The sequence below is a fragment of the Propionivibrio dicarboxylicus genome (genome assembly GCF_900099695.1).
GTDB lineage: Bacteria > Pseudomonadota > Gammaproteobacteria > Burkholderiales > Rhodocyclaceae > Propionivibrio > Propionivibrio dicarboxylicus.
This window is the reverse complement of sequence record NZ_FNCY01000003.1, coordinates 115,344-291,021: the sequence shown is the minus strand read 5'-3', so window position 1 is coordinate 291,021 and position 175,678 is coordinate 115,344. Positions and strand designations below refer to the sequence as shown.

Below are 175,678 nucleotides of genomic sequence, written 5' to 3'. Positions count from 1 at the left end.
CATGAGCAAGGAAGTATTTGCATTGAGCGCCGTCCGGTCGCCGGTCGGCAGTTTTGGCGGATCGTTGGGCGGACTGGCGCCGGAAGAACTGGGCAGCCTGGTGGCGAAGGAAGCCTTCGCGCGGGCCGGTGTCGATCCGAAACAGGCGAGCTACGCCGTTGTCGGCAACGTCATCCCGTGTGGCTTCAGCTTCCCGTACGTGCCGCGTCGGGTGACGATCGGCGCCGGCATGGCGATGGAATCGACGGTGATGGCCTGTAACCGGCTGTGCGGCTCGGCGATGCAGGCGATCATCAACGTGTCGCAGAACATCCTGCTCGGCGACGCCGAGATCGGGCTGGGCGGCGGCGTCGAAGTGATGTCGGCCGGCGGCTACCTGTCGACGGCGATGCGCAGCGGCGCACGCATGGGCGACACGACGATGGTCGACATGATGGTGGCGGTGCTGACCGACCCGTTCGGGGCCGGCCACATGGGTATGACAGCCGAGAATCAGGCGGCCAAGTGGGGCATCAGCCGCGAGGAGCAGGATGCCTTCGCGCTGGAATCGCAGGTACGCGCGGCCAAGGCGATTGCCGAAGGGCGTTTCAAGTCGCAGATCGTGCCGGTGACGCTGAAGACGCGCAAGGGCGAAGTGGTGTTCGACACCGACGAGCATCCGCGGGCGACGACGCTGGAAGCGCTGGCGAAAATGAAGCCGGCATTCAAGAAGGACGGCTCGGTGACGGCGGGCAATGCTTCCGGGATCAACGACGGGGCGGCATTTCTGGTGTTGGCGGGCGACGCGGCTGCAGGCCGGAGCGGGCAGAAGCCGTTGGCGCGACTGGTGTCGTACGCGGTGTCGGGGGTTGAAGCGAGTCTCATGGGCGACGGGCCGATTCCGTCGACGCAGGCGGCGTTGAAGCGTGCCGGTCTGACGCTCGACCAGATCGACGTGATCGAAGCGAACGAAGCGTTTGCGGCGCAGGCGATCGCGGTGGGCAAGGGTCTGGGCCTCGATCCGGTGAAGACGAACCCGAACGGCGGCGCGATTGCGCTGGGCCACCCGGTCGGCGCGACCGGCGCGGTGATCGTCACCAAGCTTCTGCACGAGATGCAGCGCGTCAATGCGCGCTACGGCCTGGCCACCATGTGCATTGGCGGCGGCCAGGGCATCACCACGATTTGGGAACGTTGCTGAGAGAAGATGGGCTGGCAATAATTATTTCGGAATACTGCGTTGAATCGCCCGCTTTTGCGGGCGATTTTTTTTGCCCGGACAGTACCGATGAGTCTATTTTTTACAATTGTTATATTTGTACAAAAAATGTAAAAAATGCACGTCATAAACCATGCATGTGCGCATAAACCAGGATTGGATGGATTGTGTTGTACGGTTTGTGTGCTCTTATTTCCTGTCTGAAATAACGACGTTTGTCGAAATGTGTGAAATTTTTAGAAGAAAAATGAGTAATAAATCACACTGACTTTTGTGCCTTTGTCGTAGTGTCCTCGCGTGAAACGACGGAGGTGACTGTGAAACGTCGAAAAGCCGCATTGCCAATTCTCCTTCGCGTAATGATAAGCGCTCTGCGTTGCGCCGCGATGGTTGTGTCGCTGACGCGCAAACCTTGGTCCGCGAAGGCGGCCGCATGGGGCATGGGCGTAATGTTGGCTGCCACCTGTGCTCAGGCGACAGATGTGACGGTGCTGAATCTGGCGCATATCTATCCCCCCAGTCATCCAACGGCAAAAGCCTTGTCGCTTTTCTCGGATCTGGTCGGTTCGCGAAGCCAGGGTCGCCTGCGGGTGAAAGTGTATGAGGATGCCGAGGCAGGTAACCAGTCCGCCATCTTCCAGAGTCTGCGCAACGGAACTTTGGACCTTTCAGTGCTGAGCCAGGGGGTTATCACAGAGGTCGTGCCCGAAGCGGCAGCTTTTGGTTTGCCATTCCTGTTTGGTTCGAAAGAAAAGGCTTGGCGCGTTCTCGAAGGTGAGAGCGGTCGCCGGTTCGTGGATAAACTTGCGAATCAGGGATTTGTTGCGCTGAGTTACTGGGACATCGAGGTGCGTCATTTGACCAATTCCGTGCGCCCGGTACGCAAGCCTGCTGATGTCGCTGGCTTGCGTATACGCATCCCCCCTGATCCGCTTGCCATTGACGTATTTACTGCGCTCGATGCTGAAGTTCGGATACTGAATTTTTCGGATCTCTACGAGGCTTTGCGGCTCCGAGTCGTCGATGGACAGGAGAATCCGGTGCTCAATGTAGCAGCGATGAAGTTCTACGAAGTGCAAAAATACTTGTCTCTGATCGGTCAGAAATATTCCATTTTTGTATTTCTGATGACGAAGTCGGCACGCGATCGTTTATCGGTAACAGGTCGGGGCATCGTTGAGCAGGCAGCACAAGAGGCGGCGCGATATCACCGGACATTGGTTGCCAGTGAGGAAGTCAATGCCTTGAAGACGATCGTTGCCCATGGCGTGAAGGTCGACCGGGTTGATCATGCCTCGTTTGTCGCGGCGACGTCGAAAATATATGAAAAATGGCTTGAAAGCGGGATCGGAGATTTCGTTCGTCTTCTGATCAACGAGGCAAGGAGTTCTCCATGAAGATCAGAAATGTGCTCGTGAACGGCTTTGGTGCGGCCCTTGTCGCCGTGATTGCGGTGGTGGTGCTGTCGTTTGCGATGCTGTCTCAATTGACCGCGCAGTGGCGTGATGCATCGACCGTTGCCAACAAACGCTATGAAATTATGTTGAAGGCCTCGCTGCAGTTGGGGTATGCGGCCCTGTATTTCAACAATTACGTTCTTGAAGGCGGCAATGACGCGCGTCGGTTTAACAGTGAAATGCTTGAGTTGTCGGCGTTGCTGGACGCCTATGCCGAGAGCGGTGTCATCGACGAATTCGAACAAGGTTTGCTGGCAAACGCCCGAGACTGCATCGCACAGTACAGAAATGATATTCGCAAGATCATTCAGCTGCGCGAATCGGGGGTTCCCAGTGCGGGGCTTAAACTGGCGGTACAGGGGGAGGCCGACAAGCGGTTGGCACTCATCATCCGGAGACTAACGGATATCAATGGTCAGCGGACAGGCATTGCCGCTGAAAAAATCGATCGTCAGTTTGACTTGAGTCGCCTGGGCTTGCTGCTGGCCGCACTTGTTGCCGCAGGATCTATCCTTGCTGTCGGCATTCTCACTTCGCGGATGATCGTGCGAAACGACAAGGAACGCATGCTCGCGATTGGTTCCCTGCAAGTGGAGGTCGGCGAACGGCGAAAGGCCGAAGCTGAACTCGACGGGTACCGGGAACATCTGGAACAACTGGTTCAGGATCGCACTGCCGAACTCGAAGAAGCGCGTGTGGTTGCCGATGCCGCCAATATGGCCAAATCCGATTTTCTCGCCAATATGAGTCATGAAATCCGGACGCCGATGAATGGCATCATCGGACTCACGCAATTGGCGCTGGATACGCACCTGAACGGGCAGCAGCGCGATTATCTTGACAAAGTGCTGACGTCGTCGCGCGCGCTCTTGAGCCTGCTCAACGATATCCTCGACTATTCAAAGATTGAGGCCAGTCGTATAGAACTTGAAGCGACGGATTTTATGCTCGAGGAAGTTTTGTTGGCGACGAGCGATCTGTTTTCCTTCCGAGCCGACGAAAAAGGGCTGGAGCTCTTCATTGACATGGATCCGGATGCTCCCCGCTGGGTCGTTGGGGATCCGTTGAGACTCAGTCAAGTGATCAACAATCTGGTCGGAAATGCCGTCAAGTTTACGCAACGTGGCGAGGTTCACCTTAAGGTCGATATCGCCGAGAGAACGCGGGAAACGGTTTTTCTACGCTTCTCAGTTCGGGATACTGGGATAGGGATCGCCGCGGAAGACGCCAAGAAGCTATTCCAGCCGTTTGTTCAGGCCGATACGACAGTTACCCGGAAATTTGGAGGAACCGGCCTGGGTTTGGCAATCAGCAAGCGTCTTGTGGAATTGATGGGAGGGCAGATTGCAGTCTCCAGCGCCCCCGGCGTTGGCAGCACTTTTTCCTTTACGGTTCGCTTGGGGGTGTTGTCGTCGATTGAGACCGAGCGACAGTCGGAGAGACGTCTTCAAGATTTGATGCCGAAACGGACGCTGGTCGTTGACGATCAGGAAACGTCGCTGATCATCATGCGAACCTTGCTGGAAAAGTGGAATTTCCCTGTGACGACGGCACCGTCTGGCGAAGAGGGGTTCCGGCTATTTTGTGAAGCACGGGAGCGAGGCGTCCCATTTGATCTCGTTCTGCTTGATTGGCGGATGCCCGGTATGGATGGCATCGAGCTTGCCAACTCGATCGATACGACTTCCAGCAGGGATCAAGGAGGGAGGCCGCCTACGGTGATCATGGTGACGGCCTACAGTCGTGACGAGTGGAAAGCGGAAAGTGGCGAACTGAATGTGGATGCCGTTCTGAATAAGCCAGTGACACCTTCAGTGTTGTTTGACGCCCTGCTCAGCATGCAGCACGAGGATAGTCTGCCGCGTATTCAGGTAGAGGAGTCTGCTGGACTCAAGGGGTTTGGTCTTGATGCCGTTCGTGGCGCGTCGATTCTTCTCGTTGAGGACAATGAAATCAACCAGCAGGTCGCACGAGAATTTCTCGAGAAAAACGGTTTGCAAGTCACCGTTGCAAGTGACGGACAGCAGGCCGTTGACCGGGTTGCACACGGGTCTTTCGATCTGGTCCTAATGGATTTGCATATGCCGGTCATGGATGGCTTTGAGGCGACACAGCGAATCCGCACCTTGCCCCAAGGTGTGAAATTGCCTGTTATTGCGATGACGGCTGCAGCAATGGCTCAAGATCGCAGGGATAGCCTGAATGCGGGAATGAATGATCACATCGCGAAACCCGTAGAGCCCAAGAATCTTGCAGAAACCCTGCTGAAGTGGCTCTCAACGATGAGTCAAGTACATGGGGGGGCGGCCAAAATAGCGCTGGATGAGCCGTCAAATCAGGGGGATGAGGCGGAAATCGAAGCTATCGAACATCACTTGCCAGGTATCTCGGTCAGATTCGGATTGGCCAGGATCATGGGGAATCTCGCTTTGTACAAGCGTCTCCTGCAGTCTTTCTCCGAGCGGCATTCTGGCACATCAGCCAAACTGAGAGCACTACATGTCGCCAATGACATCGAGGCGATATTTCTGGAAGCTCATAACCTGAAGGGTGAAGCCGCGAATCTCGGGATTGATGCGGTTCGTGCGGCGGCAGACCATCTTGGGTGTCGGATCAAGGCGGGTGATTCCGTTTTGGCACTTCATCGATTATTGGACGATCTTGCACAGCAAGTGGAGAAAATCGTCGAATTGCTGGGGGCTGGGGTGTTCGCGGCAGAAGATGCTGGTCAAGACGATGACGAGAAGGCGAAGATTATTCCTCTTAGCATCGCCCAGGCTGAGGCACAACTCGAAATATTGCGTGACTTGCTGCGATCACGAAATCTTGCCGCGCGGCGGGTTGTGAGCGAACTGGAAACCTCCTTCCGAGGCAATCCTGGTCTGCAGGAGATACGTGAAATTGCCGATGCCATACGGGAGTTGCATTATGAAACGGCGTTGTCGCTGCTGGATGAGCTGTTTTTAATACCGCCGTGGGGGTCGGGAGCATGAAGGACAATAGTCGTTCGCGTATCCTGATTATCGATGACTCACCCGGCGTCATAGAGTTTTTGGACGGGGTTCTGAGTCCAGATTACGATCTGAGCTTTGCAACGAGCGGCATCGAGGGCGTAGCGCTGGCGCAGAGCTATCCGGCGGATATCATCCTGCTGGACGTCATGATGCCTGAGCTTGATGGCTACGACGTTTGTCGTCAACTGCGTGAACTGCGGATGACGCGTGATACGCCGATTGTGTTTCTTACCAGTTTGGCGAGTCCGCACGATGAAGAGTTCGGGTTGTCTTTGGGCGCCGACGATTTCATCGCCAAGCCGATCTCACCACCGGTGTTGCGTGCGCGTGTCAAGAATCATCTCCTGTTTGCGCAATCGCAGCGTGCCCTGAAACGTCAAAACGAAGAATTGGAGATCCTCGTATTCGAGCGAACCAAAGAGGTGATGCGGCGGGATCACAAGCTCATCGCGGCCCAGACTTCTATCATCACGGCATTTTGTGCGCTTGCCGAGGCGCGTGATCACGAAACCGGAAACCATATTCAGAGAACGCAGAATTACGTCAAGATTCTAGCCGAGAGGTTGCGTTGGAATCGCAGGTTCAGCGCCGTTCTCAATGACGATTACATCAATGTTCTGTACAAATCGGCACCGCTTCATGATGTTGGGAAGGTGTCTGTTCCGGACGCGATTCTACTCAAGCCGGGCGGTTTGCTACCGGCCGAGTGGGAAATCATGCAACGTCATTGCGCCGCGGGAAGTCGGGCGATCGCGAGGGCGGCTCAGGATTATGGCGAGGCCGAAGATAGTTTTTTCGAGGTCGCTGCAGAAATCGCGATGTTCCACCACGAACGCTGGGATGGAAGCGGGTATCCGCAAGGGCTGGCAGGTGATGAAATTCCGGTCAGCGCACGATTAATGGCGGTTGCCGATGTTTACGATGCGTTGATTTCTCCTCGTATTTACAAGAGGGCGTTTTCCCAGGACAAGGCTATCGAGTTGATGGTCGAACAACGGGGACGACATTTTGATCCGGATATTCTCGACGCGATGCTGGAAATCTCAGATCGGTTCAGTGATATCGCGCGGCATTTCTCAGATCCATTGGAACGAGAGCATTCGCCTCATCAGGAGCGTGTCGCAATTTAGGCCTGTTCAATGCTAAAGGCATTGTCAAATTTAAGTCGAGGCGCTTAACAACGAGTTTCTTTTTAGATAATTGACGCATGCATCCTATCAATTTACTGGATATGCGTACCCTGCTGATGGGGAACGTCGTCAGTTCATTCGTTTGTTTCGGCGTACTGCTGATGCTATGGCAATACAACCGAGCGCGCTTTCCGGAAACAGTCTATTGGCTCAGGACAATGTATCTGGAGAGTATCGCGTTGGCTTCGATCGTTGCGCGCGGAGTTGTCCCGGACGTCATATCCTATATGGGTAGTAGTGTGTTACTGATTTTAGGGGCCCTTCAGTTTTATGAAGGATTGAGTCGGTACGTGGGGAGGGTTATATCGCAGCTCTATCACTTGAGTGCACTAACTATTTTTCTGGCGATCCAGAGTTATGTGACGTATGGATATGAAGAGCCAAATATTATGCTCCGGAATATTAACGTTTCCGCCTTTTTCGCACTCATATGTGCGCAGTGCGCTTGGGTCATGTTGTACCGGGTCCCCGCTGATCGTTATCCCGGAACGGCTCCGGTCGGGTGGCTGATGAGTCTTTATTGCTTGCTCAACTGCGGCAAGATTATTTCCTATGCATTTTTGCCGGTACCTAACGACTATTTCAAAGCGGGGTATTACGACGCATTTTCACTGCTTGTCTATCAATTTCTATTGTTCGCACTGACCTCCAGCTTGGTGCTAATGGTTAATCGCCGCCTGCACACGGCGCTGGAGGCTGATATAGAACGAACCCGTTGTTCGGAGGCGGCGGCTCGGGTCAGTGAAGCCCGTCTGGTTCGTGCTGAATTGGCGTCACGTGCGGGGAATTGGGAGTTGCACCTCGACACGAATAGGGTGCTTGGCTCCGAGGGTGCCGCGCGCATCTATGGCATTGCCGTCGCACAGATGGATTATGACGGTCTCAAGAAATTTCCGCTTCCCGAGTATCGCGAAATGCTTGATCGGGCAATGATCCGGTTGATAAGGCAGCAAGTGCCGTTTGACATGGAATTCAAAATCCGCGCAGTCGATAGCGGGCAAGTCAAGGACGTGCGTTCCCTGGCGACTTTTGACGCGGCACATCGCGTCGTTTTCGGTACTGTCCAGGATATCAGCGATCGAAAAGCGATCGAGAATCAGCTGGAGCGATTGGCTCAGATTGATACGTTGACCGGCACTTACACGCGTCGCCAGTTCATGGCACTGGCCGAGCGGGAACTGGCGCGCGCCATCCGCTACTCCAGTATGACATCGGTCATGATGGTTGATGTTGATAAGTTCAAGGGGGTCAATGACTCGTTTGGTCACCAGATGGGCGACCGTGTTCTTCGTGAACTAGGCCAGTTGTTCGCTACCGCACTGCGCGAAACCGATTTCGTCGGTCGCCTTGGCGGGGAGGAGTTCGCCGTATTCTTGCCGGAAACTGATTTGCCCTTGGCGGTTGAGGTGGCTGAGCGGTTGCGGAAAGCAGTGGAGCAACTTGTCTTGCCATTGGAGGGAGGGGAAGTGTTGAATGTTACGGTGTCGATCGGTGTGGCGCCATTTTCAGGTGTCGTGGCGAATATCGATTCGCCGCTCGCAGATGCCGATAAGGCTTTATATGAGGCGAAGCGGAGCGGTCGCAATCGCATTTGCCAGTTTGGAGACAGGACGCTGGCAGTTGCCTGAGTGTGGCTTAGCGTCGGATTGAAACGGTCGCAACAGCGGACAAGATGAGTGCCGCAGCAATGAGTTCCTGCGCTCCGATGGGCTCGCCGAGGATGAGCATACCGCTGATGACGCCGATCAGCGGTGTCGCTAGCGATGATAATGAAGAGACGGACACCGGGACCATCAGCACGATCTTGTTCCATGCCCAGTAACAGAACATGAAGGCGATGATCGTGTTGTAAGCGACGCCCGCGGCCGGCCAGAAACTCGGAACAGAAAGACGGGCTGTCTCAAGCGGCAGGGCGGCAATGAGCAGAGGAATCCCGCCGAGAAGCATTGTCCAGCCGGTTAGGGCCGTTGTTGGCATAGGGACCTGCCGGCGTTTGAACAGCACGATGCCGAAGGCCCAACTCCAGGCTGCCGCCAACATGCAGGCGATACCTGCCGGTGCTTCGAGAAATCCGGAAATACTTCCGCCCATCAGAGCGACGATGCCGGAAAGTCCGAGGATAAGTGCTGCCACGCGTCGGAAGTTCAGCCGCTCGCCGAGGATCAGTACCGAGAGGATGGCGCCCCACACCGGCATGGTGAATCCGAGCAGGGCGGCGCGGCCCGAAGGGAGCAGGGATACGCCATAGATGGCGAAGACGTTCCAGCCGACGATATTGAACAGGGACAACTGCGCGACGGCTTTGAATTGTCCGGGGGGAATGGCGATCGAGTATCCGCTTGCTCGGGCTATGCCAATCAAGCCGCCGCCGCCCAGGATCAGGCTGATGGCACGAAAGTAAAGCGGCGGCACTTCCGACAGAACAATTTTCATGATCGGCCAGTTGAGCCCCCATCCAAGCGCAAGCGCTGCAAGCAGCATGAATCCGGCCGGCGGAAGTCTGTCGTGATGCGAGGGGGCGTTCATCGGGAACCTGGGCGGGTAATCTGTAATCAATGTAAGGCGGGAAGACATTGCCTTTTTCGTATGGTTCCGGCAATGTCGGCGGTGAGAGAGTGATCTTGCTTCGGTAGGGAAATCGAGGAGATAATCCGCGACCATGACACAGGATTCGATCATCAAACAAGGCGAGTCTTCCGAAGATATTCCTCCGGAAGGAACGCGTCGCATTATTGAGGGTCAGGAGCGCGTCTTCTACGACGGCTACTGGATCAAGACCTATCCGGTTCCCGCCAATACGCTGGAGGCGCGCAAGCGCCTGATTGAAGCCTTGACGCGGCGGCTCTTCAATCATACCGAACATGGATTGAATGTGCCTGGCTCGCGGCTCGCAGAAGCGCGCAAGAGCTTCGAAGAAGAAAACGACCCCGCGCGCCGTAGAGTGAAATCGGCGATGTTGGCGGGAGCGCTGTTTAACCGGGCAACCGATATTTTCCGCAAACTGGTCGAGTTGCAAGCAGACGGGATCGAGATCCAGAGCAGCAATCCATTGATGCGCGAATGCGGCAAGTGTTTGATGGAGGCGATGGAGCTCGGGCATTCGGTGCTGCACCGAAGTGGAGAAGAGGGCATCGACGAACTCTGGGGGGAACCCTTCCGTGCCTTCTCGATCCCGATCGAGGAGTTCTACGAAAGTCGCTACATCAAGATCGGTCAGAGCATGCGCGATATCGATCGCATCGGGCAGGCGATGGTGGAGACTTTTACCAGAATTGATGCGTTTGAAGGAATCGCGGGCCCCATCGTTGATTTGGTGGACGCCGCCAAAATCAAAGCCGAGATTTTGCGGACCGATCCGAATATCTTCGACGTTTGGGCTCGGCTCGTTACTGCGTCGGAGCGTCTGGCCAACTTTGCGCCGCGTCATCCCGAACCGGATGAACCGCCGCATAAGCACAATATTTCTGATGGGTTGCAGTTGATCCGTAATGGCCGCGATCTGATTTTTTATATCGCAAGAGCGCGTACCCCGATGCCGAAAAGCATGCGCGAATATGTGGATCGCTGCGAAAACTATCTTTACTCCGGACGTTCGCCGTTGGCCCCGGCGCCTTTGCCGGCCTAGGAGGCTGGCGGGCGGTTCTGGCGGTGGTCGTCCTCTGCCTGTTCGTCGAGAGGCAGGTGCAATTGGCGGCGACGCGACAGGAAGTCGCGCAGTGCGTTTTCCATGACCGTCGAAACTCCTGAGCCAAGTTCTTTTCCTGTTTGCAGCAAGGCTGCTTCGATCAGCGTGGGCAGGGACTTGGCGAGCTGTTCTCCGAAGGCGTGTGCGATTTCCGAAGCGAGAAGCGTGACTTGAGTTTCGTCGAGGCGTTCGCTTCGAGGTTCTGAAATGGCGGCCTCTGGCGAAACGACATCGGTCAGCGTTGGAATGTCTTCGTCTTCGGGTATCGGTGATGCGGTCTGAGGTGTGCTCGGCGTTGCCGCCGGCTTTGCGGCGATGAAGGTGCGACGCCTTCTGATCAATGAGTTGGTTCGATCAAGCACGTCGAGGGTGTCGCTCATCGCTGTTTCTCCTCGAGGTCGATGAACTGGATTTCATAGCCGCGATCCTTGTAGAACTTCACGCGTTCGCGCCCCGCCAGGCGATCTTCGTCATCCTGGCCGACAACTTCGATGAGACTGGCAAATCGGGAAAATCCTGGCGGAATCTCGCGGGAAAGATTGAACAGCCGCTGACTTTGAGATGCGTGTTCAAGCGTGTCGGCAATGACGACAAGGGTTTCGGAAGCGAGAGGGGACTGAGCGCGGACGTGTGGAACGAAACCGGTCGGGTGCTGAACCCAGAGTTGCCGGTCGATCGCGTCGGCAATTTGCGGGTCGGGCGCGTACACCAGCAGCGCTTTTTTTTGCTGTGCCGCTTTACCGATCAGGGCGGCGACGGCGTTGAGCCGATCCGTGGCGTTGTGATAAAAAAAGACTTGGGTCAATCGAGTTTCCCCGCGCGGCCGAGCAGATAGTGAACCAGAAGCGGGACTGGGCGTCCGGTCGCGCCTTTGTCGGCGCCCGATTTCCACGCAGTTCCGGCGATGTCGAGATGCGCCCAGTCGAATTTTTCGGCAAAGCGCGAGAGAAAACACGCCGCGGTGATGCTGCCACCCGGACGGCCGCCGATGTTGGCCATGTCGGCAAAATTGCTCTTCAGTTGTTCCTGATAATCCTCCCAGAGCGGCAACTGCCACACCCGATCAAGGGCATGGTCACCGGCCTTGCGCAGGTCGTCCGCCAAATCATCGTCGTTGGCGAAAAGACCGCTGGCCACATGGCCTAATGCGATGACGCAGGCACCGGTGAGCGTAGCGACGTCGATGACGGCATCCGGCTTGAAACGTTCGGCGTAACTCAGCGCGTCGCAAAGAATGAGTCGGCCTTCTGCGTCGGTGTTGAGGATCTCGATGGTTTGTCCCGACATCGATGTGACGATGTCCCCCGGTTTGCTGGCGTTGCCGCCCGGCATGTTTTCGGTGGTCGGAACAATGATGACGAGTCGCAGCGGGAGTTTCATCTGCGCCACTGCCTTGAGCGCGCCAAGCACGCTGGCCGCGCCGCACATGTCGTACTTCATTTCGTCCATGCCCTCGCCGGGCTTGAGCGAAATGCCGCCCGAATCGAAGGTGATGCCCTTGCCGATAAACACCACCGGCTTTCGATTTTTGGCGCTGTCGGTACCGTTGTACTCCAGAACGATGAATTTTGACGGCTGGTGCGATCCGCGTGCGACCGACAGGAATGCGTTCATGCCGAGTTTTTCAATCTCGGCACGTTCAAGTATGTCGCAGCCGAGCGAGTGTTCGAGCGCCAATTGGCGGGCGGTCTCGGCCAGGTGGTCGGGGGTGCATACGTTTCCCGGCGTGTTGCCAAGGTCACGTGCGAGGCTGACGCCGGCGCCGATCGCGAGTCCTTGGGCCAACGCCGATTCTGCCGCGGGAATTTCCTTGCGGCTGTCTACCAGCAGGACCACGCTGTTTAGCGTGGGGACTTTGTCGTTTTTCTTGCTCTTGAATCGGTCGAAACGATAGGCGATTTCTTGCGAAATCATCGCTGCCTGTCGGATTTTCCAGGCGGCACTGCGCTTGCGTAATGGAAGCGCGGTGAGTGTCAGGGCAGCATCGGCAGCGCCACTTTCACGTAGCGCCTTGAAGGCGGTACGGATCGCCGCACAGTAGTCTTTGTCGCGAAATGTCTTGGCTTTGCCGAGTCCGATCAACAAAATCCGCTCGCTCGGACAGGAGGGGACGTGGTGCAGCATCAGGCTGGTGCCGGACCGCCCCTCGAAATCGCCGCCTTCGACGAGCTTGCTTAGTGCGTTGCCGCAGATTGTGTCGAGTTCCTTCGCGATTCCTGCCAGAAGGCCCGATTCGAACACGCCTACAACAGTGCAGGCGCTCGGTTGTATGTCCAGGGAGGCGCTTTTTATGCTAAATTCCACCGCTTCGCTCCTTCGATGGCTCGGATTGTCGTCAGGGGTCGATTATCCCCGTTGTTTTTCGCTAAAGTCAAAACATGATCTTCCAGCGCGCCACGCGGCGCGAATTCACCCAAGCGGCGGCCGGTGTCTTCGTGGCGCTCTTTGCTATCCTCGTGACGACCCAGTTGATTCGCTTACTTGGCGAGGCTGCGCAAGGCTCGATCATCCCTGAAGCGGTTGCCGCCCTGCTCGGTTTTTCAGCCATTAACTATATTCCGACCCTGCTGTCGCTGTCTTCGTTTGTCGCGATATTGCTGACTTTGTCGCGCTGCTACCGCGACTCGGAAATGGTTGTCTGGTTTTCGTCTGGATTGTCATTGCGTGCGTGGATCCGGCCGGTACTGGTTTTCATGTTCCCGTTGGTGATCGCTATCGGTGCTTTGGCCTTGTTCGTTTCTCCCTGGGCGCTGTCGAAGAGTGCCGAATATCGCGGGGCGTTGAATACACGCAAGGATGCCGGGCAGGCAACGCCGGGCGCTTTCCAGGAATCGTCCTCGGGGGATCGGGTTATTTTTGTCGAGGCCGTAGCCGATGATGAAAGCTACGTCAAGAACGTTTTCGTCAGTTCCGTGCAAAACCGGCGCGTCGGTGTGACCATGGCGGCGACCGGTCATCAGGAGTTTTCGGCTAACGGCGATCGTTTTGTCGTGCTCGAGAACGGTCGGCGCTATGAAATCGAGCCGGGCGATCGCGAGTTCCGGATTCTCGAGTACGGGAAATATGCGGTTCGTATCGAGACGAAGGAATCGCGGGGCGTCGAGGTCAGTCCAGGAAATATGCCGACGCTGGATCTGATGCGAAGCGGCCAGCCGGGGCATCTGGCGGAACTGCTCTGGCGGCTCGGCGCTCCCATTTCTGCCGTTGTTCTGGCGTTGCTCGCAATTCCGTTGTCGTTTGTCAATCCAAGAGCCGGGCGTTCGGCCAACATGCTGCTCGCCCTGTTTGCCTATCTGCTCTACAACAATCTCCTGACGATCAGCCAGGCTTGGGTTGCCAGTGGCAGGATTTCCTTTGCCGTCGGGGTGGTGGGCGTTCATCTCTTAATGCTCGGTTTGTTGCCCTTGCTCTTTTTCCGGCGGATCGCCGTGTTGTCCGTATTACGGTTTTTGCGATGAAAATCTACCGTCGTTATCTGGCGCGGGAGGTTTCCGCCGCAATCATTCTGGTTCTTGCCGGATTCCTGGCCCTGTTCAGTTTTTTCGACATGGTCGGGGAGGTGAAAAATGTCGGCCAGGGTAATTATCAGTGGCACCACGCGCTGATCTATGTTGGTTTGCGGTTGCCTGGGCGTGTCTATGAATTGATGCCAATCGCCGTGCTGATTGGCGCGCTTTACTCGCTGTCGGCGCTCGCGCGTCATTCCGAAATTACCGTTTTGCGCGCATCAGGGTTGTCGACCGGGCGGTTGCTGGTGGTGTTGTTCCAAGTGGCGCTGGTTTTCGCCGTGGCGATATTCGTGATCGGCGAAGCCGTGGTGCCATCAAGTGAGAGAGCGGCGCAGCAACTTCGCTTAAGAGAGCGCGGGCAGACGGTTGGGCAAGAGTTGCGCAGCGGCCTGTGGCTTAAGGATGAGCGTAGTTTTGTCAATGTGCGTTCCGTCTTGCCGGACAATCAGTTGGAAGGGATTCGCATCTACGATTTTGACAAGAATGCGCGCCTGAAGTCGGTTACCGAAGCTCGCGGTGGGCGTTTGCAGGCGTCGAAAGGTTGGGAACTGACCGACGTGGTCCAAACTGTCCTCTATGGCGAGCGTTCGGAAGTGCTTCGCAAACCGGCGATGGCTTGGCCGTCGACACTCAATCCGGATATCTTGTCTGTGTTGATGATCGCACCGGAGCGCATGTCCTTGCTGCACTTGACGGCCTATGTCCGGCATCTGTCCGAGAACGCTCAGAAAACGCAGCGGTACGAAATTGCCTTGTGGAAGAAAATCATCTATCCCTTGGCTGCGTTGGTCATGGTGGCGCTGGCCTTGCCCTTTGGGTATACCCACAACCGTGTGAGCGGCGTCAGCCTGAAAATCTTCTCCGGCGTGATGATTGGCGTGCTGTTCCACATGCTGAACGGCTTGTTCTCGAATCTTGGCGCCATCAATAGTTGGTCGCCGCTACTCAGCGCACTTGCCCCGTCGGCGCTGTTCATGTTGGCGGCCTCCGGGATGATCTGGTGGATGGAGCGTCGCTGATCAGCGTTCGCCAATTAGCCGTGTTCCGGCGAGTCTGTCATGCAGGAATTGACGGTCGCGGTCGATGAATCCCCATAGAATGCCGATGCCGCCGAGCAGGAACGATGGCCAGCACAGCAGGTAGCGCAGTAGCGCTTGTGCCGGCCGAAGGTCGGAACCGTCGCTGGCGACGATGCGGATTTTCCAGGTTTTCATCGCCAGCGTGCGCCTTCCCGCGCTCCAGAACCAGACGAAATAGACGAGTAGTGTTGCAAACACCTGAATCCACAGGGTAAATGGTGCGGCGACACGGTGCAGAAAAGCGCCGACAAGCAAATGGGGTAATAGAAGCGTCGCCGCCAACAAGGCGAGAACCAAGAGCGCTTCGTAGCACATTCCGGCGAGTCGTCTGGCGATCCCAGGTGGGCGAGGAAAACCAGGCAGCAACATTATTGTTTGCTGCCGGCTTCCGCTATCGCGTTGTCAGTCGACACAGGTATCGAAGAGGTGGGGGGCGTCGGGGTTGCTGCAGGCAACTGAGCCGGTCTGGCTGGCTTGGCTGTTATCTGGCCTTCTGCCATCTGCTTCAATTTTTCTTTTTCAGCGTCGGGAAGACTGGAGTACTCTTCCCACATCTGCTTCAGTTGCTGTTTTTTCTCGGTGGGAAGCTTGCTGGCGGTCTTGAAGTTCTCCCGAGCCGTTCTACGCTCTTCCGGAGAGAGTTTGTCCCAGGACTGCATTTGAACCTGAATGCGGCGCTTTTCCTCCGGCGCCATCTCAGAAAAGCGTGCCGCGATGCTCAGCCATTTTTTCTGACGGTAGTTCTCCATGGCGTCCCAGTCATCACTGAGCGGGGCCAGCACTATCTTTTGCGTAACCGCCAGTTCGCTCCATTTTGGTTGCGGAGGGGTGGCCATCAACGCCGGATTGGACGGTGCCGCCCCTGCCGGAATTGAAATGAGGATGCCGATGAGTACTACTGCGGCGAAACCTGCTTGAGCCATTCAGAAAAGCCCTTGTCAATAAAGGCGCCAACCGGAAGATCATCGGATAGCAGCGCGCTGTCGATCTCGCTGAGTTCGTTGACGCGTTGATCCGCGATCCAGAACGAGGCGGTGACGACGCAGGCTGCCAGCGTGAGTGCGGCGACGAACTGCCTGATCCGCATGCCTTCAAGCTGCATCTGGAAGTAGCCTCCCGCCGCAGCCAGCACGGATTTGGAAGCGCTTTGCCTTTGATGAGCAAGCGCCATTTTTCTGGCCATGGCGAGACGATCCGAAGTCTCGGGGCGCATTTCGTACAGTCCCCGGTTCAGGTGCTGCCTGACTTTGAAAATGAAATGTAGCTCGTTCATAGGGTGATTCCTCTTGCTTTCAGTGCATTTGCCAGCGCGTGTGTGGCGCGCGAACAATGGGTTTTTACGCTGCCTTCTGAGCAGCCCATCGCCGAAGCCGTTTCAGCAACGTCCATATCTTCCCAGTAACGCATTAGGAAGGCTTCGCGTTGACGTGTTGGCAATGATTTTATTTCTTCTTCAATAATTCCCAGGACTTGCGATTGCTCAAGCTGTCCGTCGGGCGAGTTTGGCGTGAAAGACTCCGATTCGACCTCAATCGTTTCCAGTGGATCGCGCTCTTCGTCGTCGTCGGAGGTGAACGACGAGAGCAACGTTGTCCAGAGCGAGCGTACCTTGCTGCGACGAAAATAATCGCGGATCGCATTCTGCATGATACGCTGGAAGAGCATCGGCAGTTCTTCCGCCGGTCGGTCACCATATTTTTCCGCAAGGCGCATCATTGCGTCCTGAACGATATCAAGCGCAGCGTCGTCGTCACGAAGGGCAAACGCCGCCTGTTTGAAGGCTCTGCGTTCAGTCGCGGCGAGAAAATCGGAGAGTTCGCGTGGGCTGGCCAGGATGAAAGTCCTTGCGGGAAGTACCAGAATTGCCTGTCGGCTCCCGTAATGCGAAATCGGGGAGTCTTGACCAATCGGTGTCTAGCAGATAACGTTATAGAATTTTTCGAGTTTTTCGCATGGTGGGGCGACAGCAATGACATTAATGACCGGTGCAGAGATTGTAATCAGGTGCCTGCAGGAAGAAAAGGTCGACTATGTGTTCGGCTATCCGGGTGGTGCCGTTTTGCACCTGTATGACGAGTTGTTCAAACAGGATCAAGTCAAGCATGTGCTGGTCAGACACGAGCAGGCCGCTGTCCATGCGGCTGACGGTTTGGCGCGGTCGACCGGGCAGGTTGGCGTAGCCTTGGTAACGTCCGGTCCGGGAGCGACAAACGCCGTGACCGGTATCGCCACGGCCTACATGGATTCAATACCTCTGGTCGTGATTACCGGCCAGGTACCCACCTTTTACATCGGCCAGGACGCGTTTCAGGAGGTCGATTCGGTCGGTATTACCCGCCATTGCGTGAAGCATAACTTCCTGATCAAGGATGTGCGGGACATCGCCACGACGTTGAAAAAGGCCTTTTATATTGCTCGGACTGGACGGCCCGGGCCGGTCGTCGTCGATATTCCCAAGGATGTGACGGCGGCGAAATGCAAATTCGATTATCCGGCGGAAATCCGGATGCGTTCGTACAATCCGGTCGTCAAGGGTCACCTCGGCCAGATCAAGAAGGCCGTCGGCCTGCTGCTCAATGCCAAGCGACCGGTGCTCTATACGGGCGGCGGCGTCGTTTTGGCCAATGCGGCCGAACAACTCACGGCGCTGACGCGGCGCCTGGGCTTCCCAATTACCAATACGTTGATGGGATTGGGGGGCTATCCGGCGTCGGATCCGCAGTATCTCGGCATGCTCGGTATGCACGGTACGCTGGAGGCCAATCTGGCGATGCAGCACAGCGACGTGGTACTGGCGATCGGGACGCGCTTCGATGACCGGGTGATCGGCAATCCTGACCACTTCACAGGGATGCCACGCAAGATCATCCATATCGATATCGATCCCTCGTCAATTTCGAAGCGCGTTCGCGTCGATGTGCCGATTGTCGGCAACGTGGCCGAGGTTCTCGAAGAGATGCTGAAGCTTGTCGAAGCAGAATCGGATAAGCCCGATGTCAGTGAATGGTGGTCCGAAATTGAAGGGTGGCGTGAGCGTCAGTGCCTGAAATACAAGATGGACCAGGAAATCATGCCGCAGTACGTCATCGAGAAGTTGTGGGAGGTGACGGGGGGCAAGGCGATCGTGGCCTCGGATGTGGGGCAGCACCAGATGTGGGCCGCGCAGTATTACCGCTTCGACGAGCCGCGTCGCTGGCTTAATTCGGGCGGGCTCGGAACGATGGGGGTCGGCCTGCCCTATGCGATGGGCGCCGCGATCGGCAATCCAGACAAGCAAGTGGCTTGTATTACCGGCGACGGTTCGATTCAGATGTGCATTCAGGAACTGTCGACGGCCAAGCAGTATGGCTTGCCGATAAAGATCCTTTGCCTCAATAACCGATTCCTCGGGATGGTGCGCCAGTGGCAGGAAATGTTCTACGATGGACGCTATTCGCATACCTACATGGATTCCCTGCCTGATTTCGTCAAGCTGGCCGAAGCGTATGGGCATATCGGGATTCGCATTGATCGGCCGGAGGAGGTCGAGCCAGCACTGAGAAAAGCGTTTGTCGAACACAAGAATGAAACGGTTTTCCTGGATATTCGTACCTCGCGCGAAGCCAACGTCTTTCCAATGGTGGCCGCAGGCAAGGGGCTTTCCGAAATCATTCTGGCTGAAGATCTCTGAGGAACAGGTTTATGCGACACATCATTTCTTTGTTGCTTGAGAACGAAGCCGGCGCCTTGTCGCGTGTGGCGGGTTTGTTTTCGGCGCGCGCCTACAACATCGAGTCGTTGACGGTGGCGCCCACCGAAGACGCGTCCTTGTCACGGCTGACCATCGTTACGACTGGCAGTGACGAGATCATCGAACAAATTACCAAACAACTGAACAAGCTGATCGACGTCGTCAAGGTCGTCGATCTGTCCGAAGCCGCGCACATCGAGCGCGAGCTGATGCTGATCAAGGTCCGCGCCTCTGGCAAGGACCGCGAGGAGATGAAGCGCATGGCCGACATATTCCGCGGGCGCATCATTGACGTTACCGAGTCGACCTACGTGATCGAACTTACCGGTAGCGGGTCCAAGCTCGATTCCTTTATCCAGGCGATCGATGCAGATCTTATCCTCGAAACTGTCCGTACCGGCGTCAGCGGCATTGGCCGGGGCGACCGCATTCTCAAGGTCTAGGACGGGCGCGGAACGACGTTGTTTGGCCCCGTCGCTATTTTCTGTTTGCACTACGAAAGGTAAATCATGAAAGTCTATTACGACAAGGACGCCGACCTCTCCCTGATCAAGGGCAAGAAGGTCACGATTGTTGGCTATGGCTCGCAAGGCCATGCGCACGCTCAAAACCTGACCGATTCGGGCGTCAAGGTAACGGTTGGGTTGCGCAAGGGCGGCGCCTCCTGGAGCAAGGTCGAGAAGGCCGGGCTCAAGGTCGAGGAAGTCGCCAAGGCCGTCAAGGGCGCGGATGTCGTGATGATGTTGCTGCCGGATGAAAATATCCCGGCCGTGTATTACAACGAAGTCGAGCCGAATATCAAGAAGGGCGCTGTGCTCGCCTTCGCTCACGGTTTCAACGTGCATTACAACCAGGTCGTTCCCCGCGCCGATCTTGATGTCGTCATGATTGCGCCGAAGGGACCCGGTCATACGGTTCGTTCCGAATATCTCAAGGGCGGTGGTGTTCCTTCGCTGATCGCCGTGCATCAGGATAAGTCCGGCAAGGCCAAGGATATCGCTCTGTCGTATGCGGCTGCCAACGGCGGCACCAAGGGCGGTGTCATCGAGACGAACTTCCGCGAAGAAACCGAAACCGATCTGTTTGGTGAGCAGTGCGTGTTGTGCGGCGGTGCCGTTGAACTGGTGAAGATGGGCTTTGAAACGCTGGTTGAAGCCGGTTATGCGCCCGAAATGGCCTATTTCGAGTGCTTGCACGAACTCAAGCTGATCGTTGATCTGATGTACGAAGGCGGTATCGCCGACATGAACTATTCGGTGTCGAACAACGCTGAGTATGGTGAGTATGTTACCGGCAAGGAAGTCATCAACGAAGAATCGCGTTACGCCATGCGCAATGCTCTGAAGCGCATTCAGAATGGCGAGTATGCCAAGATGTTCATCCTTGAAGGCAAGACCAACTATCCTTCAATGACGGCCAATCGTCGTTTGACGGCAGAGCATCAGATCGAGAAGGTCGGTGCCAAGCTGCGTGATATGATGCCGTGGATCAAGAAGAACAAACTGGTTGATCAGTCGAAAAACTGATTTTGGGTCTCAACCGGTGACGAGGCGTTGATGCCGAAGTCGCCGCGGTTTTGGGCGGTGTCATTATTGACCCGCCCAAAACTTTAATTGGTGTCTACATGAATTATCCGCATCCGATTATCGCCCGGGAGGGCTGGCCGTTTATTGGCGTTGCGCTGGCGTTGGCTGTGTTGTCATCTGCTCTTGGGTGGTTGTCCCTGCCGTTCTGGCTGATATTTGTTTTCTGCGTGCAGTTTTTTCGCGACCCCGCTCGGGTGATTGCCGGTAGTGCAAAAAGCATCGTGGCGCCGGCCGATGGCCGGATTGTCGTTGTCGAAGAGGCGGAGGATCCGTATCTGCAACGGCGCGCGCTGAAGGTCAGCGTTTTTATGAACGTTTTCAATGTTCATTCCAACCGCATGCCGATTGCGGCGAGCGTGCTGGGGAAATGGTATAAGCCGGGTAGTTTTCTGAATGCCGCGCTGGACAAGGCATCCCTTGAGAACGAGCGTTGTGCGCTGCATTTGAAGACAGCGGACGGCAGCGACGTGACCTGCGTGCAGATCGCCGGATTGGTCGCCCGACGTATTCTGAATTATGCCGAGGTCGGCATGAGCTTTACTGCCGGACAGCGGTATGGCTTCATTCGTTTCGGTTCACGCGTCGATCTGTATTTGCCGCTCGATGCGAAGGTGAAAGTCGTCATCGGCGAGAAAGTTTCCGCCTCGAGTACTGTGCTGGCTGAACTTGTCTAGGAGCGAGGGGAATATTCCAAATGAAGCGCGGCCTTTCAACCGTTCGCCGATTTTCGGCCAGGGTTTTTAGCCGCTTCATTGAGGAGAACTTCGACCAGTTGAGCGCCAGTCTGGCGTTTACGACGCTGATGTCACTGGTCCCGTTGGTGGCGGTTGTGCTCGGCATCATGTCGCTGTTTCCGGTGTTCTACGAAATGGTCGAGGAACTCGACCATTTCGTCGTGCGCAGTCTCCTGCCGGAGCGCAGCGCGGAAATGATCATCGGGCATATTCTCGAGTTCTCGCGCAAGGCGACGAACTTCACGTTGGCCGGCTTGGCCGCGCTGGTCGCTACCATCTTGTTTCTACTGCTTAGCGTCGAAAGGGCGTTCAATCACGTCTGGTGTGCTCAGGATGATCGTTCCTGGTGGCGGCGTCTGCGTTTGTCTATTGTCGTTGTCGTGCTTTGGCCGATTGTTGTCACCTGCGTGATCCTGGCGATTTATCGTGCAGTGACGACTTCGTTGGGGATGATCGACAACAATCCAGAGTGGTTGCATGACGGCTTGTTAAAGATGGCCGGAATGTTCGTCGCAGCGATCTTTTTTGCCGGCTTGTATTACGCCGTGCCAAATGCCCGTGTGCGTTGGCGCGATGCGATTTGGGCCGGCGTGTTCTCGGCGGTTGGCTTCGCGCTGATGCAAAAGGGTTTTGAGTTCTATCTTGCCTATTTTCCTTCGATGACGCTTGTCTACGGCGCCTTTGCGACAGTGCCGATCTTTCTCATGTGGATGTATATGTCCTGGGCAGTCGTCTTGCTCGGGGCGCTTGTCGCGGCAACGTTACCCGAGTTCGATTCTCGCCTGGAGGATTGATCGGCATCCGTCGTCGGCACTTCGGGCCTGACGCTGTCAGCGTATTTCCTCTTGCGGTTGATCGGGATGTATGTTTTCTGTCGGTAAGACGTTCTCTGTCGTGACCTGTTGTGATGCGCTTGGCTGTGTGTGTCGCTTGGGAAGTAATAGATGGCTGAGTGCCAGGGCCGCTTTGCCCGAGCACTGTGTGGCTATTTCCTCGCAGAGGTCGTAGAGTTTGACGCCCCACATGAGGTTGGCGGTTCCGACAAGTGCGACAACGAGGAATAACCAAGTCTTGGGATCGCTCAGCATGTCAATGGAGAAAGACTCCGGAGCAGTGACGAATAAACCTGCCACGATAAGCGTAATCCAGATGACCAAAGCTCCTCCGCAGGTTACGAGCGCGATTGCCCTAGCGATGGTGGCGATGAGTCGGTTGATCTGGTCGCGATGGGCCTTTGTTTCGATTTCCAGCGTCGTCAGTTTCTCATTGATCTCTTCCGTGTAGTTTGCGCGAGCGAGTTCCAGTACTTCCTTGACAGAACCATGCACGAACTCGCCTTGTTCGATGATCGAGTCCATCAAGTGGTGGCGAGCTTCCAGGCTGTGAATGAGCACGGCATAGTCGTTTTCGCTGATTTCCTTTCTTTCCTTGAGTGTTGTGGCTTCGGCGAGGTAACGGTTCCACAGACGGTCGCTCGGTTGCATGGCGGCGATGCAGTTCGCAACCAGGCGGTGTTTCGGCAGGTCAGGAATCTTATTGACCGATTTTAGCCATACCAACGTCGTAAATACCTGATCCGCCATGCATATCGGTGCATTTGAAATTTCCTCGTGCATGTTGAAATAGCGTGCTGAAGCGCGAGCTAATTCGACGTTGGTTGTGACGAAAATGGCGATGCATGACTCGAGGTACTGCTGAGCCCTTCCTGAACGAAGCCGGTAGATCGAGGTGAGACAGTCGATGTCGTGTTGCCTGGCCTCCAGTGTTTGTCCAGGGAGCGCATCTTGTATGTATTGTCCGAGCAATGTCTCGTTGACGGTGAGCGAAGCAATATGCGGAGGTCTGTCTTCAATGCGAATGCCAATCTTGTTGAGCGACTGCTCCAGCATGGCGATGTCGAGTTCGACATCCGATTGGCTGGCGCCGATGCTGTTGTAATAATCGAAGATATCGCCGGGGACACGGGTGACGAGGCGACGTCCGCCTCTAAGTTGGCTTGAGGCGGCATGCAGGATTCGGTGAAGTTCATTGAAAGTGTCGCGAAAGCACCGCATCTTTACCGACATGCCGCGCAGGATTTGCGCCAGTTCCTTGCACGGCTCGGCCAGTCCGGCCTCGCACAGGCCGAGTGAGCGGACGAGAAAACCTGTGTCGAAGACGACGACGACATCGCGCATTTTTTGCGACAGGGTATCTGGGGCGCTGTAGTAAAAGGTTTCGGTCAGCATGGCGCCACGGACGAACGATTCGATCGATGCCGACGAGATGGGGTCGCGTTCATAGCAATGGGCGACGAATCGAGCGATCAATGCACGGGTCGACTCGGGTTCGCGCGCGGCTCCGCCCGGATTGTCCGGCAATCCTGCGGTGCTGCCGATCAAGGAAGGTGCAACGTCATACAGAACATCGAAGAAGTAGGCGTCGATCTCTCCGGGCGTAGGCGGCGCGATATGGTGATATTCACAAAATTCGACGAAGGCCTGCTTCAGTGCCTGGTACTTCCGTAATTCGGTATCGCGCAGCGAAAGATATTGCCGGTCGGGCAGCTTGTCCCGGCATATCTGATAGGTGCCATCGTGGTCGCGCGTCAGAAATCCATGACGTTTCGCCGCACGCTTGACCAGTGTTCCGAGTGCTGCTGTGGGGACTTCAAACTCTGCAACTTGGCGGAAATGCGTTCGGATTTCGCTGAGCGAGGCAGTTGTTGCGGTGCATTCGGAGAGTGCGTAGGCGAGTAAGGGGATGTGGTTTTCGAGAAGGTCGGCGCCAGAGCGATCCCAGTTGACTTTGACGATGGCCATATTGATCAACAGGCGTTCCATGGGTGTCCTTTCGTTTGGGAGGCGGGCGGGGAAGATTCTGTGGGCGGGCTTACTTGCAAAGGAGGTGTTCGCAATATTCGGCACAACATTGCTCGATGCACTTCGTAGTTCGCCCTGTGCCAGTGTCGCTGGATCGACAGCAGGTGACTGGGCAGCAATAGGATTCGAATGTGCAGGTGCCGCCCACTTCCGGCAGCGCTGAGGTACGTTTTTCAGCGGCGTCAATTGCTGGAGAGGGACCGGGTGTCGCCGATATGCGATCGTCCGGGAGTGAGGCTTTTTTTTCTTGTGAAAGTGCCATGTTGCCGACAAGGCTGAGAGAGAGTGCAACCAAGCATGCGATGAGGACAGGAAGTCGTTTCATTTTGAAAGTCGCTCAGGCGATGGATGTTGGCTTATCTGTTGGAAGGGATGGCAACTTGCGCAGTGCGTGGCTCCTTTTGTCGTTCCTGCTTCATGCGACTGTGTGGCGTTTCTCTTAGGGCGCTGGAGGGAGCGAGGTGTGGCACGTTCTCCTGCAGGCGACTGCTCCTTAAGGCCGCGGGTGTAATGAGAGTGATACCCCCCCACGCCACGTGAGCGTCTGGCTGAGGCATTACGGCGTTGCGATATCCCCGGGGAATCGGAATAAAACAGGGAAAAAGAATCGATAAATTCGATATTTTGTGTACAGTTATGTTTCAACTATCTCTGTTTATGTGCACTTTTTGTGCCGACTACAATCTGATTTCAGTCTGGATTCTAAGTGATATGTTCATATTTTTATGCGAAAAAGTTCTCACTATTTGTCGCGGTGTCGACGTGTTTTTGTTTGCCGATGCGTTTGAGTATCCGTCGATACGAGGAGGTTGGCATTGAAAGCCAGTGCGTCGGATAAGATTGTTTGTCAGAAAGGTCTCGGCTTTGCCGAGCAGACTGAAAATGAGAGCGCTTGTTGCGTGAGACAGGAGCGCTTGAGGTGGTGTGCCTGATAATCGCGCCGGCTTCGTTGAGCCGTGTCGTGGCACGAGAATGTGTCAGGAGACAAGCGTTTGACGCGAGTCAGGATCCGCAGGCGCTGACCGAGTCACGTTTGTAGAATTCGCTGCTTGCCGTGACCACGCGCGGGTTGCGGCGACGGGTCAGACTCCTGGCGTAACTTTCCGCCGAAGCGCGGGTGCTGAAGTAGCCATGCGTGGCGAATATCAACAAGCCATCCTCGTCTTCGCAAATGACAAAGTAACGTTCGTTCATCGGTTTCGTCCGGTAGAAATGGCTGAAGATAACCCAAAGCGCGTGGGTGGGCTGTGTTGCTGGGCACGGTTGTCTGACTACGACCGCCGGTGTTGTTTTTCCCGTGGTCAGAAAAAGGAGGGGGCCTGCATGAGGGCGATCTGCTCTTTCAGTTCGAGTATGCGGTCCTGCCAGTAACGGACGCTGCCAAACCAAGGGAACGCGGCCGGAAAAGCCGGGTCGTGCCAGCGTCGAGCGATCCAGGCGCTGTAGTGGAGCAGGCGCAGGGTGCGCAGGGGTTCGATCAGGAATAGCTCTCTGTCATCAAAATCGCGGAAGGTTTCGTAGCCTGTCAGAAGGGCTGTCAATTGTTGGCGCATTTCCTGTTCTTCGCCGGAAAGCAACATCCACAGATCCTGTATGGACGGACCGGTGCGGCTGTCATCGAAGTCGACGAAATGCGGACCATCATCGGTCCAGAGCAGGTTTCCCGGGTGACAGTCGCCGTGCAGTCGCAGTGTTTTGATGTTGCCGGCGCGCTGGTACGTCTCGGCGACGCAATCCAGCGCGAGATCGACGGCGCTTGTCCAGGACGCCTGAAGTTCTGCCGGGAGCCAGCGCCCCGCGAGCAGAAAGTCGCGCGATTCAGTCCCGAAACTGTCAAGGTCGATCGACGGGCGCGCGCGGAACGCTTCTCGTTCGCCAATACAATGAATTCTGCCAAGAAAGCGGCCGAGCCATTCCAGCGTCTCGCTTTGTTCGAGTTCCGGTGGCCGGCCCCCTTGCTTGGCGAACAGGGCGAAGCGATGCCCGTTGGCATGGTGTAATGTGTGCCCGGCGAAAATCAGGGGGGAGACAACCGGAATTTCGTCCTGGGCGAGTTCCCGGGTAAAAGCGTGTTCCTCAAGAATGGCGGCGTCGCTCCAGCGTTTGGGGCGGTAGAACTTGGCGATTCGATAGCTGCCATCGTCGAATCCGACCTGATAGACGCGATTCTCGAAGCTGTTGAGTTGTAGCAAGCGCCCATCGCAGCAAAGTCCCTGTCCGTCAATCGCGTCAAGCAGGGTGTTCGGCGTCAGATTGGCGTAGGGCGTGTCGTTGTTCACTGGCGGCTTTCGCGTTGATGGTGACTGAATGGGTTCTAGTCTGGGTGTATCCAGCGCCCATTGTAGCCGCCGCGTTGATTGAATTCTCCGGATTCGCTATTGGAGATTGCCTGTCGCGGTGAGCGTAAACCCGAAGGATCCCTCATAAGGTCGGTCGGGATAAATGATTTTCTGCCGACCTCGGATGATTGCACGCGTCATTAGTGGTGCTGTTTGTGGATTCTTTTGGTATGTCCTCAACGATGTGAAAAATTCGATGGAAATCCGCATGGCGACGGCGCTTAGGCGTATTTGCAAGAGATGCTACTGTCAATTCTGTCAGTTGCGTGAACGCCTGATTTCATGCCATAACATATGACCGAATCAGTTGAGCGATCGCGACGGCGAGCCGGGCGCTTTCGGATATTCCCGACTGGGAGCGGTGAGGGCTACACCGAGGTATCGAGCGCTTCATTTCAACCCGGAGGGGTGCCATGACTCGCGACGAATTCAGGGATTTGCTGGCAGTTGCCATGCATGTTGGGCGCATTCTTCATTTCATCGGGAAGAATCGTCGAAAGCGCTGGATCCCAGTGTTTGAGCCTTATCCGACGGTTTGTACGAAGGCCGGAAGCGGAGGCGTCGGCATCATCCCGGTCAAACTGAAGCAAGCTTCGTCGCATCGCTCGGGACGGAGCCATGGATGTCCTGTCAAACCTCGCGCGTAAGGTGGCGTCCTTCCTCCGCTTGCGGTGTGTCAATGGAATCCATCGCCGGTTTTCTAGTCGGCGTAGCGCTTAACAGGGGGCTCAATTAGCCGCAACCAACGCTTGATTGTGACCTCCCCTTAAACGTCGCTACCCGGGGTTTCTGGGCGATCGGTTCGGGAGAGGGTGGGGCTTGAAGCAGATGCGAAAAGCGGAATTCCGGCGCTATTTTTGAACGGTGTTGGAGGTCGGTGTGGGGCTTCAATCGACGGCTCTGCGGGCGCTCAGTCGGGCGTCAGCACAGTCGGCGTGCTTGTCCCGGCGGTCGCCGTGGCGAGCGTCCCGGCTGTCGCGATCGGAAATAGCCTATTGATTGGACGCGATTTGTTGTTATAATCTCGCTCTTTTTCTCAGTCTGGAAATAATCCTATGGTCGTTATTCGTCTCGCCCGCGGTGGTGCCAAGAAGCGCCCCTTCTACAGTGTGGTCGTTGCTGATTCGCGTGCGCGTCGCGATGGTCGCTTCATCGAACGTATCGGTTTCTACAATCCGATCGCCTCGGAAAAGGAAGAGGGCCTGCGCATTGCTGCGGATCGCCTGAACCATTGGTGTCAGCAAGGCGCTCAGTTGTCGCCGACGGTCGTTCGTCTCGTCAAGCAAGCCGGCGTCAAGGCCGCTGCCTAATCGGCAGTCGGTGACGCACATGTCCGCCGCGGCTGGAGATGAGTCGCCGGGCGACATGGTGGTGCTCGGCAAGATTGTTGCGCCGTACGGTTTGGTGGGGGCGGTAAAGGTTCATCCTTTTGCCGATGATCCTCTCAGTTGGGCCAAGTTGCCGCAGTGGTGGCTGGGCCGGGAAGAGGACGATCCTAGTCTCTGGCGGCCGGAGAAGTTGCGGCGATGCCGGTCTGGCGGTGATGTGCTGATCGTGCAGTTCGGGTCCTTTTCGGATCGCAATGCTTCCGAGGCGGCCAAGGGTCTATTGGTCGGCGTGCCGCGCAGCATGCTGCCGCCGACGGCTGAAAACGAGTATTACTGGGCCGATTTGATCGGCCTCGACGTGCTTAACACGCACGGCCAGTCGCTCGGACAGGTGCTCGGTCTGATCGAGACGCCGGGTAACGACGTGTTGCGGGTTGGCGACGGCGAAGGAAACGAGCGCTTGTTGCCCTTTGTCGCAGCGGTGGTGTTGGATGTCGATCTGCCAGGGCGCTGTGTCCGGGTGGATTGGGAAGCAGATTGGTGAGCAGGGTTGTACAGCAGGCCTCGGGCGCCGCGTTGGTGGCCGATGTCGTGACCTTGTTTCCCGAAATGTTCGTTGCGCTGACGCATTCGGGTGTCACGCGGCGGGCGCTGGAAGAGGCGCGCTGGAGTCTGGATTTCTGGAATCCGCGCGACTTTACGCAGGATGTGCATCGGACGGTGGATGATCGCCCTTATGGCGGTGGCCCCGGGATGGTGATGATGCCACAACCGCTCGAGCAGGCGATTGACGCTGCGCGGGCGCGCCAGGAAGGCGCTGGCGTGCGTAGCCGGGTGGTGTATCTGTCGCCGCAGGGGGCGTTGCTGACGCACCGGCGGGTGATGCAGTTTGTTGATGCGGTTGCCGATGAAGGACTGATCCTTCTCTGTGGTCGCTACGAAGGAGTCGATGAGCGCCTGATCGAGCGTTGCGTCGATGAGGAAATTTCGATTGGGGATTTCGTGCTTTCGGGTGGCGAGATTCCAGCGATGGCGCTGTTGGATGCCATCGTCAGGCAGTTGCCGGGCGTGTTGAACGACGCGGCGTCGGCAACAGAGGATTCGTTTGTGTCGGGCTTGCTGGATTGCCCGCACTATACGCGGCCCGAGGTGTATTTCGGGCAGCAGGTGCCGGAGGTGTTGTTGTCCGGTCACCACGAGCAGATTCGTCGTTGGCGCCTCAAGCAGGCGCTGGGACGGACATGGCGACGGCGTCCCGACCTGCTGGCAGGACGGAAGCTGTCGAAAGAGGAAACGCAACTCCTGGTGCAGTTTCAGGAGCAATGCGGTCAGACAATGATAAAGGAGTATGACAATGAATCTGATAGCGCAACTTGAGCAAGAAGAAATCGCCCGTCTGGGCAAGACCATTCCTGAATTCGCTCCGGGCGACACGGTCGTCGTCCAGGTCAAGGTCAAGGAAGGTTCGCGTGAGCGTCTGCAGGCCTATGAAGGCGTCGTGATCGCTAAGCGCAACCGCGGTCTCAACTCGAGTTTCATCGTTCGCAAGATTTCTTCCGGCGAAGGCGTCGAGCGGACGTTCCAGACCTATTCTCCGCTGGTTGCCGCGATCGAAGTCAAGCGTCGCGGCGATGTGCGTCGTGCGAAGCTGTACTATCTGCGTGAGCGTTCCGGAAAGTCGGCGCGTATCAAGGAGAAGCTGTCGCACAAGCAGAAGCCGGTCAAGCAGGACTGATCCCGGTTCTGTCTGCAAGGCATCATCAGGCCGCGTCGAAAGACGCGGTTTTTTTTCGCCTGTTATCCGGAAAAGGTGGGCCGAATAGAGCTTGTTTTGTAACTAAAATAGAAAATAATTTTATATTGTGCTAAATTGGTGGTGTATAAATTCTATTTATAGCCATTATGTTGCATGATCATTTGCGTAATGAGTTCGTCAAGGCCCTGCGCCACGAGTTGAAGCCGGCCTTGGGCTGCACCGAGCCGATTTCTCTTGCCCTGTGTTCGGCGATCGCATCGCGCTATCTCGGCGCGTCGCCGGAACGGATCGAGGCCAAGGTGTCGCCGAATCTGATGAAGAACGGCATGGGCGTAACCGTACCGGGAACCGGCATGGTCGGCTTGCCGATCGCCGCCGCGGTCGGTGCCCTGGGGGGTGATCCGGATGCCGGTCTTGAGGTCTTGCGCGCGGTCAGCGCCGAGCAGGTCCGGGCGGCCAAGGCGATGCTCGACGAGAAGCGCGTGACGGTTGGGCTGGCGGAGACGTCGCTGGCGCTCTATGCCGAGTCCTGCGTCTCGCATGGTGCGGACAAGGTACGCGTCTGCATCGCTGACTCGCATACGCGGGTCGTGTGCATTGAGAAGAACGGCGAGACAGTCTTTCAGATCGATGCCGAGGCCGGGGCGGCGGATGCATTGCCGTATTCCCTGGCCGACGCGACGGCTGCCGACGTCTTCGAGTTTGCGATGACGGTGCCCCTGGCGAGCGTCGACTTCGTGCTCCAGGCGGCCAGTCTGAATTCGGCGCTGGCCGACGCCGGAATGAGCGGCGACTTCGGCTTGCATATCGCCGCGACCATGCAGCGAAACGTCGATCATGGCCTCTTGTCCGACGACTTGCTGACGCGCATCGTCAAGCGCTCGGCGGCGGCGTCCGATGCCCGTATGGGCGGCGCGGTGCTGCCGGCAATGAGCAATTCGGGGTCCGGGAACCAGGGCATCATGGCGACCATCCCGGTGGTGGTGGTCGCCGAGCATCTGCGCGCCGATCAGGCGACGCTGACGCGGGCGCTGACGCTATCGCATCTGATGGCGGTTTACATTCACGATCATTTGCCGAAACTGTCGGCGCTGTGTGCGGTAACGACTGCGGCGATGGGCGCGGCGGCGGGGATGGCCTGGCTGCTTGGGGGCGATCAGCGCACCGTCAGCATGGCGATCTGCAGCATGATCGGCGATCTCGCCGGAATGATCTGCGACGGCGCTTCCAACAGTTGCGCGATGAAGGTGTCGACCTCGGCGAGTTCAGCGTACAAGGCCGTGCTGATGGCGCTCGACAATTCGCGCGTGGCGCATTACGAGGGCATCGTTGCCGAAAGCGTCGATGAGTCGATCGCCAATCTGTGTGCGTTGGCCTCGCGTGGCATGGTGCAGACCGACCGCCAGATCATCGAGATCATCCTGAACAAGTGCTGAGCCGAGGCGGGCGGCGACGCGTGCCGCCGGCGCTCAATCGTCGATGGCGGCGTAATTGAGCGGCAAGGCGCTGGTGTGCTTGAGCTCTTCCATCGCGAAGCTTGAGCTGACCTCGAAGATCTCGATGCGGCTTGTCAGCTTCTTGTAGACGGCGTCATAGGCCGCGATGTCGGGGACGATGACGCGCAAGAGATAGTCGATATTGCCGCTCATGCGGTAGAAATCGACGACCTCGGGAATATCGTTCACGATTTCGCGCAGGCTTTCGAACCAGTCCTGATTGTGCCGGTTCGTGCGCAGGAGCACGAAGACGGTAACGCCGACATTGAGTTTTTCCGCATCGAGGATGGCTACCCGGCGCTGGATGTAGCCCTGCTCCTCAAGCCGCTGGATACGCCGCCAGCAGGGCGTCGAGGACAGCTTGACCCGCGCCGCGATCTCGGTCAGCGGCAGGTCGGCGTTTTCCTGCAGCAGCGCCAGGATTTCCTTGTCGATGCGATCCATCAGTAGCGGATGTTGGGATGGGCAGGCGCCTTCTTGGTATTCTCAATCAAGGCGTAGGCCGAGTGGTTGTGGATCGACTCGAAGTTCTCGGATTCGATGACGTAAGAATAGATGCGGTCCTCGGCGTTGAGTCGGGCGGCGACGTCGCGCACCATGTCTTCGACGAACTTGGGGTTGTCGTAGGCGCGCTCGGTGACGTACTTCTCGTCCGGGCGCTTGAGCAGGCCATAGAGTTCGCACGAGGCTTCGCCCTCGACCAGTTGCACGATTTCCTCGATCCAGACGTGGTCGAGAATGCGTGCCGTGACGGTGACGTGCGAGCGCTGGTTGTGGGCGCCGCGCTCCGAAATCTTCTTCGAGCAGGGGCAGAGGCTGGTGACCGGCACGACGACCTTGATGGTCGAGGCGATGTCGCCGTGGCAGATTTCGCCGATCAGCGTGACGTCATAGTCGATCAGGCTTTGCACGCCGGATACCGGTGCCGACTTGTTGATGAAGTACGGGAAATTCATCTCGATGTGACCGGTTTCGGCTTCGAGCTTCTTCACCATTTCACGCAACATGCTGGGGAAATTCTCGACCGAGATCTCGCGCTCGTGGCTGTTCAGGATTTCGACGAAACGCGACATGTGCGTGCCTTTGAAGTTGTGCGGCAGGCTGACGTACATGTTGAAGACGGCGATGGTGTGCTGGACGCCGCCGGAGCGGTCGAGCACGCGGATCGGGTGACGGATCGACTTGATGCCGACGCGGTTGATGGCGATCTGGCGCGTGTCGGCGAGATTCTGCACGTCGGCGATGGGGTTGTCCTTGGCTTTCTGCGCTGCGTTCATGGCGTTTCCTGTGAATGCTGATGATTAAGTACCGAGCGGACGATGCCGTCCTTGTCGAGGCCGAGTTCGGATAGCAGGCGGCTCTGGTCGCCGTGCTCGATGAAGCGGTCGGGTAGTCCGATGCGGACGAGGCGCGCCGTGCTGCCCGCCTCTTCGAGCACACGGGCGACTTCCGAACCGGCGCCGCCGATGACCACGTTCTCTTCGATGCTGACGAGCAGTGAATGTTCCCGAGCCAGCGCGAGAATCAGTTCGCGGTCGATCGGTTTGACGAAGCGCATATTGGCGACCGTGGCATCGAGGACTTCAGCCGCGTCGAGTGCGGGTGCCAGCGTCGTGCCGAAAGCGAGCAGGGCGGTTCCGGTGCCTTGCCGGCGAATTTCGCCCTTGCCGATCGGCAGTTCGCGCAGTGTCGGGTCGATCGCGGCACCGATGCCTGCGCCGCGCGGATAGCGGACGACGCAGGGTGCGTTGCTGCGGCAGGCGGTCGTCAGCATCTGTCGGCATTCGTTTTCGTCCGACGGCGTCATGACGACCATATTGGGAATGCAAGTTACATAGCTGAGGTCGAAACAGCCGTGGTGCGTCGGGCCGTCGGCGCCAACCACGCCGCCGCGGTCGAGCGCGAAGACGACCGGCAGTTTCTGCAGGGCGACGTCGTGCAGAAGTTGGTCGAAGCCGCGTTGCAGGAAGGTCGAGTAGATCGCCACGACCGGTCGCATGCCTTCGCAGGCCAGTCCCGCGCCGAAGGTGACGGCATGCTGTTCGGCGATGCCGACGTCAAAATAGCGCGCAGGGAAAAGTTCGGCGAAGCGCGTCATGCCGGAACCTTCCCCCATTGCCGGGGTAATGGCGACGAGCTTCGGCTCGATTTCAGCCATGTCGCAGAGCCAGTCGCCGAAAATCTGGGTGAAGGTCGGCTTTGCGGTCGTGCGGGATTCGTCGATGCCGATGTCCGGCTGGAATTTCGAGACGCCGTGATACAGGATCGGATCGGCCTCGGCGAGTTTGTAGCCCTGTCCCTTGCGGGTAATGACATGCAGGAACTGCGGGCCGCGCAGCTTTTGCAGGTTTTGCAGCGTCGGCACGAGCGAGTCGAGGTCGTGCCCGTCGATCGGGCCGATGTAATTGAATCCGAGCTCTTCGAACAGCGTTCCCGGTGTCAGCAGGCCTTTGACGTGCTCTTCGACGCGGTTGGCGAATTCGAGCAGCGAGGGCGAAACCGACAGGACCTTCTCGCCGGCCTTGCGCGCGGCGTTGAAGGTGCTGCCCGAGAGGACGCGGGCGAGGTATTTGTTGAGGGCGCCGACCGGGCGCGAAATCGACATGTCGTTGTCGTTGAGTATGACGAGCATGTTGGCGTCGGCGACACCGGCGTTGTTGAGCGCTTCGAACGCCTGTCCCGCCGACATCGCCCCATCGCCGATGATGGCAACCGTGCGCCGTTCCTCGCCCTTGAGTTTCGCGGCGAGCGCCATGCCCAATGCGGCCGAGATCGAGGTCGACGAATGGCCGACGCCGAACGTGTCATAGGCGCTTTCGCAGCGCTTCGGGAATCCGGAAACGCCGTCCTTCATGCGCAGGCGTGCCATGCCCTCGCGCCGCCCGGTAAGGATCTTGTGGGCGTAGGTCTGATGGCCGACGTCCCACACAAGACGGTCTTCCGGCGTGTTGTAGACGTAGTGCAGCGCAATCGTCAGTTCGATCGTGCCGAGGTTCGACGACAGGTGTCCGCCGGTGCGGGAAACCGATTCGACGAGGAAGTTGCGCAGTTCGTCTGCCAGTTGCGGTAGCTGCTTGCGCTCCAGTTCGCGCAGTTGCGCGGGCGACTGGATGGTGTCGAGCAAAGGATAGGAACTCATGACGGATGGGCAGGCGCCGGTCTAGAAAAACGCGGGTCAGAACTTGCGGTAGGTGATGAAGTCGGTCAGCGCCGCGAGCCGCGATGCACCGGCGCCGAAGACGGAGAGCGCGTCCATGGCCTGGGTGCGCAACTCGTTGGCGAACTCGCGCGCGCCGTCGAGTCCGAGCAGGCTGACGTAGGTCGGCTTGTCGGCGGCGGCGTCCTTGCCGGCCGTCTTGCCGAGCGTTGCCGTACTGGCGGTACAGTCAAGGATGTCGTCGACGACCTGGAAGAGCAGGCCCAAGCGTTTGGCGAAGCGGTCGAGACGTGCCAGCGCAGCCTCGTCAATGTCGTCGCCGCAGAGGGCGCCGAGGAGTACCGCCGCGCGGATCAGTGCGCCGGTCTTGAGCGCGTGCATCAGTTCGAGTTCCGGTTGCGTCAGCGCCTTGCCGACCGATTCGAGGTCGATCGCCTGACCACCAGCCATGCCGCAGGAGCCGCTTGCGTGCGCCAGCAGCCGGACCATTTCGAGTTGTTGCTTCGGCGCGCCCAGCGTTTCCCGCGTCAACAGTTCGAATGCCAGCGATTGTAGACTGTCGCCAACCAGCAGGGCGGTCGGTTCGTCATATTCGACGTGACAGGTCGGTCGGCCGCGGCGCAGGACGTCGTCATCCATGCAGGGGAGGTCGTCGTGGACGAGCGAATAGGCGTGAATCAGTTCGACGGCGGCCGAGACGATTTCGAGTTTCTCCGGGGTCGCGCCGGAAATCTCGCCGGCGGCGAAGGCCAGCAGGGGGCGCACGCGTTTGCCGCCGCCGAGGCTGGCGTAACGCATTGCCTGATGCAGTCGGGCAGGAATCGCTTCGTCGGGAGGCAGGAGGCGCGCCAGCGCGGCTTCCATGCGCTGCTGGACGCTCTGCATCCAGTCCGGGAAAGCCGGGGTCGGCGCGGTGAACGGTGAGGACATCTGGGTCATCGGGTTTCTCCGTGTGGGGCGTCGAGGTCGCGCAGGATCCCGTTCTCCAGGGCTTGCACCTTGTGCTCTGCTTCCTTGAGCAACTGCTGGCAATGGCCGAGCAGTTCGCTGCCGCGGCGGTAGGCGGCGATGGCGGTTTCCAGCGGGAGTTGCTCCTCTTCCATGGTGCGGACCAGGCGTTCGAGTTCGGAGAGGGCAACTTCGAAGCTCAGGTCGGCGACGGGGATGTCGGCGTCAGCCGGCGTCGTTTCGGGAGTGGAGGATGTGGGTTTCGCCATGGGAGAAATCGGAAAACTGGTAAAAATAGCGTATGGCACGATGTCGGGTCAATCGAAAGCCATTACAATCGAAGTTTACACCCTTGCCGTTGTCGTGTGTCTGCCGAGCCCCCGGCAGTTGGATAAATAGCCATGCAATCCCTGTGGATGATCGTCGCCAGCTTCTGCTTTGCCTGCATGGGCATGTGCGTCAAGCTGGCGTCGGAAACGTTTTCGGCGACCGAGGTGGTGTTCTACCGCGCCGTCATTTCCTTCGCTTTCATGCTCGCCGTCGTATGCTTTCGCGGTATTCCGCTGAAGACGCCGCATTGGCGTTTCCAGATGACGCGTTCGATTTGCGGCTTTCTCGGGTTGGTATCGTTCTTCAATGCCATTTCGCTGTTGCCGCTGGCGACGGCCGTCACGCTCAACTATACGTCGCCGCTGTTCCTCGCCGTGCTACTCGCCTGTACCGGTCGCATCCTGCTGCGCCTCTCGCTGCTTGCCGCACTGGCGCTCGGTTTTGTTGGCGTTGCCTGGCTGCTGCGCCCGACTTTTCATGCCGATCAATTGGTCGGCGGGTTGTGGGGGCTGGGATCGGGCGTGCTTTCGGCATTCGCTTATTACAACGTGCGGGAACTCGGCGAACTCGGTGAAACGGAGGAACGCACGGTGTTTTATTTCTCCTTGTTCTCGACCGTTGGCGCGGCTTTATGGATGCTGCTTTACGAGTTCCATCCGGTCGATCTGCGCGGCGGCTTGCTGCTGCTCGGTGTCGGCGGCTTTGCCACGGTGGCGCAACTGGCAATGACGCGGGCGTACAAGCGCGGCAATACGCTGGTCTCGGCGAGTCTCGCTTACACCACGGTTGCCTTCGCCAGTCTGCTCGGCATGGTCTTCTGGCACGAGGCGCTGACACCGAACGCCTGGCTGGCGATTGGCCTGATCGTCTCGAGCGGCCTCATCTCAAGCTGGTTCTCGCGCGCCAATCCTGCCGATCAGGACTGATGCTACACTGCAGTCATCTCATAAGGAGACTGCCATGATCGTTATCCAACATCAGCCGGGCCGGGTTCAGGTCAATGTTTACGGCGAGTTTACGCTCGGCGATTTCAAGGAATTCGAGCAGATGGTCGGGTATACCGCCCAGTTCGAAGGGCCGGTCGATCTGCTCTTCGATCTGCGCGAAATGGCCGATTTCACGCTCGACGTGGCTTGGGAAGACATCGCCTTCGCGCGAGCACACCCCAACGATTTCAACCGAATCGCGGTGCTGACGCAGAGCCAGTGGGTGACCTGGAGCGCGTGGCTGACGCGGTTGTTCGTGCGGGCCGACATGCGCGTCTTCTCCGACGAGGGCGAGGCTTTGGCCTGGCTCGACATGGCCGAGGAGGGCGCGGCGCCATGATGTCTCCGCTGATTTCCTGCGAGCAGCTGGCAGCGCGTCTCGACGACCGCGACCTGTGCATCGTCGATTGCCGCCACCAGCTTTCCGATACCAGCCACGGCGAGCGCGTTTATGCGGAAGGGCATATCCCCGGCGCATTCTTCATGCATCTCGATCGCGACCTGTCGGGACCGATGACCGGGCGTAACGGTCGTCATCCGCTGCCCGATCCGCAAACGCTGGCCCGGCGGCTCGGTGCCATTGGCATATCGCGGCAGACGACGGTAGTGGTTTATGACGATGCCGAAGGCATGGTTGCCGGTCGCTTGTGGTGGATGCTGCGCTGGTTGGGGCACGAGCGCGTCGTGGTGCTCGATGGCGGTTTTCCGCGCTGGGTGGCCTTGGCGCTGCCGTTGACGAAAGCGCTGCCGAATCCCGTGCCGACGGATTTCGTGGCCGATCCGCCGCGCGACTGGGTGGTCGGTACCGACGCCGTGTTCGCCAATCTGGATCGGCAGGCGTTCATCGTCGTCGATGCTCGTGGCGCCGATCGTTTCCGCGGCGAGAACGAAACTATCGATCCGGTCGGCGGGCATATTCCGGGGGCATTGAGCCGTCCGTTCCGCGACAATCTCAAGGCCGACGGGACCTTCCGTTCGGCCGACGAACTGCGCCAGGCATATCTCGATCTTTTCGGCGGCGTGCCACCCGAACGGGTCGTCATGCAGTGCGGTTCGGGGGTGTCGGCGTGCCACAACCTGATCGCCATGGAACTCGCCGGCTTGCCGGGCGCTCGTCTCTATGCCGGTTCCTGGAGTGAATGGTGCAGCGATCCGGCGCGGCCGGTGGCGCGCTGACAATTTGCCTGGCGGACGCGTTTATACCGTTGTGATCGGGCGGTCGTAGCGGTTGAGCGCCCAGGCGACGTGTTCGCGCACGAGCGCCGAGGGATCGTCGCGGCGCGACTGAAGTGCCAGGCGGTGTGCGTCCGTCGGTGCCGCATTGCCGAGCGCCACGGCGATATTGCGCAGCCAGCGTTCGTGGCCGATACGGCGAATCGGACTGCCGGCCAGGCGCCGCTCGAATTCGTCCGCCGGCCAGGCGAACAGCGCGGTCAGCGGACTGTGGTCCAGATGATTGCGCACGGCGAAGTCCGGGTCGCCGGCTTGCGCGAAGCGGTTCCAGGGGCAGCAGGTCTGGCAGTCGTCGCAGCCGTAGATGCGCTGACCGATCAAGGGACGCAGTTCCTCCGGGATGGCGCCGTCCAGCTCGATCGTCAGGTAGGAGATGCAGCGGCGCGCATCCACTTCGTAGGGGGCGACGATGGCGCCGGTCGGGCAGGTGTCGAGACAACGCCGGCAATTGCCGCAGTGCGCTTCGGCGGACGCATCCGCCGGCAGCGGCAGGTTGGTGAACAATTCACCGAGAAAATGCCAGGAACCTTGGCGCGACAGTGTCAGCGTGTGTTTGCCCCGCCAGCCGATGCCGGCGCGTTGGGCGAATTCGGTTTCCATCACTGGCGCCGAATCGGAAAAGGCCCGGAATATGAAAAAGTCATCATTTCCGAGGCGTGTGCGCACGTGCGCCTGAATATGCTCGGCCAATTTTTGCAGGCGTTGCCGCACGGTCTTGTGATAGTCGCGGCCGCGTGCGTAGCGCGAGACCTCGGCGATGGCATCGTCGTGCTGTTCGGGTTCCGAGGACGCTTGTGGCCAGTAGGGCAGTCGCACCGAGATGACGCTGAGGACGCCGGGCAGGAGCGCCGACGGGTCGGTGCGCAGGGCGGCGTGTTTGGCCATATAATCCATCCCGCCGTGCCGACCGGCGGCCAGCCAGCGCCGGAGGCGTTCAGCGGCATCCGGGGTGACGTCGGCCCGGGCGATGCCGCAGGCCGAGAAGCCGAGCGCCCGCGCTTGCTGCCGGATGTCGGCGGCCAATGCCGCGAGCATCGCCTCGTCGGCGCGTGATTCGATGCTGTTTTCTCTTTGGGAGCCATGATCTTGCATAGCCTGCATGATAGCCCGGATGTGCGTCCGGACACCGGGGACGCGCACTGCTGCCTCTGTCTGCCGGACGAGGCGGCGACGATCGCGGTCGGGCAAGCGCTCGCGCCCTTGCTGGCGCCTGGCCTGATTCTCTGGCTCGACGGCGATCTTGGCGCCGGCAAGACGACGTTGGTGCGTTCACTGCTGCGCGCGCTCGGTCACGCCGGACCGGTCAAGAGTCCGACCTATACGCTGGTTGAAGTTTACGCAGTTTCGAGCTTATACTTGTATCACTTTGATTTTTATCGTTTCAATGATCCAGAAGAGTTTGTCGATGCCGGCTTGGGTGAATACTTCCGCACGGATGCTGTCTGCCTGGTCGAATGGCCGGCCAAGGCGTGTGGCTACGTGCCGCCCGCCGATGTGGAATTGGTCTTCCGCTTTCCCGATGCGCCGGCCGACGGCCGCATCCTCGAACTTCGCGCCCGTAGCGAGGCCGGGCGGCAATGTCTGAGCCGTTTCCGATCCAGTTCCGGCGTCGCCAGCTTGTTCGTTCCCTCGGTGCCGCCCTTCTCCTCTCGGTAACGCCGGTCGGTCGCGCCGCTTTGTCGCGCGGCAACGGCATTCTGGCCGTGCGGGTGTGGCCGGCGGCGGATTACACACGTGTCGCGATCGAGCACAGCGATCCGCTGAAGTTCACGCATTTCACGATCAAGAATCCGGATCGACTGGTCGTCGATCTCGAGGGCGTCGAGTTCAACGGTGTACTCGATGGCATGGCCGGCAAGATCGCGCCGGACGATCCGAACATCAAGTTGCTGCGTGCCGGACGTTTCAAGCCCGGTGTCGTGCGCCTGGTCATGGAACTCAAGAACGAGGTGCGACCGCAGGTCTTCGTGTTGCCGCCGGTCGGTGAATACGGTTATCGCCTGGTGCTCGACGTCTATCCGCTCGATCCGCCCGATCCGCTGTTGCAACTGATCCAGCGGAGCGAATCGCTTTATGGCGGCACGACCGCCGAGCAGAAGCCGGAAACGATCGTCGAGCGGCCGCGGCAGGGCAAACCGGTGGTCGACCGTCTGGTGACGATCACGCTCGATCCCGGGCATGGCGGCGAGGATCCGGGCGCGGTCGGACGCGGCGGCAGCTACGAAAAGCACGTCACGCTGGCCGTGGCGCATCGCTTGCGCGCGAAGATCGACGCCGAGCCGAATATGCGCGCGGTATTGACGCGAGATACCGACTATTTCGTGCCGCTGCAGATGCGGGTGCAGAAGGCGCGCCGCATCCAGTCCGATCTCTTCGTCTCGATTCATGCCGATGCGTTTACGCGTCCCGATGCCAATGGTTCTTCGGTGTTTGCCCTGTCGGAGAGCGGCGCGTCGAGTTCGGCGGCGCGTTATCTGGCGCAGCGAGAGAATGCCGCCGATCTGATCGGCGGCGTCAATCTTGGTGCCAAAGACCCGATCCTGGCGAAGACGCTGCTCGATCTGTCGCAAACGGCGACGATCAACGACAGTCTCAAACTCGGCCGTGCGGTGCTCAACGAAATCGGCGGCATCAACCGTCTGCACAAGGATAGCGTCGAGCAGGCGGGCTTCGCCGTGCTGAAGGCGCCGGACATCCCGTCGATCCTGATCGAAACGGCCTTCATCTCGAATCCGGAGGAAGAGCGTCGGCTCAACGACGAGGCTTACCAGGACCGTATGGCCGAAGCGATCATTTCCGGGATTCGCAAGTATTTCATCAAGAATCCGCCGCTGGCCAAGTCGAGGCTGGCCCGGCTCGACTGAGGCGTCGCGCGGCCGGCGGGTTTATCGTCCTGTATCGGCGGCGTGCAGCAGGTCGAGGGTGGTCTGCATGATCGGACTCACCGGGCGGTCGGCGAAGATCAGGCTACCCCAGGGCGACAGACTGTTGGTGAAGGTGTAAGGCAGGCTGCGCAGCAGTCCGTGGCGCGTGAAGACGGCAGCGACCGATTTCGGGATGGCGGCGATCATCTCGCTCTGTGCGACGAGGCCAGTAATTGTCATGAACGACGAGGTCTCGATCAGGCCCTGTGGCAGGGGAACGTGGTGGCTCTGGAATTCCTGCTCGATGACCTCGCGCAGCGGGCTGCCATGCAAAGGGAATATCCAGGGATAGTCTTGCAGCGCCTCGAACCGGATTTTCTTCTTCTGGATTTCACGCATTGCCGGATGGGTGCAGGCGCAGACGAGCGCCAGCGCCTCTTCGCCGATCGGCCGGAAGACGCAGTCGCGGCTGGCCCGGCTGCCCGGTTCGGGCATGCGGCCAATGACGAGGTCAAGTTTCCCGGCGCGCAGCAGTTCGACCAGACGGTCGCTGGTATCGACATGGATCTCGACCGAGAGCAACGGGTAGCGCTGCTTCAACCGGATGATCGCGTCGCTGAGCGGCGACGACGAGGTGGCGCTGATGCTGCCGATCAACAGCCGGCCGGAGCCACCGAGCGGGAGTTCGTGCAGTTCCCGGCTCAGGCCGGCGACGCCGTTGCGCAGTCCTCGGAATGCGGTCAGCACGGCTTCGCCGGTCGCCGTGAACTTGAGGCCGCGCCCGATACGCTCGAACAGCGGTTCGCCGAAGGCATCCTCAAGTTCGCGCAGCATCTTGCTCGCCGCCGGTTGTGTCATGCCCAATCTGGACGCGGCATTCCTCAAGGTCTTGAATTCGCTGATCGCCAGCAGCAGCGCCACCTGCCGCAGCCGGAGGCGGTTAAGGAGTTGCTCGGTGCTCGGTGTCGACATGGGATGGTCATAAAAGTTGATAACTTATTGGCATCAATATATCAAAACAATTCACTCTTTCGAGAACTTTAGCGCTGCTAGCATGAGCGTTCGACAAGCAACCCTTTTGCTGCCGACGGACGTCAAGGCGCCGACGGCGGCAAACCAGGAACAGGCGATATGCTGAGTGGAATCAGGGCGGATCTCGCCCAGGCGCGACAGGATTTTCTCGTTTCCGGCGATGATCGGTTGCTGCCGATCGTCGATGCACATCATCACTATTGGGAAATGCGCAATCCGCATCCGTGGCTGACCGAATTGCCGCGCATTCCGTTTCGCTATGGCGACTACGAGGCGATCTGTCGTGACTTCATGCCGGAAGACTATGCGCGGGCCTGTGCCGGGCACCGCGTGATGCGCCACGTCGTCATGGAGGGTGAATGGACGCCCGACGATCCGGTCGGCGAGGCGCGCTGGATGCGTGCGTTGGCCGATGCGAGTGGCGAACCGCAGGCGATGGCGGCGCAGATCTGGCTCGATCGCGACGATGTCGACACCGTGCTGCAGTTTTATGCCGAGGCGCCCTTGCGCGGTTTCGTCCGCAGCGTTCGTCATAAGCCCCGGACGACATCGCGCGAGGCGTTTCGCGCCGACTGGAGCGTGCCCGGTTCGATGCGCTGCCCGCGCTGGCGGCGCGGCTACGCGCTCCTGGCGCCGGCATCGCTGATGTTCGAATTGCAGGCGCCATGGTGGCATGTTGCCGAGATGGTTGAATTGGCGAACGATTTTCCTGAGACGACGATCGTCGTCAATCACGCCGGCATGCCGGGAACACGCGATGAAGACACCTTGCGGCAATGGCGCGCGGCGATGGCGCAACTGGCCCGGTGCGACAACGTGCGGATGAAGATTTCCGGCATCGGCGTACGCGGCGAAGCATGGACGCCGGCGCACCAGGCGTTCGTCGTACGCGCGCTGATCGAGGATTTCGGCGTCGCCCGTTGCCTGTTCGCGAGCAATTTTCCGGTCGATGGACTGGTTGTCGATCTCGCCACTTTATGGGCAGGTTTCAAGACGCTGACGCGGGCGATGACGCCCGAGCAGCGCCTAGCGTTGTTCTGCGACAACGCCGTCGGGCTTTATGGCTTGTGTTGACGTCGTTCGTCGTTACTCACCATCACCAGGAGGAATGCATGATGAAACACCCGAAAATTTCGACGCTCTTCAGCGTCGTGGCGATTGCGCTGGCCTGTCTTTGCCTTGGCGCTCCGTCTGCCGGCGCTCAGGAAATCAAGGCGCGCTTCGGCACCTCGCTGCCCGACAGCCACCCGCAAACGCTGGGGGCGCGCAAGTTCGCCGAGATCGTCGAGCAGAAAAGCGGCGGGCGCATCAAGGTGACGGTCTATTCCGGCGCGCAACTCGGCAGCGACCAGCAGATGCAGGCGGCATTGCGTGGCGGCACCCAGGAATTCACGGCGCCGTCGACGGCGACGCTGGCCAATCTGCTCAAGGAATTCGGCGTCTTCGGCTTGCCCTTCGCATTCGCCAATGAAAAACAGGCCGACGCCGTTTTCGACGGTCCCTATGGCCAGGGCATGCTGGCCAAGCTTGCGGAACGTGACCTGATCGGCCTCGCCTTCTGGGAAAACGGCTTCCGCAATTTCACCAACAGCCGCCGCCCGATCGTCAAGGCCGAGGACCTGGCCGGTCTCAAGGTGCGCACGATGCAGAACAATCTCTACATCGACATGTTCAACGGTCTTGGCGCCAATGCCGTGCCGATGCCGGTGAACGAGCTTTATACGGCGCTCGAGACGAAGGCTGTCGATGCGCAGGAGAATCCCTTCACCGTGGTGCAGGCGCAGAAGTTCTATGACGTGCAGAAGTATCTGTCGACGACCGGGCACGCCTATGACGCACAGGTATTGATCGCGTCGAAGAAATTCTGGGACAAGCTGAGCGCGGCCGACCGCACGCTGTTGCAGGACGCGGCGCGCGAGGCGACGCTTTACCAGCGCCAGGTGAGTCGCGAGCTGAACGCCAAGGCGCGTGCCGATCTCGTCAAGGAAGGCATGCTGGTCAATGATGTTTCCGATGCCGAGCGCAAGCGCATGCGCGAGAAGCTGCTGCCGGTCATCGCCAAACATCAGGCGGTTGTCGGCGAGGAGACGGCGAAGGAGTTTTTCGCGGCGATCGCCAAGGTGCCGAACTGAACCATGGAAATCGTTATGTAGCGCCCGCGGCAGCGCGGGCGGTTTTTCCGGTCGCAGTCATTCGATAGGGGATCTCGTGATGAAAAGCAAATTGGCAGGGCTGGTCGGTATCATGCTTTTGGGATTGTCCGGAACGCTGGCCTGGGGACAGGCACAGCCCGTCAAGCTACGCTTCGGCCATGCGCACCCGACCAGCGATTCGCAGCACATCGCCGCCGTTGAATTCGCCCGCAAGGTCAAGGAGCGGACGCAGGGCATGGTCGACATCCAGGTGTTCCCGAACAACCAGCTCGGCAATGACGCCACCATGATCGCCGGCGTACGCGGCGGCACCATCGATATCGAGACCTCGGGCAACCCGTTCTTCACTGGCATCGTCGCCAAGCTCAACGTGCTCGATCTGCCCTATCTGTTCGAGAACAACACCCACGTGGCCAAGGTGCTCGACGGGCCGATCGGTCGCTCGCTGCTCAACGAACTTGAACCTTTCCAGATGAAGGGGCTGGCGTTCTGGGAAGTTGGATATCGCAGTCTCGCTAACAGCCGCCGGCCCGTTAATAATGCTGAGGACATCAAGGGGCTGAAGCTGCGCACGACGCCGAACCAGGCGCACATCAAGGCCTTCCAGTTGCTTGGCGCGGCGCCGCAACCGATGCCTTTCGCCGAGGTCTATGCCGCGCTCGAATCGAAGGCGCTCGACGGTCACGAGAATCCCCCGAACGTCATGCTGTCGACCAAGATGTACGAGGTGCAGAAATATCTGTCGTTGACCAAGCATGCTTATACCGGCTTGATTGTCGTCATGAACAAGAAGCGCTTCGACACGCTGGCGCCCGAATACCAGCAGGTGATCTTGCAGGAAGCGGCGAGTGCCGCCGTCCTGCAGCGCGATCTCAACGCCAAGGGCGAGGCAGCGGCGCTTGCCGAGTTGCGTTCGCATGGCATGCAGATCAATGAAAAACCCGATGTGAATAGCATCAGAACGGTGGTACGTGACGAGACGCGCAAGATGTTCATCGAGAAGAACGGCGACGAGTTGATCAAGTCGATCGACGCGGCACGCTGAACGGAACCGATGTCATGACTCTCCGCTTGCCGCGCGCGATCGTCGATTCGCACCATCACATCTGGGACCTCTCGCAGATCCACTATCCCTGGCTGGCCGAAGCGTATGACGCGTCGACCTTCATTCTCGGCGACTATCGTCCGCTGTGCCGCAACTTCATGCCGGACGATTTGCGCGCGGCCTGGGGCGGTATGCCGGTCGTTGCGACCGTGCATATCGAAGCCGAATGCGAACGTCGTCTCGCCCTCGAGGAGACGCGCTGGGTGCACGCGCAGGCGGCGGCGTCGGGCCTGCCCAATGCAGTTGTCGCGCACGTCGATCTGCTCGCTGACGATGCCGACGAGCAACTCGACGCGCACTGTCGGTATCCGCTGGTGCGGTCGATCCGTTTCAAGCCGGTGACATCGCGTCGTCCCGATGACAGCGTGCGCGACAGGCCGGGCTCACTCTTCGATGCGCGCTGGCCAGCCGCGCTGGCACGTTTGCAGGCGCACGGTCTCGCCTGGGATTTGCGCGTTCCGTTCTGGCATCTCGAAGAGGCGGCCGCGGTGCTGCGCGATTTTCCGGCCTTGCCGGTCGTCCTGCAGCACACCGGTTTGCCGTGGGATCGCAGTGCGGCCGGGCTGAACGCCTGGCGGCGCGGCATGGAGGCGCTGGCGGCTTTACCGAATGTCCATGTGCGGCTGTCGGAGTTGGGGCTGCGCGACCGTCCCTGGCGGCTGGAAGACAATCTGCCGGTGGTGCGCGATGCGGTGGCGATCTTCGGCTGGCAGCGCAGCATGTTCGGCAGCAATTTCCCCGTCGCCGGGCTGCGCATCGACTATCCGACGCTGGTGCTGGCGATGGCCGAGGCGCTGGCGCCGCTCGACGAGGTGGCAAGCGCCGCCGTGTGGCATGACAATGCCTTGCGCTTCTACGGGATGGAGCTTGCCGCCGTCGCGACGGCGGTCGGGGGCTGAATTCGGGTTCGGCGCGCATTTGCAGGAGCCAGGATGCGGCGGAAGAAAAATGCTTTGCATCCCGCGGTCTCGTTGCTATAATGCGCGCCTCGCAGTCACAGGGTTACTTGTGTCGCCGCTGTAGCTCAGTCGGTAGAGCAGCGCATTCGTAATGCGAAGGTCGGCAGTTCGATTCCGCCCAGCGGCACCAACAAACTCAAGCACTTAGGCCAATCCATCGGATTGGCCTTTTTGCTTTCCGGGAGGCGTGAAACCTGCATGCCGACCGGCTAATCAGCGAGCATCGACCTGCCGGAAGGCCGAACGAGTCCTGCCTTGTTTTTACGCAAGATTTGCTATCTTTCGCGATATCGCGCATAGTCACGCCTTGCGTTCTTCAAGTAGTGTCAGAGTCGTTTGTCGGTTTTACATCCCGCCGTGTTGCGGAGCAATTCCCCTGATTACCTCGCCGTCTTGATTTTCGCTTCATTCCGGGTGACTTAACCCCTTATTTTTTTGGAGATTCAAGACATGGCAACAGGTACCGTCAAGTGGTTCAACGATTCCAAGGGCTTCGGCTTCATCACCCCCGACCAGGGCGGTGACGATCTGTTCGTTCACTTTTCCGCGATTCAGGGCAAGGGTTTCAAGACCCTCAAGGAAGGCGACAAGGTGACCTTCGACATCACCCAGGGACAGAAAGGCGCTCAAGCCAGCAACGTGCTTCCCGCCTGATTTCGCATCACTCCGGCCGGGTGATTGAAAACCGGCTGTCGATCAAGGCCTGGTGTCATCCAGGCCTTTTTTCTTCGCATGAAAATGGAATAGTCATGGCAAAGGAAGAACTGCTCGAGATGCAGGGCGTCGTCGCCGAGGTGATGCCGGATTCGCGTTTTCTGGTGACGCTGGAGAACGGGCATACCCTGATTGCCTATACTGCCGGTAAGATGCGCAAGCACAGCATCCGCATCATCGCCGGAGACAAGGTTTCGGTCGAGATTTCCCCGTATGATCTCAGCAAGGGACGAATCAACTTCAGGCACCTTGAGTCGAGACCTCAGGCTTCAAGGCCTCAGCGGCGCCGATTTTAGGAGCGTGACCGGGAGAAACTGACGATGTACTACGGCGAACGGTTCAACGGCTACAGCCATCTGGCGGGTGCCATGCTGGCCCTGTTGGGGAGCATTGTGCTGGTGGTGCTCGGATCGCTGACCGGCAATGTCTGGAAAATCGTCAGTTTCGCAATCTATGGTTCGACGCTGGTTCTGCTCTACAGCTTTTCGACGCTGTACCACAGCACGCGTGGCCGCCTCAAGCAGATATTCCGCAAGCTCGATCACCAATCGATCTACCTGCTGATCGCCGGAACCTACACGCCCTTCACGCTCGTCAGCCTGCAGGGGTCGTGGGGCTGGTCGCTCTTCGCCGCGGTCTGGATCCTGGCGATCATCGGTATCGCCCAGGAGTTCTGGTTGGGCAAGGGCGCGCGCAAGCTTTCGCTGGTCATTTATCTGCTGATGGGTTGGCTTGCCGTCATTGCCACCGTTCCCCTGATCGAGGCGCTTTCCCTCAGCGGCTTCGCCTGGGTCGCCGCCGGTGGCGTGGTCTATACCGCCGGGGTTGTCTTCTATCTTTACGACGAGAGATTCGCCCATTGGCACGGCATCTGGCATCTGTTTGTCATTGGCGGCAGCGCGCTGCACTATCTTGCCATCGCGCGCTATGTCCTTTGAATTTTTCGGTGACGGCGGTGCGCCTGTTCGTTTTCGGGACGCCATGAATTCCCTCGGAGACGAGCGTCCATGAAAATCTGGGTCGATGCCGATGCGTGTCCGGTCGTCATCAAGGAAATCCTCTTTCGCGCAGCCAATCGCGCCCAGGTGCCGACCACCCTGGTGGCCAACCAGATGCTGCGGGTGCCGCCTTCTCCATGGATCAGGGCCGTACAAGTGCCGGGCGGGTTCGATGTCGCGGATCAGCGCATCGTTCAGGAGGCCGCTGCGGGAGACATCGTCATCACCGCCGATATTCCGCTGGCTGCCCAGGTCATCGCCCAGGGCGCGGTGGTCATCGATCCGCGCGGTGAGTTGCTCGATGCCGGCAACATTCAGGAACGCCTGACGCTGCGCAATTTCCTCGACGGTCTTCGCAGCAGCGGCGTCGAGACCGGAGGGCCATCGGCGCTCTCGAATGCGGATCGACAGGCGTTTGCCAACCAATTGGACCGGCTTCTGGCAAAGCGCCAGAAGTGACTTGCTGTGTTTTCAGGTCATGCCGCCAGAGCGTCTGGTGGCGTCCTGAAGCGAATCAGGATGCTGTCCGTATGATGCCAAACGCGTAGGCGGCCAAGGAGAATGGCGGTGTGCAAGGGAGCGTTTTGACGGGGGGCGGTCTGGTCGTAGAATAGCGAGGACGTCGGTCTTGGCCTTTGCTCCTGCCACTACTGACGGCCGTCGGTGCTTGTCCTGAACATCGTCTTCTTTGGCTTTCCCGTGTATTCCCACGCATGACGCTTTCCCAACTGCTCGATCTAAGAACCCTGCTGACGACCAATGTGATCAGCATGATGCTCTGTGTGCTGGTCATGGCCATCGTCTGGTGGAATAACCGGGAGCGTTTTGCGGCGATAGGGCAGTGGTTCCTCAGCCTGATTTTCCAGTTGCTGGCATTTCCCTTGATCCTGGCGCGCGGCATCCTGCCCGACACCGTGTCGATCCTGATCCCCGCCTGGCTGATCACTTCCGGGTTCGTGCTGCTGTTGCGGGGGGTGGCGCGGCATCTCGATCGCCCGCAATCGTTCCGGCACGACCTCGCCCTGCAGGCGGTCTTTCTCCTGATCCACGCCTATTTCACCTATGCCGTACCGAGCCTGCTCTGGCGTAGCGTCAATTATTCGGTGTTCCTCAGCTGGTTGAGCATCGAGTGCGTGTGGCTGGTATTCCGGACGCCGGCAGATCGACGTTTCGGCGCGCAGACACTGGCGTTTGTCATGGCGTGTTATGCGCTGCTGTTTTCCGGGCGGCTCGTCTTCTATTTTTTCAATCCGCCGGGGCCGAATTTCTTTCTGGCGAGCGCTTACGACCTTTTCATGTACGTCGGCACGCAAACATTGCTGATCGCGCTGACCTTCAGCTTCATCTTGCTGGTCAACCGGCGCCTGCTCCATGATCTCCTGGTCGATGTGCGGCGGCGTCAGGAGACCGAGATGGCGATGCGGGATAATGTCGAACGCCTGGCGCGCGCCGAATTGGCATCGAAAACAGGCAACTGGGAGTTCAATCCCGATACGCGCGTCATGACGCATTCGGTCGGCGCCGCGAGGATTTTCGGACTGCCGCCGGAGGAAATTGACGAAGCTGCGTTCAGGCGGATGTTGCTTCCGGGATACGAGGCGCCGATCGAAACGGCGATGGCGGCGCTCGTCCAGCACGGCCATCCTTTCAATGTCGAATTCAGGATACGCGCCGTCGATACCGGCGAAATCAAGGAAATCCAGTCAAACGCCGAATTCGATCCTGGTCGGCGCACGGTGTTCGGCGTTATCCATGACGTCACCGAACAGAAGCGGATTGAACACGAGCTCGAGCACCTGGTGCAGGTCGATCCCTTGACCGGGGTGTTCTCGCGTCGCCATTTCATGGCCCTGACCGAACGCGAGTTGGCGAATGCCGCGCGCTATGACACGCAGCTGTCGGTGCTGATGCTCGATATCGATTACTTCAAGCAGGTGAACGACACCTATGGTCACCAGGTCGGCGATCAGGCCCTGCAACAACTCGGCAGCATTCTCCGCGGGCTGCTCCGCGAAGTGGATATCGCCGGGCGTTACGGCGGCGAGGAATTCGCCATTGTGCTGCCCAGAACCGGGCTGGTTCAGGCCTTCGAGGTGGCCGAGCGTCTGCGGCGGACGATCGAGTTCGGAGAAATCCCGCTCGACCACGGCGTGCCGCTGAAAATCACGGTGTCGATCGGCGTCACCGCCTTCAAGGACGCGGCGGAGAATATCGACGCCTTGCTGGCGCGGGCCGACAAGGCCTTGTACGACGCCAAGCACCAGGGGCGCAATCAGGTGTGCACCTACGAAACGAGTTTCGATCTGCGCTACTGATCGCGGGCGCCTTGCAATCGGACGTTCGGCCGTTAAGATAAACGAGTAGTTCCCCCTGGATTGCCGGAGGTGGTGCGGTGTGTCCGGTTCGGGGGGCATGGATTGTTTCCGGCACTGAACATTTTCCCTCTGGAACGATCCAATACCGGCGAACGTATATCCGGAACATACAACCTAAGGCTCGTCATCATGAAAACCATCACCATCTCGAAGCGTATCGTGTTCCTGATCATCTGTTCGGTGATTGCCCTGCTGATCGTCGGGGCGGTGGGCCTGTCGGCGGCCTTGCACGGACAGCGTGGCGTGACGCAGGTGCGCGACGACAGTCTTGCCAGCATCAAGACGCTTGGCAACGCGCGCAATTCCTTTCAGCAGATACGTGTCAACGCCTATGCGCATGTATTGACGACCGACGACGCCGGCATGGCTGCGGTCGAGAAAAGCATCGAACAGCTGGTCGCCAGCGTGAATGGTGATCTGAAAAAGTACGAGTCGATGCTCTCGAACGACGAGGACAAGAAGTTGCTGGAGGCTGACCGGCAGGCAGTCTCACGTTATCTGACGGCGTTCCATGAGAAATTGCTGCCGCTGTCGCGCAAGAACGAAACGAATGCGGCGCTGGCCGTGCTCAGAAACGAGATGCGCCCGATGGCGATCGAGGCCGCCGAAGCACTCGACAAGCATGTCGCCTTTAACGAGAACATGGCGGGTAGCTATGCCAACGAAGTCGTCGATTCCGTGTCATCGGCGATCAAGTGGTCGATTGCCTCGATCGTTGCGGCCGTGGCGGCCATCGTCGTCATGGGCTATTTCATGCTCGTCAATATCCGCGGTTCGCTCAGCCTGATTCGCGACAGCGTGACGCAGGTGGAAGCCAATCTCGATTTCACGCAGCGGGTCAGGATTCTGCGGGAAGATGAAATCGGCGTGACGGCGCAGGCGCTCAATCGGCTGCTCGACAAGCTCCAGGGCAACCTCAAGACGATCCTGACGCATTCGCAGACGGTGGCCCAGTCCGCCAGCCAGATGTCGACGACATCGGGGCAGGTGGCGGTCGCCTCGCACCAGCAGAGCGAATCGGCGTCGAATATGGCGGCGACGGTCGAGGAGATGACGGTGAGCATCAATCACGTCGGTGACCGGGCGCACGAGGCCGACCGCATTTCGACCGAGTCCGGCCAACTGGCGTCGTCGGGCGAGACGATCATCGGCAAGACCGTTCATGATATCAACAATATCTCGGAGACCGTCAATCAGGCGGCCGAGCGGATTCGCGAACTTGTCGATAGCAGCCAGCAGATTTCGAATGTCGTCGCCGTGATCAAGGAAGTCGCCGATCAGACCAATCTCCTGGCGCTCAATGCGGCGATCGAGGCGGCGCGTGCCGGCGAGCAGGGCCGCGGCTTCGCCGTGGTCGCCGATGAGGTGCGCAAGCTGGCCGAGCGCACGGCGGCGTCGACGCAGGAAATTTCGGCGACGATCGCGTCGATGCGCTCGGGCGCCAGCGACGCGGCGGTGAGCATGGAAAGCGTGGTCACTGAGGTGAGCCTCGGCGTCGAGTCGGCCCAGAAGGCGAGCGAGGCGATCAATCAGATCGGCCAGGGCAGCCGCAGCGCGGTCGAAATGGTCGAGGAAATTACCTCGGCGATCCGGGAACAGGCGTCGGCGATGACGACGATCGCGCAGCAGGTCGAGCGGATTGCGCAGATGTCGGAGGAAAGCAGCGCCGCAGCCGATCACAGCGCCCAGGTGGCGACCGATCTCGATCACCTCGCCAACGAGATGCAACGCATCGTCAGCGCCTATCGGTTGTAGCCTCCGGCGCTCTTGCCCGGTATTGCGGCCCGGTCGCCCGGTGAGGCGGCCGGGCCGCGTCGTTTCCGCTTGAGGACGAAAATCGACCGCCGATCGTCCGGGGCTGGTCAAATGACGCGCCCTGCGCTTGAATGCAAGCTGTCAAGGAGGGTCTATGGAACGCAATCGGGGGTTTTCACTGATCGAGCTGATGGTGGTCGTCGTTATCATCGGGATTCTGGCGGCGATCGTCTATCCGAACTATTCGGACTACGTGTTGCGCGGCAAGCTGTCGGAGCCGCGGGCGAAACTGGCCGAAGTGCGCACGCGCCTTGAGCAGTACTATCAGGACCAGCGCACGTATCTCGGCGCTTGCGCCGCCGGCACGGTCGCGCCCTTGCCGAACGACGCGCAGTACTTCACCTATTCGTGTCCGACCTTGCTCGCCGACAGCTACGTCGTGCGCGCGGACGGCGTCACAGCCCAGGGTACCGGGGGGTTCCGCTTCGAGATCGACCAGGCCAATACCCGGTCGACGCCGACCGTACCGTCCGGTTGGACGAGCAGCGCCAGTTGCTGGGTGCGCGATAAAGGCGGGTCATGCTGATTCGCAGCGTGCGCGGGAGCGGCGGATTTACGCTCGTCGAATTGATGATCACCGTGGCGGTGATCGCGATTCTGGTCAGTGTCGGCATGCCGAGCTACAACGACTGGATTCTCAAGCTCGAAGTACGCAATGCCGCCGAGGCGGCGCTGCATGGCCTGCAACTGGCGCGATCGGAGGCGATCAAGCGCAACGCGACGGTGACGCTGACGCTGAACGGCGGCAACGGTTGGGCAATCACCGACGCGCTGGGTGCTGCGATCCAGTCGCGACCTAGCGGCGAGGGCTCGCGTTCGGCGTCGATTACGGTGACCCAGCCGGCATCGGCACTGCCGTATTCGATCGCCTTCAACGGGCTCGGGCGCATGGCGGCCGGGGCGCCGGGCGTTCCCGTCGTGCTCTCGGCGGTCGATAGCGTCGGCGTCGATTGCACCGGCAGCGGGCCGCGCAATTGTTTCCGTGTCGAGATCAGCGTCGGCGGCCTCATTCGGATGTGCGATCCGGCGCCGTCGATGTCAGGCACGCCGCAGGGGTGCTAGGAGCCTACGCATGTGGCAAAAAAAGAGCGAATCCGGATTCCTGCTGATCGAGGCGCTGATCGCCATCCTGATCTTCTCGCTGGGCATCCTCGGCCTGGTCGCGCTGCAGGCGGTGGTGATCAAGGAGACGACCGATGCGCAGTATCGCGTCGAGGCGTCGATGTTCACCAATCAGCTGATCGCCCAGATGTGGGCCGAGGACAAGACGAACCTGGCGACCAATTTTGCGTCGCCGAACGGTCCGCGTTACCTCGCCTGGCAGGCAGACGTCATCACCGCGGCCAACGGCGGCCTGCCGAATGCGGCCGCGCAACCGCCGACGGTGGTGTTTGGCGCCAACAACCAGGTGACGATCACGATCTTCTGGCAACTGCCCGGCGCCGCTGCCGGGACGCCATTCCACCAGCATGCGACGATCACTCAGTTGCAATAGCCCAGGGAGAATTCAGGTGAGGCGTCGTTTCCGCTTTGCACAACAGGGTGTTTCGCTCGTCGAGTTGATGGTCGGCGTCACCATCGGCCTGATCACGGCGCTGCTGATGGCCCAGTTCGCGCTGTTCTACGACGCCCAGAAGAAGGGCAATTCCGGCAGCGCCGAGGCGCAGAGCAGTGGCGCCATCGCCATGTATTCGCTCGAGACCGACATCCGCCTCGGCGGCTACGGTCTTGCCGCACTCGACGCCTTCTACTGCACCTTGCAGTCGAGCCGTTCCTTCAACGGCCGGCGTTATATGCCGGTGATGATCATTCCCGACGGCACGGCGGCGGGCGCCGCGACGAATCCGCTGGGCATTCCGCCGGGTGACGCTGGTTCCGACATCATCGCCGTGATGTACGGCAATACGATCGCCACGCCCGAGGGCGTGCCGATCAGTGGGGTCAGCGGGACGACCACGTATTCCTTTGGCAAGAACGTCACCGGCTTCAATCTCGGCGATTTCGTCCTTGTCGCCCAGGCCGGACAAAACTGCACCGTCGGGCAGATCACGGCCGTAGCAAATCCGTCGATCACAGTCGATCAGGCCTCGACCGGCGCGACCTATGCCGCCAATACGACGAATGTCTTCAACCTCGGCGCTGGTGGCATGGTCATGCGCGTCTATGCGATCCGTTCCGGCAACCTGACGGTCTGCGATTTCTGGACGACAAACTGTGCCGACGCCTCGCGCGTCAGCGACACCACCGTCTGGGTGCCGATCGCCAGCAACATCGTCGGCCTGCGCGCCCAGTACGGCTGGGATACGACGGCGACGCCCGACATGCATGTCGATGCCTACTGTCGCTCGCACCTGACCGTCGCCGCGCCGACCTGTCCGTCGCCCGATGCCGGTGCCACAGTGCCGTCGATCGCCTGCGACTGGACGCGGATCGCGACGCTGCGCGTGGCGCTCGTCTCGCGCAGCGCCGAGATCGCTCGCGACGGCGCCAATGTCAGTCCGGCAACGATCACCTTGTGGCCGTCGGTCGTTGCCAATGTCTCGGGCGTGCCGCTGACCGCCGGGCCGGTGTTCACGGTGCCGAGCCAGCGCTACCGCTACAAGGTGTTCGAGACCATCGTGCCGGTGCGCAACGTCGTCTGGCTGGGAGGGCAATCGGGATGCTGATCCGGTCCAATTCGCCGCGCCAGCGCGGCATGGCGCTGATCGTGACGCTGGTCATGCTGGTCATCATGACGCTTGGCGCGATCGCGATGATCCGCTCGCTCGACACGACGACGCTGGTTGCCGGCAATCTCAGTTTCCGCCAGAGCGCCACCTATTCGGGCGATGTCGGCGTTGAAACGGCGCTCAACTGGTTATCGACGGCGAACGTCCTGACCCTGACCTGCGGCGCGACCGGCAACGCGGTATCGACCTGTCCGGCCGGTTACAAGTCGAACGGTGGCAATGCCACCGACCAACCGGCTGCCGGGCAGACCTGGGAGCAGTTCTGGGCGGCGAGCCTCGCGGCCAACGCAGTGACGCTTGCCGAGGATGCGAGCGGTAACACGGTGTCGTATTTCATTCATCGCCTGTGTGCCGGCACGGCGGCGATGACCGGTGTCGGCGCCAACTGCATCGAGACACCGTCGGTGGCGAGTTCCGGCGGTTATGCCAAGCGAGCCGGCGCGACCCGCTTCCAGGCTTCGTCGCAGGTCTATTACCGAATCACCGTGCGCATTCAAGGCAAGAAGAACACGGTGAGTTTCGTGCAGGCGATCATCGCGCTCTAGCGTGGGTTGAGAGGAACGGAAATGCGTGAGAGCTGGATTTTTTCATGGGGACGCCGGCTGGCGGCGATCATCGTCACCCTGGCCGGCGTGGCGGCCTATGGCGCGTCCACCGATATCGCCACCTCGCCGATGGTGACCTCGGAAAACAACGCGACGGCAGTCAAGCCGAACCTGATGTTCATCCTCGACGATTCGGGCAGTATGAACTGGGACTTCCTGCCCGACTGGGCCAACGACTATTACTGCAAGAAGTCGGATGGCACGGTCAGTACCTCGAACTCCGGCTCTGCCTGCTGCCGCAACCGTTCCGGGTCGAGCGATGCCTGCATGTGGATGTCGGGATCGGCGACGACCTTCGGCACCATGCGCGGCGATGTGCCGTTCATGACGAGCGACTTCAACCGGATCTATTACAACCCGGCCATCCGCTATGTCCCGCCGGTCAATGCCGATGGCACCAGCAAGGATAGCCAGACCTCGGCCAATACCTCGGCCTGGACGTCCGTCAAGCTCGATGCTTATGGCATTCAGCACGCATCGACCAAGGTCGTCGATCTTGTTGCCGGCTATCCCGACGGCGAGTGGTGTACCGATACCAATTACACCAGCTGTTTCAGGAATACCTCGAACTACCTGCTGCCGAATTCGAGCTACGCGAGCTTCCATGCGATTTCAGGCAATGCCTATTACTACGTCATCGTTCCCGGCGAGTACTGCGATTCGGACAAGCAGACCAACTGCACGGTGGCCTCGGCGGCGACCGGTTCCTACACGGTGCCGGCCAAGCTGCGTTGGTGCAGCGACACGGCGCTGACGACCTGTCAGGCGCTGAAGAACGATACCTTTCAGTATCCGCGCTATCCGATGATCTTCAAGTCGGGCGATACGAGCAATTTCATCAGCTTTTCAGTCAGCGGCAGTTCGACGGCATCGAGCAACAAGGCGGCAACGGTAACCGGCATTACCGTTGCTACGGGGGCGGCGCTCCTGAGTACGGCGACGACCGCGTCGAACGACGTCGATACCGTGGCGCAGGCGATCATCAACAATCTCGCCAACGGTTATATGGCGACGGCGAAACGCTGTGCGACGAGCAGCGGCACGCGCACCTGCACCTTCCTGATCTATGCACCGTATGCGGCGACGGCGGCGAACGGGTCGGTGACGCCGGTCCAGAGCAACGGGTCCGGGACGACGACGATGACGATCGCCGGCAGCGGCAGTTTCAACGGCAAGAAGCCGGTGCCGGGCAGCTTCCAGCGTGTCGACATCGTATCGACGAACAACAGTTATCCGTATCCGGGTTCGTCGACGAAGGCCAGCGCGCGCTCCGACTGTGCCGGTTCGACCTGTACCTATGCCGAGGAAATGACCAATTTCGCCAACTGGTACACCTACTACCGGACGCGGATGCAGATGATGAAGTCGGCGACGAGCCTCGCGTTTCAGGGCGTTTCCGACAATTTCCGCGTCGGTTACCTGTCGATTGACGCGAATGCCAGCAATTCCTTCCTCAACGTCGCCACCTTCGACAGCGGCCAGAAGAGTTCCTGGTACGCCAAGCTGTTCGCCGCCGATCCGAGCAACGGCACGCCGCTGCGTTCGGCTTTGTCGACGGCGGGCCTGATCTATGGTGGCAGCCTGAACGGCGTCTCGCTCAATGGCTCGACGGTTGTCGATCCGGTCCAGTATTCATGCCAGAAGAATTTCACCATCCTGTCGACCGACGGTTACTGGAATACCGGCAACGACAGCGGTTGTTCGGGCCGGAACGGCCAGGGCTGCCGGCTCGACCGGACGACGGCGATCGGCAACAGCGACGGCGGCGCCGGGCGGCCGTATTCGGACGGCGCGACGGCGACGGTGACGGCGGTGACACCCTATACGACGGTCGTCCGGCAGCAGTCGGTGCAGAGCGCGACGCAGACGTCCACCTGGACGCGGACCGTCGTCACGCAGGGTGCCAGCTGTGCGATTTCGGTGCCGGCGGCGGCCGGCAGTTGCGCTCAGGACAACAGCAAGAACTCGGCTAACGCCACGCGCACCTGGTGCATGGAGGCGAATACCAGCAAGGGCACCAACTGTACGAGTGGCGCCGGCACCAGTCCGAAGGCCTATGCCTGTCGCGGCACCAGCAACTCGACCGCCACGCCGGGGGGGGTCGATCTCGGCTGTGTCACCGACGGCGCCGGCGTCGAATGGTGTCTCTATCCGAATAATTCGACGGCCGGGACGAGTTCGTGTAATGCGGTGTATTCGGGCAACTCGCTCTACGTCTGCCGGCGCGGGACGACGTCCAGCAACACCGGCACGACGGTGACGACGGCGACGCAGACCTATAACCAGGTCGCGGTCGGTTCGCTGGTGATCGTCACCGACCAGACCTCGACCTACAACAATACCGTGGTGACGATCAATGGTGTCGTCACCTCGAATACCAACAGCACGGCCGCGACCTCGACGGCGACGGTCAGCAACACCCTGTCGACGACGAGCGATACCGGCGCGCCGGGCGCTGGAACCAGCTGGACGACGGCCTCGTCGACCTCGACCTGCATGGCGACGCCGACCGCTGCCGGAACGTCATCGGCAGCGATCACGGCGACAAATACGACGACGAGCGGCACAGCGACGGTGACGACGCTGTCGACAACCGGACCGACCGCCGGGACGACGGCGACGACGGTGGCGACCTCGGGTGGCGTGTCCGACACGCTGGCCGACGTCGCGCACTACTACTACAACACCGACCTGCGCGTTGCCGGTTCGATGAACAACGGCGTCGACGTCGGTACCGGCGATTACGATTCGGCCAACGGCACTTATACCAACAACATTCAGCGCATGACGACCTACACGCTCGGACTCGGGATCGACGGCTACATGAAATTCCAGTCGAATTATTCGAGCGCGAGCAGCGGCGACTACCAGGACGTTGCCGCCGGTGCGACAGCCTCGTCGACGAGCTGCACCTGGCAGTCGTCGGGGACGACCTGCAACTGGCCGACACCGTCCAGCGATTCCCAGGCCAACGTCGATGACCTCTGGCATGCTGCGGTCAACGGGCGCGGCCAGTACTTCAGCGCCGGCGACCCGGCGGCGCTCGCGGCCGGACTGTCCGGCGCGCTGGCCAGCATTTCGGCCAAGCTTGGCGATGCCGCTGCCGCGACGACCAGCAACCCGAACATCACGACCGGCGACAATTTCCTGTTCAGCTCGGACTTCAAGACGAGCGAATGGACGAGCGAGTTGCAGCGCCTGCAGATCGACGTGGCAACCGGCAACATCATCACCTCGGGCACGCCGCCGACGCCGGTGATCGACTGGAACGCGCAGCCGCTGCTCGATACGAAGGTGACGGCGACGACCGACACGCGCACGATCTATACCTTCTCGACCGAGACGAGTACCTACCCGAGCCAGTTGAAACCCTTCGTCTGGGGCAACCTGACGACCGCCGAGCAGGCGTATTTCTCGTCGACGGCGATGGCCTCGCTGCCGCAGTTCTGCGCGACGACGACCTACACCATCGTCGGCGATCCGACCATTCGTAATTGTCTGTCATCGAGCGAGCAGGCCGACGCGGCCGGCGACAAGCTGATCCGCTTCCTGCGCGGGCAGACCGGCTACGAGGACCGCACCGACAATACCGCCGCCGCCCGGCCGATCTACTACCGTCTGCGCACGCACGCCTTGGGCGACATCGTGTCGTCCGAAGCGGTGTATGTGAAGCAGCCGCTGGCCAATTATTCCGACAGCGGTTTCAGTACCTTCAAGGCGTCACAGGCCAGCAATCCGGGCATGGTGTATGTCGCCGCCAATGACGGCATGCTGCACGCCGTCAACGCGACGACCGGGCAGGAGAGCTGGGCCTACCTGCCGAGCATGGTGCTGCCGAATCTCTACAAACTTGCGTCGATGAATTACAAGAACGATCACCGCTTCCTCCTCGACGGCACGCCGGTGGTCGACTATGCCTATTTCGGCGGCAGCTGGAAGACCTTGCTGATCGGCGGGCTCGCCGCCGGCGGCGCCGGCTTCTATGCGCTCGACATCACCGATCCGACGCAGCCGAAAGCGCTCTGGGAGTTCAAGCGGCGGACGACGTCCTGCGCCGCGACGCTCGCGGCGGCGGTCGGCGCCAGCGACGATTGCGACCTGGGTTACAGCTACGGCAACCCGGTCGTCACCAAGCTCGCCGATGGCACCTGGGCGGTACTCGTGACGTCGGGCTACAACAACACGACGCCGGGCGACGGCGGCGGTTATTTGTATGTCCTCAACCCGCAGACCGGCGCGATCATCCGCAAGATCGCCACGGGGGTCGGCAGCAATTCGGCGATTTCCGGTGTGTGTACGACGGCGCCGTGTCCGAGCGGGCTCGCCAAGATCGCTGCCTGGGTCGATTCGCCCGATACCGACAATACCGTCCGGCGCGTCTACGGCGGCGATCTCTTCGGCAATCTCTGGCGTTTCGACGTCAACGACACGATCAGTCCGTCGGGCTACGAAGCCTTGCGCCTGGCAGTGTTCTCCGGGCCGGCCGGGACGCTGCAGCCGGTGACCGAGCGTCCGGAGCTTGGCGACAGCAACGGCGTCGCGTTGGTGCTGGTCGGGACCGGTCGCTTCCTCGGCGACAGCGATCGCTCGGATGCGGCGCAGCAGAGTTCGCCGACCAACAACAAGCAGTCCTTCTATGCCGTCAAGGACCCGCTGACGGCGACCGGCTGGGGCGCGGTGCGCGGCGGTACGGCGACCTTCATCGCCCAGACGGTGACGATCGATAGCAACCAGAACCGTCTGGTCAGCCAGAACTCGGTGAACCTCGCCAGCGCCGCCGGTTGGTATCTCGACTTCCCCGACAACGGTGAACGCTCTTATACCGATCCGGCGCTGGTGCTCGGGACGCTGGTGTTTACGACCAACCAGCCGACCGGCACGGCCTGTTCCTCGGCCGGCCAGAGCTTCATCTATAACCTCGACTACCGTTCCGGGGCGCCGATTTCCGGGTTTGGCGGCGTCAAGATCGCCAACGCGCTGGCGACGCGGCCGGTCATCGTCCAGCTCGACGGCGGCGCCGTACGCAGTATTACCCGGCTCGGCGACACGACGACCGATGTGCGCGACGTCGGCATCGGCAGCGCGGCGACGGTGCCGCGACGCGTGTCCTGGCGACAGTTGATCGAATAGGCGGGCGGTCGTGCGTCAGAGCGAGCGTCAACCGCTGAGCGTGGCAGTGCTGGCGTCGCTGCTCGTGCATGCGCTCGCCCTGCTCGTCTGGCAGGGCTTGCCGCGCGGTGACGCTTTCGCCGGTTTCAGCCGTGCGGCGCCGCTGCCACTGGATGCGACGATTGCCATGGCGATGGCGAAAAACATGGGCTCGCCAGTCCGGAAGACGCCGCCTGCGCAAATCTCGACATCGACATCGCCGGTGCCGCTGACGGCGTCCGTGCCGTCGTCCGACGATGCCGATGCGCCCGCACCGGGAAGTGCTCTGCCGCCGGCAATGCGCGACGTGCCGGCCGGCGTCGTCGCGATCGATCCGACCTATTACCTGCACGCCGAAGTCGATGTGCCGCCGTATCCGCTGACCGAACTGTCGACGCTGGCTGCTTCGGCGTCGGGGGGGCAGGAAGCGCTGACGCCGGGGCGTCTCGTCGTCGAATTGTGGATTGACGACGTCGGCCGCGTCGGCCGCGTCGATGTGCTCGATACCGATCTGCCGGCGGTGCTGGTCGCCAGTCTTGAGGAAGCACTGTTGCGGCAGCCCTTCACGCCGGCAATCCGTCATGGGGCGAGCGTGCATGCGCGGCTCAAGGGCGAGTTGCAATACGCGCCGCCGCCACCGCGCGCACGGCTCAGGCGTTAGCCGCCAGCGGGGCGGGCGTCTTACCCGGCGTCGCCCTGCAGTTCTTTCGGCAAGGCGAAGGTGACGTTTTCCTCGGCGCCGATCAGCTGCTCGACGCCTGTGCTACCTTCGGCCGCGAGCGTCGTGATGACCTGCTGGACGAGCACTTCGGGGGCCGATGCCCCGGCCGTCACACCGATGCGTTTGACATCGGCCAGCCAGGCGCGGTCGATCTGTCTGGCATCGTCGATGAGGTGCGCATCGGTGCCGTTCAGCCGGGCGACTTCGCGCAGGCGGTTGGAGTTCGAACTGTTGCGCGAGCCGACGACGAGCACGAGGTCGGTGGTCTGGGCGAGCGCCTTGACGGCGTCCTGGCGATTCTGCGTCGCGTAGCAGATGTCGTCGCGCTTGGGGCCGACGATGGAAGGGAAACGGGTCTTGAGGGCGGCGATGACGCGCTCGGCGTCGTCGACGGAGAGCGTCGTCTGCGTCACGTAGGCCAGGCGGTCGGGCGTGGTGACGCTCAGCGCGGCGACCTCCTCGGCCGTTTCGACCAGATGCATGCGGCCGGTACTTTGCCCCATCGTGCCTTCGACCTCGGGGTGGCCCTTGTGGCCGATCATGACAATTTCGTAGTCGTCGCGGTGCAGGCGGGCGACCTGGTTGTGGACCTTGGTAACCAGCGGGCAGGTGGCGTCGAAAACGCGCAGGCCGCGCCGTTCGGCATCCTCGCGCACGCTCTTGGGCACACCGTGGGCGCTGAAAATGACGGTCTGGCCGGCCGGCACTTCGTCGAGTTCCTCGACGAAGATCGCACCCTTGGCGCGCAGGTTGTCGCAGACGAAACGGTTGTGCACGACTTCGTGGCGCACGTAGATCGGTGCGCCGAACTTCTCGATGGCGCGCTCGACGATGGCGATGGCGCGTTCGACGCCGGCGCAGAAGCCGCGGGGATTGGCAAGGATGACGTGCATGGGAAATCCGTGGGGAAGGTCGGGACGAGGCCTATTGGACCGCGTCGGCGTCGTCCGGTTTCCGGCGCCACTGATCCCAGACGAGCAGCACCGCGCCGAGCGTGATGGCCGAGTCGGCGACGTTGAAGGCCGGCCAGTAGTAGCCGGCGGCATGCCACTGGATGAAGTCGACGACGGCGCCGAAGCGGATGCGGTCGATGACGTTACCGATCGCGCCGCCGAGGACCAGCGCCAGCGCCAGCGACAGGCCCGTCTCACGGTGGTGACGGCGGAGCATGACGACGATCCAGGCCGAGACACCGAACGACAGGGCGGTGAAGAACCAGCGCTGCCAGCCGCCAGCATCGGAAAGGAAGCTGAAGGCGGCGCCGGGATTGAAGGTCAGCACCCAGTTCCAGAACGGCGCGACATAGCGCGTCTCGCCGAAATGCAGGGCGCCGAGGACGACCCATTTGCTCAACTGGTCGAGGGCGATGACGCCCCCGGCCAGGGCCAGCCAGGGACGGGCGTTACGCGCAGGCACGCGCTTCGCCCTCACCGTGCAGGTTGCTGACGCAGCGGCCGCAGAGATCCGGGTGTGCCGGGTTGGCGCCGACGTCCTCGCGCACATGCCAGCAGCGTTCGCACTTGGCGTGAGTGAGCGGCGCGCAGTCGACCTTTTCTTCGGCGCCGCGGACGAGCGTCGTCTTCGAGCAGATGAAGACGAAGCGCAGGTCGTCGCCGAGCGAGGCGAGTTGCGCATATTTCTCGCCGTCGGCCTGGAGCGTGACTTCAGCCTGCAGCGAGGAACCGATCTTCCCGGCGATGCGCAGTTCCTCAAGCGCGCGGGTGACCTCGGCGCGGGTGGCGCGGATCGCGTTCCATTTCTCGATCAGTGCCGCTTCGCCGTCGAGCGCCGGCAGCGCCTGCCAGGTGTGCAGCATGATCGAGTCGTCGGTCTTGCCGCTCATCGTCGCCCAGGCCTCTTCGGCGGTGAAGGAGAGGATCGGCGCCATCAGTTTGACGAGCGTCTGGGCGATGTGCCACAGCGCGCTCTGCGCCGAGCGGCGGGCGGCCGAGCCGGCGGCGGTGGTGTACAGCCGGTCCTTGAGGATATCGAGGTAGAAACCGCCGAGGTCTTCGGAGCAATAGGTCTGCAGCGCCTGGACGACGCGGTGGAATTCGTACTTGCCGTACTCGGTCTCGCATTGCGCCTGCAATTCACGCGTCATGGCCAGCGCGTAGCGGTCGATTTCGAGCCATTGCGCCGGCGGCAGCAGATCCTTCGTGGCATCGAAGTCGGAGGTGTTGGCGAGCAGGAAGCGCAGCGTGTTACGGATGCGGCGATAGGCCTCGACGACGCGCTTCAGGATTTCGTCGGAGATCGACAGTTCGCCCGAGTAGTCGGTGGCCGCCGTCCACAGGCGCAGGATGTCGGCGCCGAGCGTGTCCGAGACCTTCTGCGGGGCGATGACGTTGCCCATCGACTTCGACATCTTGCGGCCCTTGCCGTCGACGACGAAGCCGTGCGTTAGCAGCGCCTTGTAGGGGGCGCGGCCGTCAATGGCGCAGCCGGTCAGCAGCGAACTCTGGAACCAGCCGCGGTGCTGGTCGGAGCCTTCGAGGTAGAGGTCGGCGGGATAGGCGCAGGCGTCGACGTGCGAGCCGCGCATGACCGAGAGGTGGGTGACGCCGGAGTCGAACCAGACGTCGAGCGTGTCCTTCATCTTGCGGTACTGGTCGGCTTCGTCGCCGAGCAATTCCTTGGCGTCGAGCGAGAACCAGGCCTCGATGCCGGCCTGTTCGACGCGCAGCGCGACCTGTTCGATCAGCTCCGGCGTGCGCGGATGCAGCGCGCCGGTCTCCTTGTGCAGGAAGAAGGGAATCGGAACGCCCCAGTTGCGTTGGCGCGAGACGCACCAGTCGGGGCGCGTCTTCATCATCGCTTCGAGGCGGGCGCGGCCCCAGGCCGGGAAGAACTGCGTCTCGTCGACGGCGCGTTCGGCGATCCAGCGCAGCGTCGCGGCGTCTTCCTTGTCCTTGTGGTCCATGCCGATGAACCACTGCGTCGTGGCACGGAAGATGATCGGCGTCTTGTGCCGCCAGCAGTGCGGGTAGCTGTGCGTGATCTTCTCGGATTTGAGCAGCAGGCCACGGGCGTCGAGTTCCTGCAGCACCAGCGGGTTGGCTTCCCAGACGGTCTTGCCGGCGAGCGGTGAGACCGAGAGCGCCGGCGTGCTGGCGACGAAGCGGCCGTCGTTGTCGACCGGGTTGCTGACCGGCAGGCCATAGACCTTGCCGATCTGGTAGTCGTCGGCACCGTGGGCCGGCGCCGTATGGACGAGGCCCGTACCGGCTTCGAGCGTGACGTGCGTGCCGCAGATGATGCCGACATCGCGGTCCTGGAACGGGTGCTTGAGCAGCACGTGTTCGAGCGCGCGGCCGTTGGCCGAGCCGACGACCTGGCCTTCGAAGCCGTAGCGCTTGAGGCAGGCCTCGGCGAGTTCGCGCACGAGGATCAGCGCGCCCTTCGGCGTTTCGATCAGGTCGTAGATGAATTCGGGATGGGCGCTGACCGCCTCGTTGGCCGGCAGCGTCCAGGGCGTCGTCGTCCAGATGACGGCGAAGGCCGGGCCGCGCAGGTGCGTCAGGCCGAAGATCTTGGCGACTTTTTCGGCGTGGTTCGGATGCACTTCGAAGGCGACGTCGATGGCGTGCGAGCTCTTGTCCTCGTATTCGACCTCGGCCTCGGCCAGCGCCGAGCCGCAGTCGAGACACCAGTTGACCGGCTTCAGGCCCTGGTAGAGGTAACCCTTCTCAAGGATCTTGCCGAGCGCGCGGATTTCGTCGGCTTCGGTCTTGAAGGCCAGCGTCAGGTAGGGATTGTCCCATTCGCCGAGCACGCCGAGGCGGATGAAGTCCTTCTTCTGGCGATTGACCTGCTCGCCCGCGAAGGCGCGGCAGAGTTCGCGCACCTTGTCGCCAGGGATGTGCTTGCCATGCAGCTTCTCGATCTGGTGCTCGATCGGCAAGCCGTGGCAGTCCCAGCCGGGGACATAGGGCGCGTCGTAGCCGGCCAGCGTCTTCGAGCGGACGATGATGTCCTTGAGGATCTTGTTCACCGCGTGGCCGATGTGGATGTCGCCGTTGGCATAGGGCGGGCCGTCGTGCAGGACGAAGCGCGGACGGCCCTGAGCCGCTTTGCGGATCTTCTCGTAGAGCTGCTTGTCCTGCCAGTCCTTGACCCATTGCGGCTCGCGCTTGGCGAGGTCGCCGCGCATCGGGAACGACGTGTCGGTCAGATTCAGGGTGTTCTTGTAGTCAGCCATGGCGGTGTCTCGGTATCAGTGCGTGAAATACTGTCGTGCGGAAAGGAGGTCTTCGGAAATCTGGTGCTTCAGCGCATCGAGATCGGCGAATTTGCGCTCGTCGCGGATCTTGTGCAGGAAGCGGACGGAAAGATGGGCGCCATAGAGGTCGCGGTCGAGGTCGAAAAGATGGACTTCGAGCAGCGCCCGTGTCGTGTTGTCGACGCTCGGCCGGTAGCCGATGTTGGCGATGCCCCGGTGCGGGCCGTCGGGCAGGCCATCGACGCTGACGGCATAGACGCCGCCGAGCGCCGGCCGGCGGTGCTTGACGCGGATGTTGGCGGTCGGCACGCCGAGATGACGGCCAAGTTGCTGGCCGCGCACGACGCGTCCGTCGATGACATAAGGGCGGCCGAGAAAGCGGGCGGCGTCTTCCATGCGGCCGTCCGCCAGTGCGTGGCGCACGGCAGAACTCGACAGGCGCAGACCGTCCTGCTGGACGCCGCCAAGCGCTTCGACGGTGAATCCGTGACGGCGACCGAGCGTTTCGAGCAGCGCGAAGTCGCCGCGGCGACCGGCGCCGTAGCGGAAGTCGTCGCCGACGATCAGGTGGCCGACGCGCAGCGCGTCAACCAGCAGGCGCTCGACGAAGGCTTCGGCGTCCATACTTGCCAGCGCAGCGTTGAAACGGCCGATGCAGGCGAAGTCGATGCCTTCGGCGGCGATCAGTTCGAGCTTCTCGCGCAGGCTCGACAGGCGTGTCGGTGCCTTGTCGGGGGCGAAGAACTCGCGCGGGTGCGGTTCGAAGGTCAGCACCGCCGGCATCAGGCCGGTGGCAGCCGCGTGGTCCTTCAGTTTCCGCAGCAACGCGCGGTGGCCGAGGTGGACGCCATCGAAGTTGCCGATGGTGAGGACCGTCGGTGCCGGAGCCGGTCGGGAAAAGCCGCGGAAAACGAGCATCGGAGGGTTGTGGAAAAACGGAAAAAGCCTGAATTATAACGGGTTTGACGGGGCTTGGGCGGGCGCCCGGCGCACTGCCAGGGCGTGATGACAGACGGAACTGACTTATACTCCGGGCGGTCGATGGGCGGGGCCGGCGGTGGTTCAGCCGGATTTCCGGCGCTTTGTGCGCCGCCTTCATGGATTGGGTGAGGATGGGTCAGGCGAGTTGTTATCACTGCGGATTGCCGATTCCGGCCGGCGTCGACCTGTCGGTGACGATCGACGGCGAGGCACGGGCAGTCTGCTGCATCGGCTGTCAGGCGGTGGCGCAAGCGATCGTCGCCAACGGACTGGCCGACTATTATCGCCAACGTGACGCGCTGCCTGAATCGCCGCGCGAGGCGATGCCGCGGGTGCTCGACGACCTCAAGCTCTACGATCACGCCGATTTCCAGAAGAGTTTCGTGCGAGCCCTCGGCGAACACGAGCGCGAGGCGGCGCTGATCATCGAAGGCATCACCTGCGCCGCCTGCATCTGGCTCAACGAACGCCATCTGGCGGCGCTGCCCGGCGTCACCGGCGTCGACATCAACTACAGCACGCGGCGCGCCCGCGTGCGCTGGGACGAAACGCGCCTCCAGTTGTCCGATATCCTGGCCGCGATTGTCGCCATCGGCTATCGCGCCCATCCCTACGACGTTGCGCGGCAGGAGGCACTCGCCCACCGCGAGCGGCGTTCGGCCTTGTGGCGCCTGTTCGTCGCTGGCTTCGGCATGATGCAGGTGATGATGTACGCGGTACCGGCCTATCTCGCCGGCGAGGGCGAGATGAGTGCCGATATCGAAGCGCTGTTGCGCTGGGCGAGCCTGGTGCTGACGCTGCCGGTAATCCTCTATTCGGCGGCGCCCTTCTTCCGCGGCGCGCTGCGCGACCTGCGCCTGCGTCGCGTCGGCATGGACGTGCCGGTGGCACTCGGCGTCGGCGCCGCCTTCGCCGCCAGTCTGTGGGCGACGCTGTCGGGCAGCGGCGAGGTCTATTTCGACTCGGTGACGATGTTCATCTTTTTCCTGCTTGGCGGGCGGTATCTCGAAATGACCGCACGCCAGCGCGCGGTCAGCGTTACCGAAGCGCTGGCCCGCTTGCGCCCGGCTTTCGCCGCGCGCGTGCCGGGTTTTCCGGCGGTGCGCACGGTCGAGCGCGTCGTCGTCGATGACCTGGCGCCGCAGGACGTCGTACTGGTGCGCCCGGGCGAGACGATTCCCGCCGACGGTTGCGTGCTCGAAGGGACGAGCGGCGTCGATGAGTCGCTGCTGTCGGGCGAGAGCGCACCGGTGACCAAGGCGCCCGGCGATGCGCTGACCGGCGGCGCCGTCAATGTCGATAGTCCCTTGTATTTCCGTGTCGAACAGATCGGCGAGGCGACGCGGCTGTCGGCGATCCTGCGCCTGATGGAACGCGCGGCGATGGAAAAGCCGCAGCTCGTCGCGCTTGCCGACCGCATCGCCGGGCGTTTTCTTGAAGTGCTGCTCCTGTTGGCAGCGGCCGTTGCCGTGGCGTGGAGCTTTGTCGATCCGGCGCGCATGCTGTGGGTGACTGTCTCGGTGCTGGTCGTCACCTGCCCGTGCGCGCTCTCGCTGGCGACGCCAGTGGCGCTGACCATCGCCAGCGGCGCGCTGGCGCGCCTGGGGGTGCTGGCAACGCGTGGGCACGCGATCGAGACGCTGGCGCGGGCGACACATTTCGTTTTCGACAAGACCGGCACGCTGACCACTGGCGAGATGCGCCTGCTCGACACCTTGCCGCTCGGCGAACGCGATCGCGATGCGTGCATGGCGCTGGCGGCGAGCATCGAACAGGCGTCGGAACATCCGCTCGGGCGGGCGCTGCGCCAGGCGGCCGCCGGCATGCCGCTGGCGGACGTCAGCGAGGTCGCCGGCGTGCCGGGGGCCGGCATGTCGGCACGGATGGACGGGCGCGCCGTACGGATCGGGCGGCTTGCCTATGTCGGCGAAATCCACGGGCAAGCCTTGCCCGAGGCAGCGGCAGCGTTTGCACAGAGCGACGACACGGTGATCGCGCTTGGCGACGATACCGGCTGGCTGGCGCTTTTCCGGCTCGGCGACGCGGTGCGTCCCGAAGCGGCGGCGATGTTGGCCGCCTTGCGCGCCGATGGGCGCGAGCTCGTGCTTCTGAGTGGCGATTCGGCGCGCGTGGCTCGCCGCGTTGCCGATGCTCTTGGCATTGCGACCGTGATTGCCGAGGCTTCGCCGCAGGACAAGCACGCCTATGTAAGTGGCCTGCAAGCCGACGGGGCGGTCGTGGCGATGGTCGGCGATGGTGTCAACGATGCGCCGGTGCTGGCGCTGGCCCAGGTGTCGGTGGCCATGGGCAGCGGCTCGCAGCTGGCGCGGACGCAGGCCGACCTCGTCCTGCTCTCGGACCGGCTGACGGCGGTGGCGCAGGCCTACCGGCTGGCACGCCGCGGTCTCGCGATCATCCGCCAAAATCTTGTCTGGGCCTTCGTCTATAACATCGTCGCGTTGCCGCTGGCGATGGCTGGTTGGGTGACGCCGTGGCTGGCCGGAATCGGCATGTCCGGCAGTTCTTTGCTCGTCGTATTGAACTCATTGCGCTTGCAGCGGTCGGAGCGTCACGAAAAGCCATGGAAATCCTCTATCTCCTGATTCCGCTCTCGGTCGTCCTCGTCTTCATCATCGGGGCGGCCTTCTGGTGGTCGCTGCGCAGCGGTCAGTACGACGACCTCGAAGGGCCCGGTTACCGCGTCCTGCGCGATGACGATGGCGTCAGGAAGTGAGGTCGGGGCCGGCCGCGTGAATCTCCGCGTTCGCGAAAGCCTTTGGGCTGACGTGGGTATTTCAATGGCAGGTTTGAAATTGACATAGATCAATTGCTAGGGAAGCGTGAGTGTTCCAGGCGTTTTGTTGCGCTATTGGCACATCTAAGGGGTTACAGGATTTGTGTGATGCAGGTTTTGAATTGATGCATGTCAATCCTTGTGGTCAAATACCACTTGTGCGCGAAGGGTTGTTCGTCGGCCTGCGGGCCACGAAAGTCCTTGTGAATTGCTTGACGATGCAGGGTCGGGACTATAGTGTGCATCTGAACATGCCATGCACGCGTGTTAAAGTGAATGGCATAAACCGTTTCATTTGAAAGCGAGGTGGGTCCATGTCGGAAATCCAGTCTGCCTATAACTACAAGGTGGTTCGGCAATTCACCGTGATGTCCGTGATCTGGGGCATCGTCGGCATGCTGGTCGGGGTGATCATCGCCGCCCAGCTGGTCTGGCCGGAACTGAATATCGGCTTCCTGCATTTCGGGCGATTGCGGCCGCTGCATACCAATGCGGTGATCTTCGCCTTCGGCGGCTGCGCCCTGATGGGTAGTTCCTTCTACGTCGTCCAGCGCACCTGTCATACCCGGCTGTTCTGCGACAAGCTGGCGTCCTTCGTCTTCTGGGGCTGGCAGGTCGTGATCCTGCTGGCGGCGATCACGCTGCCGCTCGGCATGACGTCCGGCAAGGAATACGCCGAACTCGAATGGCCGATCGACATCCTCATCGCCGTCGTCTGGGTGGCCTATGCCGTCGTCTTCTTCGGCACGATCTGGAAGCGGACGGTCACGCACATCTACGTCGCCAACTGGTTCTACGGTGGCTTCATCCTCGCCGTGGCGCTGCTGCATATCGTCAATAGCGCGGCGATCCCGGTGTCGCTGACCAAGTCCTACTCGGCTTATGCCGGTGTGCAGGACGCGATGATCCAGTGGTGGTACGGTCACAATGCCGTCGGCTTCTTCCTGACCGCCGGCTTCCTCGGCATGATGTACTACTTCGTGCCGAAACAGGCCGACCGCCCGATTTATTCGTACCGCCTGTCGGTGGTGCACTTCTGGGCGCTGATCTTCACCTACATGTGGGCGGGTCCGCACCATCTGCACTACACGGCGCTGCCGGACTGGACCCAGTCGGTTGGCATGATCTTCTCGCTGATCCTGCTGGCGCCGTCCTGGGGCGGCATGATCAACGGCATCATGACCTTGTCGGGCGCCTGGCACAAACTGCGCGACGACCCGGTGCTCAAGTTCCTGATTACCTCGCTGTCGTTCTACGGCATGTCGACCTTCGAAGGCCCGATGATGTCGATCAAGACGGTCAATGCGCTCTCGCACTACACCGACTGGACCATCGGTCACGTGCACTCCGGCGCGCTCGGCTGGGTCGCCATGGTGTCGATCGGCACGATCTACTATTTGCTGCCGCGTCTGTTCGGCAAACCCGAAATGCATAGCGTCAAGTTGATCACGGTGCATTTCTGGGTGTCGACGGTCGGTATCGTGCTCTACATCGCTTCGATGTGGATTGCCGGCGTCATGCAGGGAATGATGTGGCGCGAGGTCAATGCCGACGGCACGCTCGCCTACAGCTTCGTGGAATCGGTCAAGGTCTCGTATCCGTTCTGGGGCATCCGCCTGATGGGCGGCGTGCTGTTCCTGACCGGTATGCTGATCATGGCCTACAACATGTTCAAGACGATGGCGGGCGGCCTGACCGAAGATGCGCCGGTGCTTTTGCCGGCCGGTCATCACGCCTAACGGGGAGGACAGGACAAAATGAAATTGACGCATGATTCGATCGAACGCAACATCGGCCTCCTGATCGTGCTGACCGTGCTGGTGGTCAGCGTCGGCGGGCTGCTGGAAATCGTTCCGCTGTTCTTCCAGAAATCGACGACGACGCCGGTCGACGGCCTCAAGCCGTATGACGCGGTGCGCCTCACCGGTCGCGACGTCTATATCCGCGAAGGCTGCTACCTCTGCCATTCGCAGATGGTGCGTCCGTTCCGCGCCGAGACCGAGCGCTACGGCCATTATTCGGTCGCCGGCGAATTCGTCTATGACCATCCCTTCCAGTGGGGTTCGAAGCGTACCGGTCCGGATCTCGCCCGCGTCGGCGGACGTTACTCGGATGAATGGCATCGTGCCCACCTGATCAATCCGCGCGACGTCGTGCCGGAGTCGAACATGCCCTCGTTCAGTTGGCTCGCCAAGACGCCGGCCGACGCGGCCAGCGCACCCGACAAGATGCGCGCGCTGCGCAAGGTCGGCGTGCCTTATACCGACGAACAGATCGCCGGCGCCGCCAAGGAAGTCGAGGGCAAGACCGAACTCGACGCGCTCGTGGCGTACCTGCAGGGGCTGGGGGTCGAACTCAAGGGTGTGAAGTGATCGCCATGGATATCAACGAACTGCGATCCATCGTCACGGTCGTTTCCTTCGCGACCTTTCTGGGCATCGTGTGGTGGGCGTACGGGGTACGCAAGAACCGGCAGCGCTTCGAGGAAGCGGCCCAACTCCCCTTCGCCGACATCGAAGCTGAAATGGCCGAGCGCGGCCTGGCTTCGCGCAACGAACAAAGGAAAACATCATGAGCGATTTTGTCAATGAGTTCTGGAACTGGTATGTCATTCTGATCGTGCTGGTCAGCGTCGTTGCCTGCGGTGTCTTCCTCTGGTTCCAGAGCATCCACCACAGCAGCAGCGAGCAGACCACCGACACGACCGGGCATGTCTGGGACGAGACGCTGCAGGAATACAACAACCCGCTGCCGCGCTGGTGGATGTGGCTGTTCTACCTGACCGTCTTCTTCGCGCTGGCGTATGTTTCACTCTATCCGGCGCTTGGGCGCTTCCCCGGCATCTGGGGCTGGACCTCGACCGGCGCGCACAAGATGGAAGTCGAGAAAGCCGAAGCGCAGCTCAAGCCGCTCTTCGACAAGTATCTGAAGCTCGACCTTGCCTCCGTGGCCGCCGACAAGGAAGCCATGGAAATGGGCGGGCGCCTGTTCCAGACCTACTGCATCCAGTGCCACGGCGCGACCGGTCAGGGCTCCCGCGACAAGGGTTTCCCGAACCTCACCGACAAGGACTGGCAGTGGGGCGGCGCGCCCGAACAGATCGTCGAGACGATCAGCAATGGCCGCACCGGCATGATGCCGCCCTACGGCGGCAACCCCGACGCGGTCGGCGGCGAGGCCGGCGCCAAGGAGCTTGCCAATTACGTGCGCTCGCTGTCGGGGCTCAAGCACGATGCGGATCTCGCGACCAAGGGCGAGACGCGCTTCAAGGCCGTCTGCTTCGCCTGTCACGGCATGGACGGCAAGGGCCAGCAAGCGCTCGGCGCGCCCAACCTGACCGACAAGACCTGGCTCTACGGCAGTTCCGAAGCCAAGATCATCGAAACGATCACGGCGGGTCGGACCAACCAGATGCCGGCGTGGAAGGAATTTCTTGGCGAAGGCAAGGTCCACCTGTTGGCCGCCTATGTGTTCAACCTGAGTTCGGGCGGCGAGAAACGCTGAACGGTCGCGACAATGGCATATACGGGGCAGCGAATGCCCCGTTTTTTCTCCTGCAAGCCTCAATTGCGCCAAATAGTAGCGTAAAGTGATATTCCAACTTTGGCGGACTGCATCGACATGAATACGGACGGAAAACCCTCCGGTCAGGCCACAGGGGCCGGGGGGCTCTACGAAAAGCGCAGGACCATCTACATGCGCAGCGTTTCGGGCACCTTCAACAACGCCCGCTGGATCATGGTCTTCCTCACCCAGTTCTTCTTCTACGGCGCTTGCTGGCTCGACTGGGGCGGGCGGCAGGCCGTACTGTTCCATCTCGCCGAACGCAAGTTCTATGTCTTCGGCATGGTGTTCTGGCCGCAGGACGCGATCTATCTCGCCGTCCTCCTGGTGATCTCGGCGTATCTGCTGTTCCTCGCGACGGCGATCGGCGGGCGGCTGTTCTGCGGCTATGCTTGTCCGCAGACGGTTTACACCGAGATCTTCATGTGGATCGAGCGCAAGATCGAAGGCGACCGCTCGGCGCGGATGAAGCTCGATCGGCAGCCGATGTCGGCGCGCAAGCTCGGCCTCAAGGTCGCCAAGCACGCGGCATGGCTGGTCGTGGCCGCGTGGACGGGCTTCACCTTCGTCGGCTATTTCACGCCGATCCGCGAACTGGCGAGCGCCGTCGGATCCTTCGGCGTTAGCGGCTGGGAAGTCTTCTGGCTGTTCTTCTATTCTGGCTTCCTGTATTTCATGGCCGGCTTCATGCGCGAGCAGATGTGCAAGTATCTCTGCCCGTATGCGCGCTTCCAGGGTGTGATGTTCGATCCGGACACGCTGGTCATCACCTACGACGCCGAACGCGGCGAGCCGCGCGGGCAGCGTCGCAAGGGGGGTGATGCCGGTGGAAAAGCCCTCGGCGACTGCGTCGATTGCGGCGTCTGCGTGCAGGTCTGCCCGACCGGCATCGACATCCGCAACGGTCTCCAGTACGAATGTATCGCCTGCGCCGCGTGTATCGACGGTTGCGACTCGGTGATGGACAAGATCGGCCTGCCGCGCGGCCTGATCCGTTACTCGACCGAGAACGCGATGGCCAAGCATTACGGCGCACGCGACATCCTGCAGCATCTGATGCGGCCAAGGACGCTGGTCTATTCGGCCATCCTCGTGCTGATCGTCGTGGCGGCCGGCTGGAGTCTGGCGACGCGCGTTCCGCTCAAGGTCGACGTGTTGCGCGACCGCTCGACGCTGTACCGCGAAGGCGATGACGAACGCATCGAGAACGTCTTCACCCTGCGCGTCATGAATACCGACGAAGCGCCGCATCGCTACCAGATCGAGGTGTCTGGCATCGACGGCATCCGGCTGGAAAGCGGCGCCACGATCGAGGTTCCGGGCGCATCGAACAAGACGGTGGCGGCGGTGGCGAGCGTTGAGGAAGGCAAGGGCAAGAAGGGCTCCAACCCGGTCGTCTTCGAACTCCGTGCGGAGGGCGCGCCCAAGATCGCCGTCCATGAGAAAACCACTTTCTATCTGCCATGAACGAAAACACGTCATCCCCGTCGCTTCCCTGGTACCGCCACCGCTGGCCGTGGCTACTGATGGCCGGTCCGGCGATTGTCGTCGTCGCCGGCTTCGTCACGCTGGTGCTGGCCTTGCGCAGCAACGACGGACTGGTGTCCGACGACTATTACAAGCAGGGTCTCGGCATCAATCAGACGACGGCGCGCGATCAGGCGGCGGCGCGGCTCGGATTGCAGGCGCAAGTGATGCTGGGCGGCCACGAATTGCGGGTGATGTTACGCGCGGGGCAGGCCGGAACGACGCTGCCCGAGACCTTGTCGCTGCGCCTGATGCATCCGACGCGTTCGGGTGAGGATCAGGTGCTGACCCTGCAGCGCCAGGCCGGCGATCTCTATTCCGGTCGTCTGGAGCGGCCGCTGTCGGGGCGTTGGCGGCTCTCGATCGAAGATGACGGGCGCATGTGGCGCCTGACCGGCGACTGGCTGGTCGATAAGGCGCCGGTCCTGGTCTTGCCGAAATAAGCGCTTATTCCGCGCAGCGCGCGGCGTTCGACCAGAGCGTCCGGTAATTCAGCTGGTCGGCGATCCAGTCTTCGTCGAGTTCGAAGAAATCCCCGCAGCAGCGCGACAGGCAGGCGCGTAGCAGTGCGGCCCGCTCGGTCTGTCCGGTGAAACTGCGCGTCGGTGCGGCGATCGCGACGGTCCAGGTTGCGCGCTCCTCGTCTTGCTGCAGGACAGGGTAATGTGTTGCCAATTTCGCCAGCAGCGCGTCGTCCGATGCGGCGCAAGCACCCAGGTGTCGCGCCGCCAGATGCTCAAGGACGCCCGGCGAGGCCTCGTCGATGTGAATTCGCACGGACCTTTGCGTTGGGCGGGGTAGGCCGAATCCCGGTCAGGACGAGCGAGGCTTGCCGAATTTCTCGACGAGCTGATTCAGCTTTTGCGTGCGCTGGCGTTCCTGTTCTTCGGCGAGGCGCTGCGCCTTGCGTCGCTCGGCATCCTTGCGGAAGCGTTCGCGCAGGGTTTCGGCGGCATGCTGCCGGTGTTCCTCGGTCACCTCGGCAACGACCTGGCCGTCGAGGTCGACGCGCTGCGTCGCCTTTTCCATGGTCTTGAGATAGCGCAGCGAGTTGGTGTGCATGCCGAGCGCAATGCGCAAGGCTTTGCGTTCGATGTCGGATTGACGGGCCAGCAGCTGTTTGTCGATGCCGATCGCCAGCGGCGCGTGGTCGCGGAAGGCCGGATAGGTTTCGTGGAGTTTCTTGAGCAGGGCGCGCGGGTCCTGAGCCGGCTTGGCTGCGGGCGTACTGTCGGTCGTCATGGTCGGGAAGAGGGAATCGGTCAGCAATGTCAATGATGGCCGGAGCTTACCACGACCGCTCTCGTTTCGGCTTGGGCTTGTTGCTGCCGCTGGTGCGGTGGGGTGGCTACACTGTGTCTTTTTTCACATTCTTCGGCGCTTTTGACAGGCATACCATAGGGTGTGTTCTCAATTAAGCGTTGGTTGCGCACGGATCTGGCGAGGCGCATCGCTAGGCGGCGGATACGCCGCATGGCCATCCACGCAAGCCTCCGGTAACAACGCGATGCGCCTCTTGCGAAGGGAACGACCCTTCGCTGCGACCCGCGCCTTGCAGCCGCTCTAGCGTAGGGTGCAACGCAATCCGGCAGTTAATTGAGAACACACCCTAAAGCCTTGGTCGAATTGGGCGTTATCTCGTCAAGCGGCCGATGCGCGCCGCATTATCAGGGAGTAAGGCGATGGCGGCTGAAGAGAACGGCACAACGGAAGACGATTCGCCGGGACTGCGCGGTTTGATAGCGAGGTTTGCCCCAATGATTGGCGCCGGCGTTGCCGGCTTGTTCGTGTTGATACTGATCGGCGGAGAAATCTATTTCGCCGTGAAGACGCGCACGCTGCAGTCGGAACTGACGACGGTGCGCAAGGAATTGAAGGAACGCGGGCGCGTGGCCGGCGAGCAGCAGGCGCAACTGGCGGCGCTTGCCCAGCAGGTCGAGGCCATGAAGACGGCGCTGGCGGCAAAGTCGGAGAGCGACGCCAAGGAGGAGGCTGCCAAAGCGCCGACCGAGGCCAAACCGGCAGAGGCGGCGGCGAAACCGGTTGCCGAGCCTGCCAAACCCGTCGCACCGGCAGCTGCGCACAAGGCACCCGTCGCCGCCGAAAAGCAGCCGGTCGCTGCGAAGAACGAAGCGCCCAAGGCGGAAGCCCCGAAGGCGGAGGCGCCAAAACCCGCACCCGCGAAAGCCAAGGCGTCGGATGCCTTCAGTTGCGATCTGGCGGGCAAGTCGCCCGAGGAACAGGCGGTGATCCTGAAACGCTGCGTCAGCGTCATGGACATGCCGCCGCCGGCCGGCAAGCGCTAAGACGCCCGGTCCAGGTTCGTGCCTTCAGGCGGTTTCGGCGCGTAACCGGAGGAAGGCGGCGTAGCGGCGTGGGTCGATCTCGCCGCGTTCCAGGGCGGCGAGAATGGCGCAATCCGGCTCGCGCTCGTGCCGGCAGTTGCGGAAGCGGCACTGGCCGAGGTGCGGGCGGAATTCGGGGAAGCCCTGCTCGATGCCTTCGGCGCTCAGGTGGTGAAGGCCGAATTCCTGGAGTCCCGGCGAATCGATCAGTGCCGTTTCGGCATTCAGGCGATACAGTGTCGCGTGGGTCGTCGTGTGCTTGCCCGAATCGAGGGCTTCGGAGATTTCGCGGGTCGCTGCCTGCGCATGGGGAACGAGCGCGTTGGTCAGCGTCGATTTGCCCATGCCGGATTGACCGACCAGTACGCTGGTATGGCCTTCGAGCAGTGGGCGCAGAGTGTCGACGCTTTGACGTGCCGACAAGGGCAAGATCGGGGTGCCGAGTTGCGCGAAGGGCGCGAGCTGGGCCTGTGCGCTGGCGAGCGGCGCTTCCAGGTCGCACTTGTTGAGCAGGATGCGAACGGCCAGGTCCTGGCTTTCCGCCGCCACCAGGCAGCGGGTGATGAGTTCGTCCGAGAAAGAAGGTTCGGTCGCGACGACGATCAGGATCTGCGTGACATTGGCGGCGATCAGCTTCTGGCGGAAGGCGTTCGAGCGATAGAGCAGCGACTGGCGCGGGGCGATGGCGTCGATGACGCCCTGGCCGTCGCCGCTGCGTGCGATCTCGACACGGTCGCCACAGGCGACGTCGCTTTTCTTGCCGCGCGTAAAACAGTTGAGCAGTTCGCCGGACGCGAGTTCGACGCGGTATTGCCGCCCGTGGGCGGCGACGATCGTTCCGCTCTCTTTCACGCGCCGCTCACCGTGCATGGCGGGCGAGTTGCGCAATGCGCAGCGCCGCCGGTGGGTGGGAGTCGTAGAACAACGAGTGCAACGGGTCGGGCGTCAGCGTCGCTGCGTTGTCCTCGTAGAGCGTCACCAGCGCGCGGATGAGTTCGTCGGCCGAGGCGTGCTCTGCGGCATAGCGGTCGGCCTCGAACTCGTGCCGGCGCGACAGTCCGCTCATGACCGGGGTGAGGAAAAAGGTAAAGATCGGTACCGTCATGAAGAACAGGATCAGTGCCAGCGCCGTGCCCTGGGCGTCGACGCCGAGTCCCTGATAGAACCAGGTCTCGCGCATCAGATCGCCGAGCAGGGCGAGAAAACCGAGCGACAGTCCGAACAGCAGGACGATGCGCTTGATGACATGGCGATGGCGGAAGTGGCCGAGTTCGTGCGCCAGCACGGCTTCGATCTCGGCGGGTTGCAGGCGATTGAGCAAGGTGTCGAAGAAAACGATGCGCTTGTTCTTGCCGAAACCGGTGAAGTAGGCGTTACCGTGCGCCGAGCGCTTCGATCCGTCCATGACGAAGAGTCCCGACGAGGCGAAGCCGCAACGCGTCAGCAGGGCTTCGATACGCGTGCGCAAGGCAGCGTCGTCAAGTGGTGCGAACTTGTTGAAGAGCGGAGCGATCCAGGTCGGGTAGACGAACAGGATCAGCAGGTTGAAGCCGCACCAGAACAGCCAGACATAAAGCCACCAGCGTGGTCCCATCTGCGCCATCAGCCAGAGCACGGCGAGCAGCACTGGCGTGCCGATGACGAGACCGAGCGCCGTCTGCTTGATGAGATCGAGGAAAAACAGCCGGGCGGTCATGCGGTTGAAGCCGAAGCGTTCCTCGATGACGAACTGGGCATAGAGTGAAAAGGGCAGATCGACGACCGCCGAGATCGCCATGACGCTGAAGATCAGCGCGACGCCGTAGGGCAGTCCGTCGAGGCGGGGCGACCAGAAGTCATGCAGGGCCTGCAGACCGCCGCCGAAGGTATAGGCGAGCAGCACGAGCGTCTCGACGCCGAGCGAGACAAGACCAAAGCGGGTGCGCGCGCAACTGTAGTCGGCGGCCTTCTGGTGCGCGTCGAGCGCGATGCGGCCGACGAACTGTTCGGGTACCGCCGCGCGGTGGGCTTTGACATGCGCCATCTGGCGCAGTGCCAGCCAGACGCGGATGGCGATCATCAGTGCCAGCGCGGCGGAGAATATGAGGGAGAACGCGAGGGAGGATGGACTGAGCAAGGGATTGGCCATGCGGTGTGAGAAAATACGGACTGAATATTTCTAGGAAGCGGAGATTATATGGCACAGGACGCGAATCATCTTGTTTGGCTGGACATGGAAATGACCGGCCTCGACCCCGAGCGCGAGCGCATCATCGAAATGGCGATGATCGTCACCGACAGCAATCTGGAGACCGTCGCCGAATCGCCGGTGTGGGTGGTGCACCAGTCGGACGAACAGCTCGACGCAATGGACGACTGGAACAAGAAGACGCACGGCAAGTCGGGGTTGATCGAGCGCGTGCGTGCCTCGACGCTCGATGAGGCCGCGGTCGAGGCCGAAGCGCTGGCGTTCATGCAGCAGTACGTGCCGCAGCGGGCGACGCCGATGTGCGGCAACTCGATCGGTCAGGACCGTCGCTTCATGGTCCGCTACCTGCCGAAGCTCGAGGACTGGTTCCACTATCGCAACCTTGACGTCAGCACGCTCAAGGAATTGTGCAAGCGCTGGAAGCCCGAGGTGGCGGCCGGCTTCGTCAAGAAGGCCGATCACACGGCGCTTGCCGATATCCGCGAGTCGATCGAGGAACTCAAGTACTACCGCGACAACTTCCTCAAGCTCTAAGACTGGCGGGCGGGCAATGGCGCCGCCCTCGCCTCAGCGGCGGGCGGCGTTGTCCTGGCTGTCGCTGATGGCGATGTCGCCGAGCGCGTCGGCCGAGGTCGCGCGCGACTGGCGCCGGTAGAGGTGGAGCTTGTCGCTGGCATGGCGGTCGCTCGGACGGTGTCCGAGCCAGATCGGGTGCCAACCGGCCGTCTGCAGCGCACGGGCGTCTTTCGGATCGCCCTGCATCAGGAGCAGGTGGCAATGCCGGCTGGCATCGCTGTCCTGCGGCACCGTGGTGATGCCATCGAAATAATTGAGGATGGCCAACGTCGCGTTCGGGAGGTTGACGTTGGCAATGCAATCGACATTTTTCGGCAGCGCTTTGGCGAGTGAGGCGGACACCGGACGATAGGTCTTGCCGTAATCGATCCACGGCATCCAGAGCGCGGCGAGCAGCATCCAGAACAGGCTGACGCCGCACATCCAGTGCATCGTGCCGCGCATCGGCGAGCGCGGGGTGGTGACGATCAGCCAGAGCCAGGCGAGCGTGATCAGCGCGGCGAAGGCGGCAGCGACGAGGCCGAAGTGTCCGACGAATCCGGGTTCGATGCGCACGACCTGCCGCGCCAGGCGTTCCGGCCAGCCGAAGACCATCGCGCACCAGGCGACCCAGACGACCGCGGCGAAGAAGGTGAAGGTCACCATGCCGAACCAGTCGAAGGCGTTGGCGGCGCCGCGCCGGAGCGTGCCGACGCCGGGTACGGCGAGCAGCACGAGCGGCGGCAGCAGGAGCAATGCCGGTGCGCTGCTGGTTTCGACGAACGCGGCGAGCAGTCCGAGTGTGGCGATGAAGGCCAGTGCCGGCAGGGCGATCGGGCGTTGCCCGAGTTGGCGGCGGCGTGCCCACAGCGCCCAGGCGGCGAGCGGCATCGCCGGCCAGGCGTACCACAGCAGCAGGTTGAGATAGCGCGCCAGGTTGTGCAGCGCCGCCAGCGGCTTGGCGAGGCCCGAGAGTTCGTTCAGCCAGAAATCGGCGAGATAGTCCGGCGCGGCGAGGTGGGCCGGCAGCAGCCAGAGCGCGCACAGCGCCAGCGCCAGCGCGAGGCTGCTGGCGAGTCTCAGTGCGTCGGTCAGGCGCTGTTCGGACAGCAGCAGCGTCAGCAGGATCGCCGGGATCAGCGCCAGCACCGGCAGCAGGCCATTGGCGAGAAAGGCGATGCCAAGTGCGGCACCGAGGACCGGTGTGGCTAACCGTGGCTGGCGCGGCAGCAGGATCAGCGCCCAGTAGGCGGCGGTGTGCGCGGTGAGTGCCGCGAGCATCGGCTGCGCTTCGTGCGCGTGGAACAGGAAGCCGAGGCTGCCGGCCAGGACCAGCGGCCCGGTGGCGGCGAATTCCTTGCCGTGCAGTTCGCGTGCCGCCAGCAGGATGAATTCGAGCGCGAGCAGCGTGAACAGGCCGCTGGCCAGGCGGATCGCATCGTGCGCCGGCAGCAACCAGGAAAACAGCTTGGCGAAACCGGCGGCGATCCAGTAGTAGAACGGCGCGTCGGGATAGGGCTGGCCGGCGAGTTGCGGCAGCAGCCAGTGGCCTTGGCTGGCCATGTCGAAGGCGACGCCGATGGTGATGGCGTCGTCATGCTTCCAGGGGTCGTGGCCGATCAGGCCGGTAAAGATGTAGAGCGATAGCAGGATGGCCAGCGCCCAGCCGCTCGGCGGCAGGGAGATTCCCTTGAAACGCGGATTGTTCTGGAGAAAGGGCATGGCCGTTGTCGTTGAGGGCTATCGATAATGAAAAAGGCAGCCCTGCGGCTGCCTTTTTGCTGAGTCCGCGTGAACTCGCGTGGCGGGAAAGACCTTAGATGGCCTTGGCGCGCGCGCCATACTTCTTGTTGAACTTCTCGACGCGGCCGGCCGTATCGATGATCTTCTGCTTGCCGGTGTAGAACGGGTGGCAGGCAGCGCAAACTTCGATGTGCAGCGCCTTCTTCATCGTCGACTGGGTCTTGAAGACGTTGCCGCACGAGCAGGTGACTTCGATTTCTTTGTATTCGGGATGGATGTCGGATTTCATCTTGGGGACTTCCTGTAGGTCATGTCTGGCCGGCTCGAAAAACCTGGTTTCTCGGTGACCGGCCCCGGAAAACGGCGAATTATCCTTGATTTTTCTGCAAGTTGCAATCAAAGGCTGTTTAGCGACGCATCGAATCGAAGAACTCGGCGTTGGTCTTGGTCGCCTTGATCTTGTCGAGCAGGAATTCCATCGCCTCGAGATCGTCCATGTTGTAGAGCAGTTTGCGCAGAATCCACATCTTCTGCAGCACGTCCGGCGCCAGCAACAGTTCCTCGCGACGCGTGCCCGAGCGGTTGACGTTGATGGCGGGGTAGACGCGCTTCTCGGCCATGCGGCGGTCGAGGTGGATTTCCATGTTGCCGGTACCCTTGAACTCCTCGTAGATGACGTCGTCCATGCGGCTGCCGGTGTCGATCAGCGCCGTGGCGATGATCGTCAGCGAACCGCCTTCCTCGATGTTGCGCGCGGCGCCGAAGAAGCGCTTCGGTTTCTGCAGTGCATTGGCATCGACACCGCCGGTCAGCACCTTGCCCGAGGCCGGCTGCACCGTGTTGTAGGCGCGGGCAAGACGGGTGATCGAGTCGAGCAGGATGACAACGTCCTTCTTGTGCTCAACCAGGCGCTTGGCCTTCTCGATGACCATTTCGGCGACCTGCACGTGCCGTGTCGCCGGTTCGTCGAAGGTCGAGGCGACGACTTCGCCGCGCACCGAGCGCGTCATTTCGGTGACTTCCTCGGGACGCTCGTCGATGAGCAGGACGATCAGGTTGATGTCGGGGTGGTTGGCGGTGATGGCATGGGCGATATGCTGCATCATCACCGTCTTGCCGCTCTTCGGGCTGGACACCAGCAGGCCGCGCTGGCCTTTGCCGATCGGCGAGATGATGTCGACGATGCGGCTGGTGATGTTTTCCTCGCCGCGGATGTCGCGTTCGAGCTTGATCGGCTGCTCCGGGTGGAGCGGCGTCAGGTTCTCGAACATGATCTTGTTCTTGGAGGCTTCCGGCGATTCGCCGTTGACCTTATCGACCTTGACCAGAGCGAAGTAACGTTCGCCGTCCTTGGGCGTGCGGATTTCACCTTCGATGGTGTCGCCGCTGTGCAGGTTGAAGCGGCGGATCTGGCTGGGGCTGACGTAGATGTCGTCGGTGCTGGCCAGATAGGACGTGTCGGGCGAGCGCAGGAAACCAAAACCGTCGGGCAGCGTCTCGAGCGTGCCGTCGCCGAAGATGGTCTCACCCTTGCGGGCCTGATTCTTGAGCAGGGCGAAAATCAACTCGTGCTTGCGCAGGCGGTTGGCGCCTTCGATCTCGTTGGCGACGGCCATGTCGAGAAGTTGGCTTACATGAAGGGCTTTGAGTTCGGATAGATGCATGTGCGTGCGAAGGGACGGTAAGAGGGATGCACGATGCGCCGGCAGTCATGCCTGAAAACGCACTGGAGGGGGTGTCGGGGAGAACCGGGACGCTTGCTTGGAAGCGTGGGGTGAAACCGGGGATCCCTGAAAGCTGCGTGCGCTTTTTTTAACCCGGGAGGGTGTCGCAACGAGCTTTCAGGCGGAGGGTATCGAGTTTACAGGTTGCTGTCAATGAAGGACGCGAGTTGCGACTTGGACAGCGCGCCGACTTTCGTCGCCTCGACATTGCCATTCTTGAAAATCATCAGCGTCGGGATGCCGCGCACGCCGAAGCTCGCCGGCGTGTTCTGGTTATCGTCGATGTTGAGCTTGGCGACCTTCAGGCGACCGGCATAATCGCTGGCGATTTCGTCGAGAATCGGTGCCAGCATTTTGCACGGGCCACACCATTCGGCCCAGAAGTCGAGCAACACGGGTTGCTGCGCTTCGAGCACCTCTGCAGCAAACGTATCGTCGGTGACGTAATGAATCAGATCGCTCATGGGGAATACCTCTGTCTTGTTGTGCAATTGAACGGGAACGTTGGGGGGCTCGGGCTCTGAGTAGGTTTTCTTGGAGAAATGGCCCCGACGCCGAATTGACCCTATCGTAGCGAAAAAATTCCCTGAATGGAAGGAAGAATTGGCGCGGCACGGCACTTGGGTGGCTATGACGATGGTAAGTTCCCGTGCGGTCAGGATATCTGGCCGGCCCCGGCGATCGCCGATTAAATGCGCTATAGTCGGCGTTCCATGAACTGACGAGTGAGTGATTATGGCCTACGTCGTCACCGAGAACTGCATCAAGTGCAAATATACCGATTGCGTCGATGTCTGCCCCGTTGACTGTTTCCATGAAGGACCGAATTTCCTGGTGATCGATCCGGACGAGTGCATCGACTGCACGCTCTGCGCCGCCGAGTGTCCGGCCGAGGCGATCCTTGCCGAGGACGATGTGCCGGGCGACCAGCAGTCGTTTATCGCGCTCAATGCCGAAATGTCGAAGGTCTGGCCGATCATCAGCGAGCGCCGCGAACCGCCGCCCGACGCCGACGACTGGAACGGTACCCCCGGCAAGCGCAACCGGCTCGAGCGATGATCGTTTCGACGCTGCCCCCCGGCGCGTCCTTCTTTGACGATCTCGCCGACGCGTTGTTGGCGGCTTTCCCGTCGCAACTGGCGGCAGGGGATCTGTCCGGCCTACGTGTACTGGTGCCGGCGATGCCGATGGCTGCCGAGTTCCGCGCCGCGCTGGTGCGGGCAACGCAGCGTTGCGAGGGGTCGCCGGCCTTGCTGCTGCCGCGTTTCGATACGCTGCGTGCGTGGGCGCAGTCGCAGCCCTTGCCCGATCTTGCCGAGCCCCTGCCGGCGAGTCGCCGTCTCGTCCTGCTGCAGGAGGCGCTGCGCGCGCGCGCCTGGTTCGACGAGCGGGCCTTGTGGGGCATCGCGGCGGAAATGGCGGCCTTGTTCGACGAACTGACGGCGGCTTCGGTCGGTCTGCCGGAAGATGCGGAAGCGCTGGTGACGCAACTCGAACAGGCGTATGCCTTGCGCGCGTCGGCGCCCCTGGCGTTCGAAGCACGCGTGGTGCACGAGTTGTGGCGCGCGTTGGCGGCGTCGGGCGCGATCGACGCAACGGCCCGCTATCGCCTGCAACTCGCCGAGCTGGCGCGGGTGCCGGCGCAGCCCCTGTGGGTGCTGCTCGATGCGCCCGTCGAGGAGTCGCTGGACGCGGCCGAGCGCGCGTTTCTTGCCCGCTACGGCGAAGGCCAGACTGTCCGGATCTGTCACCCGTCGCCGCGCGAGACGGCGGCGACGCCCGTGCTGGACGTGCTCGATGCGGCCTGGCCGGCGCAGCTCGACACGCCGCTGGTTGAACGCGCCGAGGCGCTGGCGCAACGTTTGCCTGAGAGTCCGTTGGCCGGTCGTCTGGCGCTCGTTGCCGCCGCCGGGCGCGAGCATGAAGCGCAGAGCGCCGTGGCTCAGGTCGCCGAGTGGCTGCTTTCCGGCAAGAAACGGATTGCGCTGATCGCCCAGGACCGGCTGACGGCGCGGCGCGTGCGCGCCCTGCTCGAACGCGAGGGCGTGCTCGTCAGCGATGAAACCGGCTGGTTGTTATCGACCTCGCGCGCGGCCGCCGCGGTCGATGCGCTGATCGAAGTGGTGGCGGGCAATGCCTATCATCGCGACGTGCTCGATCTGTGCAAGTCGCCCTTCCTGTTCGGCGATTTCGATGCGAGCGCGCGTGCGGATGCGGTGGCGACGATCGAGACGGCCATTCGCAAGGGCTCGGTGGCGTCCGGATTGACGCGCCTGCGGCGGGTCTTGCTGGAGCTTGGGAACGATGCCGCCGCGCCGGCGCAGGTTCTGCTAGACCGGATCGAGGCGGCGCGGGCCCTGCTTGACAGTCGGCCGGCGACGCTGGTGCGCTGGATCGGCCGTCTGCTCAAGGCGCTCGAGGCGCTGGGGGCGCTCGACGCCCTGCGTGCCGATACCGCCGGGCAGGCGCTGCTCGATCTGCTCGACGCGCGCTTGCTCGAACTCGAAGGTACCGACGCCGTATTCGCGCTGAGCGCCTGGCGCGACTGGCTCAACCGCGAGTTCGAGGGGGCGAGCTTTCGCGACGGGTCGCTGGCGAGTCCGGTTGTCGTGACGCCGCTCAATGCCGTCTGTTTGCGCCGTTTCGAGGCGGCCTTGATGATCGGCGGCGACCAGCGCCATCTGGCGCCGGCTGCGACCGGTGCCTTCTTCAACCAGTCGGTCCGTCGTGAATTGGGTCTGCGCACGCTGGCCGACAGCGAGCGTGAACTGCGCCGCGACCTCGAGTTGCTGCTGGCGACGGTACCGCAGGTGACGGTTACCTGGCAGTCGGTGCAGGACGGCGAGGCCAATCTGCTGGCGCGCGAGTTTCTCGTGCTGGCCGCCTTGCATGCCGAGGCCTGGAAAGTCCCGCTCGAACGCCCGGCTTTGCCGGCGCGGCCGGATGCGCCCGCCGATTCGGCGACGGCGCCGCTGCCGAGCTGCCAGGCAGCGCCGGCAGTCGCGGCCGGCCTCGTGCCGGCGCGCGTCTCGGTCAGCGCCTATGGCAGCCTGGTCGCCTGTCCGTACCGCTTTTTCGCGCGTCATGTGCTGCGTCTCGGCGAACTCGACGAAGTCAGCGAGGAGATGGAGAAAAGCGATTATGGCGCGCTCGTACATCGTTCGCTCGAACTGTTTCATGGTCGCTACCCGCGTGTTTCGGCGTTGACCGGGGCGGATGCCCTGAAGGCGCTGCAGGCCTGTGTCGACGCCGTTTTCGCGCCGGCGGTCGGTGAGAATCTGCTGGCGATCGCTTGGCGTCAGCGCTGGGGGCAGCGACTCGGCGCCTATCTCGACTGGCAGCGCGCGCGCGAAGCAGCCGGCTGGCATTGGGCGCAGGCAGAAACACCCGTGACCCGCACACTGGCGCTCGACGGCGGCGGCAGCATCGAATTCTACGGCCGCATCGACCGCATCGACCGCCGCGACGATGGTGAGGCGGCACTGCTCGATTACAAGACGCAGACCGTCAAGGCGATCCGCGACCGTCTCGACGACGATGTGCAATTGCCGGCCTATGCCCTGCTGCACGGCGATGCCGGCGAGGCGGCGTATGTGGCGCTCGACGACCAGACCGTCGCGGCCGTGCGTTCCTGCGAGGATCGCGCCGCGCTGCAGGCGAGCGCCATGGCGCAGGCGGCGCGTCTGACCCGCAGCATGACGGCGATGCGTGCCGGTGCCGGTCTGCCGGCGCATGGGGTCGATACCGTCTGCCGCTGGTGCGAGGCGGCCGGACTTTGTCGCAAGGCCTATATCGCTTGATGCCGGCGGGAATTTAGAGCCTATTTCGGCGCGGCCCACGATCCCTGCCGAAATAGGCTCTTGGCCGGACGGGCGGCGGCCGACAGGCAAAAAAAACGCCGGGAGGGTCGCATGACCGTCCCGGCGCTCTGTCGGTGCTGTTGGCTTACTGGACCTTGGCCTTGGCGCGCAGGTCTTCGACCATCTTGCTGATCTGTTGCGACTGGGCTTGCTGCAGCAGGCGCGGCTTGAGTTCGTCGAACGGCGGGACGGCGAGCGGACGCGTCTCGTCGAGCAGGATGACGTGGAAGCCGAATTCCGACTTGACCGGGGTTTCGGTGTACTTGCCGTTGCTCAGGCTGGTCAGCGCGTCGGCGAACGGCTTGACGAAGTTGTTGGCACTCGACCAGCCGAGGTCGCCGCCGCTGTCCTTCGAACCCGGATCGATCGATTGCTTGGCCAGTTCGTCGAACTTGGCGCCCTTCTTGAGGTTGTCGATGATCGTCTTGGCTTCGGCCTCTTCCTTGACGAGGATGTGGCGCGCCTTGTATTCCGTGCTGCCGAGCTGCGCCTTGATGGCGTCATACTGCGACTTGAGTTGGGCGTCGCCGATCGGATTCTTGCGCGCATATTCCTGCACGTAGGCGCGGATGATGATCGACTGGCGCACGGCCTCGGCCTGGGCGACGATGTCGGCCTTCTTGTCGAGGCCGGCTTTCTTGGCTTCCTGCATCAGGAGTTCGCGGCGGATCAGTTCCTCGCGTACGGCATCCTTGACTTCGGGCGAGTCGGGGGCGCCTTGCGCCTTCTGCTCGGCAATGAAGACATTGGCCATGGTTTGCGAAACGGGGGAACCGTTGACGGTGACGAAGGTGTTGCCTGCCGCCAGCAGGGGGGCCGACATCATCGCGCCGACGAGCAGGGCGGCCGCATGTTTCGTGAATTTTTGCATGTGAGATCCTTGGGTCTGACCGAGCGGGTGAAAAACGTCTAGGATAGGAGTTCTTCGCGTCGGAGTAAATGGGATAAACAGAGGGGTCAGGCTTCTTCCGGCGATTTCGCGTCGATGACGAGCGCATGGATGCGGGCGTGCATCAGGTCGCCGAGCGCGTCGAAGACGAGGCGGTGCCGCGCCAGTCTCGGTTTGCCGGCGAATGCCTCGGAAACGATGCGCAGGCGGTAATGCCCGCCCTTGCCGGCACTGCCGTGACCGGCGTGCGCGGCCGAATCGTCGGCGATCTCGATCGACCGTGGCGCCAGCGCCGCCAGCCGTTCGCGCAGCAGCGCTTCGGTATCCGGCGCCTGGGTCATGCCGGCAGGACCTTCTTGAACGGCTTGACGGTGACGCGTTCGTAGACGCCGGCGGCAACGTAGGGATCGGCATCGGCCCAGCGCTGAGCGGCTTCCAGCGACGGAAATTCGGCGACGATCAGGCTGCCGGTGAAGCCGGCGGGGCCGGGATCGAGCGCGTCGATCGCCGGACACGGGCCGGCCAGCAGCATCCGGCCTTCGGCCACCAGCGCCTGCAACCGCTCGATGTGCGCCGGACGGGCGGCCAGACGGGCGTCGAGCGAACCGGGGCGATCTTCTCCGATGATCATGTAAAACATTATTTTTTCTCCTCGTCGATATATTTCGAGAGCATGAGACCCTGCGCCAGCGCGAAGACGAGCATCAGGCCCATGCCGCCGAACAGTTTGAAGTTGACCCAGGCATCGGTCGAGAGCCCGAGCGCAAAGGCGACCGTCAGGTTGGCGATGCCCATGAAAACGAAAAAGCCGATCCAGGCGGCGTTGAGCTTCTCCCAGACCGGGTCGGGGAGGGTGATCTGTTCGCCGAGGACTGTGCGGATCAGGTTCTTGCGGAAGAACAGGCGGCTGCCGGCGAGGCCGAGCGCGAGCGTCCAGTAGAGCACCGTCGGCTTCCATTTGATGAAGGTTTCGTCGTGCAGCAGCAGCGTCGCGCTGCCGAAGACGGTGATGATCGCAAGGCTGGCCCAGAGCATGCCGTCGACGCGGCGGTGGCGGAACCAGGTCCAGCCGATCTGGGCGACCGTCGCGGCCATGGCAACGCCGGTAGCGACGAAGATGTCACCGAACTTGAATGCGGCGAAAAACAGGAGAACCGGGAAAAGGTCGAAGAGGAATTTCATCGGGAAGCCGGGTGGTGCGAACGGTGAGCGGATTATGGCGGCAAAGGCCGGGTGTGTCCAATCGCCGCTTTGATATACTCGTCATAAAGGAGATCGGCATCGGCATGAATCGGATTGCGATCATCGATGACAGCGAAATCAACCGGGTCTTGTTCGGCGCTCTCGTCGGCAAGCTGGGCCTGTGTCATGCCGAACTGTTTCGCGATCCTGTCGACGGGCTGGCCTGGTGTCTCGCCCATGCGCCGGATCTGATCGTCGTCGATTACATGATGCCGGACATGGATGGCATCGAATTCATTTCCCGCCTGCGCGCCTCGCCGGGCATGGAAGACGTGCCGGTGCTGATGATCACCGCCAGCGACGATCGCGGCGTGCGCCATGAGGCCCTGCGCCGCGGCGCCTCGGATTTCCTGACCAAGCCGGTCGATCATGTCGAGTTCTCGACGCGCGTGCGCAACATGCTGGCGCTGTCGAACGGGCGCAGGAAACTCGCCGACCGCGCCGCCTGGCTGGCCGAGGAAGTGGCCAAGGCGACCGAAGCCGTGCATGCGCGCGAGCAGGAGTTGCTGATCCGCATGTCGCGCGCGGCCGAATTCCGCGATCCCGAAACCGGTGCGCACATCCTGCGCATGGCGCATTATTCGCGCCTGATCGCCGAAGAACTCGGTCTTCCGGACGACGATTGCCGGCAGATCTTCCAAGCCTCGCCGATGCATGACATCGGCAAGATCGGGATTCCCGATCACATCCTGCTCAAGCCGGGGCGACTGACGCTAGAGGAATTCGAGGTGATGAAGCGGCATGCGCAGATTGGCCACGAATTGCTCAAGGGCAGTGCGTCGATGATCCTGCAGGCGGCAGCGACGATTGCCGTGTCGCATCACGAGCGTTTTGACGGCGTCGGTTATCCTTGTGGGGTCGTTGGCGAGGCGATTCCGTTGTATGGGCGGGTCGTCGCGGTGGCGGATGTTTTCGATGCGCTGACCTCGACACGTCCGTACAAGCCGGCCTGGTCGCTCGATGAGGCGGCGGCCTATCTCCGCGATCAGTCGGCGGCACATTTCGATCCGGCCTGCGTCGATGCGTTTTTCTCGCGCTGGGACGCGGTGCAGCAGATTCATGCACAATATCGTGATGAAGTGGGCAAAGGCGGTTGATGCCTGGGCCTGGTGATAATTGACAGGAGAATAACGGGATGGCGGGGGGAGATAAAATTTACGACCGGGCGGAAGCACTGACCCGGCTCGACGGTGACGAGGCGCTGTTCAAAGAGATGGCGGAAATGTTCGTCGGTGAATGCGAGTCCTACTGTCAGGCGCTTGCCGGCGCGCTGGCGTCGCGTGAGGCGGCGCAACTGCGGCGGGAAGCGCACACGGTCAAGAGCCTGCTGGCGACCTTCTCGTTCGAAGCCGGGCGCCAATTGGCCGCGCGGCTGGAGCAACTGGCGGCGGGCGGCACGATCGAAGGCGCCGAGTCGCTGACGCAGGATCTGATCGTTGCCGTGCGGCAGCTCGCCGCTGCTTTGGCTGCGGACGCCTGAACGGACGGGCGTCCGGTCGTTTTCAGTCGGGCAGGCGCAGGTGCGCGGCGGCGGCCGCCGGTGTGCTGTTGGCCGGGATGACGCCGAGCAGCGGCGCCTTCAGCCGCGATACGAGCGCCGCGAGATTCTCGTCGAAGCGTGACATGGCCGGATCGATGCGGTTGGCGATCCAGCCGGTCAGGCGCAGGCCGCGTGCGGCGATCGCTTCCTGGGTGAGCAGCGCATGGTTGATGCAGCCGAGTCGCATGCCGACGACGAGGATCACCGGCAGGCCGAGGCGCTGGGCGAGATCGGCGGCGTCGCAGTCGCTGCCGAGCGGCACGCAGAACCCGCCGACGCCCTCGACGAGTACGACGTCGGCGAATTGCGCGAGTTGGCTGAAGGCGGCGAGGATGGTGTCGAAGTCGATCGTGCGGCCACTTTCCTGTGCCGCGATGTGCGGCGCGATCGGCGGTTCGAACAGGTAGGGATTGATCAGGTCGAGCGGCGCCGTGACGCCCGCGGCGGCGATCAGTGCGTCGACATCGTCGTTGCTGCCGGCGGCGTTGGTGCCGGCCGCGACCGGTTTCATGCCGAGGGCGCGCACGCCGTTATTTTTCAGCACATGCAGCAGCGCGCTCGTCGAAAAGGTCTTGCCGACTTCGGTGTCGGTGCCGGCGATGAACCAGGCGTGGTCTTTCGGTGCGTTCATGCGTCGATTCGTTTATTTCGTGGCGGTGGCGAGGATGACGTCGTAGCTGGCCGGCAGTCCGTCGGCGCTGCGGAAGCGTTCATAGGCGGCTTCGACGCGCTGCCAGGCGGCGCGTCCCATCATGCCGCTGCGGCCGCCCTCGCCGACGTTGTGGGCGCCGATGTCCTTGACCGCGCGCAACAGGCGTTTGAGGTCCGGGTAATGCACGGCGTGCCGCTCGCGGCGCAGCGAGATGCCGCCGAAACCGGCCTGTTCGAGGGCGGTGAGGATGGCTTCGGGCGTGTCGAAGGCGAGCGTGTGGCGATGCGCGTCGACGCCAGTGAAGGCCGTGCGCAGTTCGTGGAAGGTTTCCGGGCCGAGCGTGCTGACGGCGAGCGTGCCGCCGGGCTTGAGAACGCGGAGGGCATCGGCGAAGACGGTGGCGGCGTCGCACCACTGGATGCTCAGGCTCGACCACCAGAGGTCGACGTATTCGTTGGAGAACGGCAACTTCTCGATGTCGGCGGCGAAGCCGAGGTCGATCGCGTCACGCGCGACGTCGAGCATCGCCGGGGCGAAGTCGACGCCGATGATCGGTACGTTCGGCCAGCGCTGGCGCAGGATGCGGGCGCCGTAACCGGTGCCGCAGCCGGCATCGAGGATGCGGGTCGGCGTGGTCGGCGGTGTCAGGTGCGCGAGCAGGCGATCGCAGACGCGGCGCTGCAGGATGGCGGCGCCGTCGTAGGTACTTGCGGCCCGGTCGAAGGATTCACGAACGCGTTGCTTGATAGGGGCGGAGAGCATGACAGGTATCGATCAGCAATTCGGCGAAGCGCTCGGGCGCGCTCAGGAACGGAGCGTGCGCGGCACCGCGGAAAATTTCGAGCTGAGCGTCGGGCAGGTGATCGGCGAGCCACTGCGCAGCCGGCAGGGGCATCAGCGGATCGTTCTCACCGTGGATCAGCAGCGTCGGAATGCTAATCGTTGCGACCAGCGTGCGCAAATCGGATTTCCACAACCACTCAAGCCCTTGCAGCAGGCTGGCGGTGTCGGCGAAACGATCCGCCGGCAGGGCGCGCTGTTGCGTGCGGGTGTTGGCGCGTGCCTGCGCGTCACCCTGGTTGAGCAGCGCGATGAAGCGTTGCAGCGTGTCGGCCGGCGCGGCTTTTACCGCCGTCATGAACATCTTCAGCAGTGTCGGCGATTGTCCGTGCGACCAGCCGCGTTGCTGTGTGAAGCAGGCGGTGGCGCCAACGAGGTAGAGCGCGCGGAAGCGTTCCGGGCGGTTGTGTGCCATCTGCAGCGCCAGCATCGCGCCGAGCGACCAGCCGCAGAGGATCGTGCCGGACGGCACGGCGTCGGCAAGACGGTCGGCGGTGGCGCAAAAATCGGCGGGGTCGGCGGGGGCGTCGCCATAGCCGGGCAGATCGATGCAACGGACGTCATAGTGGGCCGAGAGTGCGTCAGTGACCGGCGCCCAGGCCTCGCGCCCGAGTCCCCAGCCGTGGATCAGCGCCAGGCCGGGTTTTTCGGCGGCAGTGCTCATGACAATCCCCTGAGTGCTTCGACGAGTTGCCCCACCTGTGCCGGCGTGTGCACGGCCGAAAGCGACACGCGCAGACGGGCAGTGCCCTTGGGGACCGTCGGCGGACGGATCGCCGGGACCCAGAGTCCGCGTTCGTACAGTGCGTTGGCGACGCGCAGCGCTTCGTGGTTGTCGCCGAGGATGATCGGCTGGATCGCGGTCGGCGAAGGCAGGAGTTGCCAGCGCGTGCCGGCCAGCCCCTCGCGCAGTTGGGCGATCAGCGCCTGCAGATGCGCGCGGCGGGCATCGCCGTGTTCGATCAGGTCGAGGCTGGCGAGCAGCGCACCGGCCATGATCGGGCTGGAACCGGTGGTGAAGATGTAGGTGCGGGCGCGGCTGATCAGCCATTCGACGACGTCGGCGGACGCAGCGACGAAGGCGCCGGCCGCGCCGGCCGCCTTGCCGAGCGTACCCATGTAAATGACGCGCGGGCTTTCGGGCACGCCGCAATACGACAGGCTGCCGCGGCCTTTTTCGCCAAGCACGCCGAAGCCGTGGGCGTCATCGACGACGAGCCAGGCGTCGAAGCGCTCGGCCAGGGCGAACAGTTCGGCGAGCGGCGCGACATCGCCGTCCATGCTGAAGACCGCGTCGGTGAGGATCAGTTTGCGCCGGGCCGGGCTGGCGGCGAGCTGGCGCTCGAGCGCGGCGATGTCGCCGTGCGCGTAGCGGAGGCTGGTGACGCCCTGTGCCTTGGCCAGCTGTGCTGCGTCGATCAGCGAGGCGTGGTTGAGCTTGTCGGCGAAGACGGCGTCGCCGCGGTCGAGCAGCGCGCCGACGATGCCGAGGTTGGCCATGTAGCCGGTCGAGAAGAGCAGCGCCCGGTCAAAGCCGCTGAAGGCGGCGAGCCGCTGTTCGAGCTGTTCGTGGACGTCGAAGTGGCCGCTGACGAGATGCGAGGCACCGCTGCCGACGCCCCACTGGCGGGCCGTTGCCGCGGCCGCCTCGATCAGCGCCGGATCGTTGGCGAGGCCGAGGTAGTCGTTGCTGCAGAAGCTGAGTAGTCGGCGTCCGTCGACGATCGCTTCCGGGCCGCAGGGCGAGGCGAGCTGGCGCCGGCGCCGACGCAGGCCGTCGCGGTCGAGCCCGGCGAGCCCTTCGCTGAGTTCGTCCCAGATCATGCCGCGAGCGTCGTGTCGAGGGCGCCAGCAAGGGCCTGGCCGAGGTGCGCGATCTCGTCGTCGCTGACGATGTACGGCGGCATGACGTAGACGGTGGTACCGATCGGCCGCACGAGCGCTTCACGCGCCAGCGCGGCGCGATAGAACTTGCGTGAGAAGGCCGGATCGTCAGTGCGCACGTCGAAGGCGGCGATCATGCCTTTCTGACGCAGATGGACGACGTCGGTACGGGCGCCGAGCGGCGCCAGCGCGGCGGCGAGCTTTTCGGCGCGCAGCTTGTTTCCGGCAATGACCTTGTCTTCGGCGAAGATGTCGAGCGTCGCCAGCGCGGCGCGGCAGGCCAGCGCATTGCCGGTGTAGGAGTGCGAGTGCAGGAAGCCGCGCGCCGTGGCGTCGTCGTAGAAGGCCTGGTAGACCTTGTCGGTGGTGAGCACGATCGAGAGCGGCAGGTAGCCGCCCGAGATGCCCTTCGACAGGCAGAGGAAATCGGGCCGGATGCCGGCCTGTTCGTGCGCGAAGAAGGTGCCGGTGCGGCCGCAGCCGACGGCGATTTCGTCGCAGATCAGGTGCACGTTGTAGCGGCTGCAGAGTTCGCGGGCGAGACGCAGGTATTCGGGGTCGTACATCGCCATGCCGCTGGCACACTGGATCAGCGGTTCGACGATCAGCGCGGCGATCGTTTCGTGGTGGCGGTCGAGATGCTGTTCGAGCGCGCTTGCCGCACGCCGGGCGACGTCGACGGCCGTCTCGCCGTCTCGCGCCAGTCGCGCGTCGGGCGTCGGCACCGTCGCGGCGCTGCGCACCAGCGGCGCGTAGGCGTCCTTGAAAATGGCGACGTCGGTCACCGCCAGCGCGCCGACGGTCTCGCCGTGGTAGCTGCCTTCGAGACAGAGGAACTGCTGCTTCGTCTCGAAGCCGCGGTTGCGCCAGCTGTGGAAGGACATCTTCAGCGCGATCTCGGTGGCCGAGGCGCCGTCGGAGGCGAAGAAACAGTGGCCGAGTGCGTGTCCGGTCAACGCCGACAGACGTTCGGAGAGTTCGACGACCGGCCGGTGCGTGAAACCGGCGAGGATGACATGCTCGAGTTCGTCGAGCTGCGCGCGCAGCGCCGCGTTGATGCGCGGGTTGGCGTGGCCGAAGAGGTTGACCCACCACGAGCTGATTGCATCGAGGTAGCGATTGCCGTCGAAATCGTAAAGCCAGGCACCCTCGCCGCGCGCGATCGGGATCAGCGGCAGCGCCGCCGCGTCCTGATTGACGTGCTGTTTCATCTGGGTGCACGGATGCCAGACGGCGGCCAGGCTGCGTTGCAGCAGTTCCGTATTGTTCATGGCAGAGGCGCTCTAGTGCAGGGTTTGCGAGGGAGCGTTGTTCTGCTCCGGCAGTTCGGCGTGTACCGGTTCGCCATCGACATTCGGATAGAGCGGCGCACCGCAGTCGTCGCAGAACTCGAACGGGAACTGCTGGTTGTGCACGACGATTTCCTTGACGCCGGACTCGCGCAGCAGCACCTCGATGTCGCTGATGACATCGGTGTTCTCGTCCTCACTGCCGAGCAGCGGCCAGATGACGCCGTGATAGATGACATCGTCGTCGCGCGGGCCGAAGGCGATGCGGTATTCTTCCAGGCGTTTGTCATAGAAGGCGCCGATGACGGCACGCAGCGATTCGGCCGGTTTGCCGAGCGTCGTTTGCAGGAAGTCGACGGAAGCGCGCAACGAATACGGGCGCGAGGCCATGTCGGCGTTGCGGCAGGCGGCGTGGTAGGCGTCGGCGAGCAGCGGCTGGAAGGCGCAGCCGGTAAGCAGCGGTTCGAGGCAGGGAGTGCCTTGCTTCGTCCATTCCTTGAGTGCCGTTTCGCGCGTCGCGTGGTCGTTCTCATTCCAGCGGAAGAGCGGCCGTCCGTGCGGCACGGCGATGGCGCCGATCAGGTAGCGCGTGTCGGAGAGGAACTGGTTCGTTTCCGGCAAGCTCGTCACGTCGAGCGCCAGCGCTTCGTTGCGGATCGCCGCGGCGCCGAGTTCGCGCATCAGGAGCCAGGTGTCGACGAAGCTGCGCGGCAGCTGGTCGGGGCTGAACAGATAGTTGGTCAGCGCGATGCGCGCGTCGGCCGAGAAGACGTGGGCGCCGAGCTGGACGCCAAGCGTCTGCAGGGTGCTGGTCGGGATCGTTCCCGAGGGGATCGAGAAGCGCGACCAGGCGAGCAGCGGCACGTTGAAGAGCAGCACGTCGTAGTCTTCGCCGTCGACGCTCAGGATGCACGATTCGGCGGCGGCCTCGACGGCGTCGGCGAGGCAGTCGTGGGCGCTGGCGTTCGAGTCGAAGAGACGGTCGAGCGCGGCGTTGAGGTCGTCCTCGGCGCCGCTTTCGAGCAGCTTGCAGATGAGGTCGGAGAGTTTTTTCTCCCAGAAGATGTCCTCGAGCTTGCCGCCGGAGTCGGCGAGGCTGGTGGCGATCCGGCCGAGTTCGGAGGCATCGGCGGAGATGCGCTTGCGGGTAGGAAGACGATTGCGTTTCATCGGACGGGGAACCTGTGCAGCGATTAATCCTCTATTGTACCAGTCGCCTCGCTACAATCTGCGCCCGCCCTCTTGTCCGGACTCCGCCATGCTGATCCTGCTTTCGCCTGCCAAAACGCTCGATTTCGAATCACCTTTGCCGCCGCTACCGCCGGCGGCGTCATCTGCGCCGCAGCCGCCGGATTTTCTCGATGCCTCGGAAACCCTGATCGGGGTCCTGCGCCAATTGTCGCCGGCCGAGATCGGGCGGCTGATGGGCATCAGCGATGCGCTGGCAGTGCTCAATGCCGGCCGCTTCTCGGCCTGGTCGCGTCCGTTCACGCCGGCCAATGCGCGTCCGGCGGCGCTGGCCTTCAACGGCGATGTTTACGAAGGACTCGCGGCGGCGACGCTGTCGCCCGAGGATCTGGCCTTCGCCCAGACGCAGTTGCGCATCCTCTCCGGCTTGTACGGCGTGCTGCGGCCACTCGACCTGATCCAGCCTTACCGGCTCGAAATGGGGGCGAAGCTGGCCAACCCGGGCGGCAAGGATCTGTACGCCTTCTGGGGCGACCGCCCGGCGGCGGCGCTGAATCGCGCGCTGGCCGAGACCGGCAGCAGCGAGATCGTCAATCTGGCGTCCGAGGAATATTTCAAGGTCGTCGCCCGGCAGTCGCTGGCGGCGCCGGTCATCCAGCCGGTTTTCGAGGACTGGAGCAGCGGTCGCTACAAGGTCGTGAGTTTCTATGCCAAGCGCGCCCGCGGTCTGATGGCGCGCTTTGCCGTTCAGGGCCGGCTGAGGTCGGCCGGCGCGCTCAAGGATTTTGCCGTCGAGGGCTATCGTTTTGCCGCCGAGGCCTCAGACGCGCAGCGCTGGGTCTTCCGGCGCCAGGCCGAGTAGCGGCAGCGCGGCTTCGGCCGTGACGATGCGAAAGGGGGGCGGCAGGCGGCGGTGTCCGGCCAGTCGCAGCAGCAGCTTGTCGCGGGTGATCAGCAGGTCGGCGCCGCAGCGCGCGGCGAGGACCAGAAATTTCTGGTCGTCGGGGTCGCGACAGCGCGGCAGCGCGATGCCCGGCGCGTCTTCGTCGGCGCCGTCGGCGTCATTGACGACGACGAATCCGGTGTAGCGGGCGATTAACGCCGCTTGTGCCGCCGGGTCGAGGGCGAAGGCGGGATAGGTGCAGACGCGTGCGAGTTCGGCCAGGCAGTCGCGGTCGGTGAAGGCGGTGCAGCGTCCGGCCGTCAGCGCGGCGAGCAGCGGCGCCGTGTGCGGGTTGGCGAAATGGAGCATGTCCATGACGATGTTGGTATCGAGGACGAGGCGCATCGGCGGCTGAACGAAATGGGTGTGCGGAAAGACGCGCGGTGGCGCGAGAGCGCGCATGATACGCGGGGATACCGGTCGCTGCGTTAAAATTCTGCCCCGCCCGGCGTTTCCGGGTTCCCGGCCAAGCCTGTTTGACGAAAGATTCCCGATGGCGTTCCTCTGTTTGAAACTCCCGGTACGGTGCCGCTTCAACGTGGGCGGGTGGCGATGAGCCGGATTCTGCTGGCGCCGATGGAGGGCCTGGCCGACTGGGTGTTGCGCGACGTGCTGACCCGGGTCGGCGGTTATGACGCGGCCGTGTCGGAGTTCGTCCGTGTCTCGGGCTCGGTGCTGCCACCGCGCGCCTTCTTCCGCATCTGCCCGGAACTCCTCAATGGTTGCCGCACGCCGGCCGGTGTGCCGATGGCGGTGCAACTGCTCGGCAGCGATCCCGGCTTCATGGCCGCCAACGCCGCGCAACTCGCCGAACTCGGTCCGCCCGGCATCGACCTCAATTTTGGCTGTCCGGCGCCGACCGTCAACCGCCACGGCGGCGGCGCCTCGCTGCTCGACGATCCGGCGCTGATCGGCCGCATCGCCCGGGCGGTGCGCGAGGCGGTGCCGGCGCATATTCCGGTCACCGCGAAGATGCGGCTCGGCCTGCACGACACCGCGCCGGCGCTGATCTGCGCGCGCGCCATCGAGGACGGCGGCGCCGCCGAACTGGTCGTGCATGCGCGTACCCGCGACGAATTCTACCGGCCGCCGGCGCACTGGGAATGGGTGGCACGCATCCGTGAAGCGCTGCGCATTCCGGTGGTCGCCAACGGCGAGGTGTGGACGCTCGACGATTATCATCGCTGCCGGGAAGTGACCGGTTGCGCCGACGTGATGATCGGGCGCGGCGTTGTCGCCGACCCGTTTTTGGCGCGTCGCATCCAGGCTTCGCTGGCCGGTGAGGCGCCGGTCGACGGCGACGACTGGCCGGAATTACGCGGCTTGCTGGCGCTCTTCTGGCAGCGCCTGCCTGAGCGCGTGCTGCCGGTGCATGCGCCAGGGCGCCTGAAACTGTGGCTCAAGTCGTTGCGCACACGCTTTCCGCAGGCCGATGCGCTCTATCTGGAGGTGCGCAGCTTAAGTCGCGTCGACGAGATCGACGCGGTCTTGCGCCGGCACAGCATCGTTGGCGAGGAGAACACGCATGCAGGCTAATTCGCGTCTGCCAAGCAGCGCCCAGACCGGCATCCACGAGCAACTCGCCGGCCTGCTCGAGCGGCACCGGCACGCACTCTTCCAGAAGCCCTTTGCCGATTACAACCGGGCGGCCTACGCGGCGAGCATGGAACGGCGCGCCCGTCAGGCGTCGCAGGCGCCGCTGATCCTCGACGCCTGCTGCGGCGTCGGCGCCAGCAGCATCGCGCTGGCGCGCGCCTTTCCCGAGCATTATGTGATCGGCGTCGACCAGTCGGCATCGCGGCTGCAGCGGCAGATCGAAGGCAAACGCGAGGGCTGGCCGGAGAATCTCGATCTTGTCCGTGCCGATCTCGTCGATTATTGGCGGCTGCTGCATGCCGACGGCGTCCGGCTCGACCGGCATTACCTGCTCTACCCGAATCCCTGGCCGAAGATCGGTCATCTGTCGCGGCGCTGGCATGGGCATCCGGTCTTTCCGGAGATGCTCGCGCTCGGCGGCGTGCTCGAATGCCGCAGCAACTGGCGGATTTACGTCGAGGAGTTCTGCTTTGCCGTCGGCGCCCTGACCGGTGCGCTGCCGGCATGCGAGGCCTATGTGGCCGAGGCGCCGCTGACGCCCTTCGAACGCAAGTACCGCGATTCGGGGCATGCGCTCTGGCGGACGGTGGTGACGCTGTGATGCCTGGCGTTCCCCCGGATTTTGAAGGTGTTTTGAAAGGAAGGGCCGTCTACAGTGGTGACAGTGCCGGTACGGCCGTGCGTCGTGCTGCTACAGTGTCCGCCTGTTGTCGTTTGTCCTCCGGGGAACCATGGCCGAGATCGCCTGTTTGACCTGCGGTGCCTGCTGCGCCGCCTTTCGCGTCGACTTCCATCGCGCCGACCTGGCGACGGCGGGGACGGACGGCGTGCCTCCGGCGCTGGCCGTGCCGGTGACCGGCAACCTGTGGCGCATGCGCGGCACCGACGATGCGCCGCCGCGCTGCGTGGCGCTGTCGGGCGAGGTCGGGCAGCAGGTCTCGTGTACCATTTATGCTTCACGCCCCGGTCCGTGCCGCGATTTCGCGCCGTACGCGCCGCTGGGCATCGGTGACGACGCCTGCGACCGGGCGCGCCGGCGTGTTGGCCTGGCGCCCTTGCAGGCGTCCTGAACAAGGAATGAGATGAGTATCGTGATCGAGGTCCGTGGCGACCATATCCAGCTGGACCAGGCGCTCAAGACGACCGGCTTGTGCCATTCGGGCGGTTTTGCCCACGCCGAGATCGAGGCGGGCAGGGTCGAGGTCGATGGCAGCGTCGAGTTGCGCAAGCGCGCCAAGCTGCGCCCCGGGCAGCGTATCGCGTACGGTGGTGAAACAATTGAACTTGTGGCGCCAAAAGCGTCATAAGTCCTTGGAGAGGTTTTCGTTCGATCGCGGTTGAACGGAAACGCGTCGCCGGCATGCCGGCGTGACGGTCGTGGTTTGAACAGGCGGACGGGAGTGTCCCGCTCGCCGCAATTCGCAGAAAGGATGGCTTTTTCATGCTGGAATCGTATCGTGCCCATGTCGCCGAGCGCGCCGCGCTTGGCATTCCGCCGCTGCCGCTGACGGCAAAACAGGTGACGGATCTCGTCGAATTGCTCAAGAACCCGCCGGCCGGCGAAGGCGAGGCGCTGGTCGAGTTGATTTCGCAGCGGGTGCCGGGCGGGGTCGACGATGCCGCCAAGGTCAAGGCCGCTTTCCTCGACGCACTGGCCAAGGGTACGGCAAAAAGCCCGCTGATCGGCCGCGCCAAGGCGACCGAACTGCTCGGCACGATGCTCGGCGGCTATAACGTCAAACCGCTGATCGATCTCTTGACCGATGCCGAGGTTGGCGCCGTCGCCGCCGAAGGGCTCAAGAAGACGCTGCTCGTCTTCGACTATTTCAACGACGTCAAGGAGCTTGCGGATAAGGGTAACGCCAACGCCAAGGCGGTGCTGTTGTCCTGGGCCGAGGGCGAGTGGTTTACCTCGCGCCCGGAAGTGCCTGCGGTACAGAAGGTCACGGTCTTCAAGGTCACCGGCGAAACCAACACCGACGACCTCTCGCCGGCGCCCGACGCGACGACGCGTCCGGACATCCCGATGCACGCGCTGGCGATGCTGAAGAATCCGCGTCCCGGCATCGACGCCGACGAACCCGGTGTGCGCGGCCCGATCAAGCAACTCGAGGCGCTGGCCAAGAAGGGCAACCTGATCGCCTACGTCGGCGACGTCGTCGGCACCGGTTCCTCGCGCAAGTCGGCGACCAACTCGGTGCTGTGGTGGACCGGCGAAGACATTCCTTTTATCCCGAACAAGCGTTTCGGTGGTGTCTGCCTCGGCAGCAAGATCGCGCCGATCTTCTTCAATACGATGGAAGACGCCGGTGCTCTGCCGGTTGAGATCGACGTCAGCCAGATGAATATGGGCGACGAGATCGAGTTGCGCGTCGATGGCGTCAAGGCGCAGGTCACCGCCTTCAAGAACGGCCAGCAGATTGCCGAAGCGTCGATCAAAACGCCGGTGATCCTCGACGAAGTGCGCGCCGGCGGACGTATCCCGCTGATCATCGGACGCGGCCTGACGGCCAAGGCGCGCGAGTCGCTCGGCCTGCCGCCCTCGACGCTGTTCCGCCTGCCGCAGGACCCGGCCGATTCCGGCCGCGGCTTCACGCTGGCGCAGAAGATGGTCGGCCGCGCCTGCGGTCTCGCTGAAGGCAAGGGCATCCGTCCGGGCACCTATTGCGAGCCGCGCATGGCGACGGTCGGATCGCAGGACACCACCGGCCCGATGACGCGCGACGAACTCAAGGACCTCGCCTGCCTCGGCTTCTCGGCCGACCTCGTCATGCAGTCGTTCTGCCACACGGCGGCCTATCCGAAACTGGTCGACATCAAGACGCATCGCACGCTCCCGTCGTTCATCACGACGCGCGGCGGCGTCTCGCTGCGTCCCGGCGACGGCGTCATCCACAGCTGGCTCAACCGTCTCTGCCTGCCGGATACGGTCGGCACCGGCGGCGATTCGCATACGCGCTTCCCGATCGGTATCTCCTTCCCGGCCGGTTCCGGCCTCGTCGCCTTCGCCGCGGCGACCGGCGTGATGCCGCTCGACATGCCCGAATCGGTGCTGGTGCGCTTCAAGGGCCAGATGAATCCCGGCATCACGCTGCGCGATCTCGTCAATGCGATTCCCTACTACGCCATCCAGCAGGGCCTGCTGACGGTCGCCAAGCAGGGCAAGAAGAACATCTTCTCGGGCCGCATCCTCGAAATCGAAGGTTTGCCGGATCTCAAGGTCGAACAGGCCTTCGAGCTGACCGACGCCTCGGCCGAGCGCTCGGCCGCCGCCTGCACGGTGCATCTCAACAAGGAACCGATCACCGAGTACCTACGCTCGAACATCACGCTGATGAAGTGGCTGATTGCCAACGGCTACGAGGACGCCCGCACGCTACGTCGCCGCATCCAGGCGATGGAAGCGTGGATCGCCGATCCGAAGCTGCTCAAGGCCGACGCCGATGCCGAATACGCCGCGGTCATCGAGATCGACCTGGCCGAGGTCAAGGAGCCGATCCTCGCCTGCCCGAACGATCCGGACGACGTCAAGCTGCTTTCCGAGGTTGCCGGGACGAAGATCGACGAGGTCTTCATCGGTTCGTGCATGACCAACATCGGTCATTTCCGCGCGGCCGGCAAGGTGCTGGACGGCAAGAGCGACATCCCGACCCGTCTGTGGATCGCGCCGCCGACCAAGATGGACGCAATGGTCCTGGCCGAGGAAGGTTATTACGCCGTGCTCGGCAAGAGCGGTGCGCGCATGGAGATGCCGGGCTGTTCACTGTGCATGGGCAACCAGGCGCAGATCCGCAAGGGCAGCACGGCGATCTCGACCTCGACGCGCAACTTCCCGAACCGGCTCGGCATCGACACCCAGGTCTTCCTGGGCTCGGCCGAGCTGTCGGCAATGTGCGCGCTGATGGGCCGGATCCCCAACGTCGAGGAGTACATGACGCAGATCCAGGCAGTCAATGCCAAGGCCGCCGACGTCTATCGCTACATGAACTTCGACCAGATTCCGGAATTCGTCGAAGCCGCCGAGCAAGTCACCGTCTGAGGTGGCGCCCGTTTCGGGGCGTGCGTTTCGAATCAACCCGCTGCCTGAGCGCAGCGGGTTTTTTTTTGCCCTCCCTTGCGTGTTTGTAACACATGCAAAATCGGGTAAAACGCCGCCCGGCGGAGGGGTGAATGGCTAGAATTCGTGCGTCGACGCAGCGAATGAGATGTCGGCACCTGTGCCGCGGCGCAGGTATATCTGGCGACCGCGTGTCGCGATTGATGGAGCATGAAGATGAAGTCTGGAAGTTGGTTGTTGGCATTAGCCTGTCTCGGGATGACGCTGTCGGCGCCGTCGTGGGCCGGCCCGCACGCGCATGTCGGCGTGGTGATCGGCCCCGGGGCGTTCTGGGGACCGCCTCCGCCGTATTACGCCCCGTATCCGTATCCGTACTATGTGCCGGCCCCGGTGGTGGTACAGACGACTCCGCCGGTTTACGTGCAGCAACCCGAGCCGGTTGCACCGGCCGCCGCCGCTGCGCCTGCCGCCTCCGGCTACTGGTATTACTGCGCGGCGAGCAAGAGCTATTACCCGTATGTGAAGGAGTGCCCGGTCGGTTGGCAGCGCGTGTCGCCGCAACCTCCCGCGCCGCAATGAAGCGAGGAATGATGATGTCTGCAAATCGTAAACGAATGGGGCTCGCGGCTGCCGTCGCCGCGCTTCTGCTGGCCGGTTGCGCGACCGTCCCGACCGGGCCGAGCATCATGGCACTGCCCGGCTCCGGCAAGACTTTCGATCAATTCCGCGGCGACGACGCCGAGTGCCGGCAGTACGCCCAGCTGCAAATTGGCGGCAATACCGGCACGGAGGTCGATCCGGGCGTGCGCAATGCGGCGATCGGTACCCTTGTCGGCGCGCTCGCCGGTGCCGCTTTCGGCGGGCATCAGGGGGCCGGAGCGGGCGCAGGAGCCGGTCTTCTTGTCGGCAGCATGAGCGGCGCCGATGCGGCACAGCAGTCGAATCAGACCGCGCAGCGCCGTTATGACAATGCCTATGTCCAGTGCATGTACGCGAAAGGACAGCAGGTGCCGGTGTCGGGCAATATGGCGCGCATGCAGATGCAGGCGCCGTCGTTGTCGGTTCCCGCGAGCGTGACGCCGGCCGCACCGATGGCAGCGCCCTATCCGCCGCCGCCACCACCTCCCGGGAGTTGACGCGCATCGCCATCGCGTCGGTGCTGGTCGAGGCCGTCGGGCAAGCGAGCAGACCCTGGCCTGGCATCGATCGGCCCGCTGGTCGGCGCGTTCATGCCGGTGTCGCCAGGCACTCGGGGGTTTCCGCCCCGATGGCATTGGCCGCCTCGATCAAGTCGGGACGCTGCGGTATGGCGACGGATGATCTTGGCGCTTCGGCGCGGATCAATGCGCATCGGCATGATCCCTGCGAATCTGTCGCCGGCAACTCGGTCAGTGTCACCGACACCGGCATTACGCTGCCATTTTTGTGTGAGCCGGACATGATCGCGCGCTGGCCGAAAACGGCCGCCGATTGCCAGTAGCCCAGCAGGCGCCTAAGCTGTTCTCCCTTCATCTCGCCTGGTGCATATCCGAACAGGGTTTCGAGCGCCGTGTTCGCCTCAATGATGATTCCGTCATCAGAGGTGATGGCGATGCCATCGGGAATCGATGCCATTATCTTGTCGTGCCAGGCGCGGATGTTCTTCTCGGTTTCTTCGTGCGCGGCGAGGCGTAGCGCCGTCTGTTCGATTCGGGTGGCCTGTGCTTCGAGCTCACGTGACTGCGACTGTGTTTCGTCGAGCAGTTGCTGTGTCTTGGCATTGCGCAGGTGAATCTCCAGATTGAGCGAGAGCAGCATGGTCAATTCATCGAGCATCTCGTTTGCACGGCTGTCGAGGGGCAATAACTGTGCGATCTCGACGATGCCGAGGAGGCGCTCGTGGCGCATGACCGGGATCAGGACGATTTCCCTTGGCAAGGTTTCCGACAGGACGGACGTAATCTTCCAGTACTCGGGTTTTACGCCGTCAATAATCAGCTTTTTCTTTTCCAGCGCGCATTGCCCAAGTAGCCCTTCCCCGACCGCGAAGGATGCGGGGATGTCGCGCGTACAGCCGAAGCTGGCGAGTAATTGCAGTGTGTCGAGTTTTTCGCCGGTGATGCGATAGACGGCGCCCTGCAGGACATTGAGCAGAACGTGTGTCGTGTCGAGATATGCCTGTCCGAGTTCCTCGGCCGATCCCGTCTGCTGGAAGTGCAACGAGGCTTGGGATAGGTGAGTCTTGTTGATTGCCTGCGCTTCTTGGCGTGCCAGAATTGCTTGCATCTCCTGCGTGGCTGTATCGCGATCGTGCTTGCGGCGCAGGAGAATGAGGATGATCGCTCCGGTCAAGAATGTGGCGAACGCGGCAGACAGGATAGGTCGCCATTCATGCGACAGCGGTAGCGAACGCGACAGGTCTTCGGCCAGAATTAGCCGCCATTTCTCACGGTTGTCGTTCCAGTAGACGCTGGCGTTGGCGACGGCATAACGTACGCCGGCGAAGGTCGTGATCTGGTTCCAATTTGGCAGCGGTAGCGCCTCCGTGTTTGACGGTTCGATGAGGGCGCCGATCGGCGAATTCATTTGCAGATCGAAGACCCCACTTCTTGGAAGCGCCACCGTAAGACGACCAATCCAGTCTTCGCGACTACTCGCAAAAACGATGCCATCCGGCGAAACGAAGAGGGCGATGTCGGTTTGTTTGGCCAATAGATTCTGTAGACGGTCGATATCGGTGCGAACCACCAGCGCGCTGATTGGATTGCCGCTCGATCCGCGCAGCGGCGTCGAGAAATAGAGGCTGCGCTCGCCGGCAAAGGGGCTGACCGCGACATGGACGCTGCTGCGATTGCCCATGGCTTCGTGGTAGTACGGCCGGTCGCTGACGTTCATGCCGACTGATTGCTTCCCGTTCATGTTCCAGGCGGCGTCGACGATGCCGCCGCGATTGAAGACAAAAACGCCGTCGGCATTAAGAGCCTTGCCGATCTTGTTGAGCAGTCCGTTATCCTTGCCCTCGTGCCAAAGTCCTATTTCAAGGATGCCGGTGGCGCCAATTGAGGCGACCAGTTGGCCGTTCATGATGTACTCCGTGATTTCCCTACTGGCGTTGCGCGCGGTGCCCTGGAGTAACTCGAGACGATCGTTTTCTTTGGCCATGCGCGCCATCTGCCCGGCGGCCACGCCGATGACAGCCGCACCGAGGAGGACTAACCCCCAGGCAATATGCCAATGCTGTTGAAGCATGCGCTCGAAACGATTCATGGTCGGCCCCCGGACTACTTGTTTTCGTTCTTGATGTTTGCGACCCCGACCCGACGCGAAGCTCAGCCCGTCGCTGTGCGCAGGTAGGCGCCGAGCTTCATGTCGGTATTGAGAATGTGATTGATCAGCCAGCTCTTCAGGAATGCGACGAGATCGGCTTTTGAAATGCGCTGGCCGCTGCCGAGTTCTTGCTTGATTTGAGTCACCCGGTCGGCGAACGCGTGGTGTTGGGCAAGGTGCGCGGACGCCTCCTCGGGCTGCTTGTCGAAGTAGCCGCTGTCGGCGGCGAAGCGCTCCTCGGTGCCGAAATGGTAGCCGGCGTAGTTGAGCAGCCCCTGCACGATCAGATCGAGCTCCGATGACGGGCTGTGATCATTGATCTTCATGTTGGCTTCGTTAAGCATGGCGATCAAAACGCGGTGTTGATCGTCGATGACCTGAATACCGGTAGCAAATTCAGGTTGCCAGAAAACTTGCCCGTCGAGTTTCTGTTCCATTGTCTGAATCTCCGAAAAGTCGCTATGCATCATGATGTTCATCATATTGCCTTGTCCAGTGCTTCGAGTGCCGCATCAAAATCGTAATTGTCGAGATGTTTCTGGACGACGAGGAATCCGGCTGGCCGTGAACTTTCCGGTAAGCGGATAATGATGCGGTCGAGCAGGTCGCCGGCCGCCGCATCGCTTTCCTTCAGCAGTTCGCGAAGTTTGGCGAGATCGGCTTCGATGTCGCTGTCGTCGTCGGCGCCTTCGCTCGCGGGCGATGCCTCCGGCTCGTATTCGGCGAGGAGTCGTCCGATGTCCTGAGTGACCGGCGTGAGCAGGGCCTCGACCCTGTCCAGCGCCGACTCGATGCGGCTCGGCTCGGGATTTTCCCGGCACGCCGTTTCGAGCGCGGCCGCCGCTTCCTGTACCTCATGTGCGCCGATGTTGCCGGCGGTTCCCTTGAGCGTGTGGGCGAGTCGTGCCGGCTCGGTCGCATCGTCACTGGTGAGTGCAGCGCGGAAATTGTCCCCGAACGCCATCTGGCCGTCATGGAATTTCCTCAGCAGGCGCAGGTAAAGCGCTTCGTTGTTCAGCGTCGTTGCCATTCCCGCGCCCACGTCGATGCCGATCAATTCAAAATGACACGGGGCAGGCGTCGTCTCGGTGTCATGTTCGGGTAGCGTCGACGAGGCGTTCGCATTATTGGGCGTTATCCATTTTGCTATCGTGGTGAACATGTCATGGGTGTTGATCGGTTTGGCGATGTGGTCGTTCATGCCGGCTGCGAGGACTTTTTCCCGGTCGCCTGTCATGGCGTTTGCCGTCATCGCGATGATCGGCATGTCGGCATGGCGCGGATCCTTGCGGATTTCCCGTGTCGCGGTGTAGCCATCCATGACCGGCATCTGGCAATCCATCAGAATGCCGTCGAACGCGGCGTCGACGGCAAGCTGGTCGAGTGCGGCCTGACCGTTCCCGGCGACGACGACCTCAATACCCACCTGGTTGAGAAGTTCGGTCGCCAATTCCTGGTTCATTTCGTTGTCTTCGACGAGGAGCAGCCTCGCGCCACCCAGTCGAGCGATCGTCTGGTGATTGCAGCCTTCCTTTTGGTGCGCGCGCGTCTCGACCAGCGAGTCCCGGCCGAGCGCGGCGCCGATCGCCTCGAGCAGGGCCGACGGTGCGACCGGCTTGGTCAGGATGGCCTGGGGCCGGACGCCGCCGCCTTCGATCGAGTCCAGAGCCTCTTCCCGTCCGTGTGCGGTGATCATGACGACGGCCGGCCGGCGCGAAAGCGGCAGCTTGAGAAGCTCCTGCTGGACTTCGATGCCATCCATGAATGGCATTTTCCAGTCGAGAAGGATCAGATCGAAAGCCTGATTCGCTGCGTCGGCCTCGATGATTTTTTCGAGCGCTTGCTGGCCGTCGAGAGCGGTATCTGTATCCAGCGAGAACCGCTGCGCAAGGTTGGTCAGGATTTCGCAGGCACTCGCGTTGTCGTCGACGATGAGCGCGCGCAATCCGGAAAACTCTTCGGCGCAAAGCATGCGCCGGGGCGACGTTTCCGACTGTAATCCGAATTTGGCGAGGAAATGGAAGGTCGCCCCTTTGCCGGGGGCGCTATCGGCCCAAATGCTTCCATGCATGAGTTCGACGAGATTCTTGGAAATGGCGAGCCCGAGTCCCGTGCCCCCGTACTTGCGTGTCGTCGAACTGTCCGCCTGGCTGAATGATTGGAATATTCTGGCGCACTGTTTCGTTGTCATTCCAATGCCTGTGTCATGAACAGAAAAATGCAGATCGATGCTTTCCGCGGTGATTTCATGGCACCGGATAGCGATGACGATTTCGCCGGTTTCGGTGAATTTGACGGCGTTATTACCGAGATTGATCAGTATCTGTCCGAGGCGCAAGGGGTCGCCGATGAGCAGGGACGGAACATCCGGCGCGATGTCGAACAATAGTTCGATGCCTTTGTCGACCGCCTTGATACCGAGCAGATTGGCGAGATTGTCGAGGACGTCCTCAAGGTGGAAACTGATACTCTCCATGCTCAAGCGCCCGGCTTCGATCTTGGAGAAATCGAGGATGTCGTTGACGATGCCGAGCAGGTTTTTGCCGGCGCGATGCACCTTGTCGATATAGTTGCGTTGGCGCTTGTCGAGTCCCGTTTGCAGCGCCAGTTGCGACATGCCGATGATCGCATTCATCGGTGTGCGGATCTCATGGCTCATGTTGGCGAGGAAGTCGCTCTTGGCCTTGGTCGCGTCTTCGGCGATGCGCTTTGCCTCGCGCATCGCGTCTTCGGCCCGCTTTCTCTCGGTAATGTCCCGATACGCGATGACCGTGCCGATCAGCTGATCGTCCTTGCGAATCGGCGTCGTCGAGTATTCGACGGGAAGCGCGGTCCCATCCTTGCACCAGAGCACCTCGTCATCGATGGTCCTGGACCGTCCATCGATCAAGGTGTGGTACATCGAGCACTCGGCAGCCGGGAAAGGGCTTCCGTCTGCACGGGAGTGGTGCACAAGCGAGTGCAGGTCGGCGGCGGTGAATTCTTCTTCGGAATAGCCCAGCATGCTTGAAGCCGCCGGGTTTGCAAAGGTGATGCTTCCAGAGGTGTCGAGGCCGACGATGCCGTTGTCGACCGAGCTCAGGATCAGGCGGCTGCGCTCCTCGAGTGCCGCCAGTTTCGCTTCAGCCGCCTTGCGCTCGCTGATGTCGCGTATCGATGCGCAGTATGACAAGCACTTGCTATCGGCATAGGGAAGTTGCGATATGCCGAGCTCTATCGGAAAAACTAGGCCGCTTCGTTGAATGCCATGCGTATTCCATGAATGCTCGCCTCCGTTGCGATGGGTTTTCGTGTCGCTGCTGGCAGCATGCCAGGCAGATCGTGGAATTGCACCGATATCCGGAACGATCGTTTCGATTGCGCGGCCGATCAGTTCGCCTTTTGCATAAGCGAACATCGCTTCCAGTTCGGTATTGACGAGCGTGATTCGCCCGTCGGCGTCGGCGACCAGCATGCCGTCCGGCGCCGATTCGACGATGCCGCGGTACCATGCTTCGGTGGCGCGGATGGCGTCCTGCTGTGCCTCAAGCTCTATCGTCTGCTCTTCAAGCAAGGCCGCCTGCCGCTTCATGTCCTCGGCCTGGCGGCGCGTTTCGGCGAGCAATTGTTGCGTGTGGGTGTTTCTCTCGAATATTTCCACGCTCATCGCAAGTATCGGCATGATGCTTTCGAGCAAGGCTTGCTCGCGATCGCCAAAGGTGCCTAAGGTGGCCAGTTCAATGACGGCGAGAAGGCGCTCGTTGCGAACCACGGGAAGCACGGCAATGCGCCGTGGCCTTGCCTCTCCGAGCGAGGAACCGATGCACACGTAGTCTGCGGGCGGTTGCGTCAGGATAATCGGTGTGCGCTCCATCGCGCATTGTCCGATCAGTCCTTGCCCGAGCCGGAAATACTGGTCGAAATTCTTGCGTTGCCGATAGGCGTAACTGCCGAGCATTCTCAGAAGCTTCTGTTCTTCTTCGAAGACGTAGAAGACGCCTTGGCCGAGATGGATCAGTGGTGCGAGCGTGGAGAGGAATTTTTGCGACAGATCGGTGAAGCTCGTTGCGGCTTGCAACTCGGCCGACAGGGTCGCCTGATGGCTCTTGATCCAGCGCTGTGTTTCCATTTCACGCGCGCCTTGTTGCAGGATGACGATCGAACGCGCGAGTTCACCGATTTCATTGTCGAAATCCGTGTGAGGAATTGTCTCGTCAAGCTTTCCGTCGGCCAGAAGCCGGACGGCACTGCCGATGTTCTCGAACGGGCCGCGAATGGCTCTTGTGAAAAGAAAACCGAGTAATCCGAATACGGCGAGATTGGCGGCGAGCAGCGCCAGCATGACTCGACGGTTCTGCTCCAGACGTTGAGCGATGGCATCCATGCTCGTGCGCGACTCGTCTTCCTGCAGCGCGCGAAGCGCTCGCACGCTCGCCTCTGCTCTTCGGGCAGAGTCCAGGAATTCCCGGCGATTGGCGTAGTCCGTCGCTTCCTGTGGCCTTTCGCTGCTTCTCTCAACGAGCAGGAGCGCCATGGCGATTTCGTTCCGATAGGCGTCGAAGTGTCTTTCGAAGTCGGAAATCTGCTTTTCGATCATTTCGGTGGAGACTGTTCGCTTGGCATTCTGGATTTCATTGATGAAAACAGTTTCGGCTTCAAGCACGCTTTTTCGTAATGATTCGCGCAGGGCGTTCGGGTGAGGCGATAGCATCCGTCGTAGTTTGCGTTCGATGTCGGTGAGCGCGACGATCGCTTCATTGAGATGAGTAATGGCCTCATAATCACGGTCGTGGATGCGCTGGTTCGTCTCCCTAATGTCATCAAGATGGTAATGGTGCTGGAACCCGATCAGCAGCGTGATGACGAGTACGATGCCGAAGCCGAACAGCAGTTTCGCCGCCAGCGAACTGCGATTGAATGCGGAGAGGATGTCCGTGTTCATGCGGAATCTTCCGTGAGGTGCGGTTCATTTTGCTTCGAGACGTAAGCGGCCTCGTGACGAATCTTGATTTCAAGATTCATCGCGAGCATTGGCAGCATGGTCTCGATGCATATTTCCTGATCATCGCTCGGGCGTTCGGGCAAGGCCATTTCGAGGACGCCGACGAGGTTTTTGTTCAGTTCTATGGGGCAGATGACAACGCAGGACGGTGGCGCTTCGCCAAGTCCAGAATGGATCTGCCAGTGCACGTCGTCAGTGGCCTCGAGCATGATGCGTGATTGTTGCAGCGCGCACTGGCCGACGAGTCCCTCGCCGATGTCGAGACGCGCCGGCGGTTGCGTTTCGCAGGCATAGCTCGCGACCAGTTGCAGTTTTCCGCCTGCATCCTTGGCGTACAGAACTCCTTGCAATATGCCGAGCAGTGTGTGCGCTCCGCTTAGGAATGTTCGGGCGAGCGCCTCGGTGTTGTCGCTCTGTTGCAACTGCAGCGAGAGCGTTGCGATCACCTCTTTCTGCCGGGCATGGGCTTCCTGAATCTGCGCGTAGTTGCGGATTTTTTCGCTTGCCTCGCGTTGGCGATAGTGACTGCGCAGGAGCGTGATGAGTAATAGGGCGATGGTTGCGGTGATGGCCCCTGACAGCAGCGCCGCCGTCAGGATGCTCTGCTTGGAGACCGTTTCTTCCAGGGATTCCATGAAAACCAGGGACCAGTCACCGAGAGGGTCGTTCCAGTGAATCGGAGTGCTGGCGACGGCATACTCCTTTCCCTCGAAGGAATGGATGCCATGCGTCGTTGGAAGCATCAGCGGTGTGGGTTCGCTGATTTCGAACAACTTGCCGAATTGCTTGAAATTGCGGATTGCTTTGAGCCGTTCTGGCGATAGCGTGCCGATGATCTGCCCGAACCATCCCTGCCGATTTGCCGCGAAGATGACGCCTTGTGGGGAAATCAGGACCGCAATATGCGGAATGCCGGCGAGAATCCGGTCAATTCGGTTGAGCGAGGTGCGAGCGATGATGACGCCGATAGGCGGGGTGGTTTTTGTCGGTTGGGCAAATACGGGGGCAGCGAAATAGAGTGTCCGTTGGTTCATCGTGGTGCCCACCGCCGCATAGACATTTTCTGTGCCTTGCATTGCTACGTGGAAATAGGGGCGATATGTGAAATTTACTCCGGTTACTGGGGCATCGTTCCTGTTCCATGAAGCACGGATGATGGCGTCGGCATCGCCGACGAAGACACCTTCGGCATCGAATGCAGCGCAAATCGTCTCGAACAGTCGGTTGATCTTCGGCGTGTTTGGCATCGTACGGCTCATGCCGTCCGACTTGATTTCGTCATTGGTCAACCCGGTCAGCGAGATCGCGCCCATCAGCGTGCCGGAGATCGTCTGTGACATGATGGTGTTGCCCACGCGTTCGACGCTGGTCTCGAGTTGCGACAAGCGGTTGTTCTGCCAATAATCGCGTCCAATCAACGCCGCCAGGCCGGTGGCCATGATGATACTGGCGACGGCACAGGACCAGGTCAAACCCGGTCGCCATGTGACGAAATGATCGATCCGTTCCATACGATCCTCGTCCTAGGCCGGTTGATCCGCGAGATGTTTGAGCTGCTCGGCCTTTCTGCTCAGGTCGTCGGCACTGTCGGCAAACCTCTCCGCAATGGTCTTGAATTCGTCAGTCAATACAGCGAAGGCATCGACCATGTCGGGGTCGAAATGCGTTCCGCGACCTTCGAGAATGATGCCGACAGCTTGTGCATGTGGCATGCCATCCTTGTAGATGCGACGGCTGATCAGCGCATCATAGACGTCGGCGACGGCCATCAGGCGCGCGCTGGTCGGGATGGCGTCGCCGGCGGCCCCCGTCGGATAGCCGCTGCCATCCCATTTTTCCTGATGATAATAGGCAATGTCCTTTGCATAGGTGAGGAATTCGACCTCCATGCCGAGACGCTTTTCGGCATGCTCGATCGCATCCTTGCCCAGTGTCGTGTGCGTTTTCATGATTTCGAACTCTTCGGGTTCGAAACGTCCCGGCTTGAGCAGGATTCGGTCCGGAATGCCGACCTTGCCGATGTCGTGGAGCGGCGCTGATTTGAACAGCATGTTGATGACCGGCGGCGTCAACGCGGCACGGAAGCGAGGGTGGTCCCGGAGATGTTCAGCCAGTGCCTTGACGTAGAACTGGGTACGGCGGATGTGGTTGCCGGTGTCGTTGTCGCGCGTTTCAGCCAGCGACGCCATGGCCAGGATGGTGACGTCCTGAATGGCGGAAACTTCTCGCGTGCGTTTGGCGACCTCGTTTTCGAGGAAGGCGCTCTTGTCGCGCAGGAAATCGGCGGTTGCCTTGATGTGCAGGTGGGTCTTGACCCGAGCCTCGAGAATCGGCGGGCTTATCGGTTTGGTGATGTAGTCGATTGCGCCGAGATCGAGGCCGTGCCTTTCATCCTCGGCGGCGCTCATTGCCGTCAGGAATATGACCGGTATGTCACGCGTCGCCGGGTCGGCCTTCAATGTCTTGCAGACATCATGGCCGCTCATGCCAGGCATGACGATGTCGAGCAGTATGAGATCCGGCGGTGCGTCGCCGTGGATGATTTTCAGCGCCTTCTCGCCGCTGTTGGCGATTTTGACGCGGTAATCTGCCTTGAGCAGTCCGGCGATCAGCGCCAGATTGTCAGCGGTGTCATCGACCGCCAATACCGTCGCTTTCTCGCATAAATCGAGCGTATCGACCATGGAGCCCCCCCCAGTTCGCATTCTTTTGTCTTATTGCCGCTGATCGTCTTTGCGTCGGCGGCTTTTATGTACTATTGACGATGCTATGGAGACTATAGTGCAAAAAATCCAGGTTGCCAGGAAAAGCGAACAAATTCCTGGAAAAGCGATTGTCCGTATGTCGCAAGACGATGGTCTTTTTGCGGAATGCCGGGGTCAGAAGGCGGGCGGGAAGTGGAAGACAAGCGGCTTGTTCGTCCGCGGATGGGCGAAGGCGAGCGATTCGGCATGCAGCAGCAGACGGTCGGCCTTGGCCCGGCCGACCGCGTCGGCATAGAGGGGGTCGCCCAGGATCGCGTGGCCGAGCGCCTGCATATGAACGCGCAACTGGTGGGTGCGGCCGGTTTCCGGAATCAGTTCGACGCGGCTGCTGTCGGTCTCGGCGTCATAGGCGAGGAGGCGATAGCGGGTGAGCGAGGGTTTGCCGTTCACCGGGTCGACGATGTGCAGCGGACGATTCGGCCAGTCGACGATGAGCGGCAGGTCGACGATGCCGGCGTCTTCGGCCGGTCGCCCGGAAACGACGGCGATATAGCGCTTGTCGACCAGGCGTTCCTGGAAAAGGATACTGAGCCGACGGTGCATGTCGGCGCCGCGCGCGAGGACGAGCAGGCCCGAGGTGTCGTAGTCGAGTCGATGGACGATCAAGGCGTCCGGGAATTCCGCCTGGACCCGCCGGATCAGGCAGTCCTGCTTGTCTTCACCCCGTCCCGGCACGGAGAGGACGCGGTGCGGCTTGGCCACGACGAGCAGCGCGCGGTCGGCGTGGATCAGGGTGAAGCCGGACGAGTCGGCGGAGAGCGGGGCGACGGACATGGCAAGTGCGGGGGCTTGAAAAACGCGTATTGTCGCGCGATTTTGCCGGGATTTCATGACGGACAGCGGAGATTTGGCTGATACACTACGATTTTCCCGAGCGCGGGGTTGTCCGTTCTTGCCTTGCTCCGCCGCGATTCTCCGGTTATTTCAATGAATATGCTGTTGCACCACGTGGCTTTGGCCGCGCCGTTGTTTGCCCTCGTTCTCGTCGGTTACGTCGTCATGCGCCTGACGCGTTGGCGCGCCGAGGTGGCGGAAAGCCTGACTTCCTTCGTCTTCGTCGTCGCCCTGCCAGCGATGATGTTCCGCCTGATGTGCGGCTTGTCGAAACTGCCGCCGGTCGATGCGCGTCTGCTGATCGCCTTCTTCGGCAGTTGCGTCATCGTTTTTGGCATCGGCCGCTTGGTCGGCTGGAAACTGTTCGGCCTCGACGGCGTGTCGCAGTCGGTGTTCGCGCTCGGCGGCGTCTTCTCCAACAACCTGATGCTTGGCTTGCCTTTGGCCAAGATCGTGCTCGGCGACGCCGCCGTGCCGTCGGTGGCGATGGTGCTGGTCTTCAATTCGCTGACGATGTGGACGATGGTCACCGTTTCGGTCGAATGGGCGCGCCACGGCAGCCTGTCGGTCCATGGCTTTGCGCGGACCGCGCGCAGCGTGCTGACCAATCCGCTGATCCTGGCGATCATTTTCGGCACCGGCATCGGTCTGACCGGCATTGAATTGCCCGAGGTCGTCGATATTCCGCTCGGCATGATCGCCCAGATCGCCACACCGCTGTCGCTGATCGCCCTCGGTATGGGGCTCGTGCAGTATGGCGTGCGCGGCGGCTGGAAACTCAGCGGCGCAATCACATTCATGAAGCTCATCGTGCAACCGCTGGTGGTCTGGGCGCTTGCCCGCCTGCTCGGCCTGCCGCCGATGGAAACGCGGGTGGTCGTGCTGCTCGGCTCGATCGCCCTCGGCGTCAATGTCTATCTCGTTGCCAAACAGTTCAAGGCCCTGGAAGGGCCGGTGGCGAGCAGCCTCGTCCTGTCGACGGTGATGGCAGCGCTGACGACGCCGCTGGTCCTGACCCTGAGCGGCTGATCAGCCGCAGGCGCGCAGGAATTCGTTGCGCCATTGCGGATCGCTCTCGAATTCGCCGGCAAAGGCCTGCGTCACGACGCGCTCGTCGCCGCGGCGGTCTTCGCCCAGCAGCAGGCAGAGCTGTTCCGCCTCGATCAGGCAGGCGGCGCCGCGCGCCTTGCCGTGCCGCATCAGCGCGTCGGCGATGTCGCGCGTCAGCCATTCCTGGTAGGTGAAGCGGTGTCCGATCGCGTCGACCATGCGGGCGATACGGCCGAAGCCGTGCAGGCGTCCGCCGGGCAGGTAGGCGACATGGGCGACGCCGCGGAACGGCACGAGGTGGTGCGGGCAGACGCCGTGGATGGCGATGCCGCGTACGACGACCATGTCGCGCCGCGGGTCTTCGAAGCCGTCGCCGAGTGCCTGCGCCGGATCGAGGTCGTAGCCGCCGAGCAGGCGCTTCTGCCAGAGCTCCCTGACGCGCACGGCGGTCCGGCCCATGTGTTCGGCATCGGGGGCGATGCCGCAGGCGGCGAGCAGGTCGCCGACCGCCCGTTCGAACGCGATCGCGTTGAAGGCCTGCTGGCGCGGTATGCCAAGCGTGGCTTCGTCGCCGCTTGTACGGGTTGGCGCGGTGTCGTGGTCGGTGCAGTCGGGCATGGTGGTTTCTCCGGGAAGCGTGCGCTGACTTCGACGATGATACACGCCGTCGGCATGGGGTCGCCAGCGTCGCCGAACGGCGGTCGGCGCCGTGCCGGCAGCCGGATTTTGATTGACGGATCAATGCGTTCCGATTATTGCGAACGGATTGTGGTTTGCCGTTGTCGAAAGCGATATTTTTCCGGCGGGTTCGCGAATGAGCGATAATATCGCCCCTGGCGGCCCCGCTGACGCAATCGCGTTGGGCGGGGGTTATGGTTTTTGAGGATATGAATAATGCGTGTTGATGATTTTCGGTTGATGTTCGGCAAGCAGGAGCTGGTTCCCATTGTCATAGGTGGGATGGGCGTCGATATCTCGACGGCTTCGCTTGCACTTGAAGCGGCGCGGCTTGGCGGCATCGGCCATCTTTCTGACGCGATGATCAAGACGGTGACCGACCGCCGTTTCAACACCAAGTATGTGCGTGACAAGATCTTGAAGTACAAGGCACAAGCGGCCAGTATGGACAAGTCGGAGGTCAAGTTCGACCTCGGTTACCTGACCGAGGCGACCAAGCTGCATGTCAGCAAGGCGATGGAAGCCAAGCGCGGTGCCGGGATGATCTTCGTCAACTGCATGGAAAAGCTGACGATGAACGCGCCGAAGGAAACCCTGCGTGTGCGCCTGCGCGCCGCGCTCGACGCCGGCATCGACGGCATCACGCTGGCGGCCGGCCTGCATCTCGGCTCCTTCCAGCTGATCGAGGATCACCCGCGTTTTCGTCATGCCTTCCTTGGCGTTATCGTTTCGTCGCTGCGCGCGCTGCAACTTTTCCTGCGCAAGACGGCAAGCTGCAACCGTCTGCCTGACTACGTCGTCGTCGAAGGACCGCTCGCCGGCGGCCACCTCGGCTTCGGCATGGATTGGGCGAAATACGACCTGGCGACGATCGTTGCCGAGATCAAGGCGTGGATGACGGCCCAGAAGATCAATATCCCGCTGATCCCGGCCGGCGGCATTTTCACCGGCAGCGATGCGGTCAATTTCCTCCAGAACGGCGCCTCGGCCGTGCAGGTGGCGACGCGCTTCACGATCTCGAAGGAATGCGGGCTGCCCGAGGACGTCAAGCAGGAATACTTCCGCGCCAACGAGGGTGACATCGAGGTCAACCAGATTTCGCCGACCGGTTATCCGATGCGCATGCTCAAGAGCAGCCCGGCGATCGGCAGTGGCTTGCGTCCCAACTGCGAGGCCTACGGCTATCTGCTCGACGGCAACGGCCGCTGTGCCTACATCGATGCCTACAACCGCGAGGCAGCGGCCAATCCCGGTGTCGCGCGCGTGACCGTCACCGACAAGACCTGTCTGTGCACGCAGATGCGCAATTTTGATCTGTGGACCTGCGGGCATTACACCTATCGCCTCAAGGACACCACGCGCCAGCTCGAAGATGGTACCTACCTGCTGCCTTCGGCCGAACATATCTTCAAGGACTATCAGTTCAGCACCGACAACAAGATTGTCGTGCCAGCCTGATCGTATGTGACACGGCGCCAGGTGGGCGGTTGCGGCCGTTGCCTGGCGCCTTTCATTTCCGGCGTCGCCGCCCTTCATCTCTTCCGGTCCTTCGTCCATGCTCAGCTATCGCCACGCCTTCCATGCCGGCAATCATGCCGATGTGCTCAAGCATCTCGTTCTCGTCCAGTTGACGCAGTACCTCGGTCAGAAGGAAAAACCGTTCTGGGTGGTCGACACCCACGCCGGCGCTGGCGCTTATGCACTCGATTCGGCCCAGGCCGGGAAATTGCAGGAATATCGCGACGGTGTCGCCCGGCTTTGGGAACGCAAGGATCTGCCGCCGGCGCTTGCCGAGTACCTGGCTTTCGTGCGGAGGATGAATCCGACCGGCGGGCTCAAGGCGTATCCCGGCTCGCCGTTCTTCGCCTTATGGACGTTGCGAGAACAGGATCGCCTGCGCCTGTTCGAACTGCATAGCAAGGACGCGCGCCTGCTCGCCGGCAATTTCGAGTCGGCGGGAAAACAGGTGATCGTCGCGCCCGCCGACGGTTTTGCCGGGCTCAAGGCCGTGCTGCCGCCACCGACGCGGCGCGGGCTGGTCCTGATCGATCCGTCCTACGAGGAAAAGCAGGATTATGATCGCGTCATCCGTGCGCTCAAGGATGCGCTCGAACGTTTTTCCGGTGGCGTCTATGCGCTGTGGTATCCGCAACTGACACGCATTGAGTCGCATGAATTGCCGGCGCGCCTGAAGCGCGTCTCGGACAAGTGGCTGCACGTCGCGCTGCGCGTGCGCACGCCGGCCAAGGATGGCTTTGGCATGCACGGCAGCGGCATGTTCGTCATCAATCCGCCGTGGACGCTGCACGAGACGCTGGCCGAGGTGATGCCTTATCTCGTCTCGGTGCTTGGCACCGACGCAGGTGCCGGCTATGTGCTCGAGCGCTCGGAAGACGCCGGCAAGTGAGCGTTTTGCGGGGCTGATCAGGCGCGGTTAGGTGTGTCCGGATCGCTGAGTTCGGTATATTTGCGGCTGCTCCCCCAGGCTTTGTCGACCGGGTATTTTTCCGCGTTCTTCCCGAGTTTTTCGCGTGCCGCCGTGGCGAGATCGATGCCGGCGGTATCGGCGATCAGCAGCAGGTAAAGCAGCACGTCGGCGCATTCGTCGGCGAGCGCTTCGCGCCGCGCCGGTTCGTCGAGCAGGGCGAGCATTTCGGCATCGTTCTTCCACTGCGTCAGTTCCAGCATTTCAGACGCTTCGAGGTTGAGCGAGACGATCAGGTTGCGCAGCGTGTGGAACTGCGCCCAGTTCCGCTCGTCGCGGAACCGGCGCAGGGCCTCGGTCAGTTCGGCGAGCGGCATCTAGGCGAAGAAACGCTGTTTCGCTTCGGCCGGCAGGGTCATGCCGGTCGCATCGGCGCGAGCGAGCAGTTCCCAGTAATAGCGGTACGAGGCGCGGTCGTGCAGCAGGCCTTCGTGCGAGATCGGGCCCCAGTCGCTGTCCTGTGCCTTGAGCAGGATCGCCGTCCCCAATTCGACCTCGGAGAAGTCCGGGCGCATCGCCTCGACGATCGGCATGATCTGGTTCGGGTGGATGCTCCACATGCGCAGGAAGCCGAATTCGTTGCGCGCGCGGCGGGCGTCGTGGCGGATGACGTCGAGATCCTTGAGTTCGGTGGTGACGTTGTGGGTCGGTACGACGCCGTTGGCCAATGCCGCCGTGCTGATTTCGCACTTGGCGCGGGTGACGAGCGGGTGTTCGAACTGACCGGGGCTCTTCATCGCCGAGCCGGGAATGGCGCCGTGGTGGCCGGAAACGAAGTCCATCAGGCCGAAGTCGAGCGATTCGACGCCAGGCAGTGCGGCGATCTCCCAGACGTCATGGAGCGCGCCGAAGGTCTCGATGAGTACATGCACCGGGATTTCGCGCTGCAGACCGGCTTTCTTCTCGACGTCGCGCAGGTAGGCGATCTGCGTGCGGATGTCCTCGACGCCGCGCGGTTTCGGCACGGTGACGAAGGGCAGTCGGCTGCCGGCGGCCGGGATCAGGATGTCGAGGTCTTCGCGCCAGTGATCATGCGTGAAATCGTGAATGCGTGCGGCGACGCGCCCGAAGCGGTTGTCGGTACTCATGATGATGCCGGCGCACATCTCGGCGTGTTCGCGTTCGGCACCGGCGCGGGCGCCGTCCTCGCAATCGCAGGTGATGTCGAAGACCGGGCCGAGTTCATTCTGCAACTGCAGCGCCTTTTTCATCAGCTTTTCCGAGCCGGCGTAATGATCGACGGCGGGCAGGATCGGGAAGGGCTTTTCGCCGGGGAAAAGGACGGTGCTGGGATGGCGCATGGCAGGTCTCCGTAATACGAAATAAGTCTTGGGGTGTTTTTTAATTGATCAAGTATGGCCGAAAAAAAGCCGCAGCGGGGCTGCGGCTTTCCGAAAAACAAGGCTAATTCCAGTCGCTGTCGCCGCTGCTGCCGCCGTCGTCCCAGGAGGCGGTGTCGCTGATGCCAAAATCATCGCCGCCCATGTCGAAGGCGCTGGAGTCTGTGTTGACGCGATCGTCGCCGAATCCGCTCGGGCCGAGGTCGGAGAAGCCGGAGGACGAATTCCGGTGACCGTCGAGTACGCGATGCATCAGCGCTTCGCCGGCGGCAACGCCGGCACCGACGGCGACGCCGGTGGCGAGGCCGCCGAGCATCTGCGATCCGAACCCGGGCGCGCTGGCGGCCGGCGCGGCGTTGCCGTAGGCGGGGGTGCCCGCGGTGCCATAGGGGGCCGGCGTCGGGGCGGGGTAGACGGTGCCGGTGCGGGCGCTGGCGCCGTAGTCGTTCGGTGCGGTCGCGTTACGGCGGGTCATGAAGCGTGCCGCCCAGGCGATGAAGGCGACGAGACCAAGGCCGCCGGCGAGCAGACCCCAGGGGATTCCCGCCGCCGCCGACGGAGCGCCGGCCAGCGGTGAGGCGGCGTGGGCGGTGGGCGTACGGTGCACGGCATTTTTCAGTCCGGAGACCGACTCGGGGCTGGCGAAAGGCAAGCCCGGCGCGAGTTTTTCGGCGGTCGCGAGTTCATCCGCGGCCTGCTTCAGTTCGCCCTGGCGGGCCAGCAGTTCGGCATTGACGTAGTGGGCCTTGCCGCTGTTGGGGTGAGCGGCAAGCACCTCGCGCATCATGGCGCGGGCGTCGTCGACGCGCCCGTTGTTGGCCGTCTGATAGACCTCGTGCAGCGTCGGTTCGGCAGCGAATGCCGGCAGGCCCAGGCTGACGGTGGCGAGCAGCAGCAGGGCAAGCATGAATCTTTTCATCGGATCCTCCTGATGTTGGGTGGACGCGCCCGACGGGCGATTCCTGACAGGCAAGATAGGGAGGCTGCCCGTCGGCTTCAAGTGTGGTTGTGCAATGCTTGGTAACAGTCTGTGCCGGCTCGCGCACAGCGTGGACAAAAAAAGCCGCAGGCGGACCTGCGGCTTTTGCGCGTGAGCCGGTCGATCAGAGCATCGACTTGACGGCGTCGGCTTCTTCCTGAAGTTCCTTCAGCGTCTTGGCGATCTTCTCTTGCGAGTAGGCATCGATTTCAAGACCCTGGATGATCTTGTACGAGCCGTTCTTGCACTCGCACGGGAAGCCGAAGATGATGCCTTCAGGAACGCCGTAGGAACCGTCGCTGGGAACGCCCATCGTGACCCAGTCTTCCGTGCCGAGCACCCAGTCGCGCACGTGGCAGATCGCCGCGTTGGCGGCAGAGGCTGCCGAGGACAGGCCGCGCGCTTCGATGATCGCGGCGCCGCGCTTGGCGACAGTCGGCAGGAAGACGTCGTTGTTCCAGGCGGCGTCGTTGATCAGCGCCTTGACGCTGTCGCCGTTCGACGTGGCGTTGCGATAGTCGGTGTACATCGTCGGGCTGTGGTTGCCCCAGACGGCCATCTTGCGCAGGCTGGAGACCGGACGGCCGATCTTGGCGGCAGCCATCGACAGGGCACGGTTGTGGTCGAGGCGCAGCATGCCGTGGTAGTTGGCCGGGTTGGTGCGGCCGACCTTCATCGCCGACTTGCGGGCAATGTAGGCGTTGGTGTTGGCCGGGTTGCCGACGACCAGCACCTTGACGTCTTCCTTGGCGTTTTCAGCGATCGACTTGCCTTGCACGGTGAAGATGGCGCCGTTGGCCGAGAGCAGTTCGGCACGTTCCATGCCCGGGCCGCGCGGACGCGCACCGACGAGCATGCAGATGTCGGCGTCCTTGAAGGCGACGTCGGGGTTATCGGTGGCGAATACGCCGGCGAGCAGCGGGAAGGCGCAGTCGTCGAGTTCCATGATGACGCCCTGGCAGGCCTTCTGGGCTTGCGGCAGATCGAGCAGCTGAAGAATGACCGGCTGGTCTTTGCCGAGCATTTCGCCCGAGGCAATGCGGAACAGCAGCGCGTAACCGATTTGGCCGGCGGCGCCGGTGACAGCAACACGTACAGGTGCTTTTGACATCTTACGACTCCTCTCACATTGAAAAAACAAGACAATTCGATTCGATCAATTTAAATTTGTTTGCGCGCTATTCTAACCTCATGCCGTCGAAAATCGGCAGGGTTCCGTCAAAAATGACAGGTCTTGCGGGTTTAATGCCGGCGCGCCTTGTCAGGCGCCCGGCGGATAAATTGTGGAGAACCGTTGACTCGTTTTTCGGAACGTTCTGGTAATGTCGACCCCCGGCAACACACCCCTTTGGGCTCGGGCTTGAACTTTCACAATCGGTCCGAGTCGAAACTGGCGTCTGCGGATGCCGGAATACTCAGCAAGGAGACGGCTTTGACGACGGATGAAACGGCCTACAACCGGTTGCGCTGGATCTGCAACCAGCGTTCGATGCGGGAAATGGATGTTGTGCTTGGCGGCTTTCTCGAGCGGCGGTTTCACGAACTGTCGCCCGAACAGGCAGAGGCATTCACCCGGCTCGCCGAGATGGAGGACATCGATTTGTGGCCGCTCGTCTCCGGGCGCAAGAACTGCGACGATCCGGCGCTGGCGGCGATGCTGGTCATGCTGCGCGATGTCCGGGTCAAGTGAGTCGAGACGGCAGGTGATGGGCGAATTTCTAGGGATAACAGGTTTTTCACTGGGAGCGAATGATGACAGAAGGGCGTAAGGTGTTGCTGACGATCGACGGCAAGGAGCCGGTCGAATTTCCGATCATGAGTCCGGTACACGGCAACGACTGTGTCGATGTGCGGTCTTTGACGGCCAAAACCGGTCTGTTCACCTATGACGCCGGATTCCTATCGACGGCGTCGTGCAAATCGAAGATCACGTTCATCGACGGCGACAAGGGCGAACTTCTGTATCGCGGCTATCCGATCGAGGAACTCGCCGAACACTGCAACTTCCTGGATGTCGCCTACCTGCTCAAGCATGGCGATCTGCCGACCTCCGAACAGAAGATCGATTTCGTCAAGATCATCAAGCGGCATACGATGATCCACGAGCAGATGGCCAAGTTCTATCAGGGTTTCCGCCGTGACGCGCACCCGATGGCGGTCATGGTCGGTGTCGTCGGCGCCCTGTCGGCGTTCTATCACGAAGCCGAGGAAGGCTTCCTGGATCCGAAGGCGCGCAACGTCAACTTCAACCGCATCGTCGCCAAGATGCCGACGATCGTCGCGCTCGCCTACCGCTACTCGCGCGGCAAGCCCTTCATGTATCCGCGCAACGACCTCGGCTATACCGCCAACTTCATGCATATGATGTTCGGCACGCCCTGTGAGGAATACGTACCGAATCCGGTGATCGTGCATGCGCTCGACACGATTTTCACGCTGCATGCCGATCACGAGCAGAACGCCTCGACCTCGACGGTGCGGCTGGCCGGCTCGTCCGGCGCCAATCCGTATGCCTGTATTTCCGCCGGTATCGGCTGTCTGTGGGGGCCGGCGCACGGCGGTGCCAACGAGGCCTGCCTGAAGATGCTGGCCGAGATCGGCGACGTGTCGCGCGTGCCCGAGTACATCAAGCGCGCCAAGGACAAGAACGATTCGTTCAAGCTCATGGGCTTCGGCCACCGGGTCTACAAGAACTTCGACCCGCGCGCCAAGATCATGCGCAAGATCTGCGACGACGTCCTGCGCGAACTCGGCCTCGAAAACGATCCGCTCTTCAAGCTGGCCAAGGAACTCGAACGGATCGCGCTCGAGGACGACTACTTTGTCGAGAAGAAACTGTATCCGAACGTCGATTTCTACTCGGGTATCGTGCAGAAGGCGATCGGCATCCCGACCGAGATGTTCACCTGTATCTTCGCGCTGGCCCGGACGGTCGGCTGGATGGTGCAGTGGGAAGAAATGGTGATGGACCCCGAATACAAGATCGGACGTCCTCGCCAGGTTTATGTCGGCGAGCCCCGGCGCGGCGTGCCGCCGACCCGCCGTCCCGAGGCCGACTGACGCGCATGACCGCCGTCGGGCAATGCGCCCGGCGGGATAGGGAACGAAGAAGGAGCGTTGGGTTTGGCCCGCGCTCCTTTCTTATTGACAATATATTAGAATACGGTAATATTGTGGTGTATTGATTTTCTGGAGTGTTCCATGCTGCGTTTTGATATTGCCCCGGTCGATTCGAATGCCTATCGCGGCGTCGCCACGCTGAGTTTTATCGTTGCCGCGCTGTATCTGTTTTCGCCCTATCCGTGGGTGGCGCTGGTGCTGGCGTTGGGCGGTTTTCTCCGCGGCTTCGTGTCGCCGCACCGTTGCCCGTCGTACAAGCTGTTCGAGCGGATCAGCGCGCGCCTCGGCAAGACCAAGAAAGTGAATGCCGGCTCCAAGATGTTCGCCGACAAGATCGCCGCGATTGCCGGAACCGCGATGGTCGTGACCGCCGCGATGGGATCGGATGTCGGCGCCATTCCGGCGACCGCAATCCTGATTTTTGCCTTCCTCGACGCAACGACCGGCTTCTGCGCCGCCTGCTGGGCGTATGCAGCCTGGTATCGGCTGCGCGCCGCGCGCGCCTGACCCCCTTTCATTGGCAGTTTCGCCGGATGCGGGATGACGCCGCGCCGGCGATTTTTTTTGCGCGGGCGATCGGCGGCGGCGCGTCGTGCAGCATGATGACCCGAGCATGCGTAGAATCGAGGTTTCAGCCTCATTTTCCGATCTGAAGACCAAGGAGCGAAACATGCAGAATTTCGATTTCTTCAATCCGACGCGCATCGTGTTCGGCGCCGGCCGTACCGGCGAGCTGGATGGCCTGATCCCGGCCGAGGCGCGGGTGCTGGTGCTGTTCGGCGGCGGCAGCGTCCGCCAGAACGGGACGCTCGACGAGGTCAAGGCGGCGCTGGGCGCCCGCCATGTCGTCGAGTTTGGCGGCATCGAGCCGAATCCGACCTTCGAGACGCTGATGCGCGCCGTTGCCGTCATCGCCGTCGAGAAGCTCGATTTCCTGCTCGCCGTCGGCGGCGGTTCGGTGCTCGACGGCACCAAGTTCGTTGCCGCGGCGGCCTGCTTCGACGGCAATCCGCGCGACATCCTCGCCAAGTTTGGCCGCAACGTGGAGCAGGCGCTGCCGATCGGCACCGTGCTGACGCTGCCGGCGACCGGCTCCGAGATGAACAATGGCGGCGTCATCACGATCAAGGCCGAGGGCGCCAAGCTGCCGTTCTCGAGTCCGGCGGTATTCCCGCGCTTCTCGCTGCTCGATCCGACGCGGACCAATTCGCTACCCGAGCGCCAGCTCGCCAACGGCGTCGTCGATGCCTATGTGCACGTCATGGAGCAGTACCTGACCACCTGTGCCGGCGCGCACGTCCAGGATCGCTTTTCCGAGGGACTGTTGCTGACGCTGATCGAGCACGGGCCGGCGGCGGTGAAGAGCAGCGATTACCAGGCGCGCGCCAACCTGATGTGGACGGCGACGCTGGCGCTCAACGGCCTGATCGGCGCCGGGGTTGCGCAGGACTGGTCGACGCACATGATCGGTCACGAGTTGACCGTCAAGTTCGACATCGATCACGCGCGCACGCTGGCCGTCGTCCTGCCGGCGATGATGCAGGTGCGGCGCGAGGCCAAGCGCGACAAGCTGCTGCAATATGCGGATCGCGTGTGGGGAGTGACGGCCGGGAGCGATGACGAGCGCATCGACGCGGCAATCGCCCGGACGCGCGCCTTCTTCGAGAGTCTCGGCCTGCCGACGCGCCTGTCGGCCTACGGGATCGGCGCCGACGCGATTCCGGCGATCGTCGCCCAACTCGAAGCGCATGGCATGGTCAAGCTCGGCGAATCGCGCGAAGTGACGCCGACGGTGAGCCGGCAGGTGCTCGAAGCCGCGCTCTGAGGCCGGCGTGAACCCGTCCGTGCGTATGCCGGGACGGGGCTTTTCTTAACTTCGGACCAGACCGGCGGCTGTGGCCAGGTGCCACAAGCCGGCCGGCGCGGTGTTGTCGAGCATGGCATCGACCGGTCGTTGCAGGCGCGCCAGCGCATCGGCATAACGTCGGCAAAGCGCCGGCGCGCCGATCATCACCAGCGGTCCCGTGCTCGCCGCGGTCGCCAGGCCGGAAACCAGTTCGTGGCCGATCAGCAGTCCGGAGAGGTAGTCGGCCAGCGCCGGCGGCGGCAGTCGGCCGGTCAGTCCCAGCGTGCGCGTGCCGAAGATCTGATGCGAGAGATCTCCCGGGCCGCTGCGTGCCGCCGTGTCGAGTCCGAGCGCAAAGGCCTCCGGGTCATCGGCCGGGACTGCTGCATCCGGCATCAGGCGGCCGAGGATCGAATGCCGGCAGAGTACCGAAAAGAGTTCTCCGGTCAGATAGGACGTGAAGCGGACGATCTTGCCGTCCTCGATCTGCGCCCACTTCGAATGGGTCCCGGGCAAAAGCATGCAGGCGCGTTGGCGCCAGCCGGGGTTGGCGAGCAGCGCGCCGGCGATCTGGATTTCCTCGCCGCGCATGACGTCCGGGAGGGCGTTGGCCTGGTCGAAGAGTACGCCCGGTGCGATCAGGATCTCCGGCCCCATACCGCTGTCAACACCGACGCTCTGGCTGGCGAGATCGGCGATGTCGGCAGGACAACGGACATACGGCGCTTCGCGCCAGCCCTGGGCGCTACCGACCATGCCGCTGGCAACGACGGGAAGTTGCGGCCACTGGTCGATCCAGTCGCCGACGAGTTCGGCGAAGGCCTGGCGGTAGCCGGCGACGCCGGGCGCCGGCAGGTGCTGGATGCCGTGCGCCGACTGGCGCGTATCTAGAATGCGGCTGTCCTGCATGAGGAAAGCGCGCAGGCTCGAGGTGCCCCAGTCGAGCGCGAGCAGCGCGGGGGCGATAGGGGACGATGTCGTCATGACGGAGGGCGAAGACAGGGAAGTGGACAAGGCTGCCGGCATACTGTATATTCATACAGTAGTAGGGGCGGCGAGGTAATTACAGTGTCGTACCCGCGTATTGAATCACGTTTTGACGAGGAGTGAAGCATCATGAATGCGATTCAGGCATGGTTTGAGCGGATTGCCGGCATCACCCAGGAAGAGCGCGAACGGCTGGCGTTTGCCCGGGAGTTGTACGGGCGGCCAAGTTTCGATCCGGCGGCCTTCGAGAAACCCGCCTGCTGGCGCCGCCGGACCGGTGCGCTGCGCTGGCGGCGGATGGCATAGGCAGGCGCGGTCGGGCCGGGAGGCCCGCAATGCTTCCGCAATCGACATGAATACCACGCGCCGCATCGCGCATCTCGACATGGACGCCTTTTTTGCGTCGGTCGAGTTGCTGTCGTACCCCGAGCTACGCGGCCGGGCGGTCGTTGTCGGCGGTCGCGGAGCCGTGCCGGCGTGCCCGACAACGGGCGGCGAGCGGCAGTTTGCGCGTCTTGCCGATTATGTCGGGCGCGGCGTCGTTACCACCTCGACCTACGAGGCACGCGCGTTCGGCGTGTTTTCCGGCATGGGGCTGATGAAATCGGCGCAACTGGCGCCGGAGGCGGTGCTGCTGCCGGCCAATTTCGAGGCCTACCGGAATAATTCGCGTCGCTTCAAGGCGGCGGTCGCCGAGATTGCGCCGCGCATCGAGGACCGCGGTATCGACGAGATCTACATCGATCTTGGCGACGTCGACGGCGAATCGCGGGCGCTGGCCGATCGTTTGCGCGCGGCCGTGTTCGCAGCGACCGGGCTGAGTTGCTCGATCGGCATCGCGCCGAACAAGATGCTGGCGAAGATCGCTTCCGATCTCGACAAGCCCGGGGGAGTCACCGTGTTGAGCGACGATGGATGGCGCGAACGCATCTGGCCGCTGCCGGCGCGCAAGATCAACGGGGTCGGCCCCAAGTCGGCCGAGCGCCTGACGCGGCTCGGCATCGAAAGCATCGGCCAGCTGGCGGCGGCGCCCGAGGCCTTCCTTGTCAGCCACTTCGGCGAGGCGAGCGGGCGCTGGATGCATCAGGTGGCCAATGGCATCGATCCAAGACCGGTCGTGACGGAATCCGAGCCCAAGTCGGTCAGTCGCGAGAGCACCTTCGAACGCGATCTGCATGCGCGCCACGATCGCGAGGCGCTGACGGAGATCTTCACCGGCTTGTGCGTGCGGGTGGCCGAGGATCTCGGGCGCATGGGCTATGGTTGCCGGACGGTCGGCATCAAGTTGCGTTATGCCGATTTCCAGTCGGTGACCCGGGATATCACCTTGCCATTTTCGGTCAGCGACGGGCCGCGTATCCGGCGTGCCGCCGGGGAGTGCCTGAAACGCGTCGCGCTCGACCGGCGCATCCGTCTGCTCGGCGTGCGGGCGAGCGGCCTGGCGCCGATGACCGAGGGCCCGGATGCGGGCATCGGCGGACAGCTGTGTTTCCCCTGGTGAGTCGCCGCCGATAGCGATCGAGGCCGGGGTGCGCCGCGGGTGCCGCGTCGTCGCGGTTTCCTCCGAAGAGGGCAGCGACTAAAATGACCATGTCTTCATTCGGATGTCAGCTCATGGGACGTTCCGTCCTCGCTTTCTGCCTTGGTCTCTGCCTGCTCGTGTGTGTTCCGGCCTCGGCTGCCGAGAGTGGGCGCAACGCTCCACCGACGCGGGCCGGGAGCGCGAAAGTCGCGCTGGTGATCGGTAACGCGGCGTATCCGGGAGCGCCGCTGAAAAATCCGGCCAATGATGCGCGGGATGTCGCACAGGCATTCCGGCAATTGGGTTTCGACGTGATCGAACGGATCGACGTGACACAGAAGGAAATGAATCGCGCCATCACGCAGTTCGGTTCCCGGCTGGCGGCGGATAGTGTGGCGGTTTTCTATTTTGCCGGACACGGCATTCAGGTCCGCGGCAAAAACTACCTGGTTCCGATCGATGCGCAGATCGACGGCGAGACCGCGGTCCGGACGGAAACGGTCGACGTCGATGCCGTGCTCGACCAGCTCAATGCCAGCACGCTGAATATCGTCATCCTGGATGCCTGTCGCAACAATCCGTTCGAGCGGCGTTTTCGCGGGGTCGGTGGCGGACTGGCGCAAATGGACGCGCCGAAGGGGACGCTGATCGCCTATGCGACCTCGCCGGGCAAGGTCGCGTCCGACGGGAGCGGCCGCAATGGGCTGTATACGCAGGAACTGCTCAAGGTGATCCGCATGCCCGGGCTCGAAGTCGAGAAAGCGTTCAAGCGCGTTCGGGCCAATGTGGCGCGCGTCACGGGAGACGCCCAGATTCCCTGGGAGTCCTCCTCGCTGACCGGCGATTTCTTTTTTGGTGGGAGCGGCGTTGCCGAAGTGCCGGCGAGCCGGGTACGTACCGATGCGGAAATCGAACAGGAGATCTGGGATGGCATCCGCGACAGCGAGCGTGCCGAGGTCTTTCAGGACTATCTCGCGCACTATCCGAATGGGCGTTTTGCCGTGCTGGCCACGGCCCGCATCCGGGTGCTCGGCACGAGTCGTCCAGACAGCCCGCCGTCGGATACGGCGCGGACGATTCAGCTCAAGATTGGCGAGCAACTCGACAAGGTCTCGCTCTTCCCGATGATGATTTGCGATTATTCGCGTCCGGTCTCTTCCGTGCTGGATGGCATCCTGAGGCGCGCCGCTGCCGAACGGATGCCGCGCGTCGAGTGGGGCCTCGATTCGGCCGATACGGTGCTGGATATTCGTCCCGTCGCGGCCAATCTCGCCAAAGTGCCGGGCGCCGATTCCGATTCGGTCTATGCAATGAGGCTGGTGGTCGAGGCGGCACTCTCCAGCGGCGGACAGGTCCTCATGCGAAAGACCTATGAGGAGCGCAGCGCCCACAAATATGCGTCCTGCTGCACCTGTTCCGCCTGGGACAGCGACATCGACACTGAATTGAACAAGGTCTCGGAGGGGCTGGTCTCCCGCCTCGTCAACGACCTGGCGGCGACGCGCGGGCGTTAATACGTTTGCATCGACGACGCTGCGGGCGTGATCCCCGGAAAAAAACAGGCCGGCTGTCGAGGCCGGCCTGTGTGCGCTATGAACGCCCGGGAATTCCCGGAGCCAGGGCTTACTGGAAGGCTTCAGCTCGCTTGATCAGATCGTCGAGACCCGGTTCGGCCGGATTGCGCGGCTTGCCCGGATGGATGATCGCGACCTGGCAGTTTTCGGCGGCATCGACGAGTTGCGCAAAAGTGCCGGCGCTGACGTCGGCGATATACGCCTGTTTGTTGCCGTCATAAGCGAACATCTTGTCGTTGATCTGGATGCACTCGTTGCACGAGGCGCAGCGGGGCGTCTCGATGTAGGCCTCGTCGCTCGATTTTTCGGCTTCCTCGACCGGGGCGGCGCTGGCCGGTTGCGCTGCCGGCGCGGCTGCCGGTGCAAGGGGCGACACGGCGGCGGACGGCACGCTGACCGCGCGGCTGGCTTCCCAGATGGCCTTCTCGCGTGCCAGCAGGGCTTCGGCGTGCGAGTTGTGGATACCGCCGAGCTCCTGCAGGCTGTTCCACATCGTCCGGCAGCGCCGTGCTTCACGCACGAGCTTCTCGGCGACGATCACGCGGTAGAGGATGTTCGATGCATCCGTCATCAGCAGGTAAGGCACCGTGTCCACCTGGCTGCGGCGTTCGCCGGCGATGAATTCGCCGACCGGCACCATGTCCTTGCTCCAGTGCTCTTTCGGCACGCAGGCGAAGTGCTTGCTGTAGCGCGTGTCCATGGCGACGAAGTCGATCAGCGTGAAGGGCGTCGGCAGCTTCACCGTCTGGCAGTGCTCGTCCTGGTAGGCGAGTTCGCGCGTCGACCAGTCGCACTCGACCTGCGGGTTCTCCGAGATCGAGAAACGCGCCGACCAGTTGCGGCCGGCCGCCGGGTTGAAGGTGAAGGACGGGAACAGGCGCGATTCGCGCGCGGCGGCGGCGACCAGGTAGGGCGGGATGCCGGTGGTATTGGGCGAATCGCCCGAGTAGATGCTGAACACCGCCGAGCCGCCGTAGTCGAGGCCGAGCTGCATCTGCTGACGCATGCGCACGAGGCTGGCCGACGGCGCCTGCATGACGAAGCAGCCGAGGCCCATGGTCATGCGCGCGAGCTGCTTGTTGCGCAGCGTGAAGGCCATGTGGCCGTGCTCGATCAGCGATTTCTCGAGGATGTCGTCGCTCTGGACGACGATCTTGAACGGCAGGTCGGCCGAGAGGATCTCGGTCAGCGTGCTCTGTTCGGCGCCCGACAACGCGCTGGCATTGATGCGGATCAGATAATCGGGGAAGAGCGCCAGCGCTTCGGGATCGAGGCCGTTTTCGCCGAAGGCGTCGAAGAGCGCGTCATGGCGGGCTTCGCTGTATTCGCCGCGGACTTCGAGTTCGGCCATGGCGACGGCGCGGGCCAGTTCGATGGCTTTCGGCAGGCGGTCGCGATAGGCCTTGAGGGCAGCGACGCAACTGTCGAAGGCAAAGGAGTACGGTCGGTTGCCGGCACCGGCCTTGCTGATGCCGGTCGGGAAGAACTTCTGCGCCTGCAGCGTCGAGATCAGGCCGAGGATGCGCTGGCGGCGGCGCTTGGGCAGCGCGTCGCGCACCGAGACCTTCTTCAGGATCGACGACATCGTGTCGAAATTGAAGTTGTTGAGCGCGCCGGCGCCGAAGGAGTCGCGCAGGTTGGCGGCGCTTTTGGCGGCGTCGGAGTTGATGTAGTCGGCCTGGATGATGTCCGAGAGCTTGAGGATCAGGCGGTTGAGGTCTTCGTTGAAGCGCTGGGCGCGGCGCATCTGCGTCAGGCTCCAGGCGTGGCCGAAGAGGCGCGCCGGCAGGTCGCCATTGCAGTCGAGCAGTTCGCCGTCGACGGCGAGGTTGGCGCGGGCGCGGCGAAGGCTGTCGGCGATGAGCGCGTCTTCCTTGGCGAGCGGTGCCGCGGCGCGGTCCCAGAGTTCCGAGAAGAGGCCCTGGGTGCCGCCGGCGGCGAGCGCGCGGATCGCCTGTTCGAGGCGCAGCACGTGCTTGCGGATGCGGTCGCCGTCGGGACCTTGCGCGACTTTGCCGAGGATGACGTCGACGAGGCCGGAGAGTGGTTCGGCGAAGCGCTCGCCGGCGGCGTCCTCGATCAGTACCAGCGGAAAGTCGTAACGCATGCGCGTCAGGTCGCCGTAGCCGGCGAAGAGCGCCGGCCGCAGGCCGAGTCGCCCGATGTCGTCAAGCCGGGTCGCCTGCTTCTTGCCGGTCAGGTAGAACGCAACGAAGGATTGCAGATCAGCTTCCATAATATCCTGCCATCTCAAAGGGTTTCGCCGGGTGGTGCGGCGGAACGCTGTTTATCGGTGGCCTCCGCCGCGCACGGCGGAGGGTGTCGCATGGTGTAACGGATCAGACCTCGTACTTGTCGAATTCGGCCTCCAGCCCCTTGCGCACGATGTCCGGCGTGCGCAGGATGCCGGTCTGACGGGTGTCCTCGTAGCAGGGAATCTCGCGGTTCTGGTAGAGGATGCCGACCGGCACGACATCGGTACTCGAGGCGATTTCGCGCGCCCGGTGGATGTCGAGCGGGTCGTGCTTCAGCTGGTTCTTGTAGACCTTGGCGAGGTTCGGGCTGATCTGCAGCGCATTCTCGTGATGCAGCAACTGGACCGCGTCCGGTTCCTGCATGTCGGCTTCATGCAGCTTCGGCAGCCATTCCGGGCAGCGCTGCAGGATGCGCACGAAGGAGAAGCCCTTGTGGTGATAGGCCGCCTTGACGATTTCAAACAGGCTTTCGGGAATCCAGTCGACAGCCTGGGCGATGAACGAGGCGTTCGCGACGCCGAGCGCGACGCTGAGCGGATTGAGCGCGTCGAGATAGCTGCCGCGCGGCGTCGTGTTGCTCTTGGTGCCGATCGGCGAGGTCGGTGACGCCTGTTTCTTGGTCAGGCCATAAATCTGGTTGTCATGAAGGAAGACGGTCAGGTTCATGTTGTAGCGCAGCGCGTGGATCCAGTGCGCCGCGCCGATGCTGCAGCAGTCGCCGTCACCGGTATTGACGAAGATCGTCAGGTCCGGGCGGGCGAGGCGGATGCCTTCGGCGATCGGCAGCGCGCGGCCGTGGATGCCGTGGAAGCCGTAGGTCTTCATGTAGTGCGGGAAGCGGCTCGAACAGCCGATGCCGGAGACGAAGACGGTCTTCTCGGGGCGCAGGCCTTCGTCGCGGCAGAGGCGCTGCACCGCGGTCAGGATGGCGTTGTCGCCGCAGCCCGTGCACCAGCGCGGCACGCCGCTCTGGTAGTCCTCGAGTTCCAGCTTCTCTTCGTAGAGATCGAGCAGGCATTCAGTCGATGAAAATTTCATGATCTCGGTTCCTTATTTTTGCAGCTTGTCGAGGAGAACGCGGCGAATGGTGCTGGGCTTGACGGGTTGTCCCTTGACCTCGGTCCAGCAATCGACATCGACGAGGTAACGGGCGCGCAGGAGCGTCGCCAGCGCCGAGTAGCGGCGGTTGGTTTCGTCGATGATCTCGTCGGCCGGATCGTCGCTCCAGTTCGTCTCGATCGTCATGACCTTCTTGAAACGCTGCAGGATTTCCTTGATGCCGGGCTGCATCGGCTGCAGGAAGCGCAGATGCACGCTCGAAACCTTCTTGCCTTCGGCGCGCAGCGCCGCGGCGGCTTCCTCGATGGCGCCCTTGGTGCTGCCCCAGCCGACGACGAGCAGGTCGCCCTTGTCGTCGCCGACGACTTCCGGCGGCAGCAACGTCTTCTGCAGCGCCGCGATCTTCAGGCTGCGCGCACGCAGGCCTTCCTGGTTGATGTCGGGGTCATAGGCGACGTGGCTCTGGCGGTCGTGTGCGAGGCCGGTGACGGTGTGCATGCCGCCGGGTTGGCCGGGGATGAAGCGGCGGGCGATGCCGGTCGTCGCGTCCCAGTCGTAGGGCTTGGCGCCGTCGGGGACGGCGCTCTGGTCGATGGGGGGCGCCAGCCAGGCTTCGTTGAATTGTGGCCGCGCGAAGGGCTGCTGCGAGGTGGCGAGCATGGCGTCGGTGAGCACGACGACGACGGTGTTGAAGGATTCGGCGATCTTGCGCGCGGTGATCATCGAGTAGAAGCATTCCTCGATCGTCGCCGGCGCCATGACGACCTTCGGCGCGTCGCCGTGGCTGCCGTAGATGGCAGTCATCAGGTCGCCCTGTTCGGACTTGGTCGGCTGGCCGGTGCTCGGGCCGCCGCGCTGGACGTTGACGACGACAAGAGGAATCTCGGCCATGACGGCGAGGCCGATGGCTTCCTGCTTGAGCGAATAGCCCGGTCCCGAGGTGATCGTCACCGTGCACTTGCTCGCATACGAGGCGCCGACGGCGAAGGCGCAGGCGGCGATTTCGTCTTCGGCCTGATGCACGAGGCCGCCGACTTTCTCGAAGACATCGGAGAGGTAGTGCGAGGCCGAAGTCGCCGGCGTGATCGGGTACATCGCGCACAGTTCCATGCCCGAGGCCATGACGCCCAGCGCCAGTGCGGTGTTGCCGTTGGTGGCGATCTGAGCCTGCTTGGCCGGCGTCGCCGGAATGCAGAAGCGATAGTCGAAGTTCTCCGACGCCCACTTGTGCCCGGCTTCGAGAAGTACGACATTGGCATCAATGATGGTCTGCGCCTTCTTGCCGAAGGTCAGCGCGATCTGGTCGCGCGCCGCCTGCAGGTCGAAGCTGTACAGGTAGCAGAGCATGCCGAGCGCGAACATGTTCTTGCCGCGCTTGGCGTCCGGCGTCAGCTTCAGGCACTCCTGCTCCATCGGCACTTCGCGCACCTGATAGCCGGCTTCGACGAGACGGCTGTAGGTTTCCTTGTAGGCCATCGCGATGTTGATGTCATTGTGCGTGCGCCACATGCTTTCGAGCAGGATGATGCAGTTCGGCTTGAGTTCGCGGGCGCGGACGCGGCCGAGCAGCACCTGTTCGTTGAAGGCGACGACGAGGTCGGTCTGGTCGCCGCCGTTGGTGATGTAGCCCGAGCCGATGCGGATGCGGTTGCCGCTGGCGCCGGCGACGCTGCGGGCCGGCGGCCGGATCTCGGCCGGGATGATCTCGGTCGTCCAGATGCCGTTGCCCATGCGCGCGGCGATCGAGCCGAGCGACTGGCCGCAGCGCTGGGCGCCTTCACCCGAGTCGCTGATGATTTCGACGATGTGTTCCTTGAGCTCGGTGACGGCCGGGCCGGCCGCCTTTGCGCTGCTCTTGCCGGCGCTCTTGCCGGTTGTCTTCTTGCTTGTTTTCTGTGCGCTCATGTCGGGAATTTCCAAAGATTTCCGTTCGAGGGATTGGATCGGTGCGGTCGTCAGGCGGTCTTCAACCGCACGAAGGCGCGTTCTCCGCTGTCGATGCCGAACAAGGTGTCGGCGCCGGCGTCGTAGGGGGCGTCGTCGTCACGCAGGCCGAGGTAGGCCTTCATGCTCTTGGCGGCGCGCCGTCCGGCGCCCATCGCTTCGATGACGGTGGCGGCGCCGGTGACGATGTCGCCGCCGGCGAAGACGCCGGCCAGCGAGGTCGCCAGCGTTTCATCGGTGTCGATGTAGCCCCACTTGTTGAGCCGCAACCCCGAGGTCTGGCCCATGATCGGGTTGGCGTTGGTGCCAATGGCATAGACGACCATGTCGACTTCGAAGTCGAATTCGCTGCCGGGTACGGGCACCGGGCGACGCCGGCCGGACTCGTCGGGTTCGCCGAGTTCCATGCGCACGCAGCGCATGCCGCGCACCTTGCCTTCGCCGTCGTTGAGGATGGCGATCGGATGGGTCAGCCAGTGGAATTCGACGCCTTCCTCGGTGGCGTGGTGCAGTTCTTCGGCGCGGGCCGGCGCTTCCTTCTGCGAGCGGCGATAGACGCAATAGACCTTCTCGGCGCCGAGGCGGACGGAGACGCGCGTCGCGTCCATCGCCGTGTTGCCGGCGCCGACGACGGCGACGCGCTTGCCGATCGGCTGCGGCGTGTCGAAGTTCGGGAAGTCGCGGGCGCGCATCAGGTTGCAGCGCGTCAGGAGTTCGTTGGCCGAGAGCACGCCGTTGAGCGAGTCGCCGGGGATGCCGAGCGTCGTCGGGTAGCCGGCGCCGACGCCGACGAAGACCGCGTCGAAACCCATCTCGGAAATCATCTGCTCAAGCGTGAACAGGCGACCGACGAGGGTGTTGCATTCGAACTTGACGCCGAGTTTGATGAGGTTGGCGATTTCAGCGTCGATCACCGTGTTCGGCAGGCGGAAGTCGGGGATGCCGTACTTGAGCACACCGCCGGCCTGGTGGAAGGCCTCGAAGACGGTGACCTCACAACCGGCCTTGGCCATGTCGGCGGCGCAGGCCATGCCGGCTGGGCCGGAACCGACGACGCCGACCTTGAAGCCGTTCTTCTCGATGTAGGGAATGTTGGCCCAGCCTTCGCGGATGGCGGTGTCGCCGACGAAGCGTTCGAGCCGGCCGATGGCGACGGCTTCGAGCGATTCGCCGACCGTGCACACGCCTTCGCACTGGTTTTCCTGCGGGCAGACGCGGCCGCAGATCGCCGGCAGCAGGCTGGTCTGGGTCAGGATGTCGTAGGCGCCGCGCAGGTCCTTCGCGTTGATCTTCTGGATGAAGCCGGGGATGTTGATGCCGACCGGGCAGCCCGAGACGCAGGGCTGGTCGGGGCAGACGAGGCAGCGCTCGGATTCGCGCAGGGCGTCGTCGGGATGATAACCGCATGCCACTTCTTCAAAGTTCTTCGCCCGGATCGCCGGTGCCTGTTCGGGCATCGGCGTGCGTTCCTGGGGAATCGTCCGGATGGTTTTCTTTTTCGCCATGGGGTCCTGCCTTGATATAAGTGCGTGAAAGGGGACTGCGTTGGTCGCTGCTGCCGCTCAGGCCTTGGCCGGCCGGGCGCGCTTGGCGGCCGGCTTTTTGGCAGATTCGTTGGCCGGTTTGGCGGCAGATTCGGTGCCCATCGCCGCGTTGACCGCGGCCTCGGCCGCTTTCTGCATACGACAGGCCTTGTCCTCGTTCCAGTGGTCGAGCGCCATGCGCTCTTCCTTCGAGTAGCGGCGCAGGCGGGTCATCATGTCGAGGAAGTCGACCTTGTGGCCGTCGAAGTCGGGGCCGTCGACGCAGGCGAACTTGACCTTGTCGCCGACCTTGACGCGGCAACCGCCGCACATGCCGGTTCCATCGACCATCAGCGGGTTGAGGCTGACCATGGTCTTGATGCCGTAGGGCCGCGTCGTGTCGGCGCATCCCTTCATCATGATCATCGGGCCGATGGCGACGACTTCGTCGATGTCGCGGTGGCGCTGGATCGCCTGTTCGAGGCCGAGCGTGACGAGGCCCTTGATGCCGACCGAGCCGTCGTCGGAACAGATGATGAATTCATCGCAGCAGGCGCGGAACTTGTCGTCCCAGAAGACCAGGTCCTTGTTGCGGAAACCGACGACGCCGATGACATAAGCGCCGGATTCCTTGTAGGCGCGGGCCTGCGGATAGACCGGGGCGACGCCGAGGCCGCCACCGACGCAGACGACCTTGCGCGCGTGGCCGATGGTGCTCGGCACGCCCATCGGGCCGACCAGCGCGTAGAGCGAGGTGCCGACCTTGCAGGCGTCCTGCATTTCGCGCGTGGTCTTGCCGACGGCCTGGATCACCAGCGTGATCGTGCCTTTGTCGACGTCATAGTCGGCGATGGTCAGCGGGATGCGTTCACCGTGCTCGTGGAGCATGACGATGACGAACTGTCCGGGCTTGGCCGCCTTGGCCATTAACGGGTGACGTACTTCAAGCAGGTACGTGACGTCGGAGAAGTCCTCGCGCGCCACGATTTCGAAATTTGCCATGGTGCTTGCTTCCTTACCCTGATTGTTCTGGTGATCAAAGCCCGGACACCGACAGCGGCAGGACGACCCGGCTGTTGTTTCGGGCGGTGGTGACGTCGTCGCGCTGGTGTTTTGTGTTGGGGTTTTCTTGTTTATATCCGCAACGACGTCCGGGTCATTTTGCACATTTCTGGCGCCGAAGAAATCGCTGTCTTGTTACAACGTGATGCGATTGCGGAACGATCTCAGCCGTCGCTCGAAAAACAAGGCCAGGTAGCGAGCCGCTTCGGCGCAAAGAGGGCAGGCGAGTTGGTGCTGCGGCCTCAGTCGCCTCGCGGGTGTCGGTGGAGTGTCTGTTTTGCGCCCGGGGGCCGGCATTTTTTACTGCCGTGCTATTGCCTTTTCATATATCTGGCGGCTTTATCAAGGTATAGTAACAATGTTGTGCAATTCTGGAATGGATGCCATGAGAAGAAAAATTCCGGGGACGGAGCTCCTGATTGCTTTCGAAACGGCCGCGCGACACCAGAGCTTCACGCGCGCCGCGGAGGAGTTGTCGCTGACCCAGAGTGCCGTCTGCCGGCAGATTTCGGCGCTGGAGGAGTATCTCGGCGTTGCGCTGTTCAACCGCATCAAGAAGCGGGTGACGCTTTCCGAGGCGGGGCAGCTCTATGCGCGGCAGGTGCGCGAGAACCTCAATCGTCTGGAGCACGACACGCTGTCGCTGATGGCGCATCGCGGCGCCGGCGGCGTGCTCGAACTCGCGGCGATCCCGACCTTCGCCTCGCGCTGGCTGATCCCGCGCCTGACCGATTTTCGCGCCCATCATCCCGGCATCAGCATCGATCTTGCGACGCGTGCCGAACCCTTCATGTTCAACGACACGCCCTTCGATGCGGCGATCCATTTCGGCGATCCGATCTGGCCCGGTGCGGTGATCGAATACCTGTTCGGCGAGGAGATGGTGCCGGTCTGCAGTCCCGACCTGCTCAAGGGGCGCGTCCTGGTCGAGCCGCAGGAACTGGCGACGATGGAACTCCTGCATCAGTCGGCGCGTTCGGATGCCTGGCGGCAATGGTTCGAGATGGTCGGTGTCAGCGGCGTCAACGTCATGGGCGGTGCGCGCTACGAACTCTTTTCGATGCTGATTCCGGCGGCGCAGGCCGGGCTGGGCGTCGCACTCGTGCCGCGCTTCTTCGTGCAGAAGGAAATCGCTTCGGGCGAACTCGTCTGCCCGTGTCCGTATGCGCTGCGCAGCAAGCGCGCGTACTACCTCGTCTATCCCGAGGATCACGCCGGCTCGGCCTCGCTGCAGGTCTTCAGCAAGTGGCTGCACGAGCAGGCGGCGGCCTACCGCGAAACCGAAACCAACTGAAGGGCATCGCGCCGTCGATCACGACGCGCCGCCGATTGTCCGGTTGTACCGGGCGATCGGCGGCGTTTTTATTGCAAAAGCGGGATCGGAGCCTATTTCGATCGGGCTCGCGGGCCACGATCCCTGCCAAATAGGCGCTTAGTCGAGCGTGATCTTGCCAGTCTCGATGACGGTCTTCCAGCGGGCCTGTTCCTGCTGCAGGAAGCTCGCGAATTCCTGCGGCGTATTGGCGACGATTTCGAAGCCGGGGTCGGTCATCTTCTTGGCGATCTCGGCGTCCTTCAGCGTCGCCACCATGGCGCCGTGCAGCGCGTTCCGGATGTCCGCCGGCAGGCCCTTCGGCGCGGCGATCGCCTGCCACGAATAGACCACCATGTCGGCGATGCCGGCTTCGGCCATGGTCGGCACGTCGGGTAGCAGCGGCGAGCGTTTTTCCGACGTGATCGCCAGTGCCTTCAGCTTGCCGGCCTTGATGTGGCCGCTGACGACATTGAGGTTCTGGAACGAGGCGTCGGCGTGGCCGGCGATGACGTCGGCAATGGCCGGGGCGCCGCCCTTGTAGGGGACGTGAATGCCGCTGGTGCCGGTCTTCTGCCAGAAGAGCGCGGCCGAAAGGTGGTCTGAAGTCCCGGCGCCGGAGGTGACGAAGCTCATCTTGTTCGGGTTTTTCTTCAGGTAGGCGACCAGTTCGGCAACGTTATTGACCGGGATGTTCGGATTGACGAAGAGGACGTTCGGCGAACGCACGGCCACCGTCATCAGGTCGAAATCCTTCATCGGGTCGTACGAGAGATTCTTCTGCAGGAAGGGGTTGGTGGCGTAGATGCCGATCGAGGCGACGAGCAGCGTGTAACCGTCGGGCGCCGCACGTTTGACCTGCGTCGCGCCGATGGCGCCGGTGGCGCCCGGTTTGTTTTCGACGATGAAGGGCTGGCCGAGTTTCTCGCCCATCTTCGTCGTCATCAACCGCGCCACCATGTCGGTCGAACCGCCGGGGGCGAAAGGGACGATCATCGTCACCGGCTTGTCGGGATAGCCGGCGGCCTGGGCGCCGGCGGCGAGCGCGCAGCCTGTCAGTAGCGCGGTCAGAAGCTTTTTCATCGAGTGAACCTCCTGCTGGATGTCCCGGGGTCGGGCGCGGCATCTTCGGGACACGGGATGCCGCGCAAATGCAAAAAGCTAAGGAGCGTCGCCGGTGAAGCGCGTCGATCCGGTCGATACGATGACAAATGAATCAGGGGCGCTGGCCGACCTCGAACTGTTCGCGCGTCCAGCGCCGCGCCTGCTCGCTGATGCTGACGCCGAGGCCGGGGCGCTTTGGCACCAGCATGCGGCCGTCGGCAGTCTCGAGGCGTTCGTTGAAGAGCGGTTCGAGCCATTCAAAATGCTCGACCCAGGGTTCGCGCGGGTAGGCGGCGGCGAGATGGACGTGCAGTTCCATGGCGAAGTGCGGCGCCAGCATCAGGCCGGCGTGCTCGGCGAGACCGGCGACCTTGAGGAAGGGCGTGATGCCGCCGACGCGCGGCGCGTCGGGCATGACGTAGTCGGCGGCGCGGTGCCGGATCAGTTCGGCGTGTTCGGCGGCGCTGGTGAGCATTTCACCGGTGGCGATCGGCGTGTCGAACTGCGCCGCGAGCGCGGCGTGGCCCTCGTTGTCGTAGCAGTCGAGCGGCTCCTCGATCCAGATCAGGTTGAACTGCTCGAAGATGCGGCACATGCGCTGCGCTGTCGGGCGGTCCCATTGCTGGTTGGCATCGACCATCAGCGGGAAGTCGTCGCCGAGGTGCTTGCGCACCGCCTCGACGCGACGGATGTCGAGCGCGCAGTCGGGTTGGCCGACCTTGAGCTTGATGCCGCCGATGCCCTTTTCACGCGACAGGCGGGTGTTGACGAGCAGTTGCTCGAGCGGCGTGTGCAGGAATCCGCCCGAGGTGTTGTAGCAACGCACCGAGTCGCGATGGGCGCCGAGCAGCTTGGCGAGCGGCAGTCCGGCGCGCTTGGCTTTCATGTCCCAGAGCGCCACGTCGAAGGCGCCGATCGCCTGCGTCGACAGGCCGCTGCGACCGACCGAGGCGCCGGCCCAGCAGAGTTTGTCCCAGAGGCGGGCGATGTCGTTCGGGTCTTCGCCGAGCAGGCGATCGACGATTTCCTTGGCATGGGCGAACTGGCCCGGGCCACCGGCGCGCTTCGAATAGCTGAAGCCGATGCCGCTGTGTCCGCCGGTGGTTTCGATTTCGGCAAAGAGGATGGCGATCTCGGTCATCGGCTTCTGCCGGCCGGTCAGCACCTTGGCGTCGCTGATCGGCGTCGCCAGCGGCAGGAAGCAGGAAGAGACCCGGACCCAGGCGATCTTGTCGTCCTGCATCGGGGGCGTGATGGGGGTTGCGGGCATGGCCGATTCCTCTCGTGTCGGGGCTGAAAAATCGCTTTTCGCGGAATGCTTGCCAAAATGATAGCGCAATCATTTTTGTCGTCAATATAATTCTTAGTGGCTTTGAATATGGCCATAGGCTGTAAATAGAACGACGGTTGCGGTATCATCAGGCGTCGAAACCCGTGTTTTTATCGCCCATAGCCGCCGGAGTGCCGATGCCTTCTTCCGCCGCTGATGTGTTTCCGCCATCGTCCAGCGACGCGCCGCGCAGCGTCACGCTCAAGGATGTCGCGCGCGTCGCCGGGCTGTCGCCGATCACCGTGTCGCGGGCCCTGAGTACGCCGGACATCGTCCGGCCTCAAACCGTGGCGCGCGTGCGTGCGGCGGTCGAACTGACCGGCTACATCCCGAATCTGCTGGCCGGCGGATTGGCGTCGAAGCGCAGCCGTCTTGTCGCCGCGATCGTGCCGCAGCTTTCCAACGCGATGTTCGCCGAAACCGTCCAGGGGCTCGGCGACCAACTCGCCGCCCACGGTTACCAGTTGCTGCTCAGCCTGAGCGAATACTCGCCGCAGCGCGAGAGCGAACTCGTCGCCGCGATTCTCAGCCGCAAGCCCGACGGCATCGTGCTGACCGGCATCAACCATGCGCCGGAAACGCGCAAGCGCCTGCTCTCCGCCTCGGTGCCGGTGGTCGAGACCTGGGACCTCACGCCGACGCCGGTCGATATGCTGGTCGGGTTTTCGCATTTCCGCATCGGCGAGACGATCGCACGCTATCTGCTGGGCAAGGGCTATCGCCGCTTCGGCCTCGTCTGGGCCGACGACGAGCGCGCTGCCGTGCGCCGTCAGGGCTTCGAGTCGGTGCTCGCCGAACAGGGCCTGGCGTCGCCGCCGGCCTGCGAGGAACCCTTGCCGACGACGCTCGAACTCGGACGTCGCGGCCTGGCGACGCTGCTCGACAGCGGCCAGGCCTTCGACGCCATCGTCTGCAGCTCCGACGCGCTGGCGCAGGGCGTGCTGACCGAGGCGCGCGTGCGCGGCCTGTCGGTGCCCGGCGATCTCGCCGTCATGGGCTTCGGCGACCTCGATTTCGCTGCGCATACCGTGCCGTCGATCTCGTCGGTCCACATCGACAAGCGCGCCATCGGCCGACAGGCGGCCGACGCGCTGCTCGCCCGCATCGCCGGACGCCCGCTCGCCACGCCGATCATCGACGTCGGCTTTACGCTGGTGGCGCGGGAGTCTGCCTGACGCTTTCTTTCATCCTTCCCTTTGACGATACCGCCATGAATTCCCGTGCCGCCCAGCGTTGCCGTGCCCGTTACCTCAGTCTCGACGATTTCGAGCACGCGGCGCGGCGCAAATTGCCGCGCTCGCTTTTCGGCTATGTCGAGGGCGCGACCGAAAACAACCTGAGCCTGCGCGACAACCGCAAGGTGTTCGAGGAGATCCTGTTCCAGCCGCGCGTGCTGGTCAATGTGGCCGGGCGCGACCCGTCGGTCGAGCTGTTCGGCACACGCTATCGCGCGCCTTTCGGCATTGCGCCGATGGGCATCTGTTCGCTCACCGGCTATCGCGGCGACATCGCCCAGGCCGCCGCCGCGCACGCGGCCGGGGTGCCGATGGTGTTGAGTTCCTCGTCGCTGATCCGCCTCGAGGACGTCGTCGCGGCGGCGCCCGGCGCCTGGTTCCAGCTCTATGTGCCGCGCCACGAGCAGGCCGTCGATGCGCTGATCGACCGGGTCGCGCGCGCCGGCGTCGAGGTGCTGGTGGTGACCGTCGATTCGGCCGTCGTGCCGAATCGCGAGAACAATGTGCGCAACGGCTTCAAGACGCCGCTCGAACCCAGTCTGCGCCTGCTCTGGGAAGGCGTCAGCCATCCGTCATGGTCGCTCGGCACCTTCATGCGCACGATCCTCCGCCATGGTGTGCCGCATTTCGAGAACAACACCGCCGAACGCGGCACCTCGCTGATCGCCCGCAACGTCGAACGCGACTTCAGCGGACGCGAGTATCTCGACTGGGCGGCGCTACGCCGCATCCGTGCGCGCTGGCGCGGCAAGCTCGTGCTCAAGGGCATCCTGCATCCCGACGATGCCCGCCGTGCCGGCGAGATCGGCGCCGACGGCATCATCGTCTCGAATCACGGCGGTCGGCAGCTCGACGGTTCGCTGTCGCCGATGCGCGCCTTGCCGGCCATCGTCGCGGCGGCCGGATCGCAGGTGGTGATGATCGACAGCGGTTTCCGGCGCGGTACCGACATCCTCAAGGCGATGGCGCTCGGCGCGCGTTTTGTCTTCGTTGGCCGGCCCTTCAATTACGCCGCCGCGGTCGCCGGCGAGGCCGGTGTCGCGCATGCCATCGCGCTGCTGCGTGACGAAGTCCATGCCGACATGGGACTGATCGGCATCAACCGCCTCGACGAACTCGATCCGGGTTTTCTCTACCGTCCGGCGGCCGGCTAGTACCCCGGCGTGATGCCGGGCAGGAAATCGATGCCGGTGCGCCGCTGCAGTTCTTCGTAAGAGAGCGGCCGGGTCGGTTGGGCGTCGTCGCGGTTGTCGCTCCAGTGCGCCCAGGCGCGCCCCGCCTGCGGATCGTAGATGAGCTTGAAGAGCGCCGCGGGCACCCAGACGCGCCCGGGGCCGATGGTCTTCGGCGTCGCCGGAAAGACCGGGCCGGTAAAGACGTAGACGGTATGCCCGCTACGTTTGACATATTGCCGCGTGCCTTTCTCGACGACCTTGGCCCACAGACCGCGATTGTGCTCGGGCGCCTGCGGCACCATGTTGGCGAGCGAGAACGACTGTGCCATCGCTTGTGCTGTCGGCATATCGCCGGCCGGCGCCATGTGGCCGCGGTCGTAGCCCGAACCCTTGTAGTCGGCCAGCGTCGCGCGCTCGGCGGCGCGCAGGCGGGCGTCGGCGAAGAAGCGGTTCGTGCGGGTCTCGTCGCCGGCGTCGTCGATCTGTTCGGGACTCAGCCGTTCGACGACGAAGATCGGCGTCTTGCGCAGGCCCGAATGCAGGATCGCGAAGGCGTCGTAGCAGAGGTCACGGGCAATCAGGCGGTCGCTGTCGGCGATGACCGGCGGCGTGCGGTTCGGGAAGAAATCGCGGCAGGCCTCGAAGGCCGCCTGGGCGGCGCCGGCGGCAAGCGCCAGCAGCGCCGCGAGCAGGGTCGAGCGGAGGAAATGCATGAAGACTTTGTTTTTATGTGGGTGAATGTTGTTTTTATATCGGGCAAAGCGGGACCGGCCTGTCAGGGGCCTGCAGGAACGACAGTGTCTTGCGCGGCGTTATGCCATTCGGGGCTGGCGGACCTTGCCCCGATCAAGCGCGGCTCAGCAGCACTTTTCGCCGTGCTGTGCCTTGTGCGGCAGCCCGGTCATCTGCTCGAAGGCCTTGCAGCCGAGGACGAGCGAGAGCGTGCTGCTGAGGTAGGTTTCGAGGCCGACGCCGGCCTTGCGTGCTTTCTTGGAAAAGAATTCGTGTACCTGCGGGTCGAGCTTGAGCGTCACGTCGATCGTGTCGTGTTCGGTGTCCGGCATCATCGGAGAAATCCTCGCGCAATGGTTGGCAATGCTTGGGTCTGCCCACCGCCACCCGGTCGGATGACTGCCGGATTGTGTCCGGTCATCGTCGGGAAGCGTCCCGCCGCAGTGTCCGGCGGGAGTGCGCACCATAACATTTGCATGACGCGCACGCCAGCCCCGTCACCCGATTGTGCTACCCGTTTCGGGTGCTTCCATCGCCTCGTCCGGCGCTCCGCGATCCGCGCTTCGATGCCCCACGCTGGCACTCAGCCGCGGGCGTTCGCACCATTGTTGTGATGGTTCACTTGCCAGGTGTCGCGAATCCAGTTGGTGGCCAACTCGATGGCATACGGTGCGGTGGCGCCTACGGTGAGCAAGGCAAAGACTTCGTCCCATTCCATGATGGCCTCCTTTTAAATCGAGTGACAAGCGACCTTACGCAAGATCGATGCCAGATTGGATTGCGGTCACCGGGAAAAGTTTCCTTTGCCTCGATATGTCATTGACGTCACCCCGGCCCTCGCCGATACTCACCCACTTTTCCTAGCCCCGAGACCTCATGACACATCGCCGCGCCGTCAGCCTGTTGATCCTGGCGACCCTGCTCTGGAGCATTGCCGGGGTGGTGACGCGTCAGCTCGACGCGGCGCGCAGCTTCGAGGTGACTTTCTGGCGCAGCCTGTTCAACGCGCTGGCGCTGGTGCTCGCCTTGAGCGTCATGCGCGGCGCCGGGTTCTGGGGCGGTTTCCGCCGGGCGCGCTGGCCGGTCTGGATCTCCGGCGTCTGCTGGGCGCTGATGTATACGGCGTTCATGGTGGCGATGACCTTGACCACCGTCGCCAATGTGCTCGTCATGATCGCGCTCGGGCCGCTGGTGACGGCGCTTTTTTCCCGCGCGGTTCTCGACCACCGCCTGCCCTGGCGGACCTGGGCGGCGATCGTGCTGGCCGGTGGCGGCATCGCCTGGATGTACGGCGCCGAGGCGCTCTCCGGGGCGTCGCTGGTCGGCACCGTGGTGGCCGGTGTCGTGCCGCTGGCGGCGGCGGTGAACTGGATCGTCTTGCAGTTCGTCGCCTCGCGTTCGCAGTCCGGCGCCGACATGCCGGACATGATGCCGGCCGTGCTGATCGGCGCCACGCTGTCGGCGGCGGCGACCCTGCCGGTGGCGCTGCCGCTGCAGGCCTCGCTGCACGACGTCGCCTGGCTGGCACTGCTCGGCGTCGTCCAGCTCGCGATTCCCTGCCTCATCGTCGTGCGCCTGTCGCGCGAACTGCCGGCCGCCGAAATCAGTCTCTACGACCTGCTCGAAGTGATCTTCGGCGTCACCTGGGCCTGGCTCTGGGGCGGCGAAACGCCGTCGGCATCGACGCTGCTCGGCGGCGGTCTCGTCATCATCGCGCTCGTCTTCAACGAGATGCTGGCGCTGCGCCGGACCTGACGGTTCGGCAGCGGAGGGTTTTTTCCATCAGTGGGCACTAAATCCGACTACGGTTGTCAACTACTGCACCGGCTTTCCGGTTTTTCGCAGTGACACGCTTGAGGAGGGTGCCATGAAACTGAGAGTTCTGTTGGCCGGCCTGAGTGCCGGGCTGGCGCTGCTGGCGTCGCAGATGGTTTGGGCGCAGCAGCCGATTGTCATTAAATTCAGTCACGTCGTGGCGGCCAATACGCCGAAAGGCAAGGCCGCCGATTTTTTTGCCGCGAAAGCGGCGGAGCTGACCGGCGGGCGCGTCAAGGTCGAGGTCTATCCAAACTCGACGCTGTATAAGGACAAGGAGGAGATCGAGGCGCTGCAGCTCGGTTCGGTGCAGATGCTGGCGCCGTCGTTGTCAAAGTTCGGGCCGCTCGGCGTCAAGGAGTTCGAGGCCTTCGACCTGCCCTTCATCTTCGACGGCGTCGACGATCTGCGCAAGGTCACCAACGGGCCGCTCGGCAAGCAGTTGTTCGACAAGCTCCAGCCCAAGGGCATCCTCGGCCTGGCCTATTGGGATAACGGATTCAAGTCCTTTTCGGCGAACAAGCCGATCCGCACGCCGGCCGACCTGAAGGGGCTGAAGATGCGTATCCAGTCGTCCGACGTGCTCAAGACGCAGATGCGCGAACTCGGCGCGCTGCCGCAGGTGATGGCCTTCGGCGAGACCTATCAGGCCTTGCAGACCGGCGTCGTCGATGGCACCGAGAATCCGCACTCGAACCTCTATACGCAGAAGATGCATGAGGTGCAGAAGTACGTGACGGTGACCGATCACGGCTATCTCGGCTATGCCGTCATCGTCAATAAGAAGTTCTGGGAAGGCTTGCCGCCGGATGTTCGCAAGTCGCTCGAAGAGGCCATGGCGCAGGCCACGCGCTATGCCAACCAGATTGCCCAGGTGGAGAACGACAACGCGCTCGAGGCGGTGAAGAAGAGCGGCAAGACGACCGTCTATGTGCCGACCAAGGAAGAGCGGGCGGCCTTCAAGAAGGTGCTGGTCGGCGTGCATAAGAAGATGGAAGCGCGCGTCGGCAAGGAAACGATCGAGGCGATCTACAAGGCGACCGGTTTCGATCCGGCGAAACTCTAATGTGCCGTGCCGCTGCCCGGCCCGGTGTCGGGCAGCCGGCCGCAGGAGGAGGGGTCATGAAGTTTCTGGATCATCTCGAGGAGTGGCTGATCGCCTTCCTCATGGGCGGGGCGACGCTGATCATTTTTGCCGCCGTCATGCATCGCTATCTGTCGGGCGTCGCCATTCCGGGTCTGCAGGACTGGCTGATCTCGCTCGATTTTTCCTGGGCGCAGGAGCTGTGCATCATCATGTTCGTGTGGATGGCCAAGTTCGGCGCAGCCTACGGCGTACGCACCGGCATCCACGTCGGCGTCGATGTGCTGATCAACCGGCTGCGGCCGGAGGTACGCGCCCGCTTCGTCATCTTCGGGCTGCTCGCCGGCGCGCTCTTCACCGGCCTCGTCGCCAGCTTCGGCGCCATTTTCGTCTGGGAGAACGGTTTTCACTACGCGCTGCTGAGCCGTATCGGCGCCGACGTCTCGGCGCTGTCGGCAGGGCCGACGACGCCCGACCTCGAATGGCAGACCTGGATCGTCTATAGCGCGATTCCGCTTGGTTCCTCGCTGATGTGTTTCCGCTTCCTGCAGGTGGCGTGGCGATTCCTGCAGACCGGTGACCTGCCGCATCACGATCACGGTCATGTCGATGGCATCGACGACGAGGAGGCGGCGCGATGAATGCGACGATCATTTTTCTGCTGTTGCTCGGGCTCATGCTGACCGGCATGCCGATCAGCATATCGCTCGGCCTCACCGTGCTCAGCTTCCTCTTCCTGTTCACCCAGGTGCCGCTCGAATCGGTGGCGCTCAAGCTGTTCACGGGGATCGAGAAATTCGAGATCATGGCGATTCCCTTCTTCATCCTCGCCGGCAATTTCCTCACGCACGGCGGCGTCGCGCGGCGCATGATCCGCTTCGCCACCGCGCTCGTCGGGCACTGGCCGGGCGGTCTCGGGCTGGCCGGCGTGCTCGCCTGCGCCCTGTTCGCGGCGATCTCGGGATCGAGTCCGGCGACCGTCGTCGCGATCGGTTCGATCCTGTTGCCGGCGATGGTCAAGGCGGGCTTCCCGAACAAGTTCGGCGCCGGTGTCATCACCACCTCGGGCGCGCTCGGCATCCTGATCCCGCCGTCGATCGTCATGGTCATGTATTCGGTGGCGACCAACACGTCGGTCGGCGCGCTGTTCATGGCAGGCGTGCTCCCCGGCCTGCTGCTGGCGCTGGTGCTGGGTCTGGTGACCTGGTACCGGGCCTGGAAATTCGGCTATCCGCGCGCCAAGCTTTTCGCCGAACGCAGCAATTCGCAGGCGTCGATCGGCGCCTTGTTCGGGGCGTACTTCGCGCTGATCTTCACGGCGGTGCCGCCGCTCATCGTCGGCAGCCTGCTCGCCGAAGTCTTGCCGAGCAGCGGGCTTTCCTACCTGATTGCCGGCTTTGGCTGGTTGCTGGCGGCGCCGTGGACGACGCGCAACAAATGGGTCATCCGCTTCGTCTATGTCGTGCTCAATGTCATCGGCGTGCCGATGGCGCTCAGCCTCGGCATTCTCCATCTGCTCGACGGCGTGCCGCCGACGATCGCGATGGTCGTGCCGACGGCGGTGACGGTCGGCTGGCTCCTGCTGATCCAGGCCTGCGGTGCGCACTCGAAGATCGCGCCGACCTTCCGCTTCGAGCTGATGTGGGAGTCGCTCGAAGTCTGGCGCGTCTATTGGGAGAGCATCTGGGGCCTGTTGCTGATCCTGGTCGTCATGGGCGGCATCTATGCCGGTTTGTTCACGCCGACCGAGGCGGCGGCGATGAGCGCGGTCTATGCGTTTGTCGTTGCGGTCTTCGTGTACAAGGACCTCAAGCTGGCCGACGTGCCGCGTGTGCTGCTGTCGTCGGCGAACATGTCGGCGATGCTGCTCTACATCATCACCAACGCCGTGCTCTTCTCGTTCATCATGACGAACGAGAATATCCCGCAGGCGCTGGCCGACTGGATGCTCGGCAACGGGCTCGGCCACATCGCCTTCCTGCTGGCGGTGAACGTCGTCCTGCTGGTCGCCGGCAACTTCATGGAGCCCTCGTCGATCGTGCTGATCTTCGCGCCGATCCTCTTCCCGGTGGCGACGAAGCTTGGCATCGATCCGGTGCATTTCGGCATCATCATGGTCGTCAACATGGAGGTCGGCATGTGCCACCCGCCGGTCGGGCTCAATCTCTACGTCGCCTCCGGCATCACGCGCATGGGCATCACCGAACTGACCGTCGCGGTCTGGCCGTGGCTCCTGTCGATGCTCGGCTTCCTGGTGCTGGTGACCTACTGGCCGGGGCTGTCGATCTGGCTGCCCAAAGTGCTTGGCATGATGTAGCGACTGCCGGGGATCATGCTCCCGGCATTGACGAGAACTGGTCGCCGACGACCTGCCAGCGGTCGTCGGCGCGGACCAGGAACATCAGGTCGCGGCCGCGGTCCTGGTAGCGCCGTCCCGATATCTCATAGTCGATGTCATAGTCATAGGAGACGACGGCGGCCGCGCCATACACGCGAATTGCAGGGTCGATTTCCTGCCAGTCATGAACCTGCGCGGCGGCAACGAAACCTTTCCACCCGGCGAGGCAGGCTGCCTGGCCGTCCAGCCGCTGACGGTCGACCGGGGTGACGGCAATCATCCGTGCATGAAAGTAGCGTTCAAGCGCGTCGGGATTGCCTCGCGTCCAGGCGACGTTGAGTGCGCGGACGGTGGCCCAGATGTCGCGTTCGGTCGGATCGGTGAATGTCGTTTCCATTGTCGGCCTCTCAATCTTCAATGTCGTCAGCATGCCACGCAATGCGCGCCATGGTATCGGACAGCCCGACGAGGCAGGCCGACTGAAGCACTTCGGCCGGGATGACGCCGCCGCGTCCGTCCGGTAGGTCGCGCGTGGCCGTTGCCGGCGCCAGCACGGTGCAGACGTAACCGAGTTCACGCGCGGCGCGGACGGTGGAACTCACGCAGTTGTGCGTCATGAAACCGATGACGATCAGTTGTTGGCGTCCGGCGGCGGCCAGCGCGGCGTCGAGACCGGTGGCGTTGAAGGCGTTGGCGAAAGTCTTCTCGATGACCGTTTCGCCGGCCTGCGGAATCAGCGGCGCGGCCGGGTCGAAGCCCGGCGTGCCCGGCGCGAACAGCGGACCGGCGCCGCGATGCAGGATGTGGATGACCGGCGTACCGGCGCGCCGGGCGCGGGTCAGTAACGCGCCGCCGACCGCGAGGGCGACATCGATGCCGGCGAGCGGCAGGGCGCCGTCGACGTATTCGCGCTGGGCGTCGATGACGAGCAGCGTCGCGTCGGCGAGTCGGGCAATGGGCGGCGTGGCGCCGAGCCGGGCAAGCAAGGTCTGGGGAACAGGGGCGGGCATGGCGATCTCCGTGAGTGATTGCTGCCGAGGATGCCACTGCGAGGGCGCGTTGCCGAGTGGCATAATGGACAAAAAACATGCGGAATCTGCCATGCCTCGTCTTGCCCTGATCGTCGAACCCGGCGCCACGCCGTCGAGCGTTACCTTGACGCTCGACATGGTCGGCATCGCCCAGCGCTATCCCGAGGCGGCCGCCTGCCGTCTCGATGTGTTCTCGCAGCACGGCGGTCCGGTGTCGCTTTCGTCGCGGGTGACAGTGGAGACCGAGCTACTGCCCGAGCGCCTCGACGGCTATGCGGCGGTCATCGTTCCGGGGTTCTTTGCCGAGGATCTCCCGGCGCTGGTTGAGTCATTGGCGACGCACTGGCCGCCGGTGATCGCCCGGTTGCGCGCCCTGCCGGCGGAGACGCTGGTCGCCGCCAGTTGCTACGGCACTTTCGTGCTCGGCGAGAGCGGCTTGCTCGACGGCGGCGACGCGACGACGACCTGGTGGCTGGCCGATGCCTTCCGGCAGCGTTATCCGGCGGTGCGGCTCGACGCCGGTCCGGCGGTCGTCGATAACGGACGCTGCCTGACGGCCGGCGCGATGACGGCGCATGCCAACCTCTGCCTGCAGGTGCTGCGCCGGCTGTTCGGCGCGGCATTGGCGCGTGCCGTTGCCGGCATCATGCTGATCGATGGCTTGCGCGTGTCACAGCGTCCGTTCATGTCGGTGCGGCGCCAGTTCGACGACCGCCTCGTCCAGCAGGCAGCCGACTGGCTGGCGCGGCATGCGGCGACGGCGCTGACGACGTCGGCACTCGCCGAGGCGCTGCATGTCAGCTATCGCACCCTGCACCGCCGCTTCCGTGCGGCGGTCGGCATGCCGCCGCTCGCCTATCTGCAGGAACTGCGCGTCGAGCAGGCCAAGGCCTTGCTCGAGGCGACATCGAAGGGTTTCGACGAGATCGTCGCCGCGGTCGGTTACAGCGACGCGCCGGCGTTTCGTCGCCTGTTCCAGCGGCAGGTCGGGCTGAGTCCGGCGCAGTATCGGGCCTGGTGGCGGCGCGCCGAATGAGGCGCCGCAGCGCGTGGTGAAACACCGCTGCCTCTGAATTGAGCACGGGTTAAAAAGCCTTATGCCAGAAGGGGCTAAGGCGTGAATCCAGTCCTTGTCCACAGACTTGTCGACGGCTTCTGTGGACAGGATGGCACACGGCCGGGCGGCGAACCGTCCGGCGGGGCGGGGGTGACGCTTAGCTGCCGCTCTTGCCGGCGAGCTTGCCGATTTCCTTGTCGACGAAGTACAGGCCCTTGCCTTCGACGCCGATGATTTCGATCTTGTCGAGAATGCTCTTGAACAGGCGTTCTTCCTCGTGCTGCTCGCTGACGTACCACTGCAGGAACTGGAAGCTGGCGAAGTCCTGTTCGGCGAGGGCCGAGGCGACGAGGCCGTTGATCGCCTTGGTGATCGCCAGTTCGTGTTCGTAGGTGGTCTTGAAGACCTCGCCCAGCGACTTGTACTTGGCCGGCGGCGCCTTGAGCGCGCCAAGGACGGCGAGCGCGCCGGTTTCCGAGACGTAGTCGAAGAGCTTGTGCATGTGCGTCAGTTCTTCGGCGGCGTGCTCCTTGAGGAAGGCGGCGCTGCCGACGTAGCCCTGATGGTCGCACCAGGCGCTCATCTGCAGGTAGAGGTTGGATGAATACTGCTCGAGATTGATTTGCTTGTTGAGGCGTTCGACCATATCGCTGCTGAGCATGTTGACCTCCGTGTGGACATTCAGGGAATCATGTCGGGTCGACCGGGGGCACGCGGGGAAGTTCATTTCCCGACGGTCCGCGGGTTGTGCGGGTCTGTGCCGTGCCGCCTTGATTTGCGCGGCATAAAGCGCGAGACTCGGGGCTATCGGGACAAGCAAGGAAAAGGCGTGCAGATACTGGGCGTGGATGTGGGCGGGACCGGCATCAAGGCGGCGATCATCGAAACGGCGGACGGCACGCTCCTGAGCGAACGTATCCGCTTCAGGACGCCGCGTCCGGCGACGCCAGCGTCCGTTGCCGAGGCACTGGCCGAACTGGTCGGGCACATCGGCTGGAAGGGACCGGTCGGCCTCGGTTTTCCGGCCGCGATCCAGCACGGCGTCGTTCGCACGGCCGCCAATATCGATGCGTCCTTCATCGGCCTGTCGGCCGCCGATCATTTTTCGCAGGCGACCGGATGCGAGGTCTTCGTTGCCAACGACGCCGACGTCGCCGGGCTCGCCGAGATGCGCTTCGGCGCCGGGCGCGGGCAAGCCGGCGTGGTGCTGATCGTGACGATCGGCACCGGGCTAGGGACCGCCTTGTTCAGCGACGGTCACCTGCTGCCGAATACCGAACTCGGTCATATCCTGCTGCGCAACGGGCAGGAGGCCGAGCATTACGCGTCGGAAGCGGTGCGCGTGAACAAGGAGCTCAAGTGGCGGCCCTGGGGCGATCGCCTCAATCTCTATCTGCTGACGATGGAGCAGTTGTTCTGGCCGGATCGCATCATTCTCGGCGGCGGCGTCAGCGCCAAACTGTACAAATACGCCGCGTCGCTGACGACGCAGGCACCGGTCGTCGCCGCGAGTTTCCTCAATCAGGCCGGCATCGTCGGCGCCGCCTTGTTCGCCGAGGCGGAACTGCAGCGCCGGGCCGGCGCCGAGTCAGGTTCAGTGCAGCAGCAGGGGTAGCAGCAGCGCCGTCACGATGCCGTTGAGGCCCATCGCCAACGCGGCGAAGGCGCCCATTTCCTCACTCACCATGAAGGCGCGGGCGGTACCGAGGCCGTGCGCGGCGAGACCGACAGCGAAGCCCTGGGTGGCGTGGCGCTTGATGCCAAGCAGGCGGAACAGCGTCGGGAAGCAGGCGGCGCCGAGGATGCCGGTGAGGACGACGAGGACGGCGGTGAGCGAGGGCAGACCGCCGATTTTTTCGGCGACGCCCATGGCGATCGGCGTCGTTACCGACTTGGGCGCCAGCGAACGCACGGTTTCCGGCGAGGCGCCGAGCCAGGAAGCGATCGCCATCGCCGAGAAGGCGGCGGCGGCCGAGCCGGCGAAGAGCCCGACGATCAGCGGCATCGCCATGCGCTTCAGGTTGCGCCATTGCGTGAACAGCGGCACGGCGAGGGCGACCGTGGCCGGGCCGAGCAGGAAATGGATGATGCGGGCGCTGTCGAAATAGCGTTCGTAGGGCACGCCGCTGAACCAGAGGAACAGCCCGATCAGGATGATGGCGATGAGCACCGGGTTGGCCCAGGCTTGCTGGCCGGTTCGCTTGAAGAGCACGACGCCGGCCTGGTAGGCGAGCAACGTCGCCGTCAGACCGAGCAGCGGCGAGGCAAGGAGATAGGACCAGAGGTCGAGCAGCGCTTTCATGTCCGCTCCTTTTCGCTGTCGCCGGCCATCGCCCGGATCACCAGCGCCGTCACCGCCAGTCCGATGAGGGTGCTGGCGACGAGCGCGACGGCGATCGGCAGCCATTCGTCGGCGATGCGGTGCAGGTGCACCATGACACCGGCACCGGCCGGCACGAAGAGCAGCGACAGGTGCTGCAGCAACGCGTTGGTGCCGTTGCGCAGTTCATGGCTGACCGTGCCGCGGGCGAGCAGCGTCAGGAAGAACAGACTCATGCCGATGACCGGCCCCGGGAAGGGCCAGCCGAAGGCATGCACCAGCAGTTCGCCGGCGAGTTGGTAGAGCAGCAGCAGGGAAAACGTTGCAACCATAAACTTCCTGAAAAAACGATCAGCCGGCGATTACTCCGGCGCGGACGAGCAGTTGGCGGGCCTCATTGATGAGTTGCGGCGTCGGCGGCGTCGCCGGGGCGACCAGTGCGGTCGAGATGTCGAGGCCGCAGAGACGGATCGACTCCTTGATCAGGCCGGTGAAGGGGCGGTCCATCGCATACAGGCGTGAGAGCGTGCCGAGCTTGCGCAGCAGCGTCTGCAGCGCGCCGAGATCGCCGTCGCAATAAGCGTGGTAGATGCCGCAGGTGATCTGCGGGGCGAAGTTCGAGGTCGCCGGAATGCCGCCGTCGCCGCCGGCGAGCAGTGTGTCGAGCATGTACTCGTCATAGCCGCAGAAGACCAGGAAGTCGGGGCGGACAGCCTTGACGTCCTGGATCATGGTGCGGATGTGGCTCATGCAGTCGACGGTGTCCTTGATGCCGACGATGTTCGGGCAGTCGGTCGCCAGGCGGGTCACCAGCGCGCTCGACAGGTCCTGGCCGGTCAGCGCCGGGAAGTTGTAGAGCAGCACCGGCAGCGGCGAGGCTTCGGCGATCTTGCGGTAATGCTGGTAGATGCGCTCGTCGGTGAGTTGCGAGTAGTACGGGTTGACGACCATCACCGCGTCGGCGCCGATGTCGCCGGCATGGCGCGAGAGTTCGATGACTTCCTCGGTCGAGCAGGAGGCGGTGCCGATGATGACCGGACGCTTGCCGGCGACGCGCTGGACGCAGAATTCGGCGATGCGGCGGCGGTCGGCATTGGCGAGCTGGGCGAATTCGCCGGCGCTGCCGAGGAAGAGGAAACCGTTGACGTCCGAGTCGAGCAGGCGGTCGATCAGACGTCCCATGCCTTGCGGATCGAAGCGGCCGTCAGGGCCGACGATGGTGGGAACGGGAGGAATGACGCCGCGCAGTTGGAATGACATTTCAATCTCCGGTGGTAGGGTGAGGGGTGGGTGAGCGTGTCAGCTGCTCGAGCATGACGGCGATGCCGTCGAGGTGCAGGGCCGGCGCGATGCGGTCGGCGACGGCCTTGAGTTCGGGGTGTCCATTGTCCATGGCGATGCCGAGGCCGACGCCCTGCAGCATCTGCAGGTCGTTGAGCCCGTCACCGAAAGCGACGGCTTGCGCCGCGGTGAAACCGGTCTCCTTGAGGACCCACTGGCAGGCGGTCCATTTGTTGACGCTGCGCGGCATGATGTCGACGCCGGTGTGGTGCCAACGGACGAGTTCGAATTCGGGATAACGTGCGCGGATTGCCGGAAAGAGTTCGGCGTCGCGCGCTTCGTCGAAAAACAGCCAGGCCTGGTGCGTCGGTTGCCGCAGGTAGGCCGGGTCCTCGGTCTGGTAGGGCATGTCGACCGAGTCCATCGGCACGACGACGCAGGGGTCGGCGGCGCTGATGTAGCCGATGTCGCCGAGGTTGGATCCGAAGGGAATGCCCTGCGCCGCGATCCAGTCGAAGAGCGAGACGAGCGAGGGCAGGTGCAACGGCACCGACAGCACTTCGCGCTCGCCGTGCAGGATGCGGGCGCCGTTCTGGGTGATCAGGTAATCGGGTTCGACCTGCTCGACGAAGGGTCGGGCGTGGCCGTAGCTGCGACCGGTGGCAACGACGACGGTATGGCCGCTGCGTTTGAGTCCGGCGATGGCCTCAAGCGCCGACGCCGGGATGGTCAGGGTACGGTGATCGAGCAGCGTGTTGTCGATGTCGAAGAAAAAGATGCGAGGAATCATGAAGTTGGTCTGTCAGCGTACGGGCGGGCGCGCCGGATCGGCAAGCATCCGTCATTGTACGTCATGCGGCGGCCGCGGTCTGCGCGTCCGCCGCACCAGACGGTGATCACGCCATCTTCTGACCGTGTTCGCGGCTGGCGTGGAAGCCGACCTTGGTCCATTTCTCGCGCGTTACGTCGAGGTTGTAGCGGGTGCTGGCGAGATAGACGAGGTTGCCGTCGACGTCCTTGGCCATGCGGTGCTGCTGCTCGCGCTCGAAGTTCTTGCGCGTCGTCTCGTCCGGGAAGGTCAGCCAGCGGGCGGTGTGGATCTCGGCCGGCTCGAAGATCGCATCGACCTTGTATTCGGTCTGCAGGCGCTGGGCGACGACCTCGAACTGCAGCGTACCGACGGCGCCGAGCAGCAGCGCGCCGGAAGCGAGGTTCTCGAAGACCTGGATGGCGCCTTCCTCGCCGAGCTCCTGCAAGCCTTTCTGCAGTTGCTTGCTCTTGAGCGGGTCGCGCAGGCGGGCGACGCGGAAGAGTTCCGGCGAGAAGTACGGGATGCCCTTGAAACCGAGCGTTTCGCCTTCGGTCAGTGTGTCGCCGATGTGCAGCTGGCCGTGGTTGTGGATGCCGATGATGTCGCCGGCGACGGCGTCCTCCATCAGCACGCGCTCGTTGGCCATGAAGGTCAGCGCGTTGGCGAGCTTCATCTCGCGGTCCATGCGCACGTGCCGGACCTTCATGCCCGTGCTGTATCGGCCCGAGCAGACGCGGAAGAAGGCGATGCGGTCGCGGTGCTTCGGGTCCATGTTGGCCTGGATCTTGAAGACGAAGCCGGTGAACGGCGCTTCGGCCGGCTGCACCTGGCGGCTGCCGGCGTCGCGCGGTTGCGGCGGCGGCGCCCAGTCGAGCAGCGCCTGCAGGATTTCCTGGACGCCGAAATTGTTGATCCCGGAGCCGAAGAAGACCGGCGTCTGCAGGCCGGCGAGAAAGTCGACGAGCGAGAACGGGCTGCTGGCGCTGCGGATCAGATCGACGTCCTCGCGCAGCTTGCCGACTTCGAGCGGGAAGTCCTGGTCGAGCACCGGGTTGTCGATGCCGTCGATCTTCTCGGCCTCGGTGCGCTTTTCCTCGCCCGGCGTGAAACGCAGCAGGCTGTCGTTGCCAAGGTGATAGACGCCGCGGAAGGTCTTGCCCATGCCGATCGGCCAGGTCACCGGCGCGCACTCGATGTTGAGCACCGACTCGATTTCCTCGAGCAGTTCGAAGGGCTCGCGCACTTCGCGGTCGAGCTTGTTCACGAAGGTGATGATCGGCGTGTTGCGCATGCGGCAGACGTTGAGCAGCTTGATCGTCTGCGCCTCGACGCCCTTGGCCGCGTCGATGACCATCACCGCCGCGTCGACGGCGGTCAGCACGCGGTAGGTGTCTTCCGAGAAATCCTCGTGGCCCGGCGTGTCGAGCAGGTTGACGGTGTGCCCCTGGTATTCGAACTGCATGACCGAGCTGGTCACCGAGATGCCGCGCTGCTTCTCGACTTCCATCCAGTCCGAGGTGGCGTGGCGCGCGCTCTTGCGGCTCTTGACCGTGCCGGCCATCTGGATGGCGCCGCCGAAGAGCAGCAGCTTTTCGGTCAGCGTCGTCTTGCCGGCGTCGGGGTGGGAAATGATCGCGAAGGTGCGGCGCTTCTGCACGTCGCGCAGAATGTCGGGCGGAAAGGCGCTGGAATCGGTGGTGCTCATCGTCGTAAATCTTTCGGCGGCAAAAAACTCAAGGGGCGAAGTATACCGAAGATGGCGGCGGCGCATGGCGCAGAATTTGCTCGGAGACGACGCTAAGGCGGACTGTCATGCGCGCATAATATTTGGCTGCGATCATGACGGCAGCCGATTTCGACAAGGAGAAACAAGCATGGCAACGACGAACCCCGCGACAGCACCGGCCAAGAAGGCGATTCTTCCGCGCAAGCGCATCGCGCTGGTGGCGCACGACAACAAGAAAAAGGACCTGATGGAGTGGGCGCGCTTCAACAAGGGCTCGCTGACCGCGCACGATCTCTGTGCGACGGGCACGACCGGTACTCTGCTCGAGCGTGTGCTCGGCGTCGAGGTGCAGAAGTTCAAGAGCGGCCCGCTGGGCGGCGACCAGCAGATCGGCGCGCTGATTGCCGAGGGCCTGGTCGACTTCATCATCTTCTTCTGGGATCCGCTCGAACCGCAGCCCCACGATCCCGACGTCAAGGCCTTGCTGCGCCTCGCCGTGGTCTGGAACGTGCCGGTCGCCTGCAACCGCGCGACCGCCGACTTCCTGATTTCGTCGCCGCTGATGTCGTCCGAATACGAGCGGGCGCTGCCGGATTTCGAATCGCACATCAACCGCTACGAAGCCGACGCGAATATGACTACGGACTGAGCACGGAGTTTCGGATGTTGTACTCCGGTCGGGGTGAACTATAGTGGAAGTGCACGGGTGGGCGGGTGCCCGATCCCGGCAGAAAGGAGTCCGACATGTTCAAGCACATTCTCGTACCGACCGATGGTTCCGAGTTCTCGACGGAGACGGTGAAGCGTGCGGTGTCGTTCGCGAAGGAGGCAGGCGCCGAAATCACGGCGTTCTTTGCCAAACCCGATTTTTCGGCGACCGGCTATTACGGTGAAGGTGCCGTGATCCTCGCCAAAGCCATCGAGGAAGATGACGCGCGTTCCGAAGCCTATGCCCGGAAGGTGCTGAGTTTCGTCGAGGATCTGTGTCGCGAAGCCGGTGTGACCTGTCATACGAAGACGCTGACCAGCGCGCTGATTTATGAAGGGATCATCGACGCGGCGACGCAGAGCGGCTGCGACCTGATCTTCATGGCCTCGCACGGACGCAGCGGCATCAAGGCCTTGCTGCTCGGCAGCGAAACCCACAAGGTGCTGACGCATTCGAAGATCCCGGTGCTGGTGTACCGCTGAGCGGGACGCCGCCGATGCGGCGGCGGCTGTTCACACCAGGCGGCGTTGCCGCAATTCATCCTTGAGCCAGGCGTAGCAGATCGGCGCCGCCGCGAGACCGGCGAGGCCGAAGGCGCTTTCCATCACCAGCATCGCGGTGAGCAGTTCCCAGGCCTTGGCCCGGATCTGTGAGCCGACGATGCGGGCGTTGAGGAAGTATTCGAGCTTGTGGATGACGATCAGATAACCGAGCGAAGTGACGGCGACGAGCGGCGAGTGCGCCAGGCTGACAACGAAGATGACGGTGTTCGAGATCAGGTTGCCGATCACCGGCAGCAGGCCGGCAACGAAGGTGACGACGATCATCGTCTTGACCAACGGTAGCGAGATGTCGAAAGCCGGCAGCATGATTGCCAGGTAACAGAAGGTGAAGAAGGTGTTGAGCGCCGAAATCCGGACTTGCGCGAAGACGACGCGGCGGAACGATTCGGCCAGCCTGAAGCAGCGTTCGCCGAGGGCGCGGGCAAGCGGGCCGCGCACCTCGGACGGCGAGGCTTCGCGCACCGAGACGATGGCGCCGATGATCATGCCGATCAGCAGGTGCGCGAGCGAATGGCCGGTCTCCTTGCCGATGCGCTGAAGTTCCGAGGCATTGCTGCGCAGCCAGTTGCCCAGGGTGTCGCGCAGCACCTCGACGTTGGGCGGCAGGGCCTGGCTGATCCAGGCCGGGAGTTGGGCGCGCGACTGCTCGACGATTTCGGCCATCTTGGCGAGCAGCACCGACAGGCTGCCGCCTTCGCTGCGCATGAAGGCGATGACGCCGATGATGGCGAGGCTGACCGTACCAAGCACCGCCAGCAGTACCAGACCGAGCGCGATGCCCTTGGCTTCGCGGCTGTTCAGCCGCCGGATCAGCAGCGGATAGAGGGCATGGACGAGTTCGCAGATCAGCAGGCCGGCGACCAGCGCACCGAACAGCCGGAAGTGGAGGACGAAGATCATGCCGAGCACGGCCGCGATCCACGAGGTGATGTCGCTGGCGGAGGGCTTTCCAGTGGGCGTCATGACGATGTCGGTGGATGGCGATGGGGCGATTGTAGCCATGCCAGCGCGCCTTGCCCAGCCGCATGACCGGTGGATAGGCAGGCGGTGAGCAGGTAGCCGCCGGTCGGCGCTTCCCAGTCGAGCATTTCGCCGGCGCAGAAGAGGCCTGGGTATTGTTTCAGCATGAGCTGCGGATCGACCGCGTCGAACCGGACACCGCCGGCGCTGCTGATCGCCTCGTCGAGCGGCCGCGGCGCGGCGAGCCGCAGCGGCAGCGCCTTGATCGCTGCGCCAAGCGCGGCCGGGTCGGCCAGCGTCGCCTTGGACAGGCCTTCGTGCAGCAGCGCCATCTTGAGGCCCTTCAGGCCGAGCGTCCCCTGCAGGTGGCTCGCCAGCGAACGCGAGCCGCGCGGACGAGCGACGGCGGCAATGACACTGTCGTGATCGTGCTGCGGCAGCAGGTCGATCAGCAGCGTCGCTTCGCCATGGGTTTCGATGGCTTTGCGCAAGGTGGCGGAGAGCGCATAGACGAGCGTCCCCTCGATGCCGGTGGTGGTGACCATGATTTCGCCGCGTCGCCAGTCGCCGGTCGGGACGCCGTCGGGGCCGGCGACGCAGGCGCCGATGTTCTTGAGCGGCTGGCCGGCGAAGCGTTCGCGCAGCACGGCGCTCCAGTCGCAGTCGAAGCCGCAGTTGGCCGGACGCAGCGGCGTGGTGGCGATACCGAGCCGGGCGAAGGGCGCCATCCAGGCACCGTCGCTGCCGAGTTTGGCCCAGCTGCCGCCGCCGAGCGCGAACACCACGGCATCGACGTCGTGCTGGCGTTCGCCGTCGGCGCCGGCAAAGCCGAGCCGGTAGCCACCTTCGGCGAGCGGGTCGATACCGAGCCAGCGATGCCGGACGTGGATGCGCACGCCGCTTTGCCGCAGCCGGTGCAACCAGGCGCGCAACAGCGGCGCCGCCCTCATGCCGATGGGAAAGACGCGGCGGGAAGAACCGACGAAGCTGTCGATGCCGAGTCCCTGCATCCAGGCGCGCACGGCGTCGGGACCGAAACGACCGAGCAGGGGGGCCAGCGTCGCTTGTGCCTCGCCGTAGCGGCCGCAGAAATCGGCGAAGGCTTCGGCGTGGGTGATGTTCATGCCGCCCTTGCCGGCCATCAGGAACTTGCGGCCGACCGAGGGCATCGCGTCATAGAGATCGACCGGCTGGCCGGCGGCGGCAAGGACCTCGGCGGCCATCAGCCCGGCCGGGCCGCCGCCGATGACGGCGACGCGCGCGGTCATGGCCGGCGGGCCGTGTGCGCCACCGCGCACCAGTGCGTGGCAACGTCGAGCAGGCGGTTGGCGAAGGCCCACTCGTTGTCGAACCAGATCAGCAGGTTGGCGAGCCGTCCGCCGTTGCAGCGTGTGACGCTGGCGTCGATGACAGCCGAGTGGGGGTCGTGGTTGAAATCGATCGAGGCGCTCGGGTGGTCGCAGTAGCCGAAAATGTCGGGCAACTCGGCGGCCGCCGCGGCCATCAGCGCGTTGATTCCGGCGGCATCGACGTCATGCCGCAGCGTGACGGTGAGGTCGATGGTCGAGACGTTGACGATCGGTACGCGGATGGCCTTGGCATCGACGCGTCCGCGCAGTTCCGGCAGCAGGCGTTCGACGCCGTGGGCGAGGCCGGTGGACACGGGAATGATCGACTGCATCGCCGAGCGGGTCCGGCGCAGGTCCGGGTGGTTGTAGCCGTCGATCAGCGGCTGGTCGTTCATGACCGAGTGCAGCGTCGTGATGAAGGCGCGGTCGACGCCAAACGCCCGGTGCAGGCGGTCGAGCACCGGGACGACGGCGTTGGTCGTGCAGGAAGCGTTCGAGACGAGTCGTTCGCTGCCGTCTAGGGTCTGCTGGTTGAGTCCCTGGACGATCGTTCGGTCGATCGCTTCGGCGTTGGCGCAGGGCTGCGAGACGAGCACGCGCGGGCAACCGGCGGCGAGGAAGCGTTCGAGATCCGGTCGCTTGCTGTAGCGGCCCGAGCATTCGACGACGAGGTCGAGGTCGAGTGCGCGCCAGTCCACGTCTTCGGGCGTCGTCGCGTGGCTGATCCGGATCGGCCGGCCGTCGACGCGCAAGTGATCGTCATCGATGGCGACATCGCCGGGAAAGACGCCGTGGGTCGAGTCGTAGCGCGTCAGGTAGGCCATCGTTTCGAGTGCCGCCGGTTCGTTGATGGCGACGATCTCGACCTGGGCGCCGAGCGGCGAGGCGTGGATGGCGCGGAGAAGGCTGCGGCCGATGCGGCCGTAGCCGTTGATGGCGAGACGGAAAGGTCGGTTCATGGTCGAGGTGGCAGGCATGGGGTCAGGCGGCCGCGCGTCCGGCCGGACCGGAGAGGCGGGCGTGCAGGTGCTGCAGGCCGAGCGCCGACAGCGCCGCCGGCAAGCGTTCGGGATGGGCGGTGGCCCACAGCGCCAGTCGCCCTTGACCGCGTGCGGCGGGGCCGGCCAGCCGTTCGCATTGACGCGCGACGGCATCGGCGACGTCGACGAGCGTGGCCCGTCCGGCGACGATCGGCGCCAGTTGCGGCGCGAGAAAACTGTAGTGGGTGCAGCCGAGCACGATGCGGTCGGCGCCGGCGTCGAGGACCGGCGCGAGATGGCGCTGCACCGAGGCGATGAAATCGGCATCGTCGAGTTTCAAGGTCTCGACCTTGGTCGCCCAGCCGGGACAGGCGAGCACGTCGACGCGCACGCTGCCGGCATGTTCGCGGATCAGGCGGGCGAGGCGCTCGCTGCGCGCCGTCGATTCGGTCGCCAGTACGGCGATATGCTTCTTGCACGAACTGGCTGCGGCCGGCTTGACGCCCGGTTCGATCCCGATGACGGGAATGCCGGGCAGGGCCTCGCGCAGGGCGATGGCGGCGGCTGCAGTGGCGGTGTTGCAGGCGAGGACGAGCAGCGTGCAGCCCTGGTCGACGAGAAAGCGGCCGGTGGCGAGCACGCGGGCGCTGATGTAGTCGTCGCCCTTGTTGCCGTAAGGGACGTGGGCAGTGTCGGCGAGATAGGCGAGATCGGCGTCCGGCAGGCGTTCGGCGATGGCGGCCAGCACCGAGAGGCCGCCGAGGCCGCTGTCGAAGACGCCGATCATCGCGGTGCTCCCGGGCGGAAGGGGGTGAAAGAAGCGGAAAGGCGGGAAGAACAGGAAAGTTTCATACCCGGCATTTTAACGGGGATCGGGGCCGGGTCGCGAATCTGGCCGTCACAACGGCCGTTTCAGGTCGCCTTTTCCTTGCCGTTGCCGCCATTTTTTGGTGCCGGGCCGGCACTTTTGGCCGATGCCGGCGTCCAATACCGAAAATCGCCGACAGCAGGTGGACTGGGGCGGAAAAAGCGGTTGCCAAACAAGTATCGGGTAGATAAGGTGAAGTCAGTGCGTTCGGGGCCAGTTGATGCAATGGCTCAATGGCAGCGTCCTTTGCGGTCCTCTTGTGGCACGCGTCCCGCAGCGGCGGGGCGGCTGATATGATCAAAGGATAAAGTGTGCTGGAACAGCGACTGAGTCGGCAATCGAACAGCATCAAGACGCGCCTCGCCGGCGTCGTCCTGCTGATGCTGCTTGGCTGCATCTGGCTGATGACGCTGGCCATTACCCGCAATCTTGAGCGCGATATCGCCCGCCTGATCGAGGCGCAGAACAACGCGGCAGCCGCATCGATCGCCGCCGAGGTCGATGGCAAGCTGGGGCAGCATCTCGACCTTATCGGCGAAACGGCCGCCTTGCTCGGCCGACATGCCGATGCGATGGCGCAATTGCATGCCGTGGCGGGGCATCATGCCGGGATTTCGCATCTTTTCAGTGCGGGGATCTTCCTCGTCGATGATCGTGGCGATGCACGGCGGCTCGGCAATCCTCGCGCTCCGGCGACGGGCGGCAGGCTGCCGCCGGAAATCGTCGACCTCGTCCGCAACGTGCGCGAACACGGAAAGGCAGCCGTCGGCAAAGCGATGCCCGGTGCCGATGGCGGCCCTCCGGTGCTGCCTTTTGGCGCCCCGGTCGTCGGGCCGAACGGCGAGCGCGCTCGCGTCCTCGTCGGTCTGGCGGCGCTTTCCGGCACGGGCCTCTTCGGTCCGATCCAGCGCGGCACCGCCGGTTATGCCGGGAGCGTGCTCGTCAGCGACGCGCGTTTCGGCGTGGTCGTTTCATCGACCTGGCCTGACGAGGTGATGAAGCCTTACCCGGCGTCCGAAAGCCTTTTCGACGACGCCATCGCCGGCATCGAGCGCGCACGCCTGGCGCGCCATCCCGACGGACGCGAGGTGCTGGTGTCGACCCGGATGGTTCCGGACCAGGGGTGGTCGGTCCAGGTCGTTTTGCCGGTGGCCGAAGCCTTCCAGCCGATCCGTCACATGCGGCGCATGGTCTATGCCGTTGCCGGCGGGCTGACGCTGTTGTCGCTGGTCGGCGTCTGGTTGTTCCTCGGTCGCCTGCTGCGGCCTCTCGACGAAGTCACCGCCGCGGTGCGGCGCATGGCGGGCGATCCGGCCGGAGGTACCGCCCTTCCCATCGCCGGGCCGCGCGAGGTCTGCGAACTGGCCGAGAGCTTCAATGCGCTCGCCGAACAGCGGATGCGTTCGACCGAAGCCCTGCGGCGCAGCGAAGATCGTTTGTCGCGCGCCGAACTGATCTCGAAGACCGGCAACTGGGAGGTCGATCTCGGCAGCATGGTCGTCACCGCCTCGATCGGCGCGCGCAATATCTACGGCGTGACCGAGGCGCAGACGCCGTTGGCGACCCTGCAGCGACAGAGCTTGCCGGAATATCGGGAGATGCTCGACGCGGCCTTCGCCGCACTCGTGCAGCAGGGGCTGCCTTATGACGTCCGCTTCAAGATCGTCGCCGCCGATATCGGCGAAGTCAAGGACGTCCGGGCCCTGGCCTTCCGGGATTATGATAAGGGAATTGTTTTCGGCGTGGTCAGCGATGTCACCGAACGACGGATCTTCCTCGAAGTGCTGGAACAGGAAGAGCAGCGTCGGCGGCTCTTCCTCGACAAGGCCAGTGAAGGCGTGGCGGTGGTCGCTGCCGACGGGCGTCTGGTCGAATGGAATCCGGCCTTTGCCAAGATGCTTGGCTATTCGGAGACCGAAATCGGCTGGCTCAGCGTTTTTGACTGGGATGCGCGCTTCTCGCGCCACGATCTGGAGACCTTGCTGGCGTCCGACATGGACAACCAGACGATCGAATCCCGGCACCGGCGCAAGGATGGTTCGGAATATGACGTCGAGATCAGCATTTCGCGGGTGACGTGGTCCGATCAGTCGTTCTCCTTTTGCCTGTGTCGCGACATCTCGGCGCGCAAACAGGCCGACCTGGCCTTGCGTGAGAGTGAGGCGCGCTTCCGGGCGGTGATCCAGTCGTCGCCGGTGTCCTATCTTCTGTGCGGGGAGAATGCCGACGTCGCCTACGTCAATGATGCCTTCGTCAAGACCTTCGGCTACGCGCGCGAGGATTTGGGCAGCGTTGCCGACTGGTGGTGTAAGGCCTGTCCCGACGACGCCTACCGGGCGGAGGTCGACGAAAAATGGCAGGCGCATGTCGATGCGGTCCGCCGCGGCGCGCATCCGGTCGACCCGGTCGAGATCGACATTCGCTGCAAGAACGGCGAGCGGCGTCTGGCCTTGGTGTCGGCTGAACCGGTTCGTGGCGTCTCGCACGGGGCACACATCATCTCGCTGGTCGATATTTCCGCCCGCCAGCAGGCGGAAGAGGCGCAGCGTCTGGCCGCCACCGTGTTTGCAGTGGCGCGCGAAGGCATCATGATTACCGATGCCGATGGCAATATCCTCGATGTCAATCAGGCCTTCGGCGATCTCACCGGCTACACGCGCGAGGAGGTGCTCGGCCGCAACCCGCGCCTGCTCGGGTCCGGTCGCCATTCGCGCGCCTTCTATGCCGGCATGTGGCGCGATCTCGAACGCAAAGGCCACTGGTCGGGCGAAGTGTGGAACCGCCGCAAGGACGGAAGCATTTTCCCGGAAATGCTGACGATCAGCGTGGTGCGCGATCGTGACGGGAAGACGCAGCAATATGTCGCGCTGTTTTCCGATATCACCGAGATCAAGGAACAACAGCAGAAGCTCGAGCGCATGGCGCACTACGACCCGCTCTGCGGCCTGCCCAACCGGACCTTGCTGTCCGACCGCCTGCATCAGGCGATGGTGCAGGCGCAGCGCCGGGCGCAGCGCATCGCCGTGTGTTACCTCGATCTCGACGGTTTCAAGCAGGTCAACGACCGTTATGGCCATGCCATTGGCGATCAACTGCTGGTCGCCCTGTCAGGGCAGATGAAGCAGACGCTGCGGGAGTCGGATACGCTGGCGCGGATCGGCGGTGACGAGTTCGTTGCCGTGCTGATGGACTTGCCCGACGAAAAGGCGGCGCTGCCGACGATCGAACGCCTGATCCGGGCCGTGGCTCAGCCGACGCATGTCGGCGGATTCGAACTGCAGGTGTCGGTCAGCCTCGGTGTGACTTTCTATCCGCAGCATCGGCCGGTCGATGCCGACCAGCTGCTGCGCGAGGCCGACAACGCGATGTATCAGGCCAAGACCGGCGGCAAGAACCGCTACGTCATCGCCCAGGTCGAAGCTGTCGGCTAGCCGGCGCGCGCGGCAATGACGACGGCTTCGAGGCGGTAGGCCGGGTTGGCGAGGCGGGCGCCGATGCAGGCGCGCACCGGCGCACAGCCTTCCGGCACCCAGGCGTCCCAGACGGCATTCATGGCATCGTAATCACTCATGTCGGACAGGTAGAGCGTGACCTGCAGCAGTCGCGTCGGGTCGCTGCCGGCGCGGCGCAGGGTCGCTTCAACGCTGGCGAGCACTTCGCGCGTCTGCGCGGTGATGTCGCCGGTAAGCGTCGTCGGGACTTCGACGAGATGGACGGTGTCGCCGTGAATGACGGCGTCAGAATAGCGGCGGGTGACGCCAATGCGTTCGATGCTCATGGTTCGGGCGGTGAATTCGGTCGATGAGCGCATCATTGTAGCGCGCCACGCCAGCCGGCGCGCCGGACTAGAGGCTGGTCGAGGCGACGGCGAGTGCGAGGCCGAGGGCGACGAGCACGAGGCCGATGGCGCGCTCGATCAGGTGGCGGCAGCGGTTGGCAATGCCCTGCGCGGTCGTCGACGAGAAGGCGTAAGCGACGAGCATGAACCAGACGAGGTGGGCGAGCGACATGAAGGCGCCATAGGCGAGTCGCACGGAGAGCGGCGTCTGCGGCGCGATGACCTGGGTGAAGAGCGAGACGACGAACAGCGTCGTCTTCGGGTTGAGCGCATTGGTCAGGAAGCCGATGCGCAGGGCTGCGGCATCGGAAAGGGCTGCACTGACCGGTGTCGGGCTGCCCGAGTCGGCAGGCCGGGCGCGCAGCATGCCGATACCCAGATAGACGAGATAGACGGCACCGGCGGCCTTGATCAGCGGCAACAATACGCCCGCATGGGTCATGAGCAGGCTGACGCCGGCGATGGCATAGGTTACGTGCACGAGGACGCCGAGGGCGATGCCGCAGGCGGTGAGCACCCCGGCCCGCCGGGAGCGCAGCATGCTGTTGCGCGTGACCATGGCGAAATCGGCGCCGGGACTGATCACGGCGAGGATGGTGACGGTGATGACGGCGAAGGCTTCGATCATGGGGATGCCGGGAAGTGCATGGCAGGACGCGAGAGGCTGCGTAACGTTCCATTATGCGATGTTTGCGCCTATGATGATGCGAATAGGTCGTAAATAATTCATCCAAATCACCTCAGGGGGAGATCATCATGATTCGAGAAGAAGACAGCGTCGTATTCGGCACCGAGGACGTGCTCGTCAGCCTGTGCAATTCTGTGACGAAGGTATTGTCGATGGCCTCGCGCAGCGAGATCCGCTATTCGGCGATGGTCCAGCGCATCAGCAAGACCTGCCTGAAACCGGATATTGGTTGCTTCGTGCTCTTCGACGGCGGTTTTTCCGGGCTCGTCATCCTCAATTTCTCGTCCCAGGCGGCGATGGAGTTGTACTCGAAATACATGCTCAGCATGGGTATGGCGAAAGAGGATCTGGCAGCGTCCTTCACTTCCGACGAGGTCGGCAACGTCATGGGCGAGCTGATGAACCAGATCGTCGGCGACTTCACCGGCAAGATCGGCCGTGAATTGCAGACGCATATCACGCAGAACCAACCGAAGATGCTGGCGATCAACAAGCAGGTCATGCTCAGCGTGGATGCCAACCTCGACCAGGCGGAATCGCGCCGGGTCACTTTCTATACCGGCGGCAACAACATCTTCTACCTCGAACTGGCGATCGACCGGACCGAATTCATCAAACTGCACGATTTCGATCCGCACGAGATTCCCGATCCCGATGAATTGATCGCCCAGGCCGGCAACGGCACGCCGGCGGTTGCGGCGGCACCGGCCAAGGACGCCGCCGACGCCGATCAGGACGAACTGCTGCGTTCGCTCGGCATGTAAGCAACCGCGGGAATCAGGCGCTGCGCGCCAGCCGGATCAGTTCGGCGATCCTGATTGCCCTTAGCCGGTGTGGGTGACCTTGATGAACGAGGCGCGCTCCATGTCGCGCATTTCGACGGCGATCTGCAGTGTCAGCCCTGGCGGCGCGATGAAGTGCTTCTGCAGGACGCTCTGCAGGCGTTGCGACAGGTCGCGCTTGATCTCGGGCGAACGTCCGTCGAGCAGCGCGAAGGTGACGTAGACGAAGCCGCGATCGCCCGCTTCGGTGCCGATGACGAAATCATCGACGCGGACGGCGCGGCTCTTGATGTCGATCTCGGTGAACTGGCCGGAGTCGGCGGCGGCGCGGTTGCATTCGGCGAGCACGGCGGCGAGGTCGACGGCCGGCAGGTTGGCGGTGTATTCGAGGGTCAGATTGGGCATGGCGGACTAAACCATTCGGGTAAAGCGCCATTATCGCCGGGATAGCGGAATCAGCGCGCGAAATCGGTGGGGCGTCGGTGGCGTGCGCGATCAGTCCGCGTTGGCGAGGTCGGCGTCAATGAACGCGCTTAACGCCGAGCGAATATGCTCGACGCGTTCGGGTTTCGCGATGGCCCAGCGGTGAATCGGGTGCGGACAGTCGCGGAGCAGCAGGCTGTCGACACGGCGTGCCTGCCGGAATGAAGTCCGGTAGAGGTCGTCGACCGCCTTCGGGATGACCGCGTCGTGGTCGGCGGCGACGTAGAGCACCTTGCCGGTATAGGTGGCGCAGAGGTCGCCGGCGTCGCTGTCGAGATAGGACTGCGGCCGGCGGATGGCCTCGCTGAAACCGTGGCCGAAGCGCAGCGACCAGGCTTCGCTGGCATAGGCGGCAGGGCAGAACAGGATGAGGTTGCGGGCGCTCGTTTGTTCGAGCAGCTTGAGCGCGCCGTAGCCGCCCATGCTGGTGCCAATGAGGAAATCGATCGGCAGGCCGAGGTGACGGAGGACGATCAGCGCATCGTCGCGCCGGTCGGCGAGCGAGCACTCGCTCCGCTCGCCGGCACTGTCGCCCCAGCCCGAGCAGTCGAACGAGGCCCAGCCGATGCCGCGGTCGGTGAAGCAATTGGCAAGGTAATCGGTCGATGCGCGCGTCGACAGGCCTCCGCCGTGCAACGACAGCGCGATGCCTCGGCCCGGCTGTGTCGGCGGGATGAAGTCAAGCGCCAGGCGCTTGTCGCGGTAAGTGAGTATTTCCATCCGTGGGAACAAACGTAAAGAGCGGACGTAAAAGCAGGCGTAAAAAAGCCGGCCCGCAGGCCGGCTTTCGGAACGACGTCTTAGTGCTTGTTGCCGAACAGGGTCTCGACGGGAAGGATGCCGATCTTCTTGCACCATTCGGCCGGGCCGGTGGTGTGGATCGCCGAGCCGTTTGAATCGACGGCGACGGTGACCGGCATGTCCTGCAGGTCGAACTCGTAGATCGCTTCCATGCCGAGATCTGCGAAGCCGACGACCTTGGCGCCCTTGATCGCCTTGGCGACGAGATAGGCGGCGCCGCCGACGGCCATCAGGTAGGCCGACTTGTTGTCCTTGATCGCCTCGATGGCGATCGACCCGCGCTCGGACTTGCCGACCATGGCGATGAGGCCGGTCTTTTCCAGCATCATGCGGGTGAACTTGTCCATGCGTGTCGCCGTCGTCGGGCCGGCCGGGCCGACCACTTCGTCGCCGACCGGATCGACCGGGCCGACGTAGTAGATGACGCGGTTGGTGAAGTCGACGGGCAGCTTCTCGCCCTTGGCCAGCATGTCCTGCACGCGCTTGTGGGCGGCGTCGCGACCGGTCAGCATCTTGCCGTTGAGCAGCAGCTTCTGGCCCGGCTTCCAGGCGGCGACCTGTTCCTTGGTCAGCGTGTTGAGGTCGACGCGCGTGGCTTCCTTGAGGTCCGGCGTCCAGGTGACGGCGGGCCAGTCCTCGAGCTTCGGCGGTTCGAGCTTGGCCGGGCCGTTGCCGTCGAGGTGGAAGTGGATGTGGCGGGTGGCGGCGCAGTTCGGAATCATCGCGATCGGCAGGTTGGCGGCGTGCGTCGGGTAGTCGACGACCTTGACGTCGAGGACCGTCGTCAGACCGCCGAGGCCTTGCGCGCCGATGCCGAGGGCATTGATCTTCTCGTAGAGTTCAAGACGCAGTTGCTCGGCTTTGGTCGTGGCGCCCTTGGCCTTGAGTTCCTGGATATTGCACGGCTCCATCAGCGCTTCCTTGGCCATCAGCATGGCCTTTTCCGGCGTGCCGCCGATGCCGATGCCGATGATGCCGGGCGGGCACCAGCCGGCGCCCATCTGCGGCACGGTCTTCAGCACCCAGTCGACGATGTCGTCGGACGGGTTGAGCATGGCGTACTTGGCCTTCGCTTCCGAACCGCCGCCCTTGGCCGCGCAGATGACGTCGACATGATCGCCGGGGACGATTTCATAGTGCACGATCGCCGGTGTGTTGTCCTTGGTGTTCTTGCGGGAACCGGCCGGGTCGGCGAGCACCGAGGCGCGTAGCGGGTTGGTCGGGTCGTTGTAGGCGCGCTTGACGCCTTCGTTGACCATTTCCTGCAGGCTCATCGTCGCGTCGGCCCACTGCACGTTCATGCCGACCTTGAGGAAGACCATGCCGATGCCGGTGTCCTGGCAGATCGGGCGGTGGCCTTCGGCGGACATGCGCGAATTGGTCAGGATCTGGGCGATGGCATCCTTGGCCGCCGGATTCTGTTCGCGGTCGTAGGCATCGCCCAGCGCCTTGATGAAATCGAGCGGGTGGTAGTAGCTGATGAACTGGAACGCATCAGCGATGCTCTGGATGAGGTCTTCCTGCTTGATCTGGGTCATTTCAGGTACTCGCTTTGGTTAATGGAAAAGATTGATGGAAACAACGAAATCGTGTTGCCGTGCAGTCTGTCCTGCCCCGCAGAACGGCCAAGATTCTACATCAAGCCCGGCCCTCTGCGCCGGGCTTTCGGGCGATAATAGGATGCTGGGGGCAGCGGCGGAGCTGGCGAATGACGCGTATTTCCGGGGTGTTGACCGAGACTTTTCAGCGATTTATCGCGTCGGAGCGGGCCGGCGGCTATCTGCTGATCGCCGCAACGCTGGTCTCGATCGTGCTGGCCAATTCGCCGGCCGGCCCGGCCTATCTCGGTTTCTGGCAGGGCAAGATCCTGGGTCTCAGTGTCGAACACTGGATCAATGACGGGCTGATGGCGGTCTTTTTCCTGCTGGTCGGCCTCGAACTTGAGCGCGAACTCTACGTCGGCGAACTTTCCGAACTCGGGAAAGCCTTGCTGCCGCTGGTCGCGGCCTTGGGCGGCATGCTGGCGCCAGCGCTGGCGCATTACGCGCTCAATGCCGGCACGCCGACGCAAGGCGGTTTTGGCATCCCGATGGCGACCGACATCGCTTTTGCGCTCGGCATCCTGTCGCTGCTCGGCAGCCGGGTGCCGGCGGCGCTCAAGGTCTTCGTCGTCGCCTTTGCCGTCATCGACGATCTTGGCGCCATCCTGGTCATTGCGGTTTTTTACACGGCCGATCTGTCGCTGGCCTATCTCATCGCCGCGCTGGTGCTCTGGGCAGCGCTGATCGTGCTCAACCGGCGGCGGGTGATGGCTATGCCGGTCTATCTCGGCGGCGGCCTGTTGATGTGGTTCTGCCTGCTGCATTCCGGTGTGCATGCGACGCTGGCCGGCGTCCTGCTTGCTTTTGCGATTCCCTTCCGGCATCTCCGGGCGGAGTTGCCGTCGCCCTCGCACCGGCTTGAACATACGCTGCACCGGCCGGTGGCTTTTGTCATCCTGCCGCTGTTCGCGCTGGCCAACACGGGCGTCGTCCTGACCCCGGACTGGGCGTCCGGGCTGCTGTCGGCCAATTCACTCGGCATCGCCGCCGGTTTGTTGCTCGGCAAGCCGGTCGGGGTCCTGCTCGCGGCTGCGGCGGCGCTCGCGGCCGGCGTCTGCAGACTGCCGGAAGCGGTTGGCTGGCGGCATCTCGCCGCTGCTGGCGTGCTTGGCGGCATCGGCTTCACGATGTCGATCTTCATTACCAATCTGGCCTTCGCCAACCAGCCGGAGATCGTCAATGCCGCCAAGATCGCCATCCTGGCGTCGTCGTCGCTGGCCGGCGCATTCGGATTCCTGCTGCTCCTGCGGCGCTAGGGCGATGGCAGTGGGTCGATCGCGTTACACTGCCGAGCGTTTGGTGATCGGCAGCCGTTCTGCTAGAATGCCGCCTCCCGGAGAGATGGATGAGTGGTTTAAGTCGCACGCCTGGAAAGCGTGTGTAGGGTAATACCCTACCGCGGGTTCGAATCCCGCTCTCTCCGCCAGATGTCAAGAAAAAGCCCTTGTAAATCAAGGGCTTTTTCTATTTTTTGTTGGGTTGGTGTGCCATCTGGTGTGCCATTCGCTATTTTCTTCGACGTTTGGCTAAAGAGCAGATGAACTATTCTGCCTCCTGCATTTATTTCTTGGACCAACGCGACTTGTTGTTGAGGCAGGACTCAGTTTCGTCGTGATGGTGCTTTTTTTCTATCCTATGGATGGCACCATAACTTCGTATACGTCCGGTAAGCACTTTTTCGTTGATCTATAGCGACGGGATAGGGCTTTTTCTGCAAAGTACTCGCACATTCAATTATGTTATGTATATTATAATATATATAAACAAATAGAATATTTATCCCCTGTAGTGTTAGCGAAGAATCACCCGAAGACTCTGCTTCAGAGTTTCGTACTCCGTTAAACCAATTCTAACTCTGCATCCAGACGTCTCATTGTGAGATTGGAGCCATCCTTTCATAAACGAATAGGAGAGTTCCATGACCCACAGTAGACATGACATCCCGCTGATTGCCAGCGACGGTGCGGCAAAATCACCTCATCATTCCTCTGCCGTCGATCCACTCCTACGGTATTTCTTCGAGAAGTACGAACAGACGAGAAAAAAGTATGGCATTGCCGAGAACGATCAAGAAACTACCTTCCTCGCAATTGAGCGATTCGTCGCCGAGGTCTTAGCAGATCATGAACCTGGAATTCAGATTCGCGAGGGCAGGTATGGCAAGTTGGAGTTCCGACAATCACTGATCGCTAAACGATACTATCGTTCGATGAACGAGTATCTCAGCCGATACCAGCCAGGAGTCTTCTATAGCCCTTTGCTTGACTTGTTCTACGAGTCTTGCCGCGAAATCGGCATCTTGGGATATCGGTTCGATCCGCTGATGATGCCTAGCGACTCGCTCGCACTAGTGTATGCCGACAAATTCAACCAACTCCTTGAGCGTATTCGCGAGAAGGGTAGCACTCGTCAGTTCAAGAAGAAATTGTCGAACAATTTTGGCAAGCGGTTCGGAAAATTCGTGGGATTGGTTGAGTACGTTGACGCCCTCTTTGACCGTGTTCGGTCACGGCTAATCGTGATCCGCCTGGATTTGAAATATCACCCTGAGAAAGCCAAGGAGATGGTGCCTGGTCAGGCACGGACAGACCTAAAGCATTTCTTCGACAACATGCGCAGCAAGCCCAGCCTCTTCGATGATCTCGCGGGCTACGTTTGGAAGATGGAATGCGGTGATTATGGTGGAGAGCATTTTCATGTTTTCCTGTTCTTCACCAACGATCGGATGCAGAACGACTGCCACCGTGGCATGGAGATCGGCGAGTACTGGGAAAACGTGGTCACGAAAGGCAGAGGTACATACTTCAACTGCAATTCGCCAGAGAACAAGAACAAATTTGACAGATATGGCCTACTGGCAATCGGTCGTGTCGAATATTACGATGATCGCAAGCGCTACAACCTCCTGACTCCGCTCGCCTACATCTGCAAGGACGAACAGGTTGTTCGGGTAAAGACGAAGAAAGCGTCACGATCATATGGTCGAAGTGAAATGCCGGGTGAAAGAGCCGGGCGAAGGGGGAAACCGAGATCCGTTGATGTGCCGTACCAGGGCTATCTGAACTTGGTGTCTTTGCGTGCCTGATTTATTGATGTTTGAAGCCTCCGCATATCTCGCCTGCGCATGATTGCGCAGGCGATAGCGAGGAAAGCCTCATCGATGAGTGCAAAGCGTTCGAATCAGACTGTTAGTCGCTGGAAATCGCGAAGATTCCAGTCATGCGCACTGATTATTCCCCCTCAGCGTAATCGAATCTCGCAGCGCTCCGTCGATTGGCCTCGTTACAAGGCCAGAAACCTTGTCGAGCGATTCTTAAATCGCCTCAAGCAATTTTGTCGCATCGCTACGCGAAGCTTACTCTGGAAGGGGGGCGTGAGAAAGTCGTTCATTCCAACAGCGAAATACTGCGCGCGGTGATCCGAAAACGCGTTAGCAGTTAATGCCAGAATTGGGGTATAGCGACAGTTCGATAATTCGCGGATTCGTTGTGTTGCTTCAACGCCGCCCATTTTCGGCATTTGCATGTCCATCAGGATGGCAGCGTAGTCCATCTCGCTGGTCTGTTGAATGGCTTTCCAACCGTCAATCGTTCCACCCGTAACCCTACGTCCTCAAGCATGAATTGATCATATTGAGACTGAATGGATTATCCTCCACAACCAGAATGCGACAATCGGCTTAATGCGGACTAAGTACTAGTTTGGTCTCGGAAATTGAGTTGAAACGGAGCACGTTGATTATTGCAACTGATCAGTCTAGCCGTTAGCCAGAATGTGCTGCCGACTCCGACCGTACTTTCAACTCCTGCTTCACCTCCCATCATTTCCGCCAACCGCTTGGTAATGGCGAGTCCTAGTCCGGTGCCTCCGTACTTGCGTGTCGTTGAACCGTCGGCCTGCGAAAAAACTTTAAACAGGCCTGGTAGCGTTTCAGGGGC

170 protein-coding genes and 2 tRNA genes (1 of these 172 running past the window's edge) are annotated in these 175,678 nt (G+C 62.5%); 90 read left to right on the top strand and 82 right to left on the bottom strand.

Translation table 11 applies throughout. The features are described 5' to 3' along the window. The first annotated feature begins 1 nt into the window (after window position 1). The 5 genes from bktB to BLR25_RS21505 all read left to right on the top strand — a co-directional run bounded on the left by bktB (window position 2) and on the right by BLR25_RS21505 (window position 8,487). Window positions 2–1,180 carry a beta-ketothiolase BktB gene (gene bktB / locus BLR25_RS06405; protein WP_091935494.1) on the top strand — a complete coding sequence of 393 codons (1,179 nt, stop codon included), beginning with the start codon at window positions 2–4 and terminating at the stop codon, window positions 1,178–1,180. Window positions 1,181–1,515: 335 nt separating this feature from the next. Further along, window positions 1,516–2,595: a TRAP transporter substrate-binding protein gene (locus BLR25_RS06400; protein ID WP_143009779.1), complete on the top strand. Its 1,080-nt coding sequence runs from the start codon at window positions 1,516–1,518 to the stop codon at window positions 2,593–2,595. Beyond that, window positions 2,592–5,648, top strand: a complete 3,057-nt coding sequence (locus BLR25_RS06395; protein WP_091935486.1) for a hybrid sensor histidine kinase/response regulator — start codon at window positions 2,592–2,594, stop codon at window positions 5,646–5,648. The genes BLR25_RS06400 and BLR25_RS06395 overlap by 4 nt, the downstream gene beginning before the upstream one ends. Next, window positions 5,645–6,799, top strand: a complete 1,155-nt coding sequence (locus BLR25_RS06390) for an HD domain-containing phosphohydrolase (protein ID WP_091935483.1) — start codon at window positions 5,645–5,647, stop codon at window positions 6,797–6,799. The genes BLR25_RS06395 and BLR25_RS06390 overlap by 4 nt, the downstream gene beginning before the upstream one ends. A gap of 77 nt (window positions 6,800–6,876) precedes the next feature. Further along, window positions 6,877–8,487 (top strand): sensor domain-containing diguanylate cyclase, encoded by a 1,611-nt coding sequence (locus tag BLR25_RS21505; RefSeq protein ID WP_091935480.1) that lies wholly within the window; start codon window positions 6,877–6,879, stop codon window positions 8,485–8,487. A gap of 7 nt (window positions 8,488–8,494) precedes the next feature. On the opposite strand, the gene BLR25_RS06380 is transcribed toward BLR25_RS21505, so the two are convergent. Continuing rightward, the gene (locus BLR25_RS06380; protein WP_245715487.1) at window positions 8,495–9,340 is read right to left on the bottom strand and encodes a DMT family transporter; all 846 of its coding nucleotides are present in this window, start codon (window positions 9,338–9,340) and stop codon (window positions 8,495–8,497) included. A gap of 178 nt (window positions 9,341–9,518) precedes the next feature. Between BLR25_RS06380 and BLR25_RS06375 the strand changes: the two genes are divergently transcribed. Next, on the top strand, window positions 9,519–10,484 hold the full coding sequence (locus tag BLR25_RS06375; RefSeq protein ID WP_091935474.1) for a hypothetical protein: 966 nt from the start codon (window positions 9,519–9,521) through the stop codon (window positions 10,482–10,484). On the opposite strand, the gene BLR25_RS06370 is transcribed toward BLR25_RS06375, so the two are convergent. Genes BLR25_RS06370 through BLR25_RS06360 form a run of 3 tightly spaced genes read right to left on the bottom strand, consistent with a single transcriptional unit; the run spans window position 10,481 to window position 12,848 of the window. After that, window positions 10,481–10,924: a hypothetical protein gene (locus BLR25_RS06370; protein ID WP_091935470.1), complete on the bottom strand. Its 444-nt coding sequence runs from the start codon at window positions 10,922–10,924 to the stop codon at window positions 10,481–10,483. The two genes, BLR25_RS06375 and BLR25_RS06370, sit on opposite strands and share 4 nt — an antisense overlap. Next, entirely contained in the window at window positions 10,921–11,349 is a 429-nt protein-coding gene (locus tag BLR25_RS06365; protein ID WP_091935467.1) for a DNA polymerase III subunit chi, read from the bottom strand. Before BLR25_RS06365 ends, BLR25_RS06370 begins: the two co-directional genes overlap by 4 nt. Further along, window positions 11,346–12,848, bottom strand: coding sequence for a leucyl aminopeptidase (locus BLR25_RS06360; protein WP_091935464.1), 1,503 nt, complete (start codon window positions 12,846–12,848; stop codon window positions 11,346–11,348). The genes BLR25_RS06365 and BLR25_RS06360 overlap by 4 nt, the downstream gene beginning before the upstream one ends. Before the next feature lie 74 nt (window positions 12,849–12,922). On the opposite strand from BLR25_RS06360, the gene lptF reads away from it, so the two are divergent. Both lptF and lptG read left to right on the top strand, forming a co-directional pair. Next, window positions 12,923–14,002 carry an LPS export ABC transporter permease LptF gene (lptF, locus tag BLR25_RS06355; RefSeq protein WP_091935461.1) on the top strand — a complete coding sequence of 360 codons (1,080 nt, stop codon included), beginning with the start codon at window positions 12,923–12,925 and terminating at the stop codon, window positions 14,000–14,002. Next, the gene (gene lptG / locus BLR25_RS06350; protein WP_091935458.1) at window positions 13,999–15,072 is read left to right on the top strand and encodes an LPS export ABC transporter permease LptG; all 1,074 of its coding nucleotides are present in this window, start codon (window positions 13,999–14,001) and stop codon (window positions 15,070–15,072) included. Before lptF ends, lptG begins: the two co-directional genes overlap by 4 nt. On the opposite strand, the gene BLR25_RS06345 is transcribed toward lptG, so the two are convergent. The 4 genes from BLR25_RS06345 to BLR25_RS06330 are packed head-to-tail and all read right to left on the bottom strand — an operon-like array spanning window position 15,073 to window position 16,965. Continuing rightward, entirely contained in the window at window positions 15,073–15,501 is a 429-nt protein-coding gene (locus BLR25_RS06345) for an RDD family protein (protein ID WP_091935455.1), read from the bottom strand. After that, window positions 15,501–16,055, bottom strand: coding sequence for a DUF3106 domain-containing protein (locus BLR25_RS06340; protein ID WP_091935452.1), 555 nt, complete (start codon window positions 16,053–16,055; stop codon window positions 15,501–15,503). The genes BLR25_RS06345 and BLR25_RS06340 overlap by 1 nt, the downstream gene beginning before the upstream one ends. Next, on the bottom strand, window positions 16,028–16,345 hold the full coding sequence (locus BLR25_RS06335; RefSeq protein ID WP_245715485.1) for a DUF3619 family protein: 318 nt from the start codon (window positions 16,343–16,345) through the stop codon (window positions 16,028–16,030). Before BLR25_RS06335 ends, BLR25_RS06340 begins: the two co-directional genes overlap by 28 nt. A gap of 56 nt (window positions 16,346–16,401) precedes the next feature. After that, complete coding sequence (locus BLR25_RS06330; protein ID WP_091935446.1) at window positions 16,402–16,965, bottom strand: RNA polymerase sigma factor; 564 nt, start codon at window positions 16,963–16,965, stop codon at window positions 16,402–16,404. Between the two features lie 136 nt (window positions 16,966–17,101). Between BLR25_RS06330 and ilvB the strand changes: the two genes are divergently transcribed. The 5 genes from ilvB (at window position 17,102) to BLR25_RS06305 (ending at window position 21,976) form a co-directional block, all read left to right on the top strand. Next, window positions 17,102–18,802, top strand: coding sequence for a biosynthetic-type acetolactate synthase large subunit (gene ilvB, locus BLR25_RS06325; RefSeq protein ID WP_091935443.1), 1,701 nt, complete (start codon window positions 17,102–17,104; stop codon window positions 18,800–18,802). A gap of 11 nt (window positions 18,803–18,813) precedes the next feature. Next, window positions 18,814–19,305, top strand: coding sequence for an acetolactate synthase small subunit (gene ilvN / locus BLR25_RS06320; RefSeq protein ID WP_091935440.1), 492 nt, complete (start codon window positions 18,814–18,816; stop codon window positions 19,303–19,305). A gap of 66 nt (window positions 19,306–19,371) precedes the next feature. Continuing rightward, the gene (gene ilvC, locus BLR25_RS06315) at window positions 19,372–20,388 is read left to right on the top strand and encodes a ketol-acid reductoisomerase (RefSeq protein ID WP_091935436.1); all 1,017 of its coding nucleotides are present in this window, start codon (window positions 19,372–19,374) and stop codon (window positions 20,386–20,388) included. Between the two features lie 98 nt (window positions 20,389–20,486). Further along, window positions 20,487–21,122: a phosphatidylserine decarboxylase gene (locus BLR25_RS06310; protein ID WP_091935433.1), complete on the top strand. Its 636-nt coding sequence runs from the start codon at window positions 20,487–20,489 to the stop codon at window positions 21,120–21,122. Window positions 21,123–21,142: 20 nt separating this feature from the next. Continuing rightward, window positions 21,143–21,976 (top strand): YihY family inner membrane protein, encoded by an 834-nt coding sequence (locus BLR25_RS06305; RefSeq protein WP_091935428.1) that lies wholly within the window; start codon window positions 21,143–21,145, stop codon window positions 21,974–21,976. 36 nt (window positions 21,977–22,012) lie between these two features. Here BLR25_RS06305 and BLR25_RS06300 read toward each other — a convergent pair whose 3' ends face one another. The 3 genes from BLR25_RS06300 to BLR25_RS06290 form a co-directional block, all read right to left on the bottom strand. Next, window positions 22,013–24,004: a hypothetical protein gene (locus BLR25_RS06300; protein WP_091935423.1), complete on the bottom strand. Its 1,992-nt coding sequence runs from the start codon at window positions 24,002–24,004 to the stop codon at window positions 22,013–22,015. Window positions 24,005–25,045: 1,041 nt separating this feature from the next. After that, the gene (locus BLR25_RS06295; protein WP_091935420.1) at window positions 25,046–25,237 is read right to left on the bottom strand and encodes a hypothetical protein; all 192 of its coding nucleotides are present in this window, start codon (window positions 25,235–25,237) and stop codon (window positions 25,046–25,048) included. Window positions 25,238–25,344: 107 nt separating this feature from the next. After that, a complete protein-coding gene (locus BLR25_RS06290) occupies window positions 25,345–26,322 on the bottom strand; it encodes a serine/threonine protein kinase (RefSeq protein WP_218122647.1) in 978 nt (325 codons plus the stop codon). A 473-nt stretch (window positions 26,323–26,795) separates the two neighbouring features. Between BLR25_RS06290 and BLR25_RS20895 the strand changes: the two genes are divergently transcribed. From BLR25_RS20895 to BLR25_RS06265, 6 genes are all read left to right on the top strand, one after another. Next, entirely contained in the window at window positions 26,796–27,029 is a 234-nt protein-coding gene (locus BLR25_RS20895) for a hypothetical protein (protein ID WP_143009778.1), read from the top strand. A gap of 408 nt (window positions 27,030–27,437) precedes the next feature. After that, window positions 27,438–27,692: a 30S ribosomal protein S16 gene (rpsP, locus tag BLR25_RS06285; protein WP_091935414.1), complete on the top strand. Its 255-nt coding sequence runs from the start codon at window positions 27,438–27,440 to the stop codon at window positions 27,690–27,692. 19 nt (window positions 27,693–27,711) lie between these two features. Beyond that, window positions 27,712–28,254 (top strand): ribosome maturation factor RimM, encoded by a 543-nt coding sequence (rimM, locus tag BLR25_RS06280; RefSeq protein ID WP_342718515.1) that lies wholly within the window; start codon window positions 27,712–27,714, stop codon window positions 28,252–28,254. Between the two features lie 35 nt (window positions 28,255–28,289). After that, the gene (gene trmD, locus BLR25_RS06275) at window positions 28,290–29,087 is read left to right on the top strand and encodes a tRNA (guanosine(37)-N1)-methyltransferase TrmD (RefSeq protein WP_425438682.1); all 798 of its coding nucleotides are present in this window, start codon (window positions 28,290–28,292) and stop codon (window positions 29,085–29,087) included. Further along, window positions 29,065–29,445 carry a 50S ribosomal protein L19 gene (gene rplS / locus BLR25_RS06270; protein ID WP_091935410.1) on the top strand — a complete coding sequence of 127 codons (381 nt, stop codon included), beginning with the start codon at window positions 29,065–29,067 and terminating at the stop codon, window positions 29,443–29,445. The genes trmD and rplS overlap by 23 nt, the downstream gene beginning before the upstream one ends. Window positions 29,446–29,627: 182 nt before the next feature. Then, window positions 29,628–30,902, top strand: a complete 1,275-nt coding sequence (locus BLR25_RS06265; protein WP_218122646.1) for an L-cysteine desulfidase family protein — start codon at window positions 29,628–29,630, stop codon at window positions 30,900–30,902. A gap of 33 nt (window positions 30,903–30,935) precedes the next feature. Here the strand turns inward: BLR25_RS06265 and BLR25_RS06260 are convergent, their stop codons facing one another. From BLR25_RS06260 to xseB, 5 genes are read right to left on the bottom strand one after another with little or no spacing between them, the layout of a single operon-like run. After that, window positions 30,936–31,406 (bottom strand): Lrp/AsnC family transcriptional regulator, encoded by a 471-nt coding sequence (locus tag BLR25_RS06260; RefSeq protein WP_091935405.1) that lies wholly within the window; start codon window positions 31,404–31,406, stop codon window positions 30,936–30,938. Beyond that, entirely contained in the window at window positions 31,406–32,239 is an 834-nt protein-coding gene (folE2, locus tag BLR25_RS06255) for a GTP cyclohydrolase FolE2 (protein WP_091935402.1), read from the bottom strand. Before folE2 ends, BLR25_RS06260 begins: the two co-directional genes overlap by 1 nt. After that, window positions 32,236–34,101: a 1-deoxy-D-xylulose-5-phosphate synthase gene (gene dxs, locus BLR25_RS06250; RefSeq protein WP_091935399.1), complete on the bottom strand. Its 1,866-nt coding sequence runs from the start codon at window positions 34,099–34,101 to the stop codon at window positions 32,236–32,238. The genes folE2 and dxs overlap by 4 nt, the downstream gene beginning before the upstream one ends. Before the next feature lie 36 nt (window positions 34,102–34,137). Then, complete coding sequence (locus BLR25_RS06245) at window positions 34,138–35,058, bottom strand: polyprenyl synthetase family protein (RefSeq protein ID WP_425438681.1); 921 nt, start codon at window positions 35,056–35,058, stop codon at window positions 34,138–34,140. After that, entirely contained in the window at window positions 35,055–35,336 is a 282-nt protein-coding gene (xseB, locus tag BLR25_RS06240; RefSeq protein ID WP_091935396.1) for an exodeoxyribonuclease VII small subunit, read from the bottom strand. Before xseB ends, BLR25_RS06245 begins: the two co-directional genes overlap by 4 nt. Window positions 35,337–35,468: 132 nt before the next feature. On the opposite strand from xseB, the gene BLR25_RS06235 reads away from it, so the two are divergent. From BLR25_RS06235 to BLR25_RS06225, 3 genes are read left to right on the top strand one after another with little or no spacing between them, the layout of a single operon-like run. After that, window positions 35,469–36,323, top strand: a complete 855-nt coding sequence (locus BLR25_RS06235; RefSeq protein WP_091935393.1) for a DMT family transporter — start codon at window positions 35,469–35,471, stop codon at window positions 36,321–36,323. A gap of 34 nt (window positions 36,324–36,357) precedes the next feature. Further along, window positions 36,358–36,723: a SpoIIAA family protein gene (locus tag BLR25_RS06230; RefSeq protein WP_091935390.1), complete on the top strand. Its 366-nt coding sequence runs from the start codon at window positions 36,358–36,360 to the stop codon at window positions 36,721–36,723. Beyond that, window positions 36,720–37,559, top strand: coding sequence for a sulfurtransferase (locus BLR25_RS06225; RefSeq protein WP_091935387.1), 840 nt, complete (start codon window positions 36,720–36,722; stop codon window positions 37,557–37,559). The genes BLR25_RS06230 and BLR25_RS06225 overlap by 4 nt, the downstream gene beginning before the upstream one ends. Before the next feature lie 21 nt (window positions 37,560–37,580). Here BLR25_RS06225 and queG read toward each other — a convergent pair whose 3' ends face one another. Then, window positions 37,581–38,651 carry a tRNA epoxyqueuosine(34) reductase QueG gene (gene queG, locus BLR25_RS06220; RefSeq protein ID WP_091935384.1) on the bottom strand — a complete coding sequence of 357 codons (1,071 nt, stop codon included), beginning with the start codon at window positions 38,649–38,651 and terminating at the stop codon, window positions 37,581–37,583. A gap of 45 nt (window positions 38,652–38,696) precedes the next feature. Between queG and tsaE the strand changes: the two genes are divergently transcribed. After that, window positions 38,697–39,272 carry a tRNA (adenosine(37)-N6)-threonylcarbamoyltransferase complex ATPase subunit type 1 TsaE gene (gene tsaE, locus BLR25_RS06215; protein ID WP_091935381.1) on the top strand — a complete coding sequence of 192 codons (576 nt, stop codon included), beginning with the start codon at window positions 38,697–38,699 and terminating at the stop codon, window positions 39,270–39,272. Then, window positions 39,194–40,480, top strand: coding sequence for an N-acetylmuramoyl-L-alanine amidase (locus BLR25_RS06210; RefSeq protein WP_091935377.1), 1,287 nt, complete (start codon window positions 39,194–39,196; stop codon window positions 40,478–40,480). Before tsaE ends, BLR25_RS06210 begins: the two co-directional genes overlap by 79 nt. A 21-nt stretch (window positions 40,481–40,501) precedes the next feature. Here BLR25_RS06210 and BLR25_RS06205 read toward each other — a convergent pair whose 3' ends face one another. Beyond that, window positions 40,502–41,452, bottom strand: coding sequence for a LysR family transcriptional regulator (locus tag BLR25_RS06205; protein WP_091935374.1), 951 nt, complete (start codon window positions 41,450–41,452; stop codon window positions 40,502–40,504). 159 nt (window positions 41,453–41,611) lie between these two features. On the opposite strand from BLR25_RS06205, the gene BLR25_RS06200 reads away from it, so the two are divergent. The 18 genes from BLR25_RS06200 to BLR25_RS06115 all read left to right on the top strand — a co-directional run bounded on the left by BLR25_RS06200 (window position 41,612) and on the right by BLR25_RS06115 (window position 60,774). Further along, window positions 41,612–42,586 carry an amidohydrolase family protein gene (locus BLR25_RS06200; protein WP_091935371.1) on the top strand — a complete coding sequence of 325 codons (975 nt, stop codon included), beginning with the start codon at window positions 41,612–41,614 and terminating at the stop codon, window positions 42,584–42,586. A 38-nt stretch (window positions 42,587–42,624) separates the two neighbouring features. Then, window positions 42,625–43,644, top strand: coding sequence for a TRAP transporter substrate-binding protein (locus BLR25_RS06195; RefSeq protein ID WP_218122645.1), 1,020 nt, complete (start codon window positions 42,625–42,627; stop codon window positions 43,642–43,644). 79 nt (window positions 43,645–43,723) lie between these two features. After that, a complete protein-coding gene (locus BLR25_RS06190; protein WP_091935368.1) occupies window positions 43,724–44,710 on the top strand; it encodes a TRAP transporter substrate-binding protein in 987 nt (328 codons plus the stop codon). A gap of 14 nt (window positions 44,711–44,724) precedes the next feature. After that, window positions 44,725–45,669, top strand: coding sequence for an amidohydrolase family protein (locus BLR25_RS06185; RefSeq protein WP_091935365.1), 945 nt, complete (start codon window positions 44,725–44,727; stop codon window positions 45,667–45,669). 114 nt (window positions 45,670–45,783) lie between these two features. Next, a tRNA-Thr gene (locus BLR25_RS06180) sits at window positions 45,784–45,859 on the top strand. A 320-nt stretch (window positions 45,860–46,179) separates the two neighbouring features. Further along, on the top strand, window positions 46,180–46,383 hold the full coding sequence (cspE, locus tag BLR25_RS06175) for a transcription antiterminator/RNA stability regulator CspE (protein WP_091935362.1): 204 nt from the start codon (window positions 46,180–46,182) through the stop codon (window positions 46,381–46,383). Between the two features lie 95 nt (window positions 46,384–46,478). Continuing rightward, window positions 46,479–46,739, top strand: coding sequence for a translation initiation factor IF-1 (gene infA / locus BLR25_RS06170; RefSeq protein WP_091935360.1), 261 nt, complete (start codon window positions 46,479–46,481; stop codon window positions 46,737–46,739). Window positions 46,740–46,763: 24 nt separating this feature from the next. Then, window positions 46,764–47,381: a PAQR family membrane homeostasis protein TrhA gene (gene trhA, locus BLR25_RS06165; protein WP_091935357.1), complete on the top strand. Its 618-nt coding sequence runs from the start codon at window positions 46,764–46,766 to the stop codon at window positions 47,379–47,381. 69 nt (window positions 47,382–47,450) lie between these two features. Beyond that, a complete protein-coding gene (locus BLR25_RS06160) occupies window positions 47,451–47,900 on the top strand; it encodes a YaiI/YqxD family protein (protein ID WP_091935354.1) in 450 nt (149 codons plus the stop codon). 254 nt (window positions 47,901–48,154) lie between these two features. After that, window positions 48,155–49,756, top strand: a complete 1,602-nt coding sequence (locus BLR25_RS06155) for a GGDEF domain-containing protein (protein ID WP_091935351.1) — start codon at window positions 48,155–48,157, stop codon at window positions 49,754–49,756. A gap of 189 nt (window positions 49,757–49,945) precedes the next feature. Then, window positions 49,946–51,571 (top strand): methyl-accepting chemotaxis protein, encoded by a 1,626-nt coding sequence (locus BLR25_RS06150; RefSeq protein ID WP_091935348.1) that lies wholly within the window; start codon window positions 49,946–49,948, stop codon window positions 51,569–51,571. Window positions 51,572–51,725: 154 nt separating this feature from the next. Then, a complete protein-coding gene (locus BLR25_RS06145) occupies window positions 51,726–52,157 on the top strand; it encodes a type IV pilin protein (RefSeq protein ID WP_091935343.1) in 432 nt (143 codons plus the stop codon). Beyond that, window positions 52,151–52,693, top strand: coding sequence for a GspH/FimT family pseudopilin (locus BLR25_RS06140; protein WP_091935339.1), 543 nt, complete (start codon window positions 52,151–52,153; stop codon window positions 52,691–52,693). Before BLR25_RS06145 ends, BLR25_RS06140 begins: the two co-directional genes overlap by 7 nt. 10 nt (window positions 52,694–52,703) lie before the next feature. Next, window positions 52,704–53,126, top strand: a complete 423-nt coding sequence (locus BLR25_RS06135; protein ID WP_091935335.1) for a prepilin-type N-terminal cleavage/methylation domain-containing protein — start codon at window positions 52,704–52,706, stop codon at window positions 53,124–53,126. 16 nt (window positions 53,127–53,142) lie between these two features. After that, window positions 53,143–54,297 (top strand): PilW family protein, encoded by a 1,155-nt coding sequence (locus BLR25_RS06130; protein ID WP_176785767.1) that lies wholly within the window; start codon window positions 53,143–53,145, stop codon window positions 54,295–54,297. Beyond that, window positions 54,291–54,905, top strand: a complete 615-nt coding sequence (locus BLR25_RS06125; RefSeq protein ID WP_091935328.1) for a pilus assembly PilX family protein — start codon at window positions 54,291–54,293, stop codon at window positions 54,903–54,905. The genes BLR25_RS06130 and BLR25_RS06125 overlap by 7 nt, the downstream gene beginning before the upstream one ends. A gap of 21 nt (window positions 54,906–54,926) precedes the next feature. Then, window positions 54,927–60,095, top strand: coding sequence for a PilC/PilY family type IV pilus protein (locus BLR25_RS06120; protein ID WP_091935326.1), 5,169 nt, complete (start codon window positions 54,927–54,929; stop codon window positions 60,093–60,095). A 10-nt stretch (window positions 60,096–60,105) separates the two neighbouring features. After that, window positions 60,106–60,774: an energy transducer TonB gene (locus BLR25_RS06115; RefSeq protein WP_091935323.1), complete on the top strand. Its 669-nt coding sequence runs from the start codon at window positions 60,106–60,108 to the stop codon at window positions 60,772–60,774. A 20-nt stretch (window positions 60,775–60,794) separates the two neighbouring features. On the opposite strand, the gene ispH is transcribed toward BLR25_RS06115, so the two are convergent. Genes ispH through BLR25_RS06095 form a run of 4 tightly spaced genes read right to left on the bottom strand, consistent with a single transcriptional unit; the run spans window position 60,795 to window position 65,974 of the window. Next, entirely contained in the window at window positions 60,795–61,727 is a 933-nt protein-coding gene (gene ispH / locus BLR25_RS06110; RefSeq protein ID WP_091935321.1) for a 4-hydroxy-3-methylbut-2-enyl diphosphate reductase, read from the bottom strand. 31 nt (window positions 61,728–61,758) lie between these two features. Beyond that, a complete protein-coding gene (lspA, locus tag BLR25_RS06105) occupies window positions 61,759–62,250 on the bottom strand; it encodes a signal peptidase II (RefSeq protein ID WP_245715484.1) in 492 nt (163 codons plus the stop codon). Further along, window positions 62,237–65,035 (bottom strand): isoleucine--tRNA ligase, encoded by a 2,799-nt coding sequence (gene ileS, locus BLR25_RS06100; RefSeq protein WP_091935319.1) that lies wholly within the window; start codon window positions 65,033–65,035, stop codon window positions 62,237–62,239. Before ileS ends, lspA begins: the two co-directional genes overlap by 14 nt. A gap of 15 nt (window positions 65,036–65,050) precedes the next feature. Next, a complete protein-coding gene (locus BLR25_RS06095; RefSeq protein ID WP_091935317.1) occupies window positions 65,051–65,974 on the bottom strand; it encodes a bifunctional riboflavin kinase/FAD synthetase in 924 nt (307 codons plus the stop codon). Between the two features lie 194 nt (window positions 65,975–66,168). On the opposite strand from BLR25_RS06095, the gene BLR25_RS06090 reads away from it, so the two are divergent. The 8 genes from BLR25_RS06090 to BLR25_RS06055 all read left to right on the top strand — a co-directional run bounded on the left by BLR25_RS06090 (window position 66,169) and on the right by BLR25_RS06055 (window position 74,365). After that, window positions 66,169–68,640, top strand: a complete 2,472-nt coding sequence (locus BLR25_RS06090) for a heavy metal translocating P-type ATPase (protein ID WP_091935314.1) — start codon at window positions 66,169–66,171, stop codon at window positions 68,638–68,640. Next, window positions 68,619–68,771, top strand: coding sequence for a cbb3-type cytochrome oxidase assembly protein CcoS (gene ccoS, locus BLR25_RS06085; protein ID WP_091935312.1), 153 nt, complete (start codon window positions 68,619–68,621; stop codon window positions 68,769–68,771). The genes BLR25_RS06090 and ccoS overlap by 22 nt, the downstream gene beginning before the upstream one ends. Window positions 68,772–69,145: 374 nt before the next feature. Beyond that, entirely contained in the window at window positions 69,146–70,570 is a 1,425-nt protein-coding gene (gene ccoN, locus BLR25_RS06080) for a cytochrome-c oxidase, cbb3-type subunit I (protein ID WP_091935310.1), read from the top strand. Window positions 70,571–70,588: 18 nt separating this feature from the next. Then, window positions 70,589–71,203: a cytochrome-c oxidase, cbb3-type subunit II gene (gene ccoO, locus BLR25_RS06075; protein ID WP_091935303.1), complete on the top strand. Its 615-nt coding sequence runs from the start codon at window positions 70,589–70,591 to the stop codon at window positions 71,201–71,203. Window positions 71,204–71,208: 5 nt separating this feature from the next. Beyond that, window positions 71,209–71,406: a cbb3-type cytochrome oxidase subunit 3 gene (locus tag BLR25_RS06070; protein WP_091935301.1), complete on the top strand. Its 198-nt coding sequence runs from the start codon at window positions 71,209–71,211 to the stop codon at window positions 71,404–71,406. Further along, window positions 71,403–72,335, top strand: coding sequence for a cytochrome-c oxidase, cbb3-type subunit III (gene ccoP, locus BLR25_RS06065; RefSeq protein WP_091935298.1), 933 nt, complete (start codon window positions 71,403–71,405; stop codon window positions 72,333–72,335). The genes BLR25_RS06070 and ccoP overlap by 4 nt, the downstream gene beginning before the upstream one ends. A 192-nt stretch (window positions 72,336–72,527) precedes the next feature. Then, window positions 72,528–73,862 (top strand): cytochrome c oxidase accessory protein CcoG, encoded by a 1,335-nt coding sequence (gene ccoG / locus BLR25_RS06060; RefSeq protein ID WP_342718514.1) that lies wholly within the window; start codon window positions 72,528–72,530, stop codon window positions 73,860–73,862. Next, window positions 73,859–74,365 (top strand): FixH family protein, encoded by a 507-nt coding sequence (locus tag BLR25_RS06055; RefSeq protein ID WP_091935292.1) that lies wholly within the window; start codon window positions 73,859–73,861, stop codon window positions 74,363–74,365. The genes ccoG and BLR25_RS06055 overlap by 4 nt, the downstream gene beginning before the upstream one ends. 4 nt (window positions 74,366–74,369) lie before the next feature. On the opposite strand, the gene BLR25_RS06050 is transcribed toward BLR25_RS06055, so the two are convergent. Further along, window positions 74,370–74,699: a hypothetical protein gene (locus BLR25_RS06050; RefSeq protein WP_091935289.1), complete on the bottom strand. Its 330-nt coding sequence runs from the start codon at window positions 74,697–74,699 to the stop codon at window positions 74,370–74,372. Between the two features lie 36 nt (window positions 74,700–74,735). Continuing rightward, entirely contained in the window at window positions 74,736–75,191 is a 456-nt protein-coding gene (locus BLR25_RS06045; protein WP_342718513.1) for a ProQ/FINO family protein, read from the bottom strand. Between the two features lie 413 nt (window positions 75,192–75,604). Between BLR25_RS06045 and BLR25_RS06040 the strand changes: the two genes are divergently transcribed. Then, window positions 75,605–76,228, top strand: coding sequence for a hypothetical protein (locus BLR25_RS06040; protein WP_143009777.1), 624 nt, complete (start codon window positions 75,605–75,607; stop codon window positions 76,226–76,228). Window positions 76,229–76,252: 24 nt separating this feature from the next. Here BLR25_RS06040 and rsgA read toward each other — a convergent pair whose 3' ends face one another. Then, window positions 76,253–77,119, bottom strand: coding sequence for a ribosome small subunit-dependent GTPase A (rsgA, locus tag BLR25_RS06035; RefSeq protein WP_425438680.1), 867 nt, complete (start codon window positions 77,117–77,119; stop codon window positions 76,253–76,255). 7 nt (window positions 77,120–77,126) lie between these two features. Then, entirely contained in the window at window positions 77,127–78,395 is a 1,269-nt protein-coding gene (locus BLR25_RS06030; RefSeq protein WP_091935280.1) for a M48 family metallopeptidase, read from the bottom strand. A 48-nt stretch (window positions 78,396–78,443) separates the two neighbouring features. On the opposite strand from BLR25_RS06030, the gene orn reads away from it, so the two are divergent. Further along, the gene (orn, locus tag BLR25_RS06025; protein ID WP_091935278.1) at window positions 78,444–78,989 is read left to right on the top strand and encodes an oligoribonuclease; all 546 of its coding nucleotides are present in this window, start codon (window positions 78,444–78,446) and stop codon (window positions 78,987–78,989) included. Between the two features lie 33 nt (window positions 78,990–79,022). Here orn and BLR25_RS06020 read toward each other — a convergent pair whose 3' ends face one another. From BLR25_RS06020 to trxA, 4 genes are all read right to left on the bottom strand, one after another. Then, the gene (locus tag BLR25_RS06020; protein ID WP_091935275.1) at window positions 79,023–80,732 is read right to left on the bottom strand and encodes a glycosyltransferase family 39 protein; all 1,710 of its coding nucleotides are present in this window, start codon (window positions 80,730–80,732) and stop codon (window positions 79,023–79,025) included. A 94-nt stretch (window positions 80,733–80,826) separates the two neighbouring features. Beyond that, window positions 80,827–81,042 (bottom strand): 50S ribosomal protein L31, encoded by a 216-nt coding sequence (gene rpmE, locus BLR25_RS06015; protein WP_091935272.1) that lies wholly within the window; start codon window positions 81,040–81,042, stop codon window positions 80,827–80,829. A gap of 118 nt (window positions 81,043–81,160) precedes the next feature. Continuing rightward, window positions 81,161–82,417 (bottom strand): transcription termination factor Rho, encoded by a 1,257-nt coding sequence (gene rho, locus BLR25_RS06010; protein WP_091935269.1) that lies wholly within the window; start codon window positions 82,415–82,417, stop codon window positions 81,161–81,163. A 197-nt stretch (window positions 82,418–82,614) separates the two neighbouring features. Then, window positions 82,615–82,941 (bottom strand): thioredoxin TrxA, encoded by a 327-nt coding sequence (gene trxA / locus BLR25_RS06005; protein WP_091935265.1) that lies wholly within the window; start codon window positions 82,939–82,941, stop codon window positions 82,615–82,617. A gap of 271 nt (window positions 82,942–83,212) precedes the next feature. Here trxA and fdxA point away from each other — a divergent pair, with 271 nt between their 5' ends. Continuing rightward, a complete protein-coding gene (gene fdxA / locus BLR25_RS06000; RefSeq protein ID WP_091935262.1) occupies window positions 83,213–83,536 on the top strand; it encodes a ferredoxin FdxA in 324 nt (107 codons plus the stop codon). Continuing rightward, the gene (locus BLR25_RS05995) at window positions 83,533–86,277 is read left to right on the top strand and encodes a PD-(D/E)XK nuclease family protein (RefSeq protein WP_091935258.1); all 2,745 of its coding nucleotides are present in this window, start codon (window positions 83,533–83,535) and stop codon (window positions 86,275–86,277) included. The genes fdxA and BLR25_RS05995 overlap by 4 nt, the downstream gene beginning before the upstream one ends. 145 nt (window positions 86,278–86,422) lie before the next feature. On the opposite strand, the gene BLR25_RS05990 is transcribed toward BLR25_RS05995, so the two are convergent. The 4 genes from BLR25_RS05990 to BLR25_RS05975 all read right to left on the bottom strand — a co-directional run bounded on the left by BLR25_RS05990 (window position 86,423) and on the right by BLR25_RS05975 (window position 88,408). Continuing rightward, on the bottom strand, window positions 86,423–87,208 hold the full coding sequence (locus BLR25_RS05990; RefSeq protein WP_091935255.1) for a peptidylprolyl isomerase: 786 nt from the start codon (window positions 87,206–87,208) through the stop codon (window positions 86,423–86,425). Between the two features lie 86 nt (window positions 87,209–87,294). Next, window positions 87,295–87,567, bottom strand: coding sequence for a BolA family protein (locus tag BLR25_RS05985; RefSeq protein ID WP_091935252.1), 273 nt, complete (start codon window positions 87,565–87,567; stop codon window positions 87,295–87,297). Beyond that, the gene (locus BLR25_RS05980; RefSeq protein WP_091935249.1) at window positions 87,564–87,866 is read right to left on the bottom strand and encodes a YciI family protein; all 303 of its coding nucleotides are present in this window, start codon (window positions 87,864–87,866) and stop codon (window positions 87,564–87,566) included. Before BLR25_RS05980 ends, BLR25_RS05985 begins: the two co-directional genes overlap by 4 nt. Then, window positions 87,866–88,408 (bottom strand): septation protein A, encoded by a 543-nt coding sequence (locus tag BLR25_RS05975; protein ID WP_091935244.1) that lies wholly within the window; start codon window positions 88,406–88,408, stop codon window positions 87,866–87,868. Before BLR25_RS05975 ends, BLR25_RS05980 begins: the two co-directional genes overlap by 1 nt. Window positions 88,409–88,512: 104 nt before the next feature. Between BLR25_RS05975 and BLR25_RS05970 the strand changes: the two genes are divergently transcribed. Together BLR25_RS05970 and BLR25_RS05965 are read left to right on the top strand one after the other, a co-directional pair. Continuing rightward, entirely contained in the window at window positions 88,513–89,565 is a 1,053-nt protein-coding gene (locus tag BLR25_RS05970) for an HD domain-containing phosphohydrolase (protein ID WP_091935530.1), read from the top strand. 38 nt (window positions 89,566–89,603) lie between these two features. Continuing rightward, on the top strand, window positions 89,604–89,948 hold the full coding sequence (locus BLR25_RS05965) for an Hpt domain-containing protein (protein ID WP_091935240.1): 345 nt from the start codon (window positions 89,604–89,606) through the stop codon (window positions 89,946–89,948). 22 nt (window positions 89,949–89,970) lie between these two features. Here BLR25_RS05965 and bioD read toward each other — a convergent pair whose 3' ends face one another. Genes bioD through BLR25_RS05935 form a run of 6 tightly spaced genes read right to left on the bottom strand, consistent with a single transcriptional unit; the run spans window position 89,971 to window position 95,843 of the window. Beyond that, window positions 89,971–90,639 carry a dethiobiotin synthase gene (bioD, locus tag BLR25_RS05960; protein WP_091935236.1) on the bottom strand — a complete coding sequence of 223 codons (669 nt, stop codon included), beginning with the start codon at window positions 90,637–90,639 and terminating at the stop codon, window positions 89,971–89,973. A gap of 12 nt (window positions 90,640–90,651) precedes the next feature. Continuing rightward, a complete protein-coding gene (bioC, locus tag BLR25_RS05955) occupies window positions 90,652–91,422 on the bottom strand; it encodes a malonyl-ACP O-methyltransferase BioC (RefSeq protein ID WP_091935232.1) in 771 nt (256 codons plus the stop codon). Next, window positions 91,388–92,164, bottom strand: coding sequence for an alpha/beta fold hydrolase (locus BLR25_RS05950; protein ID WP_091935228.1), 777 nt, complete (start codon window positions 92,162–92,164; stop codon window positions 91,388–91,390). The genes bioC and BLR25_RS05950 overlap by 35 nt, the downstream gene beginning before the upstream one ends. After that, a complete protein-coding gene (bioF, locus tag BLR25_RS05945) occupies window positions 92,161–93,324 on the bottom strand; it encodes an 8-amino-7-oxononanoate synthase (protein ID WP_091935225.1) in 1,164 nt (387 codons plus the stop codon). Before bioF ends, BLR25_RS05950 begins: the two co-directional genes overlap by 4 nt. Next, the gene (locus BLR25_RS05940; RefSeq protein ID WP_091935221.1) at window positions 93,321–94,655 is read right to left on the bottom strand and encodes an adenosylmethionine--8-amino-7-oxononanoate transaminase; all 1,335 of its coding nucleotides are present in this window, start codon (window positions 94,653–94,655) and stop codon (window positions 93,321–93,323) included. The genes bioF and BLR25_RS05940 overlap by 4 nt, the downstream gene beginning before the upstream one ends. Before the next feature lie 12 nt (window positions 94,656–94,667). Continuing rightward, complete coding sequence (locus tag BLR25_RS05935; RefSeq protein WP_091935217.1) at window positions 94,668–95,843, bottom strand: DUF2863 family protein; 1,176 nt, start codon at window positions 95,841–95,843, stop codon at window positions 94,668–94,670. Window positions 95,844–95,931: 88 nt separating this feature from the next. On the opposite strand from BLR25_RS05935, the gene yaaA reads away from it, so the two are divergent. After that, the gene (gene yaaA / locus BLR25_RS05930) at window positions 95,932–96,723 is read left to right on the top strand and encodes a peroxide stress protein YaaA (RefSeq protein ID WP_091935213.1); all 792 of its coding nucleotides are present in this window, start codon (window positions 95,932–95,934) and stop codon (window positions 96,721–96,723) included. Here the strand turns inward: yaaA and BLR25_RS05925 are convergent. Continuing rightward, entirely contained in the window at window positions 96,682–97,206 is a 525-nt protein-coding gene (locus tag BLR25_RS05925; RefSeq protein WP_218122644.1) for a putative toxin-antitoxin system toxin component, PIN family, read from the bottom strand. The genes yaaA and BLR25_RS05925 overlap by 42 nt on opposite strands. 150 nt (window positions 97,207–97,356) lie before the next feature. Here BLR25_RS05925 and BLR25_RS05920 point away from each other — a divergent pair, with 150 nt between their 5' ends. The 7 genes from BLR25_RS05920 (at window position 97,357) to BLR25_RS05890 (ending at window position 103,593) form a co-directional block, all read left to right on the top strand. Then, entirely contained in the window at window positions 97,357–98,340 is a 984-nt protein-coding gene (locus tag BLR25_RS05920; RefSeq protein ID WP_091935210.1) for a tRNA dihydrouridine synthase, read from the top strand. After that, complete coding sequence (gene trmB / locus BLR25_RS05915; RefSeq protein ID WP_091935207.1) at window positions 98,330–99,001, top strand: tRNA (guanine(46)-N(7))-methyltransferase TrmB; 672 nt, start codon at window positions 98,330–98,332, stop codon at window positions 98,999–99,001. Before BLR25_RS05920 ends, trmB begins: the two co-directional genes overlap by 11 nt. A 106-nt stretch (window positions 99,002–99,107) precedes the next feature. After that, window positions 99,108–99,470, top strand: coding sequence for a YkgJ family cysteine cluster protein (locus tag BLR25_RS05910; RefSeq protein WP_245715482.1), 363 nt, complete (start codon window positions 99,108–99,110; stop codon window positions 99,468–99,470). A gap of 12 nt (window positions 99,471–99,482) precedes the next feature. Continuing rightward, window positions 99,483–99,707, top strand: coding sequence for an RNA-binding S4 domain-containing protein (locus BLR25_RS05905; RefSeq protein WP_091935198.1), 225 nt, complete (start codon window positions 99,483–99,485; stop codon window positions 99,705–99,707). 134 nt (window positions 99,708–99,841) lie between these two features. Continuing rightward, complete coding sequence (gene acnB, locus BLR25_RS05900; RefSeq protein WP_091935194.1) at window positions 99,842–102,439, top strand: bifunctional aconitate hydratase 2/2-methylisocitrate dehydratase; 2,598 nt, start codon at window positions 99,842–99,844, stop codon at window positions 102,437–102,439. Between the two features lie 234 nt (window positions 102,440–102,673). After that, entirely contained in the window at window positions 102,674–103,036 is a 363-nt protein-coding gene (locus tag BLR25_RS05895; RefSeq protein ID WP_218122643.1) for a hypothetical protein, read from the top strand. Between the two features lie 8 nt (window positions 103,037–103,044). After that, complete coding sequence (locus BLR25_RS05890) at window positions 103,045–103,593, top strand: YMGG-like glycine zipper-containing protein (RefSeq protein WP_245715481.1); 549 nt, start codon at window positions 103,045–103,047, stop codon at window positions 103,591–103,593. A 91-nt stretch (window positions 103,594–103,684) separates the two neighbouring features. Here the strand turns inward: BLR25_RS05890 and BLR25_RS05885 are convergent, their stop codons facing one another. The 6 genes from BLR25_RS05885 to BLR25_RS05860 form a co-directional block, all read right to left on the bottom strand. Beyond that, window positions 103,685–105,703 (bottom strand): PAS domain S-box protein, encoded by a 2,019-nt coding sequence (locus BLR25_RS05885; protein ID WP_091935185.1) that lies wholly within the window; start codon window positions 105,701–105,703, stop codon window positions 103,685–103,687. Window positions 105,704–105,765: 62 nt separating this feature from the next. Next, on the bottom strand, window positions 105,766–106,200 hold the full coding sequence (locus tag BLR25_RS05880) for a bacteriohemerythrin (RefSeq protein WP_176785766.1): 435 nt from the start codon (window positions 106,198–106,200) through the stop codon (window positions 105,766–105,768). A gap of 41 nt (window positions 106,201–106,241) precedes the next feature. Beyond that, window positions 106,242–110,684: a response regulator gene (locus tag BLR25_RS05875; RefSeq protein WP_091935177.1), complete on the bottom strand. Its 4,443-nt coding sequence runs from the start codon at window positions 110,682–110,684 to the stop codon at window positions 106,242–106,244. Continuing rightward, the gene (locus tag BLR25_RS05870; RefSeq protein ID WP_091935173.1) at window positions 110,681–112,255 is read right to left on the bottom strand and encodes a GAF domain-containing protein; all 1,575 of its coding nucleotides are present in this window, start codon (window positions 112,253–112,255) and stop codon (window positions 110,681–110,683) included. Before BLR25_RS05870 ends, BLR25_RS05875 begins: the two co-directional genes overlap by 4 nt. Window positions 112,256–112,267: 12 nt before the next feature. Next, window positions 112,268–113,428: a response regulator gene (locus BLR25_RS05865; RefSeq protein ID WP_091935169.1), complete on the bottom strand. Its 1,161-nt coding sequence runs from the start codon at window positions 113,426–113,428 to the stop codon at window positions 112,268–112,270. Between the two features lie 195 nt (window positions 113,429–113,623). Further along, window positions 113,624–114,283, bottom strand: a complete 660-nt coding sequence (locus tag BLR25_RS05860; protein ID WP_091935165.1) for an RluA family pseudouridine synthase — start codon at window positions 114,281–114,283, stop codon at window positions 113,624–113,626. A gap of 153 nt (window positions 114,284–114,436) precedes the next feature. On the opposite strand from BLR25_RS05860, the gene BLR25_RS05855 reads away from it, so the two are divergent. Beyond that, a complete protein-coding gene (locus tag BLR25_RS05855; protein WP_091935162.1) occupies window positions 114,437–115,372 on the top strand; it encodes an AEC family transporter in 936 nt (311 codons plus the stop codon). On the opposite strand, the gene folE is transcribed toward BLR25_RS05855, so the two are convergent. Continuing rightward, window positions 115,373–116,011 (bottom strand): GTP cyclohydrolase I FolE, encoded by a 639-nt coding sequence (gene folE / locus BLR25_RS05850; protein WP_091935158.1) that lies wholly within the window; start codon window positions 116,009–116,011, stop codon window positions 115,373–115,375. Window positions 116,012–116,284: 273 nt separating this feature from the next. Here folE and BLR25_RS05845 point away from each other — a divergent pair, with 273 nt between their 5' ends. Then, a complete protein-coding gene (locus BLR25_RS05845; protein ID WP_091935155.1) occupies window positions 116,285–117,529 on the top strand; it encodes a nitronate monooxygenase in 1,245 nt (414 codons plus the stop codon). Window positions 117,530–117,626: 97 nt separating this feature from the next. Further along, complete coding sequence (locus tag BLR25_RS05840) at window positions 117,627–118,478, top strand: 23S rRNA (adenine(2030)-N(6))-methyltransferase RlmJ (RefSeq protein ID WP_091935150.1); 852 nt, start codon at window positions 117,627–117,629, stop codon at window positions 118,476–118,478. Between the two features lie 17 nt (window positions 118,479–118,495). Here the strand turns inward: BLR25_RS05840 and BLR25_RS05835 are convergent, their stop codons facing one another. The 4 genes from BLR25_RS05835 to BLR25_RS05820 form a co-directional block, all read right to left on the bottom strand. Beyond that, the gene (locus BLR25_RS05835; RefSeq protein WP_091935147.1) at window positions 118,496–118,873 is read right to left on the bottom strand and encodes a nucleotide pyrophosphohydrolase; all 378 of its coding nucleotides are present in this window, start codon (window positions 118,871–118,873) and stop codon (window positions 118,496–118,498) included. Further along, window positions 118,874–119,857: an HpcH/HpaI aldolase/citrate lyase family protein gene (locus BLR25_RS05830; protein WP_091935144.1), complete on the bottom strand. Its 984-nt coding sequence runs from the start codon at window positions 119,855–119,857 to the stop codon at window positions 118,874–118,876. Window positions 119,858–119,960: 103 nt separating this feature from the next. Further along, window positions 119,961–120,815: a tetratricopeptide repeat protein gene (locus BLR25_RS05825; protein ID WP_143009776.1), complete on the bottom strand. Its 855-nt coding sequence runs from the start codon at window positions 120,813–120,815 to the stop codon at window positions 119,961–119,963. A 184-nt stretch (window positions 120,816–120,999) separates the two neighbouring features. Continuing rightward, on the bottom strand, window positions 121,000–121,986 hold the full coding sequence (locus tag BLR25_RS05820; protein WP_091935138.1) for a malate dehydrogenase: 987 nt from the start codon (window positions 121,984–121,986) through the stop codon (window positions 121,000–121,002). Window positions 121,987–122,307: 321 nt separating this feature from the next. Between BLR25_RS05820 and BLR25_RS05815 the strand changes: the two genes are divergently transcribed. The 4 genes from BLR25_RS05815 (at window position 122,308) to BLR25_RS05800 (ending at window position 125,820) form a co-directional block, all read left to right on the top strand. Beyond that, a complete protein-coding gene (locus tag BLR25_RS05815; protein WP_143009775.1) occupies window positions 122,308–122,565 on the top strand; it encodes an FAD assembly factor SdhE in 258 nt (85 codons plus the stop codon). Between the two features lie 62 nt (window positions 122,566–122,627). Beyond that, window positions 122,628–123,935, top strand: coding sequence for a citrate synthase (gltA, locus tag BLR25_RS05810; RefSeq protein ID WP_091935523.1), 1,308 nt, complete (start codon window positions 122,628–122,630; stop codon window positions 123,933–123,935). Between the two features lie 141 nt (window positions 123,936–124,076). Continuing rightward, complete coding sequence (locus BLR25_RS05805) at window positions 124,077–124,502, top strand: DUF4395 family protein (protein ID WP_091935130.1); 426 nt, start codon at window positions 124,077–124,079, stop codon at window positions 124,500–124,502. A 163-nt stretch (window positions 124,503–124,665) separates the two neighbouring features. Then, window positions 124,666–125,820 (top strand): iron-containing alcohol dehydrogenase, encoded by a 1,155-nt coding sequence (locus tag BLR25_RS05800; RefSeq protein WP_091935126.1) that lies wholly within the window; start codon window positions 124,666–124,668, stop codon window positions 125,818–125,820. A 45-nt stretch (window positions 125,821–125,865) separates the two neighbouring features. On the opposite strand, the gene BLR25_RS05795 is transcribed toward BLR25_RS05800, so the two are convergent. Further along, window positions 125,866–126,825 carry a 2-dehydro-3-deoxygalactonokinase gene (locus tag BLR25_RS05795; protein WP_091935123.1) on the bottom strand — a complete coding sequence of 320 codons (960 nt, stop codon included), beginning with the start codon at window positions 126,823–126,825 and terminating at the stop codon, window positions 125,866–125,868. Between the two features lie 132 nt (window positions 126,826–126,957). Between BLR25_RS05795 and BLR25_RS21215 the strand changes: the two genes are divergently transcribed. From BLR25_RS21215 to BLR25_RS05785, 3 genes are all read left to right on the top strand, one after another. Continuing rightward, on the top strand, window positions 126,958–127,134 hold the full coding sequence (locus BLR25_RS21215; protein WP_176785765.1) for a hypothetical protein: 177 nt from the start codon (window positions 126,958–126,960) through the stop codon (window positions 127,132–127,134). 46 nt (window positions 127,135–127,180) lie between these two features. Continuing rightward, window positions 127,181–128,329 carry a DNA polymerase IV gene (gene dinB, locus BLR25_RS05790; RefSeq protein ID WP_091935120.1) on the top strand — a complete coding sequence of 383 codons (1,149 nt, stop codon included), beginning with the start codon at window positions 127,181–127,183 and terminating at the stop codon, window positions 128,327–128,329. 113 nt (window positions 128,330–128,442) lie between these two features. Then, window positions 128,443–129,864 carry a caspase family protein gene (locus BLR25_RS05785; RefSeq protein ID WP_176785764.1) on the top strand — a complete coding sequence of 474 codons (1,422 nt, stop codon included), beginning with the start codon at window positions 128,443–128,445 and terminating at the stop codon, window positions 129,862–129,864. A gap of 109 nt (window positions 129,865–129,973) precedes the next feature. On the opposite strand, the gene BLR25_RS05780 is transcribed toward BLR25_RS05785, so the two are convergent. The 5 genes from BLR25_RS05780 to BLR25_RS05760 all read right to left on the bottom strand — a co-directional run bounded on the left by BLR25_RS05780 (window position 129,974) and on the right by BLR25_RS05760 (window position 137,707). Then, window positions 129,974–132,160 (bottom strand): hypothetical protein, encoded by a 2,187-nt coding sequence (locus BLR25_RS05780; protein WP_091935112.1) that lies wholly within the window; start codon window positions 132,158–132,160, stop codon window positions 129,974–129,976. 103 nt (window positions 132,161–132,263) lie between these two features. Then, window positions 132,264–133,217, bottom strand: a complete 954-nt coding sequence (locus BLR25_RS05775) for a thiamine pyrophosphate-dependent enzyme (RefSeq protein WP_091935109.1) — start codon at window positions 133,215–133,217, stop codon at window positions 132,264–132,266. Window positions 133,218–133,229: 12 nt separating this feature from the next. Continuing rightward, complete coding sequence (locus BLR25_RS05770) at window positions 133,230–135,143, bottom strand: 2-oxoacid:acceptor oxidoreductase subunit alpha (protein WP_091935105.1); 1,914 nt, start codon at window positions 135,141–135,143, stop codon at window positions 133,230–133,232. 50 nt (window positions 135,144–135,193) lie between these two features. Beyond that, window positions 135,194–136,687: an NADPH-dependent glutamate synthase gene (gene gltA / locus BLR25_RS05765; RefSeq protein WP_091935102.1), complete on the bottom strand. Its 1,494-nt coding sequence runs from the start codon at window positions 136,685–136,687 to the stop codon at window positions 135,194–135,196. A 57-nt stretch (window positions 136,688–136,744) separates the two neighbouring features. After that, window positions 136,745–137,707: a sulfide/dihydroorotate dehydrogenase-like FAD/NAD-binding protein gene (locus BLR25_RS05760; protein WP_091935099.1), complete on the bottom strand. Its 963-nt coding sequence runs from the start codon at window positions 137,705–137,707 to the stop codon at window positions 136,745–136,747. A gap of 445 nt (window positions 137,708–138,152) precedes the next feature. Between BLR25_RS05760 and gcvA the strand changes: the two genes are divergently transcribed. Continuing rightward, window positions 138,153–139,061: a transcriptional regulator GcvA gene (gcvA, locus tag BLR25_RS05755; RefSeq protein WP_091935518.1), complete on the top strand. Its 909-nt coding sequence runs from the start codon at window positions 138,153–138,155 to the stop codon at window positions 139,059–139,061. A 138-nt stretch (window positions 139,062–139,199) separates the two neighbouring features. Here gcvA and BLR25_RS05750 read toward each other — a convergent pair whose 3' ends face one another. Further along, the gene (locus BLR25_RS05750) at window positions 139,200–140,162 is read right to left on the bottom strand and encodes a Bug family tripartite tricarboxylate transporter substrate binding protein (RefSeq protein ID WP_091935096.1); all 963 of its coding nucleotides are present in this window, start codon (window positions 140,160–140,162) and stop codon (window positions 139,200–139,202) included. Between the two features lie 133 nt (window positions 140,163–140,295). Further along, entirely contained in the window at window positions 140,296–141,453 is a 1,158-nt protein-coding gene (locus BLR25_RS05745) for an L-talarate/galactarate dehydratase (RefSeq protein WP_091935093.1), read from the bottom strand. Between the two features lie 197 nt (window positions 141,454–141,650). On the opposite strand from BLR25_RS05745, the gene BLR25_RS05740 reads away from it, so the two are divergent. Together BLR25_RS05740 and BLR25_RS05735 are read left to right on the top strand one after the other, a co-directional pair. Further along, a complete protein-coding gene (locus BLR25_RS05740) occupies window positions 141,651–142,688 on the top strand; it encodes a LacI family DNA-binding transcriptional regulator (RefSeq protein ID WP_091935090.1) in 1,038 nt (345 codons plus the stop codon). 35 nt (window positions 142,689–142,723) lie between these two features. Beyond that, window positions 142,724–143,902, top strand: a complete 1,179-nt coding sequence (locus BLR25_RS05735) for an alpha-hydroxy acid oxidase (protein ID WP_091935087.1) — start codon at window positions 142,724–142,726, stop codon at window positions 143,900–143,902. Here BLR25_RS05735 and BLR25_RS05730 read toward each other — a convergent pair. From BLR25_RS05730 to BLR25_RS21750, 3 genes are all read right to left on the bottom strand, one after another. After that, the gene (locus BLR25_RS05730) at window positions 143,899–144,636 is read right to left on the bottom strand and encodes a DNA/RNA non-specific endonuclease (RefSeq protein WP_091935084.1); all 738 of its coding nucleotides are present in this window, start codon (window positions 144,634–144,636) and stop codon (window positions 143,899–143,901) included. The genes BLR25_RS05735 and BLR25_RS05730 overlap by 4 nt on opposite strands. Before the next feature lie 144 nt (window positions 144,637–144,780). Then, window positions 144,781–144,990 (bottom strand): hypothetical protein, encoded by a 210-nt coding sequence (locus BLR25_RS05725; protein WP_091935081.1) that lies wholly within the window; start codon window positions 144,988–144,990, stop codon window positions 144,781–144,783. 248 nt (window positions 144,991–145,238) lie between these two features. Continuing rightward, the gene (locus BLR25_RS21750; protein ID WP_281245567.1) at window positions 145,239–145,373 is read right to left on the bottom strand and encodes a hypothetical protein; all 135 of its coding nucleotides are present in this window, start codon (window positions 145,371–145,373) and stop codon (window positions 145,239–145,241) included. A gap of 158 nt (window positions 145,374–145,531) precedes the next feature. Here BLR25_RS21750 and BLR25_RS05720 point away from each other — a divergent pair, with 158 nt between their 5' ends. From BLR25_RS05720 to BLR25_RS05705, 4 genes are all read left to right on the top strand, one after another. After that, window positions 145,532–146,410 carry a DMT family transporter gene (locus BLR25_RS05720; protein ID WP_091935078.1) on the top strand — a complete coding sequence of 293 codons (879 nt, stop codon included), beginning with the start codon at window positions 145,532–145,534 and terminating at the stop codon, window positions 146,408–146,410. Window positions 146,411–146,522: 112 nt separating this feature from the next. Further along, entirely contained in the window at window positions 146,523–147,536 is a 1,014-nt protein-coding gene (locus BLR25_RS05715) for a TRAP transporter substrate-binding protein (RefSeq protein ID WP_091935074.1), read from the top strand. Window positions 147,537–147,592: 56 nt separating this feature from the next. Further along, window positions 147,593–148,195 carry a TRAP transporter small permease gene (locus BLR25_RS05710; protein WP_091935071.1) on the top strand — a complete coding sequence of 201 codons (603 nt, stop codon included), beginning with the start codon at window positions 147,593–147,595 and terminating at the stop codon, window positions 148,193–148,195. Next, window positions 148,192–149,871 carry a TRAP transporter large permease gene (locus tag BLR25_RS05705; protein WP_091935067.1) on the top strand — a complete coding sequence of 560 codons (1,680 nt, stop codon included), beginning with the start codon at window positions 148,192–148,194 and terminating at the stop codon, window positions 149,869–149,871. Before BLR25_RS05710 ends, BLR25_RS05705 begins: the two co-directional genes overlap by 4 nt. A gap of 13 nt (window positions 149,872–149,884) precedes the next feature. On the opposite strand, the gene BLR25_RS05700 is transcribed toward BLR25_RS05705, so the two are convergent. Next, entirely contained in the window at window positions 149,885–150,289 is a 405-nt protein-coding gene (locus tag BLR25_RS05700) for a nuclear transport factor 2 family protein (protein WP_176785763.1), read from the bottom strand. Window positions 150,290–150,299: 10 nt separating this feature from the next. Further along, on the bottom strand, window positions 150,300–150,902 hold the full coding sequence (locus BLR25_RS05695) for a cysteine hydrolase family protein (protein WP_091935515.1): 603 nt from the start codon (window positions 150,900–150,902) through the stop codon (window positions 150,300–150,302). A 91-nt stretch (window positions 150,903–150,993) separates the two neighbouring features. Here BLR25_RS05695 and BLR25_RS05690 point away from each other — a divergent pair, with 91 nt between their 5' ends. Beyond that, the gene (locus tag BLR25_RS05690; RefSeq protein WP_176785762.1) at window positions 150,994–151,959 is read left to right on the top strand and encodes a GlxA family transcriptional regulator; all 966 of its coding nucleotides are present in this window, start codon (window positions 150,994–150,996) and stop codon (window positions 151,957–151,959) included. A gap of 178 nt (window positions 151,960–152,137) precedes the next feature. Here the strand turns inward: BLR25_RS05690 and ftnA are convergent, their stop codons facing one another. Then, the gene (ftnA, locus tag BLR25_RS05685) at window positions 152,138–152,641 is read right to left on the bottom strand and encodes a non-heme ferritin (protein ID WP_091935059.1); all 504 of its coding nucleotides are present in this window, start codon (window positions 152,639–152,641) and stop codon (window positions 152,138–152,140) included. Between the two features lie 168 nt (window positions 152,642–152,809). On the opposite strand from ftnA, the gene ppgK reads away from it, so the two are divergent. Next, window positions 152,810–153,595, top strand: coding sequence for a polyphosphate--glucose phosphotransferase (ppgK, locus tag BLR25_RS05680; RefSeq protein WP_091935056.1), 786 nt, complete (start codon window positions 152,810–152,812; stop codon window positions 153,593–153,595). On the opposite strand, the gene BLR25_RS05675 is transcribed toward ppgK, so the two are convergent. The 5 genes from BLR25_RS05675 to BLR25_RS05655 all read right to left on the bottom strand — a co-directional run bounded on the left by BLR25_RS05675 (window position 153,575) and on the right by BLR25_RS05655 (window position 158,097). Continuing rightward, window positions 153,575–154,282 (bottom strand): LrgB family protein, encoded by a 708-nt coding sequence (locus BLR25_RS05675; protein WP_091935052.1) that lies wholly within the window; start codon window positions 154,280–154,282, stop codon window positions 153,575–153,577. The genes ppgK and BLR25_RS05675 overlap by 21 nt on opposite strands. After that, a complete protein-coding gene (locus BLR25_RS05670) occupies window positions 154,279–154,632 on the bottom strand; it encodes a CidA/LrgA family protein (RefSeq protein WP_091935048.1) in 354 nt (117 codons plus the stop codon). Before BLR25_RS05670 ends, BLR25_RS05675 begins: the two co-directional genes overlap by 4 nt. 19 nt (window positions 154,633–154,651) lie before the next feature. Next, entirely contained in the window at window positions 154,652–155,560 is a 909-nt protein-coding gene (locus BLR25_RS05665) for a dihydrodipicolinate synthase family protein (protein ID WP_091935044.1), read from the bottom strand. 1 nt (window position 155,561) lies between these two features. Then, window positions 155,562–156,371, bottom strand: a complete 810-nt coding sequence (locus BLR25_RS05660) for a Cof-type HAD-IIB family hydrolase (protein ID WP_091935040.1) — start codon at window positions 156,369–156,371, stop codon at window positions 155,562–155,564. 106 nt (window positions 156,372–156,477) lie between these two features. Beyond that, complete coding sequence (locus BLR25_RS05655) at window positions 156,478–158,097, bottom strand: peptide chain release factor 3 (protein ID WP_091935037.1); 1,620 nt, start codon at window positions 158,095–158,097, stop codon at window positions 156,478–156,480. A 169-nt stretch (window positions 158,098–158,266) separates the two neighbouring features. Here BLR25_RS05655 and BLR25_RS05650 point away from each other — a divergent pair, with 169 nt between their 5' ends. Beyond that, window positions 158,267–158,767: a methylglyoxal synthase gene (locus BLR25_RS05650; protein WP_091935034.1), complete on the top strand. Its 501-nt coding sequence runs from the start codon at window positions 158,267–158,269 to the stop codon at window positions 158,765–158,767. A gap of 95 nt (window positions 158,768–158,862) precedes the next feature. Then, entirely contained in the window at window positions 158,863–159,309 is a 447-nt protein-coding gene (locus BLR25_RS05645) for a universal stress protein (protein ID WP_091935030.1), read from the top strand. A 30-nt stretch (window positions 159,310–159,339) separates the two neighbouring features. Here the strand turns inward: BLR25_RS05645 and BLR25_RS05640 are convergent, their stop codons facing one another. Genes BLR25_RS05640 through murI form a run of 4 tightly spaced genes read right to left on the bottom strand, consistent with a single transcriptional unit; the run spans window position 159,340 to window position 163,466 of the window. Further along, window positions 159,340–160,392, bottom strand: a complete 1,053-nt coding sequence (locus tag BLR25_RS05640) for an AI-2E family transporter (protein ID WP_245715480.1) — start codon at window positions 160,390–160,392, stop codon at window positions 159,340–159,342. Then, a complete protein-coding gene (locus BLR25_RS05635) occupies window positions 160,350–161,618 on the bottom strand; it encodes a BaiN/RdsA family NAD(P)/FAD-dependent oxidoreductase (protein ID WP_091935511.1) in 1,269 nt (422 codons plus the stop codon). The genes BLR25_RS05640 and BLR25_RS05635 overlap by 43 nt, the downstream gene beginning before the upstream one ends. Then, window positions 161,615–162,676: a type I glyceraldehyde-3-phosphate dehydrogenase gene (locus tag BLR25_RS05630; RefSeq protein ID WP_218122641.1), complete on the bottom strand. Its 1,062-nt coding sequence runs from the start codon at window positions 162,674–162,676 to the stop codon at window positions 161,615–161,617. Before BLR25_RS05630 ends, BLR25_RS05635 begins: the two co-directional genes overlap by 4 nt. Before the next feature lie 4 nt (window positions 162,677–162,680). Then, window positions 162,681–163,466, bottom strand: coding sequence for a glutamate racemase (murI, locus tag BLR25_RS05625; RefSeq protein ID WP_091935021.1), 786 nt, complete (start codon window positions 163,464–163,466; stop codon window positions 162,681–162,683). A gap of 392 nt (window positions 163,467–163,858) precedes the next feature. Between murI and BLR25_RS05620 the strand changes: the two genes are divergently transcribed. Continuing rightward, the gene (locus tag BLR25_RS05620; RefSeq protein ID WP_091935018.1) at window positions 163,859–166,978 is read left to right on the top strand and encodes a PAS domain S-box protein; all 3,120 of its coding nucleotides are present in this window, start codon (window positions 163,859–163,861) and stop codon (window positions 166,976–166,978) included. Here BLR25_RS05620 and BLR25_RS05615 read toward each other — a convergent pair. Both BLR25_RS05615 and BLR25_RS05610 read right to left on the bottom strand, forming a co-directional pair. Continuing rightward, window positions 166,975–167,325: a RidA family protein gene (locus BLR25_RS05615; protein ID WP_091935015.1), complete on the bottom strand. Its 351-nt coding sequence runs from the start codon at window positions 167,323–167,325 to the stop codon at window positions 166,975–166,977. The genes BLR25_RS05620 and BLR25_RS05615 overlap by 4 nt on opposite strands. A 67-nt stretch (window positions 167,326–167,392) precedes the next feature. Next, on the bottom strand, window positions 167,393–168,013 hold the full coding sequence (locus BLR25_RS05610) for a LysE family transporter (RefSeq protein WP_091935012.1): 621 nt from the start codon (window positions 168,011–168,013) through the stop codon (window positions 167,393–167,395). A 128-nt stretch (window positions 168,014–168,141) separates the two neighbouring features. Between BLR25_RS05610 and BLR25_RS05605 the strand changes: the two genes are divergently transcribed. Further along, window positions 168,142–168,837 carry a DUF3334 family protein gene (locus tag BLR25_RS05605; RefSeq protein WP_091935009.1) on the top strand — a complete coding sequence of 232 codons (696 nt, stop codon included), beginning with the start codon at window positions 168,142–168,144 and terminating at the stop codon, window positions 168,835–168,837. A 60-nt stretch (window positions 168,838–168,897) separates the two neighbouring features. Here BLR25_RS05605 and BLR25_RS05600 read toward each other — a convergent pair whose 3' ends face one another. From BLR25_RS05600 to BLR25_RS05590, 3 genes are all read right to left on the bottom strand, one after another. Continuing rightward, on the bottom strand, window positions 168,898–169,260 hold the full coding sequence (locus BLR25_RS05600; RefSeq protein ID WP_091935006.1) for a 5-carboxymethyl-2-hydroxymuconate Delta-isomerase: 363 nt from the start codon (window positions 169,258–169,260) through the stop codon (window positions 168,898–168,900). A gap of 90 nt (window positions 169,261–169,350) precedes the next feature. Then, a complete protein-coding gene (locus BLR25_RS05595) occupies window positions 169,351–170,058 on the bottom strand; it encodes an alpha/beta hydrolase (RefSeq protein ID WP_176785761.1) in 708 nt (235 codons plus the stop codon). An 80-nt stretch (window positions 170,059–170,138) separates the two neighbouring features. Beyond that, window positions 170,139–171,677 carry a fumarate hydratase gene (locus tag BLR25_RS05590; RefSeq protein ID WP_091935000.1) on the bottom strand — a complete coding sequence of 513 codons (1,539 nt, stop codon included), beginning with the start codon at window positions 171,675–171,677 and terminating at the stop codon, window positions 170,139–170,141. A gap of 170 nt (window positions 171,678–171,847) precedes the next feature. On the opposite strand from BLR25_RS05590, the gene nhaA reads away from it, so the two are divergent. The 3 genes from nhaA (at window position 171,848) to BLR25_RS05575 (ending at window position 174,825) form a co-directional block, all read left to right on the top strand. Then, complete coding sequence (gene nhaA, locus BLR25_RS05585) at window positions 171,848–172,996, top strand: Na+/H+ antiporter NhaA (RefSeq protein WP_091934997.1); 1,149 nt, start codon at window positions 171,848–171,850, stop codon at window positions 172,994–172,996. 79 nt (window positions 172,997–173,075) lie between these two features. After that, a tRNA-Ser gene (locus tag BLR25_RS05580) sits at window positions 173,076–173,166 on the top strand. A 492-nt stretch (window positions 173,167–173,658) separates the two neighbouring features. Beyond that, the gene (locus tag BLR25_RS05575; RefSeq protein WP_091934994.1) at window positions 173,659–174,825 is read left to right on the top strand and encodes a YagK/YfjJ domain-containing protein; all 1,167 of its coding nucleotides are present in this window, start codon (window positions 173,659–173,661) and stop codon (window positions 174,823–174,825) included. Window positions 174,826–175,022: 197 nt separating this feature from the next. On the opposite strand, the gene BLR25_RS05570 is transcribed toward BLR25_RS05575, so the two are convergent. Both BLR25_RS05570 and BLR25_RS05565 read right to left on the bottom strand, forming a co-directional pair. Further along, window positions 175,023–175,328 carry a response regulator gene (locus tag BLR25_RS05570; protein WP_281245568.1) on the bottom strand — a complete coding sequence of 102 codons (306 nt, stop codon included), beginning with the start codon at window positions 175,326–175,328 and terminating at the stop codon, window positions 175,023–175,025. A 101-nt stretch (window positions 175,329–175,429) separates the two neighbouring features. After that, window positions 175,430–175,678, bottom strand: the end of a protein-coding gene (locus tag BLR25_RS05565; protein ID WP_176785760.1) for a sensor histidine kinase. Its footprint extends 792 nt past the window's final position; only the last 249 of its 1,041 coding nucleotides appear in the window; its start codon lies beyond the right edge, outside the window — the gene reads right to left on this strand; it ends in the stop codon at window positions 175,430–175,432.

Coding starts and splice junctions, on each gene's coding strand:
- BLR25_RS06030 (WP_091935280.1), bottom strand. CDS start 78,395: ATGGCCAATCCCTTGCTCAGTCCATCCTCCCTCGCGTTCTCCCTCATA.
- BLR25_RS05890 (WP_245715481.1), top strand. CDS start 103,045: ATGATGATGTCTGCAAATCGTAAACGAATGGGGCTCGCGGCTGCCGTC.
- bktB (WP_091935494.1), top strand. CDS start 2: ATGAGCAAGGAAGTATTTGCATTGAGCGCCGTCCGGTCGCCGGTCGGC.
- BLR25_RS05740 (WP_091935090.1), top strand. CDS start 141,651: ATGCCTTCTTCCGCCGCTGATGTGTTTCCGCCATCGTCCAGCGACGCG.
- BLR25_RS05600 (WP_091935006.1), bottom strand. CDS start 169,260: ATGCCCAATCTGACCCTCGAATACACCGCCAACCTGCCGGCCGTCGAC.
- dxs (WP_091935399.1), bottom strand. CDS start 34,101: ATGAGTTCCTATCCTTTGCTCGACACCATCCAGTCGCCCGCGCAACTG.
- ccoG (WP_342718514.1), top strand. CDS start 72,528: ATGCGCAGCGTTTCGGGCACCTTCAACAACGCCCGCTGGATCATGGTC.
- BLR25_RS06040 (WP_143009777.1), top strand. CDS start 75,605: ATGGCGGCTGAAGAGAACGGCACAACGGAAGACGATTCGCCGGGACTG.
- bioC (WP_091935232.1), bottom strand. CDS start 91,422: ATGCTCTCCGCCCCTATCAAGCAACGCGTTCGTGAATCCTTCGACCGG.
- ccoP (WP_091935298.1), top strand. CDS start 71,403: ATGAGCGATTTTGTCAATGAGTTCTGGAACTGGTATGTCATTCTGATC.
- BLR25_RS05895 (WP_218122643.1), top strand. CDS start 102,674: ATGAAGTCTGGAAGTTGGTTGTTGGCATTAGCCTGTCTCGGGATGACG.
- rplS (WP_091935410.1), top strand. CDS start 29,065: ATGAATCTGATAGCGCAACTTGAGCAAGAAGAAATCGCCCGTCTGGGC.
- tsaE (WP_091935381.1), top strand. CDS start 38,697: ATGATCTTGCATAGCCTGCATGATAGCCCGGATGTGCGTCCGGACACC.
- BLR25_RS20895 (WP_143009778.1), top strand. CDS start 26,796: ATGACTCGCGACGAATTCAGGGATTTGCTGGCAGTTGCCATGCATGTT.
- BLR25_RS05760 (WP_091935099.1), bottom strand. CDS start 137,707: ATGGCAAATTTCGAAATCGTGGCGCGCGAGGACTTCTCCGACGTCACG.
- BLR25_RS06380 (WP_245715487.1), bottom strand. CDS start 9,340: ATGCTGCTTGCAGCGCTTGCGCTTGGATGGGGGCTCAACTGGCCGATC.
- BLR25_RS05785 (WP_176785764.1), top strand. CDS start 128,443: ATGGGACGTTCCGTCCTCGCTTTCTGCCTTGGTCTCTGCCTGCTCGTG.
- orn (WP_091935278.1), top strand. CDS start 78,444: ATGGCACAGGACGCGAATCATCTTGTTTGGCTGGACATGGAAATGACC.
- BLR25_RS05980 (WP_091935249.1), bottom strand. CDS start 87,866: ATGTTTTACATGATCATCGGAGAAGATCGCCCCGGTTCGCTCGACGCC.
- BLR25_RS06125 (WP_091935328.1), top strand. CDS start 54,291: ATGCTGATCCGGTCCAATTCGCCGCGCCAGCGCGGCATGGCGCTGATC.
- acnB (WP_091935194.1), top strand. CDS start 99,842: ATGCTGGAATCGTATCGTGCCCATGTCGCCGAGCGCGCCGCGCTTGGC.
- dinB (WP_091935120.1), top strand. CDS start 127,181: ATGAATACCACGCGCCGCATCGCGCATCTCGACATGGACGCCTTTTTT.
- lptF (WP_091935461.1), top strand. CDS start 12,923: ATGATCTTCCAGCGCGCCACGCGGCGCGAATTCACCCAAGCGGCGGCC.
- BLR25_RS05780 (WP_091935112.1), bottom strand. CDS start 132,160: ATGGAAGCTGATCTGCAATCCTTCGTTGCGTTCTACCTGACCGGCAAG.
- BLR25_RS05940 (WP_091935221.1), bottom strand. CDS start 94,655: ATGAACAATACGGAACTGCTGCAACGCAGCCTGGCCGCCGTCTGGCAT.
- BLR25_RS06135 (WP_091935335.1), top strand. CDS start 52,704: ATGTGGCAAAAAAAGAGCGAATCCGGATTCCTGCTGATCGAGGCGCTG.
- BLR25_RS05670 (WP_091935048.1), bottom strand. CDS start 154,632: ATGGTTGCAACGTTTTCCCTGCTGCTGCTCTACCAACTCGCCGGCGAA.
- trxA (WP_091935265.1), bottom strand. CDS start 82,941: ATGAGCGATCTGATTCATTACGTCACCGACGATACGTTTGCTGCAGAG.
- BLR25_RS06160 (WP_091935354.1), top strand. CDS start 47,451: ATGAAAATCTGGGTCGATGCCGATGCGTGTCCGGTCGTCATCAAGGAA.
- BLR25_RS06090 (WP_091935314.1), top strand. CDS start 66,169: ATGGGTCAGGCGAGTTGTTATCACTGCGGATTGCCGATTCCGGCCGGC.
- BLR25_RS06055 (WP_091935292.1), top strand. CDS start 73,859: ATGAACGAAAACACGTCATCCCCGTCGCTTCCCTGGTACCGCCACCGC.
- ilvN (WP_091935440.1), top strand. CDS start 18,814: ATGCGACACATCATTTCTTTGTTGCTTGAGAACGAAGCCGGCGCCTTG.
- fdxA (WP_091935262.1), top strand. CDS start 83,213: ATGGCCTACGTCGTCACCGAGAACTGCATCAAGTGCAAATATACCGAT.
- BLR25_RS05805 (WP_091935130.1), top strand. CDS start 124,077: ATGCTGCGTTTTGATATTGCCCCGGTCGATTCGAATGCCTATCGCGGC.
- BLR25_RS05970 (WP_091935530.1), top strand. CDS start 88,513: ATGAATCGGATTGCGATCATCGATGACAGCGAAATCAACCGGGTCTTG.
- BLR25_RS05985 (WP_091935252.1), bottom strand. CDS start 87,567: ATGACCCAGGCGCCGGATACCGAAGCGCTGCTGCGCGAACGGCTGGCG.
- BLR25_RS06295 (WP_091935420.1), bottom strand. CDS start 25,237: ATGAACGAACGTTACTTTGTCATTTGCGAAGACGAGGATGGCTTGTTG.
- BLR25_RS06140 (WP_091935339.1), top strand. CDS start 52,151: ATGCTGATTCGCAGCGTGCGCGGGAGCGGCGGATTTACGCTCGTCGAA.
- trhA (WP_091935357.1), top strand. CDS start 46,764: ATGTACTACGGCGAACGGTTCAACGGCTACAGCCATCTGGCGGGTGCC.
- BLR25_RS05880 (WP_176785766.1), bottom strand. CDS start 106,200: ATGGAACAGAAACTCGACGGGCAAGTTTTCTGGCAACCTGAATTTGCT.
- BLR25_RS06200 (WP_091935371.1), top strand. CDS start 41,612: ATGCTGAGTGGAATCAGGGCGGATCTCGCCCAGGCGCGACAGGATTTT.
- BLR25_RS05645 (WP_091935030.1), top strand. CDS start 158,863: ATGTTCAAGCACATTCTCGTACCGACCGATGGTTCCGAGTTCTCGACG.
- BLR25_RS05605 (WP_091935009.1), top strand. CDS start 168,142: ATGATTCGAGAAGAAGACAGCGTCGTATTCGGCACCGAGGACGTGCTC.
- BLR25_RS06340 (WP_091935452.1), bottom strand. CDS start 16,055: ATGGCTCAAGCAGGTTTCGCCGCAGTAGTACTCATCGGCATCCTCATT.
- BLR25_RS05995 (WP_091935258.1), top strand. CDS start 83,533: ATGATCGTTTCGACGCTGCCCCCCGGCGCGTCCTTCTTTGACGATCTC.
- BLR25_RS05855 (WP_091935162.1), top strand. CDS start 114,437: ATGAATATGCTGTTGCACCACGTGGCTTTGGCCGCGCCGTTGTTTGCC.
- BLR25_RS06070 (WP_091935301.1), top strand. CDS start 71,209: ATGGATATCAACGAACTGCGATCCATCGTCACGGTCGTTTCCTTCGCG.
- xseB (WP_091935396.1), bottom strand. CDS start 35,336: ATGGCGAAACCCACATCCTCCACTCCCGAAACGACGCCGGCTGACGCC.
- BLR25_RS05975 (WP_091935244.1), bottom strand. CDS start 88,408: ATGAAATTCCTCTTCGACCTTTTCCCGGTTCTCCTGTTTTTCGCCGCA.
- BLR25_RS05665 (WP_091935044.1), bottom strand. CDS start 155,560: ATGTCATTCCAACTGCGCGGCGTCATTCCTCCCGTTCCCACCATCGTC.
- BLR25_RS05695 (WP_091935515.1), bottom strand. CDS start 150,902: ATGCCCGCCCCTGTTCCCCAGACCTTGCTTGCCCGGCTCGGCGCCACG.
- BLR25_RS06195 (WP_218122645.1), top strand. CDS start 42,625: ATGATGAAACACCCGAAAATTTCGACGCTCTTCAGCGTCGTGGCGATT.
- rpmE (WP_091935272.1), bottom strand. CDS start 81,042: ATGAAATCCGACATCCATCCCGAATACAAAGAAATCGAAGTCACCTGC.
- lptG (WP_091935458.1), top strand. CDS start 13,999: ATGAAAATCTACCGTCGTTATCTGGCGCGGGAGGTTTCCGCCGCAATC.
- BLR25_RS05830 (WP_091935144.1), bottom strand. CDS start 119,857: ATGCGCCATCCCAGCACCGTCCTTTTCCCCGGCGAAAAGCCCTTCCCG.
- BLR25_RS06310 (WP_091935433.1), top strand. CDS start 20,487: ATGAATTATCCGCATCCGATTATCGCCCGGGAGGGCTGGCCGTTTATT.
- BLR25_RS06305 (WP_091935428.1), top strand. CDS start 21,143: ATGAAGCGCGGCCTTTCAACCGTTCGCCGATTTTCGGCCAGGGTTTTT.
- BLR25_RS05630 (WP_218122641.1), bottom strand. CDS start 162,676: ATGCCTGCCACCTCGACCATGAACCGACCTTTCCGTCTCGCCATCAAC.
- BLR25_RS06335 (WP_245715485.1), bottom strand. CDS start 16,345: ATGCGCCCCGAGACTTCGGATCGTCTCGCCATGGCCAGAAAAATGGCG.
- BLR25_RS05825 (WP_143009776.1), bottom strand. CDS start 120,815: ATGAAAAGATTCATGCTTGCCCTGCTGCTGCTCGCCACCGTCAGCCTG.
- gltA (WP_091935102.1), bottom strand. CDS start 136,687: ATGGCGAAAAAGAAAACCATCCGGACGATTCCCCAGGAACGCACGCCG.
- BLR25_RS05735 (WP_091935087.1), top strand. CDS start 142,724: ATGAATTCCCGTGCCGCCCAGCGTTGCCGTGCCCGTTACCTCAGTCTC.
- BLR25_RS05885 (WP_091935185.1), bottom strand. CDS start 105,703: ATGAATCGTTTCGAGCGCATGCTTCAACAGCATTGGCATATTGCCTGG.
- BLR25_RS05660 (WP_091935040.1), bottom strand. CDS start 156,371: ATGATTCCTCGCATCTTTTTCTTCGACATCGACAACACGCTGCTCGAT.
- cspE (WP_091935362.1), top strand. CDS start 46,180: ATGGCAACAGGTACCGTCAAGTGGTTCAACGATTCCAAGGGCTTCGGC.
- BLR25_RS05650 (WP_091935034.1), top strand. CDS start 158,267: ATGGCAACGACGAACCCCGCGACAGCACCGGCCAAGAAGGCGATTCTT.
- BLR25_RS05965 (WP_091935240.1), top strand. CDS start 89,604: ATGGCGGGGGGAGATAAAATTTACGACCGGGCGGAAGCACTGACCCGG.
- BLR25_RS06370 (WP_091935470.1), bottom strand. CDS start 10,924: ATGAGCGACACCCTCGACGTGCTTGATCGAACCAACTCATTGATCAGA.
- BLR25_RS06375 (WP_091935474.1), top strand. CDS start 9,519: ATGACACAGGATTCGATCATCAAACAAGGCGAGTCTTCCGAAGATATT.
- BLR25_RS05745 (WP_091935093.1), bottom strand. CDS start 141,453: ATGCCCGCAACCCCCATCACGCCCCCGATGCAGGACGACAAGATCGCC.
- BLR25_RS06145 (WP_091935343.1), top strand. CDS start 51,726: ATGGAACGCAATCGGGGGTTTTCACTGATCGAGCTGATGGTGGTCGTC.
- ilvC (WP_091935436.1), top strand. CDS start 19,372: ATGAAAGTCTATTACGACAAGGACGCCGACCTCTCCCTGATCAAGGGC.
- BLR25_RS06225 (WP_091935387.1), top strand. CDS start 36,720: ATGATGTCTCCGCTGATTTCCTGCGAGCAGCTGGCAGCGCGTCTCGAC.
- BLR25_RS05635 (WP_091935511.1), bottom strand. CDS start 161,618: ATGACCGCGCGCGTCGCCGTCATCGGCGGCGGCCCGGCCGGGCTGATG.
- BLR25_RS06345 (WP_091935455.1), bottom strand. CDS start 15,501: ATGTTGCTGCCTGGTTTTCCTCGCCCACCTGGGATCGCCAGACGACTC.
- BLR25_RS21750 (WP_281245567.1), bottom strand. CDS start 145,373: ATGGAATGGGACGAAGTCTTTGCCTTGCTCACCGTAGGCGCCACCGCA.
- BLR25_RS05990 (WP_091935255.1), bottom strand. CDS start 87,208: ATGCAAAAATTCACGAAACATGCGGCCGCCCTGCTCGTCGGCGCGATG.
- BLR25_RS06095 (WP_091935317.1), bottom strand. CDS start 65,974: ATGCTCGTTTTCCGCGGCTTTTCCCGACCGGCTCCGGCACCGACGGTC.
- ilvB (WP_091935443.1), top strand. CDS start 17,102: ATGACATTAATGACCGGTGCAGAGATTGTAATCAGGTGCCTGCAGGAA.
- BLR25_RS05770 (WP_091935105.1), bottom strand. CDS start 135,143: ATGAGCGCACAGAAAACAAGCAAGAAGACAACCGGCAAGAGCGCCGGC.
- BLR25_RS05795 (WP_091935123.1), bottom strand. CDS start 126,825: ATGACGACATCGTCCCCTATCGCCCCCGCGCTGCTCGCGCTCGACTGG.
- BLR25_RS06245 (WP_425438681.1), bottom strand. CDS start 35,058: ATGACCCAGATGTCCTCACCGTTCACCGCGCCGACCCCGGCTTTCCCG.
- BLR25_RS05720 (WP_091935078.1), top strand. CDS start 145,532: ATGACACATCGCCGCGCCGTCAGCCTGTTGATCCTGGCGACCCTGCTC.
- gltA (WP_091935523.1), top strand. CDS start 122,628: ATGACAGAAGGGCGTAAGGTGTTGCTGACGATCGACGGCAAGGAGCCG.
- BLR25_RS05595 (WP_176785761.1), bottom strand. CDS start 170,058: ATGGAAATACTCACTTACCGCGACAAGCGCCTGGCGCTTGACTTCATC.
- BLR25_RS06205 (WP_091935374.1), bottom strand. CDS start 41,452: ATGTCGACACCGAGCACCGAGCAACTCCTTAACCGCCTCCGGCTGCGG.
- BLR25_RS06395 (WP_091935486.1), top strand. CDS start 2,592: ATGAAGATCAGAAATGTGCTCGTGAACGGCTTTGGTGCGGCCCTTGTC.
- murI (WP_091935021.1), bottom strand. CDS start 163,466: ATGATCGGCGTCTTCGACAGCGGCCTCGGCGGCCTCTCGGTGCTGGCC.
- trmB (WP_091935207.1), top strand. CDS start 98,330: ATGCAGGCTAATTCGCGTCTGCCAAGCAGCGCCCAGACCGGCATCCAC.
- BLR25_RS06155 (WP_091935351.1), top strand. CDS start 48,155: ATGACGCTTTCCCAACTGCTCGATCTAAGAACCCTGCTGACGACCAAT.
- BLR25_RS05655 (WP_091935037.1), bottom strand. CDS start 158,097: ATGAGCACCACCGATTCCAGCGCCTTTCCGCCCGACATTCTGCGCGAC.
- BLR25_RS05640 (WP_245715480.1), bottom strand. CDS start 160,392: ATGGCTACAATCGCCCCATCGCCATCCACCGACATCGTCATGACGCCC.
- BLR25_RS05775 (WP_091935109.1), bottom strand. CDS start 133,217: ATGAAATTTTCATCGACTGAATGCCTGCTCGATCTCTACGAAGAGAAG.
- BLR25_RS05750 (WP_091935096.1), bottom strand. CDS start 140,162: ATGAAAAAGCTTCTGACCGCGCTACTGACAGGCTGCGCGCTCGCCGCC.
- infA (WP_091935360.1), top strand. CDS start 46,479: ATGGCAAAGGAAGAACTGCTCGAGATGCAGGGCGTCGTCGCCGAGGTG.
- BLR25_RS06150 (WP_091935348.1), top strand. CDS start 49,946: ATGAAAACCATCACCATCTCGAAGCGTATCGTGTTCCTGATCATCTGT.
- BLR25_RS05700 (WP_176785763.1), bottom strand. CDS start 150,289: ATGGAAACGACATTCACCGATCCGACCGAACGCGACATCTGGGCCACC.
- rpsP (WP_091935414.1), top strand. CDS start 27,438: ATGGTCGTTATTCGTCTCGCCCGCGGTGGTGCCAAGAAGCGCCCCTTC.
- bioF (WP_091935225.1), bottom strand. CDS start 93,324: ATGATCTGGGACGAACTCAGCGAAGGGCTCGCCGGGCTCGACCGCGAC.
- BLR25_RS06190 (WP_091935368.1), top strand. CDS start 43,724: ATGAAAAGCAAATTGGCAGGGCTGGTCGGTATCATGCTTTTGGGATTG.
- BLR25_RS05675 (WP_091935052.1), bottom strand. CDS start 154,282: ATGAAAGCGCTGCTCGACCTCTGGTCCTATCTCCTTGCCTCGCCGCTG.
- rho (WP_091935269.1), bottom strand. CDS start 82,417: ATGCATCTATCCGAACTCAAAGCCCTTCATGTAAGCCAACTTCTCGAC.
- BLR25_RS06210 (WP_091935377.1), top strand. CDS start 39,194: ATGTCTGAGCCGTTTCCGATCCAGTTCCGGCGTCGCCAGCTTGTTCGT.
- BLR25_RS21505 (WP_091935480.1), top strand. CDS start 6,877: ATGCATCCTATCAATTTACTGGATATGCGTACCCTGCTGATGGGGAAC.
- BLR25_RS05710 (WP_091935071.1), top strand. CDS start 147,593: ATGAAGTTTCTGGATCATCTCGAGGAGTGGCTGATCGCCTTCCTCATG.
- BLR25_RS06390 (WP_091935483.1), top strand. CDS start 5,645: ATGAAGGACAATAGTCGTTCGCGTATCCTGATTATCGATGACTCACCC.
- BLR25_RS06185 (WP_091935365.1), top strand. CDS start 44,725: ATGACTCTCCGCTTGCCGCGCGCGATCGTCGATTCGCACCATCACATC.
- ccoN (WP_091935310.1), top strand. CDS start 69,146: ATGTCGGAAATCCAGTCTGCCTATAACTACAAGGTGGTTCGGCAATTC.
- bioD (WP_091935236.1), bottom strand. CDS start 90,639: ATGAACGCACCGAAAGACCACGCCTGGTTCATCGCCGGCACCGACACC.
- BLR25_RS05615 (WP_091935015.1), bottom strand. CDS start 167,325: ATGAGCATCGAACGCATTGGCGTCACCCGCCGCTATTCTGACGCCGTC.
- BLR25_RS06300 (WP_091935423.1), bottom strand. CDS start 24,004: ATGGAACGCCTGTTGATCAATATGGCCATCGTCAAAGTCAACTGGGAT.
- BLR25_RS05865 (WP_091935169.1), bottom strand. CDS start 113,428: ATGGTCGATACGCTCGATTTATGCGAGAAAGCGACGGTATTGGCGGTC.
- BLR25_RS05820 (WP_091935138.1), bottom strand. CDS start 121,986: ATGTCAAAAGCACCTGTACGTGTTGCTGTCACCGGCGCCGCCGGCCAA.
- yaaA (WP_091935213.1), top strand. CDS start 95,932: ATGCTGATCCTGCTTTCGCCTGCCAAAACGCTCGATTTCGAATCACCT.
- ccoO (WP_091935303.1), top strand. CDS start 70,589: ATGAAATTGACGCATGATTCGATCGAACGCAACATCGGCCTCCTGATC.
- ispH (WP_091935321.1), bottom strand. CDS start 61,727: ATGCACGTCATCCTTGCCAATCCCCGCGGCTTCTGCGCCGGCGTCGAA.
- BLR25_RS05935 (WP_091935217.1), bottom strand. CDS start 95,843: ATGAAACGCAATCGTCTTCCTACCCGCAAGCGCATCTCCGCCGATGCC.
- BLR25_RS06260 (WP_091935405.1), bottom strand. CDS start 31,406: ATGGATCGCATCGACAAGGAAATCCTGGCGCTGCTGCAGGAAAACGCC.
- BLR25_RS05715 (WP_091935074.1), top strand. CDS start 146,523: ATGAAACTGAGAGTTCTGTTGGCCGGCCTGAGTGCCGGGCTGGCGCTG.
- BLR25_RS05725 (WP_091935081.1), bottom strand. CDS start 144,990: ATGATGCCGGACACCGAACACGACACGATCGACGTGACGCTCAAGCTC.
- BLR25_RS06230 (WP_091935390.1), top strand. CDS start 36,358: ATGATCGTTATCCAACATCAGCCGGGCCGGGTTCAGGTCAATGTTTAC.
- BLR25_RS05860 (WP_091935165.1), bottom strand. CDS start 114,283: ATGTCCGTCGCCCCGCTCTCCGCCGACTCGTCCGGCTTCACCCTGATC.
- folE2 (WP_091935402.1), bottom strand. CDS start 32,239: ATGAACGCAGCGCAGAAAGCCAAGGACAACCCCATCGCCGACGTGCAG.
- ccoS (WP_091935312.1), top strand. CDS start 68,619: ATGGAAATCCTCTATCTCCTGATTCCGCTCTCGGTCGTCCTCGTCTTC.
- BLR25_RS05950 (WP_091935228.1), bottom strand. CDS start 92,164: ATGAGCACTGCCGCCGAAAAACCCGGCCTGGCGCTGATCCACGGCTGG.
- BLR25_RS05705 (WP_091935067.1), top strand. CDS start 148,192: ATGAATGCGACGATCATTTTTCTGCTGTTGCTCGGGCTCATGCTGACC.
- gcvA (WP_091935518.1), top strand. CDS start 138,153: ATGAGAAGAAAAATTCCGGGGACGGAGCTCCTGATTGCTTTCGAAACG.
- BLR25_RS05905 (WP_091935198.1), top strand. CDS start 99,483: ATGAGTATCGTGATCGAGGTCCGTGGCGACCATATCCAGCTGGACCAG.
- BLR25_RS06235 (WP_091935393.1), top strand. CDS start 35,469: ATGCAATCCCTGTGGATGATCGTCGCCAGCTTCTGCTTTGCCTGCATG.
- ftnA (WP_091935059.1), bottom strand. CDS start 152,641: ATGCTCAGCAGCGATATGGTCGAACGCCTCAACAAGCAAATCAATCTC.
- BLR25_RS05870 (WP_091935173.1), bottom strand. CDS start 112,255: ATGGAACGGATCGATCATTTCGTCACATGGCGACCGGGTTTGACCTGG.
- BLR25_RS05590 (WP_091935000.1), bottom strand. CDS start 171,677: ATGACCCAGATCAAGCAGGAAGACCTCATCCAGAGCATCGCTGATGCG.
- BLR25_RS05800 (WP_091935126.1), top strand. CDS start 124,666: ATGCAGAATTTCGATTTCTTCAATCCGACGCGCATCGTGTTCGGCGCC.
- BLR25_RS05925 (WP_218122644.1), bottom strand. CDS start 97,206: ATGCGCGCTCTCGCGCCACCGCGCGTCTTTCCGCACACCCATTTCGTT.
- BLR25_RS05730 (WP_091935084.1), bottom strand. CDS start 144,636: ATGCATTTCCTCCGCTCGACCCTGCTCGCGGCGCTGCTGGCGCTTGCC.
- ileS (WP_091935319.1), bottom strand. CDS start 65,035: ATGGCTGACTACAAGAACACCCTGAATCTGACCGACACGTCGTTCCCG.
- BLR25_RS06020 (WP_091935275.1), bottom strand. CDS start 80,732: ATGCCCTTTCTCCAGAACAATCCGCGTTTCAAGGGAATCTCCCTGCCG.
- BLR25_RS21215 (WP_176785765.1), top strand. CDS start 126,958: ATGAATGCGATTCAGGCATGGTTTGAGCGGATTGCCGGCATCACCCAG.
- BLR25_RS05875 (WP_091935177.1), bottom strand. CDS start 110,684: ATGAACACGGACATCCTCTCCGCATTCAATCGCAGTTCGCTGGCGGCG.
- BLR25_RS05920 (WP_091935210.1), top strand. CDS start 97,357: ATGAGCCGGATTCTGCTGGCGCCGATGGAGGGCCTGGCCGACTGGGTG.
- BLR25_RS05610 (WP_091935012.1), bottom strand. CDS start 168,013: ATGATCGAAGCCTTCGCCGTCATCACCGTCACCATCCTCGCCGTGATC.
- BLR25_RS05835 (WP_091935147.1), bottom strand. CDS start 118,873: ATGCCGCTCGCCGAACTGACCGAGGCCCTGCGCCGGTTCCGCGACGAG.
- rimM (WP_342718515.1), top strand. CDS start 27,712: ATGTCCGCCGCGGCTGGAGATGAGTCGCCGGGCGACATGGTGGTGCTC.
- folE (WP_091935158.1), bottom strand. CDS start 116,011: ATGCCCGACTGCACCGACCACGACACCGCGCCAACCCGTACAAGCGGC.
- BLR25_RS05575 (WP_091934994.1), top strand. CDS start 173,659: ATGACCCACAGTAGACATGACATCCCGCTGATTGCCAGCGACGGTGCG.
- BLR25_RS05690 (WP_176785762.1), top strand. CDS start 150,994: ATGCCTCGTCTTGCCCTGATCGTCGAACCCGGCGCCACGCCGTCGAGC.
- BLR25_RS05840 (WP_091935150.1), top strand. CDS start 117,627: ATGCTCAGCTATCGCCACGCCTTCCATGCCGGCAATCATGCCGATGTG.
- queG (WP_091935384.1), bottom strand. CDS start 38,651: ATGCTCGCGGCATTGGCCGCCGACATCCGGCAGCAAGCGCGGGCGCTC.
- BLR25_RS06120 (WP_091935326.1), top strand. CDS start 54,927: ATGCGTGAGAGCTGGATTTTTTCATGGGGACGCCGGCTGGCGGCGATC.
- nhaA (WP_091934997.1), top strand. CDS start 171,848: ATGACGCGTATTTCCGGGGTGTTGACCGAGACTTTTCAGCGATTTATC.